The 230686-nt window shown below is 66.1% G+C and carries 183 protein-coding genes, 4 tRNA genes, 8 pseudogenes and 2 riboswitches (1 of these 197 running past the window's edge); of the genes and pseudogenes, 106 read left to right on the top strand and 89 right to left on the bottom strand.

Features of this window, described 5'->3' with window-relative positions:
- Positions 1-849: 849 nt before the first annotated feature.
- The 9 genes from MBENS4_RS15075 to MBENS4_RS15110 all read left to right on the top strand — a co-directional run bounded on the left by MBENS4_RS15075 (position 850) and on the right by MBENS4_RS15110 (position 9277).
- Positions 850-1974 (top strand): ATP phosphoribosyltransferase regulatory subunit, encoded by a 1125-nt coding sequence (locus tag MBENS4_RS15075; RefSeq protein ID WP_039392690.1) that lies wholly within the window; start codon positions 850-852, stop codon positions 1972-1974.
- 152 nt (positions 1975-2126) lie between these two features.
- Positions 2127-3416 (top strand): adenylosuccinate synthase, encoded by a 1290-nt coding sequence (locus tag MBENS4_RS15080; protein WP_039392691.1) that lies wholly within the window; start codon positions 2127-2129, stop codon positions 3414-3416.
- Between the two features lie 69 nt (positions 3417-3485).
- Positions 3486-3992 (top strand): L,D-transpeptidase family protein, encoded by a 507-nt coding sequence (locus MBENS4_RS15085; protein WP_039392692.1) that lies wholly within the window; start codon positions 3486-3488, stop codon positions 3990-3992.
- Positions 3993-4179: 187 nt separating this feature from the next.
- Positions 4180-4587 (top strand): MarR family winged helix-turn-helix transcriptional regulator, encoded by a 408-nt coding sequence (locus MBENS4_RS15090; protein ID WP_239026490.1) that lies wholly within the window; start codon positions 4180-4182, stop codon positions 4585-4587.
- The gene (locus MBENS4_RS27220; RefSeq protein ID WP_255352664.1) at positions 4584-5453 is read left to right on the top strand and encodes an FUSC family protein; all 870 of its coding nucleotides are present in this window, start codon (positions 4584-4586) and stop codon (positions 5451-5453) included. The genes MBENS4_RS15090 and MBENS4_RS27220 overlap by 4 nt, the downstream gene beginning before the upstream one ends.
- Positions 5453-6670, top strand: coding sequence for an FUSC family protein (locus MBENS4_RS27225; protein ID WP_255352665.1), 1218 nt, complete (start codon positions 5453-5455; stop codon positions 6668-6670). The genes MBENS4_RS27220 and MBENS4_RS27225 overlap by 1 nt, the downstream gene beginning before the upstream one ends.
- Entirely contained in the window at positions 6667-6882 is a 216-nt protein-coding gene (locus MBENS4_RS15100) for a DUF1656 domain-containing protein (protein ID WP_039392694.1), read from the top strand. Before MBENS4_RS27225 ends, MBENS4_RS15100 begins: the two co-directional genes overlap by 4 nt.
- Complete coding sequence (locus tag MBENS4_RS15105; protein ID WP_039392695.1) at positions 6879-7781, top strand: efflux RND transporter periplasmic adaptor subunit; 903 nt, start codon at positions 6879-6881, stop codon at positions 7779-7781. The genes MBENS4_RS15100 and MBENS4_RS15105 overlap by 4 nt, the downstream gene beginning before the upstream one ends.
- Complete coding sequence (locus tag MBENS4_RS15110; RefSeq protein ID WP_052322628.1) at positions 7781-9277, top strand: TolC family protein; 1497 nt, start codon at positions 7781-7783, stop codon at positions 9275-9277. Before MBENS4_RS15105 ends, MBENS4_RS15110 begins: the two co-directional genes overlap by 1 nt.
- Positions 9278-9302: 25 nt before the next feature.
- Here the strand turns inward: MBENS4_RS15110 and MBENS4_RS15115 are convergent, their stop codons facing one another.
- Positions 9303-9485 (bottom strand): DUF1674 domain-containing protein, encoded by a 183-nt coding sequence (locus tag MBENS4_RS15115; protein ID WP_052322424.1) that lies wholly within the window; start codon positions 9483-9485, stop codon positions 9303-9305.
- Positions 9486-9540: 55 nt separating this feature from the next.
- Here MBENS4_RS15115 and MBENS4_RS15120 point away from each other — a divergent pair, with 55 nt between their 5' ends.
- Entirely contained in the window at positions 9541-10779 is a 1239-nt protein-coding gene (locus tag MBENS4_RS15120) for an RsmB/NOP family class I SAM-dependent RNA methyltransferase (protein WP_039392697.1), read from the top strand.
- Positions 10780-11028: 249 nt separating this feature from the next.
- Here MBENS4_RS15120 and MBENS4_RS15125 read toward each other — a convergent pair whose 3' ends face one another.
- Both MBENS4_RS15125 and msrA read right to left on the bottom strand, forming a co-directional pair.
- Positions 11029-12108, bottom strand: coding sequence for a choice-of-anchor A family protein (locus MBENS4_RS15125; protein ID WP_144400960.1), 1080 nt, complete (start codon positions 12106-12108; stop codon positions 11029-11031).
- Positions 12109-12236: 128 nt separating this feature from the next.
- Positions 12237-12773, bottom strand: a complete 537-nt coding sequence (gene msrA / locus MBENS4_RS15130) for a peptide-methionine (S)-S-oxide reductase MsrA (RefSeq protein ID WP_039392698.1) — start codon at positions 12771-12773, stop codon at positions 12237-12239.
- A gap of 160 nt (positions 12774-12933) precedes the next feature.
- On the opposite strand from msrA, the gene MBENS4_RS15135 reads away from it, so the two are divergent.
- From MBENS4_RS15135 to MBENS4_RS15150, 4 genes are all read left to right on the top strand, one after another.
- The gene (locus tag MBENS4_RS15135) at positions 12934-13785 is read left to right on the top strand and encodes a class I SAM-dependent methyltransferase (protein ID WP_039392699.1); all 852 of its coding nucleotides are present in this window, start codon (positions 12934-12936) and stop codon (positions 13783-13785) included.
- A 14-nt stretch (positions 13786-13799) separates the two neighbouring features.
- Positions 13800-14675: an N-carbamoylputrescine amidase gene (gene aguB / locus MBENS4_RS15140; protein ID WP_039392700.1), complete on the top strand. Its 876-nt coding sequence runs from the start codon at positions 13800-13802 to the stop codon at positions 14673-14675.
- Between the two features lie 4 nt (positions 14676-14679).
- The gene (gene folK, locus MBENS4_RS15145) at positions 14680-15222 is read left to right on the top strand and encodes a 2-amino-4-hydroxy-6-hydroxymethyldihydropteridine diphosphokinase (protein WP_242404965.1); all 543 of its coding nucleotides are present in this window, start codon (positions 14680-14682) and stop codon (positions 15220-15222) included.
- A gap of 30 nt (positions 15223-15252) precedes the next feature.
- A tRNA-Lys gene (locus MBENS4_RS15150) sits at positions 15253-15328 on the top strand.
- A 137-nt stretch (positions 15329-15465) separates the two neighbouring features.
- Here the strand turns inward: MBENS4_RS15150 and MBENS4_RS27425 are convergent.
- The 5 genes and pseudogenes from MBENS4_RS27425 to MBENS4_RS15170 all read right to left on the bottom strand — a co-directional run bounded on the left by MBENS4_RS27425 (position 15466) and on the right by MBENS4_RS15170 (position 20747).
- Positions 15466-15864 (bottom strand): Hpt domain-containing protein, encoded by a 399-nt coding sequence (locus MBENS4_RS27425; RefSeq protein WP_340140859.1) that lies wholly within the window; start codon positions 15862-15864, stop codon positions 15466-15468.
- A 162-nt stretch (positions 15865-16026) separates the two neighbouring features.
- A pseudogene (locus MBENS4_RS15155) lies at positions 16027-16898 on the bottom strand (diguanylate cyclase domain-containing protein); the annotation flags it as partial.
- Positions 16899-17065: 167 nt separating this feature from the next.
- A complete protein-coding gene (locus MBENS4_RS15160) occupies positions 17066-18310 on the bottom strand; it encodes a polysaccharide pyruvyl transferase family protein (protein ID WP_159108075.1) in 1245 nt (414 codons plus the stop codon).
- A 297-nt stretch (positions 18311-18607) separates the two neighbouring features.
- Entirely contained in the window at positions 18608-19438 is an 831-nt protein-coding gene (locus tag MBENS4_RS15165) for a sulfotransferase family protein (RefSeq protein WP_039392702.1), read from the bottom strand.
- Between the two features lie 175 nt (positions 19439-19613).
- Positions 19614-20747: an acyltransferase family protein gene (locus tag MBENS4_RS15170; RefSeq protein ID WP_039392703.1), complete on the bottom strand. Its 1134-nt coding sequence runs from the start codon at positions 20745-20747 to the stop codon at positions 19614-19616.
- Between the two features lie 420 nt (positions 20748-21167).
- On the opposite strand from MBENS4_RS15170, the gene MBENS4_RS15175 reads away from it, so the two are divergent.
- Entirely contained in the window at positions 21168-21389 is a 222-nt protein-coding gene (locus MBENS4_RS15175) for a GtrA family protein (protein ID WP_039392704.1), read from the top strand.
- Between the two features lie 153 nt (positions 21390-21542).
- Here the strand turns inward: MBENS4_RS15175 and MBENS4_RS15180 are convergent, their stop codons facing one another.
- The 7 genes from MBENS4_RS15180 to MBENS4_RS15210 form a co-directional block, all read right to left on the bottom strand.
- Positions 21543-22556, bottom strand: a complete 1014-nt coding sequence (locus MBENS4_RS15180; RefSeq protein ID WP_242404966.1) for a glycosyltransferase family 2 protein — start codon at positions 22554-22556, stop codon at positions 21543-21545.
- Positions 22553-23569, bottom strand: coding sequence for an NAD-dependent epimerase/dehydratase family protein (locus MBENS4_RS15185; protein ID WP_159108076.1), 1017 nt, complete (start codon positions 23567-23569; stop codon positions 22553-22555). Before MBENS4_RS15185 ends, MBENS4_RS15180 begins: the two co-directional genes overlap by 4 nt.
- 22 nt (positions 23570-23591) lie before the next feature.
- The gene (locus MBENS4_RS15190) at positions 23592-24851 is read right to left on the bottom strand and encodes a class I SAM-dependent methyltransferase (RefSeq protein WP_242404967.1); all 1260 of its coding nucleotides are present in this window, start codon (positions 24849-24851) and stop codon (positions 23592-23594) included.
- A complete protein-coding gene (locus MBENS4_RS15195; RefSeq protein ID WP_039392706.1) occupies positions 24844-26064 on the bottom strand; it encodes a DegT/DnrJ/EryC1/StrS family aminotransferase in 1221 nt (406 codons plus the stop codon). The genes MBENS4_RS15190 and MBENS4_RS15195 overlap by 8 nt, the downstream gene beginning before the upstream one ends.
- On the bottom strand, positions 26055-27212 hold the full coding sequence (rfbG, locus tag MBENS4_RS15200) for a CDP-glucose 4,6-dehydratase (RefSeq protein WP_039392707.1): 1158 nt from the start codon (positions 27210-27212) through the stop codon (positions 26055-26057). Before rfbG ends, MBENS4_RS15195 begins: the two co-directional genes overlap by 10 nt.
- Positions 27205-28026 (bottom strand): glucose-1-phosphate cytidylyltransferase, encoded by an 822-nt coding sequence (gene rfbF / locus MBENS4_RS15205; RefSeq protein WP_052322427.1) that lies wholly within the window; start codon positions 28024-28026, stop codon positions 27205-27207. The genes rfbG and rfbF overlap by 8 nt, the downstream gene beginning before the upstream one ends.
- Positions 28027-28171: 145 nt before the next feature.
- Positions 28172-29839 carry a hypothetical protein gene (locus MBENS4_RS15210; protein ID WP_052322428.1) on the bottom strand — a complete coding sequence of 556 codons (1668 nt, stop codon included), beginning with the start codon at positions 29837-29839 and terminating at the stop codon, positions 28172-28174.
- A 293-nt stretch (positions 29840-30132) separates the two neighbouring features.
- Between MBENS4_RS15210 and MBENS4_RS15215 the strand changes: the two genes are divergently transcribed.
- Genes MBENS4_RS15215 through MBENS4_RS15225 form a run of 3 tightly spaced genes read left to right on the top strand, consistent with a single transcriptional unit; the run spans position 30133 to position 32991 of the window.
- A complete protein-coding gene (locus MBENS4_RS15215; protein ID WP_144400962.1) occupies positions 30133-31305 on the top strand; it encodes a glycosyltransferase family 4 protein in 1173 nt (390 codons plus the stop codon).
- A complete protein-coding gene (locus MBENS4_RS15220) occupies positions 31302-32273 on the top strand; it encodes an ATP-grasp domain-containing protein (RefSeq protein ID WP_039392708.1) in 972 nt (323 codons plus the stop codon). The genes MBENS4_RS15215 and MBENS4_RS15220 overlap by 4 nt, the downstream gene beginning before the upstream one ends.
- On the top strand, positions 32266-32991 hold the full coding sequence (locus tag MBENS4_RS15225; protein WP_159108077.1) for an HAD family hydrolase: 726 nt from the start codon (positions 32266-32268) through the stop codon (positions 32989-32991). Before MBENS4_RS15220 ends, MBENS4_RS15225 begins: the two co-directional genes overlap by 8 nt.
- A 15-nt stretch (positions 32992-33006) precedes the next feature.
- Here the strand turns inward: MBENS4_RS15225 and MBENS4_RS15230 are convergent, their stop codons facing one another.
- From MBENS4_RS15230 to MBENS4_RS15250, 5 genes are all read right to left on the bottom strand, one after another.
- Positions 33007-33678 carry a sugar transferase gene (locus tag MBENS4_RS15230; protein WP_084592185.1) on the bottom strand — a complete coding sequence of 224 codons (672 nt, stop codon included), beginning with the start codon at positions 33676-33678 and terminating at the stop codon, positions 33007-33009.
- A 6-nt stretch (positions 33679-33684) separates the two neighbouring features.
- Positions 33685-36039 (bottom strand): GumC family protein, encoded by a 2355-nt coding sequence (locus MBENS4_RS15235; RefSeq protein ID WP_206778142.1) that lies wholly within the window; start codon positions 36037-36039, stop codon positions 33685-33687.
- Positions 36040-36163: 124 nt separating this feature from the next.
- Positions 36164-37369 carry a glycosyltransferase gene (locus tag MBENS4_RS15240; RefSeq protein ID WP_052322431.1) on the bottom strand — a complete coding sequence of 402 codons (1206 nt, stop codon included), beginning with the start codon at positions 37367-37369 and terminating at the stop codon, positions 36164-36166.
- Positions 37366-38799, bottom strand: coding sequence for a lipopolysaccharide biosynthesis protein (locus tag MBENS4_RS15245; RefSeq protein WP_052322432.1), 1434 nt, complete (start codon positions 38797-38799; stop codon positions 37366-37368). The genes MBENS4_RS15240 and MBENS4_RS15245 overlap by 4 nt, the downstream gene beginning before the upstream one ends.
- Before the next feature lies 1 nt (position 38800).
- Positions 38801-40048 (bottom strand): O-antigen ligase family protein, encoded by a 1248-nt coding sequence (locus tag MBENS4_RS15250; protein WP_039392710.1) that lies wholly within the window; start codon positions 40046-40048, stop codon positions 38801-38803.
- Between the two features lie 478 nt (positions 40049-40526).
- Here MBENS4_RS15250 and MBENS4_RS15255 point away from each other — a divergent pair, with 478 nt between their 5' ends.
- Positions 40527-41930 carry a pectate lyase family protein gene (locus tag MBENS4_RS15255; RefSeq protein ID WP_242404968.1) on the top strand — a complete coding sequence of 468 codons (1404 nt, stop codon included), beginning with the start codon at positions 40527-40529 and terminating at the stop codon, positions 41928-41930.
- Between the two features lie 68 nt (positions 41931-41998).
- A complete protein-coding gene (locus MBENS4_RS15260; RefSeq protein ID WP_242404969.1) occupies positions 41999-43159 on the top strand; it encodes a glycosyltransferase family 4 protein in 1161 nt (386 codons plus the stop codon).
- 15 nt (positions 43160-43174) lie between these two features.
- On the opposite strand, the gene MBENS4_RS15265 is transcribed toward MBENS4_RS15260, so the two are convergent.
- The 5 genes from MBENS4_RS15265 to MBENS4_RS15285 all read right to left on the bottom strand — a co-directional run bounded on the left by MBENS4_RS15265 (position 43175) and on the right by MBENS4_RS15285 (position 49399).
- A complete protein-coding gene (locus tag MBENS4_RS15265) occupies positions 43175-44416 on the bottom strand; it encodes an outer membrane beta-barrel protein (protein ID WP_039392712.1) in 1242 nt (413 codons plus the stop codon).
- Between the two features lie 2 nt (positions 44417-44418).
- The gene (locus MBENS4_RS15270; RefSeq protein ID WP_052322433.1) at positions 44419-45015 is read right to left on the bottom strand and encodes a polysaccharide biosynthesis/export family protein; all 597 of its coding nucleotides are present in this window, start codon (positions 45013-45015) and stop codon (positions 44419-44421) included.
- A 189-nt stretch (positions 45016-45204) separates the two neighbouring features.
- Positions 45205-46086, bottom strand: coding sequence for a sulfotransferase family protein (locus MBENS4_RS15275; RefSeq protein WP_052322434.1), 882 nt, complete (start codon positions 46084-46086; stop codon positions 45205-45207).
- On the bottom strand, positions 46086-47288 hold the full coding sequence (locus tag MBENS4_RS15280) for a DegT/DnrJ/EryC1/StrS family aminotransferase (RefSeq protein ID WP_052322435.1): 1203 nt from the start codon (positions 47286-47288) through the stop codon (positions 46086-46088). The genes MBENS4_RS15275 and MBENS4_RS15280 overlap by 1 nt, the downstream gene beginning before the upstream one ends.
- A 14-nt stretch (positions 47289-47302) precedes the next feature.
- The gene (locus MBENS4_RS15285; protein ID WP_052322436.1) at positions 47303-49399 is read right to left on the bottom strand and encodes a nucleoside-diphosphate sugar epimerase/dehydratase; all 2097 of its coding nucleotides are present in this window, start codon (positions 49397-49399) and stop codon (positions 47303-47305) included.
- A gap of 460 nt (positions 49400-49859) precedes the next feature.
- On the opposite strand from MBENS4_RS15285, the gene MBENS4_RS15290 reads away from it, so the two are divergent.
- The 4 genes from MBENS4_RS15290 to MBENS4_RS26770 all read left to right on the top strand — a co-directional run bounded on the left by MBENS4_RS15290 (position 49860) and on the right by MBENS4_RS26770 (position 53972).
- A complete protein-coding gene (locus MBENS4_RS15290; RefSeq protein ID WP_052322437.1) occupies positions 49860-51122 on the top strand; it encodes a glycosyltransferase family 4 protein in 1263 nt (420 codons plus the stop codon).
- 49 nt (positions 51123-51171) lie between these two features.
- On the top strand, positions 51172-52083 hold the full coding sequence (locus MBENS4_RS15295; protein ID WP_039395055.1) for a methionyl-tRNA formyltransferase: 912 nt from the start codon (positions 51172-51174) through the stop codon (positions 52081-52083).
- Positions 52084-52086: 3 nt separating this feature from the next.
- Positions 52087-52776, top strand: a complete 690-nt coding sequence (locus MBENS4_RS15300; protein ID WP_039392713.1) for a PIG-L deacetylase family protein — start codon at positions 52087-52089, stop codon at positions 52774-52776.
- A 383-nt stretch (positions 52777-53159) separates the two neighbouring features.
- Positions 53160-53972 carry a LuxR C-terminal-related transcriptional regulator gene (locus MBENS4_RS26770; RefSeq protein WP_084592187.1) on the top strand — a complete coding sequence of 271 codons (813 nt, stop codon included), beginning with the start codon at positions 53160-53162 and terminating at the stop codon, positions 53970-53972.
- Between the two features lie 128 nt (positions 53973-54100).
- Here the strand turns inward: MBENS4_RS26770 and MBENS4_RS15310 are convergent.
- The 3 genes and pseudogenes from MBENS4_RS15310 to MBENS4_RS15320 form a co-directional block, all read right to left on the bottom strand.
- Positions 54101-55366 (bottom strand): annotated as a pseudogene (locus tag MBENS4_RS15310) (cobyrinate a,c-diamide synthase); the annotation flags it as partial.
- Positions 55363-55998, bottom strand: coding sequence for a cob(I)yrinic acid a,c-diamide adenosyltransferase (gene cobO / locus MBENS4_RS15315; RefSeq protein WP_206778143.1), 636 nt, complete (start codon positions 55996-55998; stop codon positions 55363-55365). The pseudogene MBENS4_RS15310 and the gene cobO, both read right to left, overlap by 4 nt.
- The gene (locus MBENS4_RS15320; protein WP_144400964.1) at positions 55995-56579 is read right to left on the bottom strand and encodes a hypothetical protein; all 585 of its coding nucleotides are present in this window, start codon (positions 56577-56579) and stop codon (positions 55995-55997) included. The genes cobO and MBENS4_RS15320 overlap by 4 nt, the downstream gene beginning before the upstream one ends.
- A gap of 228 nt (positions 56580-56807) precedes the next feature.
- Positions 56808-57013: riboswitch (cobalamin riboswitch) on the bottom strand.
- A gap of 62 nt (positions 57014-57075) precedes the next feature.
- Positions 57076-57263, top strand: a riboswitch (cobalamin riboswitch).
- A 223-nt stretch (positions 57264-57486) separates the two neighbouring features.
- Here MBENS4_RS15320 and MBENS4_RS15325 point away from each other — a divergent pair.
- Genes MBENS4_RS15325 through MBENS4_RS15375 form a run of 11 tightly spaced genes read left to right on the top strand, consistent with a single transcriptional unit; the run spans position 57487 to position 67532 of the window.
- The gene (locus MBENS4_RS15325; protein ID WP_242404970.1) at positions 57487-59418 is read left to right on the top strand and encodes a TonB-dependent receptor plug domain-containing protein; all 1932 of its coding nucleotides are present in this window, start codon (positions 57487-57489) and stop codon (positions 59416-59418) included.
- Positions 59418-59837, top strand: coding sequence for a DUF1636 domain-containing protein (locus MBENS4_RS15330; RefSeq protein WP_039392715.1), 420 nt, complete (start codon positions 59418-59420; stop codon positions 59835-59837). Before MBENS4_RS15325 ends, MBENS4_RS15330 begins: the two co-directional genes overlap by 1 nt.
- Positions 59834-60853: a nicotinate-nucleotide--dimethylbenzimidazole phosphoribosyltransferase gene (gene cobT / locus MBENS4_RS15335; protein WP_039392716.1), complete on the top strand. Its 1020-nt coding sequence runs from the start codon at positions 59834-59836 to the stop codon at positions 60851-60853. Before MBENS4_RS15330 ends, cobT begins: the two co-directional genes overlap by 4 nt.
- Positions 60850-61431: a histidine phosphatase family protein gene (locus MBENS4_RS15340; RefSeq protein ID WP_039392717.1), complete on the top strand. Its 582-nt coding sequence runs from the start codon at positions 60850-60852 to the stop codon at positions 61429-61431. The genes cobT and MBENS4_RS15340 overlap by 4 nt, the downstream gene beginning before the upstream one ends.
- On the top strand, positions 61428-62141 hold the full coding sequence (locus MBENS4_RS15345) for an adenosylcobinamide-GDP ribazoletransferase (RefSeq protein ID WP_039392718.1): 714 nt from the start codon (positions 61428-61430) through the stop codon (positions 62139-62141). The genes MBENS4_RS15340 and MBENS4_RS15345 overlap by 4 nt, the downstream gene beginning before the upstream one ends.
- The gene (locus tag MBENS4_RS15350; protein ID WP_039392719.1) at positions 62138-63118 is read left to right on the top strand and encodes a threonine-phosphate decarboxylase; all 981 of its coding nucleotides are present in this window, start codon (positions 62138-62140) and stop codon (positions 63116-63118) included. Before MBENS4_RS15345 ends, MBENS4_RS15350 begins: the two co-directional genes overlap by 4 nt.
- Positions 63111-64064, top strand: a complete 954-nt coding sequence (gene cbiB, locus MBENS4_RS15355) for an adenosylcobinamide-phosphate synthase CbiB (protein ID WP_039392720.1) — start codon at positions 63111-63113, stop codon at positions 64062-64064. Before MBENS4_RS15350 ends, cbiB begins: the two co-directional genes overlap by 8 nt.
- The gene (locus tag MBENS4_RS15360; RefSeq protein ID WP_039392721.1) at positions 64052-65512 is read left to right on the top strand and encodes a cobyric acid synthase; all 1461 of its coding nucleotides are present in this window, start codon (positions 64052-64054) and stop codon (positions 65510-65512) included. Before cbiB ends, MBENS4_RS15360 begins: the two co-directional genes overlap by 13 nt.
- On the top strand, positions 65509-66039 hold the full coding sequence (gene cobU, locus MBENS4_RS15365) for a bifunctional adenosylcobinamide kinase/adenosylcobinamide-phosphate guanylyltransferase (RefSeq protein ID WP_039392722.1): 531 nt from the start codon (positions 65509-65511) through the stop codon (positions 66037-66039). Before MBENS4_RS15360 ends, cobU begins: the two co-directional genes overlap by 4 nt.
- A 45-nt stretch (positions 66040-66084) precedes the next feature.
- Positions 66085-66837, top strand: a complete 753-nt coding sequence (gene yaaA / locus MBENS4_RS15370) for a peroxide stress protein YaaA (protein ID WP_039395065.1) — start codon at positions 66085-66087, stop codon at positions 66835-66837.
- Positions 66834-67532 (top strand): SDR family NAD(P)-dependent oxidoreductase, encoded by a 699-nt coding sequence (locus MBENS4_RS15375; protein WP_039392723.1) that lies wholly within the window; start codon positions 66834-66836, stop codon positions 67530-67532. Before yaaA ends, MBENS4_RS15375 begins: the two co-directional genes overlap by 4 nt.
- Here MBENS4_RS15375 and qhpE read toward each other — a convergent pair.
- From qhpE to MBENS4_RS15425, 11 genes are all read right to left on the bottom strand, one after another.
- Positions 67529-68287, bottom strand: a complete 759-nt coding sequence (gene qhpE, locus MBENS4_RS15380; RefSeq protein ID WP_052322439.1) for a subtilisin-like serine protease QhpE — start codon at positions 68285-68287, stop codon at positions 67529-67531. The genes MBENS4_RS15375 and qhpE overlap by 4 nt on opposite strands.
- Positions 68287-70059, bottom strand: coding sequence for an ABC transporter ATP-binding protein (locus MBENS4_RS15385; protein ID WP_340140841.1), 1773 nt, complete (start codon positions 70057-70059; stop codon positions 68287-68289). Before MBENS4_RS15385 ends, qhpE begins: the two co-directional genes overlap by 1 nt.
- The gene (locus tag MBENS4_RS15390; RefSeq protein ID WP_052322441.1) at positions 70056-71066 is read right to left on the bottom strand and encodes a hypothetical protein; all 1011 of its coding nucleotides are present in this window, start codon (positions 71064-71066) and stop codon (positions 70056-70058) included. The genes MBENS4_RS15385 and MBENS4_RS15390 overlap by 4 nt, the downstream gene beginning before the upstream one ends.
- An 86-nt stretch (positions 71067-71152) precedes the next feature.
- Entirely contained in the window at positions 71153-72256 is a 1104-nt protein-coding gene (locus MBENS4_RS15395) for a YncE family protein (protein WP_039392725.1), read from the bottom strand.
- A 109-nt stretch (positions 72257-72365) separates the two neighbouring features.
- A complete protein-coding gene (gene qhpC / locus MBENS4_RS15400; protein WP_039392726.1) occupies positions 72366-72737 on the bottom strand; it encodes a quinohemoprotein amine dehydrogenase subunit gamma in 372 nt (123 codons plus the stop codon).
- Positions 72734-74212 carry a quinohemoprotein amine dehydrogenase maturation protein gene (gene peaB, locus MBENS4_RS15405; protein WP_242404971.1) on the bottom strand — a complete coding sequence of 493 codons (1479 nt, stop codon included), beginning with the start codon at positions 74210-74212 and terminating at the stop codon, positions 72734-72736. The genes qhpC and peaB overlap by 4 nt, the downstream gene beginning before the upstream one ends.
- A complete protein-coding gene (peaA, locus tag MBENS4_RS15410; protein ID WP_084592190.1) occupies positions 74209-76080 on the bottom strand; it encodes a quinohemoprotein amine dehydrogenase subunit alpha in 1872 nt (623 codons plus the stop codon). Before peaA ends, peaB begins: the two co-directional genes overlap by 4 nt.
- Before the next feature lie 234 nt (positions 76081-76314).
- On the bottom strand, positions 76315-76494 hold the full coding sequence (locus MBENS4_RS25440) for a hypothetical protein (RefSeq protein WP_052322442.1): 180 nt from the start codon (positions 76492-76494) through the stop codon (positions 76315-76317).
- Positions 76491-77513 (bottom strand): hypothetical protein, encoded by a 1023-nt coding sequence (locus MBENS4_RS25445; RefSeq protein WP_052322443.1) that lies wholly within the window; start codon positions 77511-77513, stop codon positions 76491-76493. The genes MBENS4_RS25440 and MBENS4_RS25445 overlap by 4 nt, the downstream gene beginning before the upstream one ends.
- Positions 77514-77611: 98 nt before the next feature.
- Positions 77612-78307: a TetR/AcrR family transcriptional regulator gene (locus MBENS4_RS15420; protein ID WP_052322444.1), complete on the bottom strand. Its 696-nt coding sequence runs from the start codon at positions 78305-78307 to the stop codon at positions 77612-77614.
- A gap of 153 nt (positions 78308-78460) precedes the next feature.
- Complete coding sequence (locus tag MBENS4_RS15425; protein ID WP_039392727.1) at positions 78461-80500, bottom strand: tetratricopeptide repeat-containing sulfotransferase family protein; 2040 nt, start codon at positions 80498-80500, stop codon at positions 78461-78463.
- 463 nt (positions 80501-80963) lie between these two features.
- Between MBENS4_RS15425 and MBENS4_RS15430 the strand changes: the two genes are divergently transcribed.
- The 4 genes from MBENS4_RS15430 (at position 80964) to MBENS4_RS15445 (ending at position 87951) form a co-directional block, all read left to right on the top strand.
- Positions 80964-83648: a TonB-dependent receptor gene (locus MBENS4_RS15430; RefSeq protein ID WP_084592193.1), complete on the top strand. Its 2685-nt coding sequence runs from the start codon at positions 80964-80966 to the stop codon at positions 83646-83648.
- A gap of 256 nt (positions 83649-83904) precedes the next feature.
- Positions 83905-84360, top strand: a complete 456-nt coding sequence (locus MBENS4_RS15435) for a (2Fe-2S)-binding protein (RefSeq protein WP_039392729.1) — start codon at positions 83905-83907, stop codon at positions 84358-84360.
- Complete coding sequence (locus MBENS4_RS15440) at positions 84357-86636, top strand: xanthine dehydrogenase family protein molybdopterin-binding subunit (protein ID WP_242404972.1); 2280 nt, start codon at positions 84357-84359, stop codon at positions 86634-86636. The genes MBENS4_RS15435 and MBENS4_RS15440 overlap by 4 nt, the downstream gene beginning before the upstream one ends.
- Before the next feature lie 220 nt (positions 86637-86856).
- Positions 86857-87951, top strand: a complete 1095-nt coding sequence (locus tag MBENS4_RS15445; protein ID WP_039392731.1) for a TauD/TfdA family dioxygenase — start codon at positions 86857-86859, stop codon at positions 87949-87951.
- A 40-nt stretch (positions 87952-87991) separates the two neighbouring features.
- On the opposite strand, the gene MBENS4_RS15450 is transcribed toward MBENS4_RS15445, so the two are convergent.
- Together MBENS4_RS15450 and MBENS4_RS15455 are read right to left on the bottom strand one after the other, a co-directional pair.
- Entirely contained in the window at positions 87992-88666 is a 675-nt protein-coding gene (locus tag MBENS4_RS15450; RefSeq protein ID WP_039392732.1) for a cysteine hydrolase family protein, read from the bottom strand.
- Positions 88666-89496 (bottom strand): oxidoreductase, encoded by an 831-nt coding sequence (locus tag MBENS4_RS15455; protein ID WP_039395078.1) that lies wholly within the window; start codon positions 89494-89496, stop codon positions 88666-88668. The genes MBENS4_RS15450 and MBENS4_RS15455 overlap by 1 nt, the downstream gene beginning before the upstream one ends.
- A gap of 204 nt (positions 89497-89700) precedes the next feature.
- On the opposite strand from MBENS4_RS15455, the gene MBENS4_RS15460 reads away from it, so the two are divergent.
- From MBENS4_RS15460 to MBENS4_RS15490, 8 genes are all read left to right on the top strand, one after another.
- Positions 89701-90663, top strand: a complete 963-nt coding sequence (locus MBENS4_RS15460; RefSeq protein ID WP_039392733.1) for a ribokinase — start codon at positions 89701-89703, stop codon at positions 90661-90663.
- Between the two features lie 36 nt (positions 90664-90699).
- Positions 90700-91824, top strand: a complete 1125-nt coding sequence (locus MBENS4_RS15465; RefSeq protein ID WP_039392734.1) for an LLM class flavin-dependent oxidoreductase — start codon at positions 90700-90702, stop codon at positions 91822-91824.
- The gene (locus tag MBENS4_RS15470) at positions 91817-92467 is read left to right on the top strand and encodes a cysteine hydrolase family protein (protein WP_039392735.1); all 651 of its coding nucleotides are present in this window, start codon (positions 91817-91819) and stop codon (positions 92465-92467) included. The genes MBENS4_RS15465 and MBENS4_RS15470 overlap by 8 nt, the downstream gene beginning before the upstream one ends.
- Positions 92468-92543: 76 nt before the next feature.
- A complete protein-coding gene (locus MBENS4_RS15475; RefSeq protein ID WP_039392736.1) occupies positions 92544-93794 on the top strand; it encodes an MFS transporter in 1251 nt (416 codons plus the stop codon).
- Between the two features lie 41 nt (positions 93795-93835).
- Entirely contained in the window at positions 93836-95005 is a 1170-nt protein-coding gene (locus MBENS4_RS15480) for a hypothetical protein (RefSeq protein ID WP_242404973.1), read from the top strand.
- A gap of 20 nt (positions 95006-95025) precedes the next feature.
- Positions 95026-95235 carry a hypothetical protein gene (locus tag MBENS4_RS26775; RefSeq protein ID WP_242404974.1) on the top strand — a complete coding sequence of 70 codons (210 nt, stop codon included), beginning with the start codon at positions 95026-95028 and terminating at the stop codon, positions 95233-95235.
- A gap of 133 nt (positions 95236-95368) precedes the next feature.
- Entirely contained in the window at positions 95369-97735 is a 2367-nt protein-coding gene (locus MBENS4_RS15485) for an acetamidase/formamidase family protein (RefSeq protein ID WP_039392737.1), read from the top strand.
- 199 nt (positions 97736-97934) lie between these two features.
- Positions 97935-98153, top strand: a complete 219-nt coding sequence (locus MBENS4_RS15490) for a hypothetical protein (protein ID WP_039392738.1) — start codon at positions 97935-97937, stop codon at positions 98151-98153.
- 7 nt (positions 98154-98160) lie between these two features.
- Here the strand turns inward: MBENS4_RS15490 and MBENS4_RS15495 are convergent, their stop codons facing one another.
- The 11 genes from MBENS4_RS15495 to MBENS4_RS15540 all read right to left on the bottom strand — a co-directional run bounded on the left by MBENS4_RS15495 (position 98161) and on the right by MBENS4_RS15540 (position 111184).
- Positions 98161-99591 carry an MFS transporter gene (locus MBENS4_RS15495; RefSeq protein WP_199904425.1) on the bottom strand — a complete coding sequence of 477 codons (1431 nt, stop codon included), beginning with the start codon at positions 99589-99591 and terminating at the stop codon, positions 98161-98163.
- A 106-nt stretch (positions 99592-99697) separates the two neighbouring features.
- A complete protein-coding gene (locus MBENS4_RS15500; RefSeq protein WP_039395082.1) occupies positions 99698-100510 on the bottom strand; it encodes a TauD/TfdA dioxygenase family protein in 813 nt (270 codons plus the stop codon).
- A 122-nt stretch (positions 100511-100632) separates the two neighbouring features.
- Positions 100633-101457, bottom strand: a complete 825-nt coding sequence (locus MBENS4_RS15505) for an acetamidase/formamidase family protein (protein ID WP_242404975.1) — start codon at positions 101455-101457, stop codon at positions 100633-100635.
- Positions 101454-101726, bottom strand: coding sequence for a hypothetical protein (locus MBENS4_RS26780; RefSeq protein WP_242404976.1), 273 nt, complete (start codon positions 101724-101726; stop codon positions 101454-101456). Before MBENS4_RS26780 ends, MBENS4_RS15505 begins: the two co-directional genes overlap by 4 nt.
- A 57-nt stretch (positions 101727-101783) precedes the next feature.
- Positions 101784-102566, bottom strand: a complete 783-nt coding sequence (gene ygiD, locus MBENS4_RS15510; RefSeq protein ID WP_039392739.1) for a 4,5-DOPA-extradiol-dioxygenase — start codon at positions 102564-102566, stop codon at positions 101784-101786.
- Positions 102567-102740: 174 nt separating this feature from the next.
- A complete protein-coding gene (locus tag MBENS4_RS15515; protein ID WP_039392740.1) occupies positions 102741-103226 on the bottom strand; it encodes a VOC family protein in 486 nt (161 codons plus the stop codon).
- A gap of 192 nt (positions 103227-103418) precedes the next feature.
- Positions 103419-104633: an aromatic ring-hydroxylating oxygenase subunit alpha gene (locus tag MBENS4_RS15520; protein ID WP_039392741.1), complete on the bottom strand. Its 1215-nt coding sequence runs from the start codon at positions 104631-104633 to the stop codon at positions 103419-103421.
- Between the two features lie 168 nt (positions 104634-104801).
- Positions 104802-106064 (bottom strand): MFS transporter, encoded by a 1263-nt coding sequence (locus tag MBENS4_RS15525; protein WP_242404977.1) that lies wholly within the window; start codon positions 106062-106064, stop codon positions 104802-104804.
- A gap of 288 nt (positions 106065-106352) precedes the next feature.
- The gene (locus MBENS4_RS15530) at positions 106353-108755 is read right to left on the bottom strand and encodes a TonB-dependent receptor (protein WP_039392742.1); all 2403 of its coding nucleotides are present in this window, start codon (positions 108753-108755) and stop codon (positions 106353-106355) included.
- 354 nt (positions 108756-109109) lie between these two features.
- Positions 109110-110531 (bottom strand): sensor histidine kinase, encoded by a 1422-nt coding sequence (locus MBENS4_RS15535; protein ID WP_084592194.1) that lies wholly within the window; start codon positions 110529-110531, stop codon positions 109110-109112.
- Positions 110528-111184 carry a response regulator gene (locus MBENS4_RS15540; RefSeq protein WP_039392743.1) on the bottom strand — a complete coding sequence of 219 codons (657 nt, stop codon included), beginning with the start codon at positions 111182-111184 and terminating at the stop codon, positions 110528-110530. Before MBENS4_RS15540 ends, MBENS4_RS15535 begins: the two co-directional genes overlap by 4 nt.
- 115 nt (positions 111185-111299) lie before the next feature.
- On the opposite strand from MBENS4_RS15540, the gene MBENS4_RS15545 reads away from it, so the two are divergent.
- The 3 genes from MBENS4_RS15545 to MBENS4_RS15555 are packed head-to-tail and all read left to right on the top strand — an operon-like array spanning position 111300 to position 116770.
- Complete coding sequence (locus tag MBENS4_RS15545) at positions 111300-112418, top strand: efflux RND transporter periplasmic adaptor subunit (RefSeq protein ID WP_039392744.1); 1119 nt, start codon at positions 111300-111302, stop codon at positions 112416-112418.
- A 4-nt stretch (positions 112419-112422) separates the two neighbouring features.
- Positions 112423-115527 (top strand): efflux RND transporter permease subunit, encoded by a 3105-nt coding sequence (locus MBENS4_RS15550; protein WP_039392745.1) that lies wholly within the window; start codon positions 112423-112425, stop codon positions 115525-115527.
- The gene (locus tag MBENS4_RS15555; protein WP_039392746.1) at positions 115520-116770 is read left to right on the top strand and encodes a TolC family protein; all 1251 of its coding nucleotides are present in this window, start codon (positions 115520-115522) and stop codon (positions 116768-116770) included. The genes MBENS4_RS15550 and MBENS4_RS15555 overlap by 8 nt, the downstream gene beginning before the upstream one ends.
- Before the next feature lie 17 nt (positions 116771-116787).
- Here MBENS4_RS15555 and MBENS4_RS15560 read toward each other — a convergent pair whose 3' ends face one another.
- Complete coding sequence (locus MBENS4_RS15560; protein WP_159108078.1) at positions 116788-118077, bottom strand: MgtC/SapB family protein; 1290 nt, start codon at positions 118075-118077, stop codon at positions 116788-116790.
- A 368-nt stretch (positions 118078-118445) separates the two neighbouring features.
- On the opposite strand from MBENS4_RS15560, the pseudogene MBENS4_RS27430 reads away from it, so the two are divergent.
- A pseudogene (locus MBENS4_RS27430) lies at positions 118446-120641 on the top strand (DUF3857 domain-containing protein); the annotation flags it as partial.
- Between the two features lie 417 nt (positions 120642-121058).
- Here MBENS4_RS27430 and MBENS4_RS25865 read toward each other — a convergent pair.
- Positions 121059-122333, bottom strand: coding sequence for a zinc-binding metallopeptidase family protein (locus MBENS4_RS25865; protein ID WP_340140860.1), 1275 nt, complete (start codon positions 122331-122333; stop codon positions 121059-121061).
- Positions 122334-122425: 92 nt separating this feature from the next.
- On the opposite strand from MBENS4_RS25865, the gene MBENS4_RS15570 reads away from it, so the two are divergent.
- From MBENS4_RS15570 to paoC, 4 genes are all read left to right on the top strand, one after another.
- Positions 122426-124702: an FdhF/YdeP family oxidoreductase gene (locus MBENS4_RS15570; RefSeq protein ID WP_039392748.1), complete on the top strand. Its 2277-nt coding sequence runs from the start codon at positions 122426-122428 to the stop codon at positions 124700-124702.
- Positions 124703-125019: 317 nt separating this feature from the next.
- Complete coding sequence (paoA, locus tag MBENS4_RS15575; RefSeq protein WP_039392749.1) at positions 125020-125664, top strand: aldehyde dehydrogenase iron-sulfur subunit PaoA; 645 nt, start codon at positions 125020-125022, stop codon at positions 125662-125664.
- Positions 125661-126617, top strand: coding sequence for an FAD binding domain-containing protein (locus tag MBENS4_RS15580; protein WP_039392750.1), 957 nt, complete (start codon positions 125661-125663; stop codon positions 126615-126617). Before paoA ends, MBENS4_RS15580 begins: the two co-directional genes overlap by 4 nt.
- On the top strand, positions 126614-128815 hold the full coding sequence (gene paoC, locus MBENS4_RS15585; protein WP_039392751.1) for an aldehyde oxidoreductase molybdenum-binding subunit PaoC: 2202 nt from the start codon (positions 126614-126616) through the stop codon (positions 128813-128815). Before MBENS4_RS15580 ends, paoC begins: the two co-directional genes overlap by 4 nt.
- A gap of 199 nt (positions 128816-129014) precedes the next feature.
- On the opposite strand, the gene rlmN is transcribed toward paoC, so the two are convergent.
- The gene (rlmN, locus tag MBENS4_RS15590; protein ID WP_144400965.1) at positions 129015-130340 is read right to left on the bottom strand and encodes a 23S rRNA (adenine(2503)-C(2))-methyltransferase RlmN; all 1326 of its coding nucleotides are present in this window, start codon (positions 130338-130340) and stop codon (positions 129015-129017) included.
- A gap of 241 nt (positions 130341-130581) precedes the next feature.
- Here rlmN and MBENS4_RS15595 point away from each other — a divergent pair, with 241 nt between their 5' ends.
- Positions 130582-131253, top strand: coding sequence for an outer membrane protein (locus MBENS4_RS15595; protein WP_039392752.1), 672 nt, complete (start codon positions 130582-130584; stop codon positions 131251-131253).
- A gap of 81 nt (positions 131254-131334) precedes the next feature.
- On the opposite strand, the gene MBENS4_RS15600 is transcribed toward MBENS4_RS15595, so the two are convergent.
- Both MBENS4_RS15600 and MBENS4_RS15605 read right to left on the bottom strand, forming a co-directional pair.
- Positions 131335-131847, bottom strand: a complete 513-nt coding sequence (locus MBENS4_RS15600) for a hypothetical protein (protein WP_340140842.1) — start codon at positions 131845-131847, stop codon at positions 131335-131337.
- Positions 131844-132338 carry a GreA/GreB family elongation factor gene (locus tag MBENS4_RS15605; protein ID WP_039392753.1) on the bottom strand — a complete coding sequence of 165 codons (495 nt, stop codon included), beginning with the start codon at positions 132336-132338 and terminating at the stop codon, positions 131844-131846. The genes MBENS4_RS15600 and MBENS4_RS15605 overlap by 4 nt, the downstream gene beginning before the upstream one ends.
- 270 nt (positions 132339-132608) lie before the next feature.
- On the opposite strand from MBENS4_RS15605, the gene MBENS4_RS15610 reads away from it, so the two are divergent.
- On the top strand, positions 132609-133886 hold the full coding sequence (locus MBENS4_RS15610; protein ID WP_445321518.1) for a glycoside hydrolase family 27 protein: 1278 nt from the start codon (positions 132609-132611) through the stop codon (positions 133884-133886).
- A 148-nt stretch (positions 133887-134034) separates the two neighbouring features.
- Here MBENS4_RS15610 and MBENS4_RS15615 read toward each other — a convergent pair whose 3' ends face one another.
- A complete protein-coding gene (locus MBENS4_RS15615) occupies positions 134035-136011 on the bottom strand; it encodes a lytic transglycosylase domain-containing protein (protein WP_039392754.1) in 1977 nt (658 codons plus the stop codon).
- A gap of 103 nt (positions 136012-136114) precedes the next feature.
- On the opposite strand from MBENS4_RS15615, the gene dapA reads away from it, so the two are divergent.
- Positions 136115-136996: a 4-hydroxy-tetrahydrodipicolinate synthase gene (gene dapA / locus MBENS4_RS15620; RefSeq protein ID WP_039392755.1), complete on the top strand. Its 882-nt coding sequence runs from the start codon at positions 136115-136117 to the stop codon at positions 136994-136996.
- 67 nt (positions 136997-137063) lie between these two features.
- Here dapA and MBENS4_RS15625 read toward each other — a convergent pair whose 3' ends face one another.
- Positions 137064-139052, bottom strand: coding sequence for an alpha/beta hydrolase family protein (locus tag MBENS4_RS15625; RefSeq protein ID WP_084592195.1), 1989 nt, complete (start codon positions 139050-139052; stop codon positions 137064-137066).
- Positions 139053-139330: 278 nt separating this feature from the next.
- Here MBENS4_RS15625 and smpB point away from each other — a divergent pair, with 278 nt between their 5' ends.
- The 5 genes and pseudogenes from smpB to recA all read left to right on the top strand — a co-directional run bounded on the left by smpB (position 139331) and on the right by recA (position 144464).
- Positions 139331-139813 carry an SsrA-binding protein SmpB gene (gene smpB, locus MBENS4_RS15630; protein WP_039392756.1) on the top strand — a complete coding sequence of 161 codons (483 nt, stop codon included), beginning with the start codon at positions 139331-139333 and terminating at the stop codon, positions 139811-139813.
- A complete protein-coding gene (locus tag MBENS4_RS27230; RefSeq protein WP_255352666.1) occupies positions 139810-139932 on the top strand; it encodes a hypothetical protein in 123 nt (40 codons plus the stop codon). The genes smpB and MBENS4_RS27230 overlap by 4 nt, the downstream gene beginning before the upstream one ends.
- 47 nt (positions 139933-139979) lie before the next feature.
- Positions 139980-140531: a DUF2062 domain-containing protein gene (locus MBENS4_RS15635; RefSeq protein ID WP_052322448.1), complete on the top strand. Its 552-nt coding sequence runs from the start codon at positions 139980-139982 to the stop codon at positions 140529-140531.
- A pseudogene (locus tag MBENS4_RS15640) lies at positions 140528-142992 on the top strand (ATP-binding protein). Before MBENS4_RS15635 ends, MBENS4_RS15640 begins: the two are co-directional and overlap by 4 nt.
- 398 nt (positions 142993-143390) lie before the next feature.
- Positions 143391-144464 (top strand): recombinase RecA, encoded by a 1074-nt coding sequence (recA, locus tag MBENS4_RS15645; RefSeq protein ID WP_039392757.1) that lies wholly within the window; start codon positions 143391-143393, stop codon positions 144462-144464.
- 294 nt (positions 144465-144758) lie between these two features.
- Here the strand turns inward: recA and MBENS4_RS15650 are convergent, their stop codons facing one another.
- From MBENS4_RS15650 to MBENS4_RS15665, 4 genes and pseudogenes are all read right to left on the bottom strand, one after another.
- Positions 144759-145013 (bottom strand): hypothetical protein, encoded by a 255-nt coding sequence (locus tag MBENS4_RS15650; RefSeq protein ID WP_039392758.1) that lies wholly within the window; start codon positions 145011-145013, stop codon positions 144759-144761.
- 16 nt (positions 145014-145029) lie between these two features.
- Positions 145030-146007: a threonine ammonia-lyase gene (locus MBENS4_RS15655; protein ID WP_052322449.1), complete on the bottom strand. Its 978-nt coding sequence runs from the start codon at positions 146005-146007 to the stop codon at positions 145030-145032.
- A 16-nt stretch (positions 146008-146023) separates the two neighbouring features.
- A complete protein-coding gene (locus MBENS4_RS15660) occupies positions 146024-146662 on the bottom strand; it encodes a class I SAM-dependent methyltransferase (protein ID WP_039392760.1) in 639 nt (212 codons plus the stop codon).
- A gap of 4 nt (positions 146663-146666) precedes the next feature.
- A pseudogene (locus tag MBENS4_RS15665) lies at positions 146667-147895 on the bottom strand (DUF3419 family protein).
- Between the two features lie 235 nt (positions 147896-148130).
- Here MBENS4_RS15665 and MBENS4_RS15670 point away from each other — a divergent pair.
- From MBENS4_RS15670 to MBENS4_RS15685, 4 genes are all read left to right on the top strand, one after another.
- Entirely contained in the window at positions 148131-149342 is a 1212-nt protein-coding gene (locus tag MBENS4_RS15670) for a saccharopine dehydrogenase family protein (RefSeq protein WP_039392761.1), read from the top strand.
- Positions 149343-149359: 17 nt separating this feature from the next.
- Positions 149360-149890 (top strand): O-acetyl-ADP-ribose deacetylase, encoded by a 531-nt coding sequence (locus MBENS4_RS15675; RefSeq protein WP_039392762.1) that lies wholly within the window; start codon positions 149360-149362, stop codon positions 149888-149890.
- A 6-nt stretch (positions 149891-149896) separates the two neighbouring features.
- Entirely contained in the window at positions 149897-151099 is a 1203-nt protein-coding gene (locus MBENS4_RS15680) for a carboxynorspermidine decarboxylase (RefSeq protein WP_039392763.1), read from the top strand.
- Between the two features lie 395 nt (positions 151100-151494).
- Positions 151495-152724, top strand: coding sequence for a type III PLP-dependent enzyme (locus MBENS4_RS15685; protein ID WP_039392764.1), 1230 nt, complete (start codon positions 151495-151497; stop codon positions 152722-152724).
- Between the two features lie 78 nt (positions 152725-152802).
- Here the strand turns inward: MBENS4_RS15685 and MBENS4_RS15690 are convergent, their stop codons facing one another.
- The 3 genes and pseudogenes from MBENS4_RS15690 to murI all read right to left on the bottom strand — a co-directional run bounded on the left by MBENS4_RS15690 (position 152803) and on the right by murI (position 156475).
- Positions 152803-153900, bottom strand: coding sequence for an NADH:flavin oxidoreductase/NADH oxidase (locus MBENS4_RS15690; RefSeq protein ID WP_039392765.1), 1098 nt, complete (start codon positions 153898-153900; stop codon positions 152803-152805).
- 155 nt (positions 153901-154055) lie between these two features.
- Positions 154056-155269, bottom strand: a pseudogene (hemA, locus tag MBENS4_RS15695) (5-aminolevulinate synthase).
- A gap of 360 nt (positions 155270-155629) precedes the next feature.
- Complete coding sequence (murI, locus tag MBENS4_RS15700; protein ID WP_052322450.1) at positions 155630-156475, bottom strand: glutamate racemase; 846 nt, start codon at positions 156473-156475, stop codon at positions 155630-155632.
- A 161-nt stretch (positions 156476-156636) separates the two neighbouring features.
- Here murI and plsY point away from each other — a divergent pair, with 161 nt between their 5' ends.
- The 3 genes from plsY to topA all read left to right on the top strand — a co-directional run bounded on the left by plsY (position 156637) and on the right by topA (position 161525).
- The gene (gene plsY, locus MBENS4_RS15705; RefSeq protein ID WP_039395108.1) at positions 156637-157218 is read left to right on the top strand and encodes a glycerol-3-phosphate 1-O-acyltransferase PlsY; all 582 of its coding nucleotides are present in this window, start codon (positions 156637-156639) and stop codon (positions 157216-157218) included.
- A 19-nt stretch (positions 157219-157237) separates the two neighbouring features.
- Entirely contained in the window at positions 157238-158389 is a 1152-nt protein-coding gene (gene dprA, locus MBENS4_RS15710; RefSeq protein WP_052322451.1) for a DNA-processing protein DprA, read from the top strand.
- 178 nt (positions 158390-158567) lie between these two features.
- Positions 158568-161525, top strand: a complete 2958-nt coding sequence (gene topA, locus MBENS4_RS15715) for a type I DNA topoisomerase (protein WP_242404978.1) — start codon at positions 158568-158570, stop codon at positions 161523-161525.
- Between the two features lie 157 nt (positions 161526-161682).
- Here the strand turns inward: topA and MBENS4_RS15720 are convergent, their stop codons facing one another.
- The 4 genes from MBENS4_RS15720 to lepB are packed head-to-tail and all read right to left on the bottom strand — an operon-like array spanning position 161683 to position 165234.
- Complete coding sequence (locus tag MBENS4_RS15720) at positions 161683-162717, bottom strand: SGNH/GDSL hydrolase family protein (protein WP_052322452.1); 1035 nt, start codon at positions 162715-162717, stop codon at positions 161683-161685.
- A 46-nt stretch (positions 162718-162763) separates the two neighbouring features.
- Complete coding sequence (gene era, locus MBENS4_RS15725) at positions 162764-163675, bottom strand: GTPase Era (protein ID WP_039392766.1); 912 nt, start codon at positions 163673-163675, stop codon at positions 162764-162766.
- Entirely contained in the window at positions 163672-164340 is a 669-nt protein-coding gene (rnc, locus tag MBENS4_RS15730) for a ribonuclease III (RefSeq protein ID WP_039392767.1), read from the bottom strand. The genes era and rnc overlap by 4 nt, the downstream gene beginning before the upstream one ends.
- 3 nt (positions 164341-164343) lie before the next feature.
- The gene (gene lepB / locus MBENS4_RS15735; protein WP_039392768.1) at positions 164344-165234 is read right to left on the bottom strand and encodes a signal peptidase I; all 891 of its coding nucleotides are present in this window, start codon (positions 165232-165234) and stop codon (positions 164344-164346) included.
- A gap of 167 nt (positions 165235-165401) precedes the next feature.
- On the opposite strand from lepB, the gene pgi reads away from it, so the two are divergent.
- From pgi to MBENS4_RS15805, 14 genes and pseudogenes are all read left to right on the top strand, one after another.
- The gene (gene pgi / locus MBENS4_RS15740; RefSeq protein ID WP_039395118.1) at positions 165402-166922 is read left to right on the top strand and encodes a glucose-6-phosphate isomerase; all 1521 of its coding nucleotides are present in this window, start codon (positions 165402-165404) and stop codon (positions 166920-166922) included.
- 274 nt (positions 166923-167196) lie between these two features.
- The gene (gor, locus tag MBENS4_RS15745; protein WP_039392769.1) at positions 167197-168543 is read left to right on the top strand and encodes a glutathione-disulfide reductase; all 1347 of its coding nucleotides are present in this window, start codon (positions 167197-167199) and stop codon (positions 168541-168543) included.
- 347 nt (positions 168544-168890) lie between these two features.
- A pseudogene (locus tag MBENS4_RS15750) lies at positions 168891-170416 on the top strand (acyl-CoA carboxylase subunit beta).
- A gap of 90 nt (positions 170417-170506) precedes the next feature.
- Positions 170507-171688 carry an acetyl-CoA C-acyltransferase family protein gene (locus tag MBENS4_RS15755; protein WP_039392770.1) on the top strand — a complete coding sequence of 394 codons (1182 nt, stop codon included), beginning with the start codon at positions 170507-170509 and terminating at the stop codon, positions 171686-171688.
- Positions 171688-172128 (top strand): VOC family protein, encoded by a 441-nt coding sequence (locus MBENS4_RS15760; protein WP_039392771.1) that lies wholly within the window; start codon positions 171688-171690, stop codon positions 172126-172128. The genes MBENS4_RS15755 and MBENS4_RS15760 overlap by 1 nt, the downstream gene beginning before the upstream one ends.
- A pseudogene (gene mce / locus MBENS4_RS15765) lies at positions 172125-172573 on the top strand (methylmalonyl-CoA epimerase). Before MBENS4_RS15760 ends, mce begins: the two are co-directional and overlap by 4 nt.
- Positions 172573-173352: an enoyl-CoA hydratase-related protein gene (locus tag MBENS4_RS15770; protein ID WP_039392772.1), complete on the top strand. Its 780-nt coding sequence runs from the start codon at positions 172573-172575 to the stop codon at positions 173350-173352. The pseudogene mce and the gene MBENS4_RS15770 overlap by 1 nt, the downstream one beginning before the upstream one ends.
- A 1-nt stretch (position 173353) precedes the next feature.
- Positions 173354-175501, top strand: a complete 2148-nt coding sequence (gene scpA, locus MBENS4_RS15775) for a methylmalonyl-CoA mutase (protein ID WP_039392773.1) — start codon at positions 173354-173356, stop codon at positions 175499-175501.
- A gap of 27 nt (positions 175502-175528) precedes the next feature.
- Entirely contained in the window at positions 175529-176332 is an 804-nt protein-coding gene (locus MBENS4_RS15780; RefSeq protein ID WP_039392774.1) for a heme-dependent oxidative N-demethylase subunit alpha family protein, read from the top strand.
- Between the two features lie 20 nt (positions 176333-176352).
- Positions 176353-177627, top strand: coding sequence for an O-acetylhomoserine aminocarboxypropyltransferase (locus tag MBENS4_RS15785; protein ID WP_039392775.1), 1275 nt, complete (start codon positions 176353-176355; stop codon positions 177625-177627).
- 2 nt (positions 177628-177629) lie between these two features.
- A complete protein-coding gene (gene bioB, locus MBENS4_RS15790; protein WP_039392776.1) occupies positions 177630-178682 on the top strand; it encodes a biotin synthase BioB in 1053 nt (350 codons plus the stop codon).
- A 65-nt stretch (positions 178683-178747) separates the two neighbouring features.
- The gene (locus tag MBENS4_RS15795) at positions 178748-180769 is read left to right on the top strand and encodes an acetyl-CoA carboxylase biotin carboxylase subunit (protein WP_039392777.1); all 2022 of its coding nucleotides are present in this window, start codon (positions 178748-178750) and stop codon (positions 180767-180769) included.
- 3 nt (positions 180770-180772) lie between these two features.
- Complete coding sequence (locus MBENS4_RS15800; RefSeq protein WP_039392778.1) at positions 180773-181144, top strand: tRNA-binding protein; 372 nt, start codon at positions 180773-180775, stop codon at positions 181142-181144.
- A gap of 4 nt (positions 181145-181148) precedes the next feature.
- Positions 181149-181931: a thioesterase family protein gene (locus tag MBENS4_RS15805; protein WP_039392779.1), complete on the top strand. Its 783-nt coding sequence runs from the start codon at positions 181149-181151 to the stop codon at positions 181929-181931.
- Between the two features lie 6 nt (positions 181932-181937).
- Here the strand turns inward: MBENS4_RS15805 and MBENS4_RS15810 are convergent, their stop codons facing one another.
- From MBENS4_RS15810 to MBENS4_RS15825, 4 genes are all read right to left on the bottom strand, one after another.
- The gene (locus MBENS4_RS15810; protein WP_039392780.1) at positions 181938-183332 is read right to left on the bottom strand and encodes a peptide MFS transporter; all 1395 of its coding nucleotides are present in this window, start codon (positions 183330-183332) and stop codon (positions 181938-181940) included.
- A gap of 97 nt (positions 183333-183429) precedes the next feature.
- Positions 183430-183615 (bottom strand): DUF3008 family protein, encoded by a 186-nt coding sequence (locus tag MBENS4_RS15815; protein WP_039392781.1) that lies wholly within the window; start codon positions 183613-183615, stop codon positions 183430-183432.
- A gap of 307 nt (positions 183616-183922) precedes the next feature.
- Positions 183923-185038, bottom strand: coding sequence for a 3-dehydroquinate synthase (gene aroB / locus MBENS4_RS15820; protein ID WP_039392782.1), 1116 nt, complete (start codon positions 185036-185038; stop codon positions 183923-183925).
- Entirely contained in the window at positions 185029-185604 is a 576-nt protein-coding gene (locus tag MBENS4_RS15825) for a shikimate kinase (RefSeq protein WP_039392783.1), read from the bottom strand. The genes aroB and MBENS4_RS15825 overlap by 10 nt, the downstream gene beginning before the upstream one ends.
- A gap of 70 nt (positions 185605-185674) precedes the next feature.
- On the opposite strand from MBENS4_RS15825, the gene MBENS4_RS25870 reads away from it, so the two are divergent.
- The 3 genes from MBENS4_RS25870 to MBENS4_RS15835 are packed head-to-tail and all read left to right on the top strand — an operon-like array spanning position 185675 to position 188647.
- A complete protein-coding gene (locus MBENS4_RS25870) occupies positions 185675-185815 on the top strand; it encodes a hypothetical protein (RefSeq protein WP_206778144.1) in 141 nt (46 codons plus the stop codon).
- A complete protein-coding gene (locus MBENS4_RS15830) occupies positions 185812-187731 on the top strand; it encodes a hypothetical protein (protein WP_039392784.1) in 1920 nt (639 codons plus the stop codon). Before MBENS4_RS25870 ends, MBENS4_RS15830 begins: the two co-directional genes overlap by 4 nt.
- A gap of 22 nt (positions 187732-187753) precedes the next feature.
- Positions 187754-188647 carry a tyrosine recombinase gene (locus tag MBENS4_RS15835; protein ID WP_039392785.1) on the top strand — a complete coding sequence of 298 codons (894 nt, stop codon included), beginning with the start codon at positions 187754-187756 and terminating at the stop codon, positions 188645-188647.
- Between the two features lie 157 nt (positions 188648-188804).
- Here MBENS4_RS15835 and MBENS4_RS24855 read toward each other — a convergent pair whose 3' ends face one another.
- Together MBENS4_RS24855 and MBENS4_RS26790 are read right to left on the bottom strand one after the other, a co-directional pair.
- Complete coding sequence (locus MBENS4_RS24855) at positions 188805-188975, bottom strand: Flp family type IVb pilin (RefSeq protein ID WP_084592196.1); 171 nt, start codon at positions 188973-188975, stop codon at positions 188805-188807.
- Between the two features lie 126 nt (positions 188976-189101).
- Positions 189102-189293, bottom strand: a complete 192-nt coding sequence (locus tag MBENS4_RS26790) for a Flp family type IVb pilin (RefSeq protein ID WP_084592197.1) — start codon at positions 189291-189293, stop codon at positions 189102-189104.
- Between the two features lie 41 nt (positions 189294-189334).
- Here MBENS4_RS26790 and MBENS4_RS15840 point away from each other — a divergent pair, with 41 nt between their 5' ends.
- From MBENS4_RS15840 to MBENS4_RS15855, 4 genes are all read left to right on the top strand, one after another.
- Positions 189335-189862, top strand: coding sequence for an NUDIX domain-containing protein (locus tag MBENS4_RS15840; protein ID WP_340140843.1), 528 nt, complete (start codon positions 189335-189337; stop codon positions 189860-189862).
- A gap of 37 nt (positions 189863-189899) precedes the next feature.
- A tRNA-Arg gene (locus MBENS4_RS15845) sits at positions 189900-189976 on the top strand.
- Positions 189977-190026: 50 nt separating this feature from the next.
- Positions 190027-190103: transfer RNA gene (locus MBENS4_RS15850), tRNA-Arg, on the top strand.
- Positions 190104-190153: 50 nt separating this feature from the next.
- Positions 190154-190230 (top strand) — tRNA-Arg (locus MBENS4_RS15855).
- A gap of 114 nt (positions 190231-190344) precedes the next feature.
- On the opposite strand, the gene MBENS4_RS15860 is transcribed toward MBENS4_RS15855, so the two are convergent.
- Complete coding sequence (locus MBENS4_RS15860) at positions 190345-191649, bottom strand: chloride channel protein (RefSeq protein WP_144400967.1); 1305 nt, start codon at positions 191647-191649, stop codon at positions 190345-190347.
- A 284-nt stretch (positions 191650-191933) separates the two neighbouring features.
- Positions 191934-192512, bottom strand: coding sequence for a hypothetical protein (locus MBENS4_RS15865; protein ID WP_039392787.1), 579 nt, complete (start codon positions 192510-192512; stop codon positions 191934-191936).
- Positions 192513-193001: 489 nt separating this feature from the next.
- Between MBENS4_RS15865 and MBENS4_RS15870 the strand changes: the two genes are divergently transcribed.
- Positions 193002-194564, top strand: a complete 1563-nt coding sequence (locus tag MBENS4_RS15870) for a phospholipase D-like domain-containing protein (RefSeq protein WP_039395125.1) — start codon at positions 193002-193004, stop codon at positions 194562-194564.
- Positions 194561-195169 (top strand): GTP cyclohydrolase I FolE, encoded by a 609-nt coding sequence (folE, locus tag MBENS4_RS15875; protein ID WP_039395128.1) that lies wholly within the window; start codon positions 194561-194563, stop codon positions 195167-195169. The genes MBENS4_RS15870 and folE overlap by 4 nt, the downstream gene beginning before the upstream one ends.
- Positions 195170-195256: 87 nt before the next feature.
- On the opposite strand, the gene MBENS4_RS15880 is transcribed toward folE, so the two are convergent.
- Entirely contained in the window at positions 195257-195736 is a 480-nt protein-coding gene (locus MBENS4_RS15880; RefSeq protein WP_039392788.1) for a peroxiredoxin, read from the bottom strand.
- A 377-nt stretch (positions 195737-196113) separates the two neighbouring features.
- Here MBENS4_RS15880 and ahcY point away from each other — a divergent pair, with 377 nt between their 5' ends.
- The 8 genes from ahcY to trxA all read left to right on the top strand — a co-directional run bounded on the left by ahcY (position 196114) and on the right by trxA (position 209142).
- On the top strand, positions 196114-197520 hold the full coding sequence (gene ahcY / locus MBENS4_RS15885) for an adenosylhomocysteinase (RefSeq protein WP_039392789.1): 1407 nt from the start codon (positions 196114-196116) through the stop codon (positions 197518-197520).
- Between the two features lie 152 nt (positions 197521-197672).
- Positions 197673-200030, top strand: coding sequence for a sensor histidine kinase (locus tag MBENS4_RS15890; protein WP_039392790.1), 2358 nt, complete (start codon positions 197673-197675; stop codon positions 200028-200030).
- Positions 200027-200491, top strand: coding sequence for a tRNA (adenosine(37)-N6)-threonylcarbamoyltransferase complex ATPase subunit type 1 TsaE (gene tsaE, locus MBENS4_RS15895; protein ID WP_039392791.1), 465 nt, complete (start codon positions 200027-200029; stop codon positions 200489-200491). Before MBENS4_RS15890 ends, tsaE begins: the two co-directional genes overlap by 4 nt.
- On the top strand, positions 200488-201486 hold the full coding sequence (locus MBENS4_RS15900) for an aminoglycoside phosphotransferase family protein (RefSeq protein ID WP_039392792.1): 999 nt from the start codon (positions 200488-200490) through the stop codon (positions 201484-201486). The genes tsaE and MBENS4_RS15900 overlap by 4 nt, the downstream gene beginning before the upstream one ends.
- Positions 201483-202208 (top strand): nucleotidyltransferase family protein, encoded by a 726-nt coding sequence (locus MBENS4_RS15905; protein ID WP_039392793.1) that lies wholly within the window; start codon positions 201483-201485, stop codon positions 202206-202208. The genes MBENS4_RS15900 and MBENS4_RS15905 overlap by 4 nt, the downstream gene beginning before the upstream one ends.
- Positions 202201-205245, top strand: a complete 3045-nt coding sequence (gene addB, locus MBENS4_RS15910) for a double-strand break repair protein AddB (RefSeq protein ID WP_242404979.1) — start codon at positions 202201-202203, stop codon at positions 205243-205245. The genes MBENS4_RS15905 and addB overlap by 8 nt, the downstream gene beginning before the upstream one ends.
- Entirely contained in the window at positions 205242-208742 is a 3501-nt protein-coding gene (addA, locus tag MBENS4_RS15915) for a double-strand break repair helicase AddA (protein ID WP_039392794.1), read from the top strand. The genes addB and addA overlap by 4 nt, the downstream gene beginning before the upstream one ends.
- A 79-nt stretch (positions 208743-208821) precedes the next feature.
- The gene (trxA, locus tag MBENS4_RS15920) at positions 208822-209142 is read left to right on the top strand and encodes a thioredoxin (protein WP_039392795.1); all 321 of its coding nucleotides are present in this window, start codon (positions 208822-208824) and stop codon (positions 209140-209142) included.
- A 67-nt stretch (positions 209143-209209) separates the two neighbouring features.
- Here the strand turns inward: trxA and MBENS4_RS15925 are convergent, their stop codons facing one another.
- Genes MBENS4_RS15925 through argJ form a run of 3 tightly spaced genes read right to left on the bottom strand, consistent with a single transcriptional unit; the run spans position 209210 to position 211906 of the window.
- Entirely contained in the window at positions 209210-210019 is an 810-nt protein-coding gene (locus MBENS4_RS15925; protein ID WP_039392796.1) for an inositol monophosphatase family protein, read from the bottom strand.
- A gap of 23 nt (positions 210020-210042) precedes the next feature.
- Positions 210043-210666 carry a glutathione S-transferase family protein gene (locus tag MBENS4_RS15930; protein ID WP_039392797.1) on the bottom strand — a complete coding sequence of 208 codons (624 nt, stop codon included), beginning with the start codon at positions 210664-210666 and terminating at the stop codon, positions 210043-210045.
- Positions 210667-210679: 13 nt separating this feature from the next.
- Positions 210680-211906, bottom strand: coding sequence for a bifunctional glutamate N-acetyltransferase/amino-acid acetyltransferase ArgJ (argJ, locus tag MBENS4_RS15935; RefSeq protein WP_039392798.1), 1227 nt, complete (start codon positions 211904-211906; stop codon positions 210680-210682).
- 83 nt (positions 211907-211989) lie between these two features.
- Between argJ and MBENS4_RS15940 the strand changes: the two genes are divergently transcribed.
- Complete coding sequence (locus MBENS4_RS15940) at positions 211990-212310, top strand: hypothetical protein (protein WP_239026596.1); 321 nt, start codon at positions 211990-211992, stop codon at positions 212308-212310.
- A gap of 135 nt (positions 212311-212445) precedes the next feature.
- On the top strand, positions 212446-215193 hold the full coding sequence (gene secA / locus MBENS4_RS15945; RefSeq protein WP_039392800.1) for a preprotein translocase subunit SecA: 2748 nt from the start codon (positions 212446-212448) through the stop codon (positions 215191-215193).
- Positions 215194-215295: 102 nt separating this feature from the next.
- Here the strand turns inward: secA and MBENS4_RS15950 are convergent, their stop codons facing one another.
- The 3 genes from MBENS4_RS15950 to MBENS4_RS15960 all read right to left on the bottom strand — a co-directional run bounded on the left by MBENS4_RS15950 (position 215296) and on the right by MBENS4_RS15960 (position 218928).
- A complete protein-coding gene (locus MBENS4_RS15950; RefSeq protein ID WP_039392801.1) occupies positions 215296-215703 on the bottom strand; it encodes a hypothetical protein in 408 nt (135 codons plus the stop codon).
- Positions 215704-215798: 95 nt separating this feature from the next.
- On the bottom strand, positions 215799-216245 hold the full coding sequence (locus MBENS4_RS15955) for a GFA family protein (protein WP_039392802.1): 447 nt from the start codon (positions 216243-216245) through the stop codon (positions 215799-215801).
- A gap of 85 nt (positions 216246-216330) precedes the next feature.
- On the bottom strand, positions 216331-218928 hold the full coding sequence (locus tag MBENS4_RS15960; protein ID WP_084592199.1) for a TonB-dependent receptor domain-containing protein: 2598 nt from the start codon (positions 218926-218928) through the stop codon (positions 216331-216333).
- 64 nt (positions 218929-218992) lie between these two features.
- On the opposite strand from MBENS4_RS15960, the gene MBENS4_RS15965 reads away from it, so the two are divergent.
- Positions 218993-219589 (top strand): RNA polymerase sigma factor, encoded by a 597-nt coding sequence (locus MBENS4_RS15965; protein WP_199904426.1) that lies wholly within the window; start codon positions 218993-218995, stop codon positions 219587-219589.
- Between the two features lie 6 nt (positions 219590-219595).
- Entirely contained in the window at positions 219596-220660 is a 1065-nt protein-coding gene (locus MBENS4_RS15970; protein ID WP_084592200.1) for a FecR family protein, read from the top strand.
- A 172-nt stretch (positions 220661-220832) separates the two neighbouring features.
- On the opposite strand, the gene MBENS4_RS15975 is transcribed toward MBENS4_RS15970, so the two are convergent.
- The 4 genes from MBENS4_RS15975 to MBENS4_RS15990 form a co-directional block, all read right to left on the bottom strand.
- The gene (locus MBENS4_RS15975) at positions 220833-222341 is read right to left on the bottom strand and encodes an amidohydrolase (protein WP_445321519.1); all 1509 of its coding nucleotides are present in this window, start codon (positions 222339-222341) and stop codon (positions 220833-220835) included.
- Positions 222342-222442: 101 nt separating this feature from the next.
- Positions 222443-225439 carry a TonB-dependent receptor domain-containing protein gene (locus MBENS4_RS15980; protein ID WP_039392805.1) on the bottom strand — a complete coding sequence of 999 codons (2997 nt, stop codon included), beginning with the start codon at positions 225437-225439 and terminating at the stop codon, positions 222443-222445.
- Between the two features lie 149 nt (positions 225440-225588).
- Positions 225589-228369 carry a M14 family metallopeptidase gene (locus MBENS4_RS15985; RefSeq protein WP_039392806.1) on the bottom strand — a complete coding sequence of 927 codons (2781 nt, stop codon included), beginning with the start codon at positions 228367-228369 and terminating at the stop codon, positions 225589-225591.
- 116 nt (positions 228370-228485) lie between these two features.
- A complete protein-coding gene (locus tag MBENS4_RS15990; protein WP_052322454.1) occupies positions 228486-229937 on the bottom strand; it encodes a 2OG-Fe(II) oxygenase family protein in 1452 nt (483 codons plus the stop codon).
- A 335-nt stretch (positions 229938-230272) separates the two neighbouring features.
- Between MBENS4_RS15990 and MBENS4_RS15995 the strand changes: the two genes are divergently transcribed.
- On the top strand, positions 230273-230686 hold the beginning of the coding sequence (locus MBENS4_RS15995; RefSeq protein WP_084592201.1) for a glycosyltransferase. It continues 3048 nt past the right edge of the window; only the first 414 of its 3462 coding nucleotides appear in the window; its start codon is at positions 230273-230275; its stop codon lies beyond the right edge, outside the window.

A 230686-nucleotide genomic window follows, 5' to 3' on the forward strand; every position in this document is an offset into this window, starting at 1 on the left:
GAAAACAGCTATAGCTGAATCACTTATGCCGTCGATAGCACGTTGCCACAGTCTGTGATGTAAGCACGCTACGAGGGCATTATGAATGAGGAAGGGCGAGGCGGCGACTTGGTCGATCAGGAGTTTTCGGATTTGCTGAGGATAGGAAGTTTGCTGGCGCAGATGACCGCGATCGAGGTTATAGTGCCCACGCACTACGAATGGCAGCTTTCCCCCGATCGCGGCTCCGAAGGCGACGGTCGTGTATCGGCCCGACGATGACACTCCGGATAGGCCGCGCCGTATGTAACTGCCATCCTTCATGGATTGAGGAGGAAAGGCAGGCCTGCACCCGACAGTTTGGGGAGCCCGAGGGCGATGGCCCTCGGAACTCAACTTCTTTCCGCTTTTTCAGCCGCATTCTCGGGCAAGGCACACGAGAGGATGCCTGCAGCGCCTTGGCCTCGCGCGCGGTGAGATTGGATTTTCCTACACCGGGGCCCTGCGGTATTCTCTCCGTTCGCTCTGCCGTGTGGGGGGCGGTCGGACAGGAAAGGGATGCGTGGCGGTACAATTCTGCAAGGGCCGGACGGCGGGGCGGGGTGGCGCAGGGTGGCGGAGGACGGGTGACACGATCTTCCCCTGGACAGTGTCAACTGTGTCAACCTGGCTGTCACCCTTGGGCCGATAGGAGCGTAAAATCGGGGCGGAGGTGCCAAGATCGTGCGCGGGGGTGGCTCGCGGCTTGCTGAATCCGTCTTGCTGGCCCTATAGGCGCACCCGAACAAGGCTGCGCACCTCCCGCGCGCGGCTCGAAAGCGCCGGATCGCCCGATCTGCCGTCCGGCCATTGGAGTTTGGAAACGTTCACATGCAGGATACCGACCGCGACCTGTTGCCCGAAGGGCTTGGAGACCGTCTGCCCGCGCAGGCCCGTGCCGCGCAGCATGTGCGCCGCGTGGGGCATGACGTTCTGGCCAGCCACGGCTACGCGCGCGTCGAGCCGCCGCTTCTCGAATTCGAGAAGTCGCTGGCGAGCCGCATGGCCGGTGTCCAGGCGCGCCGCATGTTCCGTTTCGTCGATCCCGCGTCGCTGCGCCTTCTTGCGCTGCGCTCGGACATCACCGCGCAAGTCGCGCGCATGGCCGCGACCAGCCTCGCCACTGCGCCGCGCCCGCTGCGCCTGTCCTATTCGGGCCCGGTCTCGACGATCAAGGGCGATGGCCTCGACCCCGCGCGCGAACGTCTGCAACTGGGCGCCGAGCTGGTTGGCACTGATACCGTTGCGGCCGCGGCCGAGATCGTGGAGCTGGCCATCGAGACCCTGGCGAGCGCCGGGGCGACCGGGATCTCGGTCGACTTCACGCTGCCGGATCTTGTCGACACGCTGAGCGCCGGGCCTCTGCCGCTGGACGCCGCGCAGATCGAGAAGGTGCGCGAGATGCTCGATGCCAAGGACGCAGGCGGACTCGTCGACGTGGGCGGCGAGGGCTATCTCCCGCTGCTCTACGCGGTCGGCCCGTTCGAGAGCGCCATCGCACAGCTGGAGTCGTTCCAGGCGGGCGGTGCGCTCGACAGCCGTATCGAGGGGCTGCGCGCCATTGCTGCGCGCGTGGGCGGCAAGGCGCGCCTCACGCTCGACCCGTCCGAGCGCCATGGCTTTGAATACCAGTCCTGGTTCGGCTTCACGATCTACGCCGAGGGCATTTCGGGCAGCCTGGGCCGGGGCGGGACCTACCAGATTCTCGGCCAGGCGGGCGAGGAGCCCGAGGCCGCGACCGGCTTCTCGCTTTATCCCGACCCGCTCATCGGCGCGCTTGCCGCCACCTCGGACGAGCCGCAAAAGCTTTTCCTCCCGTTGGGTTACGACGTGCAGGTGGCTGCCCAGCAGCGCGCCGTGGGCTGGATTACGCTGGCCGCGCTGTCGGACAGCGACGATCCCCGTGCGCTGGGCTGCTCGCACGTTCTGGAAGGGCGCGAGGCGGTCGCGCTGTAAGGGGCAGGGCGGCCTTGTGGGTAATGCAATTCCCCGCGAGGCGGCCTTCATGGCAATTCTATTGCAGATGGCGGCGTCCAAACCTTGCCCTTGGCGCCTCCTTCCCCTAGGGCGCGCCTCGGAACTTCAATTAGCAGTGAAAGCGTGAAGCGTTGGCAAACGTAACGGTGATCGGCGCCCAGTGGGGCGATGAGGGCAAGGGCAAGATCGTGGACTGGCTGGCCAGCCGGGCCGACGCGGTTGTCCGTTTCCAGGGCGGCCACAACGCCGGGCACACGCTCGTCGTGGGCGAGCAGGTCTACAAGCTGTCGCTGCTGCCTTCGGGCATCGTGACCGGCACGCTGTCGATCATCGGCAACGGCGTCGTGCTCGATCCCTGGCACCTAAAGTCCGAAATCGAGAAGCTGCGCGGCCAGGGCGTGGATATCAACGCGGACAACTTCGCGATCGCGGACAACTGCCCGCTGATCCTGCCGGTCCACCGCGAACTTGACGGTCTGCGTGAAGCGGCGGCAGGTGCGGGCAAGATTGGCACCACCGGTCGCGGCATTGGCCCGGCTTACGAGGACAAGGTCGGGCGCCGCGCGATCCGCGTGTGCGATCTGGCGCACCTCGACGCGCTCGAGCCGCAGCTTGACCGCCTGTGCGCCCACCACGATGCGCTGCGCGCCGGCTTCGGCCAGCCGCCCATCGACCGCGAAGCGCTGCTCAAGGAACTGGCCGAGATCGCACCGTTCGTGCTGCAGTTTGCAGGGCCGACCTGGCGCCGTCTCAACAAGGTGAAGAAGGCGGGCGCCCGCGTCCTCTTCGAAGGCGCGCAGGGCGTTCTGCTCGACGTCGACCACGGCACCTACCCCTTCGTCACCAGCTCGAACACGGTGTCGGGCACGGCGGCGAGCGGCTCGGGCCTTGGCCCGTCGGCCACCGGCTTCGTTCTGGGCATCGTCAAGGCCTACACCACGCGCGTGGGTTCGGGCCCGTTCCCGACCGAGCTCGACGATGAAACCGGCCAGCGTCTTGGCGAACGTGGCCATGAATTCGGCACCGTTACCGGCCGCAAGCGCCGCTGCGGCTGGTTCGACGCGGTCCTCACCCGTCAGTCCTGCGCCATCTCGGGCGTGACCGGCATTGCGCTGACCAAGCTCGACGTCCTTGACGGCTTCGAGAAGGTCAAGATCTGCACCGGCTATCGCCTTAACGGCAAGGTTCTGGACTACTTCCCGAGCCACGCCGCCGACCAGGCGAACGTCGAGCCGATCTACGAGGAAATGGACGGCTGGCAGGGCACGACCGCGGGCGCGCGCTCGTGGGCGGACCTTCCCGCGCAGGCGATCAAGTACATCCAGCGCGTGCAGGAACTGATCGAGACCCCGGTCGCGCTGGTCTCGACCAGCCCCGAGCGTGAAGACACCATCCTCGTGCGCGATCCCTTCGCGGACTGATCGCACGCTTGGCTTTTCTCCGCATAGGTGCGGACTGGCGGCCCGCTGAGGGCCTGATAGGATCGGGGCATGCGCTGGCTTGCCCCGATCCTTCTGTTTTGGGCCCTGGTCCCCGCGGCGGCGGAGGCTCCTGGGGCGCTGCCGGTGCTCGATTTCCTGCGCGTGACCAAGTCCACGCGGACGCTGGAACTCTGGCAAGGAGAGCCGGGGAAGGGCGGTCGTCTCGTCCATGTGATCGAGGGGCTGCAGTTCGGGGACAGCCCGCAAGGCCACAAGCGCTTCGAGGGGGATGAGCGCACGCCCGAGGGCCGCTACGTCATCGACTGGGGCAATCCCAATTCGCGCTACCATCTCTCGCTCCACATCTCCTATCCCAACGCAGCCGACCGGGCCTACGCAAGGGCGCGGGGGCGTTCGCCGGGCGGGATGATCATGCTGCACGGTCAGCCCAACGGTTGGGGAGAGGGACGTGTGCCGGGGGACTGGACCGACGGCTGTATCGCGCTCTCCAATGCCGAGATCGAGGCCTTGTGGGAGGCCGTACCCGACGGCACGCCAATCGAGATCCGTCCCTGATAGAAGGCATGATGCGCGGCTGTGCGCCCGTGCCGGGCAGGCATTTCTTTCTTTTCTGGGTTGCAAAAAGCGACATTGCTGCAATGTAAAACGCAAAACACACCCTGTTGCGGAAAAAGCTTAGGAGCCTAACTAAGCATCCATGCCTCACCGCGATTCCCTGTCCGCTGCTCTGCCAGCGCATGTCATGACACTTGCCCGTAGCTGGCGGCAGCTGGCCGATCGGGTGCTGGCCTCGCTCGAGATTTCCAATTCGACGGGCTACGCGCTGCTCCATCTCGAGCGTCGGGGGGGAGGCATGCGCCAGTCCGACCTGGCGCGTGAGATCGGTATCACCGAGGCCTCGCTGGTGCGTACCTTGCAACATCTCGAACGAGCGGGCCTTGTCTCGCGCGAAGGTGATCCCGAGGACGGTCGCGCCAAGATCCTCGACCTGACGGGCGAGGGCGCAGGCCTGGCGCGCAAGATTGATGCCCGGCTCATCGAGCTGCGCGCCGAACTGCTCGACGGGATCAGTGAAGAGGACCTCGCCACGACGGTCGAGGTTCTGGATCTCATTGCAGCCCGTATCAATGAGCGGCGCGCACGCACATGACCAACCGCTGGGGCATCAATGCCGCGGTGTTCTCACTCAAGTGCTACATCGCTTCCATGCTGGCGACCTTCATCGCCTTCTCGATCGGACTGGAGCGTCCCTACTGGGCGTTCCTTACTGCCTACATCGTCTCTGGCCCGTTTGCAGGCGCAGTCGTCTCGCGGGCCCTGTTCCGCCTGATCGGTACTTTCGTGGGCGCGTGCTTTGCGATCTTCATCGCGCCGCCGCTGGCGCATAGCCCCGTGCTGCTGGTCAGCGCCATGACGTGCTGGCTGGGGTTCTGCGTCTTCCTTTCGCTTCTCGACCGCAAGCCGACCTCGTACATGTTCGTGCTCTCGGGCTATACGGCGGGCCTCATCGTGTGGCCGATTGTCGATGCGCCGCAGCATGTGTTCGACGTTGCGACCCTGCGCGCGCAGGAGATCGCTATCGGCATCCTCTGCTCCGCGCTCATTCACGGCGTCGTCCTTCCAGGCTCGGTGTCGCGCGCGCTGGCAGGGCGCATGGCGGCGATTCTGAAGGACGCGGAAGTCTGGAGCCGCGACACGCTCGACCTTGAACCCGATCCGAAGATCGATATCGAGCGTCGCCGTCTTGCCCAGGACATCACCGAATTGCATCAGCAGTCGGTTCACCTTCCCTTCGAGACCACCCAACTTGCGCCGCGCGTGAAACTGGTGCGCGCGATGGAGGACAATCTCGCCCACCTCATGCCGCTGGGCGCGGCCATCGCTGATCGCATTGCCACCTTGCGTGCGCACGAGGCGCTGCCCGAGAGCACCATGGCTCTGATGGCCGATATTCGCAGCTGGATCGACACGCTGAATGACGACCTGGAAGCCATAGAGGAAACCGGCGATGCCTGATGGTGCGCTGCGCGGAACTGGAACCGGGGATTGATGCCCAGAGCGACTGGGTGACCTTGCTCCACATGAGCCTGGTCGCGCGGCTTGGCGAGCTGGTTCGTGCCCATCTCAACTGCCGGGTGCTCAAGGCGCAGTATGTCGCGCCCTCGACGCGTCCGGTCTCTGCCCGCATTCCTGCGCTTCTCTCCGACATCGGCGAGCGCCAGCTCAATCGCGACTACGGCGGCGCGGCGCGTGCGGCAGGCGGCGCGATGCTGACGGTCGTCGTGGGCTCGCTGATCTGGCATTTCAGCGGTTGGAGCGATGGAGGCACCTTCCTGATGCTGGCCTCGGTTTTCCCGGCGCTGTTCGGGGCGATGGATAATTCCCTCCCTCCGGTCGTCGGCTTCTTCAAGGGAACGGTTCTTTCCGTCGTTATCGCAGGGGCCTATGGCTTCGCGATCCTGCCCATGCTCGACGGGTTTCCCGAAATGGCGGTTTCACTGGCACCGGCGCTTCTGGTGCTGGGCGCGCTGATCGCCAATCCGAAGACGGCCGGATTTGCACTGCCTACGATGTTGGGCCTGGGAAGTCCCTTCATCATCTCCGAGCAGTATGGCGCGGACCTGGGGCCCGGGGTGCCTGCAACCTTCGCGACCTTCCTCAATTCCCAGATGGCGACGTTCGTGGCGATCTTCTTTGCCGCAGGTATGGTCCGCATCATTCAGACCGCCGGCGTCCATCACGCCATCAAGCGCAGCTTGCGCGCGGGCTGGAACGATCTGGCCGAGCGCAGCAACCGATGGGCCCGTCCCAACCTGCAGGGCTGGATCTCCCGCATGCTGGACCGCCAGGCCCAGCTCGGACCGCGGCTCAAGGCGGCAGGCAAGGCACCGGTGGAGCCGCATTACGACATCTTGCGTGATCTGCGCGCAGGTGTCGCCGTCGGCGAGTTGCGTGCCCTGCGCCTGGATATCGACAAGACACAGCACGCGCCCCTTACGGACGTACTGGTGGGGATGCAGGGCTATTACCGCAAGCTCACGCCCGAGGAGCCGCCCACCGACGATCCCACGCTCTTGGCCCGGATCGACGCGGCTCTTGCGCGTTTTCAGGCCAATCCTGTGGAAAGCGTCCGGCGCCGCGCCGCACTGCCCCTGATCACCCTTCGTCGCACCCTTTTCGCCGACGCTCCGCCATTCACGGGCGTCTCCACCCCTCCCGGAGGAAAGCCATGAACGGAGAGTTCTCGCTTAACGGCATCTACGTGCCGTCTCTGCTGGTCTTCGGGATCATCGCGTCGCTTTGCACGATTGTCCTGATCCGGCTGTTCAACCGCTTCGGCATCTACCGCTTCGTGGCCTATCGCGCGCTGGTGGACTTCGCCCTCTACGTCATCGTCTTCGGTGCCGTGGCCTTTCTTGCTCCCCATTTCGGTTTCGCCCCATGAAAAACATACTCGCCATGATCGGCCGCAGCGCGGCCACCATCGTCATTGTCCTCATCGCGATCGCGATCGCGATCTGGATGTGGAACCATTATGAGCGCAGCCCCTGGACGCGCGACGGGCGGGTCCGGGCCGAAGTCGTGCGCGTGACCCCGGACATTTCCGGGCTCGTCACCTCGGTCGAGGTCCAGGACAACCAGAAGGTGAAGGCGGGCGACCTGCTCTTCGTGCTCGACAAGCCGCGCTACACGCTGGCGGTCGAACAGGCGCAGGCCGGGGTGGCGAGCGCGCAGGCGACACTGGCGCAGGCCCGCCGCGAGGCGAACCGCGACCGGGCCCTCGGCGATCTTGTCGCCACCGAAACCCATGAGCAGAACCTGGCCCGCGTCCAGACGGCAGAGGCCGCACTCGCTGAGGCGAAGAGTGCGCTCGATGGCGCAAAGCTCAACCTGGAGCGCACGCAGGTCGTGGCTTCGGTTGACGGTACGGTGACCAACCTTGACCTGCATCCGGGCGACTACCTTGCCGCGGGCAACCAGGCGATGGCGCTGGTCGACCGCAATTCGCTGCGCATCGAGGGCTACTTCGAGGAAACCAAGCTTCCCATGATCCACATTGGCGCGCCGGTGACTGTGCATCTCATGGGCGAGGAGAAGGATCTCAAGGGCCGGGTTGAGAGCATCGCGGCGGGCATCTCGGACAGCTCGCGCGGGAACGCCAGCAACCTCCTGCCTGACGTGGAGGCGACTTTCGCCTGGGTGCGTCTGCCCCAGCGTATCCCGGTACGCGTGAAGCTGATCGACGTGCCCAAGGATGTGCGTCTCGTGCTGGGCCGCACGGCGACGGTGACGGTCGAGCAGCATGAAAAGGTCAAGGCCGAGCCGAAGAGCGGGGGGCAGTGATGCGAACGCTGCGTTCCTACGTGGCCCTTGGTGCGCTCGGGCTGGCGCTGGCTGGCTGCGCGACGGCCGGGCCGGACTATACGCCGCCCGAACACTCCGTGGCGAATACCCCGGCTGCGCAGGGCAGCTTCGATTCGGGCGACGACGGCGCCTTCGCGCAGGCTGATCTGCCCGACCACTGGTGGCGGCTCTACGAGGACCCGCGTCTCGACGCGCTGGTCGAAGAAGCGCTGAGCGCCAATGCTGACCTGCGCGCGGCCGAGGAGAACGTTTTGCGCGCCGATGGCGTCGTGCGCGAGCAGGCGGGCGAGTATGGTTTTGGAACCGAGCTTTCCGCCAACGTCCAGCAGGAGCGCAACTATTCGTTGCGTTCGGCCAACACCAACCTGCCTGGCGTGCTGACTGGAACCTTTGGTCTTTCGGTCACCTATCCGCTCGACCTGCACGGCAAGATCAAGCGCGGCATCGAGGCGAGCTTGGCGGACCGCGCGGCGCGCGAGGCGGCGCGTGACACGGTGCGCACGACGGTCGCGGCGGCGACCGCGCGGGCCTATGCTAATGTCTGTACGAGCAACTACCAGATCGCGACCGTGAAGAAGGTGGTGAGGCTGCAGGAAGAGACGCTCGATGCGACCAAGCGGCTTCAGAAGGGCGGGCGCGGCACCAGCTTCGATGTCAGCCGGGCGCAGACCGCTGTCGATGCGAGCCGGGCGAACCTTCCGGCACTCTATGCGCGGCGTAAAGGTGCGCTCTATCTGCTCGCGACCCTGCTCGGAAAGGCGCCTGCCGACTATCCGCGCGACGTCGAGAATTGTGCGAGCCTGCCCCGACTTTCACGCCCCTTGCCGATCGGCGATGGCGCGGCGCTGATCCGCCGCCGGCCTGACATCCGCGAGGCCGAGCGCACGATCGCGGCGGACACCGCGCGTATCGGCGTGGTGACAGCGGATCTCTATCCCTCGATCAGCCTTGCGGGCGGGATCATGGCATTCAACCAGGCAAAGAACCTGCCCAAGCAGGAATCGCTGAGCTTTGGCCTCGGGCCTTTGCTGAGCTGGAGCTGGCCCTACCAGTCCCAGGTCCGTGCCCGGATCGACCAGGCGAACTCGCAGGTGCGCGGGGATATCGCCCGTTTCGATGCGACGGTTCTGGAAGCGCTGCGCTCGGCCGAGACCTCGCTCGACGAGTACGCGCGGGGCCGCGAACGCGCGGCGGCACTGGGCAAGGCGGCGGACAGCGCCGGGGTTTCCGCGGCGCAGGCAAACAAGCTGTTCCGCTTCGGCCGCGCGGATTTCCTCTCGCTCCTGACCGCGCAGCGTGAACTGGCGAGTGCGGAAGTCTCCCATGCCGCGGCCGAAGCCGCGCTGGTCGACAACCAGATCGCCGTGTTCCTGGCGCTGGGCGGTGGCTGGCAGAAGGACGCGGATGAGGAAGCCGCCGCCGCGCAGGCGGCTGCAGACGCATCACAGGCTCCGGGGAATCCTGAGGCAAACTGACCGCTCGGGGGCGGTCAGGCCTGGCTCAGAAGTCGACCGCGATACCCTTGAGCACCCAGTCGCCGTAGCGCGTGGGGGAGACGCCTTCGGGCTCTTCCCCTTCGGGTGCTGTGGTCTTGGTCTCGCCCGTGGGCTCGGGCGCAGGCTCGTTCGTCCAGTGTGCGGGCTTCACGAAGCCTTCGGGACGGGTTGTTGCGCGCTTGATCATGGAGCCCCTACTGCGACGACTGGCGGGAAAAGGCAATCGCCTGTAAGGCGCGGCGATGGATATTCCCGGTCTTCCCGCGCGCCGTGCCGCGCTCAATCTCATCGATGCCGTGCTGCGGCGGGGCGAAACGCTCGACCAGGCCGCCAGTTCGGCACTTTCGCGCGTGCGTGGCGAGCCCGACCGGGCGCTGGCCCGCGCGATCGCGGGCGAGGTGTTGCGCTGGCGCGCCGACCTCGACGAGTTGATCGACAGCGCCACGCGCATGCCGCTGGCCGATGACGCCAAGGCCCGGGCGGTGCTGGAGATCATGCTGGCGCAGGTGCTGCGTCTTGAGACCCCAGCCCATGCCGTGATCGCGACCGGCCTGCCCCTTCTGGCCGGTGGTCCGCGCCGTCTGGCCCATGGAGTGTTTTCCACGCTTACCAGGCGCGGCATTTTTCTCCCGGACGTGCCCACCTTGCCCGACGCGCCGTATGAGCGTTGGGGTGGCCGTGCCGAGGACATTGCCAAGGGGCTCGCGCTGCCGCCCCCGCTCGACATTGCCCTGCGCGATGCGTCCGAGACGCCGAACTGGGCCGAGAAGCTGGGCGGAACCTCGCTCATGCCAGGGCACGTGCGGCTGGGACGTGGCACCCCTGTGACCGAGCTTGCCGGTTTCGGTGAGGGTGCCTGGTGGGTGCAGGACCTCGCAGCGAGCCTGCCTGCGCGCCTTCTTGGGACTGGTGGCGAGGGGCACCGTGCGCTCGACCTATGCGCCGCTCCCGGAGGCAAGACCATGCAACTGGCTGCGGCTGGCTGGGATGTGACCGCGCTCGACATTGCCGGACGTCGTCTCGAACGCCTGAGGGCGAATCTGGAACGCACGAACCTTGGTGCCGAGGTTGTTCAGGCCGACGCTTTGAAATGGGAGCCCGAGGCGCCGTTCGACGCAATCCTGCTCGACGCACCGTGCACCGCAACCGGAACTTGCCGCCGTCACCCCGAAGTGCTGCACCGCATCGGCCCGCGCCAGATCGATGAGATGGCCGAGATTCAGGCAAAGCTGCTTGCCCGCGCCGCCGAGTGGCTCGCGCCGGGCGGGGTGCTGGTCTATGCGGTCTGCTCGCTGGAGGAGGCCGAAGGTGAAGCACAGGCGCGCGCGCTCGAAGGACTCCAGCCCGAAGCGATCACGCAGGCGGAACTTCCCGATGGTCTGGCGCCGACAGAAGAAGGCTGGCTGCGCACCGATCCCGGCATGCTGGCCGGGCAGGGTGGTCTCGACGGCTTCTTCATCGCGCGCTGGCGCAAGGTGTAGAAGAGATCATTTATCAAGGGGCCATCGCCCCTTGACCCCAGAACTGGCGACCTCACCTTTGTCAGCCCATGTCGTGGGCGGGCGGTGAGGGCACGCATCGGATCATTCTAGAGGGGTTTCGCCCCTCAACTTTCCGGATAGCAGCCTTTCCCACCTCCTCCACCAGCGCCGCGCGAGCACACTGTGCCAGACAGTTTGGGGTGCCCGAGGGCGATGGCCCTCGGAATCATCCCTTCACGTGAGTGCTTTTCAGCCCACGAGGGCGCGGCGGCGGCGTACCATCAGGGCAAGACCGCCCAGGCCAAGGCCGAAGAGCAGCAGCATGCCCGGCTCGGGTACATCGGTTCCGCCCGAGGTGCTGCCGCCCGAGGTCGAGCCGCTGTGGGGATCGCCGCTGGGGTCCCAGCCACCTGCGAAGGTGCCCACGTGCATCTCGCCGTCCTGGTCGAGGCTGCCGAAGACGGCCGAACCCTCGATGTAGTTGCCCGTGCGCGCGTTCGCGTGCGGTGCGAGGACCGAGCCTTTCCACGCGGTCGAGAGAGACAGCTCCTCGGCCTCGGGGAAGTTCCAGATCACGTTCTCGCCAAGGCCGCTCGCATCGCCGAGGAAGTTGTCGTTGAGCGTGATCGCCTTGCCCGAGACATTGACGATGACGGTGTCCGCGCCGCCGGTGTCGAACGAAATCTCACCCACGCTGTCAAGCTGTGCCGCGGTGATGTTGAAGACGGCCGTACCGTCGGCTCCAGGCGTTGCCGTGAAGGTCGCGCGGTTGCCGCTAATCGTGACGGTGTCTGTCGCCGCCATTTGCCCCAGAGTATAGGAAAGTTCCTGGGTCGAGGTCGTGATCAGGCTCTTTTGCTGGGAGAGGTTCTGCACGAAGGCGGGATCGCTGGCACCAAGGCCCGACTGCACCACGTTGCTGTTCACATTGGTGTTGCTGATCGATCCGCCGACCAGAACCGTCTGCGTGCCGCCGTTGAGGTTGAACCCGCTCGCCACGTTGCCGCCGACGATGGCACCCGATCCGTTGTTGAGGTTCTTGATGTTGCCGGTGACGTCGCCGACGACGGTCAGGCCCGAAACCCCATTCGAATTGTCGACGCTTCCCGAAATTTGGTAGTTCGACGAGGAGCCGGTGAGGTTCCCACCGACCCAGGTCTTGCCTTCGACCTCCGAGGTGGAATCGAGGTCGCCCAGCACCACCAGGTTCCAGGTCCGCAGGATGTCGAGCCCCGAGACCATCGGGATCGAGTCGGCAAGAACGGCCGAAGGGGCGAGCGCCGCGGCCAGGGCGGCCGCGCCAAAGGCAATCTTGCGAATGTCGTTCATGGAGTAAGGAAAACCTGAGTTAACGGCGGATGCCTGACTTTCGGTCCGCTTACTGGGACTTGCCAATTGTATAAAGGTTAATTGAAGGACTGTCCCGTCCAAGGACAGTCCTTCGTGTACGGTAGGCGTCAGGCCTTTTCGCTTTTTACAGCGTTCTGGAAACTCTTGCGCAGTTTCATGAGCTTGGGCGGGATGACGGCCATGCAGTAGGGGTTGCGCTGCCCTTCACCTTCCCAATACTCCTGGTGGTAATCCTCGGCCGGGTACCAGGTCGCGGGACCTTCGATGGTGGTGACGACCGGATCCGTGCTGGTCTCGCCGGCACGGGCGATGGCGGCCACGGCTTCGGCGCGCTGCGCCTCGTCGAGGGGGAAAATCGCCGACCGGTACTGCGTGCCCACGTCATTGCCCTGGCGGTTGAGCTGCGTCGGATCGTGCGTGCCCAGGAACACGTCGAGGATCTGGGCATAGGAGATGGCGTTCGGATCGTACGTCAGGCGCACGCCTTCGGCATGGCCGGTCGCGCCCGTGCACACCTCCTTGTAGGTCGGGTTTTCGGTGGTGCCGCCGATATAGCCGCTCTCGACCTCGGTGACGCCGATGACGTCGCGGAATACCGCTTCGGTGCACCAGAAGCATCCGCCTGCCACGATGGCTGTTTCCATGATCTGTCCTGTCCTTATAACCGGGGGGGGTACCCTGTGCAGATAGGGATCGAAACCGTGCTTGTCATTGGCCGGGCGGACACTAGGTTCGCGCTTCAGGGAATTAGCGCGTGGACACTCCCTTCCGGATGGAGCCCGCGCCCTGCCTAGGAGGATACCGATGCGCCGTTTCATGCTTGCTCTTTCCACCTGCCTTGGGCTGATCGCGGCCCCGGTCACGGCTGATGCGGCCGAGGATGGCGCCGAAGTCGTCTCGTGCAATGGCTGCGAGGCGCTGCTCGAACTCGCGGCCGCCACCCCGGCCCGCAAGGACGACCGCGCCCGCGATGTCTATCGCCACCCCGTGGAAACCCTTAAGTTCATGGGCGTCGCACCGGACATGAAGGTTGGCGAATACGCACCGGGCGGCGGCTGGTATTCGCGCATGCTGGCCCCCTACCTTGCCGAAGAGGGGCATCTGACCGGCCTCTACTTCAACCCGGACGTGGTGCCCTTCGATGGCAGCAAGCTCGCCGAATCGGCTGCGGCTTTTCCGGGCAAGATCGTCGAATGGACCGGCGTCGATCCCGATTCGGTCTCGGGCATGACGCTGAAGGACATTCCCGATGCCGAGAAGGGCTCGTACGACCGCATCGTGCTGTTCCGCATGCTGCACAACATGATGAACTGGAACATCGCGGATTCCGAAATCAAGGCCATGCGCACGCTCCTCAAGGACGATGGTCTGCTGGGCGTTGTCCAGCACCGCGCCAAGGCCGATGCGCCCTTCAGCTATACCAATGGCAGCAAGGGTTACCTGCGCCAGGCCGATGTCGTGCGGCTGATGGAGCTTAACGGCTTCGAGCTCGTCGCCAGCTCGGAGATCAATGCCAACCCCAAGGACCCTGCCAACTGGGAAGGCGGCGTGTGGACGCTGCCGCCGCAGTTCGCGCTCAAGGAGCAGGATAAAGCCAAATATGCGGCCATCGGTGAAAGCGACCGCATGACGCTTCTTTTCCGCAAGCGGGACTGATATCGGCCCGGCCCATGAGCACCATCACCGTCGCCGCACTCCAGCTTCCCCTCGGCTCGCAGGTCGAGGCCGAGAACATCGCCGCTGTCTCCGCGCTTGTCGAGGAGGCAGCGGGCAAGGGCGCGCAGCTGATCCTGCCGCCCGAACTGTTCTCGGGCCCCTACTTCTGCAAGACCGAGGAGGAGGAACTCTTCGAGCTGGCCCGCCCGACCGAGGCACATCCCTCGGTCATCGCCATGCGTGAGCTGGCGGCGAGGCTCAAGGTGACGATCCCGACCAGCTTCTTCGAGAAGGACGGGCACCACTACTACAACACGCTCGCGATGATCGGACCGGACGGAGCGATCATGGGGACCTACCGCAAGAGCCATATTCCCGACGGGCCAGGCTACGAGGAGAAGTACTACTTCCGCCCGGGCAACGACGGGTTCAAGGTCTGGGATGTGCCGGTGAATGGTGAGGTCGTGCGCGTGGGCGTCGGGGTGTGCTGGGACCAGTGGTATCCCGAATGCGCGCGGGTCATGGCACTGATGGGCGCCGAGCTCCTGCTCTACCCCACCGCCATTGGTTCCGAGCCCTACGACGCCACGCTCGACACCAGTCGCATGTGGCGCCGCGCAATGATCGGTCACTCGGTCTCCAACTGCATGCCGGTGATTGCCGCCAACCGCATTGGCGTCGAAACCGAGTGTGGGACCGAGCAGACCTTCTACGGCCACTCCTTCATTTCCGACGAATGGGGCGATTACGTCACCGAATTCGGCAAGGAAGAGACGGGCGTGCTGGTGGCAACGCTTGATCTTGCACGTGCGGCGAAGCACCGTGCAGGGATGGGCTTCTTCCGGGATCGCCGCCCCCAGCTTTATGGCCGCATCGCGCAGGACGTCTGAGAGCGTGACCGGCACGGCGGGGCAGGGCGTGGCTCGGGATGAGGAGGGCGCCTATCTCCTCGCGCTGGGGTCGAACATGCGCCACCCGCGCATCGGCTCGCCGCGCCGGGTCCTTACGCGCGCGCTGGATCTGATCGGGGAGGAGATCGGCGAAGTCACGGCGATTTCGCCGTTCCTTGAGACACCCCCGGTCGGCCCCTCGCGCCGACGCTACCTCAACGCGGCCGCCATCGTCGAGACTGGGCAGGCTCCCTTGGCCGTTATGCGCGCACTTCTCGCAATCGAGGCGCGGCTGGGGCGAAAGCGCCTCGGCCAGGACTGGCAGTCGCGCGTCCTTGACCTTGATATCGTGCTGTGGAGCGCGGGTCCCTGGGCCGAGGATGACGGACACACCAGTCTCGTCCTGCCCCACCCCGCCTTCCGCCAACGCGACTTCGTCCTCGCCCCGGCACGCACCATAGCGGGCACCTGGCGGGATCCTCTGACAGGTTTGTCGATCAACCAGTTATACACCCGCTTGACCAAGCCCCGACATACCCCTAGGTGAGCCTCCACCAGATCCGCAAAGCGGCGTCGGGGGCCCTTAGCTCAGTCGGTAGAGCAACTGACTTTTAATCAGTAGGTCGCTGGTTCGAACCCAGCAGGGCTCACCACCTTTTCCAAACAAGATCCTGAAACTGCCCGGGGGGGCGAAGACCAAGTAGTCGCTTCGCGGTTGCCGAAGGTGGCAGGCAGGCTTGCACCGTGCCGAACTGCGTGCCTCCGCCTCAGTTACATGTGTCCCCTAGCGTCAGGGGCGAGCGATGTTGTTGCTGGCAGCTGTCGCGCGTAGCGGGAAGGCCGTTGGTGTGCTGGGTATCAGGAAGGGGAGCGGGGAAAGTGCCTCGCAGCTGGCGCGCATCTCGTCCATGTGCTCGTGGATGGTGCGTACCAGCAGCGCGATCTGCGCATCATCGGCCTGACGCAAAGCCGTCTCGGCACCCGCGGCAAGGGACTGCAGGTGCGTTGCGCCGAGCGTGTCGGCGCTCCCTTTCAGTTTGAAGAGCCGGCGGGCGAAGTGCAGGGTGGCCTCATCTTCCTCCATGTCCGCGTACTTGCGCGGTTCTACAAGGTCCTCGAACTGGTCAAGCAACTTGGCGACAAGGGTGATGAACAGCTCGCGATTGCCACACAGGCGCTGGTGCGACAACTCGTTGTCGATGCCTTTGATTTCGGGCCAGGGAGCATCTTTTTCAGGGGATGTTTCCGGGGTAGGTACCGGCCGGCGGCGCCCCGAACGATAGACGAAGCGCGCCCGGCCTGAATTTTTCGCTTCGGAGAGGGCCTGCGCAGCACGTTCGCCCAGGTCACGGGCTATGGCCTCGACCGTGGTTTCGGTGTCGATGTCGCTGGATGGCTCCAGGCAGGCAAGGCCCAGGCTGACGGTGACATGGTCTGCGACCCGGGAGCGCAGGTGCGGGAGCGCAGCGTCCTCCAGAGCTGTCAGGATCGTCTGTGCCACCTCGATGCCCCCGGCCGCAGGGGTGTGAGGCAGGATCAGGCTAGTTCCTCCCCGCCAATGCGCGCCACTGCGTCCGCGGGACGGCGCGCGCAGGTTTGTAGGAGTTGCGCGACCTTGCACAGGCACTCGTCACCCGCACCATGGCCATACTGGTCGTTGAAGAGCTTGAAATCATCGAGGTCGACGAGGATCAGGCTGAGCGGTTCGCGGCTTCGCCGAGCGCGGGCCAGTTCGTTGTGCAGCACCTCGTCATAGCGGCGTCGGTTGATGAGCCCGGTCAGCGGATCGGTCAGGTTGAGCAACTCAAGCTCGCGGGTCAGGCGGGCGAGTTCCAACTGCGTTTTTACGCGGGCGCGCAGAACCGCTCCGCGGGGTGGCTTGGAGATGAAGTCCACGGCGCCGCTTTCCAGACCTTCGATCTCGAAGTTTTCCCCGGTCTGGGCCGTGATGAAGATGATCGGCACGTGGGCAAGGCGCGCGTCGCTGTGCAGCGCACGGCACAGGTCAATTCCATGGGTGCCGGGCAACTCGGTATCCAGCAGGATCAGGTCGGGCACGCGCCGTGCGATCTGCTTCATCGCCTCACTTGCGTTCGCGGCTACGCGTGGCCGCGTCAGTGGGGCGAGCTGTTCGATGAGAATCTGGGTCATGATGGGATCGCCATCAATGGTGAGAATGTCGTGCTCCATCCCATACCCCTTTTGCCGTGCCGGGAAGGCCATGAAGGTAAATGCCAAATTAAAACGGCGGCCTAGGGGGAAGGTAGGTGTAACCTCTCGTATCGGCGTCAACCGACTTTGCCTCGGCGCGAGGCGACGAGGCTGTCAGGCTGGCGTTGCCATCGCCATCGCCATCGCCATCGCCATCGCCATCGCGGGGCCATGCGCAGCTAGGCCAGAATGCTGACCGCTTCGCGAACGACGGAGGAGGTCTGTATACTCTCCAGTGCGCCTTTGATGCGTATGGATTCGTTTGCGTGTTCCGCGCTCATGCGGTCGATCTGCTGGAATATCCGGCTGGTGTCGGGGTCCCGGATGTCAACGACGTAGTCCTGCTGCTCGAAGTGCTCGGCGAGGTCGGTGTACTTGCTGGCCCAGCCCAGGATTACGGCCGGAACCCCGCTCCTGTAGGCAAACACCACCGAGTGGTAGCGCGATGCAACGACGTATTTGAACCGGCTGATGATCTCGATCAGGGTCGGGCTCGAGTGTTCTCCGCTTATGATCTTTATGCGCTCGGGCTTGCAGACCTTGCCGAGCACACCGTTCACAAGGTTTGTGTCGGCGGTGGACGTGTTGATGATGTAGACATTCTCGCCGTTATCGATGAGCCGGTCGAGGATCTTCGCATAGAGATCGAGGACGGCGTTGGGATCGCCGATCCGGAAGACGTTCTGGTTGATGATGAAGCCGACGGAATCTTCAGGGGGGAGGTCGAACGGTTTGGCTGCCAGGGACGTATGGATGTCATCGGCTGTCGGGAAGATCTTTTCGCGGATGACCATGTCCTGCGACAAGGCGACGTTCGTGAGGCCAAGCGATGTGAGGCAGTCGTACCCCTCCTTTTCGCGCGCGTAGATCTTGAGGCAGTATTCCAGCTCGTCCTTGATCCGGGCAAGGAACTCGGAATTGTCCTCATCGGCCCAGTCGAAGGGGCCGAAGCTTTGCGGCATCAGGATGATCTTCTTGTTATAGGACCGGGCTATCCGGATCGTCTGGAGCAGCAGTTCTCCGGCCTGTTTGCTCCAGCCGGAGCCGAGCGTGTAGCCGCTGGCATCGAAGATGGCGTCAGCTTCGCGCAGTGCCTTTTCCATGGCGGGGACCTTGCCGTTCCACTTGTCGCTCTTTTTCCAGAGGCCGACCGAATAGGTCAGGAGCGATTCCAGGGGCAGAATCTTGTTGAGGTGATACTTGAATACACGGCGGGTGTAGTCGTCGTAGGGCAACATGTTGAAGGTGTATTGTTCCGGGTGATCATACTTGTTGGCAAAGCCCACGACCTCGCAGTCGGGATAGAGGGAGCGAAGGGTGTAATACAGCGAGAGGAACATGGCCTGGGAGCCCTTGTTTCGCATCTGTATGCCGGTGATCACGAATTTTTTCATAGCTGTTGCCCTCTCCCGCTGTGTCCGCATTCGGTGATCCCGGAGTAGGGGCGGCCTTGGCGGTCCTGCCATTCGTTTCCTGGGAAGATGCCTCGATAACAGCGTGTCATGAATATGTGTCTGCACATGTATCGCGCCGCCTTGGCGGGAGCCTTCGCAGGGTCTGCGTTATCAGGGCGTGCGCCGGGGTACATCTGCATAAAGGGGATTAGCACGTTATCGACATCGCATATGCCGATGGGCGCGGGGCCCGAGCGCGAAGGACTGGGCGACCCACAGGTGGAGGGGGATGCCGTGCCCCTTAGCGTAGGCATTCGCATGCCCACCTCATGCCGTGGGGCCATACCAGTGGCGAAGGGATTGGCCACTGATCCGTTCCAGGGCCTCGATCGAAGGGCTGTAATAGTCGTTGAGGCGCTTGCGCAGATCCTCCGTCAGTGGCGGGTACTGGACCTTGCGGGCAATCAGACCCCGCAGGGATTCGAAGGCGGGCGTGCCGCGCAAGGGGCGAGCGAGGGGCTTCATCCAGGCAAGGCGCTTTCGCAGGATGGGCGGGACGAGCGGGGCCGTCTTGTCCTTGACCTTCCCCCCGCCATCGCTGGCGAGAGCGCGTGATGGCAAGCCCAGGTGGGAGCGAACAAGGGCCATCTGCGCGTCGGGATCGCCCATGACGCCTTCGAAGAACAGGACCAGAAGCCGCTCCTCACCAAAGAGCTCGATATAGGGCTTCAGGTGCGCGGCGAAGTTCCCCGAACCCAGGAGTTGCATGTTCTCGCTGGTCGCAGGATCGAGGTAGGACGTGATGTCCGAGCCGACCTCTCCGCGCCGGAACAGCATGCAGTAGCCCGAGTAGGCGCGTTCGACCGGATTGCGCAGTTGGGCAACCAGCTTCACGTGCGGAAGGTGGCGATGCAGACGGGCCGCTGCCTCGGGTGAATAGAGGTACGAGTTGGACTTTTCGCCAACGGTCCGGCCCGCCGGGTCCGTGTCGAACTGGGAGAGGTACCAGTCCTGACCGCGCGCGTATTCCCGCGAGAAGTAATGAAGTTCCGGGTCCGGCAGATAGACACCCGGATCGGACTGCAGTTGCTTCTGGAGCCAGGTGGTCGCTGATTTGGCGGCTCCAATGATGACGAAGTCGATGTCATTGAACTGCATGGGCGGACAAGGCCTTCTGGTTGATGCACTGCCACGGCCGGCAACGTGAACGGTTGTCGGTGCGACTTAGGTACAAGTTGGGCGTGTAGCCTCGCAATTACCTCTTAGGTTGAGCGCTGCGTAAAAAGGGGCATGTCGGAGGTGGCCTTGTGGCTCTTCCGGTCAGTGCCAGGCCTCACTTGTGGAAGATGCGCTCGTGGAAGAAGCGCCGGTAGGGGTAGCGCTCCAGCGCGCGGTAGACACCTTCGGTCAGCAGCAGCGTCAGCGGGATCGTGCAGGCGAGGAAGAGTACGATCGACACGAGCCAATCCGATGTGAACAGGCCAGCTTTCACGAATACCGCGCGCAGCCCGTAATAGGTGTAGGGATGGCAGATGTAGAGGCTGTAGCTGACCGTGCCGAGATAGGATGAGAAGCGGTTTGCCAGAAGGCGTGAGGTCAGGCTGTTCGGGCTGATCGCCAGGTAGAAGTAGGCGATTGTGGCAAGAAACACGGCATAGGTACGCGGGTCCGAGAGATCGCCGTGCCCGAAGGTATAGTGCCGCACCGAGGCCAGGATAAGGCATGCGGCGAAGGTCAGGATCTCGAGCCAGGGGCGCAGCCGTAGCGGCGGCCAGACCTGGCGTTCGTGGAGCAGGCGTACCGCGATCCCACCGAGGAAGAACGCCATGGCGGGATAGCGCCACAGGAACATCAGCGAAATGGCCGCGAGGGCCAGCGTGAGGCTCTTGTTCCCGGTGCGAACGCCGGTGTGCACGATGAGGCAGCAAAGCGTGTAGAAAACGACTTCGTAGCTCAGGCTCCAGGCGTTGGGCGTCAATTGCTCGGTGTGGGTGAGCAGGTTGATCATCAGCAGCGCAGGCACGATCGAGCGCCAGTCGTTGAGCGCGGGATAGGCGTTGGTGAGGGCGTTCGCGCAAATGAACACGAGCGAGAAGGCGAGGAACAGCGGGTAGAGCCGCAGCAGGCGGCGCAGGGCGAACTCGCGCGGGGAATAACGCATGACACTGGGTAGAATGACGAAGCCACTGATCACGAAGAACAACCACACGCCCCAGCGTCCGAAGTTCCAGGGCGCGTAGGTCAGGGCAAGATAGGCCGGGACGTTGGCGTAGACGTGCTCGCCCACGCCGCCGAGCATATGGGCGAGGAAGACCATGAACGCGGCCACGCCGCGAAGGGCATGGACGGTGGTGTTGAAGGTCCGCTCCTGAACGTGCGGGCGCTCGGGCGCGGCCGCGTTCTGAGCCGTGCGCGGGGCAAGGCGGTCGGGAGCTGTCGGGGCGAGGGTGTCGAGCCGGTCGAGCATGGGCGAAAGGGCCTGGTGATCCTGTTCTGGGTCCCAAGATGGTCGAGGGCAGATGGCAAGAGCGGGGACTTGCCGATGCCGGATACCGCGGGGACGCAGGCCGAGCGTCGCGGGGAAGGCGGCCCGGGTCAATTGCCCTGAATTGCCGCGATGTGCCTCGAAAGATGGAGCGAAAAGGCATGAACGGGGCGACTTCGGGGAGCCCCCGAAAGGCCATGGGCCACCCCCTTTGCGCCCTTGTTCCGGCGAGGGCGCAAGGGCAGCGTGGAGGCCGTGCGTCAAGGTCGGCGCGCCTGTCCGCGTGCATGTCCACCTGGCCCCTGAAAGGAGTGTCTTCGTGGCAACCCCTGTCCGGCTTTACTCTTCCGCTAGTGGTCCGAGCCCGAGGAGCCTCCCTTGTGCGGGGTGGCAGGTGCAAGGGTGACCCGGCTGAGGGGGGCGGCCCTGCGCTCCGAACTCGTGCTGGCTCTGCGCTTCGGTCTTGTCGGGCTTGCCAATACGGCGATCGGCTATGGCCTGATCCTTGTCTGGCTCCTTGCGGGCGTCGGTGACTATGGCGCCAACGTCCTGGGCTTCGCGCTGGGCTTTCCGATCTCCTATGCGCTGCACCACAGGCTTACCTATCGACGCCGGGAGCGATGAGCCGCCAGGCTCTGCGGGCCTATGCACTCGCCTTTGCGGCGTCCTATGCCGTCAATCTGGGGGTCGTGGCCGCGGGGCGCGCGCTGGGTCATGCGGGCAGTCCGCTGGTGCAGGGGCTGGCCGTCCTGGCCTATGCCGCCTGCCTTTTCGTTCTCACTCGCTGCCTTGTTTTCCGTTCTTCACAAGCGAGACGACCTGCGGAAAGTTGAGCTGGCTCTCGACGATCGGCTTGATCTCGGTCTTGGCCTGCAGGAACAGGCGGCCCACGTACTCGCCCAGGATCCCCATGAAGATCGCGTTGATCGCGATCGACATCAGGAGGAGGATCGTGGTGGTGGCAAAGCCGTCCGGCCAAGCCTGGCCGAAGATAAGACGCCCGACCAGGTAGACGAAGGTCAAAAGGAGGCTGAGCAGGCCGATGACCAGCCCTGCAATCGAGGCCAGGCGCAGCGGCAACAGCGAATGGTTGAGCACCCCATCGACCGCGAGCGAGAGCATCGACTTGAGGGGGAACTTGCTCCCCCCCTCGGTGCGGCCCATGCGGTCGTACTCGAGCCCGACCTGGGAAAAGCCCATCGCGCTGATGAGCCCGCGCAAGTAGGGCGAGGCATCAGTGACCTTCTGGAGTTCAACCAGGATGCGCCGGTCGACGAGGCGGAATTCGCCCACGTTGACGGGGAGTTCGTCCTCGCTGATGAACGACACGAAGCGGTAGTAGAGGCGCCGCAACGAGGCGATCACGAACCCGTCCTGCAAGGTGCGCCGGATGCCGTAGACGACCTGGTGCCCGATGCGCCAGAGTTGCAACATCTTTGGGATGAGTTCGGGCGGGTCCTGCAGATCGCAGTCGAGCTGGATCGCGCAGGCCCCGCTGGCCGCCTGATAGGCCGTCAGCAGCGAGCGCTGGTAGCCGTAGTTGCGCGAGAAGCGGATCACCTTGAGCGCGGGATCCTTTGCTGCCAGTTCTTCCAGCAGCGGGAAGGTCCGGTCGGTCGAGTGGTTGTCGGTGACGATGATCTCGTAGTCATAGTCGGGCAGCTGGCGGAAGACCTTGACGATGGTCTCGTAGCAGCGAACGACGTTACCTTCCTCGTTGTAGGCCGGAACCAGGACCGAGACCAGCGTCCGGGGCGTGCAGGTGGACCCGGTGATGCCAGGGCCGGTCACGACCAGGTCTCGGCTAGATGGGCCTTGGCAAGATGGTTTTGGGCAAGATGGTTCTGGGCGAGGCGTGCGGCGCGTGCGCGGCGCTCGGATGCGATGGTTTGCACAAGTCCTTCCTCCAGCCCGATCGCACAGCGCCAGCCAAGACGATGCCAGGCAAGTTCCGGGCAGGTGCGAAGTTCCGTCACTGGACGTCGCGAGGCTCCACTGTCCGGTCGCACGAAGTCCGCGGGGGCGCCGATCAGGGCGCGCAACGTCTCGAGCACGTCGGCCATGCGCGGGGCATGGCCCGATCCGATATTGATGACAGGGCAGTTGGCGGGCACGATGTCGGCGATCCGCATCAGGCCCGCAACGGCATCCTCGACGTGCATCAGATCGCGGCGGTCGTCTGGTGCGCTCAGGGTAATCGGGCGCTCGTCGAGGAAGGCGTCGATCGCCTCGGCGAGGAGAAATGCGCGTGATTGGTCTGGCCCGTAGCACAAGGCGAGCCGGGCCGTGACGACGGGGAAGGGCAGGCAGGCAGCCAGCACGTCGAGGGCGGCGGTCACAGCGAGCATGCCCGCGCCATAGGGCGTGGCCGGGCGGACGGGGCCGTCTTCACGGCTGGGCACGTCTGTCGGGCCATATTCGGCCAACGTTCCCGCGCGGACAACGATCCGGGGCGGGACGGGCAGGCTGGCGAGGGCCTCTACAAGGGGCAGCGTGGTCGTGAGGCTGGAGTGTATCGCGGTGTCGACCGCTGCGATGGGGGATGCCGCCCGGGGCCGTGTATCCGCGGCAAGATGATAGACGTGGGTGGGCGAAACCTCCTTGAGGCAGGCCTCGAGGGCCGTGCGGTCGCTCAGGTCGATCCTGTGCAGCGTGATCCGGTCCAGCACGGGTGCCAGCCGTTCGAGCCGGGTCGAGCGCCGCACGAGAGCATGGACCTGTGCCCCGCGTTCAAGGAGGCTCCGCACCAGGTGCGCGCCGACGAAGCCGGCGGCACCTGTCACGAATGAGACACTGGAAAGCACGCAATCCTCCTGAGGCGGCTCGTCAGACGATCTGCGGCGAGGGCAGGGGGACCAGGAACTTGCCTCCGCGCGCGCGGAAAGCCTCCTGCTGCTCGTAGATCTCGTCGAAGAAATTCCAGGCCAGGACGAACAGGACGTCGGGTGCCTCTTCCTCGATTGCGCTCACCGGCTTGATCGGAATGCGCGTGTTGGGGGAGTAGAGCCCGTGCTTGAGCGGGTTGCGATCGACGAGGAAGTCGAGATACCGCGTATCGATGCCGAAGTGCGTGATCAGCGTGTTGCCGCGCGCCGAGGCCCCGTATCCCGCGATCTTGAGCCCTTGCGCCTTCAGGTCATCGAGCATGGCACGGGTTTCCCGGCCCATCTCCTCGACCCGCGAGGCGAGCTCGTCGTAGGTACTTTGTTCGAGCATCCCCGAACCCATTTCCTCGGCCAGCATCGCTCCCACCCGGTCACTGGGTGCGCGGGGCGCTTCCTTGCGGGTAAGAAACACGCGCATCGAGCCGCCGTGGATGTCGGGAAGCGAAAGCGCGTCAGTGACTTCCAGGTCGAAGTTCGCGGCCAGCTTGGCAATCGAGAGCAGGCTGAACTCGGAGACGTGCTCGTGGTAGATGTTGTCGAATTCGGTGTGCTCGATGTACTCCTTGGCGCGCGGAACCTCGATCACGAAGGTGCCGTTGGGGGCCAGCAGGATGCAGATCGCTTCCATGAAGGTGTGCAGGTCACCGATGTGGTTGAAGGTGTTGGTGGTGACGATCACCTTGGCCGGCCCGCGTTCGTCACGGACCTGTGCGGCCGTCTCGGGCGTGAAATAGGCGAGGAAGGTCTCGACGCCGCGCTGGGCGGCAAGTTCGGCGATGTTCTCGGCCGGGTCGAAACCCAGCGTCGTGCAGCCCAGCGTGTTGCAGGCGGCGAGCAGCAGCCCGTCGTTGCTGCCGATGTCCACGATCAACTCCTCGCCCGCGATCCCGGCAAGGACCTCGGCGAAATCGTGGAAATGCGTGTGCATCCGCGCGGCGCCCGAGGGGACGTAGAGGTAGTGGCGGAAGAAGTCGGCCGGGATCTGGTCGGCGATCTCGATCAGGCCACATTCCAGGCACACCTGGGTGTTGAGCGGGAACGCGGGCTGGGGGCGATCGAGGTCCTCGGGACGGATCAGCATCTGTGCCGGCGCATGGTCGCCCAGCGGCAGGAAGAGGTAGGGCGAAGGCGCCTTGCAGGCCCTGCAGGCGGTCAGCGTGGCGTTGCTGGCGAGCGGCGGCATGGTCGTGTTCTCAGGCATTCGAAACCTCCCGGCTGCGCTGGTCGGCGAGCGCGTTGCTGAAATCCTCGAAACGGGCGTGCATGTAGTCGATATGCGCGTCCGTAAGACCGTGGTGGCAAGCAAGCAGGATGCCGCCGCGCATTACATCGTCGGCGACCGGATAGCCTGCGGGATCGCGCGCCACGGTGACCGACTTCATGGCCGGTTGGCGCAGGATGTTGCCGGTAAAGACCGGCCGGGTCTGGATGTCACACCCCTCCAGCCACATCTGAAGCTCGCGCCGGGTGAAGGGGGCATCCTCGCGAATGGTAAGCGGGAAGGCCAGCCAGCCCGTGCGCGAGCCGGGCATCTGGCGGGGCAGTTCGAACCAGTCCTCATAGGCCTTGAAGAAGTCGTACTGACGCTGGAAATTGTGCTCGCGCGCGGCGATGTTGTGTTCGAGCTTGCCCAGCTGGACCAGGCCGAAGGCCGCGCCGATTTCCGACGGCTCGACGTTGAAACCTAGCTCCTCGAACAGGAACTTGGCATCGTAGCTGAACCCGTCGAGCTCTACGTTGAAGCGCTTGTCGATGCTTTCGGAATCGACGTAGAGCGAACTTGTCCGCCCCCACGAACGCAGCAGCAGGCCCCGCCGCGCCAGGTCCGGATCGGACACGCAGAGCATGCCGCCGTTCCCCGCCGCGTTGATGACGTGGCTGCCGTAGAAGCTGGTCGTCGAGATGTGCGAGCGCGTGCCCGTGCTGGTGCCATGCAAGGTGGCGCCCAGCGTGTCGGCGCTGTCCTCGATCACCATGAGGCCATGGGCCTGGGCGATCTCCCAGATACGGTCCCAGTCGGGCAGGTTGCCGATCAGCGAGGGGATCATCATCGCCCTGGTGCGCGGCGTGATCATCGCCTCGATCTTGTCGACATCAATGTTGTAGGTGCCAGGCGCAGCATCGACGAAGCTGGGCACGAGCCCTGCGCGCACGAGCGGGGCGACCGTCGTTGCGAAAGTCAGCACCGGGGTAATGACCTCGCTTCCCTTGGGAAGGTCAAGCAGTTCGACCGCAAGGTAGTTCGCCGAGGACCCGGAGTTGACCATTATCCCGTGGTCTTTGGCGAAGAGCGCGGCGACCTTCTCCTGCATCTCGCGGACCTTGGGGCCCATCTGGGTAGAGGTGCGCAGCACCTCGAGCACGGCGGCGATTTCCTCCTCGCCGTGGACTGTCTGGCCGTAGTTTACGCGCATGCTGCTGCCGCCCTTTCGATGGATGGTTGACGCGGGGTGAGGGATGTCGGGTGTTCGCTGTAGCGGGTGATCTGCGCGGCGCTGAAGGCGCGCATGTCGGCGCCGTGGGCGCAGGCCTCGCGGTACCATTCCACGCTCATGCGCACGGCCTCGCCGGTGGAGAGACGCGGTGTCCAGCCGAGCACGGCGCGCGCTTTGCTGCTGTCGAGCGTGAGCATACCCGCCTCGTGCGGATCATCTGGCCGTTTGCCGAACAGGATACGCGGGGCCCCTTCGCCCCAGGCCGCGATGACGTGCTGCGCAATGGCTTCGACGTCGAGGAAGTCATCGGAACTCGGGCCGAAGTTCCAGCCCTGCGCATAGCGCTGGCCGTCCTCGCCCATGAGGCGTGCGCCAAGGAGGAGATAACCCGCAAGTGGTTCGAGTACATGCTGCCAGGGGCGCACGCTGGCCGGATTGCGGATCGTGACCGGTTGGCCGGCCAGAGTTGCGCGCACGATGTCCGGAAGCAGTCGGTCGAGCGAGGCATCGCCGCCGCCAATGACGTTGCCCGCGCGCGCGGTGGCGATCTGGCACCCCTCGGGGGCGCTGAAGAACGAGCGGCGAAAGGCCTCTGTGACCAGCTCGGTGCAGCCCTTCGACGCGCTGTAAGGATCGGCTCCGCCCAGAGGGTCGGTCTCGCGGTAGGCCCAGTGCCATTCGCGATTGTCATAGCACTTGTCGCTGGTCACCACGACGACTGCGCGGGTGCCGGGCATACGGCGTACCGCATCGAGAACGACGGCCGTGCCGGTGACATTGGTGGCGAACGTCTCGACCGGCGCGGCATAGGAGGGGCGCACCAGCGCCTGGGCTGCAAGGTGGAAGACGATGTGGGGAGCAAGCCCCGCGCACGTCTCTGCAAAGGCGCGCTCGTCGCGGATGTCGGCGATGCGGTGGCCGATGAGCTCGGAAATCCCCACGCTGCGGCCGAAATCGGGGCCGTCGGGATCGGTGGGAAGGGCAATGCCCGTGACTTCGGCGCCGAGCGCCTTCAGCCACAGGCTGAGCCAGGCCCCCTTGAAGCCGGTGTGCCCTGTTACCAGCACCCGCTTGCCGCGATACGTGTCGGCCAGCGTCTGCCCGAGAGAGGGGGAGGTTTCAGACATTGATGAGCTTCGTCGGCGCATCGGTGGTGAGCACGGCCTGCCCGTTTTCGAAATCCATCCAGGGCGGCAGGGCCTGAGTGGCAAGGGCATCGAGCGTGTCGCGGTCGCGCACGGTGTCCATGGGATGCCAGAAGCCCTTGTGCTGGTAGGCCATGAGTTCGCCGTCGTGGGCAAGGCGGGTGAGCGGGGCCTGCTCGAGCGGTTCCTCGTCGCCCTCGAGGTAGTCGAGAACACCCGGCTCGAAGATGAAGAAACCGCCGTTGATCCAGGTCTCGTACTTGCGCACCTTCTCGGTGAATTCGACCACTTGGCCGTCCTCGATCTCAAGGTTGCCGAAGCGCGCGGGCGGGCGCACCGCGGTCACCGTCGCAAGCTTGCCGTGCGAGCGGTGAAAGTCGAGAAGCGCGCCGATGTCGACGTTGCCCACGCCATCGGCATAGGTGACCATGAAGGTTTCATCGTCGAGCCAGGAGCGCAGGCGGCTCAGGCGCCCGCCGGTCATCGTGGCGAGCCCGGTGTCGACGACCGAGACGCGCCAGTCGATCTTGCTGGTCGGGCGCAGCGCCATTTCGCCATTGCCGATCCCCACCGTGAAGTCGTTCGACATCAGGTGCAGGTCCTGGAAGAAGCTCTTGATCGCCATGGCCTTGTAGCCGCACGCGACGATGAAGTCGTTGTGCCCCCAGTGGTCATAGATATCCATGACGTGGAGCATGATCGGCCGTCCGGCGACCTCCACCATGGGCTTGGGGACGCGGACCGTCTCTTCGGCAAGGCGGGAGCCCAGGCCCCCTGCGAGCAACACGACTTTCATGTTCCAAGGCTCCGATCAGTGTGTGGGATCAGCGGTTGGGAAGCGCTCCTGAAGGTCTCGCTTCGGGACATGCAGGAAGGGTAAGGCTTGAGCGGGATGCGGCGAAATGGGCATCGGGGTTAGGCGGGTTTAGCCAGGTGGACACTCAAAGGGTGGAGGGCCCGCCCGCCGGGGGCAGGTGAGGCGTCGCATCCGGGCGGCGGTACAGTTCGATGGTCCGTCCCTTGTGGCGGCGCCGAAAGCCGGTGTAGCCGTGGGACAGCGCATAGGCCCTGAACGGCTCTTCCAGCTTTTCCTCGCCACTGATCAGGATCGCGGGCGGCGGGGCCGCGTCGAGGAAGGCGGCCAGCCCGGCGGCGGAGGTCGTGGTGTAGTAGCGCCGGTCACCTTCAGGGATGTAGGGCGCAACGCGGTACACGAACTGGCCCGCCGCGAATTCGGGGGGGACGGCGAAGTTCCCCGCGAGCGCAAGGGCCGGGGTGAGCGTTGCGACCCGTTCACCGCCGTAAAAGCCCGCCTCGCGCGCCAGGGCGCGCATGTCGCGGTGCAGGCTGATCGTCTCCCACTGCTGGGGGCGGGCCAGCTGGACAAGCCCGGGCCCGATCCGCGATGCACATCCGACAAGGGCGAGGAGCGCCACGGCCCCAAGCACCGCCTGGGCTCCCGGAAGGTCGGGCGTTGCCGTGCGGGCGCGCAGCAGGACAACAGCCAGAATCAGGAACGGGATCGGGGGTACGAAATACTGCGGGAAAGAAGGCGAGGGGACGAAGGCCACCACGAAGCCTGTCGCGGCAAGACCCAGCGCCAGGACAACGCTCCAGCCCCGGACAAGCCGGAGGCTCTCACGCATGTTCGTGCGCATGGCCGGGATGAGCGCGAGTGCCACGATCCCCACGAGGCTGAGCAGCGTTGCATTCGCAAGCCAGATACTCTCGGCGAGCAGCACCCTGGCGGCCAATGTGTCCACCTTGGGCTCGCTGGAAGCGGCCCAATAGGCCGGCTGCAACTCGGTGAAGTAGCGCAGGGTGTGGGCAAAGAAGCTCTGCGTGTCGAACAGGACGTACATCAGGACGGGCAGCCCTGCGAGCAGGCCGCCTGCCGCCAGCGGAAGGGTCCCGGCCAGAAGTCGCAGCGCGAACCCGCGCGAGGCCGGCGCAAACAGGGTCGCAAGCGCAAAGAATGGGGCCAGGAAGATGTAGTTGGCCTTGAGGCCGATGGCGCAGGAAACCAGGACACCTGCGGCAAAGCAGGCGAGCGGCACGGGGCGGGTGGATCCGATCCCGTGCAGCAGCGCGTAGAAAGCCAGCAACGCAGGGGCAAGCGGGAGCAGGTTGTTGGTGGCCAGCATCCCCGCCCCGCCCAGCAGCAGGACGTTGCCCATCAGCAGGCACGCGGCGGTGAAGAAGGCGAGGAATCCCGCTTCGGTCCGGCGGCAGATCAGCCATATCGCGCCAAGCGCCGTGGCCCATCCGGCCAGCACCAGAAGGCGCGCGACGAGGAGGAAATGTTCAGTTCCGACAAGGTCGTAAAGGCCGCCCAGCAGCCAGGGCAGGATGGGCAGGTGGTTGTAGCCAAGGTCACGATAGATGTCCTGCGTCCCACCCAGCCGGGCGACCGTGAGGAACAGGTTTTCGTCCCGGCTGAGCGGGGTGGACATGAGCCGTCCCGCAAGCCCCAGGAACACGATCCCGAGAACCCCGAGCCCTGCCAGTTCGAGACGGGTGAGAGGTCGTGGCCGCGGGCGCACATGCACGGCCTCGGCGTATTCGGGGCGAAGCTCCATCCAGTCCTCGGCGATTTCGACACGTTGCATCTGTGGTCTGCATTTCCCGCTGTTGATCCTGTGAAATCTGACGGATCGGCAGGCCGCGAGGCGAGCACGATTCGGGCGTACCCATTCCGGGTCGCGCCTCCCACGAAGGGGAACGGGAGAGCGTCGGGCGGGCTCGAAGCGGGGGCGTGGCCCTCCCAAGGGCTGCAGGCCGGGCCAAAAGGGGTAGACCGTATTCCCAGATTTCCGGGGGACGCGATCTGATACGCTCGGGAAGACCGACAGAGCTCCGTGCGGGGGCTCCTTGCGTGAAACCGGAAGACGGATTTTGCCGCGTGCCTTGTAGCCAGACCCCACCCCAACACATTCTCGTCGTGACCTCGGGCCTTGGTGCGGGGGGCGCGGAACAGGTCATTGCGCAGCTGGCGCACCATCTCGTCGAAGCTGGCCATGAGGTGGACGTCGCCGCCTTCGATACCGACGAGGCGCGCATCTACCACGAGCTTCCCGTCGTGAGCCGGGTCTTCCGGCTGGGCGGGCGCTCCGGACTTGTGGGCGTTGCAGGACGGGTCAGGGCGCTTCGCGGCGTTGTTGCCCGGCGTCGTCCCGATGTCGTCCTCTCGTTCCTGACCAAGATCAACCTGGTGGCGGCCCTCGCGGTGCAGGGCCATCCCGCTCGCCTGATCTGTGCCGAGCGCAACAACCCCGAGCAGCAGCAACTGCATCCCTTGTGGAACCTGGCGCTGCGCTGGTTCTACCGCCGTGCCGACACCATCATCTGCCAGACCGAAGGGGTGCGCCGCTGCTTTGCACATGACCTGCAGGGGCGGCTGGTGACCATTCCCAACCCCGTTCCCGAACCCGATGTCGTGCGCGGGGAGGGGGCTACCTACACCGTCTGCGCGGTCGGGCGTCTCACCTACCAGAAGGGGTTCGATCGGCTGATCGAGGCCTTCGCCGACATCGCCGCCGATTACCCGCAATGGCGCCTCGCCATCTGGGGCGAAGGCCCTGATCGCGAGGCGCTTGAGGCGCGTATACGCGATAGGAGCCTGGAGGGGCGCATTGTCCTGCGCGGACTTGGCGAAAGGCCGCGCTCCTGGATCCGCGAGGCCGATGTCTTCGTGCTCTCCTCGCGCTACGAGGGGTTTCCGAATGCCCTGGCCGAGGCCATGGCGGCCGGACTTCCCGTGCTGGCGACCCGATGCGATTTCGGTCCCGAGGACATGATCCGGGACGGTAAGAACGGCATTCTGGTCGAGGACGAGGGCGCACACGCTGCGCTGGGCGCCGCGCTCGCGCGACTGCTCGGCGATGCGGCGCTGCGCGAGCGACTGGGCCAGGCGGCGGCGTGTTCGATGCTGCGCTTTCGGCCAGCCTACGTGCTGCGCCGCTGGGACGAGGTCTTGCGCCATCCTCCCAGCCATGGCCTGTCTACCAGAGGTTCACGACGAGGCGCGCGCCGGTCTCCGAGAGACAAGGCGCATGCTCTGGCGAGGAGCGAATGAGCGTGCCGAGGCTGCGGGTGCTGTTCACGTCGGCGGGACGCCGGGTCGAGCTGACCCGATGCTTCCGGCGAGCGGGCACGGTGCTGGACGTCGCCATCGAGGTGCATGCCTGCGACCTCACGCCGCACCTCAGCGCTGCGTGTCTCGATGCCGATGCCAGCTTTGCCGTACCGCGCTGCACGAGCCCGGACTATGTGCCGCGCCTTCTCGACTACTGCCGGGCGAACGGGATCGACCTGCTGGTGCCGACCATCGACACCGAGCTTGAGGCGCTGGCCGCCGCGCGCGAGGACTTCGCGGCAGTGGGGACGCTGGTTCATGTCAGCGCGCCCGAGACGATTGCCATTGTCCGGGACAAGGCCCGGACGACCGAGGTGCTCGAGCGCGCCGGTGTTCCGGTGCCGCGCACCGCCCCCATCGAGGCGGTGCGCGCGGCGCCGGGGGACTGGAGCTGGCCGCTCTTTGCCAAGCCGGTCGGAGGGAGCGCCAGCCGCGGTATCGGTGTGCTGGAAGGTCCCGGTGACATCTGCGCCCGCTACGACGAGCCGATGCTGGTGCAGGACCTGCTCGAAGGCCCCGAATACACGATCAACATGTACCTTGATGGCGAGGGGCATATGCTGTGCGCCATTCCCCACGAGCGTCTCTCGGTCCGCGCGGGCGAAGTGGAGAAGGGGCGCACCTTGCGCGACCCGCGCATGACCGAGATTGCAGAGGCCATCGCGCGGACCCTGCCCGGCGCGCAAGGGGCGCTGTGCTTCCAACTGATCGATGACCCCTGCTATGGCCTGCGCGTGTTCGAGATCAACGCGCGCTTCGGAGGCGGGTACCCGCTTGCCGATCATGCGGGAGGGCGCTTTGCCGAAAATCTCCTGCGCCGGGTTCTGGGGCGCGCACCGGTGGACCCTGCGGACTGGCGGGCGGGGGTAACCATGGTGCGTTATGACGCGGCCCATTTCGTTGGCTGATCCAAACTTGCTCGACGGCAGCGGACGCTTCGATCTGACGGGACGCGTCCTCGTGCTCGATCTCGACGATACCCTCTACCTCGAACGCGACTTCGCATTCAGCGGCTTTGCCGCGCTGGAGCCGTTGGTCTTCCAGCGGACGGGCCAGAAAGGCTTTGCCCGGGCTTGCCGCACCCTGTTCGAGGCAGGCCTTCGCGGAACGATTTTCAACCAGGCGCTGGCGGAGCTGGATGCTGCGGGCGAAGAGGAACTGATCCGCGAACTGGTCGGGGCCTACCGCGCGCATGACCCTCAGATTGCGCTCGCCGCTGATGCAGCGCGCTTTCTTGCACGGGCGCCGTGCGCAAGCAGCGCGCTGATCTCGGATGGGCCTGCGGGCATGCAGCGCTCCAAGGTGCGCGCGCTTGGTCTGGAGGAGAGGCTGGGACGGATCGTTCTGACCGGCGAACTCGGCCCCGGCTGCGGCAAGCCGCACCCCCTTGGCTATGCCCTAGTCGAGGAATGGTCGCAGCGCCCTCCCGAGGCGCATGTCTATATTGCGGATAACGCGGCCAAGGACTTTCTCGAGCCGCGCCGACGCGGGTGGACGACGATCCAGATCCTGCGGCCCGAACGGGTTCATCGCGGTGCGGCACCTACACTTGCGCACCGCGCGCACCATGTCGTGGGTTCGCTGGATGCGCTTGCGCTTCGCAAAAGTGCGGTGGGCGCGCGGTAAGGTCCGGGGCGGTGCCTATTCGGCAGCGTCGGATGGGCAGGCCTTGACCCGGGGCGTTTCGATCTTCGGGGCCCGGCGTTCGCCGCCCAGCATCACCCAGAACGTGCGCAAAAGGATCTGCATGTCGAGGCGCGGGCTGGCGTTGTCGATGTAGCACATGTCGAGCGCGACCTTCTCGTCAAGTGAGAGCAGGGTGTTGCCGTTGACCTGCGACCATCCGGTGAGCCCGGGACGCACGCGGGCGCGCTGTCGGCCGCGTTCGCCGAGCTGTGCGATGGTTTCGGGAAGGAGCGGGCGCGGGCCCACGAAGGCCATGTCGCCGCGCACCACGTTCCACAGGCCCGGCAGTTCGTCGAGACGGCTTCGGCGCAGGAACTTGCCCAGGCCCGTGACGCGCGCCTCGTCGGGGAGGGGCGCTCCCGCGGCATCGAAGGCGCTGCGCATCGAGCGCAACTTGAAGAGCGTGAAGCGTGCCTGGTGAAGTCCGGAGCGTTCCTGCCGGAACAGGATCGGGCGGCCCATGGTGAGCGCCACGCCCAGCCCCAGAACGCCGATGATGGGCACGCAAGGGACAAGCAGCAGCGCGGCAAGCGCGCGCGTAGCCAGACGCGAGCCGCCGGGGCGGGTGGCCGGGGATGGCTCGTGCGCGGCGGTGTCCTGCAAGGGGCCATCGGTGGGGGGGATCATCGACGCTCAGGCCGCGCTTGGCTGGTAATCACCGCGCGCGAACATGCGCCGGATGCGCTCGCCCCAGGTCGGGATCGGCGGGATGTCGGAGGTGTAGTATTCGGCCGAATAGCGGTAGAACTGCACCGAGTCCCCGTACCTGCGGCGGGCGTGTTCGGCGTAGTCGACCTGGTCGAAGATGACGCCGCGGATCCTGTCGGTGTCCATGACCTCGAAGGCGGCTCGCATTTGGTCGATGGTGGTCTTGCCCCAGCGCGCGACCAGGATCGTCTGGTCGGCAAAGTCACACATGGTGCGCGCATCACGCACGGCCAGCGCGGCGGGGGCATTGATGACGATGAGGTCGAAGCGTTCGCGAAGCTGTTCGAGCAGGCCGGTGAGGCGGTGGGAGGACAGGATCACGGCGGGCTCCGCGACGGGTGCCTTCGCGCTCAGGAGATAGATGCGCTTTTCGCTGGGCTCGCTGCCCAGGATCGCCTCGAGATCGCGCTCGTCCCGGGCGATGTCGTCCGGCCCTTCGACCCGGCGATGCGGGAGCATCAGTCCGTCAAGGTCCGCGCGGCCTGTCACGATATCGACCAGGTCCGGGGCCAGCGACTGTTCCTGCAGGCGTTGGAGCACGCCGCGCTTGCGCAGGTCGAGGTCGAGGACGACGGTGCGATCCCCCATCGCCACACCTGCCGCGGCGAGGGAGAGCGAGACCGTCGATTTGCCATCGCCGGGAACAGGCGAACTGATCAGGACGACCTGCGAGCCCTTTCGCCCCGGGCGCAGGGCACGCAGGTCGCAATAGGCCGAGCGCGCGACTTCGGAGAACAGCGATTGCGGTTCTGTGAGCACGACGCTGTCCTTGGGGTCCTGTGAAAGACCGTGCGCGATCTGGGGCAGCATCCCCAGGGTCGGCCGACCGAAGAGGCGGCGGATCTGGGCGACGGTACGTAGCTTGTTGTCCAGGAATTCGCGGGTAAGGGCCGCCATGAAGGCAAGAACGGTCGAGCCCAGGAACGCGGTGACCGTCATCTTGAGAGGGTTGGGCGCAATCGGTGCGTAGTCGGGAACGGCGGGCGAGACGATGGTCGAGGCCACGCCCTGCAGCTGCATCTGGGCACCCACCTGCTCCACGCGCTCGGCGAGGACCTTGTAGGCCGCTTCGGCCAGGTCGGACTGGCGAACCAGCTTGTCGAGCTCCACCGTGTTCTGCGCGTTGCGGTAGGCGCTGGACGACAGGCTGCCGACGACATTTTGCAGGCGCGCGGCCATGGCGGCGGCTCCGGCTGCTTCGCTGCGGGCAAGCTGGGCCATCTTCTCGCCTTCGGCACGGGCGACGGCCTGGGTCGCGGCCTGAACCTGGTTGCGTTCACGAGCGATGCTGGTGTCGATCGTGGTGAGCTGCGAGTTGACGCGGCGCACGTCGGGGTGATTGGGGCCCAGACTGGTGCTCAGCTTGGCCTTTTCCGCCACGAGTTCGCCGCGGCGCCTCTCCAGGGAATCGAGCGCGGTCGAGGTCGCGGTCGCCGTGCTCTGGATCTCGCTGGCGCGCGAAATTCCGGCGCTGCGGGCCGCCGAGGCATCGCGTGCGGCGTTGGCCGCTGCACTCTGGAGGGCAATGCGGTTGATCTGCTGCAGGTCCTCGGCCCCGCCGGCGCCGACAAGCATACGGTTGCGGGTGCGGAACTCGGCGACCTTGGCGGCGGCGTCGAGGGCGGCCTGTTCGCGGGTCTGCAGTTCCTTCTCCAGCGAACCGAGAAGTTCCTGACGCCGCTCGTTGGTCTTGGCGTTGCGCAGGATGCCGACCGAGACGGGCAGCTGGTTGGCGATATCGGCGGCAAGCTCGGGCGAACGCGACGTCACCGAGATCTGGATGAGGTCGGAACCGCTTTCGGCATTGATCGCCAGCATACCGAGCAGGTGGTTGATCGCGAGCTGCATCAAGGCCTTGCCGGTAAGATTGTCGTTGCCCAGTTCACGGCGGAACCTCTCATCGTTGAGGAGGTCGAGGTCCTTGATGATCTGGCCGGCCACTGAACGCGAGCGGTGCAGGCGCACCGTGTTCGCGACACGCTCGGCGTTGCGCGAGTTGACGTCGGCCTGGTTGGTGCCGACCTCGTCGATCAACTCGACCTGGACGTTGGAGCTGGACTGATAGAGCGGGGGCGAGGCCAGTTGCTGGGCCAGCACGAGCACGGTGATCACGCTGACAATGGCGAGGATCATGCCCCGATAGCGGTGGAACAGGCGCACCAGGTCTTGCGGTCCGATCTGTTCGGAGGCTGCACGCATCGCGCTTCCTTCCGGCTGCGGGGATGTGCGGTGCAGCGCAACCGAAGCGTCAGGGTCGTGATGTGCGATCGACGTCGACATTTCCGCTCTCCTCGGGCTGGACGCAGGGACCATCCGATGTGTGTGGTGTCAGGAGAGGGCAGTATGGTTCACGGCCCTGCGGGAACAAATCGCGCATCCGGAAGGGGGCCTGCTTCTTTTCTGGCTAGTCCTTATGGGCAGGACCGGAACGAAGGAGGGACTTGTAGAGGTCGAAATGGCGCTGCGCGGAGCCCTCCAGGCTGTAGCTCTGGCTCGTTGCGAGCGCGCCTTGCGAGTAGGAGTGGTAGTAATAGGCGTTGTGGGCAAGGCGGGCGATCGCGTTGGCGAAGGAGGCCGGCTTGTCGAGCGCGCACAGCGCGCCGTTGCGCCCGGGCACCACCAGCCCGCGATTGCCGTTGACATCGCTGGCGACCACGGGAAGCCCCATCGACATGGCTTCGTGGATCGCGATCGATGCGCCCTCGTAGCGCGAGGTGTTGAGGTAGATGTCACTTGCGGCCAGAAGATCGCGGATGTCGGCGCGTTCTCCCAGGAATTGCACCATGTCGGCAAGGCCAAGGGCATCGACCTTGCCGCGCAGCCGCTCCAGGTCCGTGCCGCCGCCCGCCACGCGAAGGCAGAAGACGGGCTCGGTTCCCGGGCGGTACTGGCGCAGGACACGCGCAACCTCGATGAGCAGATCGTAGTTCTTCTGGTCCGAGATGGCCCCCACGGTCAGGATGCGGCAGGGAGTCCCAACGTTCTCGCGCGGGGCCTTGGCGCGGTAGCTGGCGGCCGGCGCATTGGGGATCAGAGAGAAGGGACGGCGCGAGAGGTCGCGATAGAGCGATGCGGTCTCGTTGCTGATTGCGACATAGTGCGCGACCACGTGGTCGAGAAAGCGGAATGCCGCTGCCGGAAACGAGAGGCGGCTGTTGTGATGGGTGAAGACGACCGGCCCGCAAAATCCCGAAAAGGCGAGCATGAGTACGGCGCGCACGGTATGGGCATGGACGATGTGCGGGCGCGTTTCACTCAGGTGGCGCCGCAGCGCGCGTACCCCTTCGATCAGTCCGCGCCGCCGGGTCAGGGCCAGGCTGTCAAAGTGCGCTCCGGCCTTCGTGATGCGTTGCTGCAGTTCGGTTTCCATGGCTTGCGAGTTGCCCAGGGTCTGGGCATCGCACAGAGCCGTGACGCAGGCGCGCGCGCCAAGCCCGGCATAGGCCTCGTTGAGATTGGTGATGAGGATTTCCGCGCCGCCCGAGGTCAGGCTGGTGAGGATCGAGCAGATTCGCAGGGGCTCGGTCCCGGTCCGCGCGCCGGGTGATGACGCGGGCACGGGCGGCTGGGGACGGACGACGAATTTGCCCTGGGGGGCCTGATGGGTCATGGCAGGGGCTCCTTGGTCGAGGCGGACACAGGTTCCGGGCGTCGGCTGGCGGCGAGGCGGCCATGCAAGGCGATATCGAACGCGAGGACCAGCATGAGGCCAAAAACGATGTGGGCGAAGTTGGCCCCGATCGCGCCGTAGCGCGGGACCATGAGGGTGGCCGTGATGAAGAAGGCGAAGGTGGCCAGAACGCTGCAGGCAAGGACGAAGCTCGGCCGGTTCATCGCCAGGAGCGCCGAACGGGCCGGGGCCGCATGCAGCATCAGCATGATCGCGACGAGCTGGGCGAGGAGCAGCGCGAAGCTGCCCGAGAAGGCATCGCCGAAGACGAATTCGAGAAGCGGCCTGCCCATGAGCCAGCACAGCGCGAGGGTCACTAGTCCGATCCCGCCCAGGGCCAGTTGCAGCATCGTCACCAGGCGTCGCACACCCTTGCGCGAGGACTGGTTCCACAGCCGCGCCAGGTCGGGATAGATGATCGTCTGGAGGAGGTCGCCCGCGGTCTGGACGACTTTCGCAATGCGCCGCGAGAGATAGTAGAGGCCCGCCGCGGCGGGTCCGGCCAGGGTGCTGACAAGCAGCGTGTCCATCTCGTGGGTCAGGGTGCGCAGGCCCGAGGACAGGTTCGTTGAGATCGCGAAGCGCAGGAAGCCGGGGAACTTGCTGGGCAGATGCCGCTTGTCCGCGCGCCAGGGGCTGGGAATGCCGGTCTGTTTCAGGGTGCGCAGCCCCAGGGCATTGAACAGGAGGGAATCGAAGAGCTGGGACACGGTCCAGGCCACTACGAATTCGGTGATCTCCCGGCCCAGGACATAGAGCAGGCAGGCCAGCGTCAGGCGGAGCAGAACGGCGGCCAACTGCACGTAGGCGAGCACGCGGAAGCGCCCGGCAAGGCGCAGGGCTGCGCTCGCCATGCCGCGCAGGTTTCCGGCAATCGCGAGCGCATAGATGGCCACGAGGAAGCGCGCGTCGCCATCAAGGCCAAGCAGGGGCCCTGCCACCAGCGCGACTATCACGGCGAGCAGTGCAGCGCCCAGCGCGCTGGCGATGTCGAGAAGGAGGCCATAGGCGTAGAGCGAGGCAAGGCGCTCAGGCGAGGCGTTCTCTTCCTCGGCGGCGACGAAGCGGATCAGGGGCTGCCAGGATTCGAAGCGGACCAGACGTTCGCAGGTGCGCGAGATGGTGAGGACGATCACGAAAGTCCCGAACGCCTGTGTTCCCAGCGCGCGGGTTGCGATCGCCAGCGTCGCCATCATCAGGACGGCGGCACCAAGGCTTCCGGACATGAGGTGGGCCAGGCTGACAAGACGCGGGCGGATGAGTGTGCTGCGCTGCCAGCGTTCACGCAGCGAGGCTCGCGGCGGACCGGACGCCGGGGGGCTGGCATGGCGGCGCGCGGCGCGCGGCGTCGGGCCGATAAGGTCCGTCATTTCAGGACAGCTGCTGGTGGCGGGAGCCGGGCCCGGACCCAGGCCCGTATGCCGTCCGCTCGTCGCTTGGCGCCAGTCCCTGCGCTGAGCGCGTCGAGATCCAGGCCAGCGCGAACATCAACATGACGGGGCCATTCCAGAGCCGGGCAAACATGTGCGGCAAGGACATGGTGTAGATGAAGAACACGGCGAGGATCGCGAGGCAGGAAATGCCCTCCACCCGGTTCACGCCCGCGATGGCCTTGCCCTGGAGGAGAAGCGCCAGCGCCATCAGGCACAGGCCGAGAAAGGAGACGATCCCGCCCTCGTTCAGGACCAGCAGGTAAAGTTGGTGAACCGGCATCCCGTGGGGGCTCGCGACACGGTATCCGTCACTGCCAAGACCGATGAGCAGATGGTCGTCGGCCAGCTGCCAGGCCTCGACGATCAGCGCTGAGCGGCCCACGAACGTCCCGGCCCGGGTCGGATCGCCGGTCATGAGGGCCTCGCCGACACGCTCTTCGAAGATACTGGGCACCGGCCCGCCCAGGCTGGTGTAGGCCAGCACGATCAGGGCAAGGGGAACGGCGATGCGCACGAAGGTGCCCAGGCGTGAGAGGCCCAGCACGAAGCCGCAGGCGAGCAGGGCGGCGAAGGTACCGGTAAAGGTGGCAGAATAGACCAGGCCCGCGATCACGCAGAGCGCGAGGATAAGCGCGTAGATCGTGCGCAGCCGCCCGGTCATCACGCCCCGGATCAGAAAGAGCAGCGCGAAGGCGCAGACCGCACCATTGGAATTGGGCTCTCCGGTCATCGCGCCCAGACGCCCGTTCCCATAGACGACATGTTCGTTCACCATCGCGGAGATCTGCGCGCGATTGAACAGGGTTATGAGCGTGATGCCGATGACCTGCGAGACCGCTACGCCCAGGATGTAGGCATTCGCGCAGCGCTCCAGGATTGGCTGGGAACACGAGGTCAGGAGCATCGGCACCAGCAGCATGGCAAAGGCATATTGCCCCGCCACGATTGGCCAGCGCATGAAATCGCCGTGGACGAGCGAGCCGACCAGCATCCCGCTCAGCAGCATCGTCAGCCCCGCCACCCACAGTGCGGTGTAACGTGCGAACATGCGCGCGTTGAGGCCACCTGCGACGAGCGCGAGGGCAAGGGCCGTGAACAGCGCGACATCGGAGATCGAGATGTTCATGCCCGGCAAGCGACCGGCTTGCCACCAGGACAGGAAGAAGGCCGCTCCGGGCAGGAGCATGCCAAGAGCCCGTTCCTGGCGCGGGCGGGGACCGGGATGGGGGGCACCCATTGCGGGGGCTGGCGCACGTTTGCCGCGTGCGTGTCGCTGCCTCCGAGAGGTGCGCAAGGGGAAGGGCTGGTGGCCATGGCCCAAGCATGAAACGCACGAGGCCAGCAGGCAAAGGCGAGTGTGGAGAAAGCGCGGCGCATTGTCGGTAACGCCAAAGGGGCATCGCGAAGGGCGCATTATACCCAAAGGATAGCTTGTCCGGGCAGCAGGGCGCACCCACACTTGTCCGGTCGCGTAAAGCCGCGTCCCGGTCGAGGCGAATGAGCGCACTCGGGGCGCGCAGGCGTCTGGGGGAAAGGCCCCAAGCCCAAGGGCGAAGGCGCGAACCTCATGCGCGCGGTGCCTGATCTGGCATCCTGTTCCGATCGCGTGTGCGCCAGTCGGTCGGCAATTTTTCATCTGGAACTGGCGCGAACGGGAGAGCGCGGTGCGAACAGCAAGGCAGGAACGGGCGAACACGGATCGCGCGCAGCGGCTCACGGCGGGGCCTGTCATGGAGAAGCGGGGTCTTGTATTCGCAGGGCTCGTGGGTCTGGCCCTCGCCGATTGCGCGCCGCCCAGCGCGGCAGCTTCGGCCCCGGTCGTGCGCACGCCGTCGGGGCCGAAGGCCTTTCCCGGTGCCATGGGGTATGGTGCGGTCAGCGCCGGAGGGCGCGGGGGGCGGATCATCTATGTCACGACACTTGCCGACGGCGGTCCGGGATCGCTGCGTTCGTGTATCGACTACAAGTTTCCGCGGGTCTGCGTCTTCCGCGTGAACGGGGTGATCCGCTTCACCCAGCGCCCGCCGCGCATCCGCTATCCCTACATCACCATCGCGGGTCAGACCGCGCCGGGCGGCGGAATTACGCTTGCCCACAATGGCGGGGCAAACGGGCAGACACCGCTTGTCATCAAGAACTCGCACGATGTGGTCGTGCGCCACATCCGCGTGCGTAACGACAAGGCGGGCAAGTACGGCGGCGCCGAGGACAACATCACGATCGAGAACAGTTCCAAGGTCATCATCGACCACGTCAGCACCTCGTGGTCGCGCGACGAGGGGATCAATGGCTATGCCGACAACGATCTCGTCACGATCAGCAACTCGATCTTTGCCTGGGGCATTCCCAAGCACGACAAATGCGCGCTGCTTGCCAGCGACCCCAAAGACAAGCAGAACCTCAGCTTCATCAACAACATCTGCGCGCACAACGGCGATCGCAATCCCGACATCAATTTCCCCAGGGGCTCGTGCGTCGAGCTCGTCAACAACATCCTCTACAACGCCCAGTCGGAATTCGCCGAGGTCTGGGAGACCTATGGCGGCTCGCCGGTCTCGATCGTGAGCAACACGTTCCTTGCTGGCAACAACACCAACACCAACAGCCGGGGCATCGCGCGCGAGACGGTCGGATCGACCGGCCGCGCCCAGATCTACCTCTGGGGCAACACGTACGAAGGCAACTTCAATCACATCAGCTCCGAAGTCGATGTCGCGCGGGTGCAAGATGGCCCGTGTCCGCTGACCGTCACGCCCCAGACCGCCAATGCCTCGTTCTACACCGTGCTCGCCCGTTCGGGCGCCTTCCCGCGCGATGACATCGATGACGAAATCCTGTCCGACGTGCGCAACCGCACCGGACAGATTGGTTCTCCTGCTCCCTCGCTTCCCTACCAGCCCGCCGCGAACCCCTATCCCGATGCGGACATGGACGGCATGGACGATAGCTGGGAGGCAAGCCATGGCGCCAATCCGGCAAAGTCGGATGCCTGGGCTGATGCCAACGGCAACGGGGTCTCCAACTTCGAGGACTTCCTGACATCGCGCGAGCGGGGCTTCGGGCTGTGACGGGCCTCGCCGGGGCGCAGCTTGCCTCCGAACCATCGGTATGCCGCCCACGCGCGCAGAGCCGTCCGTTGACGATCTGCTTTCCCTTCAGCGGAGACGAGCTTGGCGGCAGCCACATGTCGGTACGCGGGCTGCTCGAGCAACTCGATCCGGGCCGTTACCACGTTCTGATCGTGCCCGAGAAGCCGGGCGGGGATATCGCCGAATTCTTTGCGTCCTGGCCGCTGGCCGCCGATCCCGCACCGCCGCGCCAGTCGCTCGTGCCCGGTGCCCGGATCGGTCCGGCCAAGGCGCTTGGCGCGCTTGCCGGGGTGCGGGCGCGCAGCCGTTTTCTGCAGGCGCGGGGTGTGGATGTCGTGCACAGCAACGACGGGCGCAGCCATGCGGCCTGGGCCCTGGCCGCGCGCCTCGCGGGAAGCCGGTTGCTGTGGCACCACCGCGGCGATCCTTCCGCGCGGGGGCTGCGCTATGTCGCGCCGTTCCTGGCCGACCGGATCCTGACCGTGTCCCGCTTCTCCCTGCCCGCGCAAGGCTCGCGCGCCGCGCAGCGCGCGCAGGTCGTCCACAGTCCCTTCGATACGCAGGTCGAGGCCTGCCGGGAAACCATGCGGGCCCGGATCCTCGACCATATCGGAGCTCCGGCCAATGCGGTCCTGTGTGGCTATTTCGGAAACTTCATCGAACGAAAGCGCCCGATGGGCTTTCTCGACACGGTCGAGGAACTGGGGCGCCTCGTCGATAGACCGGTCCACGGGCTGCTCTTCGGCGATCCGCGCAATACCGAGTACGGGGAGGTTCTGCCCGAGCGTGCGGCGCGGATCGGAGGCAATGCGCGGGCGCACATGATGGGCTTCCGATCGCCCGGTCACGCCTGGCTTGCGGGATGCGATGTGCTGCTGGTCCCCGCCGCGCGCGAGCCGCTCGGACGTACGCTGGTCGAGGCGATGCTGGTCAAGACGCCCGTCGTGGCTACCCGTTCGGGGGCAATCCCGAAGCGCTCGAAGGCGACTGCGGGATCCTGTGCGATCTCGATGATCCTGCAGGCATGGCCCGCGCCGTCGCGCGCCTTCTTGCCGAGCCGGAACAGCGCCAGGCCATGTGCCTGCGTGCGCACGTCGCGGCCCGCGCGCGCTTCTCGCGCGAGCACCACGCCGAGCAGGTGGCGGCGGTTTATGATGAGCTTGCCACGCCATGACATGAAGGCCCGGGGGCAGGGGCCCCCGGTTTGATCGAGGCGCGCCTCTTCAGAACCGGGCGCGCAGGCTGAAGCCGGCGCGGAAGCGTTCGAAACGCGCCGCGAAGCGTTCGCTCGTGCGCTTGGAGAACTGCGCGTCGAGACTGAGCGAGAGGTTGCGGGCGATCACGTGCTCGATTTCGCCCGATACGCTCGCCGTGTCCTCGCTTATCCCGGTGCCCACGAACTTGCTGCGCCGGAAGCTGCCACTCAACTTGGCGAACAGGTCGTGGCGGATCTCCTGCTCGGCGGTAAGCCGGACGCGGGTGTCGGTACGGCCCTGCGCGCCGGTGCGGAAGGTTGCGACATCGCCGTTGAAGGCATCGAGAAGGAGCGCGGTGCGCCGCGAAGGGCGGTAGATCAGGGCGCCCGAGACGGACAGGCCGGTGCGGCCAGGCGCGGTCGGCTCGTCGGGGTCATAGCGAAAGACACCTACGCCCAGACGCCCTTCGAAGAGCCCTCCAGGTTCGACGTTGAGGCCGAGCTGGCCGCCGTAGGTTGTCGTATCCCGCTCGAGACCGGCCGGGGTTCGTGAAAGTCGGAACTCGCGGCGGTTGAGGAAGGTGCTGGCGGTGACGAACACGGTGCCACCCACGCGAAGGCCCACGGCGGCCTGGCCGTTGTAGGCGGAGAAATCGCGATCGGCATCGAGGCTGGACAGGGCGTCGAAGCGGGTCGCGCTGGCCTGGACATCGAACAGGAGACGCCCGGGCTGCGTGCGCAGGTGAAACTCGGTGGCCAGGATGTCGAACCGGCGCGGGCCGCGATCCGGGTCGGTACGGGCCTCGGAATCGCTGCGATCCTCGACCGCGCGCTGCAGGCTGGCGCCAAGCGAATAGAGCGAGGTTCGGGTGGGGGACCACTTCACCGTGGTATCCAGGCGCCAGCGCTCGGAATTTTCGGTGCTTCGGCTGGAATAGCGGCGCACGGTTCCCGTGACCCCGGTCGTTACCGTGACGGGCCCGGGGCTGCTGTCAGCGCGCACTTCGCCCGAGAAATCGGCGTAGACATCGTCGTAGCGTTCGAGGGGCGCGGCGTAGATGTTGCTGTCGTAGTTCAGCCGGACATTGGCGTTGGTGGTGAGACTGAGGCCGCCCAGGTGGATCGGTTGCGCGCGGTACTCGGGATCGTCGGGATAGACCGTGGGCGCCGTACTGCCGAGGGTCTGGGTCTGCGCGCGGGCGGGGATGGCAAGGGCGCTCAGGGCACCCAGGTCGAGGACCAGCGCGGAGAGCGCGAGACGGGCCTTCATGGTCAGAACCAGCGTTCGAAGACCTGGATCCTGTCACCGGGTTGTATCGGTGTCGTCTCGGTTGCCTTGGCGATGATGTCCCGCCCGTCGACCGAGCGCGTGATCGAGACCTTTCCGGTGGAGGCGCGGTAGGTGTACCCGCCAGCGGCGGAAAGGGCGGCAAGCACGGTCATGCCGTGACGATAGGGGAACTCGCCGGGACGATTGACTTCGCCGGTCACGTAGAAGGGGCGAAGTTCGATCGGGCGGACATTGACCACCGGCTGCCCGACGAGGATGCCTTGGGAGAGAAGCCGCCCCGCGATGCCCTGCTCGATCTCGCGGTAGCTGAGCCCGGCGACGGGCATCGTCTTGACGTAGGGCATCGAGATCGTGCCCGTCTCCTCGATGACGTAATCGCCGCTGGCGTCCTGCAGCTCCTGTATCGCGATGTGGATCTTGTCCCCCGCGGCGACCTGGTAGGGAGCGGCCTCCATCTCGGCGAGCGCGGGCAACGAGCCGGTGGGCGAGGTGCACCCTGCGAGCGCCATGGCGGTGGCCGTGCAGACAAGAACGGCGGTCTGTGCAAAGAGATGTCGGCGAGGCGCGGGGGCGGTCATGCTCGGCTCCTGAAACGGCTGGCCCGGCCAGGGCGCGCCTTGCGGCGTGAGAGGCAGGACCAATGAACGGGTAGGATGACCACAGGCTAACCCGTATCGGCCTGAACCGGAGGTGCTATTCAGGGCTAGATCCCCCCGAATTCGAACAGGGCGCTACCTATTCTGGAGCCGGGCCGCGGACATGAGGCATTACCTCGAAGCCTGCGCGGGGATCGGTGTCCGGGCACTCTGCCAGCAATCGAGGGAGCGTTCGATGAGCGTGCCCAGCCTTTGCGTGTCGGGCGCGTAGAACTCGCATAGCCGCGCGCGCAGGTTAGCACTCAAGGGGGGATAGCGCATTTCCTGGGCGAGGAGCGAGCGCGCGCCTTCGAAGATGGGCGAGCCCCGCAAGGGGCGCGCGGCATTCTTGAAGGGTGCCAGCATCCGGCGCAGCGGCAGGGGCAGGATCATCGTCCGGCTCGAATTTTCGTGCGTGGTGTCGATTGTCTCGGGAAGGGTCGGCTCCAGCCCGATATGGCGGGACACCTCGGCGAGAACCTCACGCGGCCGCTCGTCGAGATCCTCGTGCAGGTAGATCCGGATCTGTTCGCGCGGGAAGACCTCCAGCCAGCGGTCGAGGTGGCGGGCATAGAGGCCATCCTCGAGAAAGCGCGGATGCGGATTGGCGAGATCGGCCAGATAGTCCTCGGGCGGTCCGGTGACGGTGCCGCGCCGGTAGAACATCTTGTAGTCCGAATAGGCTCTCTCGACCGGATCGCGCAGCATCACGACAAGGCGGGCATGGGGGAGCATCCGGGCCATCCGCGCGGGTGCCTCGGGATGGGCGAGGTAATCGGCGGACTTTTCCCCGATGCAGGTGACGCCCTCGGGGATCTCGTCGAAGAAGCCGCGGTAATGGCCTTCGCCTTCGGCATAGTCGGTGCTGAAGTAATGGGGTTCGGGATCGGGCATGTAGACAGCCGGATTTTCCTGGAGCCGGGCCTGGATCCAGGTCGTCGCCGCCTTGGCCGCGCCGATGACCACGAAGTCGGGCTGCCATCTGGCCTCAGGGCGTGTGCGGGGCGCCGTCATCAGGTCACGACCTCGCCCAGAGCCTCGGCGATGCGCTGCATGTCGTGCGTCGAAAGGGTGTGATCGCAGGGAAACATGAGGGTGCGTGCGCCAAGTGCGTTGGCGGCGTCCAACGCGCCGTCGCACCGGAACGCCTGCGCCTCGAGTGCGCGCTCGCGGCTCATGTCCGGGCACGATCCGCTGGCCGCCGGAATGCCTCTTTCGTGCAGGGCCGCGATGATATCGAGCCGGCGTTCGGCCAGATCGGGCGCGAGCTGGACATAGAACTTGTACCAGGCATGGCGCACGTGCTCGGGCGGCGCGGGAGGCGCGATGCCGGGAAGCGGAGCAAGGGCGGCGCAGAGCGCCTGTGCATTGGCACGTCGCTGCGCGAGCCAGTCCTCCAGCTTGCTGAGCTGGCATCGGCCGATCGCGGCCTGCATCTCGGTCATCCGGTGGTTCGAGCCCGGACGGGCATGGACATAGCGAAATTCTCCAGGCCGTCCCTTGCCATCGCGCAGCATGGCCAGGTCCTTGCCGTGATCCTTGATCGACCAGCCCGCCTCCCAGGCATCGTTGTCACGCAGCAGGATCATGCCCCCTTCGCCGCCGGTCGACATGATCTTGTCGGTGCAGAACGAGAATGAGGCGGCGGTGCCGAACGAGCCGACACGGCGCCCGTGCCATTGGGCCCCGTGCGCCTGCGCGCAGTCTTCGAGGAGCGCCAGTCCATGGCGTGCGCACAGCGCCACGAGCCTGTCCATGTCGCAGGGCCATCCGGCATGGTGGACACAGATCACGGCGCGCGTGCGCGCCCCGAGGAGACGTTCGACCGAGACCGGATCGATGTTCTGGCTGTCGGGTTCGACATCGGCGAAGGCGAGGCTTGCCCCCACCGCGAGCACCGCGCTGGCGGTGGCAAAGAAGCTGCGGGCCGGAACGATGACCTCGTCGCCCGGCCCGATGCCCAGTGCCTTGAGCGCGATCTCGAGCGAGACCGTGCCATTGGCGACGCAAATGCCGTGCGGCATACCGTTGTAGGCGGCGAACTCCTGCGCGAATCTGCGGGTCTCATCGCCGTGGACGAGTGCGTTTACGTGCCCGGATTGCAGGACTTCGCGCACGGCTGCAATTTCGTCAGCCTCGTGGCGCGGCCAGGCCGATTTCAGGGGCTGGGGGGCCGAATGCGGGGGCTGTGCATCGGCAAGAACATGGGATGCCATGCGTTCCGGGCTCCTTATGCGGGGGTGCGCGTGCGCGTGCGGGAGGTGTCCTGCGCCATCGCCGGATTCTCGATGACCTGGAACGAGGCCGCGCCGCTGGGCATCTTGACGAGGGTGTGGGTGATGCGACGGGCCTCGGCCTGGTCGCCCGCCTCCACGGCGTGGGCGAGCTGGTCGATGCTGCGGGAAATGAGCGGGAGCGGGATGGGCCGTGACTGGGCCTCGAAAATGCCCTTGATCCGCGAACTGGTCTGCTCCTCGCAGATGTCGAAAAGCTCCTCGTAGAGCTTTTCACCCGGGCGCAGGCCGACGAACTGGACAGGCACGTCGATCTCGGGCTGGAGGCCGTAGAGGCGGATCATGCGGTAGGCGAGATCGACGATGCGCACGGGCTTGCCCATGTCGAGCACGAAGATCGTGCCGCGCTGCGACTGCTCGCTGAGCGCGGCGGCGCTGCTTTGCAGGATCAGCTGCACCGCCTCGCGCACGGTCATGAAGAAGCGTTCGATATCGGGGTGGGTGACGGTGAGCGGGCGGCCTTCGCGCAGCTGGCGCTGGAACAGCGGAACGATAGAGCCGCTCGAGCCGAGCACGTTGCCAAAGCGCACGGTCATGAAGCGCGGCGCGTCGGGATCGTCGATCCCGCACATGTCGAGGGCCTGGCTGTAGAGTTCACCCACGCGCTTGGTCGCGCCCATCATCCCGACGGGGTTCACGGCCTTGTCGGTCGAAACCTGGACCATGGCCCTCGCGCCGATTTCGCACACCGCATCGGCGATGATGCGGGTGCCCAGGATATTGGTGTGGACACCGGCACACGGGCTCGTCTCGACGATCGGCACATGCTTCAGGGCCGCGGCGTGGTAGACGATGGTCGGGCGGTGCTTGGCGAAGATGCGGCGCACCTCGGAGCGTTCGCGGATGTTGCACAGCTCGGCCTCGATGGGGACATCGGGGTAGCGCTCGCGCAGTTTCATCTCGGCGGCGTAGAGGTGGTATTCGCTGTGATCGAGCACGACCAGTTTGGAGGGGCGGAAGCTGGCCAGCTGCCAGCAAAGCTCCGAGCCGATGGTGCCGCCACCGCCTGTCACCAGCACGCACTTACCCGAGATCTGGCTGGTGATCTGCTCGCCTTCGAGCGTGAATTCGCTGCGGCCCAGGAGGTCCTTGACCGAGAGCTCCTCGTGAACAGCGCTCGGGCTGCGCTGGAGGATGTGGCTCCAGCAGTCGCGAATGCGCGAGAGCTCGAGGCCAAGGTGGCGCGCACGGCTGGTGAGCCGGGCCATCTCGCGGTTGGTGAGGTCATTGCCGTCGTCGCTGGCAATCACGAGCGAAGGGCGCTGGTCCTTGGCTTCCAGATGCTCGACCGCATTCACGATATCATCGTGGCTGCCCAGCACCGGCACCTTGCCAATCTGCATCAGCGTGTCGTTGAGGGTCGGCAGGAGAATGCCGGAAATGACGAAGGACGGGGTCGTTTCACGCCGCAGCATCTCGATGATCGAGAGCACCCAGTCGGGCGAGCCCACCAGCAGCGCGTGGGGCAGCTGCCGGCCCGCGACATGGCGCAGATGCGCGCTGCTCGTGCGGTTCAGGTGTTCATGCACGAGGCGCCGCAGGGCGCGCAGCGTCACCAGGCCCGAAGTCGCCAGAAGCCAGTGGATGGCAATGACCGCAGCGAGGTTGGACTGCTCGGCGCGCACCGCCGGAGACAGCAGTGCGACCGCCCAGCCCAGGCCGATACAGGGGAGGATCAGCGCGACCAGATGGATCGAGTGGGCAAAACTGAAGAAGCGCCAGCTGCGGCGGTAGAGGCCGCTCATGAACAGCCCCAGCACGGTCACGAGGCCCATGCCCGCAGTCGTCCAGGACACCCCCTCGCTCTGCAGGAAGGGGCCGCGTCCCACCAGCAGGAACGCCGTAACGAACGTGGCGCTGATGGTCAGGGTGTCGAAGCTGATCAACAACTGGTTGCGAAAGGTTCGTCGCAGGCTGAAGCGTTCGATCGCGGCACTTTCACGCGCGCCGTCCAGCTTGCGGATACGCAGCAGCGGGCGGGAAGATGCGCGCTTGGCGGACGACGCGGCACGGTCTGCAATGTTCTTGCTCATGCGGGCAGCCTTCGCTGTTTTGGACGATCCGGAAGGATCCGGGCGAGGCAAGACGCCGTGGCGGGAGCTGCGGTGGCCTCTGCAGTTTGCTAGGCTATGGTAGCGCTGCCGGGGGCGCACGTGATCTTAAAGCCATAAGCCGAAATCGCCGTTTTGGGAGTTCACCTCCCGAAAGAAATGCCAGCCCTGTCAAATATACGTATCGGAATTCCCCGTAGCTGTCGCAAAAGGGGATCAGCCACTTGCGTTCTTGCAGTTTCGCCGGCTGCGGGCATCGTTGGAGAGGACCTAGGGGGTCGTTCAGCCAGGAGACGAAAGGCGCAGGAAGGATGCGTGGCACCCGCTGGTAGCCGCGTTCGGCCTCGGCTTTTCCGATCCATGGCGGGCGAGGTCGCGGTGCAAAGGGCATCGTCGATCGCAGCCGCCCCAGCCGTCTCGCAATCACGGGCCAAACCGCGCTATGAAAGTTCTTGTCCTCTCCAGTCTTGCCTATTCGCTGACCAATTTTCGCGGCGCCTTGTTGCGCGAACTCGTGGCCAACGGACACAAAGTCGTGGCGGTGGCGCCCGACCGGAACGACGCTGTCGAACGTGAACTGGACGCGTCCGGGATCGGGTTTCGTCAGGTCGCGATGGAGCGCACGGGAACCAATTTCCTGCGCGATCTGGGCCTTCTGTTCGAGTACGTGCGGCTCATGCTGCGCGAGCGCCCGGATCTCGTGCTAGCCTATACCCAGAAACCGATCATCTACGGCGGGATCGCGGCGCGCTTGCTGTGTGTTCCGCGCTTCTACGCGCTGATGTCGGGTCTGGGGCATGTCTTCAGCGAGGACAGCCACGCGCGCGTCGGCCTGCGCAAGCTGGTGAGCGTTCTCTACCGCGAGGCGGTGCGCCGGGCGCGGGCAATCTTCGTGTTCAACCGTGACGACCGGGCCGACATGATCCGCTTCGGCATCGTCACGCCCCGGCACAACGTCGTCCAGGTGCCCGGTTCGGGCGTTGATCTTGAACGGTTCGTAGAGGCCCCGCTGCCACGCCAGGGACTGCGCTTCCTGCTCATTGGGCGGCTGATGCGCGACAAGGGTGTCTACGAGTTCCTCGAGGCTGCAGCCCGTATCAAGGCCGACCATGGCGACTGCGAATTCTGGGTCCTGGGCCACTATGAGCGCAACAACCCGACCGGCATCGACGAGGAGGAATGCGCCCGGCTCGCCCGGCAGTACCCGGTGACATTCATTCCCGGCTGTACGGACGTGCGGCCCTACCTCGAGGCCTCCTCGGTCTTCGTCCTGCCCTCGTTCTACCGCGAGGGGCTGCCGCGCACGATCCTGGAGGCGATGGCCACGGGGCGCGCCGTGATCACGACCGACATGCCCGGCTGCCGCGAGCCGATCGTGGAGGGCGAGAACGGCTATCTCGTCGAGCCGCGCGATGCCGAAGCCCTGCGCGCGGCCATGATGCGCTTCGTCGAGGAACCAGAGCGCGCGGCGACCATGGGCGCAAGGGCGCGCGATCTCGCCGAGAAGGTCTACGATGTGCGCAAGGTCAACCACCAGTTGCTCGAGGAAATGGACCTGCTGCAGGCGCCCTGGCGGGCCGAGCCGGAGGAGGCGGACGCACGGCAGGGCATTTCCAATGCCGCAACGGCAGGACTGCCGACAGGTCCCGTGCGGGTTCAGGCAGATCCAGACACGGTGAGCGAGCCACGCAAGGTGGCGCATTGAGCCCCTTGCGGTGATGGCGCGGCGTGAAGAGGAAAAGCGGGAGGAGGTGATGGGGGTGCGGGCAGTCGTGGTTGGTGCCGTGGGGAGCACGCAGGTGCTCCTGGAAGAACTGCTCGGGGCGCCCGGCTGGCAGGTGCCGCTGGTCCTCACCCTGCCGCCGGCTCTTCATGGGCGGCATTCCGATCTGGTGGACCTTGCTCCCCTTGCCGGGGATCTGGGCGCTCGACTGGAGCATGCGGGGCAAACGAATTCCGCGCAGACGCTAGCGATGGTTGGCGCTGCAGAGCCCGACTACGTCTTCGTCGTGGGCTGGTCGCAGATCGTGGGGGAGGAGTTCCTGTCCATCGCAGCCTCGGGCACGATCGGATATCATCCCGCGCCCCTGCCACGCCTGCGCGGCCGCGCCGCGATACCCTGGACCATCCTTCTGGGCGAACCGATCTCCGCGTCCAGCCTGTTCTGGATCGGGGAGGGCACCGATGATGGCGACATCCTGGCGCAGAAGTTCTTTCACGTCGCGCCCGACGCGACGGCGCAGCAACTCTATGATCAGCACATGGACGCCTTGCGCGCGATGCTGCGGACATGCCTGGCGCAGCTGGCCTCGGGCACCGCGCCGCGCGAACGACAGGACGCCCGCCTCGCGACGTGGGCAGCGCGGCGGACCCCTGCCGATGGGCGTATCGACTGGCGCGCCGATGCCGCCCGGATCGACCGGCTCGTGCGGGCGGTGGGGCGGCCCTATCCCGGGGCCTTCGCCATGGACGGCCCGCACCGGTTGACCGTCTGGAGCACCCGTCCGTGCCCGGAGGCTTGGCGCTACCACGCCTTGCCCGGCCAGGTTCTCGGGATCGCGGACGGGGTCCTGCGGGTCATGACGGGTTCGGGGCCGATCGATCTTGTGGAATGGGAAAGCGCGAGGGGCGCGCCTCCCAAGTTGCACGGTATCCTGGAGGCCTAGATCATGTCGCTTGCGCATTTCGGGAAAGTTCTGGTCGTGGCACCGCACCCTGACGACGAGATACTGGGGTGTGGCGGGACAATGGCCCGTCTCGTTGAGGAAGGGCACGAGGTGGAAGTGTGCCTCGTCACCCGCGGCCGACCACCGGCCTTCGATGAGGAGGGCGTTGCCCGCGTCATGGCCGAAATGGAGCAGGCCCATGCGCACCTGGGAGTTTCGCGAGTGCATCGCCTCGATTTTCCCGCGGCGCGGCTCGATACGGTTCCGGCCTGGCAGATCAACCGGGCGATCGGTGAAGTGGTGGAGGAGGTCGCGCCCGATACCCTGTTCCTGCCTTTCGTGGGCGACATCCATCTCGACCACCAGATCGCCTTCCTGGGGGCAATGGTCGCTGCGCGACCGCGCAACGCGAGCGTCCCCAAGCGCATTCTGTGTTACGAGACCCTGTCCGAGACCAACTGGCTGTCCGCGCCCGTGACACCGGCCTTCGTGCCCAACTGCTACGTCGATATCGGCGCGACGCTCCAGCGCAAGCTCGATGCCTTTGCCTTGTTCGAAAGCCAGCTCAAGCCGTTTCCCGATGAGCGTTCGCTCAAGACGATCGAGAGCCTGGCGGTAGTACGCGGCTCGACTGTCTTTGCCAAGGCTGCGGAGGCGTTCGTTGTCGTGCGGCAGATCGAAGGGCGTTCGTAGGTCCGCCGTGCGTGACCGCATGGGCGCGGGAGGCCCGATCGACTCGTCGAGTCGTTTCCTTTGGGTATCAAAATATTTCTGAAGGAGTATCCTATTCCACTCTGAATCTGAGGTATTTCGCGTATTTTTACGGCAATTGTATAAATGCGTAGACTTGGCATTAACTATGTGGTTTACTTATTCTCATGAAGTGCAGTCGCAAGATGACGTAATGTAAAAAAATAATATACAATATCTGCGCATGGCCGCGTAATGCGTCCAGATTACCTCGACAAGTTCGCGCCGCTTGGGTGGTGGCACTTGGAGAATGGCAGGTATGATCTTCTTGTGCGTCAAATCTTGCTTGTTTTTGTAATTTTCATGTCTGTTCAAAATTTGAATGGATGATGAAGGGCAAATTTTCAAGTGCGGTCTTGGGTCGTCCGTATTTCCATATTAGGGAGAGAAAGGCGATGACATCTCTTGATTCCGTAGTGGATGTTTCCATCATCGGTTTTACTTCGCTCATTCGTGAAGGTATCGGTAAAATACTTGAGGGCAGTGAGTTTGCCTGTGCGAAATGCTTTCCCTCATGCGAGGATGCGCTGACCGACGAACAGGCGTCGAGCCTCGATCTGGCCATTCTCGACCTCGCCGTTCTGGAAGGCGACATCGATAATCTTCACCCCTTGAAGGAGCGCTTTCCCGGCCTTCGCATCGCGGCGCTCGTGGACTGCTTCAACTTTGGCCAGATGGTCGATGCCTTCAATCGCGGCGTCGATGCCTACCTTCTCAAGGAAATCGCTTCCGACCCGCTACTGGGGTCGCTGCGTCTCGTCCATCAGGGGGAGAAGGTCATGCCCACCGCGCTGCTCGAACATCTCGCGCACAAGCGTCCGCTGATCGAGGGGGAGGCCGAGATCAAGGTCGAGCTGGGCGAACTCTTGTCCGAGCGCGAGATCGATACGCTGCACTGTCTGGTGATGGGCTACCCCAACAAGGTGATCGCCTATCGTCTCGATATCAGCGAGGCGACCGTGAAAGTTCACGTCAAGGCGATCCTGCGCAAGCTCATGGTCCAGAACCGCACCCAGGCCGCGATCTGGGCGGTCAACCAGGGTCTCGTCCTGGCCAATGGGCGTTTCGCCGATGCGGACGCCGGCGAGGTGGTGCCGTCCGAGGATGCGACGCCGCCGCTGGTAGCCATGGCGCACTGAAGGGGCGCAAGGCCGTCAGGCCCTTGCGGGTTGCGGCGTGCGACCGGTGCCGTCGGCAGGACTTTCGGCACCGGCGCGCGTTGCGCTTTTCTGGAAAAGCAGCGCCGTCCATCCGGGGCGGATGCGAAGTAGAGGTGCATGTAGGTGGCGGTGAGACGTCCGCTTGCAAACACGTCTTCACCGGCGCGGCCGCGCGGCGAGCGCGATTGCGCGATCGGCGACAGCGACGTTTCCATGGTCGAGTAATGGAAGGTATGGCCGCGCAGGCTTCCACCCTCCAATGCGACCTCCTGAAGTCCGAGCGCGGCGAGGCGCGGCTGCAGCGCCGCGTGGCCGGGTAGCAGCCCGGCCATCGGAACAGGTGCGCTCTCACGCGGGGCAAGGGTCTCCAGGCAAAAGAGCATGCCCCCGCACTCGGCAAGGATGGGCTTGCCTGCGCGGTGGTGGCTTTGGAGATCCGTGATCAGGGGCGTGTTGGCGGATAGGCGCTGGGCGTGGAGCTCGGGGTAGCCTCCCGGTAACCAGACCGCATCGCAGGCGGGAAGCGCCGTGTCCTCCAGTGGCGAGAAATAGACAATCCGTACGCCAAGCGCTTCGAGACAGGCGATGTTGGCGGGGTAGATGAAGCCGAATGCGGCATCGCGGGCGACGGCGATCGTGTGCCCCTCCAAGGAGCGCGCGGGGACTGGGCGTCTGGCCGGGGCGGAAAAGGTGACGGCTTCGGGCAGCCAGTCTGCGCCCTCCGGGAGGCTGGCCGCGGCCCGGTCAAGGCGCGCGTCGAGATCGGCAATCTCGTCGGCTTGGAGAAGGCCCAGGTGGCGCTCGGGAAAGGCCAGGTCGGGATCGCGGGCGAGGGCGCCCAGCCAGGCGATGCCATCGGGCAGGCTTTCTTCCAGCATTTCGCCGTGACGCGCACTGCCCACCCGGTTGGCCAGGACGCCCAGGAGGCGCGTGTCGCTGCGATAGCGGGCGAGCCCCAGCACCAGTGCGCCGAAGGTCTGCGCCATCGCCGAGCCGTCGAGCACGGCGAGAACCGGCAGGCCGAACCGTGCGGCGAGGTCGGCGGCGCTGGGGTCTCCATCGTAGAGGCCCATGACCCCTTCGACGAGGATCACGTCGGCGTCCTGTGCCGCTTCATGGAGCAGGCGTCGGCATTCCTCCTCGCCGACCATGAACAGGTCGAGCTGGTGGACCGGAGCCCCGCTCGCCCGCTCGAGGATCATCGGGTCGAGGAAATCCGGCCCGCACTTGAAGACGCGCACGCGCCGCCCGGCACGCCGGTGGCGCCGGGCGAGGGCGGCGGTCACCAGCGTCTTGCCCTGGCCCGAGGCTGGGGCGGAGACGAGCAGGGCAGGGCACTGCGCGCTGTCGGTTGCGGGGCCGCAGGGGCTCACAGGTCGATCCCGACCTGCGCACGCACGCCCGCGCGAAAGGCGTGCTTTTCGTCGCGGATGGCGCTGACCGTGTCGGCCAGTTCGACCAGCTCCTCGTGCGCCGCGCGGCCAGTGATGACCACGTGCTGCATCGGGGGTCGGCCCCGGATTGCGGGCAGGATCTCATCCAGTTCGAGGTAGCGATACGTGACGAGATAGGTCAGTTCATCCAGCACCACCAGGGAGATGTCGGGATCGGAGAGGGCGGCTTTGGCCTTCTCCCAGCCCGCCCGTGCGGCGGCGATGTCGCGCGCACGGTTCTGGGTTTCCCAGGTGAAGCCCTCGCCGCAGTTCTCCCAGGTCACGCCGTCCTGGCGTGAGAGAAAAGCGCGTTCGCCCACGTCTTCCTTGCCCTTGATGAACTGGAACACCGCGGCCTTGCGGCCATAGCCGAGCGTGCGCGCGACCATGCCGAAGGCGCTGGAGCTCTTGCCCTTGCCGTTGCCGGTCAGGACCAGAACCAGGCCCTTGTCGATCTTGGCCGCTGCGATCCGCGCGTCGACCACCTTCTTGTGCTTGGCGGTGCGCACCTTGTGGCGGCGCTCCTCCTCGCTCAGCGTGGCGGTTTCGGTTTGGCTGGAAGCCTCGCTCACCGTGCGGCCTCGCGGCGCAGGTCGGGGCGTGCGCTCAGGGTGAGCGCCCAGAGGGCTGCGGCAATACCGCTCCAGGTCAGCGAGGCGACCAGGGCGCGCGGGAAGTAGCGTGCGAAGCGGGGCGCGAATTCGGCTAGCGTCGGGTCGGGATAGCGTCCGCCCAGGAAGTAGAAGCCGCCGCTCGAGCACAGGTGCGCGACGACCGTTGCGCCGCCGACGAGGAGCGCCATGGTGGGAAGCGAGGACAGGCGCTCGGGCAGGTTGGCGGCAAAGCGTCCGGCCATCCACATCGCCGCGTAGGCGGGGACCAGCATGGCGTAGGCGGGCGTGTAGCAGAAGTCCGAGACCCCCAGCACCGACATCGAGACGACGTCGATCGCGTAGGCAAGGCCGAACAGGCCCGCAAAGCCCGCCGCACGGCGCACGAAGTAGCCCAGGACGAAGAAGCTGGCGAGCGCGGTGCTGGGCACATGCTCCATGTGCGTCAGCGCATGCGAGCGGGTCAGTAGCATGACAGCGGCAAGGATGGCGAAGATCGTCCACTGGAAGCGGGACGAGGAAAGGGCAGGGGAGCGGTGCATGCGGGGTATCTCCTTGCAGAAAAGGGGAAAGGTGCGCTGGCGCGCGCCCATGCAAGGGCACGGCCAGAGGAAGCCGACAAAACGGGCCTTGGCTGGAAAACGAAAAAAAGTTCAGCAGTACGGCATGAATTTCAGGCTCCCTTCGACGCGACACACGAATGTCGTCCGCCAAGGGATATCCCCGCAGATCGCGAGGCCCTCGTCCGCCCGGTTCATCCCGCCCGCGCGAAAAAACGACGGCATCGGGCCGGTTTCCTGACTTCCCGGTTCACAGCGCGTCTTCGCCGCCTTCTCGGGAGATCCCTCCCAATGGCATGTGGCGATGCGCTCCCCGGTCACAGTTGCGGGAGCAGTGCCGGCCCAGATCGCCTCCTGGCGACCTTTCCGGACTTCCCGATTAAGCCCTCTCGGGCACCCGTTGCGCCCCCACGATTAGGCGACCATCGTCTTTCCCGCAAGTATATTGCACTTGCGCAGCGGGCAACGGACCTATAGTTCGCGGGCCCAAGCGACAGGTTCCCCGCAAGGGGATCAAAAGGGAACCGGGTGCAAGACCCGGGCTGCCCCTGCAACTGTAAGCGGCGAGCCATCCGGCCAATCTGCCATTGGGACATGCGTCCTGAGAAGGCGGTCGGAGCGCCCTGACCCGCGAGCCAGGAGACCTGCCTGACGCCGTCGTTCTTCATCCGGGCAGGGTGCACCGGGTGTTCGAGGGCCGCGCCGTCACTGGTCAAGGTCATCCCTCGCGTAGCGACAGCCACCGCCTTGCCGGATGCGATCCGGGCAGGGGGCGTCGGGTCGTGCGCTCTTCTCGAAAGCAGAAGATCTGCGATACGGCGGTTCCTTGCCACAACGGAGCGCAAGCGGCGGGCAAACCGTTGTTTGCATGAAGGGAATTGTCCCGCCCGTGTTGAAGTTTTCCTATCTGGCCGGAGTTTCGGCCCTCGTTTTCCCGCTGTCCGTCCTCGCACCTTCCTTCGCTCATGCAGAGGAAGCTCCTCCGGGTACGATCTACGTCAGCGCCTTGCGCACCCCGGTCGCCGCCGAGCGGGTTTCCTCCAGTGTCACCGTGCTTGATGAAGAAGCTATTGAGGACGCGCAGACTTTCTCCGTCACCGACATCCTGCTGCGCACGCCCGGTGTCTCGATCTCGCGCAACGGGGGGTACGGCACCAGCACCAGCCTGCGCATCCGCGGCGCGGATGATGGCACCACGGTCATGGTGATTGACGGCATGCGCCTGTCCGATCCCTCCTCGACGGCGGGCGGCGTCAATGTCTCCAACCTGTTCCTCGACGATGCCGAGCGCATCGAGATCCTGCGCGGGCCGCAGTCGATCCTATGGGGCAGCAACGCGATCGGCGGTGTCGTCAACGTGACCACGCGGCAGGCGTCAAAGCCGCTCGAAGGTAGCTTTGCCGCCGAGGCGGGCTCCAACCAGACCGTGTCGGCCCGCGCGGGCGTGGGCGGCACGAGCGACCTTGTCGACTGGCGCGTGGCGGGCTCCACCTTCCGCACCGACGGCATCTCGGCCCGTTCAAGCGGGACCGAGGATGACGGCTATCGCCGCACCTCGGCGAGCGGGTCGGCCCGCTTCAAGCTGGCCACTGACGTGTCGCTGGACCTGCGCGGCTACTGGTCGGATGCGCGTTCGGAGTTCGACGGGTCATCGGGCGATACGTATGCGTTTGGTACGACGCAGGAATGGTCGGGATATGCCGGGCTCAACTTCGGCCTGTTCGATGGGCGCCTCGTCAACCGGCTTGCGGTCACGCAGACGACCTCGGATCGCGAGAACTTCGATCCTGAACGCGACATCCGCCAGATCACCTTCGACGCGCATGGCCGCCTGCGCCGCTTTGAATACCAGGGCACCTTCACGCTGAACGAAGCCGTGCAGGTCCTCTTCGGTGCCGAGCGCGAAGAGCAGCGCATGACCACCGCTTCGCCCGGAAACAGCCGCGTGCCCTATGAGCTGACGCGCCACGCGGTCGATACCGACAGTCTCTACGGCCAGCTGCGCGTGACCCCGCTTCAGGGCCTCACGCTCGATGGCGGCGTGCGCTACGACCACCAGTCGCGCTTTGGCGGCAACACCGTGGCGAGCGCGGGCGCGGCCTACTCGCCCAACGACGGCGTGACCGTGGTGCGCGCGAACTATTCCGAAGGCTACAAGGCGCCTTCGCTCTACCAGATGTTCTCGGCCTATGGCGTCGCCGATCTCGAGCCCGAGCAGGCCAAGGGCTGGGAAGTCGGGATCGAGCAGGGGCTGGGCGAGATCCTGCGCGCCTCGGCCACCTGGTTTGAGCGGCGCACGACCAACCTCATCAACTTTGCCTATTGCCCGAGCGGCGCCGACCAGCCCGAGGTTTGCTACATTCCGGGCACCGACACCACGCGCTTTGGCTACTATGCCAATGTCGACAAGGCGCACGCGAAGGGACTGGAGCTGGCCGCGACGGCGCGCCTCGGCGTCTTCTTCGCCGATGGCAACTACACCTGGACCAATGCCGAGGACCGCACGCCCGAGGCTTCGACGTATGGGCGCCAACTCGCCCGCGTACCGCGCCATACCGCCAACGTCGAGGGCGGTGTGGACGTTGCGGGGGTTCGGGCCAGTGTCGCCGCGCGCTATTCGGGCAAGACCTTCACCAGCGCCAGCAGTTCGACCGTGCTTGACGATTACTGGCTGGTCGATCTGCGCGCGCAGATGGAGGTAATGCCCGGGCTTACCTTCCAGGCCCGCGTCGAGAATGTCGGCAACACACGCTATGAAACCGCGAGCGGTTACGGGATGCTTGGCCGCACGGTCTACGCCGGTATCCGGAGCCGGTTCTGATGCTGCGCGCGCTGGAGGAAGGTGGGGCGGGCACGACGCAGGTGGTGGTCTGCTCCACCTGTCGTCACACCGCCGACGCGCGCGAGGACAGTGAGGGGCTGCGCGGCGGCGCGCGCCTCGCCGCGGCTCTGCGCGAGGTGAAGGCGGCTGAGGAGGCCTTCGCGGGGGTCGAAGTGCAGGACATGCCCTGCCTCTTCGCCTGCAAGCGGTTCTGCACCATCCACATCCGCGCGCCCGGCAAGGTCGGCTACGTGCTGGGCGACTTCTCGGCCGATGCCGAGGCCGCCCGCGCGATCCTGACTTATGCCGCGGCCCATGCCGAGAGCGAGGAGGGCGTGGTGCGCTACGCCCATTGGCCGGACGGCGTGAAGGGCCACTTCATCACCCGCACTCCGCCCGAAGGATACCTGTGCACATGACCCTGTTCGAGAACCGTGCCGCCTTTCTCGATGCGCTTGCGGCGATGCCTGGGCCCGATACCGGGGCCATCGCGGCCGCGCGCGCCCGGCAGGCCCAACTGACCAAGCCTGCCGGATCGCTGGGTCGGCTGGAGGAAATCGCGGTCTTCATGGCCGGATGGCAAGGGGCCGAGCGGCCACGGCTGGACATGGTGCAGGCAGTGGTCTTCGCGGGAAACCACGGCGTTGCCGCACGCGGGGTCAGCGCTTTTCCGGTCGAAGTGACCGCACAGATGGTGGCCAATTTCGCGGGTGGCGGGGCGGCGATCAACGCATTTGCGGCGGCGTGCGGGGCTGATCTTTCCATCGTCGCGCTCGATCTTGATCGTCCGACCGGCGACATCGCCTGCGAACCGGCCATGGACGAGGCGGACTGCCTGGCTGCGCTGAACGCGGGCGCACAGGCGGTGAAGGAGGAGACCCAGCTTCTCTTCGTGGGCGAAATGGGCATTGCCAATACGACCCCCGCAGCCGCGCTTGCGGCGATGGCTTTCGGAGGCGAGGCGGCCGACTGGTGCGGACGCGGTACTGGCCTCGATGCAGCGGGTGTTGCGCGCAAGGTCGCCGCGGTCGAGGCCGCGCTGGCGCTCCATGCCGGGGCCTGCACCGATCCCTTCGAGACCCTGCGCTGCCTTGGCGGGCGCGAGATCGCCGCAATGGCAGGCGCCATGCTGGCTGCGCGCATGCGGCGGATTCCCGTGCTGCTCGACGGGTTCATCGCCTCGGCATCAATCGCGCCGCTGGCTGCGGCTTTTCCGGCGTTCCCCGACAACTGCCTGGCTGCGCACCGTTCGGCCGAAGCCGCGCATGGGCGCTTGCTGGAACACCTGGGGCTGGAGCCGCTGCTCGCGCTGGGCATGCGGCTGGGTGAGGGCTCTGGCGCGGCGGTAGCGGTGCCGCTGGTGCGCGCCGCGCTGGCCGCGCACGGCGAGATGGCGACCTTCGCCGAGGCCGAGGTGGCGGCCGGGAGCGCATGAACGTGCGGCGGATCCACCTTGTTCGCCATGTCCCTCCGGTGAGCCCGGGACTGCTGTGGGGGCATGGGGACGTGGCGCCCGCTGTGGTCGATTGCGGCGCGTTCTACCAGCGCGTGCAGGAGGTGGCGCCCACACGGCTGGTGAGTTCGGACCTTGCGCGTGCGATGCTTCCGGCGCAGCATTTGGCCAAGAAGCTGGGGCTCGAACTGGAGACCTCCCCGGTTTGGCGGGAACTCGATTTCGGTGCCTGGGACGGCCTTGCGCCCGAGGTCATCGATGTCGAGGCCCTGACCGCCTTCTGGGAAGATCCGGAGGCAAATCCTCCTTCCGGCGGCGAGCGCTGGTCGCAACTTTGCGCCCGGGTCCGCAGGGGACTTGCGGGCCTCGACGACGGCGCGCTGGTCGTCACACACGCAGGCGCGATGCGCGCTGCGCTATCGGTGCTGACCGGGCTCGACCATCACGGCGTCTGGGCCATCGATCTGCCGTATCGGGCGCGCCTGACCTTGCGGATCTGGCCGGGCTCGACACTGGCAGGGCAGGTCGTGGGGCTCGATATCGGGGATGCCTTGCCATGAAGGCACCGATCCTCGCGCTCCAGTTGATGACGCGCCTGCCGCTGCCGGACGTGGGGGCGACCAGCGATGACATGGCCCGAGCGATCCGCTGGTTTCCGCTTGCGGGCCTTGTTGTCGGCGCCTGCCTGACAGGGGCGGTCTGGGCAGGGGGGCTCCACAGCGCAGCCCTTGCGGCCCTGAGCGGGCTCCTTGTCTGGGTCGGCATGACCGGGGCGCTCCATCTCGACGGTCTGGGCGACATTGCCGATGCGTCGGGCGCGGCACATGGGGACCGCGAGCGCCTGTCCGCCGTCCTTGCCGACCCGCATATTGGCAGCTTCGGCGTGGTCGCCATCGTTCTGCAATTGCTCGCCAAGCTGGTTCTGCTGTTCCTTGCGTGGAGCACGGTGCCGCTCCCGGCGCTGGTTCTCGTGCCCGTGGCTGCGCGCATTGCACCGATGGCCTGGACGTTGCTGCTGCCTCCGCTCCACGCGGGGATGGGGACGCGCTTTGGAAGCGGCGCAAGCTGGCCGGTGTGCCTTGCCTGGTCCGCCTTGCTGGCGGTGTGCGCGTTGGTATTCGCGCCTGCTCTCCTGGCCGTATTCCCGGCGAGCGCGCTCTGGGCGCTCTGGCTCAAGCGCCGTATCGGCGGCATTTCGGGCGACGGGCACGGTGCGGGGATCGAGCTTGTCGAGACGGCGACGCTGGCCGCACTGGTGGTGCTGGCGTGAGCGCCTTCGTGGCCCACGGCGGGCGTCTCTCGGCAGCCTGCGCGCGCTACGGCGGGACGGCTGAGGACTGGCTCGACCTTTCCACCGGCATCAATCCTGTGCCCTGGCCGGGGGCGCAGACCTATGTGCCCGACTGGCGAGCCTTGCCCGACCCGGCGGCCCTGACCCGACTTGAGGCGGTAGCCGCGTCCCACTTCGGAGCCGATCCGGCCACGTGCGCGGCGGTGCCGGGAAGCGAAGCGGGCCTTCGCGCTCTGGGAGAAGTTCTGCGGCAGTTTCCGCTTGCGCCCGGCCCCCTCACGTACAGCACCTATGCCAAGGCTTTCGGCTCCCCCCCAAATGGAGCGCTGGGTCCGACCGTGCGTGTCCTCACCAATCCCAACAACCCCGACGGCACGTTACAGACGCGCGCCGAGGTGCTGGCGGCGCTGGATCGCCAGGAGGCTGAGGGTGGCTGGCTGATCGTCGATGAAGCCTTTGCCGACGCGCATCCGGGTGTGAGTGTTGCGGGTGAGGTGCGCGAAGGCCGCCGCTTGATCGTGACCCGTTCGTTCGGCAAGTTCTTCGGGCTGGCGGGGCTTCGCCTTGGCTTCGTGCTCGCGCCGCCGGCCCTCCTTTCGGCCCTACGCCGCCTGCACGGGGACTGGCCACTGTCGAATGCGGCCATCGATCTGGGCCTCGCCGCCTACGCGGATGCCGAGTGGATCGCGCAGGCGCGTCAGAGCCTGCCGCGCCGTGCACAGCGGCTGGATACGCGGCTCGCGCGTCACGGCCTCGTCGCGCAAGGGGCTTCGCCGCTGTTTCGATTGGTGTCCACCGACAGAGCCCTATCGCTGTTCGAGGCACTCGCCAGGGCGCATATCCTGACTCGGCCGTTCGAGGGGCATCTCAAGCTTTTGCGCTTCGGTTTGCCGGACAGCGATCACGCATTGGCCCGGCTGGAGGCGGCTCTCACGCGTTGGTCCCGTGATGGTTGAGGGCGCCGCCGTCCTGGGTGCGTTGATGCTCGACGCCGCGCTCGGCTGGCCGGAGGGGCTCTACCGCCGGATCGGTCATCCGGTTGGGGCCTTCGCACAGGTAATCAGCGGCCTGGAGCGTCGCTGGAACCGTGAAGCTCTTTCGTTTGCCGCGCGGCGCCTGCGGGGCGTCGCTGCGATGATCGTGCTCCCGGTGATGGTGGGAGGGGCGGCCTGGGGCGTGGAAACCGTCGCAGGCCGCTTTGCTGGCTCTTGGAGCTGGATCGTGATCGCGCTCGCGGCCTGGCCGGCGCTGGCCCAGCGCAGCCTATACGAACATGTCACGCCCGTGCGCCGCGCGCTGGTCGCAGGAGATCTTCCCGCAGCCCGCAAGGCGGTGGGGCGCATCGTCGGGCGCGATATTCGGGAGCTGGACGAAGCGGGCGTGGCGCGTGCGGGCATCGAGAGCCTGGCCGAGAGCTTCTGCGACGGGGTGATCGCGCCGCTGTTCTGGTTTGTTGTCGCGGGCCTTCCGGGCCTGTGGATCTACAAGGCGATCAACACCGCCGACAGCCTGATCGGCCACCCTGAAGAACCCCTGCGCGCCTATGGCTGGGCGGCGGCGCGGATCGATGATCTTGCCAATTTCGTGCCCGCGCGCCTGAGCGGTGTTCTCATCTGTCTTGCTGGCGCGGGAGGCTGGCGCATCCTGTGGCGTGACCATGCCTGTCATGCCTCGCCCAACGCGGGCTGGAGCGAGGCGGCGATGGCGGGCGCGCTGGGCCTGAGACTTGCCGGTCCCGTGCACTACGACGGTGTCCGAGCCGACAAGCCCTGGATCGGAGACGAAGGGCGCTGCGCCGATGCCCCGGCGATGCGCAAGGCCGAGGGCATCTATCTGCGCGCCTGCCTGCTGGCCTGGTTGGCGTGCGCACTTGTTACAGGAGGCCGCGCATGGCTGGGGTGATGCTGCAGGGGACCGGCTCGGATGTCGGCAAGTCGGTGCTGGTCGCGGGGCTGTGCCGTGCGCTGTCGAACAGGGGGTTGTCGGTCCTCCCGTTCAAGCCGCAGAACATGTCGAACAACGCCGCGGTTACCGTCGATGGAGGCGAGATAGGCCGGGCGCAGGCGCTCCAGGCGCTGGGAGCCCGCGCGCCGCTCCACACCGACATGAACCCGGTGCTTCTGAAGCCCCAGGCCGACCGCACCTCGCAGCTGATCGTGCACGGGAAGGTGCGCGGCACGCTGGGATCGGGCAACTTTCGCGAAGGGCGCCGCAGCCTGTTGGGCGAAGTGCTCAGCAGTTGGAAGCGCCTGTCCGAGCGCTGCGACGTGGTACTGGTCGAGGGCGCGGGCTCACCCGCCGAGATCAACCTGCGCAGCGGGGACATTGCCAACATGGGCTTTGCCCGCGCGGCGCATGTGCCCGTTGTGCTGGTGGGCGATATCGACAGAGGCGGGGTGATCGCCTCGCTGGTAGGGACCCGCGCCGTGCTCGAGGCGCAGGACGCAGCAATGATCCGGGGCTTCATCGTCAACAAGTTCCGGGGCGATCCGGCTCTTTTTACCGATGGCCATGCGGCGATCGAGGAGCGCACGGGCTGGCGCGGCTTTGGCCTCGTACCCTGGCTTTCCGCCGTCGCCGACCTGCCGAGCGAGGACGCGGTGATCCTCGAAAAGCGGCCGTCGCGTGCGAAGGGCAGGACGCTGATCGCCTGCCCGATGCTACCGCGCATTGCCAACTTCGATGATCTCGATCCGCTGCGCGCTGAAGAGGGCGTCGATGTGGCGATGATCCCGCCCGGCACGCCGATCCCACCTGAGGCGGCCCTGATCGTCCTGCCCGGCTCCAAGGCGACGCGTGCCGACATGGATTTCGTTCGCCAGCAGGGCTGGGACATCGACATCCTGGCCCACCACCGGCGCGGCGGGCGCGTGCTCGGGATCTGTGCGGGCTTCCAGATGCTGGGCCGAACTATCGCCGATCCTGACGGGATCGAAGGTCCGCCGGGCGAGACGCCGGGGCTCGGTCTGCTGGACCATGCGACCGTGCTCGGTCCGCGCAAGGCCCTGCGGCAGGTGCGCGGAACGGCCTTGGGTGAAGGCTTTTCCGGTTACGAGATGCACATGGGCGAAACGCACGGGGCCTCACTGGCTCACCCTTTCGCCATGCTGGACGCGGATCGGCCGGATGGGGCGCTGTCGCGCGATGGGCGTGTCATGGGGACGTACTGCCATGGCCTGCTCGCCGCCGGGCCGTTGCGCCGCGCCCTGCTGGAGCGGATCGGCGTTGCCAGTTCGGGCGCAGATCACGACGCGCGTGTCGATGCTGCGCTCGATGCATTGGCGCAAGGGCTGGAGGCGCACCTCGACATTGACGCGCTGATTGCGCTTGCCAGGGAGAAAACGGCATGACCAGCCTTCTGGTTCTGGGCGGCGCGCGCTCGGGCAAGTCACGCCACGCGCAGGCGCGCATCGAGGCCATGCCCGGCCGCCTGGCCTTCATCGCCACCGCGCAGGCTTTCGATGCCGAGATGGAAGAGCGTATTGCCCGCCACCAGGCCGACCGCGACGCGCGCTGGACGACCATCGAGGCGCCGCTGGACCTGGCCGAAGCCTTGGCGCGCGAGGCGCAGGAGGCCGATGCGGTGCTGGTCGATTGCCTGACCTTGTGGCTTTCCAACCTGATCCTGGGCGAGGAGGATGTCGCCGCACGCAGCGAGGAATTGCTGGCCGCGCTGGCTCGCTGTCCGGTGCCCGTTGCCTTTGTGGCCAATGAAGTGGGCATGGGGATTGTGCCGGGCAACGCGCTCTCGCGGCGGTTTCGCGACGAGGCGGGGCGGCTCAACCAGCGCCTCGCTCAGGAGGTCGACGAGGTCGTGTTCGTGGCGGCGGGACTGCCCCTTGCGCTCAAGGGGGCGGGCAAGTTTGCAGCGGGCTGATCTGGGCGTTTGACGCTGCCCTTCGTCATGGGTACCCAGCCTCCCATGATTGCGCTTTTGTCCCCTGCCAAGACGCTCGACTTCGAGCGTGAACTCCCGCCGCTCGACCTGACCACCCCGCACTTTGCCGAGGAGGCAATGGGGCTGGCGAAATCGGCCTCGAACCTCAGCCAGAAGAAGCTGTCCGAGCTGATGCACATCTCGCCCAAGCTGGCGAAGCTCAACGCGGATCGTTTCCGTGATTTTCCCGAGCTTCCCGAGCGGCAGGCGCTGTTCGCCTTTGCGGGTGACGTCTATGCAGGCTTCGACGCCTTCTCGCTGCACGAGGAGGGCATTGCCTTTGCGCAGAACCACATCCGTCTGCTTTCCGGTCTTTACGGCCTGCTGCGCCCGCTCGATGCGATGCGGCCCTATCGCCTCGAAATGGGCACGCGCTGGGCCCCGCGCAAGAAGGCGCTGACCGACTGGTGGGATGACCGTATCGCCGCCTTCCTGCGCGCCGAAGTTGCCGAGGAAGGCTCGGGCGCGATCCTCAATCTGGCGAGCCAGGAGTACTTCGCCTCGGTCAAGGGGCGCCTGGAAGGCCTGCGCGTCGTGGATGTCGACTTCCGCGAACCGGGTCCCAACGGCCCGCGTTTCATCAGCTTCAACGCCAAGCGCGCGCGCGGCATGATGGCGCGCTGGATGTGCGAGCACCACATCACCCAAATCGAGGACATGAAGGGCTTCGACGCCGAAGGCTATCGCTTCGTGCCCGAACAGAGCGAAGAGAACCGCTGGATGTTCTCGCGGGCATGAGTTCGAGCGCGGTCGTCATCGGCGCCTCGGGCGGGATCGGCGCGGCCTTCGAGGCGGCGCTGATCGAAGAGGGCGCCTTCGAGGTCGTCCACGGGTTCGCTCGTTCGCGCAGCGGGGACGCGCATATCGACCTTACCGACGAGACCAGCATCGAGGCCGCCGCGGCGCACGTGGCCAAGGGCCCCCCGCCATCGCTGGTGATCGTGGCGACGGGGCTTCTCCATGAAGGCGAGAAGGGTCCTGAAAAGGCGCTGCGCGACCTCGATCCTGAGTGGCTGGCGAAGACCTATGCGGTCAACGCGATCGGTCCGGTGCTGGTCGCCAAGCACTTCCTGCCGCTCATCCCCAAGGGCCAGCGCGCGGTCTTCGCCGCGCTTTCGGCGCGGGTCGCCTCGATCAGCGACAATGGCCTTGGCGGTTGGCACGGCTACCGTGCGTCCAAGGCCGCGCTCAACATGATGGTGCGCAATCTCGCCATCGAGGAAGCGCGGCGCAAGTCGCGCACGGTTGTCGTCGCGCTGCATCCGGGCACGGTTGATACGCCGCTCTCCAAGCCGTTTCAGGGCAATGTGCCCGAAGGCCGCCTGTTCGATCCTGAACGCGCCGCGCTGCAGCTTCTCGACGTGATCGAGGACCTGAAGGTCCCCGACAGCGGCAAGCTGTTCGACTACGAGGGGCGCGAGATCGCGTTCTAGGACAGCGCCGGAGCGGTCTCGAGCGCCGCGACGAGCGCGGCGTGCAGAGCCTCGGCTGGCGCGCCCTGGTCATGCCTTTCACGTCCCTCCAGAGCGCACGCGGCGAAGCCGGTCACCTGCGCAACGGCAAAGCTGATGCCGTAGAGGTTACGCCGGGGCGCGACCCCCGGGATCGCGCGCGGATAGCCCGAGGCGCACAGGGCGGTGGGGATGGTGCCGGGCACATAGTAGCGTTCGCGCGGGCAGTCCCAGTCGAGCGTGACGCCCAGCACGCAAGGCAGGCTTCCGGGCAGACACGCGGTTCCGTCCACATCGTGCGCGGCGATTACCGCGATCCCCTTTGCCGCGGCCTCTGCAACCGCCTCGGCGAAGACCGCGGTGTGGGCCGTGTTGGTCGTGCCGAGGCTGAGGTTGATGACATCGACGTCCTGCGCCGTGGCCCAGCGGATCGCGGCAAGGAGCGCGCGGGCGTTGGTGGCGAGGCTCTCGGCAAAGACACGTACGGGGATGCAGGTGGCACCGGGGGCCTTCTCGAGGATCGCGGCCGTGACCGCCGTACCATGGCCAAGCCGGTCGAGCGTCTCGTCCGGTCCTTCATGGCACAGGCCTTCGCGGTCGATGCGAACGCCCGGCGCGATGCGGGCCGCATCGATGTGGTCATGCTCCGGGTGGACGCCGCTGTCGATCACCGCGACGCGCACGCCCGTTCCGTCGCGTCCGGGAAAGAGCGGGGGGACGGGCCTATCGGGACCCATCAGGCGTCGACCAGCGGCGCGAGGGTCTCGGGTGTGCGAACGTGCGCACGGCCTTCCTCGATGGTGATGATGTGGTCGGCCACTTCGGCGAGCGCGGGGCGGTGGGTGATGGCGATGATCGTTGCCTCGGGGAGGACCTGGCGCAAGGTCTGCGCGATGTGGCGCTCGGTCTCGGGATCGAGCGCGGAAGTGGGTTCATCGAGGATCAGGACCTCGGGGCGGCGCAGCAGCACGCGGGCAAGCGCGATGCGCTGGCGTTCGCCAGCAGAAAGGGCAAGGCCGCGCTCACCCGCAGGCGTCGCCAGCCCTTGCGGCAGGCGTTCGAGCAGGGGATCGAGGCCAGCCTGGTGCGCGGCGGCGCGGATCGCCTCTTCGCTTGCTTCAGGGCGCGCAAAGGCGATGTTGGCGCCAATGGTGTCGTTGAAGAGATAGGGCGTCTGGTCGAGCAAGATCACCTTCTCGCGCAAGGACCCCAGCGTAAAGGCAGACAGCGGTGCCTGGTCGAACAGGATGCGCCCCGCGTCGGGATCGAGGTAGCGCACAAGAAGATCGGCAAGTGTCGACTTGCCCACGCCGCTCGGCCCCAGGACCGCGCAGAAGCTGCCGCGCGGGATTTCCAGCGTGAAGTCCTTGAGGACCGCCCGGCCGTCATGGGCAAGGGCGACATCCTCGAAACGGATCGCCTCGGCAAGGCCGGGGAAGGCCCGGGCGTTGGCGCTTTCGTGGACTTCGGCTGGCGTGTCGAACAGCCCGAAGATGCGGGCAAGTGACACGCGCGCCGAACTCAGCCCGGAGACGAGGCCCATCAGGACCTGGATGGGGGAAAACAGGCGCGACTGGTAGGCCATGAAGGCGACCAGCGTGCCGATCGACATGGTCCCCTCGATGATCTGGTAGCCGCCGTAGAGGATCACCCCCGAGGTGGTGACGGCCAGCAGCGTGCCGGGCACGGCTCCGGCCATGAACGAGGCGACCTGCATGCGCAGCATGGCTTCGACGAAGGCGGAGTTGCGGGTGCGAAAGCGCTCGGTCTCGTGCGCGGCGGCGTTGAGCGAGGAGACGACGCGCATGCCCATGATCGTGTCGACGAGCAGACTGCCCAGGTCTGCACCGCGCTCTCGCATGGTGCGGGTGAGGCGGTCGAGCTTCCTCTGGAAGACCACGAAGAGACCGACGCACGCGGGCAGCAGGACAATGGCAAGCAGGAACAGCTTCCAGTCGAGCCACAGCATGATCGCGACCCCGCCTGCCAGCATGAGCAGGTTGCTGAGGACCGAGAGCATGGTGTCGGCGGTGACGCGCTGGATGTCGCTCACATCGCTGTTGATGCGCGACATGAGATCGCCCAGCCGAAAGCGGCTGTAGAAGCGCGGCGAAAGCGTCTGGAGATGGCGCAGCAGCGCCACGCGGATATCGAAGAGCATGTCCGCCGAGGTCGAGATGTAGCGGTAGCTCGCCAGGATATTGAGCGCGTAGTTGCCGATGGTCACGCCGACCATGGCGAGCCCGATGGCGACGAGCGCGCCCATGTCGCGCGGGAGCAGCGCGTTGTCGATCAGCATCTTGGAGAGATAGGGCTGGGCAAGGCCGAGCGCGGTCGAGACCAGGCTGACGAGGAGAACCAGCGTCAGGCGCCCGAGATAGGGGCGCAGGTAGGGCAGGAGGCGCGCGTAGCTGCCCCAATCGGCAATCCGGTCCGGCTCGCGCGCAGGTCCGGGCGGGTCGATGGGGCGCTGGGGCATGGGGGCGGTATCGAGAGGCGGGCGGCTCATTGCGGGCTCCCGAGCGGTGTCAGGGTCAATCCGTCGAGACGGTAGCGCGGTTCGGGGAAGGCCGCCAGTTGCGCGCTGCACCAGTCGAAGCCCTCGCGTGTCGCGTCCAGTTGCGCGCGCCACCAGGGGCTGTCCGCGCCGGTCGCGTAGAACTGCCCGCATTGGCGCAAGTGACGGCGCATGCCCGCGAGCAGCATCGAATGGTAGTGGTCGAGATAGGGGCGCACGGCCTCTTCGCTGCCGTCGGTCCCCGCAATGGCGTGGAGCGTGGCGGCGGCAAGGCTTGCCTCGCGCGCGGCCTGCGCGGTGCCGTCGCCGCACAGCGGATCGAAGGCGAGCGCGTCGGTCCCGCAGGCGAGCCAGTCGGAGCCGGAAAGGCGGGTCAGCATGCGCGGGGCTGTCTCGAAGCGGACGGAAGGCACTGCTTCGCCGCGTTCGATGCGCGGGGCGATGTGGCGGCTGAGCGCGAGCAAATCGGGGATTTCGGCACCGACGCCCAGCAGCCAGGCTGCCTTGGGGCCCGAGGGGATCATGAAGAGCCAGCCCTGCGCCACGGCTTCTACCCAGCAGGCGTCCTCGTCTTCGGCGTGGAGGAGGGTAACGGCCTGGGCGTTGGCGGGGCGGGCGCCGAAGCGGCGCATGTCCTCAACCGGGAAGGAAGCTTCGGTGTGGATGCCGAAAGAGCGGGGAAGTACAGCCTCGCCGGTCCGGGAGGTGCGCACGTGCTCCATCGCGGCATGCAGGTCACCGCCCGACAGGACGACGGCATCGTGGGGAAGAACGGTCGGCTCGGAGCCGCCCCAGGCGACGATGCGGCGCCGGACGTGACGGGCATTCGCCAGGAGATCGGGGGCTTTCAAGCAGTCGCGCAGGAGCTTGACCGCCACGGCGCCCAGCAGGATCGCAGGCGCCGAGGAAGGACGCGTAGGCGGATGTAGCGCCGCAAGTCCCGCCTGGCGCAGAAGCCCTGCGCAGCAGTGCGCCGCTACGCCTCCCCCGCGGATCAAGATTGGAGCGATCTTCGGGGAAGGCGCCGTCTCTGCCTGAAGAGACGTGTCGCGGCGACCCGCGGCATTGCGGCGCATGGTTTGGGTCACGGCAGGTGCAGGAGGCCCGCCATGGTGATGTCGTTGCGCACCTCCCAGTCGGTTTCGAGCTTGAGTGTGGCGGCATCGTAGACGGCGATGTCGTAGCCTGCGCCGTAGATGTAGAGCTTCTTTCCGTCGGCCGACATGGCGAAGTAGAACCGGCGGCGGCATTCGAATTCGGCCTTGCCGACCGCGGTGTTGGTTTCGAGGTCGAAGTGCCAGAACTCGCAGCGCTGGTCGCCCAGGTCATCCATGACCGCGACGGTGTAGCCGTCCTTGCCATCGGGGGTGACCTGCAGGCCTTCGAGGCGGTCGGGCGCGGGGCCGATGGGATCGAAGGTGAAGCTGCGCTGCGCCAGGTCGAAGCGGGCGATGCCGAAGACCTTGTTGTGGATGTAGGGATCCTCGCCGTTGAAGAGCGAGACATAACTGCCCGGATCCTGGCGCGAATTGAGCGTGCCGCCAAAGCTCACGTCCTGAAGCGCAGAGGATTGCGGCTTGGCCAGGTCGATGCGGTCGAGCACCGAAAAGTCCTTGGTGTCGAGTACGCGGACCTTGTCGCCAAAGACGTAGAGCGTCTTGCCGTCGGGCGAGATCGCCATGCTGGCCGCCCAGCCCGGACCGTTGTCTTCCTCGGCAAAGTCGACTGCGCGCACGACATCGCCGCTCTTCAGGTCGATGGTGTAGTACTGGAACTTGCTGACCCGGAAGAGGTCCACTTCCTTGTCGAAGCGCTGGCCGATGGCGTAGAAATAGCGCCCGGTGGGATCGGGCACACCACCCTTCAGGCGGTAGCGCGTGCTCGGCGTGTTGAGCTCGAAATGGTTGAGGACCTTGCGGGTCTTCGTGTCGATCACCTCGATTCCCGTGCGGGTGAGGGTGGTGACGTAGAGCTTGGAGCGGTCCTGCGAAAGCTGGAGGTTGTCGGGCAGGCCCGTCTCGAGCGTGACGAGGTCGGTCACCTGGCCGCTGGTGTCGTCGATGAACTGCACCTGGTCGGGATAGCCGCCGATGACGATGGTGTCGGCGGCGGCGGGCTGGGCGAAGGCCAGCGCGGCACCAAGGGCGGCGCTGGCGCTGCCGGCAAAGGCATGACGAAGCGATTTCATGAAGGCTGCCTCTTTCTCGAGGGGCGTGAGCGCAGGGCGGACAGGGTGGACCGGGCAAGGTCCGCACGGGTCCCCTTCGTGCACGCGCAGCGAAGGGGATGGGTCCGCATCACGGGAAGACCAGGTCGAGATTGCGCCAGTCCTTCGCCGCCGAGGCGCAGTTGCTGGCCCAGTCGGGCGAATAGTTGACGTGGTCGGGCACCTGCACGGGCCAGAAGCAGCTGACGTAGCAGTCGTAGATGTCGCGCTCGACCGGTTGGCACAGGCCTGCCGTGCCGCCGCCCGCATCGACTTCCCAGCCGGGTGAGAACGCCAGCGTGCAGCCCATCGGCACATGGGGCTGATGGGTCTTCTGCTGGAGCGCGACGACGTCGTCCTCGCCCAGCGGGTCGGAGGCGGCATCCAGGGTGGTTTCGGGGGCAGGAGAGGCCAGATCGTCGATCCTCTGGGCCTTCCGGTTGATCGGCTTCAGGTGCTTCATGCGTTGGCCTTCCGCGTTGCGAAACGTTCGAGAAATCCGGGGTTCTGCGCTGCGACCGCGCCGTAGACACGCAGGCACGTGTCGGTCCATTCGCGGATCCAGTCGCAGTAGTGCAGATTGGCGTGGCCGGTGTCGCCGTAGCGCACGAAGGCCTCGTGATGGCAGCCGCCTGCGCACAGGGGCCGTGCCCAGCAGCTCTGGCATTCGTACTTGGCGCTGACGTGCCCGCGCGAAAGGAAGTCCTCGCGCTTGTCCGCATCGATGCCGCTTTCGATGTTCCCCAGCGTGTGGGTGTCGGCGTCGGTGAAGCGGTGGCAGGGCGACAGGTCGCCCGAGGGGCTGACACCCAGCAGGCCAAGTCCCGCGCCGCACGGGTGCGACTTGTTCACGCCCTGCATCAGTTCGGCGATGGTCTCCGAGACGTTGGAGAAGCCGTGCATGCGGTTCTCCAGCGCATAGTCCAGCCATTCGTCGGCCAGCGCATGGAAGTCGGCCAGAACCTTGCTCATGCCATCGCCGTTGATCGCATAGTCCTGCTCGCCCGAATTGGTGACAGGGGCAAAGCCGACTTCGTGAAAGCCCAGTTCGTCCTTGAGGTGGCGGTAGATGCGAAGGACGTCGGTGACGCCTTCGCTCAGCGTCACGCGCGCGGTGATGGCGCGGGTACGGTGGCGGGCGATGAGCATTTTCAGGCGCGGTTCGATGACCTCGTAGGAGCCCTTGCCGCTGCGGTAGATGCGGCGATGGTCCTGGAGGTCCGCCGGACCGTCGATGCTGACGGTGACGCCCACGTCGTTGTCGGCGAGGAACTCGATGATCGGGTCCGAAAGCAGCGTCGCATTGGTGGTGAGGCTGTAGGTGATCGCGCGGTTCTGCGCGGCCGCGGCGTCATTGGCGTAGAGGACGACTTCGCGCAGCAGCTTGAAGTTCATCAGCGTCTCGCCGCCGAAGAAGGTGACGTGGACCGTCTCGCGGCTGCCCGACTGGGAGAGCAGGAAGTCGATCGAGGACTTCGCCGTCTCCAGCGTCATGAACTTGGGCTTGCCCTGGGGCGTCGCGATCTTGTCCGCACCGAACTCGTAGCAGTAGGTGCAGGCAAGGTTGCACTGGTTGGTGATGTTGAGCACCAGCGCCTGGAGCGGGAAGTCGGCGGGCGGGGCGGTCGGCTGCGGATCGAGCGCGGGCGCGATCCGGTCCGAGACGATGCCGCGCACGAACAGCAGTTCGCGGATCAGCTCTTCGGCATCGCCGTGCGCATAGCCATGGGTGACGAGCGCGGAGACGATTTCGCCGTGCGCCATCTCGCCTTCACGCAGCTCGTCGAGCACCGCGCGGGCGCCGTCGTCGAGCGCGAAGATCGCGCCTGCACCGACGAGGTAGACGTAAGGCTGGTCGGCCGCTTCGAACTCGTGCAGTTCGCCGAGGCGATAGCGCGCGGTGCGAAAGTCGGCGGCAGGGGTGGTCATCGTGTTCATTCGGACACCTCCGGCTGGTCCCAGCGCTTGTAGGTGGGAACGGTGGTGACGAGGTAGGAACGGCCAACCAGCGGCTTGCCGTCCTTGCCCGCGAAGTTCTTCGCGGTCGCGACGACCCAGACCTCGCCGTAGTTGTTGCGCCCGAAGCGGCGCTCGGGGTTGGGGCCTTCGACGTTGGGCGTGAAGAGACCCGAAGCCGCGTCGAGCGCGCCCACGAACTTCGTATCGTTGTCGTAGGTCGTGGTGATGAACTCGCCCAGCGACCAGGTCGCCTCGATGGGCATGATCGCGAAGTCGTCCTTCGTGCCTTCCTTCCCGTCGGGGCCATTGGAATAGCCCCAGGCGGCGAACTGCTCGAAGCCCTTGGCGTACTTGATGCCGCCCAGGTGCGCGAGTGCGGTGTCGGGGGTGACCTTCACGTAGTCGACACTGGCATAGACCGGCAGGGCCCTTTGCAGCACCGCGCTGCCGACCGTGACGTCGCGCGGACCGGGGACGGCATTTGCGGCGATGTCGAGCGTGACGACCGCTTCGCCCGGTGTGACCGAGACGAGCTTCGCCACCTTGGTGCCGCTGCCGAAGTCGATGTCACCTGCCGCGAGATCTGCGGGAAGGTTCGCGCCATAGATGTGGACTTCGGCGCCCTTGGTGCCGGTCTTGAGCGCGTCGAGCGAGATCGCGGCCAGTACCGGCGCTCCGCTCTCGCGGCGCAGCGTCACGTCGTAGCCGAACTCGTGGTATTCACCCCAGTACCAGCGGCCCATCGCCATCGTCTGGTCAGGCGCAAACCACAGCGTCTCGCGCAGCTTGCTGTCGAGGTCGTCCGGTGCGGCCGAAGGCGCGGCGCCAAGTGATGAACCGCGCCACGAGAAACCGCCGTAGATGAGCGATGCCCCCTTGCGGGTGTGGACCGAACCGTCCTTGAGCGAGCGCAGCACGGTCGAGGTGATGTACTCGTCCGATCCGGGTTCGCGCGGGGCAATGGTCATTTCGCCCACAAAACGGCCGTGGCCGCGCATTTCGGCCGAGACGAGCCACTTTCCGCCCAGCTTCGGAGCGCGAATGCGCGGGCGCCAGGCGGACCATTCGGGGGTGTGCAACGGGGCGTTTTCGGAGAGCCACTTGAGCGCGGCAATCGCCTGCTTCTCGGGCTTCGCGCCGTCGCTGTCGCCCGCGCCGCCGTTCTCGTCGTAGCCGCCGCCGACCGGCGTCTCGTAGATGAATTCCGCGGTCGAGTAGAGCGCACGGTGCATGTTTTCCAGCAGGCCCCATTCGCGCTTGGAGCGGCGCGAGGACATCGGCTGGGCAAAGGCATGGCAGCTTGCGCAGGTCTGGCGCAGCGTGTCGTTGGGGACGATGGTCTCGTCCTGGATGCGCTTTTCGGCGAGATACATCACCGGCTTGGCTTCCTCGGGGGCAAGGCCATGGTAGGTCGAGAGGTACTTCACCACCTCGCGCGCTTCGCCCGGTTCGATCTCGAGGCCGTTCAGCTTGACCATGCGCTTGATGGTCTGCGCCCAGCCTTCGGGCGTCGCGCGGATCCAGGAGATGCGCGAAAGATTGCCGTCCGCGTCGGGCGCGTGGCAGGTGCCGCACTTCTGCATGGTGAGGCTGTCGGTGACCGGAATGCCGGCTTCGGTCTCATCCCAGCCGGCCGGGTCGCTGGTGAAATCGTCCTCACCCCCGGCCTGCGCGACGACCACGCTGGTCGAAAGGGCGCCTGCGGCCAGCAGCGCGGCGACGGGCAGGCGGTGCCAGCTGCGGGTGGACGGCCTCCTGGCGGCAAGTACGCTGTCCGCTTCAACATCGGATGTGACTTGGGGCGTGCGCGCAAGGGCGTCGCCGCGATTCTTTCGCGAAAGGCGCATTATTTGAAAATACCCCCCTGATTACACGCGCAATTCGGTGATTCCGCGCTTGGGCAGTAGAAAACTGGACAATCATCAAGAGTTGGTCAAGGCGCTTTTTCGTGTCGCCGCATTTTTGTGTCGGCGCGGCAGTGGAAACGGGCTTCCTTGCCTTCGCAAAGGGCTGCAAAAGCGCCAGATCTTGCGCAATGCCCGCTGCTTTCAAGCTATCACGCAGGTGCAGCATCGGTGGGCTCAGGCGGCTTGCCGTTCCTCGTAATAGAGTTCCGCCGGGACGGTGTGCGGAGCGGGGCGGCGCTGCCAGGCGATGAAGGCGCTGCAGGCCAGGATCGTCGCGAGCGCGGCAGCCTCGAGCGGGCCGTTGCGGCTGTCGCCCATCGCGGCCAGCGATCCGAGCGCGGGGCCTGCGATCATGCCCAGGGTCTGCATCGAGGAGACGAAGCGCAGCGCGCGGGTGGAGGTGCACGAAGCCGCGGCAAGCCCGGAGCAGCGAATGACGCTGGCCGTCGCACCGATGTTGAACAAGACGATGGCTGCAATGAACAGCTCCGGCTGGCCCGGGCGCGCGCCAGCATGGGGGCAAGCAGCGCTGCCCCGCACAGGAGCGCGGTCAGCGCCGGAGGGACCACGATCCGCTCGCGAAGGACGGCAAGGGCGGTCGCGGCGCCGGCGAGTGAGCCCAGGCTGACCGCGGTGCCAAGCGTCTCGTTGCCAAGTCCGGCCCCGAGCGCGAGCGCGCCGGTCAGCGACCACACGATCATGTTGGCGCAGACGAAGGCAAAGATGGCACCCGCGATCAGCAGCGTACGGGACGTGATCGCGCGCGTGGTCGCGCTGGCGTGCCTGGCCTCACGGCGGGGGGCGATGTCCCATTCGGCGCGCTGGCCCAGCGCATCGCGGCAGGTGCCAAGGATCAGCAGAATGCCGAAGGGGGCGAGGGCTAGCAGTTCGAGAGCCGCGGACGCGCCGCGCTGATTGGCAAGGCTGGGCAGACCTGCGGCCACCACCATCGAGAGCAGCAGTTGGACAAGCAGCGCGGCGGCAAAGGCGCCGGTCGGGCGGTGGCGTGCGGCGTGGGCCATGGCCTGCGTGTAGATGAGACCCATGGCCGCGCCGTGGGCGGCGCGCAGGGCCAGGAGCGCCGGGAAGTCGGCAATCGCGCCGGTTGCCAGGGCGGCGGCCATGGCGGCCAGCGCGGCGGCGGCAAAACTCCACGAGGGCAGGCGTGCGCCCGCAAGGAGGCTCAGCAGTGAGCCGAGGGCGAGGCCCGCCTGGGCGGCGGCCACGACCCAGCCATGAAGGTTCGGCGAGAGAGCATGGGCTTCGCTCAGCAGGGCGAGGAAGACCGGGTCGATGCCCGGTTGCAGGATCGCGAGCGCGGCGACGCCGATGGCCGGTGCAATGGCGCGAAATCCGGAACCGAAAACCTGCACGAGCCCCCCTGATGTGCACGAGTGCATGCACGCCCCCACGTGCACGTCCCATCAGGTCATCGCTCTTCCCGTCCGGCGAATTCGCGAAGTCCTCTTCGTCAGAAATCGATCGCCTTGGTCATCTCGGCAATGTCACCGGGTTTCAGCGTCTTTGCAAGATGAATAAAGGTCTCGACGCTGAGCGCCATTATTTGGGGCATTTGGGCGCGCCAGGGCTTCTCGTAGCCGAGGAACGGCGTGGTGCCTTCCATCGATGCGCTGATGAAGAGGGCGAGAGTGCGCACGTCTTCGTCGTCGAGCGCGGGGTTGAGCACGCGGATCTGCTCGCCGATCTGGACGTGGACGTCGCTATAGAAGGCCTCGATGCGCTCGGCGATGAACGCGCTCTGGTTGGCGAGCGACCACAGTTCGGTGAAGAGGCGGGTGGTGCGCTTGGAGCAGATGTCCTCCAGGCACATCAGGATCACGCGGCGCAGGCGCTCCTCGGCCGAGATGTCGGCAAGGCGCACATCGTCGTCGAGCTTGGTCTGGTAGCTCTCCATCATGTCGTCGAGCATGACCTTCACCAGCAATTCCTTGCGGGGGAAGTGGTAGCTGACGTTGCCGACCTTGAGGCCACACTCTGCGCCGATCCGGCGGATCGAGAAGGCGGTTGCGCCCTCATCGATGATGACGCGCAGCGCGGCCTTGATGATGGTGTCGACCGTGTCCGCACCGCGCGCGTAGACGCCGGGGCGCTGGTGCTCGGTGGCCGTGTCCTTGGGATTCTCGTTGGTTGCCACTTTGCGGGGCATGGCGATTCTCCCTTGTGTTATGTCGCCTGTCGATCCTCGTCCCTCAGCCTTGCGTCTCTGCGAGGACGCGAAACGGGGCCGGAGGGGCGCCCTAGGCCCCTTTGCTGCGCACGTAAATACAGTGTCTTGCCCGTCTCGCGGGTGAGAGCGCTCTCAGCGTGCGGGGGGCTGGGGGTAGATCGCCTCGATCGGGCCGAGCGCCTCTGCGAGGGGGCCGAGCCAGGGCGCGTAGTGGGTCCAGGCATCGAGGCCTGTGGTGAAGATGGGTTGGCGCACCTGCTCGGAACTGGCCGTACGCACCGCGCGCGCGTTGGTGTGGAATTGGAGGCAGGCCTCCTCGAAGGGAAGATCGAGATAGGCAAGGAGGCGGCGTATCTCGGCCTCGGTGGAGTGCACCATATCCTCGTAGATCACGCGGTGAACGGCGCCTGGCGCGGCGGCATCGTAGGCGGCCATCAGCCCCACGTAGTCGCGGTAGTAGCGCGCGATCTCGGCGAGGTCATAGGTGAAGGTCTGGCCGCGCGCGAAGTGCTGTTTCCAGCCCGAGAAGCAGCACGACATCGGGTGACGGCGCGCATCCACGATCTTCGCGTTCGGCAGGATCGTGCGGATAAGGCCCACGTGCTGCCAGTTGTTGGGCATCTTGTCGATGAACAGCGGCGCATCGCTCTTGCGGTGGACGCGCGTGCCCTCAAGGTATTCTTCGCCCAGGCGCACCCGGTCACGCGGCGTCAGGCTTGCGATCATGGTCTTGAAATCGGGAAACTCACCCTCGTCGACACGCGCCTGCAGGCGGCTGGCGATGATCATCATGTCGGGCAGTTCGAGCGTGCCTTCGACCTGGCTGTGGCTGGAGAGAATCTGCTCGACCAGCGTCGAGCCTGAGCGTGGTAGTCCCACCACGAAGATCGGGTCGGGCGCCGGGCATCCGCCATCGCCCTGCGTGGAGAGAAAGGGGGCGGTAAAGGTCTGCGCCGTGGCGGCCACTTCGGCGGAAAAGCCTTCCGGATCGTGGGGCACGCGGGCGCGGCGCAGTCGGTTGCCTTGGTCGTAGTGGCGAAACGAGGCGGCGTAGTCCTTTGCATCTTCCAGCGCCTTGCCGAGTGCGAAGTGCAGGTGGAAGCGGTCCTCGGCGTGTTCGTCGCTGTCCTCGGGCAAGGTCGCAAGAGCGGCCTCCATCGCGGCGATGTCCTCGGCCCCGAGCCGTGCGGTCTTGAGGTTGGCGAGGCTCCACCAGGCCTCACCCATCGAGGGCTGGCGGGCAACGGCCTCGCGGTAGGCGGCGATGGCCTCGGCCTGTTCGCCCAGGGTCTTGAGGACATGGCCCAGATTCTGCCAGAGCTGGGGCTGGTCGGCCTTGAGATCGAGCAGGCCGCGGTAAAGATCGCGGGCGCGCTCGTGTTCGCCCAGACGGACGAGGACCGAGGCGAGGAGCAGGCGGTGCGCCGGGTTCTCGAGCGGCGATTCGACCAGGATCTCGGCCTCGCGGCGCGCTTCGTCCAGGCGGTTGGTCTGGAGCAGGAGGCGAATGCGAAAGTCGCGGGCAAGGTCGAAGCCCGGCGCGCGTTCGAGCGCGCGGCCGCAGTAGTCGAGCGCCTTGCTCATGTCGCCCTTGCGCCAGTGCAGTTCCCCCAGAAGCCGCAGCGAGGGGGCATCCTCGCCGCCCCGCGCCGCACGGGCTTCCAGTAGGGCAATGCCCTCATCCAGCCGTCCCTCGTTCATGGCAAGCGCGGCGTCGACCAGTTCGGGATCGCCCGCCGAGGCGTGAACGCCCGAGATGTCCGCGCGCCAGGCGTCCTCGGCTCGTCCGGCCTTGCGCAGTTCGCTGGCGAGGAGGAACCAGCCGTGGCTGATGCCGGGCTGCAGTGCGGTCAGGCGTTCGAGCGCGGATATGGCCGCTGTGCTGGCGTTGGCGGCGAGCGCGGTCTGGGCGAGTTCCCAGAGCACGGCAGGTACCCTGGTGTCGCGGCGAGCGAGTGTTTCGAGCCGGGACAACGCCTCTTGCGTGCGGCCAAGCTGGCGCAGCGCCTGGCAGGCAAGCAGTTCGGCAGGGCCCAGGCCGGGCGCGGTCTGCAGGAGGTTCTCGGCCTCGGCCAGAGCGCGGGCGGGCGCGCTGCCGACGAGCGCGGCGATACGGGGCAGGGCGCTTGCGGGCGAAACGGGACGGGTGGCCTCAGTCGTCGATCCGGTCATGGTCTGGCGGTCTATGTCCTTTCTGCGAGAGGCGGGGCCGAGTGCCAAAGGCGTCGCGGCGCGGGTGAAGTTGCGCGGCTGCGAACATTTTCAAGTGTGCACATGCACATCTTCAGGATCATCATTTCCCCGGCTTGGGCAAGCACGAAATAAAGCTCCAAAATTCGTGCCGATAGGCGCTTGACAGGATCGGGTCGTGTCGGTTTACTCAATCTAGGACAGGCGTTCAAGTTTGTGCAAGAGCGAACGCGTCCGGACGGATTTTTCAATACGAGTTCTTTGCAGGTGCAAGTTGGGCCTGCGAACCCGAGGGCAACTTCGGGGCAGGAGGTGTGCGTCTGCAAGGGCCGGAAAAAGGTCGCGGGCGCACTATTCGTAAAAATGGGGGGACCCGCGCCAAGCGGGCAGTCTTCTTGGGGGAGGAGACGCACGAATTTCAGGGAAATAGGGGGACTCCAACAGTATGAGTATTCGTACCCGTGTGCGCCGGTGGAACGCCGTGTGCCTTCTTTCCACGACCGCGATCGTCGCGCCGCTGGCGGGAGCCGGAACGGCCTACGCCGAGGACGACGTGCCGGCGGCTGCCGCCGAAGCACCTGAGGCCGCGCCCCAGGCACAGTCCTCGCTCGGCGACATCGTCGTGACCGCGACGCGCACCTCGGAGAGCGTCCAGAAGGTGCCGATCTCGATTCAGGCGCTGGGCGAGGCAAAGCTGGAGGCGCGCCAGATCAACGGCCTTTCGGACTTTGCCAACCTGCTCCCCTCGGTCACCATCGCCGGGCTCGGGCCGGGCCGACAGACCCCGTATTTCCGCGGCATCGTGCCCGCTGGCGGCGCCTACGCCTCGGTCGGGTACTATCTCGATGACATTCCCATCGCGGGCACCGACCTTCCCGACATCCACGTCTACGACATCGAGCGCATCGAGGCGCTCTCGGGGCCGCAGGGCACGCTCTATGGTGCGGGCTCGCTGGCGGGCACGATCCGTTTCATCTCCAAGAAGCCCGAAATCGGCGAGTTCGAGTGGGGCTACAACGCCGAACTCAACAAGTACGGCGCGGGTGACTTTGGCCAGCAGATCGAGGGCTACGTCAACATTCCGGTGAGCGACACGCTCGCCGTGCGCGCGATGGGCTACTATCGCCACGATGGCGGCTTCATCGACAATGTCGCCAACAACGGCCTCAACAACGTGGGCGATTCGCTTGCGCTGGAACTGGGCGATCTCAATCCCGCTACAAGCTATACGCTCGACAACGGCGACATTGCGAAGAACGACTATAACCCGATCTACGAAGTGGGCGGGCGCCTGCAGCTTCTCTGGGAGCCTGCACCGGGCTGGGAAATCCGCCCCGAAGTGACCGCGCAGCGCCAGATCGCCTATGGCTATTTCGGCTACGATCCGCGCGTCGGCGATCTGGAAGTCCACGATTACGATCTGACCCGTCAGAACGACAAGTGGTACCAGGCACAGCTCGCCATTCATGGCCACATCGGCGACTGGGACGTGGTTTCGGCAACGGGCTACTTCAACCGCAAGGTGAACCTGCGCAACGACTATACCTACTACACGGTCACCTACGACAGCTTCGGCCCGGGTTACGAAAGCTATCTGCAGTTCTGGGATCGGTCGAGCTGTTCGGGCTCGGGCGCGGACATGGCCTGCACCGGGCTTATCAACCCGCAGCAGTATTATAAGGGCCTGACGCGCGACAAGCAGTTCACCCAGGAACTGCGCGTGACCACCCCGTCGAGCTGGCCCTTCGATGTCACCTTCGGCGGCTTCTACCAGTCGCGCAAGGAGCAGACGAACGACCAGTACGCGACCCATGGCCTGGCCGACATGATGGGCTACACCCAGGCCGGTGGCGGCGATGTCGCAGGTGGCCTGTTGGGCGTTCCGGGCATGTATGGCATCGCCTGGGACGATGATGGCACGCCGTTCTTCGACACCAGCGACGTCATCAATCCCAACGGCGATCCTATGGGCACGATGATCCTGGGCTCGCGCGCGGTGAAGTACGATGCCTTCTACCTTTCGGAACGCAACAACGACTGGAAGGACAAGGCGATCTTCGCCGAAGGGCACTACGACATCACGCCGACCCTGAAGGTCACGGGTGGCATCCGCTTCTTCTGGACCAGCTTCAAGTCGGAAGGCTTCAGCGGCGTTGCGGCTTCGGCGGCCGGCGCGGGCTGTTCGGTGCCGTTCCCGATGGAGCGCCTCTCGTGCATCAACGCCAACGGCTCCTACAAGGAATCGGGTGAGACCCACAAGATCGCGCTCGACTGGCAGATCGATACGGACAAGATGGTCTACGCCACCTACTCCACCGGCTTCCGCCCGGGTGGCTACAACCGTGCCCTGCGCGTGAACGGGGTCGGTTTGGTGACGGTGCAGCCCTACGAATCGGAGACGCTCTCCAACTACGAGATCGGCTTCAAGACGACCTGGGGCAACATCTTCCGCTTCAACATGGCCGCCTATTACGAGACTTGGGACAACATCCAGTACAGCGTCGTCGTCTCGGGCACGCAGGGAGCCGGCATGACCGGCAATGCCGGCAAGGCCGAAGTGAAGGGCATCGAATACGACGCGGACCTGAAGCTGGGCGATGTTACGATCTCGTCCTCGGGCGCGTTCAATGACGCCAAGCTGAAGGGCAACTTCTGCAACTTCGCGCTCGATCCGGTGGCGATGTCGATTTCGCAGCTTTCGAGCTGCATCGCGGATGCCTATGTGCCCGACTCCTACCCGCCCACGCCGCAGGTCGCGGCCGCGGACGGCACCCGCCTGCCGCGCCAGCCCCGCTTCAAGGGCACGACCTCGGTGCGCTACGACACGTTCCTGGGCGGGATGGATGCCTACCTCATGGGCTCGGCCAACTACCAGACCGGCGCCACGCAGGACCTCAACGTCGCGAACAACGAACTGCTCGGCAACACGCCCGGCTTCGTCTCGTTCGACTTCTCGGCGGGCCTCAAGCGCGATGGCTGGACGCTCGACCTGTTCATCCAGAACGCCTTCGACAAGCGTGGGCAGCTGACCAGGAACACCTTCTGTTCGATCACCTTCTGCTCGGGCTCCTCGCGTACCTTCGCGATCAAGCCGCAGTTCTTCGGCCTGCGCTGGGGGCAGACGTTCTGAATCACCCGTCTCTGACGACCTGAACGGCTCCCTCCTGTGGTCTCGCACCCCGGGAGGGAGCCATTTTTTCAGAGGCTTGAAAGAAAATTGATCGGGGTTGCCGGAGAGGCTAGAGGGCCGCCTGCCCCGGACGAGCGTTGGGGCGTTGTCTCACGCGAAACGATTGCGTATTCCTGTCCCTCGGGGTCGACGGCAGGTGTGCGCCGCACGTGGGCCAGACGGGCGGACAACCCGCAGGACTATCAGGGGAAAGACCATGAAGCTTGAGATCAACGGCGAGATGCGCGAGCTCGACGCCGAGCCCGAAATGCCGCTGCTGTGGGCACTTCGCGACGTGCTGGGCATGACCGGCACCAAGTACGGCTGCGGCATTGCCCAGTGCGGCGCCTGTTCGGTGCTGGTCGATGGGGTGGTCACCCGTTCGTGCGTGACGCCGGTCGGCAGCCTCGAAGGCAGCAAGGTCTCCACCATCGAGGCGATGGAACAGGACGCGGTGGGCCAGAAGGTCGTCGCGGCCTGGGTCAAGCACCAGGTCCCCCAGTGCGGCTACTGCCAGTCGGGCCAGGTCATGGCGGCGGTCTCGCTGCTCAAGGAGAACGCGGCGCCCAGCGAAGAGGACGTACGCGCCTCGATGCAGAACCTGTGCCGCTGCGGCACCTACAACGCCATTCACGCCGCGCTGAGCGACCTTGCCGGACAGGAGAACGCATGATGGCCCGCATCTTTCTCGATGGTCCCGCAAACGGCAGCGGGGATGAGCGTTTTGCCGCGCCCGCGCAGCCTGTAAACCTGTCACGCCGCCGCTTCCTTCTGGGTGGCGCGGGCGTCGCCACGGGTGCGCTGGTCCTGGGCTTCGGTATTCCGGTCGGACCGGCCCGTGCGCAGGGTCCGGCCGCGCCTGCGCCCAAGGCGCTCGACGTGCCCGCGTTCCTGGAAATCCGCCCGGACAACACCGTGCGCTTCCTTAGCCCCTTCATGGAAGGCGGGCAGGGGGCCTTCACCGCGATGGCGCAGATCGTGGGCGAGGAACTCGACATGGACCCGGCCGTCTTCGAGGTGGAAGCCGCCCCTGCGGGCAAGGTCTTCCAGGTCATGTTCGGCGGCACGATGCGTATCACCGGCGGCTCGATGTCGGTGCGTACCAGCTACGACACGATGCGCCGCCTCGGCGCCTCGGCCCGCGCGATGCTGATCAGCGCGGCGGCAAAGCGCCTGGGCGTGGGCGCCGACACGCTCACGACCGAGCCGGGCAAGGTAATCCACACCGCCTCGGGCCGCTCGCTCAGCTATGGCGAACTGGCCGAGGGCGCTCTCGACATGGGTGTGCCCGAAGCGGGCCGGATCTCGCTGAAGGATCCCAAGAACTTCCGCTGGATCGGCAAGCCCGTCGCGCGCATCGACATGCACGCCAAGTCGACCGGCCAGGCAATGTACGCCATCGACAGCCAGGTCGAGAACATGCTCCAGGCCGCCGTGCAGCACGCGCCGCGTCTGGGCCTCCAGCCCGGAGCCATCCGTAACGAAGCGGCGGTGAAGGCGATGCCGGGCGTTCACTCGGTGCACACGCTCGATGGCGCGGTGGCCGTGGTCGCCCCGTACTGGTGGCACGCACGTCAGGCGGCCGACGCGCTCGATGTCGACTGGCAGGATCCGGGCGAGAGCGCGGAGGTGCGCTACATGCCTGCTGACTTCGCGACCGATGCTTTCACACAGCACCTTTCCAGCCAGACTGGGCGTGGCGAGGAAGCCGAGAGCGCGGGCGACAGCGCAGCCGCCTTCGCCTCGGCGGCCAAGGTCGTCGAAGGCGAGTTTACCAGCCAGTACCTCCACCACGCCCAGCTGGAGCCGCCCTCGACGCTGGCGCGCTTCAACGCGGATGGCAGCCTGGACCTGTGGATGCCCAACCAGGGGCCCGAGATCTTCCAGGCGGCGATTGCGGCCAAGACGGGCCTCGCGCCCGAGAAGATCAACATTCACAGCCCCTTGCTGGGCGGTTTCTTCGGCCGCCACTTCCAGTACACTTGGGGCAACCCCTATCCGCACGCCATCGCGCTCGCCAAGGCGACGGGGCGTCCGGTCAAGGTAATCTGGAGCCGCGAGGAGGAATTCCTGCGCGATCCGATGCGCCCGATGGCCGTGGTCAAGTTCAAGGGCGCGCTTGATGCCGATGGCTGGCCGGTCGGTCTGGACGTTGTCAGCGTGTGCGAGGGACCGGGTGAGGGCATCGCCAACAAGCGCGGTGAAAAGCTCGACGAATCCGCGCTGGAGGGCATCACCGCCAAGTCCTACGCGATCCCCAACCGGCGCATCGCGCAGCTTTTCGTCAAGAACCCGACCACGCTCGCTTACTGGCGCTCGGTCGGCAACTCGATGAACGACTTCTTCTACGAGAGCTTCCTCGATGAAATGGCGGACGCTGGCGGCAAGGACCCCTATGCGCTGCGCCTGAAACTGCTGGAAAGCAACACGCGCCTGACCACGCTCCTCAAGGCGGCGGTCGAGCTTTCGGGCGGTTGGAAGCGCGGGCCCTTCACGGCAGCCGATGGCACACGCCGTGCACGCGGCATCGCGATGGCTTCGCCCTTCGGATCGGAAGCGGCGGCGGTTGCCGAAGTTTCGATCCAGGACGGGCAGGTCGTGGTCCACGACGTGTGGGAAGCCATCGATCCGGGCAGCATCGTCAACCCGGCCATCGTCGAGGCGCAGGTCAATTCGGCCGTGGCGCTGGGGCTGTCGCAGGTTCTTGTCGAAGGGGCCGAGTACGAGGCCGGGATGCCGGTTGCGCGCAACTTCGATGCCTACCAGATCCTGCGCCCCGAACAGATGGCCAGGGTCCACGTCAAGATCGTGGAAAGTGGCGCGGAAATGGGCGGTATCGGTGAGCCGCCGCTGCCTGCGATCCCGCCCGCCGTCGCCAACGCGGTTTCGGTGCTGACTGGCAAGCGCGTGCGCGTGATGCCGCTTTCGAAGGAAAGCTTCGAAGCCTGAGGCAGGAAGACAGGAAGGCAGGAATGGGTCCGAGGCCATCGCCCTCGGGCTCCCCATACCGTCTGCCTCACTTCGTGCCAGCGGCATCGGCTGAGCGGGGTGAGGTCGCCAGTTCCAGGCTCTCCCAACTTTTTGAACATCGCGCGACAAGTCTTGTCCTGACTGCGCGGCTAGTCTGCCCGAAACACAGACCGCATTTTCAAGGAGCAAGGATCAGCGCATGGCCACCAATCCGTCCGCGTCGATGGAGGCAATTCCTCCGGTTACCACCGCGGCTGCCTGGCGCGGCGATGAACTGGTGAAGTCAGGGGAGTGGATCTACCTTCTCTCCGACGCGCAGGTCCTCGAGCTGGAGCAGCTGGGCAAGCGTTTCCTGGATGAGAACCCGGACCTGCGGACCGTGCAGGCTTCGGACTACCCGCTCGTCGCCTGTGCGCAGGCGGTGAAGGAATGGGGCGCAGACGTCGACTATGGGCGCGGCTTCGTGCTCGTGCGCGGACTTCGCACCTACCTCTATTCGGACGCGTTTTCCGCGGCGATCTATTACATCCTCGGCCTGCACATGGGCGATCCGATCCGCCAGAACGAGATGGGCGATCTCATCGACCATGTCTACGCGACCTCGGACAAGACCATGGACGATCCGACCGCCTTGTCGGCCAAGGTGCGCGACAAGCTGGTCTACCACTCGGACAGCTCGGACATCGTTTCGCTGATGTGCCTGCGCCCGGCCAAGGAAGGGGGCGCTTCCTGCCTCGTCTCGGGCGCACAGATCTATAACGAGATCCTGAAGCGCCGTCCCGATCTGGCCCCGCTGCTGCTGGAGCCCTTCCACTGGGACTGGCGCAAGCAGGACCACAGCGCACCGGCCGATACCTACACCTCGCCCATCGTCAGCCTGGTTGACGGCGTGTTCTCGATGTACGCGGGCTCGCTCTACATCCTGACCGCGCAGGAGTACGAGGGCGTGCCCAAGCTGACGCCGGAGCAGATCGAGGTGCTCGAACTCTTCGACACGATCACCTACGAAGAGGGCATGGCGATCGAGATGGATTTCCGCCCCGGCGACATCCAGTGGCTCTCGAACTACGCCGCACTTCACGCGCGCACGACCTTCTGGGACTATCCCGAACCGCAGCGCCGCCGCCACCTGCTGCGCCTGTGGCTGAGCCGCGATGCCGGGCGTCCGGTCGTCGATGGGTTCGGCAAGAACGGCGTCGTCCAGGTCCGCTCGGCCCCGCGCGATGGCGCGCCCGAGCATCCCGAAGCCCACTTCGACATCTACGGCATGTCGGTTCCGCGCGTCATCGAATAAGCGCGGGGTAAAGAGGTCCCAACCGTAAGGGCGCCGTTCCTCAAGGAGCGGCGCCCTTCGTCATTTCCAGGACCTGTGCGCAGCTCTTCACGTCGGCGAAATTGAGCCGCAGGTTGAGGAGCGCGGCGTCCTGCTCGGCATCGGTGACGGCCGAGCAGGCATCGGCTGCAATCAGTACCTTGTAGCCGCGCATGTTGGCTTCGCGCGCGGTCGAATCCACGCAGACATTGGTGAGCGTGCCGACCAGCACCACCATCTCGATACCGCGCCGCGCCAGGGCCCGGGCAAGCGCGCCATCGGGGCACGAGAAGGCCCCGTAGCGATACTTGTCGAGAAGGACGTCGCCCTCGTGAAAGTCCATGGCGGGATGCAGCGCATGGGAGGAACTGCCGGACCGCAGGGCCTCAACCGCACGAGCGACCTCGGGATCGGTTAGGTCGTATTGCCAGCCGGGCATGGCGAGCGGTACGCGGTCGCTGACGGTCTGGCGCGTCCAGATCACCGGCGCGCCGAAGGTTCGCAAGGCGGAGCACAGCGCGTTGATCGCAGGGATCGTGGCACGCGAACTCGCCTTCCCGAAAACCTCGCCTTCGCCCACGAACGCGCTCTGCATGTCGATGACGACAAGCGCGGTCGCGCCCGGTTCCAGTGCGTCGAAGCGGTTGAGGCCCTGTCCGCGCGCAACGGCCCAGTCGGGCAGGTGGAACGGGTGCATCAGACCTCGGCGAAGGCGATGGAGCGCGCGAGCGTTTCCCAGGTCTGCATGTCCTGCGCAACGCGCGCGTGCTGGTCGCTGGCGTAATGGAGTGCATCCTCGCCCAGCAGGAGGTGCAGCGGCGGCTCGGGCGCGTCGAGCGCTGCGAGGATGGCCTGCGCGGCGCGCGCGGGATCGCCGCCTTCCGTGCCTGCGTTCTCGGTCAGCGACCGGCGGGCGAAGTGGGCGACCTCGTCGTATTCCGCAATGTCGCGCGCGGCGATGGTGAGGCTGCCGCCTGCAAACTCGGTGCGCATGCCACCCGGTGCGACGTTGGTGACGCCGATGTTCATGGGCGCGACTTCCTGGGCAAGCGTCTGCCCGATGCATTCAAGAGCGTACTTGCTGGCCCCGTAGATGCCGGTTCCGGCCCAGGGCGCATGGCCGCTGACCGAGGTCACGTTGACGATGTGGCCGCGCTTTTGCGCGCGCATTGCAGGCAGCACGGCGCGGATCATGCGCAGGGCGCCGAAGACGTTGATTTCGAAGAGCGCGCGGGCCTCTTCGATGGAGACTTCCTCGATTGCTCCGACAAGGCCGTAGCCAGCGTTGTTGACCAGCCGGTCGATGCCGCCAGTGAGGATCTGCGCGCGCGCGACGGCCGCTTCGACCGAGGCTTCGTCGGCAAGATTGACCTGGACGATGTACATGCGCTCGGGCGCGAGCGCGGTCAGCTCTGTATCTTCCCGCTTGCGGGTAAGGCCTACGACCGTGTCCCCGCGCGCGAGGGCGGCTTTTGCCAGTTCGCGGCCAAGTCCGCCGCCGATGCCCGTGATAAGCCAGTTCGTCATGTCTGAGGTCTCCTTCATGGCGCCGAGACTAGGTAGTGGCCCTGTGCATCCTCTTTGCGCTGGCGCCCGCAAATCTTGTGCGAGGGCGCACCGCCCGTGCCCGCGCTTGACCCGCGCGCGCAACCCATGCTGCACCATTGGGGCTGCAATGCCATTCGAGGCATTTTCGGCAAGGTTTTTTGGGTAACGGGACGGGGCGCGCACTTGGCTGTTCACATCGTCGGTTCGATCAACATTGATATCATCACCTCGCTCCAGCGCCTGCCGCTGCCGGGCGAGACGGTTCTGGCCGAAGCTACCGCGCGCCTGCCGGGGGGGAAGGGCGCCAACCAGGGCGTGGCCGCGGCCCGCATGGGGGCGCAGGTCCACTTCGTGGGCGCGGTCGGCGAGGACGACTCGGGCAAATGGATGGTCCAGCGTCTCGCCATGGAAGGCATCGACGTGGACGGCATTCGCATGCTTCCGGGCGAAGCGACCGGGACCGCATACATCGCAGTTGATGCCCTGGGCGAAAACCAGATCATCGTCGTTTCGGGCGCCAATGCGCGGCTGGGAGGCTGTGTGCCGGTGGACGGCGGGGTGCTGCTTTCGCAGCTCGAGGTGCCGATCCCGGCGCTCGCCTCGCTTCTGGCCGAGAGCAGCGCGCTGCGGATCCTCAACACCGCGCCTGCCCTGGTCGAGGCCAAGGCGCTGTTCCCGCATGTCGATATCCTTGTCCTCAACCGTCCCGAACTCGACGTCTACGCGCCCGCCGCGCAGGTCCGCGCGCCGTTGCCGGGCGAGGACGCCGAGATGGCGGCGCTGGCGGCTCGCACGCGCACCCTGTTCTGCCGCGAGGACCAGGCCGCGATCGTTACGCTGGGCGCGGGTGGCGCCCTGATCGTGCGCCAGGGGAGCCTTGTCCACGTGCCCTCGATCCCGGTCCAGCCGGTCGACACGGTGGGCGCGGGCGACTGTTTCTGTGGGGCGCTGGCGGCGCTTCTTGACGAGGGGCGCACGCTCGAACAGGCGGTTCCCTTCGCCTGCGCGGCGGCGGCGCTCTCCACGCTTTCGCATGGGGCCGCGCCCTCGATGCCCTCGCGCGCGGTGGTTTCCGACCTGCTTTCCGAACCGGCAACAGAACATGCGCTGCCAATCAAGAACCGGTCGGCCGCCATCCTACCTTGATGGGGCGAGACACGAGAGAGACGATGGGACAAAGTGATGGCTGAACTGCAACCAACCCAATTCGGCGTGCCTTCCGATACAGGTGGCAAGGATCTCGGGATTTTCCTGCCGATCGCCAACGGCGGCTGGATCATCTCGAAGAACAAGCCCGAGATCGACGGCTCCTACGATTACTGCCGCCAATGCGGCGTGCTGGCCGAGGAGGCCGGGTTCGACTTCATCATGGCGATGGCCAAGTACCGCGGCTACGGCGGCGAGACGCACCACTGGGACAGTTCGCTCGATTCGGTGATGACCATCGCCGGTCTTGCCGAGGCGACCAGCCGGGTGAAGACCTGGGGCACGGTCCATACGCTTCTCCAGAACCCGGGCGTCGTGGCCAAGATGATCGCGACGCTCGACCAGATTTCGGGCGGACGCGCCGGGCTCAACGTCGTGACCGGCTCCTACAAGGGCGAGTTCTCGCAGATGGGCGCCTGGCCCGAGGGCGTGGACCACGACGCACGCTACGACCTCGCCAAGGAATGGGTCACCGCGATCAAGCGTCTGTGGGCCGAGGATTCGGTCACGATGGACGGGACCTACGTTCAGCTTGAGGACTGCCAGTCCTGGCCCAAGCCCCAGAAGCGGCCCTTCCTCGTGTGCGCGGGCTCGTCCAGGAAGGGCATGCGCTTCACGTCCGAAGAGATGGACGCGATCTTCCTGTCGGGCGGCGATGCCGAGCAATTGGCTGAGGCCAGCAAGGAGGCCAAGGAGGACGCCGCGAGCATCGGGCGTTTCGTGCGCACGTATTCGATGATGACCATCGTGCTGGGCGAAACCGACGAAGAGGCACAAGCCAAGGCAAAGCACTACGCCGACGGGTTCGACGAAGGCGCGCTGGAAGGCATGATGCGCGCCTACGGGTTCCTCGATAATGAAATCGGCAAGGAAAATGACTTCACCCGCAAGGCCCGCTCCAGCTTCATGTCGGCGCACATTGCGGGCTCTTCCGAGACGGTGGCGGCCGAGTTGACCCAGCTTTTCGAGGTGGCCGGGACCGATGGTCTCATGCTGATCTTCGACGATTACGTCACCGGCATTCCCAAGTTCGGCAAGGAAGTCCTGCCTCTCCTGCGTGCGCGGTTCCCCGGCAAGATCACGGTCGGACAGAATGCCTGACACGGCCGATCTGCCCCACGTTGCAGGTCCTGATCTTGCAGGCATGATCGACCCGGTCAGGACGGCGCTTGTCGTCGTTGACATCCAGGTCGACTTCGCTTCGCCCGAAGGCGTTGCAGGTACGTTCTGCAGCGACTTCGCGCCGATCGAGACGGCCATCGAGAGGATCGAGGAGCTGATCGCGGACATGCGCCGTGCAGGCGGCACCATTGCCTTCATGCGCGTGGTCACGCGCCCGGAAACCGACAGCGATGCGCTCAAGACCCTGATGGTCCGGCGCGGGATGCCGGGCGGCGTGGCGATCTGCCGGGCCGAGGGCGGCGGGGCGGACTATTACCGCGTCGCCCCGCAAGACGGCGACATCGAGATCGAAAAGCTGCTCTTCGACAGCTTCCACGCAACCGATCTCGATGCGCAGCTGCGCGCCCGCGGCATCGACACGCTGCTGATGAGCGGCATGACCACCGAGTGCTGCGTTGACAGCACCGCGCGCACGGCCTTTCACAAGGGCTACAACGTGTTCCTCGTGAGCGATGCCTGCGTGGCTTACGAGGAGCATCTGCACGCCAGTACGCTCGACGTGCTGGCGCAGAACATCGGTCTTCTGACCACGAGCGCGGCCGTGCACGAGGCGCTGGCCTGATGCGCGGTGGGCCGGGCCTTGCACCGCTGCACGCCCGGCCGGCCTCCCGAGACATTTACAGGAAAGGTGCTTGCCGATGACCCCGCGAGATCCCTCCGCCGTAGCGGGACGCACACCTGTCCTGTTCGCCTGTACGCTGGGCAATGCGGTCAGCGTGACGCCTGCGGTTCACGCCGTCTTCGGCCTGTTCCTGGTGCCCTTGTCCGAAACCTTCGGATGGTCGCGCGCGAGCATTTCGGGGGTGCTCGGCATTCTCGCGGTCGTGGGCGCGGTCAGTTACCCGATCATCGGGCGCCATGTCGACGCGCACGGCGCGCGCCGCACCTTGCTGACGGGCGTGGTCGGACTGGCTCTGTCGATTGCCGCTCTGGCGCTGACGAGCGGCAGCCTGATCCAGTTCTACGCGACCTTCGCCGTGCTCTCGATCTTCAGCGCGATGGCGGGAACGCCGATCTACCAGAAGGTCGTGGCCGACTGGTTCGAGAGCAACCGGGGGACTGCGCTCGGCATCAGTGCGGGCGGGGGCTGCGGGATCGGATCGGTCATCATGCCGGTGCTGGCCGCTGTTCTCGTCGGCGCCTGGGGCTGGCGCGCCGGGTATCTGGGCATTGCCGCCTTCGTATTGCTGCTGGCCTTCCCGATCCTGGTGCTGTTCCTGCGCGACCGGACTGCAAGTGCGAGCGCGGCGCAGGAAGAGGCCCCGCGCGAAGGTCTGACCCTGGCCGAGGCCGCGAGGCTTCCCTCTTTCTGGTTGGTCCTTCTGGCCGTTGCGGCCGGGGCTGGCGGGACGACTGCGATCTTCAGCCACGTCGTGCCGATCCTGGGGGACCGGGGCGTATCTGTCGCGACGGGTACTGCGGTGGTCAGCGTCTTCGCGCTCGCGACCTCGGGCTGGCAGGTCGTGACCGGGCGGATCATGGACAAGATCCAGACGCCGCGTGTCGCGGTGCCGATGTACGGCCTTGCCATTGGCGGCCTCGCGCTCCTGGAATTCGGGGTGGGAACCCCCGTCCTGCTCTTCGCCGGATTGCTGCTGGGCGTGGGCATGGGCGCACAGTACGGCGCGCTTCCTTATTACATCGCGCGCTATTTCGGTGTGCGCCACTTCGGCTCGATCATCGGGGCCATGTATTCGGCGGTGATCGCCGCGCAAGGGATCACCCCGATCCTGCTCGACCTCGTCTTCGACAACGTCCACTCCTATCGTCCGGCGCTTGTGGGTGTGGGCGCGGCGCTTGCGGGCGGCGCGGTGCTGCTCCTGCTGCTGCCGCGCTATGGCGAAGTAGAGGGCACTTCCCCGGACGCCATGCCCGTGCCATCCCACTGACGCCTTCCCTCCGGCAACACCTGACAAGACAAGGATCTTTCGTGGCCGATATTCCTGCCTCTGCCCCCACCTTCGCTGATCCTGCCGCTGCCCCTTACGCGGTGAGCGAGGAGGAGCGCGAGGCGATTGCCGCCGCGATCGACACCGACGAACTGGTCGCACTGGCGCTGGAGCTGGGCAACATCCCCAGCCGCTCGCGCGAGGAACTGGCCGCGGCCGAGTTTGTCCACGACTGGATGGGCCGCGAAGGCTTCAAGCCGCGCAAGGTCGGCGCCGTGCCCGAGCGCCCCAACGTGATCGGCGAATATGGCGGCACCGCGCCGGGCGCGAACCTGCTCTTCACCGCCCATCTCGATACCGAGAGCCCGAGCGGCATCGCCGAGCAGGACCGCTTCCGCTACCGCGAGAGCACGATGGCCGACCCTGAGTGGACGAAGTGCTGGCTCGACGAGGAGGGACGCCTTCGCGGCTTTCCCATCTCCAACGACCGGGGGCCGATGTCCTGCTTCCTGATCGCGGCAAAGGCGCTGAAGAAGGCGGGCATCGGGCTTGCCGGAAAGACCTGGCTGACCGCATGCCCGGGCGAGATCGGCCCTGAACCGATCGAGGAATTTGCCGGGATCGACTACATGGGCAAGGACATCGGCGCCCATTACCTGTTCCACCACGGCGGCGTCGCGCCCGATTACGCCATCGCGGCGGAAGGCACCGACTTCGGCCTCACCTGGCAGGGTTCGGGCTATGCGGTCTTTCGTGTGCGCATCTACGGGCAGGGCATGTTCACGCCGATCCTGGAAGCGCCGCGCCTGACCACGGCCCACCCCAACCCGATCTATCGGCTTGGCCCGGTGATCGAGGCGCTCCACGCCTGGGGGCTCACGTGGGAGGCGAACTCGATCCTGCGCACCGCGAGCGGCGAGGTCGCGCCCAAGGTGCAGATTGCTTCGGTGCGCGGCGGCATGCCGACCGACTTCGGGGCGGGCACCGAGATCTGCGCGCTCTATATCGAGGTCGCCTCAATCCGCGCCAGAAGGCGGCCGAGGCCATGCACGGGATCACTGCGGCCATGCGCAGCGTCGATGTCGAGAGCTTTGATGTCGAGCCGGTTGTCGTGCGTCATGGTTTCGAGGCTAGGGAGCGCGAGGTCGCCGCGCTCACTGGCGCCGTCGATGCCGCGACCCGGCTGGCGCGTGGCGCCCCGCTGGAAGTAGCCCATCCGGTCTATTCGAGCATGTGGCGCGACCATAACGTCTTCAACATGCACCGTATTCCCGCCGTGACGACGGGTATGCCGCGCTGGCGCCCGACCCCTGACGACATGGCCTCGAGTGCGCTTGTCTACGCGCTCACCATGCTGGCTGTCTGCGGACGCGGCGAAGCGCCGGGCGACGATGGTCCGACCAGCGTCTATGGCAGCGCCGAGACCCCGTTCGAGAGCTGATCCCAACGCTTTTGTCTGGGTACTTGCCGTAATGGGAAGGGCGCGCTAGCCATGCGGCCGCGGTGGCGGATGAGGGCGGAGCGCAGGCTCCGGCTGTCCCCGTGCAGATAGCAGGAAAACGGGTGGAAATTCCTTGCGCATAACGACAAATGTCTATCCCAAGGAACAGCGCCGCGATGCCTGGCGCTTTGCCTTGAAACGCCTTTCGCTGACGCTGGACGAGGCCGATGAGGCGACGCTCTATGGGGAGCTGATCCAGTTCAAGTCGAGCACGGGCATTAGCTTCATTCGTGTGACCGGGACCCAGCAGACCTGGACCATCGACTTTCGCGATCAGCCCCAGACCTACTGGGTGGCGCTGCTGCTCGATGGCAGCGCGACGATGCGGGATGCCAAGCAGGAACTGCGCCTCTCCGATGGCGAACTGATCTGCGGGCAGGGCGATGCGCCGGTGCAGCTCTCCTTTGCGGGCGACAACCGCACCCTCATCGTGCAGGTGCCCCACAGCGAACTGACCGCGCGGCTCAAGACCCCCGTCGGCGCCGCGCCGCGCCAGATCGCGACCGATACCGGCACCGCGCGTGTCTTTGCCGGCATGCTGCGCTCGCTGGCTGACACCATCAACGAGATCACCACCGACCAGGCGCGGCCGGTGGAACTTGCCTTCCCCGAGTTCCTTGTCACCAGCCTGCTCGACAACGCGCCGCCCAAGGCGCTGGGCGGCGCGGCGGGCATGCGCGCGGCGCTGCTGGAGCGGATCTTCCAGACCATCGAGATCCGCCTGTCCGACCCGGACCTCAACTACCAGCAGGTCGCGGCCGAGCATGGCATCTCGCCGCGCTACCTCCAGAAGCTTTTCGAATCGATCAACGACAGCTTCGGGCACTATGTGAAGGTGCGAAGGCTGGAGCGCTGTCGCCTCGACCTGCGCAGCCCGCTGCACGTCCAGAAATCGATCTCGGACATCCTGTTCGAATGGGGCTTCAACGATTCCGCCTCGTTCAGCCGGGCCTTTCGCGAGCAGTACGGCATCTCGCCGCGCGAATACCGCAAGGGCCAGCCGCAGGAAAACGAGGCGGTCGAGCTCCTGCGCCGCGGCAAACCTGCACGCGGGGAGACGCCCGCCGCCAAGGCCGAGAACGAGCCTGCCGAGAGCGACGATGCCGCCGAGGCCGAAGCCTCCGACACGGCGGAGGCAGCGCCAGGCGGCCCCAAGGTCGGGGCACCCTACAGCCCCCATCCCGAAGGCGAGCAGGTGCGCCACCACCATTTGCCCGCTTCGCCCGAAACGGTGCACTGGGGCTTTCTCAGCAAGGACCTGAAGCCGGCGCTCTCCATACGCTCGGGCGACTTCGTGACCATCGAGACGCTGACCCACCACGCCAACGACGATGCCGAGCGCATGGTGGAAGGCGATGGTGGTGCGGAAAGCGTGTTCCACTGGGACGCGCAGGGCAAGTCGGTCAATCGGCGCGGGGCCGGACCGATGGACGCCTCGGCTCTCGGGCGTGGTCCTGGCGAGGGTTTCGGCGTCCATATCTGCACGGGCCCCATCGCCATCGAAGGCGCGATGCCGGGCGATCTCATCGAGGTGCGCATCCTCGATCTGAAGCCTCGGCCCAGTGGAAATCCGCGCTTTGCGGGCAAGTCCTTCGGCTCGAACGCGGCGACCTACTGGGGTTTCCACTATCAGGACCTGCTGACTGAGCCCAAGCAGCGCGAGGTCATCACCATCTACGAGGTCGAGGCAGGCGGCATGCGTCCCCCCACGGCCCACGCCGTCTACTCCTACCGCTGGACCGAGCAGACAGACCCCTCGGGCGTGGTCCATCCGCGCTACGATTATCCGGGCGTGCCGGTCGATCCGGCGACGATCGAGAAGAACTTCGACGTGCTGCGCAATGTCGAGATCCCGATCCGGCCGCACTTCGGCGTGATCGCAGTGGCGCCCAACCATAACGGGCTTGTCGATTCCGTGCCGCCCTCCAGCTTTGGCGGCAATCTCGACAACTGGCGGACGGGGCCGGGGGCGCGGGTGTTCCTGCCGGTACAGGTCGAGGGCGGGCTTCTTTCACTGGGTGATCCGCACGCCTCGCAAGGCGACAGCGAACTGTGTGGCACGGCCATTGAATGCTCGATGACCGCGCTGATCCAGGTCGTCCATCACAAGGCGCAAGGCGTCATGGAGCAGCTGCGCGATGTCGATTACCCGCTCATCGAGACCGAGACCGAGTGGGTCATCATGGGCTTCTCGCACCCGGATTATCTCAAGGAACTGGGCGCGGACGCACAGAGCGAGGTCTACAAGAAGTCCTCGCTCGACGAGGCCATGCGCGATGCCTTCCGCAAGGCGCGGCGCTTCCTGATGACAGCCAAACAACTGTCCGAGGACGAGGCGATCTCGCTGCTCTCGGTCGGCGTCGATTTCGGGGTGAGCCAGGTCGTAAACGGCAACTATGGCGTTCACGCGGTGATCCGAAAGGCGCTCTTCACGAGTTGAGCAGGAAGAGTTTATTCAAGGGGTTTTACCCCTTGACCCCAAGAATGGGCGACGTTGCCTTTTGCAGCCAGGGGAGCGCGAGCAACGTGAGGTCGACAATTTTGGGAGCCCGAGGGCGATGGCCCTCGGACATGTCCTTCCCGCTAGGGGGACAATTCGCCCGCTGGCAGGTCTCACGACCCTGTGCTAGCGGCCGCCCATGCCTTCCAAACTTGCTGCCGGGGCGTTCGTTCTCCTCGCCCTTGTCTTCACGTTCGTCATTCTCTTCGCGATCCTCGTCATCGTGGGCTTCGCCGGGTTCGACGCGCTGTTTCGCCGTCCGCTCGAGTTTCTGATCGTGCTGCTTCTGGCGGGATCGCCGGTGCCGGTGTGGAGTTGGTGCGTGCGGCGCGCGCGCCGTGCCTGGGCCAGGGATTAAGGCAGGGTCAGGCCTGCGACTTGCGACCCACGAAGCTGTCGCCCGCATCGCGCGGAAGGCGCAGGGCTTCGACGAGCGTGGCGAGGCACAGCACGCTGAGTGGCAGGAAGGCAAGGCGGTAGGGCACGTCGGGCGCGCCGGTGCCCAGCGTGTCGCCCAGCTTCACCGCGAGGGCGGAGAGCGCGATGCCGCTGGCCATCATCAGCTGGATAGACGTGTTGAACAGGCTCGTCGCATCGCTCATCTGCGGCTTGGGAATGTCCGAGAAGGCCATCGTTCCCAGCGTCGTGAAGTGCATCGAGCGGGTCATCCCTGAGAAGAACAGGAACGCGCAGATGAGCGTGACGGGGGTTCCAGGGGCAAGCAGCGCGCCGCCCGCGATCCCGGCAAAACTGGTGAGCGAGGAACCGATGAGCACGCGGCGGTAGCCGAAGGTGCGCAGGACCGGCGTTGTCACCGATTTCATGGCCAGATTGCCCGCAAAGAGCGCGATCAGGATCAGGCCGGCTTCGGATGGGCTGTAACCAAGGCCAACCTGCAGCAGCAGCGGCACGAGAAAAGGCGATGCCGCGACGCCGGCCCGCGCAAGCGAACCGCCCCGGATGGTCGCGCGGAAGGTCGGGATCGCGAGATTGTCGAGCCCCACCATCGGGTTGGGCGCGCGGGCCATGTGCCGTAGCGCAAGGACCAGCAAGGCGAGGCCCAGCGCGACGAGGGCGAGTGCCGCCAGATTGCCCGTCGCGCCCAAGAGTTCGAGCCCGGCAAGCAGCCCGAAGGTGCCGAGTGCGGTGATCGCAAATCCCGGCCAGTCGAAGCGACGTGGCTCATCCGGGCGGGCGGTCCTGGGCACGAGTATCCAGGCACCCACGAGGCCAATGAGGCCGAGCGGCACATTGAGGTAGAAGATCCAGTTCCAGCCCAGATGCTCGGTGATGAAGCCGCCGAGCGGTGGTCCGACCACCGGCGCGATGAGCGCAGGCCAGATGAGGTTCGACATCGCCACCATCAGCTTGTCGCGCGGGGTGCAGGTGAGGACGATGACCTGGCCAACCGGCACCATCATCGCGCCCGCAGCCCCCTGAAAGACGCGCAGGGCCACGAACTCGGTCAGGCTGGACGCCTGTCCGCACAGCGCCGAGGCGAGGGTGAAGAGACCTATGGCGATGGCAAAGATACGCCGCGCGCCGAAACGTTCGGCCACCCAGCCGCTGGCCGGGATGAGGATGCCGAGGGTCAGGATGTAGGCAGTGACGCCGATGTTGAGCCCCACCGCACTCGTCCCGAAATCGCGCGCCATGCGCGGCAGTGCGGTGATGATGATGGAGGCGTCGAGGATCTCCATGAACAGGGCGCCGGTGACCAGCGCCATGATGAGACGCAGGCGCAGCGGCGAGAGTGCCTCGGGTTCAGGGGCAGGGCTCGTCGTGTCGCGGCTCATCGTGGGGCTTGCCTCGTTGCTGGCAATGGCTGGGACCACCTGTCTAACGCATTGGGCGGCCCAGGACCTTGCGCCAGCGCAAATGCCTTCGCTTTGCAGTTGCAGCTCAGTAGGGGCGATCACCCGCGATGGTCACGCGGTAGCCCGAGCGCGTTTCGGGGAAGTAGTCCCACACCGCGAAGTGCTGGGTGCAGCGGTTGTCCCAGAAGGCGATGGAGTGCGGGCGCCAGCGGAAGCGGACCTGGAAATTGGGGTCCTTCACGTGCTCGTAGAGGCACTTGAGGACCGCATCGCTTTCGGTCTTGGACAGCTCGTTGATCTTCGTGGTGTAGGACGAGTTCACGAAGAGCAGCTTGCGGCCCGTTTCCGGATGGGTGCGGATGACCGGGTGCGTGTTGCACTCATACTGCTTGTCGATGTCCGGGAAGATCGCCTTGTAGACAGGGTTCGCATCGTGAACCGCGGTCAGCGGCTCCAGGAAGCGCTTCATCGGCTCGGACAGCGCCTCGTAGGCCGCGGTCATGCTGGAAAACAGCGTATCGCCGCCGTCCTCGGGCATCGTGTGCATGTAGAGGATCGAGCCCATCGGCGGTTCGGGATCGCACGAGAGGTCGGAGTGCCAGTTGTCGCCGGCGATGTACTTGCTGTCGGCGTCGGCGTGGATCTGCACGATGTGCGGGTGCTCGGGCAGGCCCTTGACCGCCGAGTGCGTGTGAAATTTCCCGAAGGCCTGGCCGAAGGCGAGGTGCGCTTCGTGGTCGATCTCCTGCTCGCGGAAGAACACGACCTGGTGCTTGAGCAGGGCTTCGCGGATCTCGGCATAAGTCTGGTTGCCGAGCGGCTTCGTCAGGTCGACCCCGAAGATCTCCGCGCCGATCCGCTTGGTCACCGGCCGCACGTCGATCGTTTCATAGCTCATCGTCATTCTCCCTCGGGCCTTGCCCGTATCTCTAGCGCGGTCGGTGAAGAGGCGCGAGGCCGGACGGGAAAGAGGAGGTTTTCCGGTCCGGCCTCGCCTTGCGGTCGCCCGCAAGCGGTGTGTCATTCCGGATCGGTGAAGGTGCCCTTCTCGGGGAAGATGCGCCGTTCGATGCGGCAGTGGATGCCCTGCGTGCCGTCCACGACCTGCGTTACGCCGAAGTCCGAGGCAACGCTCATCAGCGAGTAGCTGTCGTGGCGCGAGAGGCCCTGATGCTCGGTCAGGAGGTGCATCATGTCGAGCGAGGCGCCCTTCATGGCCGCGTCGAGATCCTCGCCGAAGCCGTGGACGATCCAGTAGTCGGGCGTTTCCAGAAGCGGCGAGGGGAACGAGAAGTCCTTGCGCAGGATGATCTGGAACAGGACGTCCAGCGAACTTTCGATGGCCGTGCCGCTGATCTCGCCGTCACCCTGGCTGACGTGCGGGTCTCCGATCGAGAAGAGGCCGCCCTTGACCTGCACGGGGTAGTACATCTTGGCGCCCGCACCGATGCGCCAGTTGTCGATGTTGCCGCCGTGAAGGCCGGGCGGGATCGTGCTGACCGGCTCGTTGACGGCGGGCGCGACGCCTGCGGTGCCCAGATGCGGACGGGCCGGGATGGTGATGCCGGGCAGCGCCTCGGAGCGGTCGCAGGTCGGGCAATGCGTGATGCGCCCGGGCGTCGTGTAGACGCCTTCGACATCGTAGGCATAGAGTGCAGACGCCGTCATCGCGTTCGGATCGAGCTTGTAGATCGTCACGCGCTCGGTCTCGTCGAACTCCTTGTAGAGGTGGCCCCAGTTGGCCTGGAGGTTCGAGCCGTAGTTGTGGCGCGGCTTCATCTCGAAGTAGCGCACTTCCAGCATGTCGCCCGGTTCCGCGTCCTCGATGTAGATCGGGCCGGTCATGATGTGGCAGCCGGCGCGCGGGTGGAAGGATCGATCTCGGTGAAGATGCGCTTGATGTTCTCGTCGAACATCAGGTCGGGATCATCGCCAGCGTGGTGGGTGATGGCCTCGCCGTGGATGAGGTCGCCGCTCTTGACGCGCAGCACCGGCTTGATCTCGGGCGAGAAATAGCCCCAGTGCACGGTCTCGGGCGTGGCCTTGAGATGGTGCAGGGCGCCGGGCATCGCGGTTGCGCGCGCGGCTTGGGACTTGGGGTTGATGAGGGCCATCGAAACTCCTGTGGGCGTAGAAAGGGGAATGCGCGAGGTGCAGGATGCGGCGGACGGTCAGTCCGCTCCGATCAGCACGCTCGTCATGGAAAGCGACTTGTGCTGGATGAAGTGGGGCGCGAAGGTGGCGTCTTCCCCTTCATGCCGGGCACCCAGGAAATAGAGCAGCGGCAGGAAGTGGTCCGAGGAGGGCACCGAATAGCGCGCCGCATCGCCCAGTTGCTGGTAGTCGATCACGACCTGCGGATCGTCGTTCTCGACCGCCTGGCACATTGTGTCGTTGAAGAGGGTGGCCCAGGGGTAGGGCTCGGCCAACGGATTGGCCCAGTCCATCGCGGGCAGGTTGTGGACGATGTTGCCGGTGGCCATGATGAGCACGCCCTCGTCGCGCAAGGGACGCAGCGCGCGGCCGATCTCCCAGTGCTCCTGTGGTGTCTTGGCCAGGTCCATCGAGAGCTGGATCACCGGCACGTCGGCTTCGGGATAGGCATGGACGAGGACCGTCCAGGTTCCGTGGTCGAGGCCCCAGTTGGCGTCCATCTTCACGTCCACGGGCGCGAGCAGTTCGCGCACGCGTTGGGCAAGTTCGGGATCGCCGGGCGCGGGGTACTGCACGTCGAAGAGCGCCTGCGGAAAGGCGCCGAAGTCATGGATGGTGCGCGGCTGGGCCATCGCGGTGACGGCGGTGCCGCGCGTCTGCCAGTGGGCCGAGATGCACAGGATCGCGCGCGGCTTGCCGATGCGCTCGCCCATGGCCTTCCACTGGCGGGTCACGTCGCTCTTTTCCAGCGCGACCATCGGGCTGCCGTGCCCGAAGAAGACGATGGGAAGTCGGCTCATTGCTCTTGGCTCTCCTTGGACCTGTCGGCCCCCCTTGTCGTGTTGTCGTGTCGTCGTGGGTCTGGGGGCGTGCTTGGACGCTATGGCGCAGGCTGCCTCCCGGTCTTGGATCGCGGCGCACAAGAACTTGTCGCGCAGCTTTCGGGCCGGAAGGCAGGTCCTCCTGCGTCCCGCTTATTCGCGGGTATAGTCCTCGGGTACCTTGGGCGGATTGCCGGCCTTGCCCCAGAGCATGATGTGGTTGCCCCAGGGGTCGACGAAGCAGTGGTTGAGGCCGTTGAACTCGGCCCAGTAGTGGTTGCGCCACAGGACCGTGGCGCCCAGCTTCTCGGCGGTGGCGAGGATGCGCTCGGGCGTGTCGTTGTCGTCGATCAGGATCCAGATGCGCGGGCCGCGGCCACCGCTGCTCATCGTGCGCGGCTCGATGCCCTCGGGATCGGGATGGGGGCGCATGTTGGAGACCTTGCCGATGCCCATGTGCAGGTGCCCGATCTCGCTGTCCGAACCGTCCTTGTTGGCGAAGAAACCGCCCGGAACCATGCGGTGGTACGCGCCGCCCAGGCGCGGATCGTCCTCCCACCCGAAGACCTCGGCGTAGAACTTGCCCGCCGCATCGGGATCGTCGCTGGGAATGTCGAAGAAGATGAGGCTGTTGGTCATGTGCCGGTATGCTCCCCTTGGCTGGCATGTCGTGGCCTCGTGGGTAGCCAGAGGTCACGCATGAAGGCTGGAGCGGGCACGCACGAAAGCTTGATCGGCAGCGACCGGAGCCTGTCTTGGCCCGCAAAGAAAACGGCGCCCGGACAGGCCGGACGCCGCAAAGTTGGGAGGGTATCCAGTGAAGGATCAGGTTCAGCCGGACGATCCGGCACGAAGGCGGGTGACGGGCGCGGAAGGGCCGCGGCGGCGGTCCCATTCGGCCCAGTAGCGATCGACCAGCCAGACGTTGAGGAGGCGTTGGGCGCCCTCCTGCCAGGAATAGCGGCCGCGCGGTGCATGGCGTGAGCGCAGGCCCTGCTGGACGAGCTCGTCGACGTGGAAGTCCTGCGCGACGATGCGCTCCACCGCCTCGTCGGTCATCTTGACCTTGAGGTCATAGAGCGGGTCCTCCATCGCCTCAGGTGCCATCAGGGTACCGATGGTGAGCGCGTGCGAGTTCGCGGACCTGGGGTCCATGATGAGGTAGATGACGCTGTCGTTCAGCACGACCAGGCTGAGGCTGGGCGGCAGGTTCACGAAGAGCAGGCGGTTCTGCTCCTCCTCGGTCAGCTTGGGGAAGACCGGGAAGATCGACTTCTGCGTCGCGTTGAACCCGGCGTTCTTGTGGAGCGTGCCGTTCAGGCGATAGTAGCCCGCGCTGTCGGCCGGGACTTCGGGGAAGGTGGCAAGCCCGCTCGGGATGAAGTCATGGAGGGGCCCGGCATGAAGGCGGCTGGCGTGGTAGCCGTCGTTGTTGTTCTCCAGCATGACCTTCCAGTTCCAGGGGAACACGGTGGGTTCTTCGGGCCGGGGGCCGCGCAGCGAGGCGAAGTCGTAGTTGGCCACGACATCCTCCAGCGCAGCCAGACGCGGGGTGAGGGGCTCGGCTTCGGGATCGAGGTTCACGAAGATGAAGCCGTGCCAGATCTCCATGCGGATCTCGGGCAGCGAGGCGGCCTTCTTGTCGAAATTGCAGGTGCGGCTCATCGCGGGCGCGCCCACCAGCGTACCGTCGAGGTCGTAGGTCCAGTGATGGTAGGGGCACACGAAGGCGCGGGTGTTGCCGTGGCCTTCGGCGACCAGCATGGCGCGGTGCTGGCAGACGGAGGAGAGCGCCTTGATGGTGCCGTCGCGGGTCTTGCACACGATCATCGGTTCATCAGCGCGGCTGACGGTGAAGAAGTCGCCCGGTTCCTCGAGCCATTCCGCGCGCCCGACGCAGAGCCATTCGTGGGCGAAGACGGCTTCCATCTCGAAGTCGTGGAATTCCTCGCTCGCGTAGCATTCGCGCGGCAGGGTCTCGGCCTCCAGCGTATCCAGCTTCGAGCTGGCGAGGCTGTCGAAGAACTGGTCGGTGAGGAGTGTCATGCGTGCCTGTTCCCGTCGTTGTGGTCTGGTGCGGCCTTCATCTGGCGCACGAGGGCGCCGGGCCGATACGAGGGAGACTAGAAAGGCAAGGGCGCGCAGGCTTTACCCAGCGCGCCCTCATTCTTGGCAAATGTGATTCTGGAGACAGGTCCGCGTCGAGGGGGCGCCTTATTCGGCGGGTTCCAGCTTGAGGGCGGGCGCGTCCGGGGTGTCTTCGCTTTGCGCGGCGCCCAGCGGGCGCGGGGCCTTGAGGAAGAGCAGCGCGATGATCGCGGCGGCAAGCAGGAGCCCGGAGAAGACCACGATGGCAGGCGCGTAGGTGCCGGTGACATCGGCGACGCGGCCCGCGCCGATGGGCCCGAAGACGGCGAGTGTGGAGGCGGTCGTCACCATGGCGGTCATCGTGCCCGCAAGGCGCGCGCCGAAGTAGCGCAGGAGCAGGATATGCCCCGAGAGCCAGGCCATGCCCCAGCCCGCGCCGAACACGATGGCCGCGGCAATGGCGATGGCTACGCCTGGCGCATAGGAGAGGAGCGCCATGGCCAGCGCCTGGAGGACAAGGCCGCCGATCAGGATCAGGCGCGGCGAGACCCGCTCGCAGATGGCGCCGGTCACGCCCTTGGTGCCGGTTCCGGCAAAGGCCAGGAGGCTCATCGCGATGGCGCCCGGCGCCGCGCCATGGCCCAGATTGGCAATGTGCGCGACCAGCAGCGAGTGGGTCGCGGTGACGACCGTCTGCACGACGGTGAGGATCACCGCGAGGATGAGGAATGTGCGCGTCAGCAGCGCCTGGCGCACGGTGTATCCGCTGTCCGCGATAGTGCCGCTGGCCTCGGTATCTTCCTGCGTTTGGGCTGTGGTGGCGACGGCCTCGGTGTCGCGGATGCAGACAAAGCAGATGAGGCCAAGGACGGCGGCGGCCACGGCCATGACCATCCAGTGCAGGCGCCAGTCGCCGGTCGCCCCGGCAATGGCGCTGACGATGAGGGGCCCCGCGATGCCACCCGAGGAGCCGACCATGAAGTAGAACCCGATCATCCGGCTGGAGGTGCGCGGGAACCAGTTGGCGAGGAGATAGACCGCAGGCGAGGGCGCGAGCAGCGTGAAGCCGGCCCCCATCAGCGAGGTCGCGACGAAGAAGAAATTGAGGTCGTTGATGACCGAGGCCATCGCGAAGCCGCCTGCCAGCACGAGCGCGCCCAGGACCATCGTCAGGCGCGTCCCGATGGTCTTCATCAGGTAGGGTGGCAGCGGGCTGGCAAGCCCGCAGGCAAGGCCCAGCAGGGCAAAGCTGAAGCCCGCCGCCGCCGCCGACCAGTCGAGCTGGTCGACCATGATGTAGAGGACATAGCCCAGCGAGGTGAAGGTCGTGGCCGTCACGAAGAAGAACGCCAGCGAGGCGGCAATCATGACCTGTGCGTTGCGGGGCATCGTATCTCCTGCTTACAGCTTCGTCCCGGCTTCGTGGCCGGGATTCGTGTGGCAGCATGTTCCCGAACTGGCGGGGTGCACTCTTGATGGTGTGCGCCTCAACACTTGATCCGGCAGCGGTTTCAGCTCTGGTGTCCTTGCGTGCGACAGGGGCGGGGCGGCGCTTAGGCGTGTTTCCAGCCCCATGACGCGCTGCAGCGTCTTATGCCGCACTTGCGCACAAAAGGGAACGGGCGCGAGGAGTCTTGCTCCCCGCGCCCGCAGATCGGCCATTGCGGACGGTCTGGATCAGAAGGTGTAGCCGAACGACAGGATGAACTGGCGCGGCGGAATGTAGGTCTCCATCACCTGCGCGCTGCCGTAGGGATCGGAGAAGCGCGAGTTCACGCCGTTCGTGTCGAACAGGTTGATGACGCGGAACATCATCGAGAAGTTCGTGTCCTCGGGCTCGTACTTCACCATAGTGTTGACCTGGGTGTAGGAGGAGGCGAGGTCGGTGCTGGCATCGTTGAAGACGCGGTACTGGTACTTGCCGCGGTAGATCGCCTGGGCGCGGGCGGTCAGGTTACCCGGGCCGACCTTGTTGGTGTAGGTCGCGGCCAGCGTGCCCTGCCAGCGCGGCAGCTTGGGAATGCGGTTGCCGTTGATGTTGGCACGCGCGCCATCGCGCACGACCGAGGCGTCGTAGTAGTTGTTCCAGAACAGCCAGTCGCCATAGCCTGCCGCGTTCTGCGCCGCCGCCGCCGCCGCCGGATCGAGCGCGTAGTAGTCCTCGGTGAATTCACCCTCCAGCCACGAGCCAGAGGCATCGACGCGGAAGTGTTCGGTCGGCGCCCACTGGGCTTCGAGTTCGATGCCGTAGACGCGGGCCTTGGGCGCGTTGGAGATGCCCTCACCATAGAGCACGGGGTCTTCCTCAAGGAACTGCATGTCCTTGTAGAGATAGAGGAAACCCGAGGCGTTCAGCTGGAGCGTGTCGTTTGCAAAGCGGTTCTTGGTGCCGATCTCGAAGCTGTCGACAGTCTCCTTGGTATAGGTGGGCTGGACCGAGTCCATGAGGCCCAGCGCGAGGCCGCTGCTGCCCGCCGAGGCCGCCGAGTTGATGCCGCCCGGCTTGAAGCCGCGCGTCCAGCTGGCATAGACCATGTTTTCCGGCGTGATCTGGTAGTCGAGCGCGACCTTGCCGGTCCAGGCCTTGGTCTTGCGGCTGCCGGTGTAGGCGGGCTGGAGATAGGCGCCCGAGGACTGGCTGGCAGAGCCGCCCGACACGCTGTCCGACATGCCCTGTGCCTTGTCGTGGTTGTAGCGCACGCCAGCGGTGAGCGCGAGCTTGTCGGTCAGGTCGTAGGTCGCCTGGGCGTAGACGGCCCAGAGGTCACGCTCGATCGAGGAAAGTTCCGCATAGGCCAGGTTGCCCGCCAGCGGGTCGTCCCAGGGCGTGGTCAGGGGGAGCGCGGGCTGGATGATGTTGTCGTCGGCCGCGCGGTACTCGTTGATGTACTGCTCGTTGTCGGAATGCAGGTAGACACCGCCCGCAACCCAGCTCAGCGGACCCGAGCCGTTGGAGGTGATGTTGAATTCCTGGCTCCAGCTTTCCGTGTCCGACTGCCACAGGGGCACGTGGTCGTAGTTGGAGTAGGTCCCGCTGTCCGGGTTGTAGGTGATGGCCGAGAAGGTCGCGGCATCGAGGCCGTCGGCGTCCCAGGCCTGGATCGAGTGCAGCTTCTGGTAGCCGGTGATCGACTTGAACGTGGCGAACGGCGCCTCGTAGCGGATCGTGCCGGTGTAGAGTTCAGTTTCGACCAGCGAGCGGCCCGGGTAGTCCTGGGTCAGGATGCGCGGATCGTCTTCGGGGTCGAGGATGTTCTTCTGCGCCGGGCCGTTGGTGTCGGAGTGGAAGTTGATCGCGTTGAGAGTGATCGAGAAGTTGGCCGTGGGCGCCCACTTTGCGCCGAGGCGCCAGCCGTACTCGTCCTGATCATCGAGATCGTAGCTGTCCGTGCCGGGGACCTTGGTGGCCTTGGCATAGCCATCGTGCTTGGTCATCTGGAAAGCGCCGCGCACGGCCAGCGTGTCGGTGAGCGGCACGTTGAGCGCCGCGCTTGCTTCCTTGTAGGCGTAGTTGCCGAAGCCGCCGTTGGCATAGCCGGTGACCGCATCCATCGTCGGGTCGACCGAGACGACGTTGATCGTGCCGCCGGTGGAACCCTGCCCGAACAGCGTGCCCTGAGGCCCGCGCAGGACCTCGACCTGGGCGACGTCGATGAAGGCGGCCGAGGCGGCGATCGAGTTGAAGATGTAGACGCCGTCGATGTGGTAGGAGACGCCGGGCTGGGTGTTGGTGTTCTCGGGCGTTTCCGAGCCGATGCCGCGGATCGAGATGATGCGCTCACCACCGCCCGAACGCGCGACGACAAGGCCCGGGACCGAGCCGTTGAGGCCCGTGATGTCGGTGATATTGGCGGCCTTGAGGTCCTCGGCGCTGATCGCCGAGACCGAGAGAGGTGCGTCCTGGAGGCTGACCTCGCGGCGCTCGGCGGTCACGATAATGTCGTTGAGGCCGGTCGTGGCCGGGGCGGTGGTGGGCGCTGGTGCCGGCGCGGCCTCGTCGGCCTGCGCGGTCCCGGCCGTGAAGGCCATCAGCGAAACACTGCAGGCCAAGGCCCTGGCGAAATGCATCTTCGTCAACATGAAAGCTCCCCAAACCATGAATCTAATGGCAGTCCCGTGGTGGCGGCCGCTGGTTTTGTGGTTTGGCCGCTTACCGGGGAAGCTGGCGAGAATTGGCCCGTGCGGTCTTGTGCGCGTGCGAATAAGTAGTTGACTGTAGACCCTCGTGGAGATGTCGTTTCGGGCATCTCTCGGGTCGATTTCGGGCGCGTGGGCAAGGATTACTGTTCCATAACGGCGGTGGGGCGCGAGGCCGAACCCGCGCGCGCTGCAGTGCGGGGTAGGTCCTCTACTGGGCGTGCGCGAAGGGTCAATGGGGCGGGGAAATGCGCGACAGGACGCGCAGTGTCCCGCCCCCGGACTGGCAGGCCTGCGTCAGTCGGTGTCGCCCGGGACGGGAATTTCCACGCGCGCTTCGAGGCCGCTCGGGGCATCGCTGCGCGGGGAAAGGGCAAGGTCCAGGCCATAGGCCCCGGCGATGTCGCGTGCGATGGCAAGGCCAAGGCCAGAGCCCGCCATGGCCGGATCGAAGCGCGAGCCGATTTCGAAGGCCTGCGCGATCTGTTCGGGCGTGAGGCCCGGGCCATCGTCCAGGATGCGCACCACGAGCAGGCTTCCCGTCGCCGTACCCCGTTGCTCGACGGCGACGAAGACCTTGCGCGCAGCCCACTTGCCCGCGTTGTCGAGCAGGATCGCGAGCAGCTCGGAAAGGTCCACCGGGTCGACCGGGAGGGCAAGGTCGGTCTGCTCGGACATGGCGACGGAGAAGGTCGTGTCGCGGTGCAGCCGCTGCATCGCGCTGACCAGCGGGGGGAGGACCTTGCCGATGCGGCTTACTGTTCCGGGACGCCGCGCGCTGGCCGTCGCGCGGGCGCGGGCGAGCTGATACTCGATCTGCTGGACCATGATCCGGCTCTGTTCGAGCAGCGTTGCGCCTGCCGCCTGCGTCGCCGGATCGTGGCTGAGGCGTTCGGCCTCGTCGGTCATCACCGCAAGCGGGGTACGCAGCGAATGGGCGAGGTTGCCCGCCTCCAGCCGCGCGCGCTCGACCGCGCCCTGGCTGTGCTCGATGAAGACGTTGAGGTCCGAGACAAGCGGGGCGATCTCGGTCGGGTAGGTCCCTTCCAGGCGCGCGGCCGAGCCCTCGCGCAGCCGCGCGCTGGCCGCGCCCAGCCGGTCGAGCGGACGCAGGCCGACGGCGACATACACGACGCCGGTCGTGCCCAGAAGCGCGGCGAGCAGCCCCAGCCACAGCCGCAGCTCGTGGTCGAAACGGGCGATGATGTCGTCAAGGATGCGCTCATCGGTGGCGATCACGTAATGGACATCGCCCACCCCCTTGGCCTTGCGCACGAAGCCGTAAGTGATGGTGGGGCCCGTGGGGCCGCTCTCGACGTGGTGGTGGATCGAACTGTCATGCGCGATGGAGGTGTCGAGCTCGCCGTGGGTGAGCGAGGCCGAGCGCAGCGGCGGATAGCCATCCAGGCTGACCTGCCAGTAGAAGCCGCCATCGGGCACCGCGAAGCGCGGATCGGACAGCGGACGGTCGAGCCGGATGGTGCCGTCGGGCTCGATCCGCACAAGGCGGCCCAGTTCCCGGACGTGGACCTGGAGTTCATCGTGGTAGTTCTGCTCGACGTGCTTGGCGAAGAGGCGGGTAGCCGAGTACCAGATCCCGGCGATGCCAAGCGCGATCCAGGCCAGCGAGGCGAGGAGCAGGCGAACCCGCAGCGAGCGCCAGTTCCAGCGTCCGCGCCTCGGGGTGTGTGCGGTGGCGCAGGCGGGGGAGTGGCTCATGCGCCGAACCTGTAGCCAAGCCCGCGCACGGTGTGAATGCGGCTCTTGCCGATCTTGCGGCGCAGGCGCGAGACGAGGACTTCGACCGAGTTGAGATCGTAATGGCTGGACAGATCGTAAAGGTGTTCGCCGATATCGGCCTGCGAGAGGATCTGGCCTGAACGGCGCAGGAACAGGCTGAGCAGGCGGAATTCCTGTTTGCTCAGCGCAAGCGGCTCCCCGTCACACTCCACCACGCGGCCGACCGGATCGATACGGATGCCGCTGTCCTCCAGCCAGGTTTCGCGCGCGCCATTCTCGCGCCGCAGGAGCGCGTGGAGGCGGGCGAGCAGTTCCTCGAAGCGTACCGGCTTGACCACGAAGTCGTCCGCGCCGGCATTGAGGCCGGCGACCTTGTCCTGCCAGCTGCCGCGCGCGGTCAGGATCAGGATCGGGCAGGTCACCTTGCGGCGGCGCCAGTAGTCGAGAAGCTCCATGCCCGACCCGTCGGGAAGGCCCAGGTCGAGGATGATGACCGCGATCTTGTCCATGTCCGGCCAGTCCTCGCCCTCGCTACGCGAGCGCGCAACATCCACGGCAAAGCCAGCCGAGCGCAACCGCTCGGACAGGCGCTCGCTCAGTTGGTCATCGTCTTCCACCAGAAGTGCGCGCATGGCCGCTGTTCTCCCTTGGCTGGGCTACGGCCTCATCGGCCTGTCCTCGTGAACCTGTCAATACGCCGCGAAACTGACAGGGTCCTGTCAGGTTGGAGGCGCATTTCAGGAGACCATGAACAGGACCACTCTTGCCGGCCTCGCCGCCGCCGCGCTTGCCCTTGCGGGCGGTGTCTATTTCGCCTTGCGCCCGGACGCCCGGGTCGAGGAGCGCTCCGAGGCGGCGCAGGATGGCCCTGCGGGTGCCTTGAGTGCCGAGCAGGTCAAGGCGCTGGGGGTTCGGACCGAGGCGGCCGTGCGCGCCGAGGGGGTGCCGTTGGGGACGGTCCCGGCGCAGGTGACGCTCCCGCCGCAGGCGAAAGTTGCCGTGACGACGCCGTTCACCGGCACGGTCGCGCAGCTCTTCGTGCTCGAAGGCGAGAATGTCGCGCGCGGGGCGCCGCTTGCGGTGGTGCGCGCGGCCGATGCGGTGCAGTTCAGCGCGGCCTTGCAGCGGGCCCGCGCGGATCTCGCGCTTGAACGGGCGCGGGCGCAGCGGCTGGAAACACTCGCCAAGGAAGGCGTCGTGGCCGGAGCCCGCGCGGACGAGGCGCGGGCCAGCCTGCGCCAGTCGCAGGCAACCGTCTCGGAAAACCAGCGTCTCCTCGCGCTCGCCGGGGCCGGGGCGGATGGTACTGTCACCCTGCGTGCGCCGATTGCCGGGCGTGTCGCCCATGTCGGCGTGGAAACCGGCGGCGGTGTCGGCGGCGACGAGGCCCCCTTCGTCATCGAGAATACCGCAGCGCTGACGCTCGATCTCCAGTTGCCCGAGCGGCTGGCGGGCAAGGTGCGTCCCGGCATGGACGTTGAAGTGGCTGCGCGCGATGGGGAAGCTACGCGGATTGCGGGGCGCATCGTGTCGGTTGGCGCCTCGCTCGATCCCCAGACACGCTCGATCCTGGCCAAGGCGCGGCTGGACGACACGGCAGGCCTGGTGCCCGGGCGCGGGGTCATGGCGGTGATCCGCGATCCCGGCGGCGCGGGAGAGGGAGTCTCCGTCCCCGTGTCCGCTGTTACCCGGATCGGCGAGGCGGACGTCGTCTTCGTTGCGCAGAAGGGCCGTTTCGTGCGCCGCGATGTGCAACTGGTCGCCGAGGCCGGTGGGCGTGCCCTCGTGGCCGAGGGGCTGAAGGCCGGAGAACAGGTCGCGACGCACGGCGTGGCCGAACTCAAGTCCCTTCTGGCGGAGCAGTAAGGCCATGTTGCGCACCCTCGTCGAACGGGCGCTGGCCTGGCGACTTGCCATGCTCGCGCTTGCGATAGCGCTGGCCGGGCTCGGCACCTGGTCGTTCCTGCGGCTGCCTATCGATGCCTTTCCGGACATCTCCAGCACGCAGGTCAAGATCATCCTGAAAGCGCCGGGCATGACGCCCGAAGAGGTGGAAAGCCGGGTCATCACGCCTATCGAGATGGAGATGCTGGGCATTCCGAGCCAGGCCACGCTGCGCTCGGTCGCCAAGTACGCCATCGCCGACATCACCATCGACTTCGACGACAGCGCCGACATCTACTGGGCGCGCACGCAGGTGGCCGAGCGGCTGAACGGCATCATGGGCGACCTGCCCGAGAACGTGTCAGGCGGGATGGCGCCGATCTCCACGCCGCTCTCGGACATGTACATGTTCACGCTGGAGGGGCCGCAGAGCCTTGCCGAGAAGCGCCGCACGCTCGACTGGGTGATCCGCCCGGCATTGCGCACGGTGCCCGGCGTTGCCGACGTCAACGCGCTGGGCGGCCGGGTCGAGACGTTCGAGGTTGCGCCGGACATGAGCGCGCTGGCCGCGGCCGGGCTCACCATTTCGGATCTTGCCGAGGCCGTCGAGGCGTCCAACCGCAACGATGGCGCGGGCCGCCTCGATACGGGCGAGGAGGCGCTGATCGTGCGCTCCACCGCGCGGGTGGAGACGCTGGACGATCTCGCCGCCGTGGTCGTGCGCAGCGACGGGCAGCGTGTGGTGCGCGTGAGCGATGTCGCCGATGTGCGCACCGGCAGCCTGACCCGCTACGGCGCGGTCAGCAAGAACGGCACGGGCGAGGCGGTGGAAGGCCTTGTCATCGGTCTTCGCGGGGCCGACGCGGCGCAGGTTGTCGACGGTGTGAAGGCACGCCTTGAGGAACTTCAGCCGAGCCTTCCCGAGGGCATGAAAGTGGCGGTCTTCTACGACCGTTCGGACCTCATCGAACGGGCCGTCGGGACGGTGGAAAAGGCGTTGCTGGAGGCGACGATCCTGGTCGTCGTGCTGCTTCTCCTTTTCCTGGGCGATGTGCGCGCCTCGCTGATCGTGGCGCTGGCGCTGCCCATGGCGGTGCTCCTCACCTTCATTTTTATGCGCGCGATCGGCCTCACCGCCAACCTCATGAGCCTTGGCGGCATCGCGATCGCGGTGGGCATGCTGGTGGATGGCGCGGTCGTCGTTGTCGAGAACGTGGTGGAGCGGCTTTCTGACCCGAAACATGCCAAGAACGGCAAGCTTTTCAACGTGCTCGTCGCGTCTGCCGAAGTGGCCAAGCCGGTCGCCTCGGGCATGGCGATCATCGCGCTGGTCTTCCTGCCGCTCCTCACGCTGCAAGGCCTGGAAGGCAAGCTCTTCGCGCCCGTCGCCATGACCATCGTGCTCGCGCTGCTGTCCGCGCTGGTGCTCTCGCTGACGCTGGTGCCGGTGCTTGCCTATTTCGTCCTCAAGGTGAAGGCCGAGGGGCATGCGCACGAACCCTGGCTGATGCGCAAGCTCAGCCCGCGCTACCATGGCCTGCTGGCCGGCGCCTTCGCGCGGCGGCGGCTGGTTTACGGGGTGGCGGGGCTCTCGCTCGTGGTCACCGTCTTTGCCTATAGCCTGACCGGCAAGACCTTCCTGCCGACGATGGACGAAGGCTCGGTCATCGTCCAGTTGACCAAGCTGCCCTCAATCTCGCTCGAACACAGCGTCGAGGGCGACATGAAGGCGCAGCGGTTGATCCTCGACAAGGTGCCCGAAGTGCGCGCGGCGATTGCCCGCGTGGGCTCGGACGAGCTGGGTCTCGACCCGATGAGCCCCAACGAGACCGACACCTTCCTGGAACTTGCCCCGCGCGAGGAATGGCGCGTGGCCGACAAGGAGTGGCTCATCGGCGAGATCCGCACCGCGCTTTCCGCGCTGCCCGGCATCGAGCCCAGCTTCACCCAGCCCATCGACATGCGCATCTCCGAAATGCTCACCGGCTCGCGCGGGGACCTTGCGATCAAGGTCTTTGGGCCGGACCTGGTCGAGCTCTCGCGCATTGCGGGCGCCATCCAGGGCCGTCTCGAAGCCATCCGCGGGACCAGCGAGGCGATGACGGTCGCGAACGACAGCGTCGACTACCTCCAGCTTGCGGTCGACCGCGTCGAGGCGGGCCGCGTCGGCATGCCGGTGAGCGACTTGCAGGACGCCATGCGCGCCCAGATCGAGGGCGTGCACGCGGGCGTGGTCGCGCAAGGCATCCGCCGTGTCCCCATTGTCATTCGCGGCGAAGGCGAGCGGCTGACCGCGCAGACATTTGCCGACACGCTCTACCGTTCGCCCAGTGGCCAGCTCGTGCGTGCGAGCGATGTTGCGCACGTTGCACGGGTTGAGGGGCCGGTGAAGCTGGAGCACGAGAACGGCTCGCGCTTCGCGCTTGTCCAGGCCTTCGTCTCGGGCCGCGACCTTGTCGGCTATGTCGAGGAGGCCAAGGCCGATATCGCGCAGAACGTACCGCTTCCCCAGGGCTACCGCATCGTCTGGGGCGGCCAGTTCGAGAACCAGCAGCGCGCTTCGGCCCGGCTGATGGTGGTGCTGCCGATCTCGCTGGTGATGATTTTCGTGGTTCTCTACGCGACGCTCCATTCGCTGCGCGCTTCGCTGCTGATCCTGGCGATGATCCCCTTCGCGGTGGTGGGCGGCATGGTCTCGCTTGCGCTCTCGGGAGAGTATCTCTCGGTGCCGGCCTCGGTCGGCTTCATCGCGCTGCTCGGCATTGCGGTTCTGAACGGGCTCGTCATGGTCAGTTACTTCCGGCAACTGCGCGAGGAGGGCGTGCCTCTCGCCGAGGCCGTCCGGCGCGGTGCGGAGCGGCGCCTGCGCCCCGTTCTGATGACCGCGACGATTGCGGCTTTCGGTCTTGTTCCGCTGCTCTTTGCCAGTGGTCCAGGTTCGGAGATCCAGAAGCCGCTCGCCATCGTTGTCATCGGCGGGCTCGTCTCCTCCACGCTGCTGACGCTGATTCTCCTGCCCATGCTCTACGAACGCTTCGGGGAGAACCGTGCCGAGAGCCGCGCCGAAGAGGAGGAGAACGCTCATGCGTAAGCGTCTTCTGATGACTGCTGCGCTGGTCCTGACCCTGGCTGCACCAGGGGGCCACGCGCAGGAGGCCGGCCTGCCCGACCTCGCCCAGGTCCAGGCCGCGCTCGATGCACACCCCTCGGTCCAGGCCGCGCAGGCCCGCAGCGGAGCCGCGCAGGCCCAGGCCCGCGCGCTTGCGCGCGGCAGCCATGAAGTGACCTTCCAGGGCAGCTACATGAACCGTTCGGTCACACGGGAGGGGACTTACGACGAGTTCGACGCACAGCTCATGCGGCCCTTCCGTCTTCCCGGCAAGGCGCGGCTCGACAAGGAGATCGGCAGTTACGGCATTGTCGCGGCCCAGAACCGGGCCGAGGATGCGCGCCATCAGGCCGCAACGCTTCTCAACGACAGCTGGTGGGACTGGCTGGGCGCGGCCGAGGAAGTGCGCATCGACCGGCAGGCCGTGGCGAACTACGAGACGCTGCTGAAAGCCGTGTCCCGACGCGTGGAACTGCGCGATGCGGCCCAGCTCGAGGCCGATCAGGCCGAAGCGAGCCTGGGCGCGGCGCGGCTCGCGCTTCAGCAGTCGGAAGGGCGCGCGGCGCTTGCCCGCACGCGCCTGCGCGCCCAGTTCCCCACCCTTGCCCTGGATGGGGAGGCGCCTTCGGTTCCCGTGCCGGTGCTGCCCGAAGCGGGCATCGCCGCGCTCGGCCAGAAAGTAATCGAGCACAGCCACGAGATCGCGGCGGCGGACGCGGCGGCGGGCGGCGCGGACGCTTCGGCGGCGCGCGCCCGGGCCGAGCGCACGGCGGATCCGTCGCTGGGCTTTCGCGTCTTTTCCGAGCGCAGCGGCGAGGAGCAGGGCGCCGGCGTCCTCTTCCAGATGCCCCTGGGGGGCGGGCACCGCCGGGCGCTCGCCGAAGAGGCGGAGGCTGAGGCCAGCGCCGCGCGCGCCGATGCCATGGCAACCCGCTTTGCCGTCACCGGGATGGCCGAGGCGGACATGTCCGAGGCGCGCTACCGGCACGCGGCCTGGCAACGTGCGCGCGAGGGCTTGAAGGCGCAGATGGCCGCGCTCCTGAAGTTGCGTATCGGCCACAAGGCGGGCGAGATAGACCTCTCGGACGAGCTTCTGGGCGAGCGGCAGGTCCACGACGCCCTGCGCCAGGAAGTCCAGGCACGGGCCGAGGCGATGCGCGCGCTGACCCGGCTGCGGCTCGATGCCCACGCGATCTGGATCGGCGATCCGGCGGAACGCGACTAGAGGCGGGCGCGGCCCGTTCAGCGAAGGAGTGGGATTGCGCCCAAGGCCAGCGTGACCAGCAGTACGGCCAAACTGGCAAGGAGCGCCAGCCCGGCCCGCCGTCCGGCGCGAGGACCTGCGTTGACGAAGACGAGGACGGTCTTGAATGCCATGTTGCTTGCCACGGTCCCGGCAAGTGCGAGAGAGGCAATGGCCGAGGCGACCGCGCCTTGTGGCAGCGTGGAATAGGCCACCATCGCCGCATCGACGTCGAAGCTTCCGGCGAGGAACAGCGAGAGCCCTCCGCCCGCTTCGCCGAACTGGTCCTGCGCCCAGCGCACCAGGAGCGCCGCGCCTGCAACGGCCAGAAGAAAGCCGAAGGCGGGGAGCAGTTCGAAGGGCTTGCCCCCTTGCGCGGGGCTGCTCGCGCCCGAGCTCGTCTCGCGGCGCCAGACAAGACCCGAGACGAGGAAGGCGACCAGGAGAGCAGGCCCGAGCAGCCCGGCAAGGCGCATCAGGATGTCGGGCGCGAGGACAGCGGCGAGGATCAGCACGCGCAGGTACATCACCGCCGAGGCCAGCGCGATGCCGGTTGCGAGCGGGCCCTCGCTCCCCTTGCGCAGCTGGCTGGCGAAGGCGGCGGTGACCGCGGTCGAGGAATAGGCTCCGCCGATGAGCGCCGTCGTCAGCGTCCCGGCCGAGGCGCCGATGGCGCGCCGCGCGATGTAGCCGGCAATCGAGAAGCCGGTGATGAGGATCACGACGAGCCAGAGCTGGAACGGGTTCCAGGCGGCATAAGGACCCATGTTGCGGTCGGGGAGGAACGGCAGGACGGCCACCGCGATGACCGCAAAGCGCACCAGCGCGCGCATTTCCTCCGGGCTCAGCGCGCGCAGCAGGGCATGGGCCTGCTGCCGGGCCGAGAGGAGAAGCGTGGCGATGGCGGTCAGGGCCAGCGCAAGGGCGGGGTATCCCGCTCCTGCAAGAAGCCCGAGGGCGATCGTCATCAGGGCGGCGACGGGCGTGGTCGCATCGAAAGTGGGGGCGGCCCGGCGCGAGCCGAAGAAGGCGCCGATGAGAAGGGCGAGGAGGGCGCTGAGAAGCACGGCGCCCAGGATCGCGGAAACCGCGAGAGAGATCGCTGCGACGAGGCCCCCGCAGGTGCCGATCAGCGCGAAGGTGCGTACTCCTGCGACCCGGCTGCCATCAGCGGCTTCGCGCTGGCGCCAGCCGCGCTCGATGCCCACCAGCAACCCCGCGGCGAGCGCCGCCAGAAGGTGGCTGGCAAGATCCAGCTGGCTGTTCCAGTCCACGGTCTCGATTGGCACGCGCATTCTTCCCTGGTGACTGTCTGGAACGATCCGCTTCCCCTAGGCCGGATCGGACCTGGGTGAAAGCGTCCTGTATACTTAGCGAAATAGTCCTGTAGTCCTGTGACTTGTGCAATAGTTTAACCCCAAGTTGGAGGTGAGCCGCCTTGCCTTGGCGCGGCGTTCTTGCCACTCTTCGTCCGAGTAATTCTTGAGGGGGTATGATGCGGTTTGTTTCTCTGTGCCTGGCCGGGGGTTCGTTGCTGGCGGCAGGTACGGCCATGGCGGGTGAAGAGGTGCTTTACGCACCCGCGCCCGATTGGGTCGAGGAAGTCGATGCAGACGTCATCGATACCTCGTCCTCGACCCCGCTGGCGCTCTACGACATGCAGCAACGCATCGAGGATGGCACGCTGTCGATCTATGTCGATCGGGCCTTCAAGCTCGATGCGCCCCAGGCGCTGACCCAGGCGGGAACGAGCACCGCCTCGTGGCTCCCGGACAAGGGCGATCTCACCATCCACAGGGTCGAAATCCTGCGTGGAGACAAGCGCATCGACGTGCTGGAAGGCGGCGCGAAATACACCGTTCTGCGCCGTGAGACACAGCTGGAAAAGCGCACGCTCGATGGCGCTCTGACCGCCACGCTCGCGGTGCCCGGGCTAGAACTGGGCGACGTGCTGCGCATCGCCTTCACCCAGTCGGTCAAGGACCCCACGCTCAAGGGCGAGGTCCAGATGACCAACGTGCTGTTCGCGGCTCCCACCGAGGCGGGCTTCGCGCGCGACATCGTCTCCTGGCCCGAGGATGAGGACGTGCGCTGGAAGACCGGTCCCGTCGACGTCGCGGTGGAGGAAACCAGCAAGGGCGGCGAGCACCGTCTCACCGTCGCGCTCCCGCTCCCCGAGCCCGAGGACATGCCCTCCGATTCGCCGGTCCGCTACCGGCGCCCCGCACTGATCCAGGCCGGAACCTTCTCGTCCTGGGAGGACGTCTCGAGCATCTTCGCGCCGCTCTACGATCCGGCAGGGCGTATTGCGCAGGGCAGCGCACTTGCGGGCGAAGTCGCGACGATCCGCGCGGCGAGTGCCGATCCGCTGGAACGCGCCGCGCTCGCCACCCGCCTCGTCCAGGACAAGGTCAGTTACCTGATGAACGGGATGGCCTCGGGCAACTACGAGCCCCAGGCCCCTGACCAGACCTGGCAGCTGCGCTACGGCGATTGCAAGGCCAAGACGCTGCTCCTGCTTTCGCTGCTCCATGAACTGGGTATCTCCAGCGAAGCCGTGCTCGTCCACTCCTCGGCCAGCGATGCCATTCCCGACCTTCTGCCCATGCCCAGTGCCTTCGATCACGTGCTGGTGAAGGCGAACATCGGGGGGACCGACTACTGGCTCGATGGCACGTCGGCGGGCACGCGCATGAGCAACATTGCCGACACCCCGCCGTTCCGCCACGTCCTGCCGATCCGGGCCGAGGGGACGGGCGTGATGGCTCTGGCCCCGCGTGTCCCTGCGACCCCGCAGGCCTTCGTCAAGCTGACGTTCGACGAGCGGGGCGGGGTCGATCTGCCCGTGCTCGTCACCGCCCGGGCGACGCTGTCGGGGCCGGTGGGCGTGGGTCTTGGCGCTGTCATCAAGCAGGTTGGAGAGGACCAGAAGGACGAATTGATCGACCAGTTTGCCTCCTCGACGCTCGAAGGTCTGGTCGTGACCGAAGGTTCACTGTCCTTCGACGAGGAGCAGGGCATCGCCCATGTCGATGTCAGCGGCATCCGCACCACCGCATGGAGCCGGCAGGGCTCGCGCAAGCGTCAGGACTTTGCGGACCTGCCAAGCCAGGACGTCGACTTTTCGCCCGACCGCGCCCGACCGGCCTGGCGCGAGATCCCGGTCGATACCGGCGCGCCGACGTTGCAGGTGACCGAACTGACCGTGCTGTTGCCCGAGGATGAGGACGGCTATCTCCTGCGCGGGCGCCCCGAGCTCGACATGAGCTATGGCACCACCCATTTCGTGCGAAGTGCGCAGCTGGAGGGACAGACCCTCACCGTGACCGAGCGGGTCGAGGGGCTGGGCGGCGAAGTGCCGAGCGAGGCCATCGCGGCCGAGAAGGGCAAGGCCGCCCGGATCTCCAATTCGGCGATCTTCCTCCTCGCGCCCGGCGATGCGGTGCGCCAATGGCAGCTGCCCATGCCCGCCTACGAGGGACGGCTGAAACCGTACGAAGAGGCCTACGCCAAGGTGATCGCGCGCGAACCGGACAAGGCGTTTGGATATACCAACCGCGCGCTGTTTCGCTGGCGCACGGCGAACCTCGAAGGCGCACTGGCCGATTATGACAAGGCCCTGGAGCTCGACCCAGCTGCCGAAACCTACCGTTCGCGCGGTTCGGTCCTGTTCGCCATAGATCGCTTTGAAGATGCTCTGCCCTCCTACCGCCAGGCGTTTGAAATCGATCCGTCCTCGGCTTCCGCACTTGGCCTCGCCGGTGCGCTGGGACGCAACGGCAAGGTCGAGGAGGCTCTGGCGCTGCTGGACGAGTACGATGATTACGGCACCCAGCATCCCCAGTTCGTGGATCTGCGCGCCGAGGTCCTTGCCTATGGCGGCCGCGCGGAAGAAGGTCTTGCCGCCATCAACGAGTTGATCGAGGAGCGTCCGGGGCAGGGGTACCTCTACAACAATTCGTGCTGGTACCGTGCGCGCTTCAAGGTGGGTATCGAGGGTATGATCGAAACGTGCGACAAGGCGGTCGAACAGTCCTCGAGTGCCGCCGCCGCGCTTGATAGCCGGGCCCTTGCCTGGTTGCAGTTGGGAGAGCCTGCCAAGCTCTCGCCGATGCCGATGCGGCCATCAACCTTGCGCCTGACCAGACGTCAAGCCGGTACTTCCGGGCTGTCGCCCAGCAGCGGCTGGGCGATGACAGCGGCAAGGACTTCATCGCCTACATGGATCGCTTCTGGCCCGGCCAGGCCCGCGATTTCGCGTTCTACGGCCTCAAGTAGTCGTCACGGATCGGGGCTTTGCGCCCGCCGCGACGCGGTTCTTCGCGACGAGGCGGGCGATGAAGTCGAGCTTGGCGACGATGGTTTCGGACAGGCGGAAGGGGTAGAGGTCCCCGGTCCCCATGGCGCGGTTCATGGAGTTCAAGGCGAAGGCGATCGGCTCCATGTGCCGGGCGAGCGTTGCGGCGTCGGCGCGGTAGGGATCGAAACGGACCTCGATATCGTTGCCGGGCGCGGCATTGGTGCTTTCGCCGGGCAGGTGCAGCGAGAGGTCGAAACTCTCGGCCGTCGCCTGCAGGTCCACCATGTGGAGATAGTGCGCCCAGGTCTCGGCGAAGTCTTCCCAGGGGTGCGAGGTCGCGTAGTAGCTGACATAGGCGTCGGTCCAGACGGTGTTGCCGTTGCCGTTGTAGTGCTCGGCCAGTGCCTGCTGGTAATCGATCCGCTCATCGCCAAAGATCTCGCGGAATTCGGCGAGGCAGTCCGGATGGGTCTCGACCAGGCGCGACCAGTAGTGGTGGCCGACTTCGTGGCGGAAATGGCCGAGCAGCGTGCGATAGGGCTCGCCCATGTTCTGGCGGATGCGTTCGCGCTCGGCATCGTCCGCCTCGATCAGGTTGAGCGTGATGAGGCCCGAGGCGTGCCCTGTCATGACCTGTGGAGCCTCGTCGTTCTCGGCCGCCGGGTCGTAAAGGAAATCGAAGGCGAGGCCCTGGCGCCCCGGCGCTTCTTGCGCCTTGGTCTCCAAGGGCAGGCCCAGCTTCAGAAGGGTGTGGACCATGCGCCGCTTGGCCGCCTCGATCCGCGCCCAGCGCGGCGGCACGGAGGGTTCGGCAAGATCGGGAATCGTGCGGTTGTGACGGCAGGCCCGGCACAGGTGCGAGGGCTCGTCCGGTTCCACCAGCCAGTTGCAGATCGCGTGCGCATTGTTGTTCGCGCAGACCACCACCTCGCGCGCGCCGCCGTCCTCGCCGCGCCAGCGCGTGGCCCCGTCGGTCAGGTGGCGGAAGGCATCTATGACCGGATCGTAGCCCAGCGTGGCCTGGCAATGTGGGCACAGGCGCGCCTCGAAATGGATCGGCTGGTGGCAGTTGGGGCAGGCAAAGGCGTGCATGGACACTCTCGTTCCCGAAACAGGGCGTCTTGAAAAGCGGCGGGGCGCCGTCTCGTGGCTCGCATAACGCATGGAAGGCGCGTAAGGTTCGCGTTGAGCCGAGAAGTCCCGGGCTGCCGCGCCCGCTTGGCAAGGTGGCAGTCTATATACCATTGGAATGCTTACCCCTTGCAGGGCCTTGGCGAAACGTGGAACCAGCGCTAGGCGTCGCGCATTGCGCGCACAGGAAGATCGGGAGAATACGAATGTCCAAGGCCCCCAAGGTGCAGGGTTACAAGGGATCGGCAGGGGGCTGGGGATCGCTCAAGGGCATTTCGCGCATCGAACGCTCGCAGAAGGCGGGGCCTTCCGTGCTCGACACGCTGCGCCAGCTCAACAAGCCCGGCGGGACGATGTGCACCTCGTGCGCGTGGGTGAAGTCGGAGAAGCCCAAGCCCTTCGAATTCTGTGAAAATGGCGCCAAGGCCACCTTGTGGGACCTGACCACCGACCGTTGCTCGCCCGAATTCTTCGCCCGGCACACCGTCAGCGAACTGGCGATGTGGTCGGACTACGAGCTGGAGATGGAAGGGCGCCTGACGCACCCCATGCGCTACGAGCCCGAGGTTGATCGCTACGTTCCGACGAGCTGGGAGGAGGCGTTCAAGGCCATCGGCGCCAAGCTGCGCACGCTCGAACCCAAGGGGGTGACTTTCTACGCCAGCGGCAAGGCCGCGCTTGAGCCCAGCTACCTCTACGCGATCTTCGCGCGTATGTACGGCCACAACAACCTGCCCGACAGCTCCAACATGTGCCACGAGACGACCTCGGTCGCGCTCAAGAAGGTTGTCGGATCGCCGGTCGGCACCTGCCAGATGGAAGATTTCGAGCACTGCGACGCGATCTTCTACATGGGGCAGAACCCGGGGACAAACTCTCCGCGCATCCTCCACCCCTTGCAGAAGGCGGTGAAGCGCGGGTGCAAGATCGTCGTCTTCAATCCCTTGAAGGAAAAGGCACTTACCGAGTTCCGCAGCCCCCAGAACCCGCTGCAGATGACCTTCGGCAAGGCCACGAAGATGAGCCAGCTCTACCTGCAGGTGCGCCCGGGCGGCGATATCGCGGCGCTGATGGGCACGATGAAGCGCGTCCTCGAACGCGACGAGGAAGCCAAGGCGCGCGGGAGCCGGCGCGTTCTCGACACTGCCTTCCTCGAACAGCACACCAACGGCCTTGAGAGCCTGCTGGAGAAGCTGGCCGCCACGAACTGGGACGAACTGGAAGAGGCCAGCGGCGTCACCCGCGCCGAGATGGAAGCCGCTGGCGACATCTATGCCGATGCCACGAAGGTCATCGGCATCTACGGCATGGGCCTGACCCAGCACGTGCACGGCAACCAGGCCATCGGCATGCTGGTCAACCTGCTGCTGCTGGGCGGCAACATGGGCCGCCAGGGCGCCGGCTGCTCGCCGATCCGCGGGCACTCCAACGTGCAGGGCCAGCGCACCGTCGGCATCACCGAGAAGGTCGCGCTCGCCCCGGTCGAAAAGTACCGCGAGGTGCTGGACCTGGAGACCCCGCAGGAGGACGGCCACACCACCGTCGAATTTCTGGAGGCGCTGCTGGCGGGCACCAACACCGGCTTCATCGGGCTGGGCGGCAATCTGGCACGCGCAATCCCCGATCATGACCGGGTCTATCCGGCCTGGCGCAACATGGAACTGACCGTCCACGTCGCGACCAAACTCAACAAGACGCACTGCATGCCGGGCAAGGAAGCCTGGCTGCTGCCCTGCCTTGTCCGCGCCGAAGAGGACATCCAGGCGACCGGCAACCAGTGGGTCTCGATGGAGGACAGCTTCAGCCACGTCTCGGCCTCCAAGGGCAAGCGCAAGCCCGCCAGCGAGCACCTGATGAGCGAGACCGCGATCATCTGCGAGATCGCCAAGGCCACGCTCGATCCGAACCCGAAGTGGCAATGGGACGCCTGGCGCGGCGACTATGCGCGCATCCGCGACCTCATCGCGCGGACCTATCCTGATCAGTTCTACGAGATGAACACGCGCATGCACGAGCCGAGCGGCTTCTACCGGGGTAATCCGGCGCATGAGCGGATCTGGAAGACCGAAAGCGGCAAGGCCGAGTTCACCACGCCCAGCGTTCTCAACGCCTGCGGCATTCGCGGCAATCCGGGCGGTATGCACCTTGTCACGCTGCGCTCGAACGACCAGTTCAACACCACGATCTACGGCTTCTCCGACCGCCTGCGCGGGCTGGAAGGCAACCGCATGATCGTGCTGGTCAGCCCCGAGGAAATGGCACGCCTGGGCCTTCACGAATACCAGCAGGTCTCGCTCGTCACCGAGGTGGACGACAATATCGAGCGCCGCGTTTCGGGCTTGTCGGTGCGCGCTTACGATCTGCCCAAGGGGGCGGTGGTCGGCTACTTCCCCGAGCTCAATCCGCTGGTGCCGCTGTGGTACCATGACGAGCTGGCCAAGGTCCCCGCGAGCAAGGGTATTCCGGTCCGTATCGAGCCCTGAGGGCACCCTTGCGCCGCCCCGGTGCGGGCGGCTCATCGCTGCGATGAAATATTTGCAGTGTCGTTTCGCGCGCAATTGCGGAACGAAGGCGTCTCGCGCGCATTAGCACATGCGAGGGGCCCCGGACCTTGATGGGTTTCGGAGCCCTTTCGTTTTTTGGCACCGGAGCCACGTGCTTGCGATGCCTGCGGGCACACAGACAGGAAAATACGCGCATCGGGCGCATGAAGACGGGTCGCCTGCGCCTTGCAAGGAGGCGTGGACCGGGTTTCGCTCCCGAAAATACGTGCGCGGCACAGGACGGAGAAGCTTTCCCGATGGATCAACCCGACTATTTCTCGGTATCCCGGCGCGGCGTGCTCGCCAGCGGCGCGGCAGGGCTGGCAGCCGGATCGATATCGCCACAGGTCGCCTTTGCGGCCTCCACTCCCGTCGCGGAAAGGGCTATCGCGATGCAGACCGTTTCAATGCGGATCAACGGCAAGAGCGAGACGCTCGAACTCGACACGCGCACCACGCTGCTCGACGCTCTGCGCGAGCACGTCAAGCTGACCGGCACCAAGAAGGGCTGCGATCACGGCCAGTGCGGGGCCTGCACGGTGATCGTCAATGGCGAGCGCATCAATTCCTGCCTCAGCCTTGCGGTCATGCACGAGGGCGATGAGGTCACCACCATCGAAGGCCTCGGTACGCCTGAGAACCTCCACCCCATGCAGGCCGCCTTCGTGAAGCACGATGGCTATCAGTGCGGATACTGCACCCCGGGCCAGATCTGTTCGGCTGTCGCGGTCCTCAAGGAAATCGCCGATGGCGTTCCCAGCCACGTCAGCGCCGAACTGACCGGACCGATGGAAGCCAGCAACATCGAGATGCGCGAACGCATGAGCGGCAACATCTGCCGCTGCGGCGCCTATTCCAACATTGCCGAGGCCATGGCCGAAGTCGCAGGAGAGCGCGCATGAAGCCCTTCAGCTACGAACGCGTTTCGAGCCCTGCCGAAGCGGCCGCCGCAGCGGCGCGGGCAGGCGGCGCCAAGTTCATCGCCGGGGGGACCAACCTCCTCGACCTGATGAAGCTCGAGATCGAAACTCCGCGCCATCTTGTCGACGTGACGGGAACCGGGCTCGATGAGATCACCGAAACCGACGAGGGTGGCCTGCGCATCGGTGCACTTGTCAGCAACACCGCGCTCGCCAGCGACGAGCGGGTCAAGCGCGACTACGCCGTCCTTTCGCGCGCCATCGTGGCGGGCGCCTCGGGCCAGCTGCGCAACAAGGCGACGACCGGCGGCAACCTGCTCCAGCGCACGCGCTGCCCCTATTTCTACGACACCAACCAGGCCTGCAACAAGCGCAAGCCCGGTAGCGGCTGCGCGGCCAAGGAGGGCGTCAGCCGCCAGCTTGGCATTGTCGGTGTCAGCGACGCCTGCATCGCGACCTACCCGGGCGATATGGCCGTAGCGCTGCGTGTGCTCGACGCGGTGGTGGAAACGGTCAAGGCCGACGGTACGACCCGCGCCATCCCGCTGGGCGAATTCCACCGCCTCTGGAGCGACACCCCGCACATCGAGACCGTGCTGGAACAGGGTGAGATGATCACGGCTGTGACCCTGCCCAAGCCCCTTGGCGGTACGCATATCTACCACAAGGTGCGCGACCGCCGCTCCTACGCCTTCGCGCTGGTTTCGGTTGCCGCCGTTCTCGACGCAGAAGGCAAGGGCCGGGTGGCTATCGGTGGCATCGCTCCACGCCCTTGGCGTGTCGAGGCGGCCGATGCAGCGCTGCCTGATGTGAAGGCTGCCGCGCGCGCGCTTACACAAGGGGCCAGCGCCACCGATCAGAACGCGTTCAAGATCGCCCTTGTCGAGCGCACGCTCGCGGGCGTCATGGCCAAGGCACGAGGAGAGGCGGCATGAAGTACACCACCCCCGCAGGCGACACCGTCATCGACCGCCAGCGTGTCGTCGGTCAGCCCACCACCCGTATTGACGGCCCGCTCAAGGTGACCGGCCACGCGCCCTACGCCTATGAACGCCACGATGTCGCGGCGAACCAGGCCTATGGCTATATCGTGCCCTCGGCCATCGCCAAGGGCCGCGTGCGTAGCATCGATCTGGCCGAGGCCAAGGCGCAGCCCGGCGTCATCACCATCCTGACAACGACCGAGGTCGACGAACTTCCGCTGGGCATGGGGCACACCGTGCCGCTGTTCGGCGGTTCGGAAATCCGTTTCTACCATCAGGCGCTCGCGCTCGTGGTGGCCGAGACGTTCGAGCAGGCCCGCGCGGCGGCCAAGCTCGTGCGTGTCGATTATGAGCGCACGCCTGGCAACCACGATTTCCACGCGCTTGCCCCCGATGCCCCGCTCGTCGAAGGCTCGGACGGTCCCGACGTCAGCAAGGTCGGTGACTTCGAGGCGGCCTACGCCTCGGCGCCGGTCACGATCGACGTGACCTACGAGACCCCGCACGAGAGCCACGCGATGATGGAGCCTCACGCCAGCATTGCTGCGTGGGAGGGTGAGAAGCTCACCATCTGGACGTCGAACCAGATGATTGCCTGGAGCAAGCAGGCGGTGGCCAAGATGCTCGATCTCGATCCGGCCAATGTCCGTCTGGACAGTCCGTTTCTGGGCGGCGGCTTCGGCGCCAAGCTGTTCGTGCGTGTCGATGCGGTCGTGGCCGCGCTGGCCGCGAAGAAGGCGGGCCGTCCGGTCAAGGTCATGCTCGACCGTCCGCTGGTGTTCAACAACACCACGCACCGTTCGGCCACGATCCAGCGCCTGCGCTTTGGCGCCGAGCGCGACGGGCGCCTGACCGCGATCTCGCACGAGTGCACCTCGGGCAATCTCGCGGGCCAGGAAGGCGAGAACGGCGTTGCCCAGACGCGCCTTCTCTATGCGGGCGCTAACCGCTACACCGCGCAGCGCATTGCCCGGCTCGATCTGCCCGAAGCGAACGCGATGCGCGCGCCGGGCGAGACGGCGGGTCTCATGGCGCTGGAAGGCGCGATGGACGAGCTGGCCGAAAAGCTGGGCATGGACCCGGTCGAACTGCGCATCGTCAACGACACGCAGGTTGATCCCGAGACGCCTAATCGCCCCTATTCGAGCCGCATGATGGTCGAATGCCTGCGCCGCGGCGCCGAGGCTTTCGGCTGGGACAAGCGCAACACGACGCCGGGCGGCATGCGCGAGGGCCGCTGGCTGATCGGCCACGGCATGGCCGTGGGCTTCCGCAATTCGGTCCAGATGAAGTCGGCGGCGCGCGTGCGCCTGTCGGGCAACGGCAAGCTGACGGTCGAGACCGACATGACCGACATCGGCACCGGCTCCTACACCATCCTTGCCCAGACCGCGGCCGAGATGCTGGGGCTGCCGCTGGAGGACGTCACGGTCACGCTGGGCGATTCCGACATGCCCGCCTCGTGCGGTTCGGGCGGCCAGTGGGGCGCGCAGAACTCGACCTCGGGCGTTTACGCCGCCTGCGTGAAGCTGCGCGAGGATATCGCGGAGCGCTTCGCGATGGACCCCAACACGGCGGAATTTGCCGATGGCGAAATCCGTGCCGGGGGCGAGAGCCGCAAACTTACCGAAGCCACCGCCTCGGGCGAGATCGTGGCGGAAGACACGGTCGAGTACGACGAGCTGTCCCAGAAGTACCAGCAGTCGACCTTTGCCGGGCACTTCGTGGAGATCGCGGTCGATGCCTACACGGGGGAGACCTACGTACGCCGCATGCTGGCGGCCTGCGCAGCGGGGCGCATCCTCAACCCGATCTCGGCGCGCAGCCAGGTGATCGGCGCGATGACGATGGGCGTGGGTGGCGCGCTGACCGAGGAACTGGCGGTCGACACCCGCTTCGGCTTCTTCGTCAACCACGACCTCGCCGGGTACGAAGTGCCGGTGCACGCCGACATTCCGCACCAGGAGGTGATCTTCCTCGACGAGCTCGATGCCATTGCCTCGCCGATGAAGGCCAAGGGCGTGGGCGAACTGGGCCTGTGCGGTGTGGGTGCGGCGGTCGCCAACGCGCTCTACAACGCAACCGGCGTGCGCGTGCGCGAGTACCCGCTGACGCTCGACAAGTATCTCGACAAGCTGCCCGCTGTCTGAGGGGGCAGGACGTACGAAAAAAGGGCGGTCGGAGTGATCCGGCCGCCCTTTTTTGTATGTCTGGGGAATAGATCCGAGGGCCATTGCCCTCGGGCTCCCCAAACTGTCTAGCTCACGGCCCGCGCGCCACCTTGGCCGAGACTGGTGAGGTCGCCCATTTGGGGGTCAAGGGGTGATGACCCCTTGAATCCTGTCTTCCTTACTCGGGAAGCTGCGCCAGTTCCTCGACCACTTCCTTGTCCTTCTCGGCGTAGAGGCGGTCGATCTCGGCGCGGCTCATCTTCTTGGCGGCGGTCTTGAGCTGGCCGCAGGCCGCGTCGATGTCGCGCCCGCGCGGGGTGCGCACAGGCGCCGAGATACCCGCCTCGAAGACGATGTTGGAAAACGACTTGATGCGCTCGGGCGTCGAGCATTCGTAGGCCGCGCCCGGCCAGGGGTTGAACGGGATGAGGTTCACCTTGGCGGGCAGCTTGTACTTCTTGAGCAGGCGGACCAGTTCGCGCGCGTCCTCGTCGCTGTCGTTCTTGTCCTTGAGCATCACGTATTCGAAGGTGATGCGCCGCGCGTTGCTGGCGCCGGGGTAGTCGGCGCAGGCCTGCAGCAGGTCCTCGATGCCGTACTTCTTGTTGATCGGCACGATCTCGTCGCGCACTTCCTTGGTTACCGCGTGAAGCGAGACCGCAAGGTTGACGCTGATTTCCTGGCCGCAACGCTCGATCTGCGGGATCACGCCCGAGGTCGAGAGCGTGATGCGGCGGCGCGAGAGGGCAAGGCCATCGCCGTCCATCACGAGCTTGAGCGCATCGCGCACGTTGTCGAAGTTGTAGAGCGGTTCGCCCATGCCCATCATCACGATGTTGGTGAGCAGGCGCCCGTCCGCGCTGTACGAGCCTTCATCCTCGTCCTCATCGAGTCCGGCCATGGTGGCAAGGCGCGTGTCCGAGGCGGACTTGGGCCATTCGCCCAGCGCGTCACGGGCGAGCATGACCTGACCCACGATTTCGCCCACCGTCAGGTTGCGCACGAGGCGCATCGTGCCGGTGTGGCAGAAGCGGCAGTTCAGCGTGCAGCCGACCTGCGAAGACACGCACAGCGTGCCGCGGTCCGCATCGGGAATGAAGACCATCTCGTAATCATGGTTGTCGGCGGTGCGCAGCAGCCACTTGCGGGTGCCGTCACTGGAATGCTGGGCCTGCACGATTTCCGGGCGGCCGACCACGAAACGCTCGGCCAGCCAGGGGCGCATGGTCTTGGCGATGTCGGTCATCGCCTCGAACTCGGTCACGCCGCGGTGGTAGAGCCAGTGGTAGACCTGCTTGGCGCGCAGCTTGGCCGCCTTCTTGTCGAGACCGGCGGTCTCGAACAGTTCGGCGATGCGGGTCTTGGGCAGGCCGATGAGATCGGTGCGGCCATCTTCGCGCGGGGTCACCCCGTCGACCAGCGTCGGGCGCGGGACGGGCATCGGTTCGTTCGGGCCGGGGATCGTCATGATCCCCCCGAAGGGCAGGGAATTCGTGTCTGTCATGATTGAGCCCGCCTATACCCGATTTGGGGCCCGAGCGAAAGATGGCCTCGCGAACGCCGTTTCTGCCCCTTCCGTTCCCGGAATCCATCGCGCCCAAAATGCGTCTCGTCGATCCAGTGTGGCCTAAAAACATCAGTGATTTCGTTGTCTTACGTTAATGAAACTGCCTGGCTCGCTCTCGCATTTGACAGGTCCATGCGGGTCGCAACCTGCAACAGGACAACAAGACTGGAGTTTGAGAATGAAGAAGATCGTGTTTGCTCTCGCCGCCGGAACCACCGCGCTCGCAACCCCCGCGATGGCGCAGAATGTCGGTCCGGTCGGTCCCTTCGAGGGTTTCCACGTCGAGGCTCTGGGCGGCTATGACCGCGTGGAAGCCGGCAGCAGCATCGATGACATGCCCCAGTTCGACAACGACGAGGGCATGGATGGCTTCAGCTACGGCGTGGGTGCGGGTTACGACCTCAAGATCGGCGAACGCTTCGTGGTCGGCCCCGAGGCGGAAATCACCTGGTCGACCGGCGACACCGATTTCGAGGACGGCAACTTCGGTGGCTTCGGCATCGGTGACGTCAGCGCCAGCCGCGACATCTATGCGGGGCTGCGCGCGGGTTACATCGTCAGCCCCTCGACCATGATCTACGCCAAGGGTGGTTACACCAACGCCAAGTTCGACGTGAACAACGCGTTCGAAGGCACCCGCTACGAGCGCGATGTCGACGCCGACGGTTGGCGCATCGGTGCCGGTGTCGAGCAGGCGGTGACCAACAACGTCTTCGCCAAGGTCGAGTACCGCTACTCCAACTATGGCCGCGCCGAGATCGACTATGGCGCCGACATTCCCGACAGCTCGCGCTTCGATGTCGACTTCGACCGTCACCAGGTCATGGCCGGCGTGGGCGTGCGCTTCTGATCTGAACCGGTTTCACGACCACCGAGCGGAAAGGGCGGGATCGAAAGGTCTCGCCCTTTTTCGCTTGGGGGCTCTCCGGCATCAGCGCAGGCGTGCGCAGCCCAGCAGCGCGGAGTCGATGGCCGAGGCGGCGCCCTGAAGCTCCCAGGTATTGGAGAAACGCCCGCCCTTCGCGCCGGTCGCGCTCAGCGTCATGTGCGGCGCGGCGCGCATGGCCGCGATGATCGCCGCGTTCTCGGCATCGTCGACAGGCCAGGCATCGCCGCCGCCGCCGATCAGGCGAAAGCGCTCCGATCCGACCCGAAGCGAGATCGCGCTGTCCTTGGCCATCGCGCGCGAGACGCGGAAATGCAGCTGGTTGCGCTGTCCGCGCTTGGGCCAGGTGCCGATCGCGGCAAACGGCTCGTAATCGCGCCAGAGCTGGCTGGGCGCGGCCTTGGCAATGGCATAGCAGCGTGGCACCACCGGATCGCGGAACACGCCCCAGTCGCCATAGAGCCCCAGGCTTTCGCGCGCACTGACCGATGTGGCGAGAAGCGCTCCGCCACAGACCGCCCCCAACAGAGCCAGGACCATCGACCTGGCGCGTGTCACGGCAGCCGGTCTTCGGGGTAAGTGATGGTCATGACTTCCCATTCCTTTGCGCCCGACGGCAGGCGCACCGTGCGCAGGTCGCCGATGGCCGCGCCGCGAAGCGCCTTGGTGAGGGGGGCGCTCCAGCCGATACGGCCTTGGCTGGCGTCCTGCTCATCGTCCCCGACAAGGGTCACGACCATGCGTTCGTCGTCCTCGTCGGCCAGTTCGACAGTCGCGCCGAAGAAGACCTTCCCCCGCTCGACCTGGCGGGCCGGGTCGATCACGCGCACTTTCTTCATGCGCCGGGCCAGGTAGCCCAGTTCGCGGTCAATCTCGCGCATGCGCTTGCGGCCGTAGAGGTAGTCCCCGTTTTCCGAGCGGTCGCCGTTGCCCGCGGCCCACGAGACGATCTCGACGATCTCGGGGCGTTCCTTGCCCAGGAGGTGGTCGTAGCGCGCGCGCAGGGCGGCAAATCCGGCAGGGGTGATCGGCGGGCCTTCGGGTTTCATGGGCCCCGTCATACGGCGCGGGAGAGGCGGGGCCAAGATGGCTTGCGATCTTCGTCCCCGGCTTGCGATCCGGTTATTAGTCGGACAAAAGGTGCGGGAGAGTTCACGGGAGCAAGGACCGGACATGACGAAGACGAGCATCGACCTTTCGCGCCGCAAGGCCCTCCAGGCCGCAGCGGGCCTTTCCGGCGTGGTCGCGGGCGGTTGCCGCTGGCCGCCCTCGCGGCAACGGGGGCAAAGGGGCAGACAAAAGCTGGCGCGAATGCGCAGGTGGGCGCGTTGGCTCCGGTCACCGATCTCGCGCCGAGGCCGCCGATGGGCTGGAACAGCTGGAACAGCTTTGCGGGCACGATCAACGAGGAGCAGTCCCTTGAAACGGCGGCCATCATGGCCGAGAAGCTGCTGCCCTTCGGCTACGATGTCTTCACCGTGGATATCCAGTGGTACGAGCCCGACGCGACGAGCTACTCCTACAACCCCAACCCGGTGCCCGCGCTCGATGGGCATGCACGCCTCCAGCCTGCACCCAATCGCTTCCCGTCCGCCAGGCAGGGGCAGGGCTTCGCGCCGCTGGCCGCCAAGGTCCATGCACTCGGTCTCAAGTTCGGCATTCACGTCATGCGCGGGATCGCGCGCCATGCCGTGAAGCTGGACCTGCCGATCGAGGGCACGCCCTACACCGCACGCGACATCGCCGACACCTCCAGCGTATGCCCGTGGAACCCGGACATGTACGGCGTCGACATGACCAGGCCCGGCGCGCAGGAGTACTACGACGGGCTTTTCCGGATGTACGCGAGCTGGGGCGTCGACTTCATCAAGATGGACGACATGAGCCGCCCCTACGATGCCCACGCGCCCGAAATCGAGGCGGCGGCCAGGGCCATTGCACGTTGCGGCCGTCCGATGGTGCTCAGCCTTTCGCCGGGCGAGACGCCGGTGCCGCGAGGAGGCCATGTGCGCCAGCACGCGCAGATGTGGCGCATCTCGGACGACTTCTGGGACGATTGGGGGCTGCTTGCCGCGCAGTTCACCCGGCTCGAGAACTGGAACATGTGGATGGGGCCGGGCTCCTGGCCAGACGCCGACATGCTGCCGCTCGGGCGCCTCGCGCTGGGTGACCGGGACACCAAGTTCACGCCCGACGAACAGGTCACGCTGATGACGCTGTGGTCGATCGCCCGCTCGCCGCTCATCATGGGCGGGGACCTGCGCTATCTTGATGCGGCGACCCTGGCGCTGCTGACCAATCCCGAGGTGCTCGGCGTCAACCAGAACTCGACCGCGAACGCGCCGCACTTCCTGGAGGACGGCCTCAAGGTCTGGACGGCGCGGGACGAGCGCGGTTTCGCGATCTACCTGGCGCTCTTCAACCTCGCGCCGGAGGCGCGCGAAGTTTCGGTCCGGCTCGACAAGGTCGGGATTGTCGGCAGTTTCCTGCTGCGTGACCTCTGGGAACGCCAGGATAGGGGCGATGTGAAGGGCGCCGTCTCGGCGCAGGTGCCGGGGCACGGGGCGAAGTTTTATAAACTGACGCCGCTGGTTTGAAGAGGAAAAGGAAAGTTCCGAGGGCCATCGCCCTCGGGCTCCCCAAACTGTCGACCTCACCTTTCGCGCGCTGCGCTGGCTGAGATGGGTGAGGTCGCCAATTTTGGGGTCAAGGGGCGATGGCCCCTTGAATCGTCCTTCTTCTTTCTTAACCCGGCGTACGCTTGCCCATGAGCTTCGAGGTCAGGTTGGGCCCCTTGTAGTCCCCCTTATCGGGATACATCGCCTCGTAGACTGTCGCGTTCTCGAGCACGCGCATGACGTAGTTCTTGGTCTCGTAGAACGGGATCTGCTCGATCCAGTCGACCCATTCGATCTCGCCCTTGCGCGGATCGCCGTTGGCGCGCAGCCACTTGTTCACGTTGCCCGGCCCTGCGTTGTACGCGGCAATCGCCAGCGGACGGGCGCCGCCGTAGTAATCCATCATGCGCGCGAAGAAGCCGGTGCCCAGCTGGATGTTGTAGACCGGATCGGCCGTCAGCTTGTCGACCGAATAGGAAAGGCCCAGTTTGCCCGCGGTTTCGCGCGCGGTTGCGGGCATGAGCTGCATCAACCCGCGCGCGCCCGCATGGCTGATCGCGTTCTGGGCAAACTGGCTTTCCTGACGGGTGAGGGCATGAGCCATGGTCCAATCCGTACCGGAGGGCACCGGCATCGTCGGGAACGCGACGGCGCCGAAGGCATCGTGGCCTTCGCCGTGCGCGCTCTGGCCCAGGATCACGGCCAGGTCGCGCCGGCCGATCTCGCGGGCAAGGTCGGCGACGAGCTTGTGCTCGATCTCGGTCTCGGCCTGGCCTGCGATCTCGCGGAAGAACTGGACGCCGGTGCGCCAGTCGGCGCTGCGGGCCACGTCACGCACGGCCTTGGTGATGGGCCTGGCGTTGAACTCGGCGCGCTGGGCAGGTGTGGGCTGCGCGCTGGAGCGGGTATCGAGATCGGGCAGCGGACGGCCAAGGCGTTCGAGCGAGAGCTGGCCGTAGAAATAGTGCGGGTACTGCGCGGCCATCTCGAAGTAGCGGCGTGCGCCGCTTTCATCGCCCGCCTTGGAGAGCGCGCGTCCGGCCCAGTAGAAGCCCTTGGAGCGGGTGCCGGGTGTCTGTGCGGCCGCACCGTATCGGTAGAACAGCGGCGCGGCGCGGCGCGCATCGCCCAGCGACCACAGCGCCTTGGTTCCGCCCAGCCATACCAGCGAAGTGTAATCGTCGCGCAGGCGGTAGGAGAGACGGGAGATGTCGGTTCCGGGCGCGAAGGCATCGTCGATCGAGGCGGCGATGGCGACCGCGTTCGACGGGCCGGTGCCGCGTGCGGCGGTCAGCAGTTCGCGCACCCATTTTTCGGGCTCGGGCACCGGTTCGCGCAGCTTGGGGCGATCGACGAGAAAGGCGATGGCGCCGGGCAGGTTGCCGTTGCGACGCGCCTGCGAGACGCGGTTGAAGGCGTAGCCGGGATCGGTCGTGACATCGCTGGGAAGATCCAGGCCGAGCGTGCCGGGCGCGGTTCCCTGGAGCAGGGCGAGGCGCTCCATGAAAACGGCGCGGCGCGCAGGGGAGACGAACGAGATCTGCCGTTCGGCCTGCGGTGTCTGGCCCTGCCACAGGAGCGCATCCATGCGCGCGTCGTGATCGGCCGGGGTAAACTGGTTCCGGTAGAGCGAGAGCAGGGTGGTTTCCGCGTTCTCGGTCAGGTCGCCGCCGCGCCAGGCCGCGCGGGCCTTGTCGAGAGCGTCGTCGCGGCGCACGGCGGCGAGCGCGGTGGCATAACGGCCAGCCGCTTCGTTGCCGAGCGGAGGGAAGCGGTCGAAGAAGGAAAGCACGGTGCGCGGCTCAGGCGATTCGCGCAGCATCGCCTTTTCGGCGTAGCCGCGAATCTTCTCTTCCTGCGGATACCCCGGATAGGTGAGCAGGAAGCTGGCGTAAGTCCCGAAATCGAGTCGGTCGCTGGCCACCACGCGGCGCCAGTCGTCGATTGATTGGTGGACGCGAATGTCGATGTCCTGGGACTGGCGGGCCCGCGCAAGGTCCCATTCCCGGGCCTCCTGGGCCGTTTCCTGGGCCATGGAGGGCGAGGGGAGTGCGCCGAGCGCAACCGTCGCCAGGAGAGAAGAAACTCGCAACATACTGGACATCGTGGAGGGTGGCTCCTTATCAGGCCCTGAACGTAAGGCTTGGCGGCGGGACATGTTCCCGCTGGCTGATCCGAACACTTGCGCATCACTAGGGGTAAAGTCCATGTTCTCGGGGTCCATACCGGCACTTGTCACACCGTTTCGCGACGGTGCGTTCGATGAAGCGGCGTTTCGCCGCCTGGTCGACTGGCAGATCGAAAGCGGTTCCTCGGCGCTCGTGCCGTGCGGCACGACGGGTGAGAATTCCACGCTTTCCAACGCCGAGCACCACCGCGTCATCGAAGTCTGCATCGAGCAGGCCGCGGGCCGGGTTCCGGTCATTGCGGGCTGCGGCAGCAACGACACGATGAACGCACTTCTCCACATGAATTTCTCGAAGAAGTGCGGGGCCACCGCGGCCCTCGTGGTCGCGCCCTACTACAACAAGCCGAGCCAGGAAGGCCTCTTCGCGCACTTCGCCTATCTGGCCGAGCATGCCGAGCTGCCGATCCTGCTCTACAACGTGCCGGGCCGCACGGTCTCGGACCTCAAGCCCGAAACCGTGTGCGAGCTGGCGCGCCGCTATCCCGGCAAGATCATCGGCATCAAGGATGCAAGCGGCGACCTCAGCCGCGTGACCGACCACCGCATGGGGATCGGCAAGGACTTCTGCATGCTTTCGGGCGATGATGAACTGGCGCTGCCCTTCAACGCGGCGGGCGGTTCGGGCTGCATCTCGGTGACGGCGAACGTCGCGCCGGCCCTGTGTGCCGAGTTCCAGGCGGCCTGCGCGGCCAACGACCTGGCCCGTGCGCGTGAGCTCAACGACAAGCTCTACCCGCTGCACTACGCCATGTTTGAGGACAGCTCGCCGGGGCCGTGCAAGTACGCGCTGGCGCAGGTCCACGACTGGATGGAGAACGAACTGCGCCTGCCGCTCGTCCCCTGCAACGACACCGCCCGCAAGGCCGTGGACGAAGCGCTGGTTCACGCCGGACTGCTCTGAGCCTTCTGGCCAGACACTGAAAATGAAAAAGGGGGCGCCGCAAGGTCGCCCCCCTTCTTTTTCGGGATCAGTCCGCCGGGTTGTGCCTGGCCACGAAGCCGACCACGGCTTTCAGCATGGCCTTTCGGGTCTCGGCGCGCGAGAGCCAGTGGTCCTCTTCGTCGAGCACCACGACCTCATAGGGTTTGCCCGCATCCTTGAGCGCATCGGCCATCTTGCTGCTCTGTTCGAAGGGTACGACTGTATCGTCCTTGCCGTGCACAAGCAGGATCGGGGCGTCGGCATCCTCGGCATGACGGCGCGGCGAGATCGCATCGAAATCGCCCCTGTCGCCCAGGTCCTCCTGGAGGGAATTGCGTACCATGCGCGAGCCTCCGCTCTCGTAGACGTCGGTGCGGTACATGAGAGAAATGTCCGAGACCCCCGCGACCGAGGCCGCACAGCGGTAAAGGCCCTGTTGCAGCGTGACCCCCGCGAGCGCGGCATAGCCGCCGTAGCTTGCGCCCACGATGCAGGCCCGTGTTGGGTCGATGATCCCTTTCTCGGCGAGCGCTTGTACGCCATCGGAAATGTCGGTTTGCATGGCTCGGCCCCACTGGCCATGTCCGGCATTGCGCAGTTCGGCCGTTCGGCCGGTCGAGCCTCGAAAGTTGGGCTGGAATACGGCATAGCCGCGTGAGGCGAAGGCCTGGGCCCACCAATCGAAGCCGACCTCGTCGCTGGCGTGCGGACCGCCGTGGGGCAAGACCACAAGCGGCAGGTCGCGCGCCTCGCGGCCCGGCGGCAGGCTGAGCACGCCGTCGAGCTTTAGGCCGTCCCCCGCAGTGTATTCGAATGCGGAGACAGGGCCGACCTGCGCGGTGTCGATAGCGGGGCGGTCGTTGCCAATGGCTTCGGCCCTGCGGCCGGGAACGTCGACCCAGTACCAGGTGCCGCTGTCGGCGTTGCCTTCGGTATGGACAAGCACCTGGTCGAGGTTCGCCGTCCAGTCCTGGAGGCGAGGGTTGCGACCGGGAAAGGCCTTGAAGATCATCGCCAGCTTGGTGTCGAGCTGGGGGTCGAACATGACCGTTTTCGCGCTCTCGCCCGCTTCGCGGTAGCCCATGATCTGCCCGTTGCGCGGATCTGTGTACAGCCGTTCGATGGCGATATTGGGCAGGTATTCGACGGGTTCGCCGCCTGCGAGGGGAACCTCGAACCAGCGGTCGCGGCCTTCCTGGTCACGCAGCTCATAGACGATGGTGCGCCCGTCCTTGCCAAAGGCGATGAGGCCCGCGCCATGGGTCGGATCATTGCCCCGGGCCAGTTCGTCGCCCTGCGCACTGACGATGTCCCAGGCGCCGGTGCGGGTATTGATGTCGAGCGTGGCTGCGACCACGCCCTGGCCGTCGACCAGCCAGTCGCGCCGGTGATCCTCACTGGCTGCGCGCGCGGCAAGGTCTACCCGGTTGCGAGCCAGATCCACGGCGTAGAGTGTCGGGCGGCCGTGGAGGAACTGTGGATCGCCCATCCCGCGTACACCCAGCTCGATACCCCCGAAATAGCCGATGGTCCTGCCATCGACCCGGCGGATGCCATGCGCCCCGCGCGTGGTGTCCGCGACCCTGCGCGTGTTGCCAAAGACAAGCCCGGTGGCGTTATCGGGATTGAGCGGAACGATGATCGTGCCGGTCATCTCGTATTTGGACGCGGTGAAATTCATGCCCAGCGACACCGTCGCCGAGTTGGTGATGAGGATCGTCTCGTCGTCGGCCCAGGTCAGGCCGCGAAACTTGTTGGTGCCCATCGGCACGCGCTCGATCGGCTGGATCTGCGAATCGAGAACGACCAGCCAGAACTGTCCGCTGGAGTAGCGGATCGAGGCGGTCCGGGTGCCGTCCGGCGATATGGCGATGTCGACAACGGCGGGAAGGTCGCCATAGGCATCGAGCGCGGGCGGCTCGGGCGCTGCGGCGAGGGCGGACGCGGAGCCCAACGTCGGCACAGCGGCGAAAAGAAGACCGGCGGCCACGAAGCGCGCCACCGTGCACCGAATCTGACGGCTGTATGCTGGCATATCGAAAAAAGATCCCCCTGGCCGGTCCCCCATGGCCGCCACGGCCAGATTAGCCTGGCCCTTTCTGAAATCCAGTCTCGCTTTCATGAGCTTGATAGAGCGGCGGAGGGGGGGCTCTTCATGTGGGGAAGGGCGTGCCCTGTCCGCCAGGCGAGAGGCTGCCGGCCTTGCCCCGGGCAATTTTCGGCAGGCGCGTGAGGGGCATGTCCTCCCAAAGTCGGGCTAATCGTTTTCAGCCGTTTCTTTTTGCCGCGCGCATCACTACATGCGCCTTCACCATGGCACGTCCGCAACGCACTACATTCGACAAGACCAAGACCGTCGCCGAAAACCGCCGGGCCCGCTTCGATTACCATATCGAGGAAAAGTTCGAGGCCGGAATCGCGCTGACAGGCACCGAGGTGAAGTCCCTGCGCTTTGGCGAAGGCTCGATCGCCGAATCCTACGCCGAGATCAGCGGCGGGGAATGCTGGCTGATCAACGCCAACGTGCCCGAGTTCAGCCACGGCAACCGGTTCAACCACGAGCCCAAGCGCCCGCGCAAGCTCCTGCTGCACGAGCGCGAAATTTCGCGCCTGCAGGGCGCGGTGGAGCGCAAGGGCATGACCCTGGTGCCGCTCTCGGTCTACTTCAACAGCCGGGGGCGTGCGAAAGTCGAACTCGCGCTCGCCAAGGGCAAGAACGCCGCCGACAAGCGCAACACGGTCAAGGAGCGGGACTGGAAGCGCGAACAGGGCCGCTTGCTGCGAGAACACGGATGATCACCGCCTTCGGGCGCCAGGCACGCCGGTTTGACCGGCAGGCGCCGGCCCAGGATCAGATCGCGGCCATGAGCCGCGCGGACCTGCGCTTCGGTCTTGAGAGCGGTTTGGTCTCGTGAGCCACGGATCTCTCCTCCACCGGATTTCGGCGGCGCTGCAAAAGCGCATGCCGAGCCGTGAAGACGTGGCGGGGAACAAGTGGCTCGCGCCGGTCGCGGGACGCGCGCTCAGCCCCGAGCTCTGGCGCTTTACCCGCCGTTCGGTGCCACGCGGCGTGGCGCTGGGCCTGTTCGCAGCCTTCATCATCCCGATCGGGCAGATCTTCCTGGCCTGCCTGCTGGCCTTTCCGGCCCGCGCGAACGTGGCGGTCGCCGCGCTCCTCACTTTCGTGACCAACCCGCTGACCCTGCCCTTCTGGTTCGTGGTCGCGAACCGCGTCGGGCACTTCTTCCTGAAGCCGGGAAGCGCCGATGAGGTGGTGCAGGCCGCCGCGCAGGGCAGCAGCGTGTGGAACGATGTCAACTGGTTTGCCCATTCCGCAGGCCAGGCCGCGCTCGGCTTCGTCATCCTCGCCATCGTCAGTTCGGCGCTGGGATATCTTGTCGCGGGTTGGGTATGGCGGTACTGGATCGGGCATAAGCAGCGCGAGCGCCGCCTGCGCAAGCCGGGCAAGCGTGGTCGCACGCCGCCGGACATGAGGACGGAACAGGACGAGTGATCTCAGCCGAGGATACGCCGCAGCCTGCAAACCGCCGCTCCCTGATCGATGTGCTGGTCGTGGTCGGTGCTCTTGCCGCCAGCCTCGCCCTGGTGTGGGTCCTCACCCGCGATCCGGTGCTCAGCGCGGTCTTTGGCGGAGCCATGCTCGTTTTTGCAGGACTGGCCTTCGTTCTGTCCCGGCGCGGCGGCGAAGTCGCCAGCCCCGATTTTGCCCAGCCCGACTGGTCGGTGACGGTCGCCGCGATCGAGCGTCCGGACGTGGCCGTCGCGATTACCGACAGGGCCGGGCGGCTGACCTGCGCCAACACCATCTTCGAGAGCCAGTTCGGGGTCGCGAGCGCGCCGCCGATGCTGGCGCTCGATGCGGCCTCGCAGGAGCGGCTCGCTCAGGCGACGCGCGTAGCCTTGCGCGACGGACAGGCCACGTGCGATGTCGCGGCCGAGGCCCCGGCTGGGCTCGGTGCTCCGCTCTGGACCGCGCAGCTGCGCCGGGCCGGGCGCGGTGACGATTTCCTGATCTGGACCTTCACGCCCCAGTCCGCGCCCGATCTTGTCGGGGGCTTCGCGCAGCATCTCGAAGGCGGCCTTGGCCGGGGGCTGGCACGGGCGGGCATCGCCGCCGCGCTGGTCGAGCCGGATGGCACGATCCGCGCGGCCAGCGCGCTCTTTGCCGAACAGGCGGCGGGCGATCCCGAGGCAAGCCTTGTCGGAACCGACTTCATCGAACTTCTCGCCCGTGACGAGAACGACACGATCAGCTGGGCCCGCAGCGAAAGTCATGGCGAGCCGATGGTTCTCTACGCCGTGCCGGTCGCCGATCCCGATACGCCTGACCCGCTCGACGAGACGACGACGCCGTCGCTGATGCTGGCGGTTCCCGCCTCGCAGGGGATCGGCGCGCGCGCCGGAGGCAGCGGCGCTTCACCGCATCTGGAAGCGCTTCTGGCGCAGCTTCCACTGGGGCTTGCCATGGCCGATCGCGATGGCCGCCTGCTCTTTGCCAATTCCGCCTTCATGCGCGCGGCTGGCCGTGAGGGCGAGGACGCACCGACCTATCCCACCGACCTCGTCGTGCGTGAGGACAAGCGGGCGCTCTCCGAGGCGATCCGCCGCTTTGCGCAAGGTCCGTCCAGCGCAGGCGACATCGCCGTGCGCCTGTCCGCACAGGCGGAGGATCCGGTCTCGCTTAGCCTTGCCGGTGTGCGGGGGCTGGGCGATGCGGCGGTCCTCCTGGGGCTCACGGATACCTCGGAGGAAACCCGGCTCAAGCGCCAGGTCGCGCAGGCGACCAAGATGCAGGCCGTGGGCCAGTTGGCGGGCGGTGTCGCCCACGATTTCAATAACGTGCTGACCGCGATCCTGGGCACCTGCGATCTTATGCTGATGCGCCATACGCCGGGCGATTCCGACTACGACGACATCCAGCAGATCCGGGCCAATTCCAACCGGGCGGCCTCGCTGACCCGCCAGCTTCTTGCCTTCTCGCGCCAGCAGACGCTGCGCCCCGAAGTCCTTCAGCTGCCCGACGTGGTGGCCGACGTCTCGCAGATGCTGCGCCGCCTCATTGGTGAGAAGATCGAGCTGGTGGTCAAGCACGACCGTGATCTGGGCCCCGTGCGCGCCGACCCCACGCAGTTGGAGCAGGTGATCGTGAACCTGTGCGTCAATGCGCGCGATGCGATGCAGGGGCGCGGCGACGGCTCGGGCAAGCTTACCCTCTCCACCCGCAAGGTCCTGACAAGCGACGCGCGCACCTCCGCAGCGAGATCATCCCGGCGGGTGACTACACCGCGCTCATTGTCGAGGATACGGGCGGCGGCATTCCGCCCGACGTCATCGGCAAGATTTTCGAGCCGTTCTTCACCACCAAGGAGCAGGGCAAGGGCACTGGCCTTGGGCTCTCCACCGTCTATGGCATCGTCAAGCAGTCGGGCGGCTTCATCTTCGCCGAAAGCGAACCGGGCAAGGGGACGCGCTTCGTGGTCTACCTGCCCGTCTACCATCCCGCGCCGGGCGCGCAGGTGGAGGCCGACGCACCCGAAGCGCAGGCCGAGACCGAGCCGAGCCAGTGGGCGGGGGGCGGGCGCATCCTGCTCGTCGAGGACGAGGTGACCGTCCGGATCATCGCCGAGCGTGCGCTGGTGCGCCAGGGCTACGAAGTGACCTGCGCCGAGGATGGCGAGGACGGCCTTGCCAAGGTCGAGGACGTGATCGCGGCCGGGGGCGGATTTGACCTGGTCGTCTCCGACGTCGTCATGCCCAGCCTCGACGGACCCGGCATGGCGCGCGAGATCCGCGCCATCGTGCCGGGCATGCCGGTGCTGTTCATGTCCGGCTATGCCGAGGAGCAATTGCGCAAGGAAATCGGGCTCGCCAATGCCTGGTTCATGCCCAAGCCGTTTTCGGTGCAGCAGCTCTCCGAAAAGGTCGGTGAGGTTCTTGCCCGCACCGCAAAGTAGCGCCGACTCCGCGCGCCTCTGTTCGAAACTGTGGAAACGGACGGTTCGTGCATCCGTGTCGCTGTGGCCATGAAGTGCGGGCCTTCGTGACCGGCGGTGGCATGCAGCGAGTGGCGCAAGTGGGCGCAGGCGTACAGGCGATCATCTGAGGGTGGTGGAGGTGTGCGCCGCCGAAAAGTCCCCGTTTCGGAAGGTTTAGGGGCGGGGTTACGTGCGGCCAGAGCGTGCGTACCTGCGCCATGCGGATGGTCGATGCGGCCCGCTGCACTCTGACCTGCAGGCGGTTAAAATTTGTTCAAATGCAGATGTTCTCATCTTGTTCGATGAGAACAAATGGAATACATAGTCCCCGGTGACGTTGACCTTTCCGGTCAGCCCGGTAGCACAGGGGAAGTTTTATGGCTGCTCAGCTCAAGCTGATCCAGGAAGGCAAGGAAAAGGACGCGATGGACCGTCAGAAGGCGCTCGACGCGGCACTCGCACAGATCGACCGTGCGTTTGGCAAGGGCTCGGCTATGAAGCTGGGCTCGAAGGAAACCATGCAGGTCGAGGCGATCTCGACCGGCTCGCTAGGGCTCGACATTGCACTCGGCATCGGCGGCCTGCCCAAGGGCCGCGTGATCGAGGTGTACGGCCCGGAAAGCTCGGGCAAGACCACGCTCGCGCTGCACGTCATTGCCGAGGCGCAGAAGAATGGCGGCACGGCGGCGTTCGTCGATGCCGAGCACGCGCTTGACCCGGTCTACGCCAAGAAGCTGGGCGTGGACATCGATGAGCTGGTCGTCTCGCAGCCGGACACCGGTGAGCAGGCGCTGGAGATCACCGACACCCTGGTGCGCTCGAACGCGATCGACGTGCTGGTGGTCGACTCGGTCGCCGCGCTCGTTCCCCGCGCGGAAATCGAAGGCGAGATGGGCGACAGCCACGTCGGCCTCCAGGCCCGCCTGATGAGCCAGTCGCTGCGCAAGCTGACCGGCTCGATCAACCGTTCCAAGTGCATGGTGATCTTCATCAACCAGCTGCGCATGAAGATCGGTGTCATGTACGGCAACCCGGAGACGACGACGGGCGGTAACGCGCTCAAGTTCTACGCCTCGGTCCGTCTCGACATTCGTCGCACCGGCCAGATCAAGGATCGTGACGACATCATCGGCAACTCGACCCGCGTGAAGGTGGTGAAGAACAAGGTGGCCCCGCCCTTCAAGCAGGTCGAGTTCGACATCATGTACGGCGAGGGCATCTCCAAGATCGGCGAGATCCTCGATCTGGGCGTGAAGGCGGGTATCGTCGAGAAGTCGGGTTCGTGGTTCAGCTACGATTCGATCCGCATCGGCCAGGGCCGCGAGAACGCCAAGAACTTCCTTAAGGAAAACACGGAAGTCTGTGATCGGCTCGAGAAGGCGATCCGCGGCCAGCGCGAAGGCCTCTCCGAAGAGATGATGGTCGGCCCCTCGGCAGAAGACGAGGAATAAGTCTTCCCGAACCTCCACCGCGAAGCGGTGGAAGGCATGATCAAAACGAAAAGAGCCCCGGCCGGAAGGTCGGGGCTCTTTTCGTTTTGCCGTGATCGGGCGGGACGAAGTTCGGGAATCAAGGAGCAAGAGAACAAGAGGGTAAGCATGCAAGGGGCCATTGCCCCTTGACCCCGGAATGGGCGACCTCACTGCTCCCAGCCACGGTGGCGCGTCAAAGGTGAGCTCGACAGATCTCGGAGCCCGAGGGCAATGGCCCTCGGCAATCATCCCTTCACATCTTGTGAACCTGCCTCAGGAACTTCGATCCAGCAGGTCGAGGAAATTGCGGGCCGCCTCGCGTTCGGCCTCGTCCTTGAAGGCCACGTCGAGGTCGGGGGCCTGTCCGAACATGTGCATGAGCGCCCAGAGCGCAAAGCGGCGGCCGGGGTCTTTCTCCATGCCCAGGTCCACCTTCATCTTTTCCAGTCCGCTCTCAAGCGCGCCGGGGCTGATGGTGGCGGGATCGTCGGTGCCGAAGTAGCGGCGAAGTTGGTCGTTGAAATCCATGGCGTGGGCTCGCGTGTCAGTCGTTGGAGGTCAAGACCTTTGCGTAGGCTTGCGCATCGGTATTGCCGCCCGAGAGGACGACGGCGGTCTGCGGGCCGACCTCGACCTTGCCGGCAAGGACGGCAGCCAGCGCGGCCGCGCCGCCCGGTTCGACGACGAGGCGGAGTTTCTCGAAGGCGAGGCGCTGGGCGCAGCGCACTTCGGCCGGGGTGACGGTCAGCCCGAAGGGGCAGTGCAGCGAGAGCACCGCGAAGTTGATGGGGTGCGTCGCGGGTGTCTGCAGCGCATCGCACGCCGTTGGCGGCGCGTCGGGCCCGACGGGCAGGATCTTTCCGGCGGCAAGGCTGCGGCAGACATCGTCCCAGCCTTCGGGCTCAACCGGGACGATGGCTGCGTCCGGGCAGGCAAGCGCAAGGCCCGCAGCCAGGCCGCCGCCGCCGCAAGGGGTGACGATCCGGTCGGGGCCCAGCCCGGTCATGTGTCCCATCTGCGCCGCGATCTCGATTCCGACCGATCCCTGGCCCTCGATCACCCAGGGGTCACCGAAGGGATGGACGAGCGTAGCCCCGCGCTCGGCGCAGAGTTTGCGGGCGACTTCGTCACGATCGACGCCGCCGGGGCGGTCGTAGAGCACCACCTCGGCGCCAAGTGCGCGCGTGTTGGCGAGCTTCACGGCGGGCGCATCGGTGGGCATGACGATGGTCGCGGCAATGCCGAGTTTGCGCGCGGCCCAGGCAATCCCTTGCGCGTGGTTGCCGCTCGACACGGCAAGGACCCCGCGCGTGCGGGCCTCGGCGTCAAGATCGGTCAGCCGGTTCCAGGCGCCTCGAATCTTGAAGGCGCCGATGGGCTGCAGGCATTCGGCCTTGCACCAGATCGTGGTGCCTTCGATGTCGAGGGAGAGCAGGGGTGTCTCGGGCAGGATCTCGGCCACTTTGCGGGCGGCGAGTTCGACACCTTCGTGCGTCGGATGGCGTAGATGGGGCTCGGTCATGCCCCGTCTCATAACCTCAGCGCGTCAGCCGCACCAACTGGTAATAGCGCATGGAGCCGTCCTGAATGTCACAGGCAAGCCCGTGGGCATGGGCCAGGTCACGGGCAACATCGGACAGCCCATGGCGCGGGCTGACATGGAACTTCGTCAGCCAGGCTCGAAGCGCGCGCCGAGCAGGCTGGGGGAGGCCCGCCGCATCGCCGAAGTCGACGATGTGAAGCGAGCCGCCCGGCGCGAGACAGGCGGCCGCGTGGGCCACGCAGGACTGCCAGTCCGGGATCATCGAGATCGCGTAGGAAAGGACGATCCGGTCGAAGCCCTCCCGTCCAAACAGCGCGACGGGATCGAAAGTCGTCGCATCTCCGAGCGCCAGTTCGCCCTGGCCGCCCAAGCGTTTGCGCGCGCTCTTGAGCATCTCGCGCGAGATATCGAGGCCGAACGGGCGGACACCGGGCCAGGCCTGACGGATCTGGGCAAGGTTGCGCCCGGTTCCGCAGCCCAGTTCCAGGACGGCCATGCCGGGCTCCGCGTCCAGTTCGCGGATCAGCCGGTCGCGCCCGAACAGGTAGTACTTGCGCGTCAGGTCGTAGATCGGGCGCTGCCAGCGGTAGATCGTGTCCATCAGGCGCGCGTGATCGCGGGGCTGGCTGGCCATGGCCCTATCCCTTGCGCACGTAGAGGTGGACGCCGCCGTAGATCGAGGAGCGGTCCGCCTCGGTTGCGCGGCGCGATTCGTCCTCGCGGTAGTCCCAGCAATCGAGAATGGCGTCGGGCACCCGGCCCGGCAGCAGCGTGGGCTCGGCCGCGGTGCGGAAAAGGACGCGCGCGCCCGGCGCAGCGACGCGGGTCATCTCGTGCCACAGGTCGGTGAGCTGCGTGTCGCTCATCCAGTCCTGTGCATCGAGGAGGATGAAGCGGTCGAAGGCGCCATGATCGCTCGCGCGCACGGTCTCTGTGAAATTGGCATGTTCGACCTGCACGCGGCCCAGCCGGTCGCGGACAGCCTGGATGTTGTCGCGCTGGAGGTAAGGGGGCAGCGGAGCCTCGCACGTACGTCCATACCCACGCGAGAAGGCTTGCCAGGCAAAGTAGTTGTCGTTGACCGGAAAGCCGCAGGCGAGCTTTTCGAGGCGCGCGCGCAGGACATCGGCCATGCGCTGCTCGCCGCCCAGGGCGTCGTACTGGGCCGGTGGAATGCCAAGGCCGAAGAGCGAGGCGGGATGGTTGGTGAGCCAGCGCACGAGACGGCGCTCGAAGACAGGGGCGAAGCGCTCGTCGAACAGGCGGCGCTGTTCCTCGACGCTTTCCGCGCCCAGGATCTCGGCGGGATCGAGGCGATAGAGGCGCGCGATCATGTGCGCGGCTCCGATGAACCCGCCGAGCAGGCCCTGCTTGTAGATCCCGCGCGTGAAGGCGCGGATACGGCGGCGCCCGACAAGGTCACGCCCTTCCCAGTAGCGGCGCGTCGTCTCGTCGAGGTGCGGGGCGAGCCGTTCGCGGTAGATTGCGACATTGCCCGGATGGTCCGCCTCGGCGATGAACCGGCGCAGTTCGGCGTAGGTGGTGAGTTCGCGGATCGCGACGTGCTTCAGCTTGTTGAGCGCAACGTGCGCGGTGTTGAGGTCCACCACCGTTACCGAGGCCGGGTTCGCGGTGAGATAGGACAGCGCGTTGCAGCCCCGCTTGCAATCGTGAGGATTCGGCTGTCGGCATCGAGCGCGAGCGCCTCCATGTCGGCGACCGGATCTTCCCAGATCTGGGCGTAGACCAGCCCCTTGAAGGCGAGCGCGAAGGCCTTGTCGAGCAGCCTGGCCCCCGCGCGCGCTTCGCGGCGGACGACGGCGCCGTCGATCAGGTTGGCTTTCGTGGCGGGGGCGGGAGCGGTCATGCGGGAGGTCACGGGCAGGATGTCCTTTGCCGATGCGAGGGTGTGTCGCGTCTCATGACCGCTGTGCCGCCCTCGCGTGACCGCGCGATGACGTCTCGGGGACGCTTTATGACAGCTGCAAAAGCGCACCTGCATGCACCTTGATGTGCAAATCGGGGAGGGCGCGCAGTTGAGTTGTCACGCAGGACCCTTATATGCGGGCCTTTCCCCGGCTCGCGGCGAAGGAGAATGACAGGTGAGCAAGGTTCTGGTTATCGGCGCAGGTGGCGTCGGCTCGGTCGCGGTCCACAAGATGGCCATGAATCCCGATATCTTCAGCGATATCCATCTTGCGAGCCGCACGGTCTCCAAGTGCGAGGCGATTGCCGAATCGGTCAAGGACCGCACCGGCGTCACGATCAACACCTACGCCATTGATGCCGACGATGTGGCGGCGACCTCGGACCTGATCCGCCAGATCGGCCCCGAACTCGTCGTCAATCTCGCGCTGCCCTACCAGGATCTTGCGATCATGGATGCGTGCCTGGCGACCGGCGTCAACTACATGGACACCGCGAACTACGAGCCCAAGGACGTGGCCAAGTTCGAGTACCACTGGCAGTGGGCCTACCAGGACAAGTTCAAGGAAGCCGGCCTCACCGCCCTCCTGGGTTCGGGTTTCGATCCGGGCGTGACCAGCGTGTTCGCGATGTGGCTCAAGAAGCACAAACTGAAGACCATCCGCACGCTCGACATCCTCGACTGCAACGGCGGTGACCACGGCCAGGCCTTCGCGACCAACTTCAACCCGGAAATCAACATCCGCGAAGTGACCGCGCCCGCGCGCCACTGGGAGAACGGCGAGTTCGTCGAGACCCCGGCGATGGCGAACAAGCAGGCCTTCGACTTCGAGGCTGTCGGCCCGAAGAACATGTACATGATGTACCATGAGGAACTGGAAAGCCTCGCCAAGTTCCTGCCCGAGATGGAACGTGGCCGCTTCTGGATGACCTTTGGCGATGAGTACATCAAGCACCTCACCGTGCTGCAGAATGTGGGCATGACCCGCATCGATCCGGTCCTGTACAACGGCGTCGACATCGTGCCGCTGCAGTTCCTCAAGGCCGTGCTGCCCGAGCCCAGCTCGCTCGGTTCGACCACCAAGGGCAAGACCAACATCGGCGACATCGCGACCGGCGAAGCGCTCGACGGCTCGGGTGAGAAGACGTTCTACATCAAGAACATCTGCGATCACGAAGACGCCTTCGAGGAAACCGGCAACCAGGCCGTCTCCTACACCACCGGCGTTCCCGCAATGGTCGGCGCGGCCATGCTGCTGACGGGCAAGTGGAAGGGCGAGGGCGTGTTCAACATGGAGCAGTTCGATCCCGATCCGTTCCTGGAGATGCTGGGCGAGCAGGGCCTGCCCTGGACCGTCGAGGAACTCGCCGAACCGCTGCCGTTCTGATCGCGCGCGGCGCGTCGATGGAGCTGGGCGGCACCCGAGTCGAGGTCTGGCAAGGGGATATCACGCAGCTGGCGGTGGATGCCATCGTCAACGCGGCGAATTCCTCCTTGCTGGGCGGTGGGGGCGTCGATGGCGCCATCCACCGCGGCGCGGGGCCGGAACTCCTGGCCGAATGCCGCGAACTGGGTGGCTGCCCGACCGGCGAAGCGCGCCTGACGGGAGGCTACAAGCTTCCCGCGCGCCAGGTCATCCACACTGTAGGGCCGGTCTGGCATGGCGGTGGGCAGGGGGAGGCAGAGCTTCTCGCCCGATGCTACCGCTCCAGCCTGGATCTGGCTCGCGGTGCGGGGCTGCGCACGTTGGCGTTCCCGGCAATCTCGACCGGGGTCTATGGCTATCCTGCAGCGAGGGCGGCGGAGGTCGCGGTTGGAGCGATCGCCAATCTGCTCCGGGAACATCCCGGAGCTTTCGACACTATCTTGCTGGTCGGTTTCGACCACGATGCCACGGCCGTGCTCCGCGCGGCGCTGGCCGCGCTGGAGAACTAGGGAAACATGGAAACCAAAGCCGGTGATCCGGGCGCCTTTGCCCATTTCGATCTGTCGCGCGTCGACAGCCCTGCCTTCGTCGTCGATGCGGCCAAGCTGCGCGCGAACCTTCAGATCCTGCAGGACGTGGGCGAGCGTTCGGGCGCCAAGGTGCTTTCGGCGCTGAAGGCGTTCTCGATGTGGTCGACCGCACCGATCATCGGGGAATACCTCGATGGCGTATGCACCTCGGGGCTATGGGAAGCGCGTCTGGCGAGCGAGTTCTACGACGGCGAGATCGCGACCTACTGCGCGGCCTACAAGCCCGATGAGCTGGACGAGATCCTGCGTCTGTCGGACCATGTGATCTTCAATTCGCCCCAGCAGATCGTGCGCTGCTCGGCGATCATCGCGAACGCGCGGGCTCGCGGCGAAACCTTCGACATCGGCCTTCGCATCAACCCGATGCAGCCCGAGGGCGAGGTTGCCAAGTACGATCCCAGCGCCCCGCATTCGCGTCTGGGCTTTCCCATCGACCAGCTCAGCGAAGAGCATGTCGAGCTTGTCGACGGCATCCATTTCCATAACTTGTGCGAACAGGGCTTCGGCCCGCTCGACCGCACCTGGGACAAGGTGTTCGACTACCTCGAACCCTTCTTTGGCCAGCTCAAGTGGATCAATGTGGGCGGCGGCCACCACATTACCCGCGCCGATTACGAGCGCGAGGAACTGATCACCTTCCTGTCCGACATGGCCGAGGATACCGGCGCGGAAATCTACATCGAGCCGGGCGAGGCCGTGGCGCTCGATGCGGGTATCCTGGTCGGCACCGTGCTCGATACCGGGTGGAACGGCATGCCGGTCGCCATCGTCGACATCTCGGCGACCTGCCACATGCCTGACGTGATCGAGGCACCCTATCGCCCGGCCATGCTGGACGAGATCCCGGCGGCCGATCACGGCATGGTCGATGAGGGTGAGGGCGGGGCGATCCGTCTGGGCGGTCCTTCGTGCCTCGCGGGCGATGTCATTGGCGACTACCGTTTCCCCAAGGACCCGCAGCCGGGCACGCGCTTCGCGTTCCTCGACCAGGCGCATTACTCGATGGTCAAGACGACGACCTTCAACGGGGTCGCGCTGCCCTCGATCTGGCTGTGGGATTCGGAGACCGATTCGCTCGAGTGCGTCCGTCGCTTTGACTACGAGGATTTCCGTAACAGGCTCAGTTGAGCTTTGGTTGAAACGCGCGCCAAGGCCTGTTAGGCGCGCGCCCTTCAACTGGTCCCGGACAGGGGCCGGGTGGGCACGTGCCACGCGAATCGTGCGGAGCGACTCGTTAAGTTCTGCGTTCGGAACGGCTGATAGAGTCGCTTCCAGACGCATGGCGGGAGCGGCGCCGCGCGGGTCCATGGTCTGCAACATCGTGTTGTTACGGAAAGGAAAAATTTGGCTGATTGGCAAGCTCTCGTACGTGTGAACCGACATTTGTGACGGTTTCGTGAAATCTTTGGTTTTTCACTTGCGATTCAGCGCATCAGTCTTATATCCGCCCCTCGCTGCCCCATGGGGACTTCCAAACCGCAAGGCAGCTTTGTCGCTAACAATTTCGCTGGGGGTCCCTTGAATTGCTCCAACATCTCGACGCACCGGCCGTAGCGCGCGAAATCGCGCCTGACGAACCCGTTATCCTGAACCGCCCGCACGCTGCGGCGCGCGCCGCTCGATTCTTCGCGACGAAGTTTCCGGGCCGCTCGCTCTACGCGGTCAAGGCCAATCCCTCGCCCGATCTGATCCAGATCCTGTGGGACAACGGGATCACGCATTACGACGTCGCCTCCATCACCGAAGTGCGCATGGTGCGCGCGACGCTTCCCGAAGCGACGCTGTGCTTCATGCACCCGGTCAAGACGGCGAGCGCGATCCGCGAGGCCTATTTCAAGCACGGTGTGCGCACCTTCAGCCTGGATACCCAGGAAGAGGTCGACAAGATCGTCGCCGCGACCACTGACGAGAACGGTGTGCGCGCAAAGGACCTGCGCCTGTGTGTGCGCCTGCGCGTCTCCTCGGAATATTCCGAGCTCAGCCTTGCCTCCAAGTTCGGTGTCGATCTTGTCGATGCAGGCCAACTGCTCCAGTCGACCCGCCAGGTCGCGGACTGGCTGGGCGTGTGCTTCCACGTCGGCAGCCAGGCGATGACGCCGTTCGCCTATGTCCAGGCGCTCGAGCGCGCGCGCGCCGCGATTGCCGATGCCGGTGTCGTGATCGACATGATCGACGTGGGTGGGGGCTTCCCCTCCAGCTACCCGGGCATGGAACCGCCGCCGCTCGAGGATTACTTCGCGATCATCCACCGCCACTTCGAGGCGATGCCGATTGCCTACAACGCCGAACTGTGGTGCGAACCCGGCCGCGCGCTGTCGGCCGAGTACAACTCGCTGATCGTCAAGGTCGAGAAGCGCCGCGGGGAAGAGCTGTACATCAACGACGGGGCCTATGGCGCGCTCTATGATGCGGCGCACGTGGCCTGGCGTTTCCCGGTCCGCCACATTCCGCGCGATGTCGACAACGACAATGCAGCGATGGACGCGGCCGAACTGGAAGCCTTCTCGTTCTACGGCCCGACCTGCGACGATGCGGACTTCATGGAAGGCCCCTTCATGCTGCCTCCGGGCATCAAGGCGGGCGACTGGATCGAGGTCGGTATGCTCGGCGCCTATGGCGCGGCCATGAAGACCGCGTTCAACGGCTTTGGCGGCGCGGAAGTCGTGATCGTCGAGGATGAGCCGATGGCCAGCCTCTACACCGGCGATCGTGCGGACCCGCGTGTGTCGGACAACGTGGTCTCGCTGCGCTGAGGCGTCGCGCTCGAACGGAATGAAAAAGGCCCCCGGAACCATGTGTTCCGGGGGCCTTTTTTCGTGTGGCTATGAGCCTTACGCGGAGAACAGGTCCTTGAGGCGATGGGGCTGGCAGCGCAGGTACTGCGGGGCGGCCTTGACCTGCGCGCCAAGCGCGGCGGCCGCGTGCCAGGGCCAGCGCGGATCGTAGAGGACCGTACGCGCCAGCGCGATCATGTCGGCATCGCCCGTCGCGACGATGGCCTCGGCCTGCTCGGGTTCGGTGATGAGGCCGACCGCGATGACGGGGACGTCCACGGCCTCCTTGACGGCGCGGGCCAGCGGTACCTGGTAGCTGGGGCCGACGGGGATCTTCTGGTCCATGTGGAGACCGCCCGAGGAAATGTGCATGGCGGCAACCCCGCGCGCTTCCAGTGCCTTGGAGAAGGCCACGGACTGTTCGATGTCCCAGCCGCCCTCGACCCAGTCTGTGCCCGAGATGCGCATGGTGACGGGCTTCTCCGAAGGGAAGGCGGCGCGCACGGCGTCGAAGACCTCAAGCGGGAAGCGCATGCGGTTTTCCAGGCTTCCGCCGTATTCGTCGGTACGCGTGTTGGAGAGCGGCGAGAGGAACTGGTGGAGCAGGTAGCCGTGCGCGCCGTGAAGCTGGATGGCATCGATGCCAAGGCGCGCGGCGCGCACGGCCGCCTGGGCAAAGGCGTCGCGAAGACGCGCCAGGCCCTCGTTGTCGAGCGCGACGGGGGCGTTGTCATCGGCGGAGAAGGGAATGTCCGAGGCCGAGACGGTCTGCCAGCCGTTCGCCGCGTCAGGCGCGATCTGGCCGCCGCCGTCCCAGGGCTTTTCGCAGCTGGCCTTGCGGCCTGCGTGGCCGAGCTGGATGACGATGGGCATGTCCGACCAGCGCCGCACCGATTGCAGCACCTTGTCCATCGCGGCTTCGGTCGCATCGTCCCACAAGCCGACGTCGGCGTAGGTGATGCGCCCTTCCGGGCTGACTGCGGTGGCCTCGATGGTGAAGGCGCCCGCGCCCGATTGGGCGAGCTGGCCGATGTGCATCGCGTGCCAGTCGGTCATGCAGCCATCCTGTGCCGAGTACTGGCACATGGGGGCGATGACGATGCGGTTGGAAAGGGTGAGATCGCCCAGCGTGATCGGCGAGAAGAGTTTTGCCATTGGGTCCTCGGATCAACGGGCCGCGAGAGGCGCGGACCTTGCGTGACCCCCTAGATGGGACCTGGCTGGCATAAGGGAAGGGGGCGGGCCGGAAGTTATCCGGCCACGCCCAAAAGGAATTTTCTGACGTGAAGGGGGCTGGGGCGCAGGTGCGTTCAGGCGGCCTTGCGCATTTCCAGGCGTTCCCAGATCTCGACCAGGGCGCGCGTGAGATGGTCCATCATTTCCTCGGTGTGTGCAGGGCCCGGCGTGAAGCGCAGGCGCTCCTTGCCGCGCGGCACGGTCGGGAAGTTGATCGGCTGCACATAGGCGCCGTATTCGGCGAGCAGGATGTCGCTGATCTTCTTGGCCTTGACCGGATCGCCGACCATCAGCGGCACGATGTGCGTGGTCGAGTTCATGACCGGAAGACCCGCTTCACGGAACTTGGCCTTCATCATCGCGGCCGACTTCTGCTGCGCCTCGCGCTCGACGCTCGAGCTCTTGAGGTGCTTCACCGAGGCGAGCACGCCCGCGACCAGCACCGGCGAGAGCGAGGTCGTGAAGATGAAGCCCGGCGCATAGGAGCGGATGCAGTCGATGATCTTCTGGTCGGCGGCGATGTAGCCACCCATGACGCCGAACGCCTTGCCCAGCGTGCCTTCGATGATGTCGATGCGGTGCGCGGCCTTGTCGCGGTCGGTGATGCCGCCGCCACGTGGGCCGTACATGCCCACCGCGTGAACCTCGTCGATGTAGGTCAGCGCGTTGTACTTTTCGGCAAGGTCGCAGATCTCGTGGATCGGGGCGACGTCGGCGTCCATCGAATAGACCGATTCGAACGCGATCAGCTTGGGCAGCGTGGGGTCGGTCTCGGCCAGCAGTTCCTCGAGGTGTTCAAGGTCGTTGTGGCGGAAGATCTTCTTGGGGCAGCCTGCGTTGCGGATGCCGGCGATCATGCTCGCGTGGTTCAGCTCGTCCGAGAAGATCACGCAGCCCGGCAGCAGCTTGGCGAGCGTGGACAGCGTTGCATCGTTCGAGACGTAGCCCGAGGTGAAGAGCAGCGCGCCTTCCTTGCCATGCAGGTCGGCCAGCTCGGATTCCAGCTCGATATGGTAGTGGGTGTTGCCGCCGATGTTGCGCGTGCCACCCGAGCCCGCGCCCACGTCGTGCAGCGCCTCTTCCATGGCCTCGATCACCTTGGGGTGCTGGCCCATGGCAAGGTAGTCGTTCGAGCACCATACCGTGATCGGCTTGGGGCCATTGTGCCCGGCAAAGCAGCGGGCGTTGGGGTAGGCCCCCTTGTTGCGCAGGATATCGATGAAGACGCGATAGCGACCTCGGAGTGAAGGCGATCGATCGCCTGGTCGAAAATCTGATCGTAGTTCACGAAAGCCTTGTCCTGCTCTACGCCGTCATGCCTTTTGCTCTGCGCCGGCTTAACCTTTGCCTCTATCCGTCCCCCGGTCCAGTCCTTTCGGGACTTTCCCATGGAAAGACGAACTCTACCCCGTATCGCGGGCCAATACATTATCCCTTGGTCCATGACCAGAACGTTGTCCCATATAGACGTATCGACTTTGTCCGGAAGTGGACGCCTTGTCCTAGCCGTGCTGCCGGTTTTCTCCCGATTTGCGAAAGCTTCTGTGGCTCTCTGCGTGACTGTGCCTATTGCCGCGCTGTGACTTGCAAACATTGATCGCCATCAAGGTTTGAAGGAGTTTCAATCTGAAGGGCCCTTGGGCCGGTGTCAGAAGTGTTCGATGCTCGCCAGCCCGAAGCGGGCAAGGGCCGTGCTGTAGGCGCGTGCGGCCACAGGATCTCCGGTGAAGAGCGCGCGGTCGGGCGTGCGGCGGGCAAACGCCTGCCCTTGTGTCAATCGGGCGACCTGTCGTGCGATCCCCTGTGCGCCGTGGACGAAGCGTACATCGGGCCCGAATGCGGCGGAAAGTTCCGGTTCCAGAAGCGGGAAATGGGTGCAGGCCAGCACCACCGTGTCGATCCGCTCGCCGCCGGGCATGGCGCGCAGAGCCTCCACCGCACGCGAAATGGCGGCGGGATCAACGCTCTCGCCGCGCAGCTTGGCCTCGGCGGCATCGACCAGTTCGGGCGCGCCGTGGCGCAGGAGTTGCTGGTCGGCGGCAAATTCGCGTTCGAGCCGGTCGACATAGCCCTGCCGGATCGTCGCCTGGGTGCCGAGAAGGCCGATGACGCCGCTTTGCGTCATCGCGGCTGCCGGCTTTATCGCGGGGACGGTGCCCACGATGGGCGTTTCGAGGACTTCGCGCACCATACCGAGCGCAATCGTGGAGGCGGTGTTGCAGGCAATGCAGATGAGCCGAGGGCGAAAGCGCTCGGCCATGCGGCCAAGAAGACCGGCCACGCGCGCGGCAATCTGCGCTTCGGTCTTGGTGCCATAGGGCAGGCCGGCGGTGTCGGCGGCGTAGAGAATCGGAGCCTCGGGCAGGAGCCGGCGCACTTCGTCAAGGACGGTGAGACCGCCCACGCCCGAATCGAACAGCAGCACGGGCGCGGCTGCGTCGAGCCCTCCGATATCCGCCTTCACCGTGTCCGCTTCGAGAATTTCGCCTGCCATCACCTTGCCTTGAGCCCACTAGGCTACCTTGAGCCAAGCTCCAGTTAGCCGCGATAGCGCGCATGTCGCAACGCGGGAAGCGGCAACTGGTCGCACCAGCGCGGCAGTTGCGCGCGCAAGATGTCTTCGCCTTGCCTTCCAATCGGGCTATGGGGCGCGCCATGGATTGGATTCTTGCTCTTCTTGTCGGCTACGGCTTCGGCTCGGTGCCCTTCGGTCTCATGCTCACCCAGCTTGCCGGGATGGACGACCTGCGGTCCATCGGCTCGGGCAATATCGGGGCGACCAATGTCTTGCGCATGGGCAACAAGAAGCTCGCCGCTGCAACCCTTCTGCTTGACCTCGCCAAGGGCCTGGCGGCGGTGGCGATGACGTCACTGCTCTGGCCGGAGTGGACCTGGCTGGCCGCGCTTGGCGCCTTCTTCGGCCACTGCTTCCCGGTCTGGCTCAAGTTCAAGGGCGGCAAGGGCGTGGCGACCACGGCGGGCATCGCCTTTGCCTACGCCTGGCCGATTGGCCTTGCCTACGCGGTGGCCTGGATCGGCCTCCTTGCCGTGGTGCGCATTTCCTCGGTTGCGGGGATGAGCGCGGCGGTCATCGCGCCGCTCGTCGCCTACCTTGTCGGCCAGAACGAGGCCGCGATGGTGCTCGGGGTTATTGCCCTTGTCGTCCTCTTCCAGCATCGTGCCAATATCGGTCGCCTGATCGCGGGGACCGAACCCAGGGTGGGCAGCAAGAAGTAGAACGTATCTGCGGGGGCGAATGGACGAGGCGAAGGAGCCTGCGGGCACGGTCGGGAAGGAACGGCTGCAACTGAGCCAGGAAGAGGCCTTTGCGCGCATCCGCCTGCTGCGCTCGCCCAATGTCGGGCCCGTCAGCTACCGCCAGCTTCTGGGCAGATTCGGCACCGCAATCGCCGCGCTTGAGGCGCTGCCCGATATCGCCGGGAAGGGGGGGAGGCGCTACACCGCCGCCCCGGTCAAGCGCATCGACGCCGAGACGAGCGCGATGCGCAAGCTGGGCGCGCGCTATCTCTTCCACGATTCGCCGGACTATCCCCCCTTGCTTGCGCAAGTGAGCGGCGCTCCGCCGATCCTGACCTGTCTGGGCGATCTTTCGCTCATGCATCGCCCCAGCGTTGCCATGGTCGGCGCGCGCAACGCCTCGGCCGCCGCGGTGCGTCTGGCACGCGATTTCGCCTATGGTTTGGGGCAGGCGGGTTTCACCGTCGTCTCGGGACTTGCCCGGGGTATCGACGGGGCCGCGCACCAGGGCGCGCTCGCCGCGGGCGGCGCGACCGTGGGCGTGATCGCGAGCGGCATCGACATCGCCTATCCGCCCGAGCACGAGGCACTTCAGGCCGAGATCGTGGAAAAAGGGCTGGTGCTTGCGGAACAGCCCTGCGGAACCGAGCCACTGGCACGCCATTTTCCGGCCCGCAACCGCATCATCGCCGGGCTTTGCGCAGGCACGCTGGTGGTGGAGGCCGCGCCCAAATCGGGTTCGCTCATCACCGCCCGGCTGGCGGGCGAGATGGGGCGCGAGGTGATGGCGATCCCCGGCTCCCCGCTCGATCCGCGCGCCCACGGCTGCAACGGTCTCATCCGCGACGGCGCGGTGCTGGTCCAGTCGGTCGAGGACGTGCGCGAACTGATCACCGCCTTTGACGGCACCAGCCCGCGCTCTACCTTCCGGGAGGACGTGGCGGAATGGGACTTCACCGAGGACGTCGCGCCAGTCGATGACAGTCCCGCCGAAATCGCCGATCTTCTCACTACCGCCCCTGTTGGCGTCGACGAACTCATCCGCCAGACCGGGGCGAGCCCGTCGGCGGTGCAACTGGCCTTGCTCGAACTCGAACTGGCCGGGCGATTGACCCGCCATGCTGCGGGCCGGGTCAGTCTTTCGGGGTAGGCGGACCCGTCCGCCGTGATCGAGCCTTGTTCCTTGTGGGCAGGGTCCCCACCTTTGCCATCGCGCCGTCACGCATTGGTGCTTGACGAACGGTTCATCCGATTCCCACCCTATGCGTACACACATACACGTGTATGTGCATGCGCACGCACGTGAGGGGCATACTAGAAAGTCTGAAATGCAGCTTGTTATCGTCGAGTCACCCGCCAAGGCCAAAACCATCGAGAAGTATCTCGGCAAGGACTACAAGGTGCTCGCCAGCTACGGCCACGTCCGCGACCTGCCGCCCAAGGATGGCTCGGTCCGCCCGGACGAAGGCTTCGAGATGGACTGGGAGCTTTATGGCGACAAGCAGAAGCAGGTCCGCGCCATCACCGATGCGGCGAAGGAAGCCGACCGCCTGATTCTCGCGACTGACCCTGATCGCGAAGGCGAAGCCATTTCCTGGCACGTGCTGGAGCTTTTGAAGAAGCGCCGTGCGCTGCCCAAGGAGGTGGAGCGCGTCACGTTCAACGCGATCACCAAGGCGACCGTCACCAAGGCGATGCAGGAGCCGCGCGAGCTCGATCAGGACCTGATCGACGCCTACCTCGCGCGCCGCGCATTGGACTACCTGTTCGGCTTCACGCTGTCGCCGGTGCTCTGGCGCAAGCTGCCCGGCGCCAAGTCGGCAGGCCGCGTGCAGTCGGTGGCGCTGCGCCTGATCGTGGACCGTGAGCGCGAGATCGAGGCGTTCAAGCCGCAGGAATACTGGTCGGTTGCGGCGCTGATGGCGCACGACGGTACGGACTTCACCGCCAAGCTCGTCCAGTTCGAGGGCGAGAAGCTCGACCGCCTGTCGCTGGGCGAGGAGGGCGTCGCGATGCGCGCCAAGGCGGCGGTCGAGAACGGCGCCTTCAAGGTCGAGAACGTCGAGACCAAGCCGCACCGTCGCAACCCGCAGCCGCCCTTCACCACCTCGACCCTGCAGCAGGAGGCCGCGCGCAAGCTCGGCTTCTCGGCCAGCCAGACCATGCGCGTGGCGCAGGGGCTCTACGAGCAGGGCGCGATCACCTACATGCGTACCGACGGCGTGCAGATGGACCCGAGCGCAATCCAGGACTGCCGCAAGGCCGTTGCGGACCGGTATGACGGGCATTTCCTCCCCGACAAGCCGCGCCACTACGAGACCAAGGCGAAGAACGCGCAGGAAGCCCACGAGGCGATCCGCCCGACGGACTTCACCAAGGACAAGCTGGGCTCGGGCGATGCGGGGCGTCTCTACGACCTCATCTTCAAGCGCGCGATGGCGAGCCAGATGGCCTCGGCACAGATGGAACGTACGACCGTCACCCTGCGTGATGGAACGGGCCGCACCGAACTGCGCGCCTCGGGCCAGGTCGTGAAGTTCCCGGGCTTCCTGGCCGTCTACGAGGAAGGCCAGGACAACAAGTCGGACGATGATGACAGCGGCCTGCTGCCCTTCATGAAGGCGGGCGACATGCCGGCCAAGAAGGACGTCACCGCCGAGCAGCACTTCACCCAGCCGCCGCCGCGCTTTTCCGAAGCCAGCCTCGTCAAGCGGCTGGAGGAGCTGGGCATCGGGCGTCCCTCGACCTACGCCGCGACGATCCAGGTCCTGAAGGACCGCAACTACGTGCGGACCGAAAAGAATCGTTTCTTTGCCGAGGAATCGGGCCGACTTCTCACCTCGTTCCTGCAGCGCTTCTTCGAACGCTATGTCGCCTATGACTTCACGGCGGGCATGGAAGATGAACTCGACGACGTCTCGGACGGCCGCCAGGCCTGGAAGGACCTGCTCGAAGCGTTCTGGCGCGACTTCAAGCCCAAGTCCGACGAGATCATGGAGCTGAAGCCCTCGGACGTGACCAAGGAGCTGGACACGTTCCTGTCCGACTTCCTGTTCCCGCCCAAGGAGGATGGCTCGGACCCGCGCCAGTGCCCCAAGTGTGCGGACGGCAAGCTGGCGCTGCGCGGTGGTCGCTACGGGGCGTTCATCGCCTGCTCGAACTACCCCGAGTGCAAGTTCACCCGCAAGTTCGCGCAGGCCGGTGCCAGCGGCGAACAGCAGGACGATCAGGAACTGGGCACCCACCCCGAGACGGGTGAGGAGATCCTGCGCAAGGTCGGGCGCTTCGGCCCCTACATCCAGATGGGTGAGGGCAAGGACGCCAAGCGCGCCTCGATCCCCAAGGACATCGACGAGCTCGATCTGGACTGGGCGGTCAAGCTGCTGAGCCTGCCGCGCACGGTCGGCACGCACCCCGAAACGGGTGAGGAAATTGTCGCGAACATCGGTCGTTACGGGCCGTACCTCTTGCACAACGGCAAGTACGGCAAGCTCAAGACCACTGCGGATGTGTTCGAGACGGGCATGAACGCCGCGGTTTCGATCCTGGCTGAGGCGGCCGCGGGCCGGGGCGGCGGGCGCACCAAGGCCGAGCCGATCAAGGTCCTGGGCAAGCACCCCACCAGCGAAGGCGAGATGAAGGTCATGTCGGGTCGTTATGGCCCCTACGTAACCGATGGCACCTACAACGCCACGCTCCCGCGCGACAGCAAGCCCGAGGACCTGACCGACGCCGAGGCCATCGCCCTGATCGACGCGAAGGCCGCCAAGGGCCCGCCCAAGGGCAAGAAGAAGGCTCCGGCGAAGAAGAAGGCTCCCGCCAAGAAGGCCGCGCCGAAGAAGGCGGACGAGGGTGAGGGCGAAGCCGCGCCCAAGAAGGCGCCTGCCAAGAAGCTGCGCCGAAAAAGACGGCGGCCAAGAAGGCTCCGGCGAAGAAGGCCGCGGCCTCAGGCGAGGATCAGGGCGACGACGTCCCCTGGGACGCATAACCTTCGCGAGATCACGCAGCGGATGGCGCCTTCGGGCCGTCTACCGCTGCGCTGGTCGCATCGGGCGCTTCGGCGGCCCCAATCATGTGAGGCCCGTCTGCGGGCCGGAAAGCAGGCCATGAGCAACAAGATCGCCAAGCACAAGCAGCCCTGGAAACCGGAAGAGCTGCAGAAGCTGCAGACGCTTGCGGGCAAGGGCAAGGGCCTCAAGGAAATCGCCAAGGCTCTCAATCGCACCGAGGAATCGACCAAGGATGCAGCGCGCCAGCACGGGTTCGCGATCGCGAAGGCGCGGTAAAGACGAAACAAGAGGTTTCCGAGGGCCATTGCCCTCGGGCTCCCCGAACTGGCGACCTCACCTTCCTTGCGTGACCGTGGCTGAAAGACGTGAGGTGGCCCGTTCCGGGGTCCAAGGGGCAATGGCCCCTTGAGAAGTTCTCTCTATCTTCTTGAAATCAGCCGATTGCGGCCGCGCTGTCCTCGCTTTGCGCCTCAGGTGCAACGTCATACGCAGGCGGGTTGATTTCCTTGATGCCGCTGTTGATCAGCCACCAGGAGATGTCCTGTGCGGTTGCGCGCATGCCCGCGAGGTTGAGGTGCCACTGGAGGCCCAGGCTCCCGTCGTAGCCCGCGGGTGAACCGATCATCCAGGCGTTTTCGCCATCGCACGGGGTGTGCCCCTTCGAGGCAATGTTCATTTCCACGACCAGGACACCGCGTTCGCGGGCGATCTTGTCGGTAATCTCGCCAAGGCGCTTGCCGATGGTGCGCACGATGGCGGCGTGTTCCGGGCTGACCGGGGTCGCCTCGCACAGCTGGCCAGCAGGGGGCAGCGGGGTCAGGTACTGGACGAGCACGATCTGCGCTCGCGGGGCCTGGCTGCGCACGCGGCGGATGATCTCGTTCATCTGCATTTCGACGCGCGCGTAGTCGACGTTCTGGGGCGTGCGCACGGCGTTGCACGTGCGCGGCTTGGCGCCAGGAGCGCGGTTTGCGTTGCGGAAGTGGCAGGTCGCCGAAAACAGGTTGCCGATGTAGTTGAGATCGTTGCCGCCGATAGTGATCGTCACCAGCCGGGTCTGGGGCGTGACCGCCTCGATCTGGGGGGCGATTTCCTTCCACGGGCCCAGGATGTTCGTCGTCATCGCACCCGAGCAGGTACGGTCGGTCAGGTTCAGCCCGAAGCGCTCGGCAAGGAGCGTGGGATAGTTGTTCTGGCTCTGCCCGCAGCGCGGGTAGGGGCCAGGCTTGGCCGGGCGCAGGCCCGGGCCCGCCGAGAACGAGGAGCCCATCGCCACGTAGCGCTCGCCTTCCAGGCTCACGGGTTCGGGCGGCGGGGGAGCCTCGAGAGTGACGACAGGTTCGGGCGTAGTCGGTTCGACACGCACGGGCGCCTTCGTCTGGGCCTGGGCCGCACTCATCGAAAGCGCGCAGGCAGCGGTAAGCAGCGCGGCCAGCTCAAGGCGGCCCGCGCGGGAAAAGAACGTCATCGTGCCTCCTGGAAGGGAACGCGGGTAAAAGTCTGGCTGGAAACGCTTAACGGACCCAGTCGAGCCCGATTTCCTCGTAGATATCTTTCGTTTCGGCCCAGTTTTCCTCGACCTTCACGTGGAGGAAGAGGTGGACCTTCTGCCCCAGGATCTCGGCGAGCTCCTTGCGGGCGGCTTCGCCGATGGCCTTGATCTTGGCGCCGCGCTTGCCCAGCACGATGGCGCGTTGGTTGTCGCGCGTGACGACGATCTGCTGGCGGATCTCGACCGAGCCGTCCTTGCGCTGGGTGTAGCTTTCAGCCCGCACCGCGCTGTCGTAGGGCAGTTCCTCGTGGAGCTGGCGGTAGAGCTGTTCGCGTGTGACCTCACAGGCGAGCAGGCGCTCGCTGGCGTCCGAGACCTGTTCCTCGGGGTAGTGCCAAGGGCCTTCGGGCATGAGCCCCGCAAGGTGCGCCTTCAGTTCCGGCACGCCGTCCCCGGTGAGGGCGGAGACGAAGTAGACTTCATCGAAAGTGACCGCAGCTCCCAGTTCCTGGGCGAGCTTGAGCAGCGGTTCCTTGGCGCAGGCATCGACCTTGTTGAGGACGAGGATCTTGCGCTCCGAACGCTCCTTCAGCGTCTCGAGCAGGGGCTCCAGTTCGTGGCGACGCTGCTTGATCGGGTCGACCACGAGCAGGATCGCGTCGGCTTCTTCCGCGCCTTCCCAGGCCGCGGCCACCATCGCGCGGTCGAGCCGGCGCTTGGGCGCGAAGATGCCGGGCGTGTCGGCCAGGATGATCTGGACCTTGCCTTCCAGAGCAATGCCCATGAGGCGCGCGCGGGTGGTCTGCGCCTTGGCCGAGGTGATGGCGACCTTCTGGCCGACAAGGGCGTTGACCAGCGTGGACTTGCCCGCGTTGGGCGCGCCGATGACGGCGACAAGGCCGCACTTCTCCGCGCTGTTTTCGGGCGACGTCATGCAAACTTCCTCATGAATTCCTCGGCCGCGCGGGTTTCGGCATCCTGCTTGGAATTGGCCGTGGCCTGCGCGCGGCCCACATTGTGAATAGCAACCTCGACGGTGAATTGCGAGGCGTGATCGGGGCCGGAGCGGTCGAGCAGCTTGTACTCGGGCATGCGGCGGCGGTTGCCCGCGGCCCATTCCTGAAGCGCAGACTTGGGGTGCTTGCGCTGGCCGGTCTTGCCCTCCAGCGTCTTGGCCCAGAGGCGCCGCACCATGGCCTGTGCCGCTTCGAAACCGTGGACGAGGAAGCAGGCGCCGATCAGCGCCTCCATGACGTCGCCCAGGATGTTCTCGCTGTCCTCGCCGCCGTCGTCGCGTGCCTGCTTGCCAAGACGCATGTGCGGGCCAAGGCCCAGGCCACGCGCAATGACGGCGCAGGTCGCGCGGCTGACGAGCGCGTTGAGGCGCTGCGACAGGCGGCCTTCGGCCTCGGCGCTGTGTTCGTAGAGCCACTCGGCAATGGAGAGGCCCAGGACCCGGTCGCCCAGGAACTCCAGGCGTTCGTAGTTGCGCTTCTCGCCGGTGCTGCCGTGGGTGAGGGCGGCAATCCAGATCGCCTCGTCCGCGATGGGCTGGCCGACCGTCTCTTCGAGAAAGCGGCGGGTATCGTCAGTGAGCACAGATCAGAAGGTCCCACCGATGCGGTTCCAGCGCGCGGCCGTGAACCAGGTCCAGGGCAGCAGCCAGTTGGCCGAGCCGTCGGTCGAGAACATCATCAGCGCGGCCTTGCCGACCAGGTTTTCCTGCGGGACAATGCCGATGCCGCCGCCTTCGATCGGCGGGAAACGGCTGTCGAGCGAGTTGTCGCGGTTGTCGCCCATCAGGAACATGTGGCCTTCGGGGACGATGTAGGTGCCGGTGTTGTCCTTCTCGCGCGGGCCCATGTCGAGCACGTTGTAGCTGACCCCGTTGGGCAGCGTTTCGCGGTACTGCGGGTAGCGGCAGGCGGACGAGCCATCGGCGCGCACGATTTCGAAACGCGGCTCGACGCAGGGCAAGCGCATTTCCGTCTTGGCGGAATCGCGCATGTTCTGCGTGACGGGCAGGATGAAGTCGTCGACGCGCTCCTTGGGCACGGGCGTGCCGTTGAGGATGACCTGGCCGCCCTGCATGCGGATTTCGTCGCCGGGCAGGCCGATCACGCGCTTGATGTAGTCGAGGTCGTTGCCCGGGGGCGCCTTGAAGATGACGACATCGCCGCGCTCGGGCTGGCTGGCAAAGACGCGTCCCGGGATCAGCGGCGCGCTGAAGGGCAGCGAGTACTTCGAGTAGCCGTAGGACCACTTCGAGGCGAACAGGTAATCCCCGATCAGCAGGCGTGGCAGCATCGATTCGCTGGGAATGTTGAAGGGCGAGATGATGAAGCTGCGCAGCACGACCACGCCCAGCACCAGCCAGAACAGGAACGCAAAGAAGTTCTCGTCCTTCTTGGGCTTTTCGTCAGGCTTGGCCGCTTGGGGCTGGGGCGCCTTGGCGGCGGGCGCCGTGTCGGGAACGCTGTCGGTTTCGCTCATGCCCGACCCATGTTGCGCGAGGCCCCAAAGGTCAAGTGAATTGCCGAGGAGCGGCCAACTTGGCTCGACCGGGGACAGGCGCGTCGCCGCTCTTGTGAAACGGCTTGGTTTTCGCATCTGCAATAACCATAAGGCGATCCAAATGCGCCATGAACGAGGAGACTGGCATGACTGACGCGATCTGGGACGCTCTCAAGGGGCTTGCAAAACCGAGCCTGACCGAGCTCTTCGATGGCGATTCGCAGCGCCTCGACAAACTTTCGACCCGCTTCGAGCTGGGCGAGGAAGAGACGCTGGGCGAGATCCGATTCGACTGGTCGAAGACCCACCTCGACGACGCGCACATCGCCGCGTTCGAGGAACTGGCGGGCGCCATGGACTTTGCCGGACGCCGCGCGGCGCTGTTCGCGGGCGAGATCGTCAACCCGACCGAAGGCCGCGCGGCCGAGCACACCGCCCAGCGCGGGGTGGGTAAGGAAGAGAGCGTCCAGCTGGCGCTCGACTACCACCACAAGACCGCCGCGATTGTCGAGGCGATCCTGCGCGGCGCGATGGGCGAGGTGAAGCACCTCATTCACGTGGGTATCGGCGGTTCGGCACTGGGCCCGGCGCTGGCGGTCGACGCGCTGGCCGAAGAGGGTTCGCTGGTCGACGTCCATGTCGTCTCCAACATCGACGGGGTTGCGCTGGAGCGCGCGCTGCGGGCTTGCGATCCGCAAACCACGATGCTGGCCATCGCGTCCAAGACCTTCACCACCATCGAGACCATGACCAACGCCGAGAGCGTGATGAACTGGTTCCGCGAGAACGAGGTTGCCGATCCCTACGGCCGCGTGGTTGCGCTGACGGCTTCGCCGGAGAAGGCGGTCGAATGGGGCGTCGATGAAACCCGCATCCTGCCCTTCTCGGAAAGCGTGGGCGGGCGTTACTCGCTGTGGTCCTCGATCGGCTTCCCGGTCGCGATGGCGCTGGGCTGGCCGGACTTTGCCGAGTTCCTCGCGGGCGCGGCGGCCATGGACGAGCATTTCCGCGACACCGACGGGGGCGACAACCTGCCGCTGCGCGCGGCCTTTGCCGACCAGTACTATACGCGCCTGCGCGGTTGCCAGACCCGGGCGGTCTTCGCCTACGACCAGCGCCTGGCGCTGCTGCCCGACTATCTCCAACAGCTCGAGATGGAATCGAACGGCAAGAGCGTGAAGGCGGACGGCACCCCCGTCGAAGGGCCGACCGCGCCGATCACCTGGGGCGGCGTGGGGACCGATGCGCAGCACGCGGTATTCCAGCTTCTCCACCAGGGCACGAACCTCGTGCCCGTGGACTTCATCGCCTGCATTGCACCGGGCGACGACCTGGCCGAGGACCACCACCGCATCCTGCTCTCCAACTGCTTTGCGCAGGGCGCCGCGCTCATGGCGGGCAAGGCGAGCGACGACGCGGCGCGCGCCTATCCGGGCGACCGTCCTTCGGCGACGATCCTTCTCGACGATCTGACGCCCGCCACCTTCGGCGCGCTGGTGGCCTTCCACGAACACCGCACGTTCGCGAACGCGGTGCTCATGGGGATCAACCCGTTCGACCAGTTCGGCGTCGAGCTGGGCAAGGCGATCGCCAAGCAGATCGAGAAGGGGGGCGCGACCTTTGATCCCTCGACCGAAGCGCTGCTCCAGGCCGCCGGGATCGCGTGAAGTAAGGTAGAGGATGCAAGGGGCCATCGCCCCTTGACCCCGGAATCGGCGACCTCACCGTTCTGCGCCAGCGTGGCGCGGGAAGAGTGAGGTCGCCGTTCTGGGGAGCCCGAGGGCGATGGCCCTCGGAATCCTTCCTTCTTGCATCGTCTCGATTGTTTGCTAGGCAAACAATAAGGGCGCGCGGTTGTCAAAGGGACCTGTCCCGGCCCATATGCCGCGCAGCGATCCATAGTCTCGAATGCAAGGCCCACGCGCCGGGAGCGACCAGCAGATGTCCGAATACGATTACGACCTTTTTACCATCGGTGCCGGTTCGGGGGGCGTGCGCGCCAGCCGCGTCTCGGCGGCCCATGGCGCGCGCGTGGCGGTGGCCGAGGAATTCCGCGTGGGCGGGACCTGCGTGATCCGCGGCTGCGTGCCCAAGAAGATGCTCGTCTACGGTGCCCACTTCGCCGAGGATCTTGAGGACGCCAAGCACTTCGGCTGGGAGATCGGTGAAGCCAAGTTCGATTGGGTCAAGCTGCGCGACAATGTCCTCAACGACATCGACCGTCTGAATGGCCTCTACAAGCAGACGCTGGAGAACAACGGCGTCGAGATCTTCCACGAGCGCGCGACGATCACGGGCCCGCACGAAATCACGCTCTCGAGCGGCGAGGTGAAGACCGCCAAGGTTATCCTCATTGCCACTGGCGCGCGTCCCTTCGTGCCTGGCTTCGAAGGGCACGAACACGGCATCACCTCGAACGAGGCGTTCCATCTCGACGCCATTCCCCAGCGCGTCCTGATCGCGGGCGGCGGCTATATCGCCAACGAGTTCGCCGGGATCTTCAACGAGTTCGGCGCGAAGGTCACCATCATGAACCGCTCGGACCAGATCCTGCGCGGCTATGACGAGGCCATGCGCGACCGTCTGCTGCAGATCTCGCTGGCCAAGGGTATCGACTTCCGCTTCCAGGCCGAGTTCGAGAAGATCGAGAAGAACGCGGACGGCTCGCTCAAGGTCTTCATGACCAACCATGATCCGATGGACGTCGACTGCGTGCTCTACGCCACGGGCCGCGTGCCCAATGTCGAAGGGCTCGGCCTTGGCGAGGTGGGTGTCGCGACCAACGATCGCGGCGCCATCGCGGTGGACGAGTATAACCGCACCAGCGTCGAGAGCATCTACGCAGTGGGCGATGTGACCGACCGCATCCAGCTCACCCCGGTCGCGATCCGCGAGGGCCAGGCCTTTGCCGACACGGTCTTTGCCGGCAAGCCGACCACGGTCGATTACGGCTGCGTGCCCTCGGCGGTGTTCAGTCACCCCCCGATTGCCTCTGTCGGCATGACCGAGAGCGAGGCGACCAAGGCGTTCGGATCGTGCACGGTCTACACCAGCGATTTCAGGCCGATGAAGAATGCACTCGCGCATCGTAACGAGCGCGCGCTCTACAAGATGATCTGCGAGCCCGAGACCGGCAAGGTGCTGGGCCTGCACATGATCGGTCCGGATTCGCCCGAGATCATCCAGGTCGCCGCCGTGGCGGTGAAGGCGGGGCTCACCAAGGCGGACTTCGATGCGACCGTCGCGGTGCATCCCACCATGTCGGAGGAACTGGTCCTTCTGAAGTAGGGCGCGTCCGACAGGGTCCGCCTCGCCGCAGATGCGAAGCGATGGACGAAACGGGGCAGGGGGCAACTCCTGCCCTTTTTCGTGCGCGCACGTGCATGAAACGATACACTGTTTCGCGCAAAGCCGCGCAAGCGCACCGTTTGCGCCTGCCAGACGGGAAGATCGCTTGCCGGATATTGTCCGGCTAGAATACGATTTCTGTTTAACCGGGCGATTAAAACTGTTGACCTGAGCGCTATGACCTGCCTTAGCACGCGCAGAAAAAGTTTTGCTCGTACCACCATGGACCGTTCCGCAGCGGGGCCATTTCCGCCGTGGTCTGGGACAGCACTGCCAAGGGAAGTCGGATGTCAGCCAATATTGCCGAACTGGAGAAGCGTCGTGCCGGTGCCAAGATGGGCGGAGGCCAGCGCCGCATCGATGCACAGCATGCCAAGGGCAAGCTGACCGCACGCGAACGCCTGGAAGTTCTCCTCGATGAGGACAGCTTCGAGGAGATGGATCTCTATGTCGAGCACGATTGCATCGATTTCGGCATGGAAGAGCAGAAGATCCCGGGCGATGGCGTGGTGACCGGCTCGGGCACGATCAACGGGCGCCTTGTCTACGTCTTCAGCCAGGACTTCACGGTGTTCGGCGGTTCGCTTTCGGCGCGCCACGCGCAGAAGATCTGCAAGGTGATGGACGCGGCACTGAAGGTCGGAGCGCCGGTGATCGGCCTCAACGATTCGGGCGGTGCGCGCATCCAGGAAGGCGTGGCTTCGCTGGGCGGCTATGCGACGTGTTCCAGAAGAACGTCCTGGCCTCGGGCGTGGTGCCGCAGCTCTCGCTGATCATGGGGCCGTGCGCGGGCGGTGCGGTCTATTCGCCTGCGATGACCGACTTCATCTTCATGGTGAAGGACAGCTCCTACATGTTCGTGACCGGCCCGGACGTGGTCAAGACGGTCACCAACGAGGTCGTCACGCAGGAAGAACTGGGCGGCGCGATCACCCATTCGTCCAAGACCTCGGTCTCGGACCTGGCGCTGGAAAACGACATCGAGGCGCTGCTGGCCGCGCGCGAATTCATCGACTTCCTGCCCGCCTCGAATCGCGATGAAGTGCCCGAGCGCCCCAACGCGGACCCCTGGGACCGCCTTGAGCCGAGCCTCGACACGATCATTCCGCCCTCGGCCAACCAGCCCTATGACATGCACGAAGTCATCCGCAAGACGCTGGACGAGGGCGAGTTCTTCGAAATCCAGCCGCTTCACGCGGGCAACATCCTCTGCGGCTTCGGCCGGGTCGAGGGCAAGACCGTGGGCATCGTCGCCAACCAGCCGATGGTGCTGGCGGGCGTGCTCGACATCAACGCGTCCAAGAAGGCCGCACGCTTCGTGCGTTTCTGCGATGCCTTCAACATCCCGATCATCACCTTCGTCGACGTGCCGGGCTTCCTTCCGGGCACCGACCAGGAGCACAACGGCATCATCAAGCACGGCGCCAAGCTGCTCTTCGCCTATGGCGAGGCGACCGTGCCCAAGATCACCGTGATCACCCGCAAGGCCTATGGCGGCGCCTATGACGTCATGGCCTCCAAGCACCTGCGCGGCGATCTCAACTACGCCTGGCCGACCGCCGAAATCGCGGTGATGGGCGCCAAGGGCGCGGTTGAGATCATCTTCCGTGGTCTCGACGCCGATGGCATCGCGGCCAAGACCAAGGAATACGAGGACCGCTTCGCCAATCCCTTCGTGGCGGCGAGCCGGGGCTACATCGACGAGGTCATCTACCCGCAGTCGACCCGCAAGCGCATTGCGCTGGGCCTTCGCAAGCTGCGCAACAAGAACCTCGAGAACCCCTGGAAGAAGCACGACAACATTCCGCTCTGAGGCGGGCCATCGTCCGGGCGCTGGCGCGATGCCGGGAAGGCCGCGCCGCGTCCGGGGCGAACCATCATTTGAAGAGGATAGAGGGCACTCATGGAAGAGATCTACATCGTCAGCGGTACGCGCACGGCGGTCGGCACCTTTGGTGGCAGCCTGGCCTCGTTCCGTCCGGCGGAGCTTGGCGCCATCGCCATCAATGAAGCCATCGCCCGTGCCGGGATCGAGGCGGACCTGATCGAGAACGTGGTCGTGGGCACGGTCGTCCCGACCCAGCCCAAGGACGCGTACGTGTCGCGCATGGCGTCGGTGAATGCGGGCGTGCCGATCTCCTCGCAGGCGATGAACGTCAACCGCCTGTGCGGCTCGGGCCTGCAGGCCATCGTCTCGGCGGCCCAGGCGATTGCGCTGGGTGAACACCAGTTCGCCGTGGGCGCGGGCTGCGAGGTCATGTCGAATTCCACCCACATGACCAGCGCGGTGCGCAAGGGCGTGAAGATGGGCGGCGTCACCTTCGAGGACGGCATGCTCGGCGCGCTGACCGATCCCTTTGACGACATCCACATGGGCGTCACCGCCGAGAACGTTGCCGCGCAGTGCCAGATCACCCGCGAGGACCAGGACGCGCTTGCGGTCGAGAGCCACAAGCGCGCCGCGAACGCGATCGAGAAGGGCTACTTCAAGGACCAGATCGTTCCCGTCGAGATCAAGACCCGCAAGGGCGTGACCGTGTTCGACACCGATGAGCACGTGCGCGCCGACGCCACGCTGGAATCGATGGCCAAGCTCAAGACCGTCTTCAAGAAGGATGGCACGGTGACCGCGGGCAATGCCTCGGGCATCAACGACGGTGCGGCCGCGGTCGTCCTGGCGAGCGGCAAGGCGGTGGCCGAAAAGGGCCTGAAGCCCATGGCCAAGATCCTGGGCTGGGGCCACGCGGGCGTCGAGCCCACGGTCATGGGCCTTGGTCCGGTGAAGGCGGTTCCCGTGGCGCTGAAGCGCGCCGGGCTGACGCTCGACCAGATCGACGTGATCGAAAGCAACGAGGCCTTTGCCGCGCAGGCTTGTGGCGTTGCCAAGGAACTGGGCTTCGATCCGGCCAAGACCAACCCCAACGGTTCGGGCGTGTCGCTGGGCCATCCGATTGGCGCCACCGGCACGATCCTCACCGTCAAGGCGATGTACGAACTGAAGCGCACGGGCGGGAAGTACGCGCTCATCACCATGTGCATCGGTGGCGGGCAGGGCATTGCCATGGTCATCGAGGCCTGCGCCTGATGCAGCTGGGCCGGCTCAATCACGTAGGCATCGCGGTCCCCGACATGGAGGCCGCGCTCGCCCACTGGACGGGCGTGATGGGGGCAACCCATGTCCACGAGCCCATCGTGATCGAGCGGGCCGGCATCCTCATCCGCTTCCTCGGTACGCCTGCGGGCGGGGCGATGAACGGCACGCAGGTCGAGCTGATCCAGCCGCTGCGCGCGGACAGCACGGTCAGCCCCTTCCTGGCGGAGAACCCGGGCGGCGGGCAGCATCACCTGTGCTTCGAGGTGCCCGACATCCACGAGGCCAAGGCCTGGTTCGAGGCCCAGGGCAAGCGTGTCCTGGGTGAACCGCGCCCTGGCGCCCACGGCCATCCGATCTTCTTCGTCCATGGCGATGACATGGGCGGCATCCTCACCGAAATTCTCGAAACTCCCAAGGAGCCTCAGCCATGAAGCTTGGCCGTCTCAACCACGTCGCGTCGCGACGCCCGACCTCGATGCCGCCATCGCCTTCTACAAGGACGTGATGGGCGCGGCCGTCGTGACCGAGCCCTTCGTGCTCGAAAGCCAGAAGGTGCGCGTCTGCTTCGTGGAGACGCCGCAGGAGAGCGGAGCGCTGGGCACCACGGGCGGCACGCAGATCGAACTGCTCGAACCCACCGATCCCGATTCCGCGGTTGGCAAGTGGCTGGCGAAGAACCCGCTCGGGGGGCAGCACCACATCTGCTACGAGGTCGAAGATATTGCCGAGGCCAAGGCCTGGTTCGAGAGGCAGGGCAAGCGGGTCCTGGGCGAGCCGCGCGTCGGCGCGCACGGCACGATGATCTTCTTCGTCCACCCCAAGGACATGGGCGGCCAGCTGACCGAGATCATGGAACGTCCCAAGGGGGCGCACTGATGGCTGAGGTTCTCAAGGTCGAGCGGGAGGGCGATGTCGCCATTCTCACGCTCTCGCGCGAGGAGCGCCTGAACGCGCTGACCCCGCGTCTCATCACCGAACTGCGCCTCGCGCTGGAGACGAGCGTGGCTGAAGGTGCGCGCGCGCTGGTGCTGACAGGCGCGGGCCGGGCCTTTTCGTCCGGCGCGGACCTGCAGGCCGACGGCGAGGACGCGCTGCCCGAGGACCTGGGCGAGATCCTGGGCACCACCTACAACCCGCTGGCGCGCACGCTGGCCGAACTTCCCGTGCCGCTGGTCGTGGCGGTCAACGGCCCGGCGGTGGGCGCAGGCATGGGCTTTGCGCTGGCGGGCGACATCGTCGTTGCCGAGCGCTCGGCCTACTTCCTGCTCGCCTTTGCCAACATCGGCCTTGTCCCCGATGCGGGAGCGACCTGGATGGTGGCCAAGTGCGTGGGCCGCGCGCGCGCCATGGAACTGGCGCTGCTGGGCGAGAAGCTTTCGGCTGAAGATGCGCAAGCCATGGGCCTCATCGCGCGCGTGGTCGAGGACGGGACCTCGCTGGCTGAGGCCAAGGCGCTGGCCGCCAGGCTCGCCAAGGGGCCGACGCGGGCGCTGGGGATGATCCGCAAGCAGGTCATCCACGCGCTCGACCACGATTTCGACCAGAGCCTCCGGATGGAAGCGGCGAACCAGAGCGATGCCGGCTTCTCCGAGGACTTCAAGGAAGCGGTCACCGCCTTCCGCGAGAAGCGCAAACCCGAGTTCAAGGGATTCTGAGATGAGCGACACACCCAAGCTGGACGACTGGAAGGCCCTTGCCGACAAGGAAGTGAAGGGCCGCGACCTCACCTGGAACACGCCCGAAGGTATCGCGGTAAAGCCGCTCTACACCGCCGAGGACGTGACCACCGATCCGGGCCTTCCCGGCTTTGCGCCTTTCACGCGCGGTGTGAAAGCCTCGATGTACGCAGGGCGCCCCTGGACGATCCGCCAGTATGCGGGCTTCTCGACCGCCGAGGAATCCAACGCCTTCTACCGCCGTAACCTTGCGGCAGGCCAGAAGGGGCTTTCGGTCGCCTTCGACCTTGCCACGCACCGTGGCTACGATTCCGATCACCCGCGCGTGACCGGCGACGTGGGCATGGCGGGCGTCGCCATCGACAGCGTCGAGGACATGAAGATCCTCTTCGACGGCATTCCGCTCGATGAGATGTCGGTCTCGATGACCATGAACGGCGCGGTGATCCCGTGCCTTGCCTTCTACATCATCGCCGCCGAGGAACAGGGCGTTGCGCCCGACAAGCTGACCGGAACCATTCAGAACGACATTCTGAAGGAGTTCATGGTCCGCAACACCTACATCTATCCGCCCGAACCTTCGATGCGGATCATCTCGGACATCTTCGCCTACACGGCGGACCACATGCCCAAGTTCAACTCGATCTCGATTTCCGGCTACCACATGCAGGAAGCGGGCGCGACGCAGGTCCAGGAACTGGCCTTCACTATCGCTGACGGCATGGAATACGTGAAGTACGGCGTGGCCTCGGGCCTCGACATCGACAAGTTTGCCGGCCGCCTCTCGTTCTTCTTTGCGATCGGCATGAACTTCTTCATGGAGATCGCCAAGCTGCGCGCTGCGCGCACCTTGTGGCACCGCGCGATGACGGAGCTGGGCGCCAAGTCCGAACGCTCCAAGATGTTGCGCACGCACTGCCAGACCTCGGGCGTCAGTCTGCAGGAGCAGGACCCCTACAACAACGTCATGCGCACCACGATCGAGGCGATGGCCGCGATGCTGGGGGGCACGCAGTCGCTCCACACCAACGCGCTGGATGAAGCGATCGCGCTGCCGACCGACTTCTCGGCCCGCATCGCGCGCAACACCCAGATCGTGATCCAGGAAGAGACCGGCATGTGCAATGTCGTCGATCCCTTGGGCGGCTCCTACTACATCGAGGCGCTCACCAGCGAACTGGTCGAGAAGGCCTGGGAGATCATCGAGCGCGTCGAGAGCGAAGGCGGCATGGCCAAGGCCGTGGCGGCGGGCTGGCCCAAGGGCATGATCGAGGAAGCCGCGGCCGGGCGTCAGGCCCGCGTCGACCGGGGCGATGACGTGATCGTGGGCGTCAACAAGTACCGCCGCGATCAGGAAGACCCCATCGAGACCCTCGCGGTCGACAACGCCAAGGTCCGCGCCAGCCAGATCGCGCGCATCAACAAGGTCAAGGCGGGCCGCGATGAGGCCAAGTGCCGCGCCGCGCTCAAGGCCCTGACCGAAGGTGCGAAGGGCAAGGGCAACCTCCTGGCTCTGGCTGTCGACGCCGCGCGCGAACGCGCGACGCTGGGCGAGATCTCGGCGGCGATGGAAGAGGTCTTCGGCCGGCACGGTACGATGCCGACGCCGGTGAAGGGCATCTACGGCACGGCGTACGAGGGCGACAGCCGCTACCAGCAGGTGCTCGACGGGGTGGAGGCGGTTTCGCGCCGCCTCGGCCGCGCGCCGCGCCTGTTCGTCGCCAAGATGGGCCAGGATGGCCATGACCGCGGCGCCAACGTGATCGCTTCGGCCTTTGGTGACATGGGCTTTGACGTGGTCTCGGGCCCGCTCTTCCAGACCCCGGAAGAGGCCTGCAAGATGGCGCTCGACAACGAGGTCGAAGTGGTCGGCGCTTCCAGTCTGGCGGCTGGTCACAAGACCCTCATCCCCGAGATGATCGAGCACCTGCGCGAAGCGGGGCGCGGCGATATCAAGGTGGTGGCGGGCGGCGTCATCCCGGCGACCGACTACGACTATCTGAAGGAGCGCGGCGTCCAGGGCATCTATGGTCCGGGCTCCAACGTGGTGGAATGCGCGGCCGACGTGCTGCGCCTGCTGGGCCACAACATGCCACCTGCGGGCGAAGCGCTGGACGCGGCCGAGTAAGCGGCGGGCGGGCGCGGGATAGATACGATGACACTCGGTTTTTCCGTGGAGGCACTCCTCCCCCAGGCGCGGGTCGAAGGGCCCTTGCGCATGGGGCTGGTGCGCCTGCCCGAGGCTGAGTGGCTCGATCCCGCGCCCGACCTCGCCGCGCGCGCGGCGGCCTTCGATGCGCACCCACACAGCGTGATCGCAGGGCCCGAGGCCGCCGAGGCAATTGCCGAGCTGGGCGAGTTGCTGGGTGTCGAGGGGGACCTTGAGGCCTACGCGCGGGCCTGCTGGGAAGACCTGTGCATCATGGTTCAGGATGCCCCCGGCGCGCCGTTCCGTCTTGCCGCGGCGGCGGTCGCCTTTCCGACCGACTGGCGTCTTGAGGAGAAGATGGGCCTCTCCACAGCGGCGATCCATGCGCCCATCGACGGGTATGAAGAGGCGCTTGCCAGCGGCGTCGACACGTTCTTGGAGGGCTTGCAGTCCTTCAATATCTTCGGGCGCACCAACGCTTTCGTGGTGGCGAGCGACGCGCTGCGCTATCTGCCCGACACGGCGCCCGAGGCCAGCTTTGCGCATGTAACTCCCGAAAACGCAGGGAGCACGCTCTTCGTACGCTGCGAGCGTGAGGCGCTGCGCCGTCTCAAGCGCTCGCGCGCGATTGTCTTCACCATCGGCATCTACCGTGCGCGGCTCGATAGCCTGAGCGACACGGCCCTGGCGCGCATCGCGCGTTCGGTCGAAGGGTTCGGGGCGGATGAAGCCGCGCGCCGCGCCGCACCGCACTACGCCGATGCCCTGCGCGGCTACGCGCAGCGCCGCCTTGGCCAAACGGTTCAGTGACGAGAGGACAGGAGAGGGACATGACGCACAAGCTCGAGACCATGACCATCCACGCCGGCACCCAGCCTGACCCGGCGACGAACGCACGCATCACGCCGATCTACCAGACGGCAAGCTACGTCTTCGACAGTCCCGAGCACGCGGCGGACCTTTTTGCGCTCAACGAATTCGGCAATATCTATACCCGCATCATGAACCCCACCAACGGCGCGCTCGAAGGCAAGATCGCGGCGCTCGAAGGCGGGGTGGCAGCGCTCTCGACCGCCTCGGGCCATGCCGCGCAGTTCCTGGCCTTCCACACGCTGATGGAGCCGGGCTGCAACATTGTCGCGGCGAAGAAGCTCTACGGCGGCTCGCTCAACCAGATCGGGCACAGCTTCCGAAAGATGGCCTGGGATTCGAAGTTCGTGAACGCGGACGATCCCGAAGAAGTCGCGGCGGCCATTGATGACAAGACCCGCGCCGTCTTCATCGAAAGCCTCGCCAACCCGGGCGGTGTCGTCCAGGATATCGCCGCGATAGCCAGGGTCGCCCATGCGGCGGGCGTGCCGCTCATCGTCGACAACACCATGGCGACGCCAGCGCTGTGCCGACCCATCGAACACGGCGCCGATGTCGTCGTTCACTCGGCCACCAAGTTTCTGGGAGGGCACGGCAATTCGATCGCGGGCCTGATCGTGGACGCGGGCACCTTCGACTGGAGCGTGGGGGGCAAGTACCCCTACCTCTCCGAGCCCAACCCCAGCTACCACGGCAAGGTCTTTACCGAGGCGTTTGGCAACCTGGCCTTTGTCCTGGCCTGCCGGGCCTTGGGGCTGCGCGATCTGGGGCCCACACTTGCGCCGCAGAACGCCTTCAACGTATTGACGGGCATGGAAACCTTGGTGCTGCGCATGGAGCGCCACTGCGCCAACGCGCTGCATCTGGCCACGTGGCTCCAGGCCCATCCCAAGGTCGCCTGGGTCAGCTACGCGGGCCTTCCTGAGAGCGACTATCACCAGCTTGCGAAGACCTATCTGGGCGGCAAGGGCGGCGCCGTCTTCACCTTCGGGGTCAAAGGCGGCTATGAGGCGGGCGTGAAGCTCGTGTCCTCGGTCCAATTGTTCAGCCATCTGGCCAATATCGGGGACACGCGCTCGCTGATCATCCACCCGGCTTCGACGACGCACAGCCAGCTGCGCGACGACGAACTGGTCGAGGCAGGCGCAGGGCCCGATGTCGTGCGCGTGTCCGTGGGGATCGAGCACATCGACGATATCGTGGCCGACCTCGCGCAGGCCCTGGAGCAGATTTGATTATGACCGACGCCCCCCACACCGCCCCCCGCAACGACTGGACGCGCGAGGAGATCGCCGCGCTGTTCGACCTGCCGTTCACCGAGTTGGTCTTCCGCGCCGCCGAGGTCCACCGCGCCAACCATAAGGCGAACGAGGTCCAGCTCTCGACGCTGCTCTCGATCAAGACCGGCGGCTGCCAGGAAGACTGCGGCTACTGCTCGCAGTCGGTCCACGCCAAGAGCGGCGTGAAGGCGACCAAGCTGATGGGCGTGTCGGAAGTTCTCCAGCGCGCCGCGCAGGCCGCCGACCAGGGTTCGACCCGCTTCTGCATGGGGGCGGCCTGGCGCAACCCCAAGGACCGCGACATGCCCGCCATCATCGAGATGGTGAAGGGCGTGCGCGCGATGGGCATGGAAACCTGCATGACGCTGGGTATGCTGACGGCCGAGCAGGCGGGCATGCTCAAGGACGCCGGGCTGGACTATTACAACCACAACATCGACACCTCGCCCGAGCGTTATGACGATGTCATCACCACGCGCACCATGGAGGACCGTCTCGACACGCTCTCCAACGTGCGCATGGCGGGCATGAACGTGTGCTCGGGCGGCATCGTGGGCATGGGGGAAACCCGCGCCGACCGCGTCGGCTTCGTCCACACGCTCGCCACGCTTCCCGACCACCCGCAGTCGGTGCCGGTCAACGCGCTCGTGCCGGTCAAGGGGACGGTGCTGGGCGACATGCTCGCCGACACGCCGATGGCCAAGATCGACGATGTCGAATTCGTGCGCACCGTCGCGGTCGCGCGCATCACCATGCCCCATTCGATGGTGCGCCTTTCGGCGGGCCGCGAATCCATGTCCGAGATGACGCAGGCCATGTGCTTCATGGCCGGTGCCAACTCGATCTTCACCGGCGACAAGCTGCTCACCGCCCCCAACGCGGGCGATGACAGCGACCTTGCCATGTTCGAACGCCTGGGCCTCAAGCCCATGGCGATCACCGAGACATCCGCCGATGTCGAAGCCAGCCGCATGCCCAAGGGCTGCGCGAAGCTCGAAGCGGCGGAATAGACGCAAACAGTACGCCAGGGACCGCTCGGCGAGAGCGCCTGTCCGGCAAATTGGAGGAAGAGGGTTTGTTCAAGAAGATCCTGATCGCAAACCGCGGCGAGATTGCCTGCCGCGTGATCAAGACCGCGCGGCGCATGGGTATCGAGACCGTGGCCGTGTACTCCGATGCCGACGCGCAGGCGCCCTTCGTCAGGATGGCGGATGAGGCGGTCCACATCGGGCCTTCGCCCGCGGCGGAAAGCTACCTGATCGCGGACAAGATCATTGCCGCCTGCAAGGAGACCGGGGCCGAGGCCGTGCACCCGGGCTATGGCTTCCTCTCCGAGCGCACCTCGTTCGCCGAGGCGCTGGCCAAGGAAAACATCTCCTTCATCGGCCCGCCCCCAGGCGCGATCGCGGCGATGGGCGACAAGATCGAATCCAAGAAGCTGGCGCGCGAAGCCGGTGTGAACGTGGTCCCCGGCTTCGTCGGCGTGATCGAGGACACCGAGCACGCGGTGAAGATCTCCAACGAGATCGGCTACCCGGTGATGATGAAGGCGTCGGCTGGCGGCGGCGGCAAGGGCATGCGCCTCGCCTGGTCGGAAACCGACGTGCGCGAAGGCTTCGAGGCAACCCGCCGCGAGGGTCTCAACTCCTTTGGCGATGACCGTGTCTTCATTGAGAAGTTCATCGAGAACCCGCGCCACATCGAGATCCAGATCCTGGGCGACAAGCACGGCAACATCCTCTACCTGAACGAGCGCGAATGCTCGATCCAGCGCCGCCACCAGAAAGTGGTCGAGGAAGCGCCGTCGCCCTTCGTCACCGACAAGATGCGCAAGGCCATGGGCGAGCAGTGCGTCGCCCTGGCGCGCGCGGTGGATTACCACTCGGCGGGCACGGTGGAGCTCATCGTCTCGGGCGCGGACCCGACGGGCGAATCGTTCTACTTCCTTGAAATGAACACCCGTCTCCAGGTCGAGCACCCGGTCACCGAGGCGATCACCGGGGTCGACCTTGTCGAGCAGATGATCCGCGTCGCCTATGGCGAGAAGCTGGCGATGACGCAGGACGACGTGAAGATCGAAGGCTGGGCCATCGAGAACCGCGTCTACGCCGAAGACCCCTATCGCGGCTTCCTGCCCTCGACCGGACGCCTCGTGCGCTACAACCCGCCGGTTGACGGCTGGAGCGATGACGGCAGCGCCAATGGCCGGCGCGGCATCGATGGCATCCGCGTTGACGATGGCGTCTACGAAGGCGGCCAGGTCTCGATGTTCTACGACCCCATGATCGCCAAGCTGATCACCTGGGGCGAGACCCGCGACGAGGCGGCCGACAAGCAGATCGCAGCGCTCGACGCCTTCGAGATCGAGGGGCTGGGCCACAACATCGATTTCGTGAACGCGATTATGCAGCACGAGCGCTTCCGCTCGGGCGAACTGACCACGGGCTTCATCGCCGAGGAATACCCCGAAGGCTTCCACGGGGCGCCCGCTTCGGACGAGCTCAAGATCAAGCTGGCGGCCGTGGCCGGTTTCATCGCCGCCGCGCGCGCCGACCGTGCGCGCCGCGTCGATGGCCAGCTGGCGACCCCGCTCGATCCGCCGGGTGAATGGACGGTGACGCTTCAGAAGGTGCCCTACACCGTCGTCGTCGAGGAGGACACGATCCTCGTCAACGATGTCGAGGTGGACCTTGCGCTCGAATACACGCCGGGCGACCGCTTCATCGATGCCGACATCGATGGCGAGCCGCTCACGATCAAGCTTGAGACCACGCGCATGGGCTTCAAGATGACCACGCGCGGTGCGATCCACACGCTTGACTGCCTGCCGACCCGCGTGTCGCAGCATTCCAAGCACATGATCGAGAAGATTCCGCCCGATCTCTCCAAGTACCTCATCTGCCCGATGCCGGGTCTGCTCGTCTCGCTCAACGTGGGCGAGGGCGACAAGGTCGAGACCGGACAGCCGCTGGCCGTGATCGAGGCGATGAAGATGGAGAACATCCTGCGCGCCGAAAAGTCGGGCACGGTCAAGGCGGTCAACGCCAAGGCGGGCGACAGCCTGGCCGTGGACGCGATCATCCTGGAACTGGAGTAACCCTTGCACCTCGACCACGACGCTGCGGCCGCGCCTGCAGAGACGATCGCCTTCGACGACTTTCTGAAAGTCGACATTCGCGTGGGGACCGTGGTCGAGGCCACGGTCTACGAGGGCGCGCGCAAGCCCAGCTACACGCTCCTGATCGACTTCGGGCCCGGCATCGGGACGCGCAAGTCGATCGGGCAGGTCGCCGCGCTCTATGAATGCGAGGACCTGGTGGGCAAGCAGATCGCCGCGGTGGTGAACTTCCCGCCGCGCCAGATCGGCAAGGCCATGTCCGAGTGCCTGACACTCGGCTTTGGGGACGGGGAAGGGCGTATCACGCTCTTCTCGCCCGACACGCCCGTTCCCAACGGCGCAAGGTTGGCCTGAGGCGATGCCCGCGCTTGTCGAAATGCTCTCCGGCGCCGAGACGCTGGAGGACGGCTTTGCCCTTGCGATCACGCCCGACTGGCAGCAGGGGCGCACCGCCTATGGCGGGCTGACCTCGGCGCTGGCGGTGGAAGCCGCGCGCCGGGTCCTGCCCGAGCCCTTGCCGCTGCGTTCGGCGCAGTTCTCGATGATTGCCCCGCTGGTGGGCCGTATCGAGGCGCGCGCGAGGATCGTGCGCGCGGGCCGCAATGCGGTCTGGGTGACAGCTGAACTGATGGGGGAGAAGGGAACCGGGTTCCTCGCGAACTGCGTCTTCATGCACCCGCGCGAAAGCGTGCTGGCACAGGGCGGCTATGCGCTACCCGATGGCCTGGTGCCGTTGGAGGACGCACCCGTCTTTGAAACCAAGGTGCTTCCGGCCTTCATGCAGATGCACTTCGACGTGCGCGTGGCTCTTCCGGCGGATCGCCTTCAGGAGGCGGACTTGTGCTGGTGGGTTCGCGTGCGTGAGCGCGAGGGGCTCGATGCCGATGTCGAGGCGGTGCTGCTGGGCGATGCCCTTCCGCCCGCCGTTCTTCCGCACCTGCCGCCGCGCACGCCGGTGAGTTCGATGCAGTGGCACGTCAACATGCTCAACACGGCGGCTCGGCCGCGCGATGGCTGGTGGCTGATCCGCTCGACCAGCCGCCAGTCGGGGCACGGTCTGGCGAGCGAGGACATCCTGCAGTGGGGTGAGGGCGGCACGCCGGCCGTGGCCGGCATGCAGTCCGTCGCGGTCTTCGCCTGATTACGATCAGGCGGGTGCCTGATCGGCGAGTGTCTTGCCCAGGAACACCTTGAGCAGCGCGAAGGCGACGAGGCCGAAGGCCGCGCTCGCCACATGCAACAGCCAGAACTGCGTCGTGTCCATCGAGGAATACCATCCGCCCACGATGCCGATGGTCTTGTTCGCGGCGAAGAAGGCCAGATAGTAGATGCCCACGACCGTCGCGTTGAGCGCGCGCGGCGCGATCTTGGTGAAGAGCGCCAGGCTGACCGGCATCAGGTGGGCAAATCCGATCGAGTTGAAGAGGTGGAACAGGACCGGCCAGAACAGGCCGATCTTCACGTCGGCCGGGGTCATGGCCGAGGCGACGACAAGGCACAGGCCGCCCACGATCATGAAGACCGAGCCGATCACCATCTTGCCCAGTTCATCGGGCTCGGTACCGGTGCGCTGCGCGCGCCACTTCCAGAACCAGGCGACTGCAACCAGCATCGAGAAGGCAAGCGCGGCATCGATCGTGATCATCCACGAGGTCGGCACCTTGTGGCCGAAGAAGGTGAGGGCAAAACGTTCGTCGGCCCAGACGAGGTAGGCGTTGAAGATTTCCTGGTTGGTCAGCATCGCGATGGCGAGAACCGGAACCAGCACCGCCAGCGTCGCGAGGCGCGGCACGTCGGCGCGCGTAAGCTTCGCGCCTTCCTTGGCTGCATCGGCCCCCTTGGCGTTTTCGCCCGGCAGCCAGGGACGGGCTTTCAGGTAGATGAGAAGGCCGATCACCATGACCACGCCCGCGGTGCCAAAGCCGTAGTGCCAGCCCAGTTCCTCTCCCGCGGTGCCCGCGACGAGCGGGGCGGCGATGACCGAGACGTTGATCGCGATGTAGAAGATCTGGAAGGCCATCGCGCGGCGCAGGTCCTTGGGGCCGTAGAGTTCGCCCACTTGGCTCGCGATATTGCCCTTGAACAGGCCCACGCCAATGACCAGCGCGATGAGCGCAAAGAGGAACAGGCCCTCGAACGCCATGAGGAAGTGGCCGACCGACATGATGACGGCGCCCGCGACAAGCGCCGCGCGGCGGCCAAGCCAGCGGTCGGCGAGGATGCCGCCGAGCACCGGGGTCAGGTAGACAAGAGAGGTGTAGTCGCCGAAGATCGCCGAAGCGAGCGGCTGGCCCTCAAGCCCGCTGTAATGCACCGAACGCAGCCAGGACAGGCCGACCACGTTGCCCACGTTCTCGGGCAGCAGCAGGTACTTGACCATGTAGAGCACGAGCAGCGTCTGCATGGAGTAGTAGGAGAAGCGCTCACACCCCTCGACGAAGGACAGATAGCCTAGGCCCTTGGGGTGGCCGAGGAAGGCGCGGTCGTCGCGTGAGGGTACTTCGTCGTGTTCGAAATCGGGCGTCGCTTCGGGGGCTGTCATGCAGGGAATGCTCGCGTAACTTTCTTATGATTGCGGGCACCATTACCACATGTTTGCGCAATGTCATGGGGGAGCCTTCCGGCACCTTTGCGTGCGCTCAGCCGTCCTTGCGTTCGGGCTTTCCGCTGCGCCGGGTCGAGGCCATGTCCTCAAGTTCGGCCTCGCTCATGGTCTCGACCATCTCGCGCGAGGCGCCTTGCAGTTCGGACTTGGGCGTCTCGCCGCGCTTGGCCGAAAGGGCCGCGCCTGCAGCTTTCTGCTGGGCCTTGGACTGGGCTTTCATGGGATATCTCCTTTTGCAAAGGAGAATGCGCCAGGGCATCGGCCCGTTCCCGAAGCGGGGTATGGCACCCGGCACGGACGGCGGCAGGCCGTGGGGACCTGCCGCCTGTGCATGCCGCTGTCAGGGGGATTCGCGAAGTGGCATGCGCGCCGCTCCCCGATCGGGCCTCGGGGTCGGCCTACAGGTATACATACTCCCATTTCCTGACGGCTTTGCGAACAGCACGCGCGCACGGTCGCACGCCGCACACATGTCGTCGTCTTTTGGAGGTGGCAGTATTTCAGGGGAACTTGGTGCCCCCTGAAAACTACTTAATCGGGCGGGCCAGTTCACTGTCGAGGAAGGGGGCTACATCGGAAAGGTCGACCTGCTTGTCGAGGTAGGTCTTGCCGATTCCCTGCATCAGGAGGAAGGGCAGGGTGCCCGCGTCCATCTTCTTGTCGTGGAGCATATGGCGCACGAGCGCGGCGCCGTCGCAGGTAAGGCCAAGCTCGGCGATCTCGGCGCGCAGGCCGACCTCGGCGATGTGGCGGGCAACGCGCTCGGCACTGGCCGTGCTCATGTGGCCCAGACGCGCCGAGTAGCGCGCGGCGAGCACCATGCCGAGCGCCACGCCCTCACCATGGAGGAGCTGGCTCGAAAAGCCGGTTTCGGCTTCCAGGGCGTGCCCGAAGGTGTGCCCCAGGTTGAGCAGCGCCCGCTTGCCGGTGGTCTCGAACTCGTCCTCGGCCACGATGCGCGCCTTGGCGGCGACCGAGTGGGCGACCGCATATTCGCGCAGTGCGCCGTCGCCCGCCAGCATGGCGGCGCCGTTCGCCTCGCACCAGGCGAAGAAATCGGCATCGTCGATCAGGCCGTACTTCACGACCTCGGCGTAGCCCGCCAGCCGCTCGCGTTCGGGCAGGGTGTCGAGCGCGGCAAGGTCGGCCAGCACCAGCGAGGGCTGGTGGAAGGCACCGACGAGGTTCTTGCCCGCAGGCGTGTTGATGGCGGTCTTGCCGCCCACGCTCGAATCGACCTGGGCGAGGAGCGTCGTGGGGATCTGGATGAACTTGCAGCCGCGCTTGAGGACAGCCGCGCAAAAGCCGGTCAGATCGCCGATCACGCCGCCGCCCAGCGCGATCACATGGTCGCCGCGCTCGACTTCGAGCGACAGCAGCCAGTTCACCGTGGCGGCCAGTTCGTCCCAGGACTTGGTCTGCTCGCCCGCAGGCAGGATGCGCCAGTGGACCTCGTGCCCGTGCGCGCGCAGCGAGGCTTCGACGATGTCCCCCCAGGCCGCGTGCACGTTCGCATCGGTGATGACAGGAACGGCGCGCTTGCGCAGAAAACCCCGGCACTCGGCACCGATCTCGGCAAGGAGGCCCTGGCCCACGCGGACCTCGTAGGGGCGCTGGGCGATGTCGACACGGATCACAGCCATTGGGTAAGTTCCTGCAAGACCTTGTTGATTGTCTGGACGTGGGGCCCTTGTCCGCTGACGATGTGGATCGGGGCCTGCGCGTAGAAGGGCTGGCGGGTCTCGCGCAGCCGGCTCAGGATCTCGCGCGGATCGCCGTTCTGGAGAAGGGGGCGGTTGTCCTTGCGCGCGGTGCGCTCGACCAGGGTATCGACGTCGCTGTCGAGCCAGATCGTGACCGCCTTTTCCAGGATGAGTGCGCGGGTTTGCGCGTTGACGAAGGCACCGCCGCCCGTCGCGATCACGATGCAGCCTTCGTTCTCGGCCATGAGGCGGGCGATCACGCGCCGCTCACCATCGCGGAAATAGTCCTCGCCGTAAGTTTCGAAGATTTCGGGAATGCGCATCTGTGCCGAGCGTTCGATCTCGTCATCGGCGTCGACGAATGGGCAGTCCAGGATTGAGGCGAGGCGTTTGCCCACGCTCGACTTGCCGACCCCCATCATGCCGACGAGCACGATGGGCCGATCGATCTGGCGGGCGAGCGCAGATATCTCCTGCGCCGAGTAGCGGGTCTGTTGAACGTCCATTGCCCCACCGCCTATAGTTGCGCTAGGTCGCAGCGCAAGCATCGGTGAAGGAAGGCGAGTGACGATTAGAATGCGTGGGCGTTTGGCTCTGGCTATGGGGCTTGTCGTTCTGGCCGCAGGTGCGGTTCTGGCCGTCGCCTGGATCGATGCCGGCGAGATGCCGATCGAGGACCAGGTCGTGCCGGTTGCCGTGCCGGAGCTGCAGCCGTGAGGGCGGTCTATCTCCTTGCGGGCGCCGCGCTCAGCCTGACGTCGGCCTGGGCGGTTGCGCAGGATTCGCCCGAGTCGCTCCTTCCCAAGATGTTCCAGGATCCCAAGCCGGCCGCCACGCCAAGCCCGACGCCTGCGCCGCGCACGAGTGCGCGTCCGGCAGCCCGGCCCGCGCCAGGAGCCGCGCCAAGCCCCGCGGCGGTCGCGACGCGACCCGGTCCTGCGCCGTCGTCGCAGCCCGGCCAGGGGGCGGTCGTCCAGCCCTTGCCGCAGCAGGCCGCGGCTGGAGATGATGCGCCCCGGAGTGACGACGGGCTCACCTTGAAGCGGCTTCCTACGCTCGAAGAGCTGGCCAAGATGTCCCCGGAAGATTTCGAGGGGCTGATCGGGCGCAAGGTCGAGTTCGACATGCCCCCGCAGGCGCGCCGTGCGATGACCCACGTGGGCCTGTTCGATGCCGACGAAGGCGGTCTGGCCGCGGATTCGCTTCAGGGCGGCGATCCGGCGCTGCTGCGCCTGGCGCTTTCGGGCAATCGCGGCGCGCTGGTTTCGCGCTGGGGGCACATCGCGCTGCGCCGCGCGCTGCTCTCGCGCCTCGATGCGCCCGAGGGCATGAGTGCGCAGGATTTCCTGGCGCTGCGCGTGGCCCTCCTGGTGCGCATGGGCGAATATGACGCCGCCCGCGCGTTATTGCAGGACATCGATATCGCGAACTACACGCCCGAGATCGGCGCGCAGGTGCTCGACATCTATCTCGGCACGGCGGACATGACCGGCCTGTGCCCGATCATGGCAACGCAGGGCTCGATGCGCAGCGATGCCGAGTGGAACGTGGCGGGCGCCATCTGCGATGCGTTTCGCGGCAACAGCAACGCCGCGCTCTCCCGGCTCGATCGCGACATGACCCGCAAGGAAATGCCGCGCATCGACCTTCTGCTGGCCCAGCGCTATGCGGGCGCGGCGGGCAAGGCGCGCCGTGCGGTCACGATCGAGTGGGACAATGTCGCGGACCTCACCCCCTGGCGCTATGCGCTGGCGCGCGGGGTCGGCATCGCGCCGCCCGAATCGCTCATGGCCCCGACCGAGGGACGCTACGATGCGGCGACGGCCCTGGCGCCAATGCTGGGCCTGGAGCGCCGTGCGAAGGCCTCGGTGCGGGCAGGGGCCTCGGGTATCCTTTCGAACGCGGCGCTGGTCGATCTCTACGCGCAGCTCTACGCCGATCCCGATACGGGCAGCGCCTGGCAGGCCCGCGCGGAAAGCCTGCGCGATGCCTACGCGCTTCCCTCGTCGGCGGCGCGTATCGCGGCGATGCGTACGTTGTGGAGTGAACTGGACGACGATGGCAGCGCCTATTGCGGGCGGGTCCTGACCGCCGCCGCGGCGGCGCGCATCGCGCCGAGCGAGGATGTCGCCGCCGAAGCCCCGGCCTTGCTGGGCTCGATGCTGGCGGCCGGCTTCGATGCTAATGCGGCGCGCTGGGCGCCCGTTGTCGAAGGTGGCAGCGAGGGCTGGGCACTGATCGTGCTCTCGGCGCCCGGGGCTAACCAGAGCGCGTCGTCGGGAAGCCTCGACAGCTTCATCGACGAGGACGCGAGTGCTGGCAAGCGCAAGGCCGGGTTCCTCGTGGCCGGGCTGGCCGGGCTGAACCGCATCGATCGCAGCCGTGCGATGGGCTATTCGAACGATCTGTCCCTGGCTCTCGATGGCGAGACGCGCTGGACGCGGGCCATCGATGCGGCAGCTGCGCGCGGTGATGGGGCGAGTGTGGTGATCCTGGCAGGCTTTGGCATGCAGGGCGCCAACTGGCGCCAGATGACCCCGCGCTATCTCTACCACATTGTGTCGGCCCTGCGCGAAGTCGGGCTTGAGGCCGAGGCGCGCATGATCGCGGCCGAGGCGGTCGCGCGCACCTGATCGCGACCGGCGTGAGGGCGTGATGGCACCGCGGGAGGATCCGCTCGAGGCGTTCCTCACGATGATGGCCGCCGAGCGCGGTGCGGCCGCCAACACCCTTGCGGCGTATCGCAGGGACCTGGAGGGCGCGCGCTCGGCATTGGGGGACCTGGCCGGAGCGGACGCAGAGGGGCTGGCCTCGCTGGCTGAGCATTGGGCCTCTCTCTCGGCCTCCAGCCTTGCGCGCAAGTGTTCGACCCTGCGTCAGTTCTACGGGTTTCTCGTCGATGAGGGGCTGCGCGAAGACGATCCTTCGCCCGCCTTGCCGCGCCCACGCACGCGCCGTCCCTTGCCGCGGCTGCTCTCGCGCGAGGATGTGACGCGCTTTCTCGCGCAGGCGGAGGACGAGGCGCACAGTGGCGAGAGCGGACCCGTTCGCCTGCTGGCCTTGCTGGAGCTGCTCTATGGCTCTGGGCTTCGTGCAAGTGAGCTGGTGGCGCTGCCTTTGGCCGGAGTGCCCCGCGATACGCCGTTCCTGCATGTTCAGGGCAAGGGTGGGCAACAGCGCATGGTGCCCGTCAGCACACGTGCGCGCGCGGCTCTCTCGCGCTGGCTTGCGGTGCGCGGGGAGGCGGCGGGTTCGCGTTTCCTGTTTCCTTCACGTGCAAGTTCCGGGCATCTGACCCGGATTCGCCTCTTTCAGCTGTTGCGGGACCTGGCTGTTCGCGCCGATCTCGATCCGGCGAGGGTTTCACCGCATGTCCTGCGTCATGCCTTTGCGACGCATCTTCTGGAGGGCGGGGCAGATCTGCGCGTGCTCCAGACGCTGCTGGGCCACGCCGATATCGCCACGACCCAGATCTACACCCATGTCGACAGCGCACGGCTCGTCGCGCTGGTCAACGAGAGGCATCCCCTGGCTCGGCGACAAGCTTGAAAGGCGCAGATGATCGGGGCTGCGGACGGCTCCTTGTAAAGTCTGCCGACACATGTGTGCAGCCGATACACAAAAACGGGCGGCAGGATGTCCTGCCGCCCGCTTCTGTCCCCAGTTACGCCAATAATGGCGAACTGGAAGGCCGGAGCCTTCGGAATTAGTTCGCGTTGGCGAGCGTGTCCGAAGTGGTGTTGAAGGTGTTGCTGAGGTTGGTGCCGAGGCTGGTCATCGCGGTGATCGCGGCAACGGCGATGAGGGCAGCGATCAGACCGTATTCGATCGCGGTGGCACCTTCTTCGTTGCGACGCAGCTTGGTGAGGAACTTCATGAATTGTCTCCTGATGTAAAGCAGTCTTGTGTACCCGGTCCGGCGCGGCCTCACTTTGTCTCAGGCTTGCCGAACGTGTTGATTGGTAGGTTGGAATAGTTGAAAAATGTTTAAGTCTGCAGAGACCTAGCCGGATGATGAGATGGCTTCGGAGGTCTTGTCGTTGACGTTGCCCCACATGCCGATGGTCTCGTCGGCGACGCTCTGCATGGCCACCACGATGACAAGGGTAATGAGGCCCATGATCAACCCGTATTCGATTGCACTCGCGCCCTGGGCGTCGCGAAGCAGGGATTGCATTCTGGTCAGGGGGAGCATCGCGGCCTCAGCCCTCGTGATGATTGGAATGGCGTCGAAATTTGCGGATTGAGCTTAAGGATTCATTAAATGAAGGCGGGAAAGTGGAAAAAAATCTGACACCGCTCGTGGTGGTCGCCGTGGCGCTGGTCGATGCGCGAGGGCAGGTCCTCATGCAGCAACGCCCTGAGGGAACGATGCACGCGGGCCTCTGGGAGTTTCCGGGCGGTAAGGTGGATCCCGGTGAGAGCGCCGAGGAAGCCGCTGTGCGCGAGATGCACGAGGAGCTGGCCGTCAGGCTCGATCCGGCATCTCTTGTGTCTGTGGGGTTCTCCAGCGGCCTTCTGGGCGCAGAGAGCGCGGGAGGGGCTGCAAGTGCGGCATCCGGGCGCAGGGCGCTTGTCCTGCTTCTTTATGCCGCGCGCGCGTGGGAGGGGGCTCCGGTCTCGCAGGAGGGCGGCCAGGCGCAATGGTATGCGGCTCAAAGCCTTGGAGAATTGGCCATGCCGCCGCTTGATTACCCGCTGGCCGATGCCCTTAAGATTTGGCTGAAACACGATTTTTCAGAAAAATATGCAGATAGGCATTGACCGATTTCGATTCCTTTTCTAGAGGCGCCTCTCCAACGCGCCCGTAGCTCAGCTGGATAGAGCATCAGACTACGAATCTGAGGGTCGGACGTTCGAATCGTTCCGGGCGCACCATTTTCTCCGAATGGTCTGTTGGAGTTTCAGGAGAAACACAAAGTGCATGCGCGCCCGTAGCTCAGCTGGATAGAGCATCAGACTACGAATCTGAGGGTCGGACGTTCGAATCGTTCCGGGCGCACCACTTGTTCCGAATGGGCTGTTGCAGCATCAGGAGGGACGCAAGATGCATGTGCGCCCGTAGCTCAGCTGGATAGAGCATCAGACTACGAATCTGAGGGTCGGACGTTCGAATCGTTCCGGGCGCACCATTCACTTCCCAGCGTTTACCGCATCAAAAAAGCCGCATCCCTCGGGAGTGCGGCTTTTTTGTTGTCTGCGCGGGTGAAGAACCTCCCGGAGCCGGGAGGGGCGAGGGCGGGCGCTCAGGCCTGCCGCTCGCGGTTGTCCTCTCCCTGGCGCAGGAAGCCCTGCGAGAGCCCGTGGTAGAGCTTGGTCTGGCACACCAGCTTGCTGACCGCATCGGCGATGATGGCAGTCAGGAAGAGGGGCAGGATCATGCCCCGGTTGGCGGTGGTCTCCATGAGGATGATGACGGCCGTCAGCGGGGCGCGCACGACGCCCACGAAGTAGCCGGTCATGCCCAGGAGGACGACCGCAGGCATGGCGTCGTCGGGGAACGCGAACGTGAGCAGTTCACCGAAACCCGCGCCCACGGAGAGGGAAGGGGCGAAGATGCCGCCCGGGGCTCCGGAGACCGCCGTTGCGGCCGTCGCCAGGAACTTGGCCGGGCCAAACCAGCCCGAGGGCGTGGATTCGCCCTCGATCATCAGCTTGGTCGTTTCGTAGCCCGTTCCCCAGGTCGCGCCGCCGGTGGCCACGCCCACGATGGCGACAACAAGGCCGCAGGCAAAGGCCGAGAGCACCGGGCGCTTGCGGATGGCCTGGAAGACCGGGTGCCCGCTGCGCGCGAAGGAGAGCATGATGCGGGCAAAGAGGCCACCGGCAATACCGCCCAGGATTCCGGCGACCGGCGTGATGAGGAGCACCGAGGTCAGCTCCAGCGTCTCATGCATGACGCCGAAGTAGACATAATCGCCTGCGATGCCGAGCGAGACGAGACCGGCGATGACCACCGCGCCCATGACGAGGACGGCAACGCGTTGCTCGAACGCGGAGGCAAGCTCCTCGATGGCGAAGGCGACACCGGCCAGCGGCGTGTTGAAGGCCGCCGCGACACCGGCCGCGCCGCCCGCGATAAGGACGCCTGCGGTCATCGGCACGCGCATCACCTTGTGGCAGGCGACCATGATGGCCGCCGCGATCTGGACGGTGGGTCCTTCACGGCCGACCGAGCCGCCCACGAGCAGAACGCCGACGGTCAGCAGCAGCTTCACGACCGCGGTGGGGATCGTGAGGAGGCGGGTGTAGGCAAGGTCGAGGTTCTTGGTCGCGGCCATGACCTGCGGAATGCCCGAGCCACGCGCCGCCGGGCTCACCCGGTTGGTGAACCACACGATCGCGGCGAAGCCGCAAGGCGTGAGCGCAAGGGTCAGGTAGATATTGTCGGACTGGAAGCGGGTGAACAGTTCCTGTGCCTTGTCACCCATCCAGGCAAAGGCAATGGCGATGAGCCCCAGGATGATCGCGCCGATGGCGGTGGCAATGCGGCGGCGGGCAAGGTCGAGCGATGAGTCGAAGCTGTGAAGAGCCTGTAGAATGCGTCTCATGCGCGCAGGGAAGGTCAACGCGGGTCCAATCGTGATTATAAGGGGCTTGCAGGTCTCGTGCAGGTTGTTGCCGGGACAATTTCTGCGCCCTCTTGCTCCAAACCTACGATGAATCGCAAGGTATTTCCCCGGATTTCCGCGCGCAGGTGTCGATGTTGCAAACTATGCAACGTGCCGGTGGGGCACTTTTCGGAACGGACCCACCAAAAAGGGCCGGGATGGTCTGTCCATCCCGGCCCCCCTTTCATCCGTGAGCCTCCAGCCCGGGGCTGGAGCCGCGAACCTTATTCGGCTGCGGGGCTTTCCTCGGCGGGCGCGGCCGGAGCCGAACCACCGATGGCCTGCGCGAAGTCGGCCGCGGTCATGCCGATGGCGAGCGAGCCGTCGGGCATGAGGCCGATGTTGGCCTTCTTGAACAGCGCGGTCGCGCCATCGCCGTTGGCGAGTTCCATGGTCACATCCTCACCCTCGAGCTTGGCGATGGTGCCGAGCACCTGGCCGTCGCTGCTCTTGATCGGGGCATCGACGACCATGGCGGCTTCCTTGGCCTGGCCGGATTCGGCCTTGGCACCCATGACGGCGGATTCGAGCTGCGCCTTGGTCATGCCGATCGTCAGGCCCTTGTCGCGCATGGCGAAGGCCTTGGTGGGAAGGCCGGCACGGGCCACGCCCGTGTTCACGGTAACCACGTCACCCGCAACGGCTTCAACGGCGCCGACTTCGTTCCCCTCGGGATCGAAGACCTTGGCGCCCACCGTCGGGGCGACCGTCTCGGCTGCGGGAGCCGCAGCGTCCTGCGCCACGGCGGCGGCGGGAGCCAGGCCCGCAGCGAGGATCGCGGCGGCGATGAGCGAATTCTTCATGGTGTACTCCTTGTTTGCTCCACGAGGCCAGTTGGGCTCGACTTCACGGAGGGTTGCCCCGGGATAACGCAGGGCCGTGCATTTGGGTCCGGCTCAAGTTGTCCGGACAACGAACGCCGTCCGAATACGAACCGCGCGAGGCCGCGCCGGGCAACAACGTGCTGCACTGCAAATGGGCGACCAAAGGTGGTGCATATGTTGCACACCCCTAATGGATGACTGCTGAACGGCTCCAGATCAACCGCTAAAATGACACTTTTTCACGGCTCGCTGTTCCAGGTCCTGGCTCTCTGCAGGCCATGACCTTGAAACCGCGCGTGGCGCAAGGGGCGTTTCCAATGTGTATGCAGGAGGTATCCGCAATGCAGTATGCTGCAGTGCACAATTATCGAAAGGGCAGGGCCCGGGTCCCCTTTGCAGGGGGGAACATTCCGGTATGTCGGCACTTTAGGGATCAGCATTCGGGCGCAGCAGGATATGGACATCGCAATGGACGAGGAGGATCACACGGGCCTTGGAACGGATCTGAAGGAGGTCTCCGGCCCCTCGGTGTGGCGCTACGCCATGGCGCGCAAGGCCCACGTTGTCATCGATGCGGACGATTATTTCAAGCTCGTGCGCGAGGCGATGGAGGCGGCGCGCCAGCGGGTCTTCCTGATCGGTTGGGACTTCGATTCGCGGATCCTGCTCTCCGATGGGCGCCGGTGGTGGCAGAAGGGGCGCAAGCACCGTTTTCCGGCGCGTCTGGGCTCTTTCATCCTGTGGTTGGTGGACCACAACCCGGACCTGGAAGTGCGCATCCTCAAGTGGAATTTCGCGCTCTTCAAGTCGCTGTTCCGAGGCACCATGCTGGTCGATCTGCTGCGCTGGGCGCGGCGTGACCAGATCGACTTCAAGTTCGATGCCGCGCATCCGCTGGGTTGCAGCCACCATCAGAAGATCGTCGTCCTCGACGATGTCTTTGCGGTGTGTGGCGGCATCGACATGACGACGGACCGCTGGGATACGAGCGAGCACCTGCCCCACGACACCCGCCGTCGCCGTCCGACCGGGCGCCTTTACGCGCCCTGGCATGACATCACGATGATGATGGAAGGCGAGATTGCCGGCGCGCTTGGCGAGTTGGGGCGCGACCGCTGGGACGTGGCGGGCGGCAAGCCGCTCGAACCCTGCAAGGCGCAGGAGGAAAGTCCCTGGCCGGAAAGCCTGCACGGTGAATTTCGCGACGTCGAACTGGGCATCGCGCGTACGCGCGCGAAATATGGCGACTGCCCGCAGGTCAGCGAGATCGAGGCCCTGTTTGTGGAGCAGATCCGCTCGGCCCGGCACTTCATCTATGCCGAGACGCAGTACTTCGCCTCGCGCGTCATCGCCGAGGCCATCTGCGAGCGTCTCATGGAAGACGATCCGCCCGAGATCATCATCGTCAATCCCTTCACCGCCGATGGCTGGCTGGAGCAGGTGGCGATGGATACGGCACGAACCCGGCTTCTTGAGATCGTGCGCGAGGCCGATCACGCCGGACGCTTCCAGCTCTATTATCCGGTCGCGAGCGACGGGACGCCGATCTACGTCCATGCCAAGCTGACGATCATCGATGACCGTATCCTGCGCATCGGTTCGGCCAACATGAACAACCGTTCGATGGGGCTCGACAGCGAGTGCGATGTTTTCCTCGACCTGGATCGGCCCGCCAATGCGGGGCGGCCCGAACTGGCGCAAACCATCTGCAAGGTGCGCCAACGCCTGATCGCCGAGCACTGCGCGCTCGACATGGACGAGGCGGCGCGCCGCCTGAAGGAAACCGGCTCGATGCGCGCGACGATCGATGGCCTGAACGAGGCGTGCGGAAATCAGGGGCGCCGACTGGTTCCTCTGCCCCTGAAAGAGCTCTCCGATGCCGAGAAGAAGCTGGGAGACAGCGCGCTCCTTGACCCGGAACGTCCTGACGAAATGTTCGAGCCGATCGAACGTCGCGGGTTGTTTCGCCGGAAAGGGGCTCTAATGCGGGTGCGCCTGAAAGAAAGATGGAAAAGGAGAAGGCGCAGATGAGCTGTCTGGACGAGCCGGACATGGACAATCCGCTCGGCAAGCCCGATGTGCCGGAGCACGTCCAGGAGGCCATTCGCACCCTGATCGGCTGGGCGGGCGATGACCCGACCCGCGAGGGGCTGCTCGACACGCCCAAGCGCGTGGCGCGCGCGTGGCTGGAATATTGCCAGGGATATCAGGAAGATCCTTCGATCCACCTGTCCCGCGTCTTCGAGGAAGTGGGTGGCTACGACGAGGTCGTGCTGCTCAAGGACATTCCGTTCCAGTCGCACTGCGAACACCACATGGCGCCGATCCAGGGCAAGGCGGCCATCGCCTACCTGCCGCGCGATCACGTGGTTGGCATCTCGAAGCTCGCGCGCGTGCTGCATGGCTATGCGCGCCGCCTGCAGATCCAGGAGCGCCTGACCGCGGAAGTCGCGCAGTGCATCTGGAATCACCTCAAGCCCCACGGCGTGGCCGTGGTGATCGAGGCCCAGCACGGCTGCATGACCGGTCGCGGCGTGCGCACGCCGGGCGTGGGCATGATCACCAGCCGCATGATGGGCACGTTCCTGGAAGATGAGCGCAGCCGCAAGGAAGTGCTCAGCCTGATGGGCTACTGATCCTTCACTGCAGGTCCTGAACGAACGAAAAAGGGGCGGCGTACCTATGGTGCGCCGCCCCTTTTTCGTTTCGGACAGGATCCGTGCTCAGAGCTTGCCGAGCATGTATTCCGCCGCGCTGACCTCGAAGGTGCCCGGGGCCTCGACGTTGAGCTGCTCGACCACGCCGTCGTTCACGACCATCGAGAAGCGCTGGCCGCGCGTGCCCATGCCGAAGCCCGAGCCGTCCATGGTCAGGTCCAGCGCCTTGACGAGGTCGCCGTTGCCGTCGGCCAGCATCGTGACGTCGGGCGAACCGGCCGCCTTGCCCCAGGCGCCCATCACGAAGGCGTCGTTGACGGCGGTGCAGGCGATCTCGTCGATGCCCTTGGCCTTGAGCTCGGCCGCCTTGTCGACGAAGCCGGGAAGGTGCTTGGCCGAACAGGTCGGGGTGAAGGCGCCCGGGACCGAGAAGAGCGCGACCTTCTTGCCCGCGAAGTAGTCGGCGCTCTGGACCGGCTCGGGGCCGCTCTCGCCCGCCTTCATCAGCTTCACGTCGGGAAGTTTGTCACCTACGGCGATGGTCATGCGTTCATCCTTCTTGGCATGGGTGTGCGGTTTCGCGTCCCCGATATAGGCCGGGCAGGGCGCCCTGCAATGCCCATGCGGTTCTGAAATCGGGAAACTCCGGGCCCGTGCGGATGGCGCTCGAAAGCGAGCGTGCATTTTTCCGGGATAGCGCTGAGCCGCTCGCGAGGTCCGGAATGATGCGTCTTTGCAAGGTGGCCCTGCGCGGTGGTCCCGCGCGGTCATGGTGGCGCTGAGTGGTGGTGCATTCAGGGTGGATATAAAGATGTCTTTATATTCGGTTTGCGTTTTGGCCGGGGGTCCTTTAATCCCTCACCAACCGCCGGCGCTTTCGGGCGTCGACATCATTCACACGATCATTCCCCAGGAGTTCCCTCGTGGCCACAGCTGATACCGCCGTTCACGACTACGCCATCGCCGACATGTCGCTCGCCGATTACGGCCGCGCCGAAATCGCGATCGCCGAGACCGAAATGCCGGGCCTGATGGCCCTGCGCGAGGAATATGGTGCACAGCAGCCGCTCAAGGGTGCGCGCATCACCGGCTCGCTGCACATGACGATCCAGACCGCCGTGCTCATCGAGACGCTGGTCGCACTGGGTGCCGAAGTGCGCTGGGCGACCTGCAACATCTTCTCGACCCAGGACCACGCCGCGGCCGCGATCGCCGCGCAGGGCATCCCCGTCTACGCCATCAAGGGCGAGAGCCTGTCCGACTACTGGGACTACGTTGGCAAGATCTTCGACTGGGGCGATGACACCGCCAACATGATCCTCGACGATGGCGGCGATGCCACCATGTTCGCGCTGTGGGGCGCGCGCGTCGAAGCGGGTGAAGATCTGTTCGAGCCGAGCAACGCTGAGGAAATCGAATTCGTTCGTTCGCTCAAGAAGTTCCTCAAGGAAAAGCCGGGCTACCTGACCAAGTCGGTCCAGGCCATCAAGGGCGTTTCGGAAGAGACCACCACCGGCGTGCACCGCCTCTACCACATCGCCAAGCAGGGCAAGCTCCCGTTCCCGGCGATCAACGTGAACGACTCGGTCACCAAGTCGAAGTTCGACAACCTCTACGGTTGCCGTGAATCGCTGGTCGACGCGATCCGCCGCGCCACCGACGTCATGCTCTCGGGCAAAGTCGCCTGCGTTGCCGGCTTCGGCGATGTCGGCAAGGGCTCGGCCCAGTCGCTGCGCAACGGCGGCGCCCGCGTTCTCGTCACCGAAGTCGATCCCATCTGCGCGCTCCAGGCCGCGATGGAAGGCTTCGAGGTCGTCACCATGGAAGAGGCCGTGACCCGCGCCGAGATCTTCGTGACCGCGACCGGCAACGAAGGTGTCATCACCGGCGAGCACATGAAGGGCATGAAGGACAAGGCCATTGTCTGCAACATCGGCCACTTCGACAGCGAGATCCAGATTTCCGCGCTCGACAACTACGAGTGGAAGGAAATCAAGCCCGGCACCGACCTCGTCACGCTGCCCGATGGCAAGCAGCTGCTGATCCTCGCGCAGGGCCGCCTGGTAAACCTGGGCTGCGCCACCGGTCACCCCAGCTTCGTGATGTCGGCCAGCTTCACCAACCAGACGCTGGCGCAGATCGAACTCTTCACCAAGTCGGAAAACTACAAGAACGACGTCTACGTCCTTCCCAAGGTCCTCGACGAGAAGGTCGCCGCGCTTCACCTTAAGAAGCTGGGCGTCAAGCTGACCGAGCTTTCGCAGCGCCAGGCCGACTACATCGGCGTGCCGGTGGAAGGCCCGTTCAAGCCCGACCACTACCGCTACTGATTTCGGACGGGCAGCCGGTCTGCCCAGCCGTTTTGCAGGATGAAGGGGCTGCGCGAAGGCGCGGCCCCTTTTTCGTTATCCGGCACAGTTTTGAGGTGGCCGGGCGGAGAGGGCATTGTCTTTGCGCGCCGTGCGCACCATAGCCAAGAGTGATGGAGACTGATCGTTTTCTGCCCCTCGTGATCGGCATTCTGCTCGCGGCCTGGACGCTGGCGGCGGCCTGGGCGATCCTCGTTGCGCGGCGCCGCCAGAAGCGTGCCGAAATGCAGCTTCGCTCGGCCCGCCGGCTTGCCCGGATGATCGAGGAGAGCCCCGCGCTGCCCTTGCTGGTCCGCTCGGACGGCCGGATCGAAGCCTCGCCCCGGCTGGCGCAGTGGCTCGGGCTCGATTCCGTGCCGCAGTACCTGACCGAACTCGACACCGGCGAGCGGGGGCTGCCCGCCGACAAGCTGACCGAACTGGCCGAAGCGGTGCGCCGCACCCAGAAGACGGCCTCGCCCTTTCGTCTGGCCGCGACGCCGCGCAATTCCTCGCGCAGCCTGGCCTTGCGTGGGCACCTGGCCGATCCGCAGGTTTCGCCCGGCGGCGCGGCGCTGGTCTGGGTCTTCGACTTTTCCGAAAGCGAGAGCGAACTCAGCCGCCTGCGCGAAGAGGCGGCCCGCGCGCGGGGTGATTTCAGCGCGCTCGTCTCGCTGATCGAGGCCGCGCCGATGCCGATGTGGTTCCGCCGCCCCGATGGCGCGCTGCAACTCGTCAACCGCGCCTATGTCGACGCCGTGGGCGGCCAGAGCGCGGAACAGGTCGTCAACGCAGGGATCGAACTGATCGAGACGGTCGAAGGCTTTACGCCGGGCGATGTCGCGCTGCAGGCGGCCGAGCGCAACGTGCCGGTCGAGCGCGTGGTCTCCACCACCATCGACGGCGAGCGCCGGGCGCTGCGCGTCTCCGACCTCCCACTCGGCGGCGAGGGCGTGGCCGGCTATGCGGTCGATATCGAGGACATGGAAGAGCTCTCGCGCTCGTTCCGCGCCTTCCGCGATGCGCAGCGTGCGCTGCTTGATCAGCTTTCGGCCGGTGTCGCCCAGTTCGACCGCCAGCGCCGCCTGTCCTTTGCCAACCAGCCTTTCCAGCGGGTGTTCAACCTGCCTGCCAGCGCCGAGCACGATCCACCGGCGTTCGAGCGTCTGCTCGATGCCGCGCGCGATGCCGGGCGTGTGCCCGAAGTGCGCGACTTTCCGGCCTGGCGCCGCGAGAAGACGGCCTGGTTCCTCTCCGACGCCACCCGTGAGGAAGCCTGGACCCTGCCTGATGGCACCTACATGCGCATTGTCGCCCAGCCGCTCCCCGATGGCGGGCTGCTCCTCATTGCCGAGGATCGCACCGAGCAGCTGCGCCTCTCGGCCATGCGGGACACGCTGCTGCGCACGCGCACGGCCATCGTCGACAGCCTTTTCGAATCCATTGCCGTTTTTGCGCCCGATGGCCGCATGCAGATCTGGAACCGGCGCTTTGCCAACGACTGGGGGTTGGAGAGCGATTTCCTCGACACCCACCCGCACGTCGAGTCCCTGCTCAAGAAGATCGCGCCGCGTCTTCGCCGCGGTGCCGAGGCGGAGAAGGTGGGCAACGTGGTGCGCGCCTCCACGCTTGACCGGACGCAGAAGGGTGGGCGTATCGCGCTTTCCGACGGGCGTATCCTTGAGTTCGCGGGCGTTCCGCTGCCGGACGGGAACGGGCTTCTGGCCGTCCTTGACATTACCGATTCGCAAAAGGCCGAGGATGCCCTGCGCGAGAGCAACGCCGCGCTCGTCGAGGCCGACGCGATCAAGACGCGCTTCCTGGCGAGCATGAGCTATGAGTTGCGCACCCCGCTCACCACCATCGGCGGCTTTGCCGAGATGCTGGATGCGGGCATCGGCGGAGACCTCAACGACAGCGGCAAGGAATACCTCGCGGCGATCCTGGCTTCCGTCACGCAGTTGGGCGAACATATCGAGAGCCTGCTCGACCTCTCGCAGAGCGAGGCGGGCATGTTGCCGCTGCGCAAGGAGCCGCTCGATCTCATGCCGTTCCTGCGTCAGGTGGCCGAGGAGAGGGTGGGGCGGCTCGACGCCATGGAGCTCACGCTCGACCTGCGCGCAGATGGCCTGCTGCGCCCGATCGAGGCGGACCGCAAGCGCCTTGCCCGGGCCGTCGGCGCGCTGCTCGATAACGCCATCGGCGCTTCGCCCAAGGGAGGGCGCATCCTTTTGCAGGCCACGCGCAAGAGAAATGCGGCAGGTGCCGACGTCGTGCGGATCCAGGTCGAGGACAAGGGCGCAGGCATGGACGGGCGTACGCTCGCCCGCGCGCTCGACGGGATGAAGGTTAGCGCCGACGGCAAGAGCGTGGAGCGCCGCCAGGGGCTCGGCCTGCCGCTCGCCCGCCAGCTGATTGAGGCGCACGGCGGCACCCTGACACTGCAATCCGAGCCCGGCCAGGGCACCCAGGCCCTCGTGGAGCTGCCATGACTACGACACTCGAACTTCCTGACCTTGCCGCCATGGAACGGCTGGGCAGAACGATTGCCGAGGCGCTGCGCCCCGGGGACGTGGTCGCGCTCGAAGGCGGGCTTGGCGCAGGCAAGACCACCCTTGCGCGCGCCATCGTCGCAGGGCTTGGGCACGAGGGCGAGGTTCCCTCGCCCAGTTTTGCGATCATCGAGGTCTACGAGCCGGGCCCGGACGGCACGGGGGTACGCCTGCCGCTGGTCCACGCCGATTTCTACCGGCTCGAACATCCCGACGAGGCCTATGAGATCGGTCTTGACGAATACCGCGAGGGCGCAGCCCTCATCGCCGAGTGGCCCGATCACGCCGGAGGCTTTGAACATGAGCCCGCCTGCCTCACGCTTGCGCTCGAAGTTGCGGATGCCGGGCGCATCGCCATTGCCCGGGGCGGGGCGGATTGGCTAGGGCGGATGCCGAAATGACAGACGCTGGTGTGACAGGCCCTGAAGGGCTCGATTCGTTTGTGGCCAAGGCTGGCTGGGGGGACGCGCGCGTGGAGCCGCTGCCTGGCGATGCCTCGTTCCGCCGCTATTTCCGCCTGCGCCGGGGTGAGGACGCCTCGGCCATGCTGATGCACGCGCCGCCGCCCAACGAGGATCCGGTGCCCTTCCTGCGCGCCGCGCGCTGGCTCGATGACAATGGCCTGCGTTCCCCGCGCATCCTGGCCGAGGACGCCGCGCAGGGTTTCGTGCTGCTGGAGGACTTCGGCGATGCACGCGTGCGCGATTACCTCGATGAGTGGCCGGGCGACGAAATGGCGATCTACACCGGCGCGGTCGACGCGCTGGTCCAGCTCCATGACCTCCCGGGCGGCCCGTTCAACGACTACACGCTGAGCGAGTACCTGCGCGAGACGAGGCTCTTTACCGAGTGGTACGTGCCCGCGCAAAAGCTCTACGTCGATGTCGAAGGCTACGCCAAGGCCTGGGAGACTGTGCTGGCCGATCTCCTGCCGCGCCAGCGTCCGGGCGTCGCGGTGCTGCGCGATTACCACGCCGAGAACATCATGCTCCTGGGCTCGCTGGAAAAGCAGGGCCTGCTGGACTTCCAGGACGCGCTGGTCGGGCACCGGGCCTACGACCTCGTCTCGCTCTTGCAGGACGCGCGCCGCGACGTCTCGCCCGAAGTCGAGCAGGCGATGATCGCGCATTACGTGCGCGCGACCGGCTGTGATCCGGAGGTTCTCCTGGCCGATTACGCGCGCCTTGGCGCCCAGCGCAACGCCAAGATCGTGGGCATTTTCGTGCGCCTGTGGAAGCGCGATGGGAAGCCGCGCTATCTCGACATGATCCCGCGCGTATGGGCGCATCTCGAACGCGATCTCGCGCACCCCGCGCTCGCCCCCGTGGCGGAGTGGTTCGCCGCCAACATCCCGGCCGAATTGCGCCAGGCCAAGGGCGGGAGCTTCGCGCTGTGAGCCGCGCCCCCCTTGCCAGCGATACCGCGATGATCCTGGCCGCAGGCCTGGGCAAGCGGATGCGTCCGCTCACCGCGACCCAGCCCAAGCCGCTCGTGCGTGTGGCGCACAAGGCGCTGATCGACCACGCGCTCGACAAGCTCGAGGCGGCGGGTATCGCGCAGGCCGTGGTCAACGTGCACTATATGGCCGATGCCCTGGAAGGGCATCTGGAGGTGCGCAAGGCAGGCCCGAAGACGGTCATTTCCGATGAACGCGCGCAGCTTCTGGAAACGGGCGGGGGCATGGTCCATGCAGCCGACACGCTGCCTGATCCCTTCTTCTGCCTCAACAGCGACAACATCTGGCTCGATGGCCCCGAGAACGTCTTTGCCGACCTTTCGAACGGCTGGGATCCCGAGCGGATGGACGCGCTGCTCCTGATGGTGCCGCACGCCCGCGCGCGCAACTACCGGGGCGAGGGCGACTTCCACCTCGACGCCGAGGGCCGCGTTTCGCGCCGCAAGCCGGGCCGTGTCGCGCCCTTCATTTACACCGGCATCCAGATCGTTTCGAAGCGCCTCCTGCGCGAGGCGCCTGAAGGCCCGTTCTCGACCAATATCCTGTGGAGCCGCGCCATCGAGGAAGGCCGCCTGTTCGGCATTTCGCATCAGGGCGAGTGGTTCGAGGTGGGCGAGCCCGGCGCGATCAAGCCGACCGAAGAGTATCTCCTTGGTGCCTGATCTGTTTGCGGCGGGGGACGAGCCTTCGCCCAGTGTCTATTCGATTGCCGCCCACCGCGGGTTTGCCGATGCGCTCGTAGCAGGTCTCGTGCCGCGCTACGCCGATGCGGATCTGGGCCTTGCGCGCCTGACCCTGCTGCTCCCCAGCCGACGCACCGTACGTACGGTGACCGAGGCCTTCGTGCGCTATGCGGGCGAGCAGGGCATGGGAACCGAGACCGCCGACGGTGCGCGCGCGCCCACGGGCATGTTGCTGCCGCGCATGGCGGTGGTGGGCGATCTTGATCTTGACGAGGCGCTCGGGCCCTTGCTCGATCCCCTGGGCGCGGCGGACATTCCGCCCGCCTGCGATCCCACGCGCCGCTGGCTGCGTCTGGCCCATTACCTGCGCCATGTCGAAGGCGATGCGGCGGGCAAGGGGCCTGCGCTTTTGCGCCGTGCCTTCGAACTTGGCAGCACCATGGATCGGCTCCTGGTCGAAGGCATCGCGCCGATCGATCTCCTTTCCGACGAGGTCGTGGCCATCGTTGGTGACCTCTCGAAGCACTGGGAGGACAACACCCGCAGCTTCCTCAAGGTCCAGCAGTTCTGGATCGCGGAACTGGCAGGGCGCGGCGAGATCGACGCGCCTGAGCGGCGCAACCGTCTCTTCGCCCATGCCGCCGAGAGCTGGGCGGCGAACCCGCCCGAATTCCCCATCGTCGCGGCGGGTGTCACCAGCGCCTCGCCCGCGCTTGCGCGCCTCCTGCGGGTGGTGAGCGAACTGCGCGATGGCGCGGTGATCCTGCCCGATCTTGACCTTGGCCTCGATCCGGAGGTCTGGGAGGAACTGGGCAGCGCCGGCAAGCCCGCCGAGCCCGAGGACCCGCCGTTCGGGCGCCACGATGCGGTCACGCACCCCCAGTATCACCTGAAGCTCCTGCTCAACCGCATGGGCCTGTCGCGCACGGACGTGCGACCTTGGCACCGTTCGGGGATGGCGGCCTCGCCGCCCGAGCGCAAGGCGGCGATTTCCAACCTCTTCCTGCCGCCGCGCGCCTCGGCGGCCTGGGTGAGCCTGCCCGCCGACAAGCGCCGTCTTTCCGACGTGCGGCTGATGGAGAGCGTCCATCCCGGCGAGGAAGCGCAGGCCATCGCGCTCCTTATCCGCGAGGCGCTGGAAACCCCTGAACGCCGCGTCGCGCTGGTGACACCCGACCGCGGCCTTGCCGCGCGCGTTGTCTCGCATCTTCAGCGCTGGGGGATCACGGCGGATGACACCGCAGGCCAGCCCCTGCCGCAGACGGCGGCGGGCCGTCTCTTCCTGCTGGTGGCCGAAGTTCTGGCCGAACAGGGCGCTCCGGTTCCGCTCATCGCACTCCTCACGCATCCGCTGGCAGGGAGCGGGGAGGGCCGTGCGCGCTGGCTCGAATCCGCGCGCCGTCTCGATCTGGCGCTGCGCGGGCCGCGTCCGGCCGCCGGGCTCGCCCCTCTGGCTGCGCTCGCCAAGGACAACCGGCTGGGCACATGGTGGGAGAAGGTCGAGGCCTGCCTTGCGCCCCTGTTCGAACTCTACGCCGCCGAACCGCTTGAAAAGGCGCTGGGTGTCCTGACCGAAGCGGCCGAGGCGCTGTGCGGTGAGAACCTGTGGACCGGCGCGGATGGCCGCGCGCTCAGCGCCTTCATCGAGGAACTGCGCGCCGGAGCGTCGGCAGCGGGCACGCTTGTCGATGCGCGCGATATCCACGCGGTGCTGCGCGACGCGATGGACCGCACCTCGGTGCGACCTCCCTGGGGCGGACATCCGCGCGTGTCGATCTACGGCCTTCTCGAAGCGCGCATGAGCCGCGCCGATCTCGTCATCTGCGGGGGCCTCACCGAGGGTGTCTGGCCTGCCAGTCCGTCGCAGGATTCGCTCCTGCCGCCAGCTGTCCTGCGCGCTCTGGGCGTGCCGGGCGCGGATTTCCGCATCGGCCTTGCCGCACACGACCTCGCCGCTGCACTGGGTGCACCCGAGGTGGTGCTGAGCTGGGCGCAGCGCGATGAGGGCGGTCCCGTCATCCCCTCGCGCTTCGTCCTGCGCGTGAAGGCGATGCTGGGCGATCAGGTCGGGCGCCATCTGGAGCGCGAGATCCCGCGCCTCGCCCGCCTTATCGACGACGCGCCGCGCGCCGCGCCCCATCCGCGCCCGCAGCCCATGCCCAGCGCCGAGCAGCGCCGAGTCGCCGTCTCGGTCACGGGGCTCGACCGCCTGCGCGGCGATCCCTACCAGTTCTACGCCAGCGCGGTCCTCAAGCTGCGCAGCCTCGACAGCCTCGATGCCGAGCCGAGCGCGGCCTGGCGCGGCGAGATCGCGCACCTCATCATGCAGAAGTGGCACGAGGCGGGCGAACCCAAGGAGGGCCTCCACGCCATTGCGCAAAAGGTGCTCGACGATGAGAGCGCCCACCCGCTGATGCGCGCCTTGTGGTGGCCGCGCCTGTCCGCCGCGCTGGAAACGTTCGAGGGCCTTGTCCTGGCGGGCAAGGAAGAAGGCCGCGAGGTTCTGGGCGTCGAGAAGTGGGGCCGCATGGACTACCGCGACGTCACGATCCTGGGTCGCACCGACCGGCTCGACCGCAAGGCCGATGGCACCATTGCGGTGGTCGATTACAAGACCGGCCAGCCGCCCTCGGGCACGCGCGTCGAAGAGGGCTTTGCGCTCCAACTTGGCGTCACCGGTCTCATCGTAGAGGCGGGAGGCTTCGAAGGCGTCGCCGGAGAGGTTACGGGCTTTGAATACTGGTCGATGGCCAAGGCCAAGGACGGCTCGATCGGCTACATGAACGAGCCGGTGCGCGAGGGCCGCAAGAAGTCGGGCCTCGTGCGCGAAGAGTTCCTCGACCGCACGCGCGAGTATCTGGACGATGCGCTCAGCCGCTGGATTCTGGGCAACGAGCCCTTCACCGCGCGGCTCAATCCCGACCTCGATCTCTATTCCGATTATGACCAGCTGATGCGCCTCGACGAATGGATTACCGGGCTGGGCAAGCCCGCCCGCAAGGAGGACACCCCATGAGCGGCCCGGCCAAGGTCTACCCGCTGCACGGCAACCAGATGCCCGCGGTGAACCCGCTCGACACTGTCTGGCTTTCCGCTTCGGCGGGAACGGGCAAGACGCAGGTGCTCTCCTCGCGCGTGCTGCGCCTGCTGCTCCAGCCGGGGATCTCCCCCTCGCAGATCCTGTGCCTGACCTTCACCAAGGCGGGCGCAACCGAGATGGCCGCGCGCATCAACGGCACGCTCGCCGAATGGGTCCGCATGGAGGATGTCGAGCTTTTTCCGCGCCTTGAAGCCATCGGCGCGCCGACCGATGGCGCGACGATGGCGCGCGCGCGCACGCTCTTTGCCGCCGTGCTCGATTGCCCGGGCGGCGGGCTTCGTATCGACACCATCCACGCCTTCTCGCAGTGGCTGCTCGCGACCTTCCCGCTGGAAGCGGACCTCATTCCGGGCAGCCGCCCGATGGAGGACCGCGAACGCACGTTGCTCGCCAAGCAGGTCCTGGCCGATCTCCTGGTCGAAGCTGAGGAGGACCCGCTCGGCGATCCGCAGCTGCTCGATGCGATCTCGGCGCTGTCGCTGCGCCATGGTCCCGATGCCGTGGTGGGCTTCCTGCTGCGCTGCGCAGGCGCGCGCGAGGTCTGGTTCGGGCCGGGAAGCTGGCAGGCGGGTGACATGCGCGCGCATGTCCTGCGCCTCCTGGACCTTCCCCCGCAGGCCGACGCCGACATGCTGGCTGAACTGTGCTCGGATGCGCGTTTCGACGTGGCTTCGCTGCGCCGCTGCATGGAGGTGAACCACGAGTGGAACACCAAGACCGGCCTGGAAGCGGTCGACCGGATCAGCGAGTGGCTGCTGGGCAATCCGACCCAGCGCGCGGCCTCCATTGACGACATGGCCAAGGCCTTCCTTACCCAGAAGGGCGAGCCCAAGGCTAGCAAGTCGCAGGACAAGTTGGAGCCCTCCTATCCCGACTACGCCGCGCGCGTGGTGGCGGGGATCGAGGGGGTGCGCACCTTGCGCGCGATGCTTGATCTTGTCGATCATCTGGTCCCTTCGCTGCGACTGGGCCGGGCCTTTGCGATTGCCTGGGACGAAGCGAAGAGCCGTGAGGGCCTGATCGATTTCGACGATCAGATCCGCCGCGCCGCCTCGCTCCTCAAGGACAAGGCGCAGGCGGACTGGATCCGCTACAAGCTTGACCGCCAATTCGATCACATCCTCGTCGACGAGGCGCAGGACACGAACGAGCAGCAGTGGGACATCATCTTCGCGATGGCCGAGGAGTTCTGGGCGGGCGCGGGCCAGCACGAGGACCGGCTGCGCACGCTCTTCGTCGTGGGCGACTACAAGCAGGCGATCTTCCGCTTTCAGGGCACCAGCCCGGAGAACTTCCGCAAGGCCGCCGGGCGCGTGCGCAGCCTGATGCGCGCGGCTGCGCGCAATGCCGCGCAGCTTCGCGCCGAATACGAACCGCGCGAGATGCAGGAACTGGGGCTGGAGCGCAGCTTCCGGACAGCGCAGCCCGTCCTCGATTTCGTCGACCAGGCGATTGCCGGGATCGGCCATGAACGCTTCGGCCTCGACCGGGCTGCGCAGCGCCACCAGGGCGAGGAGCGCCCGGGCTACGTCGCGCTGTGGCGTCCGGTCGGTTTCGACACGGGCGAAGAGGAAGAGGCTCCGGAGGATCCGGGCGAGGGGGACGAAGGCGAGGAGACCTGGCTCTCCGGCCCCAACCGCCAGATGGCCGACCGCATCGCGCAGCAGGTGCGCGAGTGGCTCGACCCGCATGGCGATGGCTTCACGCTTTCCAAGGGCAAGGTTCGCCGCGCGACGGCAGGCGACATCATGGTGCTGGTGCGCCAGCGCAAGGAGCTCGCGGGTCTCATCGTTGCGCGCCTTCATGCTGCTGGCGTGGACGTGGCCGGTGTCGACCGTCTGCGTCTGGGCGCGCCGCTGGCGGTCAAGGACCTGGTCGCGGCGCTGCGCTTTGCAGCCCAGCCGCTCGACGATCTGAACCTGGCGAGCCTGCTCGTATCCCCGCTTGTCGGCTGGAGTCAGGAACAGCTGCTTGCCCATGGCTACCGCGACAAGCACGTGCGCTTGTGGGACCACCTGCGCGCCTCTTCGGACGCCGAGGTCGGGCGCACGCTGCTCCAGCTGGGCGAACTGCTTGCGCTGGCCGATTACGAGCCGCCCCATGCGCTCTTGCAGTGGCTGCTCGTTGGCCCGTGGAGGGCGCGGCGCAAGCTGATCGCGCGGCTGGGCAGTGAGGCGGGCGATCCCATCGACGAGCTGGTCAACGCCGCGCGCGCCTATGCCGTCACCGACACGCCCAGCCTTGCGGGTTTCCTCGCCTGGTTCGAGGCAGGCGATGGCGAACTGAAGCGCGAGGCGGACAACGCAGGCGGGCAGGTGCGCGTGATGACCGTGCACGGCTCCAAGGGCCTGCAGGCGCCCATCGTGATTCTGGCCGACGCCACCGGCAATCCTGAAAGCGCACGCGAAAGCGGCGTTTCGCTGCCCGATCCGCGCGACAAGAACCGGCGCATCCCATTCCCCCCGCTGTCCAAGGCGGAGAAGGTGGGCCCGGTGGCGGAGGAAATCGCGCAGGCGCGCGAGGCGGACGAGCAGGAGCACTGGCGCCTCCTCTACGTCGCCATGACCCGAGCTGAGGAAGCGCTGTTCGTGGGCGGCGCGCTGGGCCCGCGCGACAAGGGCCAGCCTGCCCCCAAGAGCTGGTACGCGCAGCTGCGCACGCTGTTCGAAGGGCAGGAGGAAGAGGCCGACGCGATCTGGGGCGGGGCCTTCACGCAAGGTTCGCTGGGGCCCTTCGTGCCGATGCGCGCGGCACCGGCCGAACTTCCTCTGCGTGCGCCTCTGCCCGAGTGGACCGGACGTGTTCCCGCCGCCGAACCGCGCCCGCCGCGCCCGCTCGCGCCCTCGGCGCTGGGTGAGGAAGATGCGCCCGATCCGCCGTTTCCGCCGGGCGCCGGGCAGCAGGCCGCGCGGCGCGGGACAGTGCTCCACGCGCTTCTGGAGCGCCTGCCCGCGCTCACGCCCGAACAGCGTGAGGCCGAGGCCGAACGCTGGCTCAAGCGCAACGCGAAAGACCTGCCAACAGAGATGCGCAGTGCGATCCTGGCCGATGCGCTTGGCGTGGTGGCCAATCCTGCGTGGGCCGAGATCTTCGGGCCGGACAGCCTTGCCGAAGTGCCGGTGGCCGCCATTGTCGGCGGACAGGTGGTGGCGGGCACGATTGACCGTCTCGTGATCGGGCCCGACCGGGTGCGGCTGGTCGACTACAAGACCTCGCGCCGTCCGCCCGCTTCGCTGGGCGAGGTTCCGCGCGGGGTTCTGCGCCAGATGGCGGCCTATGCCGCGGCGCTTGAACAGACCTTCCCGGGCCGCGATGTGGAGGTAGGAATCCTCTACACGTCCAGCCCGCAGCTCATCGAAGTGCCCGCCGATGTGCTCGAGGCGCACAAGCCCGCCTTGGCGGCAGCGCAGTAAAGCTTTCGGTCCGAGCCGTTGCCAGCGGCGCTTTCATCCCTAGATTGACGATCAAACACCGTTTCGAGGAGTTCTCCCAATGCCTACGATTGCCGTAACCGATTCCAGCTTCGAAGATGACGTCCTCAAGTCCGAGACGCCCGTTCTCGTCGATTTCTGGGCCGACTGGTGCGGTCCGTGCAAGATGATCGGCCCGGCTCTCGAAGAGATCTCGGACGAGCTCGACGGCAAGGTCAAGATCGCCAAGATGGATATCATGGCCAACACCGAAGTGCCCGGCCAGATCGGCGTGAAGTCGATCCCGCTGATGGTGCTGTTCAAGAACGGCGAAGCCGTCGCCCAGAAGCTGGGTGCCGCGCCCAAGAACGCGCTCAAGGGCTGGATCGAAAGCGAGATCTGATCGCACCGATCCCAAGCGCCCTTCAGGGCCTTACCGGACCCCTTCCACGCCTTGGCGCGGGAGGGGTTCAGTGCATCTGGAGAGCAAGCCTGGCGAAGTCCGCCCACAGCTCGGGCGAGGCGGCGCCGACCAGATCGCGGCGCTCGTATTCGTCGACGCGGTATGGGGTGCCGTCGGGGCGTGCGGCCATGCCGCCCGCTTCGTTGAGGAACAGGACGCCCGCCGCGTGGTCCCAGGGCAGGGTGCGGTTGAACATCGAGACATCGTTGGTGCCCAGCACCAGGCGCGGGTACTGCTCGGCCGCGCAGCGCGGGATGTCGACGAGCGTGTAGTGCGGGGCGGCGAGCGCCATGAATTTCTCGCGCGTGCCCTCTTCCATGAACAGCGTCGAGATTGCCGCGACGGGCGGCGTCTCGCCGCTGGTGCGTGCGTTAATGCGGTACTCGCCGATATGCGCGCCCTTGCCCAGACCTGCGTGGCAGAAGCGTCCGGTCAGCGTGTCGAGTATCCAGCCGCCGATGGTCTCACCCTTGTCGGCGAGCGCAACGAGGACGCCGAAAGGCGCTTTGCCTTGCGAGAAGTTCATCGTCCCGTCGAGCGGATCGACGATCCAGCACAAGTTGTCCTTGAGCTTTTCCATCACCGTGGGATCGGCCGCGACCGCTTCCTCGCCCACGACACAGGCTTCGGGCAGGATCTGCGAGAGGCGCGCGGTCAGGATCGCCTCGCTCTCCTGGTCGGCGATGGTGACGACATCGTTCACCCCCTTGTCCATGATCTGGTCGAGCTCAAGCTTGCGGTAGCGCGCCTTGATGGCCCGGTCCGAGGCTTCGCGCATGACGGTTTCGACGGCGCGGGTCAGGGCAGGGGTGATCATGGGAGGGACCTTTCGGGTCTGGCTCAGGAGAGGGGGAGGGCGACGTGCTCTCGGTAGGCCGGGCGTTCCAGCAGGCGCTGGTACCAGGCATGGACGTGCGGCAGGTCGGCGGTTTCGGGTGCGAGCGTGAACCACGAGTGGATGAACGGGCCCATCGCGATGTCACCGACGCCGATCTGGTGGCCTGAGAGCCATGGCGTTGTCGCAAGTTGCGCGTCCAGCACGGCCAGCAGTCGCTCACATGTGGCTTTCGAGGCGGCAATGGTGGCGGTGTCGCGCGCCTCTTCGGGCGTGCGCACAAGGCCAAGGTACATGTCCTTCTGCGCCGCGCCGTAGCCGGTCTGCCAGTCCATCCAGCGCTCGGCGAGGGCACGGTCGATGGGATCGGCGAGGTACCAGCGCGGGCCACCGTATTCGGCGGCCATGTAGCGCACGATACTGTTCGATTCCCACAAGGTCAGCTTGCCGTCCGCGATGGTCGGGATCAGCTTGTTGGGGTTCTGCGCGAGGTACTCTTCGGAAAAGCCGAAGGACCCGCCCATGTCGATGCGCGTGAAGGCGAGACCCAGTTCGGCGGCGAACCAGACGACCTTGTTCACGTTGTGCGAATCGGGCCGCCCCCAGATGCGGAAGAAAGGCTCGGTCATGGGGCGCTGTGCCTTAGCTGCGGTAGTCGGCGTTGATCGAGATATAACCGTGCGTGAGGTCGCAGGTCCACACCGTCGCCTGGCCATCGCCAAGGCCCAGGTCCACCTCGATGGTGACATCCTGGCCCTTGAGGTGGGCGGCGACCGGTGCCTCGTCGTAGTCGGCCAGCGGCAGGCCTTCCTTCGCGGCCCAGGTGCCGCCGAAGCCGATGGAGAGCGTGTCGCGGTTGGCCGGTTCGCCCGCCTTGCCCACGGCCATGACGACGCGGCCCCAGTTCGCGTCCTCACCCGCAATGGCGGTCTTCACCAGTGGCGAGTTGGCAATCGCCATGCCGACCTTGCGCGCGCTCTCGTCCGAAACCGCGCCCGTCACCGAGACGGCGATGAACTTGTTGGCGCCTTCGCCATCGCGCACGACGAGGTGGGCAAGCTGACGGCACACGTCCTGGATGGCGGCGGCAAAGGCATCGGCGCCCGAGCTCTGCGCGGTGACGAGCGGCGCATTGCCCGCCTTGCCGGTCGCAAAGGCGAGCACGGTGTCGCTGGTCGAGGTGTCGGAATCGACCGTGATGCACGAGAAGCTGCGCAGGTTCGCGGCCGAGAGGCATTCCTGCAGGAAGGCCGGTTCCACGGCGGCGTCGGTGAAGATGTAGCCCAGCATCGTGGCCATGTCGGGCGCGATCATGCCCGAACCCTTGATGATGGCGCCCAGCGTGACCTTGGTGTCGCCGATCATGGCCGTGGCGCTCGCGCCCTTGGCGAAGGTGTCGGTCGTCGCGATGGTGTTGGCGGCCTCTTCCCAGGTGCACGGCGCGGCGGAGAAGGCCTTTTCAACGCCCTCGCGCGCCTTGTCCTTGGGGAGCGGCACGCCGATCACGCCGGTCGAGGAGACGAACACGTCCTCGCGCGCACAGCCCAGGTTCCCGGCCACCTGGTCCATGATCTGCTCGACCGCCTCGCGCCCGCGATAGCCGGTGAAGGCGTTGGAATTGCCCGCATTCACCACCAAGGCGCGGGCGGTGCCCCGCTTCACGTTCTCGCGGCCGATCTCGACCTCGGACGAACAGCATAGGTTCTTGGTGAACACGCCGGCGACCGCGGTCCCCTCGGTAAAGGTCACGTAGGTGAGGTCGCAGCGGCCCCAGTCCTTGTACCCCGCGCGCACGACATGCGGGGTCACGCCTGCAATGGCAGGCACTTCGGGGAAGGGCTGGGCGAGCGGGCTGACGGGATGACTCATGGCAAAAGCGCCTAGCGCATGGCCCCGCAAGGTCAAGTATCGGCGAGGAAGCGGCCGAAATTTGGGACCAATTGCGCTTGGTAGTGGACAGTGGTGATGAGGGTTACTATCTCCCCGGCATGGCCAATCGCCTGCTATTGACCCTGCTTGCCCTCCTGACGGGCCTTGCCGCCCATGCCGAGGCGCCGCAGGCGCGCGCCGGTCAGGTGCCTTCCGCGCAGCAGGTGGCGCTTCTGGTCGAGACCGGACAGGCCCGGGCGCCGCGCGCGCCGGTGGCGCTGGCCCGTCTTCCCGAACCGGGGCTTCGCAATACGCGCCTTGTCGCGCTTTCGGCCCAGCCGGGACAGCCCGCTGCGCCGCGCGTTCGGGCCGCGCAGACCGGGATCGACCGCGCGCGCGAATAACGCGGCCCACCAACATGAATTTCGCCGCCCCACCGGAGCGGCCTTTTCCGCGTGCGCCTGGTGTCCTGTGTGAGGGACCTTCGCGCCGCGTGATCACCGCATTTTCCAGATTCTCCTAAAAACAGGGATTCCGCCATGCTCGGCGCACTCGTCAAGAACATCTTCGGCTCGTCCAACGAGCGCCACGTCAAGTCTCTGCGCAAGGTCGTCGACCAGATCAACGCGTTCGAACCCGCCATCGAGGTGATGAGCGATGAGGAACTGGCCGCCCAGACTCCCAAATTCCGCGAGATGCTCGCGAACGGCTCCACGCTCGATGACCTGCTTCCCGAGGCTTTTGCCACCGTGCGCGAGGCCTCGCGCCGCGTCTTTGGCATGCGCCACTTCGACGTTCAGATGATCGGCGGCATTGTCCTGCACCGCGGCGAGATCGCGGAAATGCGCACGGGTGAGGGCAAGACCCTGGTGGCAACGACCGCCACCTACCTCAACGCGCTGGAAGGCAAGGGCGTTCACGTCATCACCGTGAACGACTACCTGGCTCGCCGCGACGCCGAGGAAATGGGCCGTCTCCACAACTTCCTGGGTCTCACCATCGGCGTCATCGTCCCCAACCTCGACGAGTTCCAGCGTCGCGAGGCCTATGCCGCGGACATCACCTACGGCACGAACAACGAGTTCGGGTTCGACTACCTGCGCGACAACATGAAGCACGAGCGCAGCCAGATGGTGCAGCGCGACTTCAACTTCGCCATCGTCGACGAGGTTGACTCGATCCTGATTGACGAGGCGCGCACCCCGCTCATCATCTCGGGGCCCACCGACGACAAGTCCGAGCTCTACATCGCGGTCGACGCAGTGGTAAAGCAGCTCTCGGACGAGGATTACGAGAAGGACGAGAAGACCAAGAACATCACGCTGACCGAGGACGGCGTGGAGAAGGTCGAACGTATTCTCGAGGCCGAAGGGCTGCTGGAAGGCTCCAACCTCTACGACGTCGAGAACACGCAGGTCGTCCACCACCTCGACCAGGCCCTCAAGGCCGTGGTCATGTTCAAGCGTGACACCGACTACATCGTGAAGGACGACAAGGTCGTCATCATCGACGAGTTCACGGGCCGCATGATGGACGGACGCCGCTGGTCGAACGGCCTGCACCAGGCGGTCGAGGCCAAGGAAGGCGTCAAGATCGAGCCTGAGAACCAGACGCTCGCCTCGATTACCTTCCAGAACTACTTCCGCATGTACCCCAAGCTCTCGGGCATGACCGGTACGGCTGCGACCGAGGCGGCCGAGTTCTTCGACATCTACAAGATGAACGTCGTCACCATCCCGACGAACAAGCCGATTTCGCGCATCGACGAGGAAGACGAGTTCTACAAGAACACGATGGACAAGTTCGCGGCGATCGCGAAGCTGATCCGCGACAAGCACGAGAGCGGCCAGCCGGTGCTGGTCGGCACGGTCTCGATCGAGAAGTCGGAACTGCTCTCGGACTTCCTTAACAAGGAGGGCGTCAAGCACTCGGTCCTCAACGCCCGCTTCCACGAGATGGAAGCGCACATCGTGGCGCAGGCAGGCCGTCTGGGCGCGGTGACCATCGCCACCAACATGGCCGGGCGCGGCACCGACATCCAGCTGGGTGGCAACCTTGAGTTCCGGATCGAGGCCGAGCTTGCCGACATGCCCGAAGGGCCTGAGCGTGAAGCCGGTGTCGCCCGTATCAAGGAGGAAATCGCGGCCGAGAAGGCACAGGTGCTGGAAGCCGGCGGCCTGTGCGTGATCGGCACCGAGCGCCACGAAAGCCGCCGTATCGACAACCAGCTGCGCGGCCGTTCGGGCCGTCAGGGCGACCCCGGCCTTTCCAAGTTCTACCTGTGCCTCGAAGACGATCTCCTGCGCATCTTCGGCCCCGACACGCTGTTCTCCAAGATGATGAACAGCAACCTTGCCGATGGCGAGGCGATCGGTTCCAAGTGGCTTTCCAAGGCCATCGAGACGGCGCAGAAGAAGGTCGAGGCGCGCAACTACGAAGTGCGCAAGCAGGTCGTCGAATACGACGACGTGATGAACGACCAGCGCAAGGTCATCTACGAGCAGCGCTCGGACATTATGGACGCAGAGGCGCTCGACGACGTCGTGCTCGACATGCGCCACGACACGGTCAACACGCTGGTGGCCGAGGCCTGCCCGCAAGGCTCCTATCCCGAGCACTGGAACATCGAGGGGCTCAAGGAACGCGCGAAGGAAATCCTGGGCGTCGAAGCGCCCATCGATGCGTGGGTCGAGGAAGATGGCATCGATCCTGAAGGCATCGAGGAGCGCCTTGCCGAACTCGCCGACGCGCATATGACCGCCAAGATGGAGAGGGACGATCCGGCGATCTGGCGCCAGGTCGAAAAGTCGATCCTGCTCGATCGTCTGGACCACCATTGGAAGGACCACCTCGCCACGCTCGACGCGCTGCGCCAGGTCGTGTTCCTGCGTGCCTACGCGCAGAAGACCCCGATCAACGAGTACAAGCAGGAAGCCTTTGGCCTGTTCGACTCGATGCTCTCGGCGATCCGTGAGGATGTGACCCGCATCCTGGCGATCAGCGAACTGCGCATGCCCGAGCCGATCCAGGAGCCGAGCCTTCCCGAACTGCCCGACTTCCTGACCGGGCATATCGATCCGCTGACGGGCCTCGATAATTCGAACGACGGTGACGGTTCGGCGCTCAATCCGGCGCTGTTCGGCTCGCTCGCGGGCAGCCCGCAGGCGACCGCAAGCCCGGGCGGCACGGCCGAGAACCCTTACGCGCACATGGAGCTCAGCCGTAACGCGCTGTGTCCGTGCGGTTCGGGCAACAAGTACAAGCACTGCCACGGCGCGCTCGTCTAAAGGTCCGACCGACCGGCCGGATAGAACGAAGGCCCGGCTCCCGCAGATCGCGGGAGCCGGGCCTTCGTGCATTCGGTGGTACCCGTGTGTCCGGTCCGCGGGTCAGACCGGCATGTCGATGAAGGTCCCGTGCGCGATGGTGTGGAGGTAGCTGTCCGCGTCCTCCCGCCCATAGGCGCTGGCCACCAGGGGAATGGCGCGCGCGCTGCCGCTGTCGTCGAGTGCGTCCTCCGGCGGGGCCTGTGATGGCGTGAAGGTACGCACGAGAGCCTGCCGGATCGCGCGGGCGTCCTCGGCGCTCAGCTTTCCGGTCGCCACGTCGCTGTCGATGCGCCGTGCGAGCGCGGTGCGGAAGGCGTCGGCATCGAGCGTGCGCGTGGCGATGGCGGCCGCTTCCTGGGTGAGGTCGCGTATCTCGCTTTCGACATAGGCTACCCTTTGCGCGGCCAGTCCGCTTCCACGCAGCAGGTTGGTCACTTCGGCCCCGGATACGACAGCACTGATGCTCATGTCCCTCACCTCGCGTTTCCCGTCGTTCGCATGATGGCACCGCAAAAAGATTGCAAAGCTGCAAGCAGGGTAGTCCGCAGAGTTCCGGGTGACGCTCAGGTGGGCTCGCGGGTAACCGGGTCGAACGGGGGATAGAGTTCATAGATTTCGAGGGCCGGATCGAAATGGTCCCAGGGCAGGGCGTCCTTGCCGTAGATCACGTTTTCGGGGGTGACTTCGCCGGGCTCGTCGAGCGATCCGGCCTGGATCATCACGTTTTCACCAGGCAGTGCGCCCGAGGTGAAGATACGCCCACCGCAGGTGCCGCAAAAGTGGCGGGAAACCGCGCCGCCGCTCTCTCCGGCGCTGGTGTATATCGACGGCTCACCGTCGATGTGAAGCTGGTCGCGCGCGATCCCGACGATGGTCGTGTGCCCGGTTCCGGTCGCCTTCTGGCAGTCCCGGCAACAGCACTGCGTCTCGAACAGGCTGGGGCCCGTCACGCGGTACCGGATCGCACCGCACAGGCATCCTCCGCCGTATTCACGGTTCGCTTTCAGCATCCTCTTTCCTCTTCCATTTCGGTTCTTGTCGTTGGGGCCAAGGCTACCAGCGAGGCCCCGGCCTGCCTACCGGCAAGAAAGGCCCTCAGAACGTCACACCCAGTTCCAGGGCAAGAGTGCGCGGGCGCGGGGCGAAGACCTGGCGCGCACCCAGCGAGGTGGCGAGCACCTGCTCGGGACGGTGCGTGTCGAGCGCGTTGCGCAGGCTGAGCGACAGGTCCCAGCCGCCCCGTTCCACACCCGCCGCCAGATCGAGGCTCGCCCGCGCAGCAGTTCGGGCATAGCTCGATTGCAGGGTATTGAACTGCGAGGCAAAGCCGCTCGAAGCCACGGCGTCGAGGCGCCCCCACAGTGTCGTTCCCGAGGCGAGGCGGCGCTCGTAGGCAAGGCCGAGCGAGGCGGCGAGGCGCGGTATCATCGGCACCCGGTCGCCTGCGAAAAGCTGGCCCAGTGTACCGGCCCGTTCCTGGTCGCGGGCGACACGGGCGTCGGTCCAGCTGGCGGAAAGCGCGAGCGCGAGTTCGTCGCTGGCCTGCCAGTGCGCGTTCACTTCCGCGCCGTCGATCACGATTGAGCCGATGTTGGTGTTGTAGACAAAGGCGCTGTTGGGGCTCGAGGCGTTGTAGATCATGTCCGACCAGCCGATGTGGTAGAGCGCGCCTTGCAGCTCGATCCCGGAGCGGGGGAGGCCAAGGCGCAGACCCACTTCGTAGCTGCGCAGCGAATCGGCGGCGTAGCTGCGGTTCTCCTCGCTCAGCGAAGGGGTGATGTTGACCCCGCCCGGGCGAAAGCCATCGGCCATCTGCAGGTAGGCGACAAGATCGGGGGAGGGGCGCCAGGTCGCCTGGAGCTTGAGGTTCGAGCCGCTCTCGCGCGTGCTGAAGCGGCCCGGGGCAATGTCCGCGGTGCCGGTGATGAGGTTGGGCGTGAAGATGTCGCCCCTTGCGGTCTTGCCATAGTGGAACAGGCGCAGACCCGCGGTCAGGCGAACGCGCGGGGAGAGGTCGTAGGAGGCTTCGCCAAACAGCGCGGTCTGGTTGAGGCCGGTCCAGATGGCCCGAGCCCCCGTCACGTCGAGCGGGCGTACCAGCAGGCCCGAGGCCGCATCGGTGCGTGCGGTGATGCTGTCGACACGGTCGCGCCGGGTCTCGGCAAAAAGTCCCAGGGTCAGCGACGTGCGCGCAAGGGCCTCGGTGTGGAAACGGACTTCTCCGTTCGCACTGGTAACCCACATCGGCTGATAGAGGATTGCGGGAAGGCGCGTGGCCACGAAGGCGCGGTAGGCCTCCCATTGCGTCTGCGTGCAGCTGGCGCCCTGGCCAAGCCCGGCATGGCGCAGGCAGCTGGCCGGGTTGTCGACAAGCCCTGCTATGACGTCGCTGAAGTCGCTCTGGCGTAGGACCTTCCAGCGGTAGAAGGTCGCAAGTGCGGTCAGCGTCCCCCAGTCGCTGCGCCAGTCGAGAGCGGCGTTGGCGAGGTTGAGCGTGTTTGCATTGGGGGTGCGAACGGCAAGGTCATTGGTTCGCGCGCCGCCACGGTCATCAAAGAACTGCGCACCATCGCTGCGCGTCTCCTGGTGGAAGAACGAGACCTTGAGGTCGAGATCGGGTCCGGGCGTCCAGGCGAGAGCGAGGCGACCGCCCTGGCGCTCGGCCCCGCCCTGGTCGGCGAGGGCGAAGCGCGGGTGGTCGATATAGCCACCCGTCGTGCGGTCATAGGCCACCGCGCGCAGCGCAAGCGTGTCGGAGGCAAGCGGAAGGTTGACCATGGCCGAGAGGTGATGGCCGGGGCTGCCATGCCGGGTAATCGAGGCCCCGCCGCGAATCTCGCCGGAAGCTTCCGTCGCGTCGGGCGTGTTGAAGAGGAAGCGCAAGGTCCCCCCCATCGAGCTGGCCCCGTAAAGCGTGCCTTGCGGGCCGCGCAGGACCTCGATGCGGGCAAGATCGACCAGTTCGAGATCGAGCGCGATACCGCCCGGATCGAAGGTCGTGCCCGAGGGGCCGCTGACGGGAGAATCGCCATAGTAGACGCCGACGGTTGGCTCGCCGCGCCCGTAGACCCCGCGCAGGGTGAGGCGGCTGGCCGCGCTGTTGTTCTGCGCGATGTTGAGCGAGGGCGTGGCCTGCGCGAGTGTAGCAAGACCGTCGATGCCGCGCTGGCGCTGGAGCTGGGCGCCGATCACCGTGAGATCGGCAGCGCTCTGGGCCAGCAGGGTCGGGTACTTGAAGGCGGTGACGAGGATGTCCGGGCGCGGGCTTTCAAGCCCTTGCGGAGGCGCGCCTTGCGGGCCCTGGTCGTGGGTGGACACCAGCGGGGGCGCGGCGGGCGAGGCAGGAACGATGAGGATGGCACCGGAGTCCAGCTTGCGGGCCGAGAGGCCGCTTCCGGCAAGAAGCCGGGTCAGGGCCTCGTCGATGGTGTGGCGGCCCGTCAGGGGCGGGGCCTGCTTGCCGGCAACCAGCTCGGGGGCAAAAAGGATCTGTACGCCGCTCTGCCGGGCAAAGAGGACGAGGGCCAGCCGCAAGGGGCCGGCTGCAATCGTGTAGGGCGCGGCCGGAGTGCGCGCTGCGCCGATCTGTGGCAGTGCAAAGAGCAGGCCGATCTGCAGCGCCAGGGCGCAGCGCAGCAGCACGCGGCGCGCGCGTGTCCGGTCAGCGAAACCGGTCCTGGTCCTGTCCCTCATGTGCTGCGTGCCCTGTCGCGAGAGAGCCCGATTCCCCCCTGGTCGTGAATACTATCTTCTCTGCTTGACCCACCAATTTCAATATGTTGTTCTTCAATGCGAGAAGACTATTCATTGGGGGAAGATGTCTGCCGGACAGGGGGTGGACATGGGGCTTCGTTTGAGTGTCATTCGCCCTCGTGAGGCGGATCACAGAGATACAGTCGTGGGTGCCGTGCGCGATTTTCTCGCGCGGCGCGTCGGTCTTCAGGAGGCCGAGGACATGGCCCAGGAGGTCGCCCTGCGCCTGCACCAGCGGCGTGGCGACAACCGCATCGAATCGCTGGAAAGCTATGCGTTTCAGGTGGCGCGCTCGGTGCTGACCGACCGTTGGCGGCGTGAGGCGGTGCGCCAGCGCGAGGCGCATATCTCGCTTGAGGATTACCACCATCCGGTCGAGGAAATCTCGCCTGCGCGCGTGCTCGAAGGCAAGCAGCGGCTCGCCAGGGTGATGGTCTCGCTGCGCGATCTGCCGGATCGGACACGGCAGGTCTTCGTCCTTCACCGCTTCGAAGAAATGAGTTATGCGGCCATCGCATCGCACTTCGGTATTTCGGTCAGCGCAGTTGAAAAGCATATCATGAAGGCTATTCGCCACCTCAGCGCCTGCGTGGGAGAGTAATTCCCCATGACAGGTACGTGCGTTAACGACGCAGCCGCCTCCTGGTATGCCCGCCTCTCCAGCGACCACATGGAGCCGTCCGAACGCGCCGCGTTCGAGGCGTGGTACGCGTCTGATTCCGCGCACCGCATGGCCTGGGACCGGGTTGAGCGTGCCGCGCAGTTGGCGGACGAAGCGGCGCTGTCCGAGGAGGCCCGGCTTCTCGTTGCGGACGCTCTGGCTGCTCCGGCGCGTGGGGAAGGGCAGGACGATGGCGAGGACGAAGCTGCGGACTGGATCGAAGCGGCTCGGACCTATGGCGAAGAGCCTCAGGCGCCGCCGGAACGGGGCGCGCGCCGGCTGGTTCTCGCCTCCTTGCTGGCGGCCGTGCTGGGGATCGGCACGCTGACGTTTCTTGCTTACCAGGGGGGCATCGGCGGCAGCGCAGGCGCGCCCGAGGCGCGTATTCTTGCGACGAGCCGGGGCGAGGCTTCGCGGGCCTTCACGCTCGAGGACGGGAGCGAGGTCACGCTCGATGCCGCCTCGAAGGTGCGTGTCCTGCCCGGAACTGCAGGCCGCACGCTGGAGCTGACGCAAGGGCAGGCGTATTTTCGGGTGGCCAAGGATGCGGCGCATCCCTTCACGGTGACCTCGGGCGGGTACCGGGTGACCGCGCTTGGCACCGAGTTCGACGTGGACCTGCGCGGGGATGGCCTTGATGTCGGCCTTGTCGAGGGGCGCGTGAAGGTGGAAGCGCTCGGGCAGCGGGAACACAGCTGGACGCTGGAGCCGGGAATGGTGCTGTCGATCCGTGGCGACGACGCGCAACTGATCGAGGGACAGGCATCCGACACGCGCAGCTGGATGGACGGACGCATCAGCTTCGACAACGCGCCGCTCGGCGATGTCGTCGCCCGGCTCAACCGCCATCTTGCGCATCGGCTGGTGCTGGACCCGGCGCTGGAGGACCGGGTCTTCAGCGGCGTGGTGCGCACGGACGATCCGGCGGCGCTGATCGAGGCGCTGGAAGCCTACCAGATCGCGCGGCCTGACGTGGATGCTGACGGTGAGACGCGGCTCGTCCCGTATTGATTTTAGAAAAATGGTTCCGAGGGCCATCGCCCTCGGGCTCCCAAAACGGTCTACCTTACCTCTCTCAGCCTGGGCGGCTTTGCAGAGGTGAGGTAGACCGTTTTTGGGTCAAGGGGCGATGGCCCCTTGAATTTTCCCCTTCTACGTTCTGACTGTTTGGGGCCGCTGGCCCTTATTCCGAAGCGGTCTTGCGATAGTCGAGCGGCGGCGGACGGTCGCCGATCATGGCCTCGTATTTGAAATCGGCGCCGCGGCGTTTCTCGAACTCGGTCGTGGCCTCGGCGATCTCGGCGGGGTTCACCAGCAGTTCGGCGGCGGTGAGGGCGAGGGTCTTGGCGGCCACCATCGCGCCCTTGAGGCCGATGGTGGAGCCTGCCGCAGCGGTGTTCTGCCAGCTGTGCCCGGCCGAACCCGGCACGAAAGTCGCGGTCGAGAGGCCAACGGTCGGCTTGACCCAGCTGACATCGGCGACATCGGTGGAGCCGGACAGGGCCTTTTCCTCGATCACGGCGGGCTGGATCTGCCCCACGCTTTCAAGCGGCGCGGCGCGGTCCTTGAAGCTTTCCTGGAGCTTGCGGGCAAAGGCGGTTTCCTCGGCCGTCCAGGTGATCGCGCCGGCCTTGTGCAGCGAGCGGTCCATGACCTTCATCAGGGTCTCGTTGGGCAGCAGCGAATAGACGCCGCCGGTCTGTTCGAAGTCGACGCTGGTCTGGGTCCCCATGGCCGCACCTTGCGAGGCTTCGCGCACCCAGCCCATGACATCGCGCACGACTTGGGGATCGACGTGGCGCACGTAGTAGTACACCTCGGCCTCGTCGGGCACGACGTTGGGGGCCTTGCCGCCATCGGTGATGACGTAGTGGATGCGCGTCCCATCGGGAATGTGCTCGCGCATCATGTTGACCATGGCGTCCATCGCTTCCACGCCATCGAGTGCGGAGCGGCCTGCAGCAGGGGCCCCGGCGGCGTGCGAGGAGCGGCCGTGGAAGCGGAACTTGCCCGAGATGTTGGCAAGGCTGGGACCTTGCGCGGCCGAATTGGTGTTGCCCGGGTGCCAGTGGAGCGCGATGTCGATGTCGTCGAACACCCCGTCGCGCACCATGTAGGCCTTGCCCGAGCCGCCTTCCTCGGCCGGGGTCCCGTAGACGCGCACCTCGCCCTTGATGCCGTTCGCCTCCATCCATTCCTTCACCGCGATCCCCGCGTAGGTCGAGGCGGTGCCGAAGAGGTTGTGGCCACATCCATGACCGCCTTCGGTTTCCAGCGGCTGGCGCATGGGAGAGGCGGCCTGCGAAAGGCCGGGCAGGGCGTCGTACTCGGCCAGGAGCGCGATCACCGGGCCCTCGCCGGTGCGGTAGCTGGCGACAAAGGCGGTGGGTTCGCCCGCGATGCCAGCCTTCACGGTGAAACCGGCCTCGGCCAGGCGCGACTGGAGGAGGCTGGAGCTTTGTGTCTCAAGGTAGCCCAGTTCGGCGTAGTCCCAGATCTTGAGCGCGGTTTCATCAAAGAGCGCCTTGTCGCTTTCCAGCGCGGCGAGGATCTGGTCCTGCTGCGCTTCGGGAATGGGCGCGGCCAGTGCGGGCGCGGCCAGTGCGGGCGTGGTGAGGGCGGTGCTTGCCGCCAGCAGTGCGGCACGGGCCATGCGGCGCAGGCCGCGAAGGGGGATGGGAAGGAAGGTCATGTGCAGTCCTTGGTCTCAACGAAGATCGCAAAAGGACCTTCGGGGCCGAGGCCGCGTCCCGTGTGAGGACACAACGCCGGTCCCGAAGGCCAGGGCGGGTATCAGAAGCGCTTGGTGATCGAGGCGTTGAAGTAGCGCCCGATGACGTCATAGTTCTGGGCGTCGTAGTTGCCCTCGCTGTCGCCCACCTGCGGGGGATGGCGGTTGAACAGGTTGGTGATGCCGAGGCGCAGTTCGGTCTCGGCGGGCAGCTCTGCACGCGCGTTGAGATCGAAGACGTCGTAGGCGCTCACCCCGCGCGTGGTGCTGGTGGGCGAGACGACGCGGTTGGAGGCGATCATCGAGGAAATGTGCCGCCAGCGCAGCCCCAGGCTGTAGCCGTCCTTGGACCAGGTGAACGCGCTCACCGACTTCCAGCGCGGGTGCGCGGTGCCCGCGCCCGATTCGATGCCGGTGCCGATGCTGCCCGCATAGTCGTAGGTCGGAGCGCCGGGCAGGGCCTGGATCGAGAAGGTGTCGAGGTAGCTGCCCGCGACGTTGATCGCGATCTCGCCCGGATCGCCGCCGAAGATGGTGTCGAGCCCGAAGTTCCAGTCGAACTGCACGTCGATGCCCTTCACGTTGAAGGTGCCCAGGTTCAGGAGCGGCTGGACCGGGTTGACCGGCACGCCGCTGTCCGAGCTGCGCTCGATCAGCGAGCAGTAGTAGTTCTGCGGATCGAAGTTCGGGTTGTTGCCGCCCGAGTTGAAGCAGAACTGGATGCCCTGTGCGATCGAGAGCGGGCCGATCGCCTCCTTCATCTTGATCTGGTACCAGTCGAACGAGAGCGACATGTTGGACAGCATCGGCGAGACGAAGGGCGAGGTCAGCACCGCGCCGAAGGACAGCGTGTCGGCCTTTTCTTCCTGCAGGTCCGGGTTGCCGCCGGTAAGGGCAAAGACCTGCGCGGTGCCGAGCTGGTAGCTGTCGATGATGCTCGCCGGGACCCCTTGCGCCAGACACAGGTCGCGCACGTCATCGCCCGCCGCGCCCTGGCGGTAGGAGGAGCGCACGTCGCACGGATCGCCGTTGGTGTTGCTGGGCGAGGGCGTGCCGATGCCCACGCTGCCGGTCGAGACGGGGGCGTAGAGCTCGCCCACGCTGGGCGCACGGATAGCGCGGTTGTACCCGCCGCGCAGGCGCACGTTGTCGATCACGCGCCAGTCGAAGTCGGCCTTGTAGGTGTGCACCCCGCCAACCGAGCTGTAGTCCGAATAGCGGTAGCCAAGGTCGAGGTTGAATTCCTGGATCGCGGGCAGGTCACGCAGGATCGGCACGAAGAGTTCGGCGAAGAATTCCTTGGTCGAGACCGAACCGGAGGCGGAACGCAGCACGCTGTAGCCCAGGATGTCGCTGGTGCCATCGGCCTGGCTGAGCTGGTTGTCGGGCTCGAACGTATAGGCGTTGTAGCGGTAGTCCGCGCCCACGGCGAAGCGCACCTGGCCGGCGGGCATCTCGAACAGGCCGCCCTGCATCGAGCCTTCGACCGTGCGCTGCTTGAGCGTATTGGTGTTGAGCGTGCGGCGCGAGATGAAGTCGATGCAGTCTTGCGAGGGCGTCAGGTTGCCGAAGGGGTTGAAGCCGCCTTCGCACAGGTCGCTGCCGCCACTCGGGCTGTAGAGCAGGTCGCGCAGGGCCGAGGCGCTGGCGCCGCCGGTCTGCTCGTTCTCGAACTTGGCCTTGCTCAGCGCGCCGTAGACTTCCCAGGTCCAGTCCTTGACACCCACGTCACCCGCAAGGCCCGCCGTGCCCTGCCAGACGTTGTAGTGATAGCGCTGGTAGCGCGGGCCCAGGATGTTGAACGCCTTGTAGAAGGTGAAGTCGGCCTCGGGATCGGGGCGCGAGGCGAGGATCGAGGCGAATTCGCTGGAGATGAAGGGGTTGGAGACCGGGACGCTCAGGCCATAGACATTGGAGGCCAGCGTCGGGTTGGCCCGGCCGACCGAGGTGTAGTCGGTCATCGAGAAGTCGGCGAAGGCGCGGATGCTATCGGTGAGCTCGTAATTGAGCTTGCCATAGAAGCTGTAGCGATCGAGGTCAGACTGGATCGAGCCGCCGGTGTAGCCGAAGTTCAACTGCTGGTTGGTGGGCGAGGTCGTGACGAGGTACGCCTCGTCGGAATCGCCGTCCCGGAAGTTGTAGACCGGCACGCCGACATTGGTGAAGAGGCTCTGGTCGGTGTTGAAGCCCATCCAGCCGGTGTACTGCCCGGCGGCGTTTCCGGTCAGTGCGGGGGTGCCGTAGGTGCCCTGGAAGACGTCGTTGACGGCATCGATGCTGGGCAGGTTCGAGCCGAACAGGGCCGTGCCCTGGGGGATCGTGGCGAGCCCGGCAACCGTGGAACGGTAGCGGTAGTAGTCGCGGTTATACTGATAGGCGCGCGAGCGCTTGGTGTAGTCGAAGGACATGACCGCCGAACCGCGACCGTCCGCGAACTCCGAGCCTGCGACTGCGCCGATGCGGTAGCTCTCACCGTCCTTGTAGTCGCTCGTGCCGATCTGGCCGGGCATCTCGATGCCGTCGAAGCTGCGCTTGAGGCGGAAGTTGACGACGCCCGCGGTCGCGTCCGAGCCATAGGTCGTCGAGGCGCCGCCGGTGATGACCTCGACGCTTTCGATAAGCGCTTCGGGGATGGTGTTGAGGTCGACCGAGCCGTCCGGGTTGGAGGGCTGGAGACGGCGCCCGTCGACCAGCAGCAGGGTTCGCTTGGCGCCAAGACCACGAAGGCTGGCGTAGGCCTGGCCGCCGTTGAGGCCGGTGCTGGTGGAGCCGCCGTTCGATTCACCGAACGCGCCGGTGAACTGGGGCATCTGGGAGAGCGCCTTCTCGACCGTCAAGCGCCCGCTGTCTTCCAGCGCTTCGTTGCCGATGGAGACGATCGGACTGTTCGCTTCGTAATCGGGGCGGGCGATGCGCGAGCCGGTAACGACGATGCTGCCCACGTTCTCGGGCTCGGGAGGGGCTTCGGGCAGGCTCTGGGCAAGTGCGCCGGTGGCAAGCAGGGCGCAAGGTGCGCACGTACCGGTCAGGAACAGGCGAATGGGCGTTCTGGACTTCATCGTTACCCCTCATTTGGTGAAGTGATGTCACGTTCACCAACAAGAGACGCAGCGCGTTCAATGCCCCTCACTTTGGATACGAAATAATTTATAAAAAATGCCGGACGTGGATATTCCACGCCCGGCACGCTGTGTGTCTGAGTGCTTGGTTACTTCTTGCTGGAGGGGCCGTAGAGGATGCCATTGAACAGGAACTTGAAGGTCGGATAGGGCTGAGCGCGCTGCGTGACTTCAGGGCCCATCACGAAGAGCTTGCCCTTGCCCAGGTCCACATCGGCAATCGCGGTCGTGCCCTGGAGCTTCTCCTGGCCCATCGCCCAGCCGCTCTTGAGCGGGGTCGGGCTTTCGTACCACGAGACCTTCCGGGCCTGTGTGCCCCTTCCCGTGAAGGTGAAGGACTGGCTGCGGTCGAAGAACATGTCGACCGTTGGCGTGATGCCGTAGGCGAGCGGTTGCGAGGGATCGACGCGCGCTTCGACAAGGGCACCGGGGATGAAGAACTCGCTGGTGGTCAGGCCCTTGAGTTCGCCGTCTTCCTCCTTGGCAAGGGCGGGGACGAGCGGGGCCTTGAGCATCGTGGCCAGACGGGCGGCGTTGCCGATGGCGATGATCGTGCCGCCGTCCTGGGCGAACTCGGCCAGCGCGGGAGCGGTCTTTTCCTCGCTGACGAGCCCCAACTGGGAGCGGTATTCGGCCGGGATCGTCTCGGGATCCGGCATCGAGGAGGGGCGTCCGCTCCACGGACCGTCCTTCACAGGCGGCACGGTGCCGTTGGCAAAGACGAGAACGTCGAACTTGTCGGCAAGGTTGCCCTGGTCGAGCTCGCTGGGGAAGACGACCTCGAAGGGAAACTCGTACTGCTCGAAGAGCCAGCGCGTCCAGCCCGAGGGCATGACCCCGCCGTACTGGTCGACCAGCCCGACGCGCACGGGGGCGATGGCCATGGACTCCTGCGAAGGCGCGGCCCCTTGCGCATAGGCGTTGATGCCCAGGTCCTTGACCGAGGCCTCGATGATGCGCCGGGCCTCACCCGAAGCGGGGATCCAGACGGCACCGGGGGCAAATTCCACGTTTCCGGCGCGCGTCGCGCTCTTGATCCAGGAGACCGGCAGGCCAGCCTTCAGCAGACGGTTGGTGAGGATGAAGCTGTTGTTGGTCTCGTGGCGCACCAGCCAGCCCGCATCGCCCGATCCCACGACCTGGCCGGCGGGCACGTCGAGAAGGCCGGTGATGGGCGACGCTGCCGGATCGATGGTCTCGAACACGCGGTCATAGCCCACGCCCATCTGGTCGGAGAGCGTATAGCCGGTGATGTCGTAGGGCATCTTGGGCGGACCGCCGGGGTATTCAACGTCGTGCGGGTGATCCTGCGGCTCGAACATGTCGAGGACGTGGGGGCGATAGGCCTGCGAGGTCTTCACGATCCACGATCCCGCCGGGTAGCTGGTGCCCGCAGCCGAGAACGAGGCATCGGCTTCCAGCACTTCGACGCCGTTCTTGAGAAGTGCGTTGAGGAAGGCGACCGTGGTGGGCAGGTCGCGCTGGCTGCGCGAGATGACATAGGCGCGCGGGTCGCGCTTCTCGTTTGCCTGGAGGACTTCGCCGTAGAGCGCCGGGTCGACGCGGTTGGCACGGAAGAAGCTGTTTTCGTCCTTGGGAGCCGGACGGTCCTTGCCCGCTTCCTGAAGCTCCTCGATATCGGTGGGCGTCGTCGTCCAGCTGTCGGTCAGGCCCTCCTCGATGGAATTCTTGCCCATGCGGTAGTAGTTGAACAGTAGCCGGTCGCGGTTGCGCGAGGCATAGTCCAGCACCGCGCGGTCAAGGCTCCACTGATATTCCAGGCTGTCGGCCAGATGCCATTCGCGCGGGGCGATGGGCATGGGCTTGTCGTTGTCGGGCAGCTGCACTTCGGGGACGAGCGGGATATTCATGGGCGTCGGCCCGCCGATGATCTCGGTGAGCAGCCCGATCGAGTTGTGGAAGTAGGAGACCGAGCGCTCCATGCCGTTGTGCCAGGTGGAGTACGATGCGGAACTGCGCATGCCCGAGCCCGGCTTGTTCTCCGCAATGAGGCGGCTGTGCATGGTCGAGCCCACTTCCTGCAGCTCGGTCATCAGCAGGGGATCGTAGTTGTAGTTGAAGGGATCGCGGAAGGGCGGCACGAACACCACCATGCCCTCGGGCCCGGTCTGGTGCTGGTTGAAGATGATCTGGGGGAACCACTCGCGGAACAGCACGCGGTTGACGTTCTCGGTCTCGGGCATCTGCGCCATGAAGCTGTCGCGGTTGTTATCGTGCCCGACGTACTTCTGGTAGAGACGCGGGATCGTGCGGAATTCGCGCTTCTCCGGGTCCTCGTTGCGCATGTACCAGTCGGCGACAAGCTGGAGGCCGTCCGGGTTGTCATGGCCAAACAGGATGATGACATCGTCGAGAATGCGCTTCGTCTCGGCGTCGTTCTTCGTCAGCATGCGGTAGAGGACATGGATCTGCGATTGGGTGGTCACCGTCTCGGTCGCGTGCATGCCGGCATCGATCCAGACCACGGCCTTGCCTTCCTCGGCCAGCGCCTGCGCCTGTGCATCGTCGAGCCCCTTCGCCTTGGCGAGGCGGGCGTTGATGTCCTTGTAGTGATCGAGCTTGGCAAGGTTCTCGGGCGAAGAGACGATCGCCACCCACATCGTGCGGCCTTCCGCGCTCTTGCCGATGTCGACCAGCTTCATCCGGTCCGACTGGCTGGCCAGCGTCTTGAGGTAGGCTTCGTACTGGTCGTAATTGGCGAGGAAGTAGTCGCTGCCCGGTTCCTGCGGGAAGCTTTCGGCCGGTGTCGCGATGCCCATCGTGTTGGGCTGTGAGATCTGGGCCAGGCCCGGTGAGGTCAGCAGGAGCGCCATCGCCGTGAAGCTCGCCGCCCTAAGCCCAATTCGCATATCCGTATCTCCTCTTCGCGCATCGTGTGCCTTGCGTCGTAGGGTAGGACGCAGGTCCGGCGCGAACCCTCAGGCAAAAAACCGAAAAAGGGGAAACTTTTTTCGCAAGCGCGAATTCAGGCGCGGGTTTCCGGCACGATATCGAAGGCAACCGTGAGACGGTCGGCCTCGCCGTCGAAGGGCTCGGTGCCGTGCCACAGGTAGCTGGGGAAGAGGACAAGGTGCCCGGGTTTCGGGCGTATGTGCGCGAGCGGTGCCAAGGCGGGCGAGGTCGCGCAGCCCGGCCGCCCGAAGGCGAGCCAACCCTGCTGGCCGGTGTCGGTCGCGGGCGGCGTCTCCACATGAAAGGCGCTCGAGAGCCAGCCCTCGGGATGGACGTGATCGACGTGGTGCCCGCCGCCCGCGCGCAGCAGGACCGACCAGGCTCCCGTCAGGCGCCAGCCCGGGCGATCGGCGTTGGCAGGTTCGGGAATGCGCGCGCGCGTCGGGTCGGTGCCCGGACCAAGCTCGGCAATGTAGCGGGCGATTGTCTCGCGCACGCTGGCAAAGAAGCCTGCGAGGACGGGATCGGGGCTGCGGGCGAGGTCTTCCTGGGTCTGACTGCCCCCACGAAGCGATTGGCCGGGCGGGTGCATGCTCCAGCCATGCCGCGCGCGCAGCGCGTCGCCAAGTGCGCTCAGCCAGGCGTCGCGCGAAGGCCAGCCCGCAGGTGTGGGCACCTCCATCTGTCGCACCAGTCCATTCTCGCAATAGGGCGCACTGCCTTGCGGATCCCCGAGCAGGCGCTGGGCGGTGAGAAGCAGGGCGCGTACGCCCTGATCCTGGGGATGGTGGGCCAGGATGCGCGCGGCAAGGTCGCGCCCCTCTTCGGCGCGGCCAAGGCCCAGCAGCGCTTCGACAGCGGACTTGGCGGCCATCTGCGAGGACGGTGCCAGGCGCAGCGCCTGGACGGCATGGGCCAGATGCGCCTCGCGGGCATCGGCGGCCGCTGAGGCCTGCGCGGCGGCAAGGTGCAGGGCCGGGTCCTTGGCGTGGGACGAGAGGCGCCGCTCCAGCCGTGCCAGCGCGGCTTGCGCTTCGCCCGCGGCAATGTCGAGCCGGGCGCGCAGGATCGTCAGCGCGGACGTTGCCGGGACCTCACGGGCAAGGGCGGCGTCGAGGTGCGCGGCAGCATGGCCGAGATTGCCGGTGCGCATCCAGCGCAGCTGGGCGAGGTCCTGGTGGGCGTCGAGATAGTCGGGGCGCAGTTCCAGCGCGCGGCGAAAGGCATTCTCGGCCTCGTCGAGCTGGAGGAGACCCTGAAGAGCGCGGGCCAGCACGAGCTGCGTTTCCGGTGCGGTGGAGCCTTTCGTCAACGCTCGGCGGGCCGCGTCGGCAGATTCGGCAAAGCGGGAGAGGTCGCCCAGCGTCGAGGCCAGATTGTGTTCGGCAATGGCGCTGGAGGGGCGGGCCGCCACATCGCGCAGGTGTGCATCCAGAGCCTCGTCGAGACGCCCCTGCGCTTTCAAGTCGCGCGCCTCACGCGCCGGATCGGATTCTGCTGCGGCGCGGGTCGGGACGGTGCTCATGAGGCCAGAGGTAACGGCCGCACCGGACGCTTGTCCAGTGCTCCCGAAAGGGAGAGATCATCGCGTGGAAGGACAAGAGAACAAGGTGTTTGCTGTAAGCCCGCCTTGGGCGAAAGCGAAGCGCAGCGCAAAAGGAAATGGCTGCCGGAATAGCTTTCGAGGTCGCTCCGCGCTCTGGGCCTCGAAGTCCCGCTTCCTTGAGCTCCTGTCAGCCCATCATGCTTAATCGAACCTTCCGCCCCCACGACGTCTTTTGCCAAGACCCGGCCTAAGCTGGCCGCAGGCTCTCTGGCCGTAAGAGCGCGCCTCGATCCGGCAATGGGCAGGGCAGGGGTATGCATCGACAAGTGTTTCACGATCCTTCCGGCAAGCGTGGCCGCCGCATGCGCTGGCTCGTCGCCGGACTGGGGCTGGTCTTGCTGTCCGGTCTGGCGATGCTTGCATGGGCTGTCGTGTCCATTGAAGCGCGTTCGGCCCCGCAATTGCGGTCTGCAGGCGGGGAGGGCGCGGTCAAGGCCGTCGCCATGCCGCTGGAGGAGCGTGCGCCTTCGCAGGAGGACTGGCTGCCCGCAGCTATGGGGGCAGCGGACCCGCTCGTCCACGCCGAAACACTTGGTTTCTACATGCCCTGGGACGAGGCAAGCCGCCAGTCGCTCAAGGCGAATCTGGACCAGCTCACCTGGGTCGCGGCGGGCATGGTTTCGGTGCGTGGGGTTCAGCACGACTGGATCGAGGCCGAGGACGCGGGT

Origin of the sequence: Novosphingobium sp. MBES04 (assembly GCF_000813185.1) — a bacterium.
Lineage (GTDB): Bacteria > Pseudomonadota > Alphaproteobacteria > Sphingomonadales > Sphingomonadaceae > Novosphingobium > Novosphingobium decolorationis.

What these genes read in the sequence shown, in the direction of transcription:
- MBENS4_RS15085 (WP_039392692.1), top strand. Translation starts at nt 3,486, where the DNA reads ATGCGCTGGCTTGCCCCGATCCTTCTGTTTTGGGCCCTGGTCCCCGCG.
- MBENS4_RS15900 (WP_039392792.1), top strand. Translation starts at nt 200,488, where the DNA reads ATGACAGACGCTGGTGTGACAGGCCCTGAAGGGCTCGATTCGTTTGTG.
- MBENS4_RS15780 (WP_039392774.1), top strand. Translation starts at nt 175,529, where the DNA reads ATGACACTCGGTTTTTCCGTGGAGGCACTCCTCCCCCAGGCGCGGGTC.
- cobT (WP_039392716.1), top strand. Translation starts at nt 59,834, where the DNA reads ATGACCCTGTTCGAGAACCGTGCCGCCTTTCTCGATGCGCTTGCGGCG.
- MBENS4_RS15270 (WP_052322433.1), bottom strand. Translation starts at nt 45,015, where the DNA reads ATGACCGCCCCCGCGCCTCGCCGACATCTCTTTGCACAGACCGCCGTT.
- MBENS4_RS15955 (WP_039392802.1), bottom strand. Translation starts at nt 216,245, where the DNA reads ATGCTGAAAGCGAACCGTGAATACGGCGGAGGATGCCTGTGCGGTGCG.
- MBENS4_RS15570 (WP_039392748.1), top strand. Translation starts at nt 122,426, where the DNA reads ATGTCCAAGGCCCCCAAGGTGCAGGGTTACAAGGGATCGGCAGGGGGC.
- MBENS4_RS15295 (WP_039395055.1), top strand. Translation starts at nt 51,172, where the DNA reads ATGGGGGTGCGGGCAGTCGTGGTTGGTGCCGTGGGGAGCACGCAGGTG.
- dprA (WP_052322451.1), top strand. Translation starts at nt 157,238, where the DNA reads ATGGACGAGGCGAAGGAGCCTGCGGGCACGGTCGGGAAGGAACGGCTG.
- MBENS4_RS15865 (WP_039392787.1), bottom strand. Translation starts at nt 192,512, where the DNA reads ATGAAGAATTCGCTCATCGCCGCCGCGATCCTCGCTGCGGGCCTGGCT.
- tsaE (WP_039392791.1), top strand. Translation starts at nt 200,027, where the DNA reads ATGACTACGACACTCGAACTTCCTGACCTTGCCGCCATGGAACGGCTG.
- MBENS4_RS15300 (WP_039392713.1), top strand. Translation starts at nt 52,087, where the DNA reads ATGTCGCTTGCGCATTTCGGGAAAGTTCTGGTCGTGGCACCGCACCCT.
- MBENS4_RS15245 (WP_052322432.1), bottom strand. Translation starts at nt 38,799, where the DNA reads ATGACGGACCTTATCGGCCCGACGCCGCGCGCCGCGCGCCGCCATGCC.
- MBENS4_RS15190 (WP_242404967.1), bottom strand. Translation starts at nt 24,851, where the DNA reads ATGCCTGAGAACACGACCATGCCGCCGCTCGCCAGCAACGCCACGCTG.
- qhpE (WP_052322439.1), bottom strand. Translation starts at nt 68,287, where the DNA reads ATGGGTCCCGATAGGCCCGTCCCCCCGCTCTTTCCCGGACGCGACGGA.
- MBENS4_RS15555 (WP_039392746.1), top strand. Translation starts at nt 115,520, where the DNA reads ATGCGTAAGCGTCTTCTGATGACTGCTGCGCTGGTCCTGACCCTGGCT.
- MBENS4_RS15785 (WP_039392775.1), top strand. Translation starts at nt 176,353, where the DNA reads ATGACGCACAAGCTCGAGACCATGACCATCCACGCCGGCACCCAGCCT.
- MBENS4_RS15860 (WP_144400967.1), bottom strand. Translation starts at nt 191,649, where the DNA reads ATGAGACGCATTCTACAGGCTCTTCACAGCTTCGACTCATCGCTCGAC.
- MBENS4_RS15320 (WP_144400964.1), bottom strand. Translation starts at nt 56,579, where the DNA reads ATGCACCGCTCCCCTGCCCTTTCCTCGTCCCGCTTCCAGTGGACGATC.
- MBENS4_RS15525 (WP_242404977.1), bottom strand. Translation starts at nt 106,064, where the DNA reads ATGCCCCGCAACGCACAGGTCATGATTGCCGCCTCGCTGGCGTTCTTC.
- MBENS4_RS15250 (WP_039392710.1), bottom strand. Translation starts at nt 40,048, where the DNA reads ATGCTCCTGCCCGGAGCGGCCTTCTTCCTGTCCTGGTGGCAAGCCGGT.
- MBENS4_RS15720 (WP_052322452.1), bottom strand. Translation starts at nt 162,717, where the DNA reads ATGACGTTCTTTTCCCGCGCGGGCCGCCTTGAGCTGGCCGCGCTGCTT.
- MBENS4_RS15635 (WP_052322448.1), top strand. Translation starts at nt 139,980, where the DNA reads ATGCCGAGCCGTGAAGACGTGGCGGGGAACAAGTGGCTCGCGCCGGTC.
- MBENS4_RS15880 (WP_039392788.1), bottom strand. Translation starts at nt 195,736, where the DNA reads ATGACCATCGCCGTAGGTGACAAACTTCCCGACGTGAAGCTGATGAAG.
- MBENS4_RS15975 (WP_445321519.1), bottom strand. Translation starts at nt 222,341, where the DNA reads ATGACCTTCCTTCCCATCCCCCTTCGCGGCCTGCGCCGCATGGCCCGT.
- MBENS4_RS27225 (WP_255352665.1), top strand. Translation starts at nt 5,453, where the DNA reads ATGGTGCGCTGCGCGGAACTGGAACCGGGGATTGATGCCCAGAGCGAC.
- MBENS4_RS15290 (WP_052322437.1), top strand. Translation starts at nt 49,860, where the DNA reads ATGAAAGTTCTTGTCCTCTCCAGTCTTGCCTATTCGCTGACCAATTTT.
- MBENS4_RS15530 (WP_039392742.1), bottom strand. Translation starts at nt 108,755, where the DNA reads ATGTTGACGAAGATGCATTTCGCCAGGGCCTTGGCCTGCAGTGTTTCG.
- addA (WP_039392794.1), top strand. Translation starts at nt 205,242, where the DNA reads ATGAGCGGCCCGGCCAAGGTCTACCCGCTGCACGGCAACCAGATGCCC.
- MBENS4_RS25440 (WP_052322442.1), bottom strand. Translation starts at nt 76,494, where the DNA reads ATGATCGCAGGCCCCGCGCTCGGATCGCTGGCCGCGATGGGCGACAGC.
- folE (WP_039395128.1), top strand. Translation starts at nt 194,561, where the DNA reads ATGAGCTGTCTGGACGAGCCGGACATGGACAATCCGCTCGGCAAGCCC.
- MBENS4_RS15755 (WP_039392770.1), top strand. Translation starts at nt 170,507, where the DNA reads ATGGAAGAGATCTACATCGTCAGCGGTACGCGCACGGCGGTCGGCACC.
- qhpC (WP_039392726.1), bottom strand. Translation starts at nt 72,737, where the DNA reads ATGAAGCACCTGAAGCCGATCAACCGGAAGGCCCAGAGGATCGACGAT.
- MBENS4_RS15930 (WP_039392797.1), bottom strand. Translation starts at nt 210,666, where the DNA reads ATGACCGAGCCTTTCTTCCGCATCTGGGGGCGGCCCGATTCGCACAAC.
- MBENS4_RS15425 (WP_039392727.1), bottom strand. Translation starts at nt 80,500, where the DNA reads ATGACCGGATCGACGACTGAGGCCACCCGTCCCGTTTCGCCCGCAAGC.
- MBENS4_RS15690 (WP_039392765.1), bottom strand. Translation starts at nt 153,900, where the DNA reads ATGGCAAAACTCTTCTCGCCGATCACGCTGGGCGATCTCACCCTTTCC.
- MBENS4_RS15675 (WP_039392762.1), top strand. Translation starts at nt 149,360, where the DNA reads ATGGAGCTGGGCGGCACCCGAGTCGAGGTCTGGCAAGGGGATATCACG.
- MBENS4_RS15805 (WP_039392779.1), top strand. Translation starts at nt 181,149, where the DNA reads ATGCCCGCGCTTGTCGAAATGCTCTCCGGCGCCGAGACGCTGGAGGAC.
- MBENS4_RS15680 (WP_039392763.1), top strand. Translation starts at nt 149,897, where the DNA reads ATGGAAACCAAAGCCGGTGATCCGGGCGCCTTTGCCCATTTCGATCTG.
- MBENS4_RS15340 (WP_039392717.1), top strand. Translation starts at nt 60,850, where the DNA reads ATGAACGTGCGGCGGATCCACCTTGTTCGCCATGTCCCTCCGGTGAGC.
- murI (WP_052322450.1), bottom strand. Translation starts at nt 156,475, where the DNA reads ATGGCAGGCGAAATTCTCGAAGCGGACACGGTGAAGGCGGATATCGGA.
- msrA (WP_039392698.1), bottom strand. Translation starts at nt 12,773, where the DNA reads ATGGAAACAGCCATCGTGGCAGGCGGATGCTTCTGGTGCACCGAAGCG.
- MBENS4_RS15520 (WP_039392741.1), bottom strand. Translation starts at nt 104,633, where the DNA reads ATGACACTCCTCACCGACCAGTTCTTCGACAGCCTCGCCAGCTCGAAG.
- peaB (WP_242404971.1), bottom strand. Translation starts at nt 74,212, where the DNA reads ATGAACACGATGACCACCCCTGCCGCCGACTTTCGCACCGCGCGCTAT.
- MBENS4_RS15985 (WP_039392806.1), bottom strand. Translation starts at nt 228,369, where the DNA reads ATGCGAATTGGGCTTAGGGCGGCGAGCTTCACGGCGATGGCGCTCCTG.
- MBENS4_RS15280 (WP_052322435.1), bottom strand. Translation starts at nt 47,288, where the DNA reads ATGGCATCCCATGTTCTTGCCGATGCACAGCCCCCGCATTCGGCCCCC.
- MBENS4_RS15090 (WP_239026490.1), top strand. Translation starts at nt 4,180, where the DNA reads ATGACACTTGCCCGTAGCTGGCGGCAGCTGGCCGATCGGGTGCTGGCC.
- MBENS4_RS15870 (WP_039395125.1), top strand. Translation starts at nt 193,002, where the DNA reads ATGGACGAGGAGGATCACACGGGCCTTGGAACGGATCTGAAGGAGGTC.
- MBENS4_RS15345 (WP_039392718.1), top strand. Translation starts at nt 61,428, where the DNA reads ATGAAGGCACCGATCCTCGCGCTCCAGTTGATGACGCGCCTGCCGCTG.
- MBENS4_RS15470 (WP_039392735.1), top strand. Translation starts at nt 91,817, where the DNA reads ATGCCTGACACGGCCGATCTGCCCCACGTTGCAGGTCCTGATCTTGCA.
- MBENS4_RS15505 (WP_242404975.1), bottom strand. Translation starts at nt 101,457, where the DNA reads ATGACCGGCCCGATCTACATCGAGGACGCGGAACCGGGCGACATGCTG.
- MBENS4_RS15160 (WP_159108075.1), bottom strand. Translation starts at nt 18,310, where the DNA reads ATGCGGACACAGCGGGAGAGGGCAACAGCTATGAAAAAATTCGTGATC.
- cbiB (WP_039392720.1), top strand. Translation starts at nt 63,111, where the DNA reads ATGGTTGAGGGCGCCGCCGTCCTGGGTGCGTTGATGCTCGACGCCGCG.
- MBENS4_RS15125 (WP_144400960.1), bottom strand. Translation starts at nt 12,108, where the DNA reads ATGAACGACATTCGCAAGATTGCCTTTGGCGCGGCCGCCCTGGCCGCG.
- trxA (WP_039392795.1), top strand. Translation starts at nt 208,822, where the DNA reads ATGCCTACGATTGCCGTAACCGATTCCAGCTTCGAAGATGACGTCCTC.
- MBENS4_RS27230 (WP_255352666.1), top strand. Translation starts at nt 139,810, where the DNA reads ATGATCACCGCCTTCGGGCGCCAGGCACGCCGGTTTGACCGGCAGGCG.
- scpA (WP_039392773.1), top strand. Translation starts at nt 173,354, where the DNA reads ATGAGCGACACACCCAAGCTGGACGACTGGAAGGCCCTTGCCGACAAG.
- MBENS4_RS15235 (WP_206778142.1), bottom strand. Translation starts at nt 36,039, where the DNA reads ATGTCGACGTCGATCGCACATCACGACCCTGACGCTTCGGTTGCGCTG.
- MBENS4_RS15825 (WP_039392783.1), bottom strand. Translation starts at nt 185,604, where the DNA reads ATGGACGTTCAACAGACCCGCTACTCGGCGCAGGAGATATCTGCGCTC.
- MBENS4_RS15770 (WP_039392772.1), top strand. Translation starts at nt 172,573, where the DNA reads ATGGCTGAGGTTCTCAAGGTCGAGCGGGAGGGCGATGTCGCCATTCTC.
- MBENS4_RS15515 (WP_039392740.1), bottom strand. Translation starts at nt 103,226, where the DNA reads ATGACCAACAGCCTCATCTTCTTCGACATTCCCAGCGACGATCCCGAT.
- MBENS4_RS15660 (WP_039392760.1), bottom strand. Translation starts at nt 146,662, where the DNA reads ATGGCCAGCCAGCCCCGCGATCACGCGCGCCTGATGGACACGATCTAC.
- MBENS4_RS15980 (WP_039392805.1), bottom strand. Translation starts at nt 225,439, where the DNA reads ATGAAGTCCAGAACGCCCATTCGCCTGTTCCTGACCGGTACGTGCGCA.
- MBENS4_RS15535 (WP_084592194.1), bottom strand. Translation starts at nt 110,531, where the DNA reads ATGAGCCACTCCCCCGCCTGCGCCACCGCACACACCCCGAGGCGCGGA.
- rfbG (WP_039392707.1), bottom strand. Translation starts at nt 27,212, where the DNA reads ATGTCTGAAACCTCCCCCTCTCTCGGGCAGACGCTGGCCGACACGTAT.
- MBENS4_RS15115 (WP_052322424.1), bottom strand. Translation starts at nt 9,485, where the DNA reads ATGATCAAGCGCGCAACAACCCGTCCCGAAGGCTTCGTGAAGCCCGCA.
- MBENS4_RS15960 (WP_084592199.1), bottom strand. Translation starts at nt 218,928, where the DNA reads ATGAGGGACAGGACCAGGACCGGTTTCGCTGACCGGACACGCGCGCGC.
- MBENS4_RS15265 (WP_039392712.1), bottom strand. Translation starts at nt 44,416, where the DNA reads ATGAAGGCCCGTCTCGCGCTCTCCGCGCTGGTCCTCGACCTGGGTGCC.
- MBENS4_RS15360 (WP_039392721.1), top strand. Translation starts at nt 64,052, where the DNA reads ATGGCTGGGGTGATGCTGCAGGGGACCGGCTCGGATGTCGGCAAGTCG.
- MBENS4_RS15210 (WP_052322428.1), bottom strand. Translation starts at nt 29,839, where the DNA reads ATGCAACGTGTCGAAATCGCCGAGGACTGGATGGAGCTTCGCCCCGAA.
- MBENS4_RS26775 (WP_242404974.1), top strand. Translation starts at nt 95,026, where the DNA reads ATGTGGCGCGACCATAACGTCTTCAACATGCACCGTATTCCCGCCGTG.
- smpB (WP_039392756.1), top strand. Translation starts at nt 139,331, where the DNA reads ATGGCACGTCCGCAACGCACTACATTCGACAAGACCAAGACCGTCGCC.
- MBENS4_RS15990 (WP_052322454.1), bottom strand. Translation starts at nt 229,937, where the DNA reads ATGAGCACCGTCCCGACCCGCGCCGCAGCAGAATCCGATCCGGCGCGT.
- MBENS4_RS15430 (WP_084592193.1), top strand. Translation starts at nt 80,964, where the DNA reads ATGAGTATTCGTACCCGTGTGCGCCGGTGGAACGCCGTGTGCCTTCTT.
- MBENS4_RS15495 (WP_199904425.1), bottom strand. Translation starts at nt 99,591, where the DNA reads ATGAGCCGCGACACGACGAGCCCTGCCCCTGAACCCGAGGCACTCTCG.
- MBENS4_RS15650 (WP_039392758.1), bottom strand. Translation starts at nt 145,013, where the DNA reads ATGGATTTCAACGACCAACTTCGCCGCTACTTCGGCACCGACGATCCC.
- MBENS4_RS15490 (WP_039392738.1), top strand. Translation starts at nt 97,935, where the DNA reads ATGCCTTCCAAACTTGCTGCCGGGGCGTTCGTTCTCCTCGCCCTTGTC.
- MBENS4_RS15385 (WP_340140841.1), bottom strand. Translation starts at nt 70,059, where the DNA reads ATGAGCCGCCCGCCTCTCGATACCGCCCCCATGCCCCAGCGCCCCATC.
- MBENS4_RS15100 (WP_039392694.1), top strand. Translation starts at nt 6,667, where the DNA reads ATGAACGGAGAGTTCTCGCTTAACGGCATCTACGTGCCGTCTCTGCTG.
- MBENS4_RS15815 (WP_039392781.1), bottom strand. Translation starts at nt 183,615, where the DNA reads ATGAAAGCCCAGTCCAAGGCCCAGCAGAAAGCTGCAGGCGCGGCCCTT.
- MBENS4_RS25870 (WP_206778144.1), top strand. Translation starts at nt 185,675, where the DNA reads ATGCGTGGGCGTTTGGCTCTGGCTATGGGGCTTGTCGTTCTGGCCGCA.
- MBENS4_RS15395 (WP_039392725.1), bottom strand. Translation starts at nt 72,256, where the DNA reads ATGAAATCGCTTCGTCATGCCTTTGCCGGCAGCGCCAGCGCCGCCCTT.
- topA (WP_242404978.1), top strand. Translation starts at nt 158,568, where the DNA reads ATGCAGCTTGTTATCGTCGAGTCACCCGCCAAGGCCAAAACCATCGAG.
- paoA (WP_039392749.1), top strand. Translation starts at nt 125,020, where the DNA reads ATGGATCAACCCGACTATTTCTCGGTATCCCGGCGCGGCGTGCTCGCC.
- paoC (WP_039392751.1), top strand. Translation starts at nt 126,614, where the DNA reads ATGAAGTACACCACCCCCGCAGGCGACACCGTCATCGACCGCCAGCGT.
- MBENS4_RS15655 (WP_052322449.1), bottom strand. Translation starts at nt 146,007, where the DNA reads ATGACCGAGCCCCATCTACGCCATCCGACGCACGAAGGTGTCGAACTC.
- MBENS4_RS15195 (WP_039392706.1), bottom strand. Translation starts at nt 26,064, where the DNA reads ATGCGCGTAAACTACGGCCAGACAGTCCACGGCGAGGAGGAAATCGCC.
- era (WP_039392766.1), bottom strand. Translation starts at nt 163,675, where the DNA reads ATGACGTCGCCCGAAAACAGCGCGGAGAAGTGCGGCCTTGTCGCCGTC.
- MBENS4_RS15435 (WP_039392729.1), top strand. Translation starts at nt 83,905, where the DNA reads ATGAAGCTTGAGATCAACGGCGAGATGCGCGAGCTCGACGCCGAGCCC.
- MBENS4_RS15275 (WP_052322434.1), bottom strand. Translation starts at nt 46,086, where the DNA reads ATGACGGCGCCCCGCACACGCCCTGAGGCCAGATGGCAGCCCGACTTC.
- MBENS4_RS15330 (WP_039392715.1), top strand. Translation starts at nt 59,418, where the DNA reads ATGCTGCGCGCGCTGGAGGAAGGTGGGGCGGGCACGACGCAGGTGGTG.
- MBENS4_RS26790 (WP_084592197.1), bottom strand. Translation starts at nt 189,293, where the DNA reads ATGCTCCCCCTGACCAGAATGCAATCCCTGCTTCGCGACGCCCAGGGC.
- argJ (WP_039392798.1), bottom strand. Translation starts at nt 211,906, where the DNA reads ATGAGTCATCCCGTCAGCCCGCTCGCCCAGCCCTTCCCCGAAGTGCCT.
- MBENS4_RS15625 (WP_084592195.1), bottom strand. Translation starts at nt 139,052, where the DNA reads ATGCCAGCATACAGCCGTCAGATTCGGTGCACGGTGGCGCGCTTCGTG.
- MBENS4_RS15110 (WP_052322628.1), top strand. Translation starts at nt 7,781, where the DNA reads ATGCGAACGCTGCGTTCCTACGTGGCCCTTGGTGCGCTCGGGCTGGCG.
- MBENS4_RS15420 (WP_052322444.1), bottom strand. Translation starts at nt 78,307, where the DNA reads ATGCCCCGCAAAGTGGCAACCAACGAGAATCCCAAGGACACGGCCACC.
- MBENS4_RS15240 (WP_052322431.1), bottom strand. Translation starts at nt 37,369, where the DNA reads ATGACCCATCAGGCCCCCCAGGGCAAATTCGTCGTCCGTCCCCAGCCG.
- MBENS4_RS15925 (WP_039392796.1), bottom strand. Translation starts at nt 210,019, where the DNA reads ATGATCACCCCTGCCCTGACCCGCGCCGTCGAAACCGTCATGCGCGAA.
- MBENS4_RS15120 (WP_039392697.1), top strand. Translation starts at nt 9,541, where the DNA reads ATGGATATTCCCGGTCTTCCCGCGCGCCGTGCCGCGCTCAATCTCATC.
- MBENS4_RS15170 (WP_039392703.1), bottom strand. Translation starts at nt 20,747, where the DNA reads ATGCTCGACCGGCTCGACACCCTCGCCCCGACAGCTCCCGACCGCCTT.
- MBENS4_RS15230 (WP_084592185.1), bottom strand. Translation starts at nt 33,678, where the DNA reads ATGATCCCCCCCACCGATGGCCCCTTGCAGGACACCGCCGCGCACGAG.
- ygiD (WP_039392739.1), bottom strand. Translation starts at nt 102,566, where the DNA reads ATGAGCCGACTTCCCATCGTCTTCTTCGGGCACGGCAGCCCGATGGTC.
- MBENS4_RS25865 (WP_340140860.1), bottom strand. Translation starts at nt 122,333, where the DNA reads ATGGTATATAGACTGCCACCTTGCCAAGCGGGCGCGGCAGCCCGGGAC.
- rfbF (WP_052322427.1), bottom strand. Translation starts at nt 28,026, where the DNA reads ATGAAAGTCGTGTTGCTCGCAGGGGGCCTGGGCTCCCGCCTTGCCGAA.
- yaaA (WP_039395065.1), top strand. Translation starts at nt 66,085, where the DNA reads ATGATTGCGCTTTTGTCCCCTGCCAAGACGCTCGACTTCGAGCGTGAA.
- MBENS4_RS15165 (WP_039392702.1), bottom strand. Translation starts at nt 19,438, where the DNA reads ATGCAGTTCAATGACATCGACTTCGTCATCATTGGAGCCGCCAAATCA.
- MBENS4_RS15450 (WP_039392732.1), bottom strand. Translation starts at nt 88,666, where the DNA reads ATGCACCCGTTCCACCTGCCCGACTGGGCCGTTGCGCGCGGACAGGGC.
- MBENS4_RS26770 (WP_084592187.1), top strand. Translation starts at nt 53,160, where the DNA reads ATGATGAAGGGCAAATTTTCAAGTGCGGTCTTGGGTCGTCCGTATTTC.
- MBENS4_RS15950 (WP_039392801.1), bottom strand. Translation starts at nt 215,703, where the DNA reads ATGAGCATCAGTGCTGTCGTATCCGGGGCCGAAGTGACCAACCTGCTG.
- secA (WP_039392800.1), top strand. Translation starts at nt 212,446, where the DNA reads ATGCTCGGCGCACTCGTCAAGAACATCTTCGGCTCGTCCAACGAGCGC.
- MBENS4_RS15595 (WP_039392752.1), top strand. Translation starts at nt 130,582, where the DNA reads ATGAAGAAGATCGTGTTTGCTCTCGCCGCCGGAACCACCGCGCTCGCA.
- MBENS4_RS15550 (WP_039392745.1), top strand. Translation starts at nt 112,423, where the DNA reads ATGTTGCGCACCCTCGTCGAACGGGCGCTGGCCTGGCGACTTGCCATG.
- MBENS4_RS15220 (WP_039392708.1), top strand. Translation starts at nt 31,302, where the DNA reads ATGAGCGTGCCGAGGCTGCGGGTGCTGTTCACGTCGGCGGGACGCCGG.
- MBENS4_RS15580 (WP_039392750.1), top strand. Translation starts at nt 125,661, where the DNA reads ATGAAGCCCTTCAGCTACGAACGCGTTTCGAGCCCTGCCGAAGCGGCC.
- MBENS4_RS15075 (WP_039392690.1), top strand. Translation starts at nt 850, where the DNA reads ATGCAGGATACCGACCGCGACCTGTTGCCCGAAGGGCTTGGAGACCGT.
- plsY (WP_039395108.1), top strand. Translation starts at nt 156,637, where the DNA reads ATGGATTGGATTCTTGCTCTTCTTGTCGGCTACGGCTTCGGCTCGGTG.
- peaA (WP_084592190.1), bottom strand. Translation starts at nt 76,080, where the DNA reads ATGCGCCTTTCGCGAAAGAATCGCGGCGACGCCCTTGCGCGCACGCCC.
- dapA (WP_039392755.1), top strand. Translation starts at nt 136,115, where the DNA reads ATGTTCTCGGGGTCCATACCGGCACTTGTCACACCGTTTCGCGACGGT.
- MBENS4_RS15465 (WP_039392734.1), top strand. Translation starts at nt 90,700, where the DNA reads ATGGCTGAACTGCAACCAACCCAATTCGGCGTGCCTTCCGATACAGGT.
- MBENS4_RS15890 (WP_039392790.1), top strand. Translation starts at nt 197,673, where the DNA reads ATGGAGACTGATCGTTTTCTGCCCCTCGTGATCGGCATTCTGCTCGCG.
- MBENS4_RS15500 (WP_039395082.1), bottom strand. Translation starts at nt 100,510, where the DNA reads ATGAGCTATGAAACGATCGACGTGCGGCCGGTGACCAAGCGGATCGGC.
- MBENS4_RS26780 (WP_242404976.1), bottom strand. Translation starts at nt 101,726, where the DNA reads ATGGCCCTCATCAACCCCAAGTCCCAAGCCGCGCGCGCAACCGCGATG.
- MBENS4_RS15760 (WP_039392771.1), top strand. Translation starts at nt 171,688, where the DNA reads ATGCAGCTGGGCCGGCTCAATCACGTAGGCATCGCGGTCCCCGACATG.
- gor (WP_039392769.1), top strand. Translation starts at nt 167,197, where the DNA reads ATGTCCGAATACGATTACGACCTTTTTACCATCGGTGCCGGTTCGGGG.
- bioB (WP_039392776.1), top strand. Translation starts at nt 177,630, where the DNA reads ATGACCGACGCCCCCCACACCGCCCCCCGCAACGACTGGACGCGCGAG.
- MBENS4_RS15970 (WP_084592200.1), top strand. Translation starts at nt 219,596, where the DNA reads ATGACAGGTACGTGCGTTAACGACGCAGCCGCCTCCTGGTATGCCCGC.
- aroB (WP_039392782.1), bottom strand. Translation starts at nt 185,038, where the DNA reads ATGGCTGTGATCCGTGTCGACATCGCCCAGCGCCCCTACGAGGTCCGC.
- recA (WP_039392757.1), top strand. Translation starts at nt 143,391, where the DNA reads ATGGCTGCTCAGCTCAAGCTGATCCAGGAAGGCAAGGAAAAGGACGCG.
- MBENS4_RS15545 (WP_039392744.1), top strand. Translation starts at nt 111,300, where the DNA reads ATGAACAGGACCACTCTTGCCGGCCTCGCCGCCGCCGCGCTTGCCCTT.
- MBENS4_RS15835 (WP_039392785.1), top strand. Translation starts at nt 187,754, where the DNA reads ATGGCACCGCGGGAGGATCCGCTCGAGGCGTTCCTCACGATGATGGCC.
- MBENS4_RS27220 (WP_255352664.1), top strand. Translation starts at nt 4,584, where the DNA reads ATGACCAACCGCTGGGGCATCAATGCCGCGGTGTTCTCACTCAAGTGC.
- MBENS4_RS15105 (WP_039392695.1), top strand. Translation starts at nt 6,879, where the DNA reads ATGAAAAACATACTCGCCATGATCGGCCGCAGCGCGGCCACCATCGTC.
- MBENS4_RS15540 (WP_039392743.1), bottom strand. Translation starts at nt 111,184, where the DNA reads ATGCGCGCACTTCTGGTGGAAGACGATGACCAACTGAGCGAGCGCCTG.
- MBENS4_RS15605 (WP_039392753.1), bottom strand. Translation starts at nt 132,338, where the DNA reads ATGAAACCCGAAGGCCCGCCGATCACCCCTGCCGGATTTGCCGCCCTG.
- pgi (WP_039395118.1), top strand. Translation starts at nt 165,402, where the DNA reads ATGACTGACGCGATCTGGGACGCTCTCAAGGGGCTTGCAAAACCGAGC.
- MBENS4_RS15810 (WP_039392780.1), bottom strand. Translation starts at nt 183,332, where the DNA reads ATGACAGCCCCCGAAGCGACGCCCGATTTCGAACACGACGAAGTACCC.
- MBENS4_RS15135 (WP_039392699.1), top strand. Translation starts at nt 12,934, where the DNA reads ATGCGCCGTTTCATGCTTGCTCTTTCCACCTGCCTTGGGCTGATCGCG.
- MBENS4_RS15475 (WP_039392736.1), top strand. Translation starts at nt 92,544, where the DNA reads ATGACCCCGCGAGATCCCTCCGCCGTAGCGGGACGCACACCTGTCCTG.
- MBENS4_RS24855 (WP_084592196.1), bottom strand. Translation starts at nt 188,975, where the DNA reads ATGAAGTTCCTCACCAAGCTGCGTCGCAACGAAGAAGGTGCCACCGCG.
- MBENS4_RS15375 (WP_039392723.1), top strand. Translation starts at nt 66,834, where the DNA reads ATGAGTTCGAGCGCGGTCGTCATCGGCGCCTCGGGCGGGATCGGCGCG.
- cobU (WP_039392722.1), top strand. Translation starts at nt 65,509, where the DNA reads ATGACCAGCCTTCTGGTTCTGGGCGGCGCGCGCTCGGGCAAGTCACGC.
- MBENS4_RS15440 (WP_242404972.1), top strand. Translation starts at nt 84,357, where the DNA reads ATGATGGCCCGCATCTTTCTCGATGGTCCCGCAAACGGCAGCGGGGAT.
- aguB (WP_039392700.1), top strand. Translation starts at nt 13,800, where the DNA reads ATGAGCACCATCACCGTCGCCGCACTCCAGCTTCCCCTCGGCTCGCAG.
- MBENS4_RS15455 (WP_039395078.1), bottom strand. Translation starts at nt 89,496, where the DNA reads ATGACGAACTGGCTTATCACGGGCATCGGCGGCGGACTTGGCCGCGAA.
- rlmN (WP_144400965.1), bottom strand. Translation starts at nt 130,340, where the DNA reads ATGACAGACACGAATTCCCTGCCCTTCGGGGGGATCATGACGATCCCC.
- MBENS4_RS15615 (WP_039392754.1), bottom strand. Translation starts at nt 136,011, where the DNA reads ATGTCCAGTATGTTGCGAGTTTCTTCTCTCCTGGCGACGGTTGCGCTC.
- MBENS4_RS15285 (WP_052322436.1), bottom strand. Translation starts at nt 49,399, where the DNA reads ATGAGCAAGAACATTGCAGACCGTGCCGCGTCGTCCGCCAAGCGCGCA.
- MBENS4_RS15445 (WP_039392731.1), top strand. Translation starts at nt 86,857, where the DNA reads ATGGCCACCAATCCGTCCGCGTCGATGGAGGCAATTCCTCCGGTTACC.
- lepB (WP_039392768.1), bottom strand. Translation starts at nt 165,234, where the DNA reads ATGAGCGAAACCGACAGCGTTCCCGACACGGCGCCCGCCGCCAAGGCG.